Genomic DNA, 223,287 nt, shown 5'->3' on the forward strand with positions numbered 1-223,287 from the left:
GCTGCTGGGTTGTCGCGGGCCTACCTGATTCGCGCCTTCCGCCAGCGCTTTGGGTTGACCCCGCATGGTTATCTGCTGGACCAGCGCGTGCAATATGCGCGCAGCCAACTGCGCCTGGGCCGGCCCATCGCCGAGGTGGCAGTGGACGCAGGCTTTGCTGATCAGGCGCATTTGCAGCGCGCGTTCAAGCGGCACCTGGCGGCAACCCCCGGGCACTACCGTAACGCCTCAGGCGCGCAGCAGCACCACAGCGCTGGCCACGAGTAATGCCGCCAGCAGGCGATTGAACAAGCGCAAGCGCTTCGGCTTGTCCAGGTAGTGGCTGATCACACTGCCGGCCCACGCCCAGCTGGCGATCGAGACAAAGCAGATCGGCGCGTAGATTGCGCTGAACAGCCACAGCAGTGGCTGATCTCCGCCGGTATAGGCGCCCACGCCGGCAACAGCCGCCAGCCACGCCTTCGGGCTCAGCCACTGCATGGCCGCGCCTTGCCAGGCTGAGGGTGCCTGCAGCTGTTGTTCAGCCGCTAGTTCACCGTTGTCGCGGGCCAGTTGCCAAGCCATATACAGCAGGAACAACACACCGCCCCACAACAGCAACTGGCCCAGCGCTGGCCAGCGCAGCAACAGCTGGTGCACACCCAAACCGCACAGCAGCAGTAGCATACAGAAACCCAGCGTCGCACCTGCGACATGGCCAAGGCTCGCCCTAAGGCCGTGGCGGGCGCCGCTGGCCAGGGCTACGATATTGACGGGGCCGGGTGAAATCGAGGCTGCCAGGGCAAAGGCAGCCATGGACAAGGACAGGCTCATGAGCAGGACTCCAGAGTTGAGGTGCGCTGATGGTGCGCGCCCACCCGGCCTGCGTATTGAACCAAAGTCCCCTGCGGTTTGCCTCGGAAACACCTGTTACAGGTTTTGTAATAGTTTCCCGCTGTCAGAAAATACGACTGTAATTGTAGGATCTCCATCCCAATTTCCCATTCAGGTATCTATGAACACCTTCTCGGAGCCCCCCAGTTCCTGGTCGTCCCGGCCATCTTGCACCCCCTCCCGTAACACATCCTTTGTGAGTACCCGCTAATGGAATGGCTTGCCGACCCCACGGCCTGGCTAGGCCTGTTGACGCTTATCGTCCTCGAGCTGGTGCTGGGTATCGACAACCTGGTGTTCATCGCCATCCTGGCTGACAAGCTGCCCCCGCATCAGCGCGACCGCGCGCGGGTGATCGGCTTGAGCCTGGCGCTGATCATGCGCCTGGGCCTGCTGGCCAGTATCTCGTGGATGGTCACCCTGACCGAGCCGCTGGTCGAACTTTTCGGCAAGACGTTCTCGGGCCGTGACCTGATCATGCTGTTTGGTGGTGTGTTCCTGCTGTTCAAGGCCACCATGGAACTGCACGAACGACTGGAAGGGCATGTTGCGCAGTCCAGCGGCAGCGTCCGCCATTCGGCGTTCTGGCCGATCGTTGCGCAGATCGTGGTGCTCGATGCGGTGTTCTCGCTGGACGCGGTGATCACTGCAGTGGGTATGGTCGAACACCTGTCGATCATGATGATCGCGGTGATCTTCTCGATCGGTATCATGATTGTTGCCAGCAAGCCGCTGACCCGCTTCGTCAACGCCCATCCGACCGTGATCATGCTGTGTCTGGGCTTCTTGATGATGATTGGCTTCAGCCTGACCGCAGAGGGCCTGGGCTTCCATATCCCGAAAGGCTACCTGTACGCGGCGATTGGTTTCTCGATCCTGATCGAGCTGTTCAACCAGCTCGCCCGGGCTCGTCGCAAGCGCAGCCTGCAACAGCATCGCCCACTGCGTGAGCGCACTGCGCATGCGGTATTGCGCCTGATGGGCGGTCGCCGGGTAGAAGCGGACGAAGTTGGTGAAGAGATTGCCGATCTGGTTGAGGGTGGTCAGGAGCAGGTGCTGTTCGATCGCCGCGAGCGGGTCATGATCAGCGGTGTGCTGAACCTTGCCGAACGGCCGATCCGCACGGTGATGACGGTGCGTACCGAAGTCGATGCGCTGGACCTGGCACTGCCTGCCGAGAGCATAACCTTGGCCTTGGCCAACTCGCCATACTCGCGCCTACCGCTGATTCGTAACGGGCGTATCGAGGAGCCGCTTGGTTTCGTGCACAAGAAGGAGCTGCTCAAGGAGTACCTCGAGGGCAACAGACCTGACCTTGAGGCGATGGTGCGGGCGCCCCTGAATCTGCTGGAGAGCTTCAGCATCCTCAATGCGCTGGAGCAGATGCGCGGCCAGTCGACCCATATCGCCTTTGTGGTCAACGAATTCGGTGACTTCACCGGTTTGCTGACCATGACCGATATTCTTGAGTCGATTGCCGGTGAGTTGCCAGACGCCAGTGAGGTCGAAGGCCCGGCCATTGTCGAGGAGGCTGACGGCTTTGTGGTCAGCGGTGCCTTGAACCTTAGCCAGGTGCAGGCGCGGACCGGCTTCAGTGCCCGCGCTACCGAGGACTACCAGACCCTCGCGGGCCTGGTGATGAGCTTGCTGGACCGCTTGCCGCGGGTCGGTGATTGTCTGGCCTGGAACGGCTGGACCATGACCGTGATTGCGGTGGAGGAGCGGCGCGTGCGCCAGGTGCGCCTTACACAGAGCGGCGGCGTTGACGGAGCAGGTGCTTGATGCCCTCGAGCACCAGCACCAGTACTGCCGCCCAGATAGGCAGGTATGTCAACCACTGGTCACGACCAATGGTTTCGCCCAGCAGCAGGGCGACGCCGACCAGCAGCACCGGTTCGACATAACTGAGCAGGCCAAACAAGCCGAACGGCAACAGCCGACTGGCGAGTACATAGGCAATCAGTGCACCGGCGCTGATTGCCCCGAGCAGCGGAATCAAGCCGTAGAGCCCGGGGTGTGCACGCAGGTCGGCGGCCGACAGTGGGCCGTGGAACACGAAGTACAGCGCCCACGGCAACAGCAGGAACATGTCGCACCACAGACCGCCCAGGTGATCGGTGCGGCAGCGCCTGCGCAGCACGAAGTAGATCGGGTAGCCGATCATCACCACCAGGGTTTCCCAGGCGAAGCTGCCATGCTGGTACAGCTCGTGGCCTACCCCCAGCGCTGCGCACGCCACTGCCACTTTTTGCAGGCGTGAAAGCCGTTCGCCGTAGACCAGCCGCCCGGTCATGACCATCGCCAGCGGCAACAGGAAATAGCCCATCGACACCTCTAGGCTGCGCCCGTGCAACGGTGCCCAGAGGAACAGCCACAGCTGCACACCCATCAACCAGGAAGTGCCGAGCATGCCCAGTAGCAGCGCCGGGCTGCGGCGCACCCGGGCAAACAGCTCGGCGACACGCTGCCAATCCTTGCTCAGCAGCATGAAAAAGGTCAGGCAGGGTAGGGTCAGCAGGGTCCGCCAGCCAAAAATCTCTTCGCCGTCGAGCGGCGCCAGCAGCGAGCTGTAGAAGTACATCACGGCGAACAAGCAGGACGCCGTGACCGATGTAACAATTCCTTTTGACACGAATGCCTCAATTACAGTGAATGAACGGTTTGGTCAGCTGGGTATGATCTCAGGGCGAACCCCCTTGGGCAACTGCGGACGAGCCGCCAACGCCTGCAGAAAGTCCTCCAGCGGCATCGGCCGGGCAAACAGGTAACCTTGCTGAAAGTCCACGCCGTGACCTTGCAGATAATCGCGCTGCGTGGCTGTTTCGACACCTTCGGCGACAATGCCCAGGCCCAGCTTGGCCGACAGTTCGATGATGCTCTCGAGGATGTGCTGCGACAGCGCGTCACCGCCGATCATGGCGACAAAGCTCTGATCGATCTTGAGGTAATCGACCTTGAACTGACGCAGGTAATTAAGGCTTGACTGGCCGGTGCCAAAGTCGTCGAGGGCGATCATCACGCCCATATCATGCAGTTTGGCAAACAGCTCGAGCGCAACCGGGGTGGCCTCAAGCAACTTGCGTTCGGTGAGCTCCAGGGTCAAGGCAACTCGCCCAGGAGGAAAGTGCTGCAGGAACGTCCGGCAATCTTCCAGCAAGCTCAGATCCTGGCAGTGGTCGGCAGTGATGTTGATGCCGATATGAAAGCCGTCTTCCAACAGGGCCGCGTAGGGCGCGAGGCTTTGAGCGGTGTGCAGCATGAGGGCGCGGGTCATCGCGACGATCTGCCCGCTGTGTTCTGCATAGGGGATGAACAGGTCAGGGCGCACCAGACCTTCGCGCGGATGGTTCCAGCGCATCAACACCTCGGCCCCGGCCCAGTGGTAATCACCCTTGCGTACTACAGGTTGGAAGTAGGGTACGAATTCGTTGGCCTGTAGCGCCCGATCCAGCTCCGCGCGTGGGGACGATGCACGGCGCAGTTGCCAGCGGCAGACACCTGCGGCCGCGACGCCCAGCAGCAGTAACAGGGCCATCACCGCAGGGTACTGCTGACTGATCAGTTCGACCTGCTCGCCTGCGGCAAAACCGCCATGGACACTGAACGGATAACGCGTCGAGGCCTGCTCTACTGCGGCGCTGGGCGATGCAGGCGGAGTGCCTTGATGAACTATGCCATCTTGGCCCATCCAATTGCCGCCGACGCGCAGGTACAGCTGCTGACCGCTGCCAATGAGCCGCAAGGCAGTGAGCAGATGGTCACTGTCGACAATGGTGAGCGCCGCGCGTTGTGCGTTGCCTGCACGATAGACCAGCAAGGCATGCCCTGGTGTGACAGAGTTGCCATCCATCAGCCACATACGGTCGTCAGTGTAATGAATGGGGCTGACAGCCTCCTGATGCTCGCCAAACAATGACGTACAGTAGAGGATGTTGTCGCTGACCAGATTGGCTGAGCGCACAAAAGAATTGCGCGTGACCTCACTGCGCAGCGCGACCGCAAGCTGCGCGCACGGCTGCCCTGCCAGTGGCAGCAGGGCCTGGGCTGCCGTTGCCAGGCTGTCAAGAATGTGCTCGACATGGGCAACGACCAGACGGCTGGTTTTCTCGCTGGCCTGATACATGTCACGCTGGCTTTGCCAAGCCATTACACCAACCCCGCACAACACAGGCAGAAGGCCCGCCAGCCACGGGAGCAGGGCATGCCAACGACGGCGTCCGGGATGTTTGTTTGAAAGGGGCATGTGGACCTGAATATGACGATGACCTGCCTAGGATAGCCGCTGGTCGGGCTGAGCGGACAACTAAAAGCGCGACAAACCCATTTACGCCCTATAGAATCCAATTACGAATAAAACAATAAAGTCCTCTCATGCTGAGGGCCAAGCCGCCGAGAATGTGCCCCTATGCCACACCATGGGTTCAAATTGATCATTGGTACTTTCCTCGCCCGCAGCGTGCGTGGCATCCCCTGCTCGCCACCCCGGCTGTCCGCCATCGAACGCAACTGAATAATCGTTATTACGCAGTAGATGAGGACACGAACATGGCTGATATCTTCGAAAACCCGATGGGCCTGATGGGCTTTGAGTTCATTGAACTGGCATCGCCGACGCCGGGCGTGCTGGAACCTGTATTTCAGATACTGGGTTTCACCAAGGTCGCTTCGCACCGCTCCAAAGATGTCCACCTGTACCGCCAGGGCGACATCAACCTGATCCTCAACAACGAGCCCAAAAGCATTGCCTCGTACTTTGCTGCCGAGCATGGTCCGTCGGTGTGTGGCATGGCCTTCAAGGTGCGCAACGCCCATGAAGCCTATGCGCGTGCACTCGAGCTGGGCGCGCAGCCGGTGGAGATCGAAACCGGCCCGATGGAGCTGCGACTGCCCGCCATCAAGGGCATTGGTGGTGCGCCGCTGTACCTGATCGACCGTCACGAAGAAGGCAGCTCGATCTACGACATCGACTTCAAGTTCATCGAAGGCGTCGAGCGCAATCCGGTCGGTGCGGGGCTGAAGATCATCGACCACCTGACCCACAACGTCTACCGTGGGCGCATGTCGTATTGGGCCAACTTCTACGAGAAGCTGTTCAACTTCCGCGAAATTCGCTATTTCGACATCAAGGGTGAATATACCGGCCTCACCTCCAAGGCCATGACTGCGCCGGATGGCATGATCCGTATTCCGCTGAATGAAGAGTCGTCCAAGGGCGCCGGCCAGATCGAAGAGTTCCTGATGCAGTTCAATGGCGAGGGCATCCAGCATGTCGCCTTCCTTACCGATGATCTGCTCAAGACCTGGGACGCGCTCAAAGCTCTGGGGATGCGCTTCATGACCCCGCCACCACAGACCTACTACGAGATGCTTGAAGAGCGGCTGCCAGGCCACGGCGAGCCGGTGGACCAGCTGCAGCCGCGCGGCATTCTCCTCGACGGCGCGGCTGAATCAGGTGACAAGCGCCTGCTTCTGCAGATCTTCTCGGAGACCTTGTTGGGACCAGTGTTCTTTGAATTCATCCAGCGCAAGGGTGATGACGGTTTCGGTGAAGGCAACTTCAAGGCCTTGTTCGAATCGATCGAGCGGGATCAGGTGCGTCGCGGCGTTCTGGACGTGCAATGACGGCTGGCGCACCCTGCTTGTGGTTCAGGCAGTGGTGCGCTCTCGCTTGCGCCGAGCGCGGAGTATGCCCCAGTAGGTAATGGCGGCAGTCAGCAGACCTACCAGCGTCAGCGAGGGCAAGACCTGAACCATCAGCATACGCGCCTCTGACAGCGTGTACCCCGCTGGATAGCCCACGTTCACCCGATAGTCATGCCGAGTCGATGGCGTACTGCGGAAGAATTCGCTCTGTGAAGGTTGTTGCTGATCGCGGCTATCGCCTTGACTCCAGAGATAAGCGTCCTCGAACTCCAGTACCAACACAAGCCCATCCTGAAAACCCTGCAGTTCTCTGCGCAGCTCAATGCCATAGCTCGTCGCAATGATGCCTGGGCCATCGTTGCTCAACCGGTATTCGACCATCACGCCATTGGGCGTTGTCGGCGAGTCGAAATTCAGCCTGACCGTGCGTCCGGCGGCAATGTCGATGTGATGCGGAATGATCGTTGGCAAGGTGCTGCAGTACGCCAGATCATCTTTGGTCAGCTCCAGTGAGTGGATTCGCGGGTCGCTGGCGGTCATCGCTCGCAGTTGTTCGATCACGTTGTCACACGCCTGGCCGCTGAACTGGCTGGCGGTACTGGCCGTGAGCAACAGACTGTCCAAGCGTCGATCGATCGCGAACAAAGCCTCATGGGCCGATATGCGCGCGTTTTCGTCTAACTTGCGCTCCAGCTGGTAGTACATCACGGTCAGCCCGGAAACGATCGGTATCAGCCCGACCGCCGAGACTAACAGCAGCTCCAGCAAACTACGCCCTGTGTGCATGAGTTTTGACATCGACAACATCCTTCCCTCTGGTGCTGTCCGCGTTTGGACAACTGGCAGACCAGATTACGTAGGGCGCGACACCGCAGATGTAGGCTTATGTCGATTCAGCTTTGGGGAAACACCAGCTACGCTGTGGGAGCTCGGAGCAAAGCGGGGTCAGAGGTCTCCTGCTTGCCTCGCAAATCCGGCGTTGCAGTGGATCAACTTCCAGCAGATCATGCGCATTAAGTAGTCAGCGAGCCGAGGTCAAGGAATCCAGACAGTGGTCGCCAGGTGGCGCAGGCGATGCGGCGGCTGCAACCGCAGCAGAAGATCCTGTTCATAACCGGCTACAGCGAGCACCCGATCGAGCAGGCCTTGCTCGACCAACCCGATACGGGCTTGATGCTCAAGCCATTCTCGCTCGCACTGCTGGTTGCTCGCGTACAGAGTATGCTGACCGAGACAAAGTGATAGAGCGCTGGCTAACAGTTTGTACAGCCCGCGTCGCCTCTAACCCCAGTCCTGAAGTCTCGGACAGAGTGCAATTGGTTGCCAGGTGCTACAAGCCTTGTTGCAGAATTGGATCGTCCGGGTTCTGGCGCTCTAGCTCGGCCAGCAGCACTTGCACATTCTGCAATTGCCCGGTCTCCTTCCAGTACTGGATCAACAAAAGCCGCGCGTTGCGACTGGCAGGTTGCCGGTCGAGGATGGTTTGCAGCTGCTTCTGGGCGGCTTCAACCTGCTCAAGCTGATGCAAGGTGACCGCCAGCATGTAGCGGTAATCAGTGTTTTCCGGCTCCAGTTCAACCGCGCGGGCAAACGCCAGCAAGGCATATTCGGTTTGCTGATGGCGATTGAGCCACAGACCGAGATCGTGCTGCAGAAAGGCCGAGTCTGGCTGCAGCGCCAGCGCTTTGGCCAAAACCTGGCGAGACTCGTCGTGCAAGCCTTGGCGTTCGAGCAGGCGTACCTGGACGGCGAGGGCATCCAGGTTTTGCGGGCTCAGCTGCAAACTGCGCTGCAGGGCCAAAGCGGCATGTGCGTAATCATCCTCATGCAGGTACAACCGGGCCAGATGCACTTGCGCAGCGCTGTCTTCCGGTTGCGCCAGAAGGGCTCGTTGGTAGGCTTCGAGGGCTTGTTGCAGCGGCCCGAAATACAAGCCGATGGCGTCCGCGTCGAGGCCGAGCAGAGCATCTACTGCCGCGAAGCGCACACTTGGCTCGTCATCATCAAGCATAGGCCCAAGCGCCAGGCTGCGTTGGCCGGCAGGCAACAGGCGGCGAATACTCTCGATGGCTGCGCGACGTACCATCGGGTCATCGTGTTGCAGGTCAAGCCTGGCGAGCTCCAGCGCTTTTGGCGAGGGATAGTTGGGCAACTCGGCATACAGTGCTGCGCGCCGGATGGGCGTCAGGTCTTCACGCTGCAACTGTTGATAGAGCACCCGCGCAGCTCCTGGCAGGCCGTCGTGGGCCTGGCGCAGCGCTTTGCCATAACTGTGCGGCGCGACTGCCGGGACGCTAATTTCGACATCACGCGAGCAGTAGCCGAGGGTGGCCGATACCAGGACCAGAGCGAACACGGCGATCAGGTACAGGCGGTGTCTGGGCATTGGCAGGTCCGGTGGTCAGGTAGCACTGAGCTTGGGCCAGCCGCCGCCTAAATGCAATGCGGGAGGGCGCGTGGGCGTCGCTAGACAACACCGCAGTCAGCGAATGAAATGCACCTTGCCGGTGTCGTCATTGCCCATGTAGATCCCGTACACACCCGCCTGACGCTCCAGGATATAGCGCTCGAGAATCTGTCGGATGGCCGGGTAGTAGATCTCGTCCCAGGGGATCTGGTCAGGCTCGAAAAACTTGTAGGCGAGGGTCTCGGCACCGAACACGCCGGTTTCAGCGGTGGCGATGGCGCGGAAGACGATATACACCTCGCTGATTTTGGCCACGCTGAAGATCGAGTAGGGCGAGACGATTTCGGCCTGTACGCCGGTTTCTTCCCAGACTTCACGCAGCGCCGCCTGTTCGGTGGTTTCGCCGGCTTCCATGAAACCTGCCGGTAGCGTCCAGGTGCCAGGGCGCGGGGGGATCGCGCGCTGGCACAACAGGTACTTGCCATCGCGCTCGATGATGCAGCCGGCGATGATTTTCGGGTTGATGTAATGGATGTAGCCACAAGCGCCGCAGTACAGGCGCTCATGGGTATCACCGGAAGGTACGCCCCGGGCAAGCTCGGTAGTGCAGTACGGGCAATAGCGCGGGGCGTTGGGCATGGTCAGCGGCCTATGCGAGGGTCCTTCAGGGCCAGGGGCGCAACGATCTCGCGCACCTTGGTATTGTCGTCCTGCTTCTGGCGCAGGTAGTCCAGCGCCACTGCAGCGGCAGCGCGTACGTGATCGACCGAGGCCTGGTGTGCGGCCAGCGGGTCGCCACTCTTGATCGCCGCAACGATCTTTTCCATTTCCTTGTTGCTGGCGCCACGGCGGTTCTGTTGCGACACCGAGGTCGCTCGCAGGTAGCTGATGCGTGCCTGCAACTGACGCAACTGGGTTGCCGCGACATGGTTGCCGGAGCCTTCCAGGAGCACGTCGTAGAAGCCTTGCACCGAGTCGATCACCTGTTGCAACTCGCCATCTTCAAGCGCTTCGCGGTTGACTTCGAGCGCGCGCTCGAGGGCGCGGATGTCCTTGGCCTTGGCGTTGAGGGTGAACAGCTGGACGATCAGGCCCTCGAGTACACAGCGCAGCTCGTAGATGTCACGGGCATCTTCCAGGGTGATGATCGCGACCCGCGGGCCCTTGGCGTCGGCAAATTCGACCAGGCCTTCGGATTCGAGGTGGCGTAGCGCTTCGCGGACCGAAGTACGGCTGACGCCGAGGCGGTCGCACAAGTCGCGTTCGACCAGGCGGTCACCGGGTAACAGGTGAAAGTTCATGATCGCGTTGCGCAGCTTGTCGAGCACGATCTCGCGCAGGGTAACGGGGTTGCGGTTGACCTTGAAGCTGTCGTCGAGTGGCTGGCGTTTCATCAGGTGCGCTCTTTATGAGGCTGTTGCGCCAACCTCGCGAAGCACCACGAACCGGGGCGCTCCTTGCAGTGGTTCGAACAGCCCGCTGTTAACGGGTTGACTCCGCGTCGGCTTCGGCAAATGCCTCGCGGGCCAGCCGGAAGCTGTCTACCGCCGCCGGCACGCCGCAATAAATGCCGACCTGGAGCAGGATCTCGCGAATCTGTTCACGGCTCAGGCCATTACGCAAGGCGCCGCGGATGTGCAGCTTAAGCTCATGGGGCCGATTGAGCGCGGAAATCATTGCCAAGTTTATCATGCTGCGCTCTTTGAGCGACAAACCATCACGGCCCCAGACATGCCCCCAGCAGTACTCGGTGACCAGGTCCTGCAGCGGCTTGGTGAACTCATCGGCGTTCTGCAGAGAGCGGTTGACGTACTCTTCGCCCAACACCTGCGTGCGGATCTCCAGGCCCTTTTGATACTTGTCGTTGCTCATGGCAGTGCTCCGCAATAAAACAGGGGCCGCGAACAAGGGTGAGGTTCGCCGCAGCCCCCAAAAAAGTCAGCGCTGCGCCAGGCAGCGCGGTGGCACTCAGGTCAGCCGAGCGATGGCAGGGCGCCGAGCTTGCCACGATGGTAGACCATCGGCGTCACCGGCTCGGCCGGCAGCACCAGGTTTTTCACCGCACCGACGATGATCGCGTGATCGCCGCCGTCGTATTCGCGCCACAACTCGCACTCGATGATCGCGGTGGCCTTGGTCAACAGCGGGTTGCCCAGCTCGCTGAGCTGCCACTCGATGCCCTTGGCCTTGTCTTTGCCCTTGCCGGCAAAGGCATAGGCTTCGGCGGTCTGCCCGGCCGACAGCAGGTGAATGGCAAACTGCTTGCTGTCTCGCAGGATCGGGTAGCTGTCCGAGGCGTAGTTGGGGCAGAACAGCACCAGCGCCGGCTCGATCGACAGCGCACTGAAGGCGCTGGCAGTGATGCCGACGATGCCGCCGTCGGCGTCCAACGTGGTAACGACCGTGACGCCCGAGGGAAACGAGCCCATCACGTCTTTGTAGATGCCAGGTTCGATCATCTTGGCAGTGCTCCTTAGCGCATCACGAAGGGGTCGGGCATGGGCGCGGTGGACAGGTTGATCCACACGGTCTTCAGCTCGGTATAGGCCAGCACCGAATCGATGCCACTTTCACGGCCGTAGCCGCTGTTCTTGAAGCCGCCGATCGGCGCCATGGCCGAGACTGCACGGTAGGTGTTGACCCAGATGATCCCCGAGCGCACGTCACGGGCCAGCCGGTGGGCGCGGCCCAGGTCGCGGGTCCAGATACCTGCCGCCAGGCCGAACTGCGAGTCGTTGGCGATCGCCAGGGCCTCTTCTTCGGTCTTGAAACGAATGACCGCCGCAACCGGGCCAAATACTTCTTCCTGCATGATCTTCAGCGAGTTGCTGTCGCACTCGAACAGGGTCGGCTCGTAGAACCAGCCATCGCCCTCGACCTCGGCACGCTTGCCACCCATGCGCAGTTTGGCCCCCTCGGCGCAGGCTGCGGCGACCAGGCCTTCGACCACTGCCAGCTGCTGTGCTGTGGCCATCGGGCCCATTTCGCTCTGCTCGTCCTGCGGATTACCGATGCGGATGCGTTTGGCCCGCTCGACCAGCCGTGCAACGAACTCGTCGTAGATTTCGTCCTGCACCAGCAGCCGCGAGCCGGCCACGCAGCTCTGCCCAGAGGCCGCATAGATACCGGCCACTGCACCATTGATGGCGCTGTCCAGGTCGGCGTCGGCGAAGATGATGTTGGGCGATTTGCCACCCAGTTCCAGCGACAGTTTGGCGAAGTTCTCGGCGCTACTGCGCACTACATGGCGGGCAGTCGCAGCGCCGCCGGTGAAGGCGATCTTGCGGATCAGCGGATGCCGGGTGAGGGCAGCGCCAGTGCTTGGGCCGTAACCGGTGACTACGTTGACCACGCCAGGTGGGAAACCGGCCTCAAGGGCCAGGCGGGCCAGCTCGAGAATGGTCGCCGAAGCGTGCTCGGACGGCTTGAGGACGATAGTGTTACCCGCGGCCAGCGCCGGTGCCAGCTTGATTGCGGTCAGGTACAGCGGGCTGTTCCAGGGGATGATGCCGGCCACTACACCCATCGGCTCATGCACGGTGTAGGCGAACAGATCAGGCTTGTCCAGCGGCAGGGTGCCGCCTTCGAGCTTGTCGGCCAGGCCCGCGGTGTAATGGAAAAACTCTGGCAGGTAACCGACCTGGCCGCGGGTTTCGCGGATCAGCTTGCCGTTGTCGCGGCTTTCCAGCTGGGCCAGGTGTTCTTTATTCTCGGCAATCAGGTCGCCAAGCCGGCGCAGCAGTTTGCCCCGCGCAGTCGCGGTGAGGCCGCGCCAGGCCTTGCTGTCGAAGGCGCGCTGGGCCGACTGCACGGCCTGCTCGACATCAGCTTCGTCGGCGTCGGGCAGTTGCGCCCAGACCTGCGCGGTGGCCGGGTCGAGGCTGTCGAAAGTCTTGCCGTTCTGGGCATCGCACCATTGGCCATCGATGCACATCTGGAAACGAACGAGGGTCATGCAACTATCCCCTTGGCGGATTCGGTGAGGGTGCGCGCTTGACTGAGGAAGTCCAGCAGCATCTTATTGACTTCACGCGGCGCTTCTACTGCCATCATATGCCGTTGTTCGGCGAGGACCACGCAATGTGCGCCGGGGATGCGTGCGGCGAGCTGGCGGGTCATGGCCGGAGTGGAGCCGGAGTCGAGTTCGCCGGTGGCGATCAGGGTTGGTGCCTGAATGCTGCCCAGATCGCTTTCGCGGTACATGTCCTGGGTGGCGAACAGCGAATAGGTAGTGTGGTAGCCCTGCGGGTCATTGCTGGCCAGGATCTGCTTGATCGCGGCAACCTGAGCCGGGTTGGCGGCCTTGTACTCGCGGCTGAACCAGCGCTCCAGGGCGGCGTCGACGTTGGCGTCCGGGCCCAGTTCGGCCGCTTGTGCCGCGCGGGCGATGACCCCGGCGCTCTGCTCGGGCGAACGGTTGAACACGCTGTTGAGCACCACCAGGGCCGTCAACCGCTGCGGATAATTCAGGGCAAAGGCCCGTGCCACCAGGCCGCCCATCGAGAAGCCGATAACCGTGGCCTGGGCGATCTGCAGATGGTCGAGCAGCTCGGCCAGTTGCGCGGCGTAGCCCTCAAGTGGGGTATCGGCGGCAGGCAACTGGCTCTGGCCGTGGCCGAGCATGTCGTAGGCTATGACCTTGTAGTCAGTGGCGAGGCCGACGATCTGGCCGCCCCACATTTCCTTGTTCAGGCCGACGCCGTGGATCAGTACCACAGGCTGGCCTTGGCCAGTCACCAGGTAGCTGGTGCCGGCGGGTGTGCGTTCAGCAACAGGCTGAATCATCGAGGGCGCTCCTTGAGCGTGAGGCGTGGCGCTGTGCGCACGCCCCGGCCCGTTGATCTAATTGTTATTGAGCTTTTTCGGCTGCCAGTTCTTCGAGGTCGATGTAGCGGTTGCCGATGCGCGGGTGCAGGCGGCCGCCGTCAGCGGCGCCCAGTACCACCACGATCTCGTCGGCACGTGGTGCATCTTCGATCTGCATTTCCAGGGTGATGTAGTGCGAACGCAGGCCTTCGTCATCCTTCTGCATCATTGGGATCTGGATCGAGGTGCCTGGGCCGCCACGCTTGTTGGTGAAGCTCAGGTAGCTCTTGGCTTGCACCGCTTCGCGGTAATGGTTGCCAAAGCGCAGGGTGTGGATCACCGCCGAAGCGTGTTCGATCTCGCCATCAGCACCGACGACCGCCGCTTTGCCGTAGGCCTCGATCTTGTCCGCGCCGCCGATGGCAGCAATCAGACGCTCGACCATCAACGCGCCGAGGTCGGAGCAATTGGCACGGATTTCCGGTTTCAGATCATCAACGAAACCGCGACCCGCCCATGGGTTCTTGATCACCACAGCCAGGCCGACCATGGTCACTGGTTTGTCGGTGGCCTTGCCGCCTTCGATGCGGGTTTCTTCGGAGTAGGTGACGATCTTGCGGATTTCGAAACTCATGGGTGGCTCCTGTCAAAGGTATCTGGTCTTGTTGTCTGATGGTATACCATAATATTTGTTCTGCAATAGCTTGATTGAAATTTCTCCGGCGAGAAGACGAAAGGCCGGGCAATCCAGTGATGCAGGTGCGGGGGGTAGATGATCGGCAAAAAAATGCCCGCTCTCGCAGGCGATCAAGCCCGCAGGAGCGGGCTGTTCCCGCAATGAATTCAGGTAATGGGAATTCAGTTGAAAGCCGGCACGACTTCCTTGATGAACAGCTCCAGCGACTTCTTCTTTTCGGCATGCGGCAAGCTGTTGTCACACCAGAAGCTGAACTCGTCGACGCCGAGCTCCTGGTAGTACTTGATGCGCGCAATGATTTCTTCAGGCGTGCCGATCATGGTGTTCTTGCGAATGTTGTCCAGCTCGAAGGCGGGCACTTCGGCAAACTTCGACTCCGGGCTCGGCTCGAGGAAGCCATTGACCGGAACGGTCTTGTTGCCGAACCAGGCATCGAAGGTGCGGTAGAAGCGCGCAATCGCTTTGGCGCCGATCTTCCAGCCATCTGGATCTGCAGCGCTGTGCACGTGGGTGTGGCGCAGCACCATCAGTTGCGGGCGCGGTACCTCTGGGTTGTTGTCCAGTGCGGCCTGGAATTTGTTTTTCAGGTCGAGCACTTCTTCGTCACCCTTCATCAACGGGGTGACCATCACGTTGCAGCCGTTCTTCACGGCAAAGTTGTGCGAGTCTGGGTCACGTGCGGCAATCCACATCGGCGGCATGCCGCTTTGGACTGGCTTGGGTACGCTGGTCGAAGTAGGGAATTTGTACACCTCGCCTTCGAAGGCGTAATCGCCTTTCCACAATTCGCGGACCGCCGGGACCATCTCACGCAGAGCCTTGCCGCCTTCAGTGGCGGGCATGCCATTGGCCATGCGGTCGAATTCGAATTGGTAGGCGCCGCGCGCCAGGCCCACTTCCATTCGCCCGTTGCTGATCACGTCGAGCAGGGCGCATTCGCCGGCTACCCGGATCGGGTTCCAAAACGGCGCGATGATGGTGCCGGCGCCCAGGCGAATCTTCTCGGTGCGTGCGGCCAGGTAGGCCAGCAGCGGCATCGGGCTGGGCGAAATGGTGTATTCCATGGCGTGGTGTTCGCCGATCCACACGGTGCTGAAACCGCCGTCCTCGGCCATCAGGGTCAGTTCGGTGAGGTCTTCGAACAACTGGCGGTGGCTGACCTGTTCATCCCAACGTTCCATGTGCACGAACAACGAAAATTTCATGGGGCATTCCTCAACGCTTGAATGTCGCGCCTGGCAGGGCAGGCGTCAGTGATCACAACGGACGCGCCTGGCATCCGTAGACAGAATAGGCAGTGCTCAGGCGAAGGCAGGCAGGCTGGCCATCTTGCCGCGGCAGTAGATCATCGGCTGTGGCGCTTGCTCAGGCACGATCAGGTTCTGCACCTTGCCGACCATGATGGCGTGGTCGCCACCTTCATATTCACGCCACAGTTCGCACTCGATGATTGCGGTGGCGTTGGCCAGCAGGGGATTGCCCAGCTCGCTCAAGGTCCACTCGATGCCAGCGGCCTTGTCCTTGCCCTTTTTCGCGAAGGCGTAAGCCTCGGCCTGCTGCTCGCCGGAGAGCAGGTGAATGGCAAAGCGCTTTTTGGCGATCAGGACAGGGTAGGAGTCGGAGCTGTAATTAGGGCAGAACAGCACCAGCGGCGGGTCCATCGACAGCGAGGAAAACGCGCTGGCGGTAAGGCCGACGATCTGGCCGTCGTCATCCAGGGTGGTGATGACGGTAACGCCTGACGGGAAGGAGCCCAGGACGTTCTTGTAGACGGTTGCGTCGATCATGAAGTGATCCTCTTCGCAGGGGAGCGGTGGTCCGCTTTTTATCGTTGATGTGTCTGATGGTATACCGTAATACTCGTTTTGCAAGCGCTAATTACGCATCTGGAAAAAACACGATGAAAGGCGCAAAGCCTTTGAGTACGGGGGATTGCCGTCAATTTAGATTGGCTTGGAAGGTTGCTGAACCGGATCAGTTACTGATTTTTAAGGCGGCGCAGTGTTGTCAAAAGTTTGGAATACCATAATATGGTCCGCAGCTGAGAGGCCGCCATGAGCGGTTTCCTACAACGATAAAAACGACCCTTTCGAGCTGAATTCCTATGTCCCAATCGTCGTCGCAGCACCAGTTTGTCGAGAATCACACGGTCGATTACGTTCCACCTGCAGAGCGCCACGGGAAGGCGCGCGACCTGTTCACCCTCTGGTTCAGCACCAACATCGCGCCACTGCCCATCGTCACCGGCGCCATGGTGGTTCAGGTGTTTCATCTGAATCTGCTGTGGGGGTTGATCGCCATCGCTCTAGGGCACTTGCTCGGCGGGGTGGTGATTGCCCTGGCCTCGGCGCAGGGGCCGCAATTGGGCATTCCGCAAATGGTCCAGAGCCGTGGCCAGTTCGGCCGCTATGGCGCTCTGCTGATCGTGTTCTTCACCGCGCTTATCTATGTTGGCTTCTTCATCTCCAACATCGTGCTGGCCGGCAAATCGATCCATGGCATTGCCCCCAGCGTACCGATGCCGACGGCAATCGTGATCGGCGCGCTCAGCGCCACGGCGATCGGCGTGATCGGCTACCGCTTCATTCATAGCCTCAACCGCATCGGCACCTGGGTCATGGGTTCGGCGCTGCTGGCCGGTTTCATCATGATGTTCGTCCAGGACCTGCCCGCCGACTTCTTCAGCCGCGGCAGCTTCAACTTGTCCGGCTTCATCGCCACTGTGTCGCTGGGCACCATCTGGCAGATCAGCTTCTCGCCCTACACCTCTGATTACTCGCGCTATCTGCCGCGCGAAATCGGCATCGCCAAGCCGTTCTGGGCGACCTATTTCGGTGCCACCCTGGGCACCATCCTGTGCTTCAGTTTTGGCGCGATTGCGGTGCTGTGCGTGCCGGAAGGCACTGATGCCATGGCGGCAGTGGAACAAGCCACTGGCTGGTTGGGGCCGATCCTGATGGTGCTGTTCCTGCTCAATATCATCAGCCACAACGCCCTCAATCTGTACGGCGCGGTGCTGTCGATCGTGACCGCGATTCAGACCTTCGCGGCGCAGTGGACTCCCAGCATCAAGGTGCGGGTGATCCTCGCTGCAGTGATTCTGCTCGGTTGTGGGATGGTTGCGCTGAACGCGTCGGCTGACTTCATCGGCCAGTTCATCGGGTTGATCCTGGCACTGCTGCTGGTGCTGGTGCCGTGGGCGTCGATCAACCTCATCGATTTCTACCTGATCAAGAAAGGCGTGTACGACATCGCCTCGATCTTCAGCGCCGATGGCGGCATCTACGGGCGCTTCAACCACCACGCGATCATTGCCTACGCCTGCGGCATCCTGGTGCAGCTGCCGTTTGCCAATACTGCGCTGTATGTCGGGCCGTACTCGAATCTGGTCGAGGGCGCAGATTTGTCGTGGTTGTTTGGCTTGTTGGTGACCTGCCCGCTGTATTACTGCCTGGCCACACGTGGCCAGACCCAGCGGGCTGGCAAGCCGCTACGCATCAACCCCTGATAGACAGCAGGGGCTGCCCGGCAGCCCCCTTGTACTGTCAAAGCTTGAACTGCGCCACCATCCCGTTCAGGTCCACTGCCAGGCGCGACAGATCCTGCGCCGCAGCGCTGGTCTGGTTGGCGCCCGCCGAGGTCTGCATCGACAGATCGCGGATGTTGACCAGGTTGCGGTCCACCTCTCGCGCCACCTGCGCCTGTTCTTCGGAGGCGCTGGCGATGACCAGGTTGCGCTGGTTGATCGAGGCAATCGCTTCAGCAATTACCTCCAACGCTTCGCCGGCTGACTGGGCCACTTCCAAGGTGCCGTTGGCGCGGCTGCGGCTGCTGTGCATGGCTGTCACGGCGCGTTCGGTGCCGTTCTGGATACCGGCAATCATCTGTTCGATTTCAGCGGTGGACTCCTGAGTGCGGTGGGCGAGGGCGCGCACCTCGTCGGCGACCACGGCAAAACCGCGGCCAGCTTCGCCAGCGCGGGCGGCTTCGATTGCCGCATTAAGGGCCAGCAGGTTGGTCTGCCCGGCGATGGCGCCGATCACGTCCAGCACGCGGCTGATTTCGTTGGCACTGGTGGCCAGTTGTTCGATTTCTGTTGAAGTGCCGCTGACGTCGTTGACCAGATGCTGGATCGAGCTGAGTGCCTGATTGACCTGATCGCGACCGTCACGGGTGCTCTGGTCGGCGCCTTTGGATGCATCGGCAGTGGTCACGGCGTTGTTGGCGACTTCTTCGACGGCGGCAGTCATCTGGTTGACCGCAGTGGCTGCCTGGTCAATTTCGGCACTTTGCTGATGCAGGCCGCGGCTGGTGTCTTCGGTCACGCTGTGCAGCTCTTCGGAGGCCGAGGCCAACTGGTCGGATGAGGCAGAGATCTTGCGCAGGGTGTCGCGCAGGCTGCTCTGCATCCGCGCCAGGGCAGCGAGCAGCAGGGCTGGCTCGTCCTGGCCTTGTACACGGATGTCCTGGGTCAGATCGTTGGTGGCGACGCGTTCTGCCACTGCGACGGCATCAGCCAAGGGCACGACGATGCTGCGGGTGAGCAGGATCGCGATGGCCACCAGTGCACCGAGGATGATCAACAGCGACACGACGATCACCGAAAACGCCTCATCGGCCACGTCGCTGCTGCGCTGGGAGGCCGCTTCGGCGCCATTGCTGTTGTAATCGAGCAGAGCGTCCAGGGCTTTCATCATCACATCGGCGGACTGCGCCATGGCGCCAGTCAATAACGCATTGGCCTCGTCAGCCTTGCCAGCCACTATCAAGCCGAGTACCTGCTTCTGCTGATCCAGATACTGGCGCTCGGCGGCGGCGAAGGTATTGAACAGGGCGCGATCATCAGCAGCGACGATGGTTGCTTCATAGGCCTTGATACCGCTGGCCAGTTGCTGGTTGATGCTGTCGACCAGGGCCATGCTGCTCTGGCGGGCACTTGCCTGTGTTTCCAGTGCGGTGCGCAGGGTAATGGCGCGGGCGCGGCCCAGATTGGTGCCGACGTCGCTCAAGGCAACCATGGCCGGAATCCAGGTATCGCGGATCTCATCGGTGGAGCGGTCCATCTGGCGGGTTTCGTACAGTGAGAGTAAGCCCATGACCAGTACCAGCACGCCCAGCAGGGTAAACACACTGGCGGCGCGAGTGCCGATCTTCATATTCCGTAATTGCATGGGAAGCTCCTTGACGATGGCTGGCAGGCGTCAAGAGCTGGTTCGGCGAAGCCGCGTCACCTGATAGGCGCCGGGCTCTCGATGCGCTGCGAAAGGGTGAGGTTGTTCCTCAATCGTGCTGATTGTTTTTTTCGATGATGCCACAGTGCCACTATTATTGACCACTCATTCAATGTAACTGCAACTTACGACAGTTTCGTCATTTTCTGACGAAACTGTCAGCTTTATTGCGCTCAGACGATAGCAATCGCGGGGTCGGCGGCAGCCAGCGCCGTGGCCCTGTCTGCGGCTGGCGGGTAGATCCATTGCGTGTTGATTTGCCGTTTGACTGCCTTGCCTTCCTCACCTTGCAGTTTCAGCTCGCGCTCCCAACCTTCGCTGAAGGTCGCGCCCCACGCGCCGAGGTCGAGGCAGGTGACATATTTGGGCTGGCGATAGACCACGGGCGTTAGCGCGAGTAGATCTGCTGCGGCGTTGTTGCCCGCATGGCGGCCCATAGGGATGGCGTGCTGGCAGGTCATCGGGGCATGGTTGCCGAGGTCATCGACGGCCGCCCAGGCAACGTCGCCGGTGGCATAGATGTGTTCCTGACCTTTGACCTTGAGATGCTCGTCTACCCGCAGCCGACCCTGGCCGTCGCGCTCGCCGGGTATTTGTGCCGTCAATGGGCTGGCCTGCACGCCGACGGTCCAGATCACTGTCTTGCTGGCGATGTAGTCGCCGTTGTCCAGCGTGACGCCGCCACTGTCGACTGCCACCACCGAGGTGCCGGGCAACCATTCCACGCCGGCTTGTTTGCAGGCGGCGACGATTGAGGGAGTGATCCCGGCGCCTAGTGCCGCGCCGATCTGTGCGCCGCGGTCGACCACCACTACGCGCAAGCGGGTGTCGGCGCCGAGCATGGCACGCAAACGCTCGGGCATTTCGGTTGCCGTTTCGATGCCGGTGAAACCGCCGCCGCACACCACCACGGTGTTGCGCGCAGGGGATCCCGGCAGCGCGGCGAGCGCGTGCAGATGCTGTTCAAGGCGCACGGCCGATTCCAGTTGGTCGACATCAAAGGTGTGCTCGGCCAGGCCGGCAATGTTCGGGCGCGCCACCTGGCTGCCGGCGGCGAGGATCAGGCGTTGATAGCTGATCCGTTGGTTGTTGCCAGCGCCGTCTGCATAGCTGACCTGGCTTCCATCCGGGTCGATCGCCCGGGCGTGACCCTCGATGAACTTCACCCCAACCGCATCGAACAAGGCGGTCAGAGGCGCCTGCAGGGTATGTGCCTGGGCCTCGTAAAGGCGTGGGCGGATGCGCATCTGCGGCTGAGGGGCGAGAACGGTGAGGCTCAACTCGCCGCGTTGCGCCTGGTCGAGCAAGCGCGCAGCGCTGAGTGCGCTCCACACGCCAGCAAAGCCTGCGCCGATGATCAGGATGTTGGTTTTCATGGGATTGCTCCGGGTGATTGAGAGGGACGAGACACCATCGAGCACAATCCTGTTGTCGCTCGAATAACTACGACTCTATTGGTCGTAGTTATAAATCACAAGCGTTTTGTTGATTGCGATCAGCGTCGAACCAGCCGGTCTTTGCCTACAGACGGCCACAGGCGTACCATTTGCGACTAATCCAGTCGGAGATTGATATGTCGCTTTACAGCGCCGGGGTTGAATACGGCATCCATTGCCTGCTGCTGTTGCTCGATGAGCAGGGTGAGAGCCGCGAAGCCAGCGTGCGTGATCTGGCCGAGCTGCAGGGGGTGCCTCAGGAATACCTGGCCAAGGTCTTTACCAAACTGGCTCGCGCCGGCCTGGTGGCGGCCACCGAAGGCGTGCGCGGCGGGTTTCGCCTGGCGCGGCCGGCGGCCGAGATCAGCGTGTTGGACATCGCCACTGCAATTGACGGGGCGAAGAAGATTTTCGATTGCCGCGAAATCCGCGAGCGCTGTGTGCTGTTCGAGGGCTCGGCGCCGAGCTGGGCGACCGAGGGCACCTGCGCAATCCACGCGGTGATGATCAGCGCGCAGAAACGCATGGAAGAGACCCTGGCCCAGCAGAGCATCCTTGATCTGGGGCAGCGCTTCGGGCGCAAGGCGCCGGCGCAGTTTGGCGAACAGCTCAACGACTGGATGAGCGATCGCCGCGAGGGCAAGGGCAGCGCCGGCGACATCCCTTTGACCGAGGTTTGAGCGGGGCGGTCAATGCACCGCTTGGCGCTGCCTGACGCAGGCCTGGGCCTGTAGCGCCAGTTCGTCAAGGCGCTCATCGCGGCGCTGTTCGGCGTCGATCATGGCGTCTTCGCCTTGCTGCTTGAGCAGGTAGGCATGGATCTGGCGCACTTCCAGCGTTTCATAGATCGGGGCGATATCCAGAGTGCCGACCAGCGCGCCGCTGGCGTGGCCGGTGCTGCTCATCAGCACTTGCGGGCCACGTGCCGCGACCACCTGCATGCCCATCTCTTCAAACCAGGGCACCAGCCCTGCGAAGGCATTCAGTTCGACACAGCTGTAGCGTGACTGCAGGTCAGCTAGCAGTGCGCGAGCGATGCCCTGGCGACGGTGGCTGGGCAGCACCACCATGAACGCCAGCGAGCAGGCCTGCGGGTCGTCCTGAGCGGGCAGAGTGAGCGCGAAACCCAGTAGTTGATCAGGCGCATCGGCATCCAGCGCGAGCAACAACTGCACGGCCAGCCCACGTGTGCCGTCCATGGCTTGCAGGTACTGGTGCACCTCAAGGCCGACACCGTATTGATAGAGCGGGTAGAGCGGGTTGTCACTGCTGATGGCGACACTACTCAGCTCGCCGACATGGTCGATCACCAACTGGCGGATCTGGTTCTGGAAGGATTCGGGCGGCACGCTGTCGAGGCGGCTGAGAATGAACATTGCAGGCAAAGCTCCGGCTGGCAAAAACACCCCGCGTCAACGGCAACGCGGGGTGACAGTCTACCCGGTTTTGCCGGTTCAGCTGTGCTCGGCGAACGCCGCCAGCATCAGGTCAAGGTTTTGGACCGCCGCGCCCGAGGCGCCTTTGCCCAGGTTGTCGAATACCGCAGTGAGCACAACCTGGCCGTGCTCCGGGTTGGCGAACAGGGCCAGGCGCAGATCATTGCTGTCGTTGAGCGCCTCTGGGTCCAGTGCTGCGGCTGGCCCGTGCTGGTGCAATGGCATCAACTGGACGTGACGGGCGTTTTGATAATGCTCCTGCAGGCAAGCTTGCAGATGCTCGGCATTCACCCCAGCAGGCAACAGCCGCAATTGCAGCGGGATGCTCAGCACGATGCCCTGGCGGTAATCGCCATAGCCTGGGAGAAATACTGGCCGCGCGCTGAGGCCAGCATGCTGCTGGATCTCCGGCACATGCTTGTGGGCCAGATCAAGGCCGTACAGCTGCAGCGTAGGCAAGCGTTCTGCGCGTGGCTGTTCATGCCGCTCGACCGCGGCCCGGCCGCCGCCGGAGTAGCCTGAGATCGCATGTACTGTCAGTGGATAGTCGGTGGGCAGCAGCCCGGCCTCGATCAGTGGCCGCAACAGGGCAATGGCCCCGGTTGGGTAGCAGCCAGGGTTGCTCACCCGCTTGGCCTGGGCGATGCGCTCAGGCTGCTGCGCATCCAGTTCCGGCAAGCCATACACCCAACCTGGTGCAGTGCGGTGGGCGGAGCTGGCGTCGATGACCCGCACCGCAGGGTTGCTGATCGCCGCTACCGCTTCGATCGCGGCGCCATCCGGCAGGCACAGCAGGGCGATATCGGCGCTGTTGATCGCCTCTGCGCGGCGCTGTGGATCCTTGCGCTCGGCTTCGGCCAGGGTCAGTAGGCGCAAATCGTTGCGCCCGTGCAGGCGGGCGTGGATCTGCAGGCCGGTGGTGCCTTGGTCGCCGTCGATAAAGACCAGAGGAGTGCGCATGGGGCGATGTCCGTGTAATAAGGAAGATGACCTATGCTCGCTCACGACTGGACGAATGGAAATTTGCATTTCATGATGGTCACGTTCAGAAATCATGAATCAGGGAGCGCTTCCGTGTCAGTCCATCTGCATCCAGCCCATGCGTGAAATCAGCCTCGACCGTTTGCGCACTCTGGTGGTGATTGCCGACCTTGGCTCGTTCGCTGAAGCTGCCCGCCAGCTCAACCTGGCGCCGCCGACCATCAGCCTGCACGTCGCCGAGTTGGAGGCCCGGGTAGGGGCGCCGCTGCTCAGCCGGACCCGCGGTCAGGTGCGCCCGACGGCCATCGGCGAGACGCTGCTGGTGCGGTCGCGAAAGCTGCTGGCAGACGCCGAACTGGCACTGGAGGAGGTGCGTCGACAGGTGCAGGGCTTGACTGGGCGGGTGCGGCTGGGCGCGTCGACTGGTGCCATCGCCCATCTGTTGCCGCAGGCGCTGGAGATGCTGCGGGTCGAGCATCCGGCGATTGATGTGCAGGTGCAGGTGTTGACTTCGCAGGCTTCGTTGGCGGGTCTGCGCGAGGGGCGGTTGGATATTGCTCTGGTGGCACTGCCGCAGGTGGCTGGCAAAGGCGTGCAGATTACGCCTTGGCGGCGGGATCCGATCATGGCCTATGTGCCCAGTGAATGGCGCCCGCCTGCGCGGGTGACGCCGGCGTGGCTGGCTCAGCGGGCGTTGATTCTCAACGACAGCAGTACTCAGTTATCGCGAGTGATTGCGCAGTGGTTTGGGGCAGCGGGGTTGTTTCCTGAACCGCGCATCGAGCTGAATTTCAATGACGCGATCAAGAGCCTGGTCGGTGCTGGGTATGGTGCGACGCTGTTGCCGCAGGAGGGCGAGGTGGCGGCGCTGGATCCGCGAGTGAGTCGGCGGCCGCTGCGGCCGGGGTTGTGGCGGCAACTGGGGATTGCTTGCAGGGTTGGTGAGATGGAGCGCGCCACCGGCTATGTGCTGGCGGCGTTGCAAGGGTTGCGGCAGTGATTTGAAGCGCACATGGTGTCTGTAGGAGCGCCCCGGCAAGGCCGCTCCTACAGAGTGCGTATGCTGCTGGCGGCCCTTTCAGTACTTCTCGCACAGCTGATACCCCAGCCCATGCACCGTGTGCAATAACGGGCTGTCGAACTGTTTGTCGATGATGCTGCGCAGGATATGGATGTTGCTGCGCAGGTTGTCGCCCTGCGGTGCGTCGCGTCCCCAGATGGTTTCTTCGAGCTCGCTGCGACGGACCAGGTTGGGGCTCTTTTGCATGAGCACCTCGAGCAGTTTGCGGCTGGTTGGCTTGAGCTTGAGCACTGTGCCGGCTCGGGTTACCTCAAGGGTGTCGAGGTCGAACTGCAGGTCGGCTACTACCAGCTTGCGACTGGCGCGCTGCTGGCGCCGAGCGACCACTGACTGCACCCTGGCCAGCACTTCGGACATGGCGAACGGCTTGACGATGTAATCGTCGGCACCGACCTTGAACCCGGTCAGGCGATCGCTCAGCTCATCGCGTGCGCTGAGCATGACGATCGCCACCTGCGAGCGCGAATGCTCGCGCAGGCTGTGGCAGATCTGATTGCCGTCGATGCCTGGCAACATGATGTCGAGGATGATGGCGTCAAAGTTGTTCGACGCCGCCAGATGCAGGCCGGTCAGGCCGTCCAGCGCGCCGGTGACCTCGTGGCCCCTGAGCTGGAGAAACTCGACCAGATTGTCGTGAATATCGCGGTGGTCCTCGATAACCAGAATTCTCATTGCTGTCCCTTGTGTTTGAAGCGCATCAACCGCGTGTCGATAACTCTTGAAGCCTTATGCCAACCGCTCAAAGCGGGCAAACGTGCAAGCCTCGGCGTCGGAGTCAGTACGGGCAAGCCCTGCAAGGCTGGCCGGCCATAGCAGAACAGGGCCGTCAGCCAGGTCGTCAACCAGACAAAGATCCCGGCCCAGAACGTATGTGACATGAAGTGCCAGCCTTGCAGTACCCGGGTGGTGCCATAGACCAAACCTAGCAAGACAATCCCCACCAACAGCAGCCGTGCGTGGCGCCATCGGGTGCGCAGTGACGGCTGCATGGCTCAACTACCTCTCTTGGCAATCAACCTGGGCCATTGCTCGGCGTTGGTCTGGACGAGAATGTGGGGTTTGCCGTGGCCGTCGACAGCCACGAACAGCGCGCTGGCATAGGCACTGGAACGCTGGCAGTGGCTGCAACAACGCCGACGACCGAGGCCATGCGCGGCAGGCGCCGGATGCAACCGGCTGAACCGCAGTACTGCTTGAAGACCGCTTGTTGCACGTTCGATGCTCCCGACATTTCCAATGGTGGCAATTTAGGTGTCGGGCTGTTGGGGTCGGGTGAAGCAAATGTGAAAAATACCTTCAACTGGCGGCGCTGCCGAAATCTCTTGCAAAGCAGCCTGGGCAACGCCACCGTCAGGCTTTCACTGGGCGTAAAAGGGGCAAGGAGCGGCAATGGCTTATGAAGTGGACGACCGCCTGGTCATCGGCGTGGCATCGAGCGCAGTCTTTGACCTGAGTGAATCTCATGCAGTATTCAGCCGCGAAGGCGAAGCGCAGTACCGCGAATATCAGCAGCAGCATCTGCATGTACCGCTGGCGCGGGGGATTGCCTACCCGTTCATCAAGCGCTTGCTGGCGCTCAATGACCTGTGTGATGACCCGCAGGATCCGCTGGTCGAGGTGGTCTTGCTGTCACAGAACGATCCGGATACCGGCCTGCGCGTGATGAAGACCATCGAGCACTACGGCCTGAACATGACCCGGGCGATCTTCATGCAGGGGCGCTCGCCTTATGAGTACATCCCTGCGCTGAACATCGCCCTGTTCTTGTCGGCCGACAAGGCCCACGTTGATGCGGCGATCAAGGCAGGTTACCCGGCCGGGCAGGTGCTCGATTCACAGTTCGACGATGACGAGGACGATGATGGCCTGCGCATTGCGTTCGACTTCGATGGGGTGCTGGCAGGGGACGAATCGGAGACGGTGATGCAGCGCGATGGCCTGACCGGCTTTCATGCCCATGAGGTCAGCAACGTGACTCAGCCGCACAACCCCGGGCCGTTGAAGGAGTTCTTCGTGCGCATTGCCAGCATCCAGGCCGCCGAAGAGCGTTACAAGCTGGCGCATCCCGGTTACGAGAACCGCCTGCGCGTATCGATTGTCACCGCGCGCAATGCGCCTTCCCATGAACGCGCGCTGAATACCCTGAAGAGCTGGGGGGTGATGGCCAACGACGCGTTCTTTCTTGGCGGTATCGAGAAGCGCCGGGTGCTGCAGGTGCTCAAGCCGCATATCTTCTTCGATGACCAGTCTGGCCACCTCAACAGTACGCGCACTGTTGCGCCGTCAGTGCACGTACCGTTCGGCATTACCAACCAGCCGCTGTGAACCTCAGAACCAGCGGTCGTTGCGTTTGCGACCGCGGGTCAGTGCCGGCAAGATCAGCCCCAACAGCAGGCCGGCACCGGCAATGCTGCCGCCGTAAACCATATAGCGCATCATCACCTGCTTGTTCTCGTCTCCCAGTTGCGCCTGGGCATCGCGCAGGGCGGACTGGGCTTGGTCGAGTTGCTGGGTCAGGTCTTTGTTGCGCACTTCCAGTTCGTCAGCCAGCGTCTTGCGCGAGTCGAGGGTCTCCTGCATGCCCTGCACGCGGGACTTCCAGCTGTCGTCGATGGTTTTCAGCTGCTCGGACAGTTGCGTGACCTTACCGTCCAGCTCTGGCAGGCGTTCGGCCTGACCCGGTACTGCCTGCAGGTCGCTGTTGAGGATCCACACCAGGTCGCCGTTCTGGCCGCGGATCTGGCTGTAGTTGCCCTGGGTGTCGACCAGGCTGACCTTCTCGCCAGCCTTGAGGCTGCCAACGATGCGGTGGCCATTGGTCGGGCCGCTGCGCACATAGGTGCTCAGGCTGTCACTGACCCAGCGCGCATCGCTACTCGGCTGTTCGGCCTGGACCGGCGCGGCGAGGGCGATCAGGCAAGCGAGCAGGCTGCCACGCAGGGCAGGACGGACGGGTAGGGCGGGGCGGGAATCGGGCATGATGATCTTCGCTGCTACTGGACAAAAGTAGGCCCGATGACTGGGCCGATGAACGGGTCGGTGACTTGACCGTCAGCCAAAGACCGTTTTTTTGTCAGCAGGTTCACCACCTGGCGTGGGAAATGTCAGCTAAGTGTTGCGGAATTGTTCAGGGCTGATGATGGCAGGCGTACTGGCCCGATTGCATGAAAATGCCATCGAGCCAGCTCGTTCAATCACGCTTTCAGGTCACGACCTGGTAGCACGGCACATAGGCTGCGCCGCCAGGTAGCTTCATCCGGTGCTGGTCAACGAAGGCCTGCAGCAAGCGTCCCAGCGGGTCGAGCACAGCGCTGTCACCGCGGATCTGGTATGGGCCGTGTTGCTCGATCAGGCGGATGCCATTGTCCTTGACGTTGCCCGCGACAATCCCGGAAAACGCTCGGCGCAGGTTGGCCGCCAGTTCGTGCGGCGGCAGATCGCGGCGCAACTCAAGGTTGGCCATATTGGCGTGGGTCGGGTCGAACGGGCGCTGGAAGCCCTCTTCAATCTTCAGCAGCCAGTTGAAGTGGAAGGCATCGTTGCGCTCGCGGCGGAACTGCTTGACCGCCTTGAGCCCCTCGACCATCTGCCGCGCAACCTCAGCCGGATCATCGATGATGATCTGGTAATGCGCTTGCGCCGCTTCACCCAGGGTGGCGCCGACAAACGCATGCAACTGCTGCAGGTAGGCTTCGGCACTGCGCGGCCCGGTCAGCACCACCGGGAACGGCAGGCCTTCGTTGTCCGGGTGCATCAGGATGCCGAGCAGGTACAGGAACTCTTCGGCCGTGCCGGCGCCACCTGGGAAGATGATGATGCCGTGACCAACCCGGACGAAGGCTTCCAGGCGCTTCTCGATGTCGGGCAGGATCACCAGCTCGTTGACGATCGGGTTCGGCGCCTCGGCGGCGATGATGCCCGGCTCGGTCAGGCCGAGATAGCGGCTGCCGTGCATACGCTGTTTGGCGTGGGCGATGGTGGCGCCCTTCATCGGCCCCTTCATTACGCCCGGGCCGCAGCCGGTGCAGATATCCAGCTTGCGCAGGCCCAGCTCGTGGCCGACCTTCTTGGTGTACTGGTATTCCTCGCTGCTGATCGAGTGGCCGCCCCAGCACACGACCATCTTCGGCTCGACGCCCGGGCGCAAGGTGCGCGCGTTGCGCAGCAAGTGGAAGACGTAATCGGTGATGCCCTGGGAGCTTTCCAGGTCGATGCGCTGGCTGGCCAGTTCGCTCTCGGTGTAGACGATGTCGCGCAGGGCGCTGAACAGCATCTCGCGGGTGCTGGCGATCATCTCGCCATCGACGAAGGCATCGGCCGGGGCGTTCAGCAGTTCGAGGCGTACGCCGCGGTCCTGCTGATGGATGCGTACTTCGAAGTCCTTGTAGGCTTCGAGAATGGTCTTGGCGTTGTCGACATGGGCGCCGGTGTTGAGGATCGCCAGGGCGCATTGACGGAACAGGGTGTAAAGGCTGCCACTACCGGCTTCGCTCAGTTGCTGAACTTCACGTTGCGACAGCGTTTCGAGGCTGCCTTTGGGGCTGACGGATGCATTGATTACATTGCGTTGGGGCATCTAAGTCTTTCCTGTGCATGTAAAACTCCTACTTGGACACCACCATACCGACAAATGTGCGCCGCAACGAGGGGGCTGTTGAAAATCCCTCGTTCGCTGCTCAGCCGAACAGCCGTTGCACGGCCAAGGTGATGCCCAGGCCGCCGAATACCAGCCACAGATTGAGAATCGCCCCGGTTGCCAGCGCCCTTGGGCCGGCCTGGCGAATCTGGCTGAATTTGCTCTCCATGCCCAAGGCGGTCATGGCCATGGTCAAGGCGAAGGTATCGAACTGATTGACCGCGCTCACCATGCCAGCGGGCAGCACCTGCAGCGAGTTGACCAGCACCAGTGCGAGAAAGCCAAAGGCAAACCACGGCACATTGATCTTGCCGTTGCCCTGCGCCTGGCCAGCCTGGCGCGAGCGGCTGATCCACAGGCCCACCACCAGCAACACCGGCACCAGCAGCATGACCCGGGTCATCTTGACGATGGTGGCAATATGCGTGACTTCCGGGCTGACGTTGCTCGCTGCGCCGACCACCTGGGCGACCTCATGCAGAGTGCCGCCGAAAAACAGGCCAACGCCGAGCGTGTCCAGGCCCAGCCAGCCGCTGTTGACCAGTACTGGGTAGAGCAGCATCGACAGCGTGCCGAACAGCACCACGCTGCCAACCGCCATGGCGCTCTTGTGCGGCTGTGAGCGCAAGGCCGATTCAAACGCCAGCACTGCGGCTGCACCGCAGATGGCGCTGCCGGCGGCGGTCAGCAGAGCGGTGTCGCGGTCCAGCTTGAATAACTTGATGCCGACCCACAGGCCGAGCAGCAAGGTGCTCACCACGATTGCCAGCGACACGGTCAGGCCTGACCAGCCGACCTGGGCGATCTCCTGCAGACTGACTCGTAGGCCGAACAAGGCCACGGCGATGCGTAGCAGATTGCGTGCACTGAAGTTGATACCGCTGGCCCAGCCGGCGGGTATGCCTTGGCGCAGCAAGTTGCCGTACAACGCGCCGGCAAGGATGCCGACAATCAGCGGGCTGATGCCCAGGCGGGCAAAGGCGGGCAGTGCTGCCAATTGCGTCACTGCCAGGGCGAACAGGGCGACAAACAAGATACCGTTGAGCCGCCCACGGGTGTCGTGAGTAGGCGTATGCGAGTGTGTAGCGGGAGCCGTAGCCATCATGCATCCTCCGGTCGAGGTAGCGTTTCGATAGGCCCACGTTAATTCAGTTATAAGCTTATAAAAAATCGTGATTCAGGATGGAAAATATCCGCCTAGCTGATACTTTGTGCATATGACCCCTGAACAGCTTATAACTTTCGCTACCGTTGCTGAACACGGCAACATCAGCCACGCGGCGCTGGCCCTGCACCTGTCGCAGCCTGCCGTATCCGGGCAGTTAAAGCTGCTGCAAGAAGAATTCGGCGAGCCGCTTTATCAGCGTGCCGGCCGTGGCGTGCGCCTGACTGCAGCGGGCGAGCAATTGCTCGGCCACGCGAAACGGCTGCGCGATACCTTCGTCCAGGCCAAAGCGCTGAAGGACGCGCTGCGCGGGCTGGAACGCGGCACCTTGCGCATCGGCGCCAGCACGACCCCAGCGAGCTATCTGCTGCCGTACCTGATTGCCGATTTTCGCCAACGCTATCCGCAGGTGCTGGTGACGACCATCAATGGCAATACGGCTGACATCGTCGCCGCCCTGGGATCGTTGGATATAGCCCTGATCGAAGGTCCGCCCGGCCCCGACTTGCCGGCAGGCACAGGGGTTACACCGTGGCGCGAGGACGAAATTGTTGCCATCGTGCCCAGCCAACACCTGCTTGCCGCAGTTGAGCACGGGCAGACCCTGCAAGCATTGGGCGCCTATCCACTGGTGCTGCGCGAAAGCGGTTCGGGCGTACGCCAGTTGGTCGAGCGAGCATTTGCTCGCAGCGGGGTGGCGATGCGGGTGGGCCTGGAGATTGCCGGTGTAGAAGGGGTCAAGGAAGCAGTGCGGGCAGGGATGGGCGTCGGTTTTGTCTCGTCGATGTCGATGCGCCACGAGGACGCAGCGCTGCGGCGCCTGCGGGTTGCCCCGGAGGCGTTGACCCGGCGCTTCTCGATCCTGATGCCGCATGCCGACACGCCGTCGCGGGTGGCGGCGCGGTTTCTTGAGCTCTGCACTGCGCCCGCTTGCGAGCCGGGGCAGGGCGTTGGCCCCTCGAATCAGTAGACATCGCGCAGGTAGCGTCTTTGCTCGCTCAACTGGCGCCAGTAATCAGCGGCAGCGTCGGATTCCAGGCCACCATGACATTGCGCAACCTGGCGCAGGGCATAATCGACGTCCTTGGCCATGCGGCTGGCATCGCCACAGACATACAACTGCGCGCCTTCTTGCAGCCAGCGCCAGAGCTCGGCGCCTTGCTCCAGAATGCGGTCCTGAACATAGATTTTCTGCGCCTGATCGCGGGAAAATGCCAGGCTCAAATGAGTGAGCAGGCCATCGCGCTGCATGGCTTGCAGCTCTTCGCGGTAATAAAAATCACTGGCCGCGTGCTGCTCGCCGAAGAACAACCAGTTGCGGCCTGGATCACCCCGCGCCTGGCGCTCCTGCAAAAAGCCCCGGAATGGCGCCACGCCAGTGCCCGGGCCGATCATGATCATCGGCAGCGAGCCATCGGCCGGTGGGCGAAAGTGCTTCGATTGCTGGAGGAATACCGGCACCTCGGCGTGTTCTGCGCGGTCGGCAAGAAAGGTCGAAGACACGCCCTTGCGCTTGCCGTAGCGCACGGCTGCAACCGTGAGATCGACTGCACGGGGATTGACCTTGGGGCTGGAGGCGATTGAGTACAGGCGCGGTTGCAGGCGTTTAAGTGTGCCAAGCAACTCGCTGGCGCCGCAGTCGATCGGGTAGGCATGGAGCACGTCTGCCAACTGGCGGCCCCACAGCCATTCATTCAGCTGCACTTTGCGCTCGCTGCTGAGCAACTGCTTGAGTTCCGGGTTACCGCTGCGTTCGGCGATCAATGCCAGCGCTTCGCGGCTGGGGCGGGCGATTTCGAAGTGTTCGCTCAGTGCCTGGCCTAACGGAACGTCACCAAGCTTGTCGAGGGTGACCGGCGTGCCCGCAGCCAGGCCGGTCAGCTCGAGTACTTCGCCGACAAGTTCCGGGCAGTTGCGTGGCCACACGCCCAGTGCGTCTCCCGCCTCATAGGCCAGGCCTGAATCTTCCAGGGCGAAGGAAAACAAGCGGGTATCCTTGCTCGCACCCGGCTGATTCAAGCGAACATTGCTCAACAGGCGTGAGGCATAAGGCTTGGCTTTGCTCGGCGTCGCGCTGGTTGCTGGGTCCTCAATCAGCGCTGTCGGCGCAAGATCGAGTGCCTGCTGCAACTGCGCCAGCCAGTGCTCGGCCTGCACCTCGTAGTCGCTATCGCAGTCGACTCGCTCAATCAGGCGGGTCGCGCCCAAGGCTTGCAGGCGATGATCGAGTCTCTTGCCGTGGTTACAGAACTGCTCATAACTGGCGTCACCCAGCGCCAGCACGGCATATCGCAGTGACTCAAGCTGCATCTGCTGCGCATTCAATGCGCTCCAGAAGCGCTCGCCGTTGTCGGGTGGGTCGCCGTCACCAAAGGTGCTGCTGATCAAGGCCAGGGTCTGCGTGCTGGCCAGCTTGCTCGCGGGAAAGTCCGCCATCGCACACAGCTGCACGCTGACCCCTGCGTCGCGCAAGCGCTTGGCGTAGCGCTCAGCCAGGGCTTCGGCATTGCCGGTCTGCGAAGCCCACAGCAGCGTTACGTGGCCTGGCAAGGCAGCGTCTTCCTCGGCCCCCATGGCAAGGTCTTCGTGAGCAGGGCTGGCGGTGAGTGCGGGAGCGCTCGCCGTATCCAGCCATTGGTGGTCGATCAGCTCGACCCGTTGCAGCGCAATCGCACAGCACTTGAATTCGGGTTGCAGCGAAATCGGGTCGACAGCGTCGTTGGTCACGGCATTGATCGCCAGGTTGTCGCCAAACACATCGTTCCAGTGAAAAGGTGCAAAGCAATTACCCGGCAGGACCCGTTCGGTGATCACCGCTGGCAATACGGCGCGACCGCGTCGCGAGCGTATTTCCACGGCGTCTCTGGCCTTGATGCCAAGCATGGCTGCATCCTGCGGGTGGATCTCGATAAACGGCCCAGGATTGAGTTTGTTCAGCGTGGCCACCTTGCCGGTCTTGGTCAGGGTGTGCCATTGGTGCTGCACGCGTCCGGTGTTGAGCAGCAATGGGAAGTGTTGGTCGGGCATTTCAGCGGGTGGCAAATGCGGGCGCGGCAGAAACACGCCCTTGCCATGCTCGGTCGGGAAGACGATGGCAGGTCGGCTGCCGTCTTCTGCCAGTGCAAGCGACTGGCTGACGCCGTCGTTGAGGTAGCGGACCGGATTGCGCGTCTCGCCAGGGTCCACAGCGCACGGCCACTGCAGCGGCTGTTCGCGTAGACGGGCATAGGTCGCCCCGCGAATGTCATAGCCGGTCTTGGGGTTCCAGGCGCGCTTGATTTCTTCAAATATCTCGGCTGCGCTGCTGTAGCTGAAGGCATCGGCAAAACCCATCTCGCAAGCCACCCTGGCAATGATCTGCCAGTCGGGCAGGGTTTCACCGGGTGCCTGCACGGCTTGCTGCATCAGGGTCAGGTTGCGTTCGGAGTTGATCATTACCCCTTCAGCCTCAGCCCATAGCGCGCCGGGAAGGAGGATATCGGCGTAGCGATTGGTCTCGGTGTCGAGGAAGGCGTCCTGCGTGATCACCAGCTCAGCCTGTTGCAAGCCGTCGATAACCTGCTGGCGGTTGGGCACCGATGCCACCGGGTTGGTGCAGATGATCCAGCAGGCCTTGATCAGGCCGCTGCGCATCTGCTCGAACATCGCCACAGTGCCGCCGCCTACGTCCTGCCGCAGGCTGCCGCGCGGGATCGCCCACAGGTCTTCGATGAACTGCCGGTCGGCCTCGACCAGCACCGAGCGTTGGCCGGGCAGGCCGGGGCCCATGTAGCCCATCTCGCGCCCCCCCATGGCATTCGGTTGCCCGGTCAGGGAGAACGGCCCGCTGCCCGGGCGGCAGATGGCGCCGGTGGCCAGATGCAGGTTGCACAGCGCGTTGGTGTTCCAGGTGCCGTGGGTGCTCTGGTTGAGACCCATGGTCCAGCAGCTCATCCATTCGCCGGCTTCACCGATCCAGGCTGCAGCCTGATGAAGGTCGGCCTCAGGGATACCCGTGGTGCGCGCGACCTGGTCTGGCGGGTAGTCTTCGAGAAACGCCGGCATGGCCTCCCAGCCCGCGGTGAACGCCGCGATGAACGCCGGATCGGTGTGGCCGTTTTTCACCAGCAGGTGCAGCAGGCCGTTGAGCAGGGCCAGGTCGGTGCCGGGCTTGATTTGTAAAAACAACCCGGCTTTGTCTGCCGTGGCAGTGCGGCGAGGGTCGACGACGATCAGCCTGGCTCCGGCCTTGACCCGATCCATCATGCGCAGGAACAGAATCGGATGGCAGTCAGCCATGTTGGCGCCGATCACGAAAAACAGCTCGGCCTTGTCGAAGTCCTGATACGAGCCCGGCGGCCCGTCCGCGCCAAGCGATAACTTGTAGCCGCTGCCGGCGCTGGCCATGCACAGGCGCGAGTTGGACTCCAGGTTGCTGGTGCGGACAAAACCCTTGGCCAGCTTGTTGACCAGATACTGCGCCTCCAGCGACATCTGCCCGGAGACATAGAACGCCAGTGCATCGGGGCCGTGCTGTTCAAGGATGGCGCGCAGGCGCCGGGCGGTCTCTTTGATGGCGGTGTCCATGGCGATCCGCACCGGGTCCTGATTGCGCTGCTGGCGCAGGTAGGCGTTTTCCATCCGGCCAGAATCAGCGATGGCCTGGCCACAGGTGATGCCCTTGGTGCAGAGCCTGCCGAAGTTGCTCGGGTGCGCCTTGTCGCCGCTGACCTTGACTACGCGGTTGTGCTCGACCTGCATGACGATGCCGCAGCCCACGCCACAGTAGGGACACACGCTGCGTACAGTTTTGCTTGTCATCTTCGCCCCTTGATCTCTGCCCGCCGCAGCGGCCCAGAAACAAAAAAGGCGCCATGAGACCTTCCGTCGAAACGGGGTCTACACGGCGCCTTTGTCGTATTAGGTGCAGTCTTCGTTGACTGCGCAGGTGAACTAGCAAACAGCGGGCCATAACTCGCCCAGCACCCGCCCGACTCGCGCTGGCGAGTAACTCTATTGGACGCTGTTCACTTACGTTGCACTCAGAATTTGCACGGGAGGGCAGGGCGCACCAGTTCAGCGCACAGCGCTGGCATGGCTCGTTCAGCGCTGCAACGCGCGGTTCAGGGCCTTGAGGAGGTCGTCGATCGCGTAAGGTTTTTTCAGTAGCTGAGGGTGGCGCTGGGAACCCTGGGAAAGGGCGCTGCTGTAACCACTGGCAAGCACCACCGGTAGTCCCGGCCAGCGCTCGCTGATCACATCAGCCAGTTCCAGCCCGGTCATGCCCGGCATCACTACGTCGGAGAGCACCACGTCAACTGGCGGGTGTCGGTCTTGCAGCAGCTCGATAGCGGCTGCTGCGCTGCTCACCAACTGGGTCTTGTAGCCAAGTTCCTGGAGCAGGCTGACGGTAATTTCGCCAACCTGTGCGTTGTCTTCCACCAGCAGCACCTGAGCGTCGTTTACTGCCAATGGCACTGCAATCTCTTGTTGCGAAGGGGGAGGCGGGGTTGCTGCGGGCAGCGCGATCCTCATCGTCGTGCCCGTCCCCAGCTCGCTCTCGACGCTGACCTGGCCACCGGACTGATTGACGAAACCATACACCTGGGACAGCCCCAAGCCAGTGCCCTTGCCGACGGCTTTGGTGGTGAAGAAGGGTTCGAACACCCGTTCAAGGTTGGCCGCATCGATGCCATGCCCTTGGTCAGTAACGCTGATGATCACAGTCGGCGCACTGGCTGGCGAAGAAAGCGCAGGTGCGGCACTCACTGCCAGCGTTATGTCGCCCGCACCCTGCATAGCATCGCGGGCATTGATTACCAGATTGACCAGCGCCGTCTCGAATTGATTTGGATCGGTGTTGACGTAGTGGTCCTGCTCTGGAAGTGACAGCTCGATACGAATGTTCGCCCCGACCATGCTGCGCAGCATCTCGGCAATTTGCTGCACGCGCTGCGCCGCCAGAAAGGTTTCTGGCTTCAATGTCTGGCGGCGGGCGAAGGCCAGCAGTTGCCCGGTGAGTTTGGTCGCTCGGTCAGCAGTTTCCAGGATCAGGTCGATGAAACGGTGTTGCTTGTCCCCCGCGCCGGGATTGCGCCGCAGCAACTCTGCTGCGTTGCGGATGATGGTGAGAATGTTGTTGAAGTCATGGGCCACGCCACCGGTGAGCTGGCCGATGGCTTCAAGCTTCTGCATCTGCCGCAGTTGCGCCTCGGCGGCGAGCAGGTCGCGTGAGCGCGCTTTCACCTCAACTTCCAGCTGTTCGTTGAAGTTACGCAGTTGGTCTTCTGCGTCATGCCGGTCATGCACGTCGATGGAAGTGCCGTACCAGCGCAGGATCTGCCCTGAATGCGGCTCTCGATAGGGCGTAGCGCGGACCATGAACCAGCGGTAGGTGCCGTTTTGCCCGCAGAGGCGATGTTCGGTCGTGAAGTCCTGCCCGCTCGCCCGGGCCAGTGCGAAATCTTGCACTGTTTTGCCAACGTCCTCAGGGTGAACACCAGCATGCGTCATCAGCCCGTTACCCGCACCATCGACGGCCGGGCCGAAATATTCCTGCCAGCGGTTGTTGACGAACACCACACTGCCTAGGGCATCGCATACCCACGCCAGCTGCGGCATGGTGTTGGCCAGAAGCTCGAAGGCCGCTTCGCTCTCATCGAGCCGTGCCTGGCTGCGGTGGCGCTCGGTCAGGTCGCTGGCTGCACCAAACCACTCGATGAGCTCGCCGGACTGGTCAAAGATAGGCACCGCTCTGGAGTGGGTCCATCCAAAACTGCCGTCGGCGAGTAACACTCGATGCTCCAGTTCGAACACGGATTGGGTGCGGATCGCTTGCTCGACCGCCGCCAACACCTGGGTGCGGTCTGCGTCTGGAATGTATTTCTCGATCCAGCCCTGGCATGGCTGAGCGGTCTCTTCGAGAAAGCCCTGGCCGGTCAACTCATGCATCTGAGTCCAGTCGGGGCTCATGCGGTAGAGGGTGGTACTGCTGGCACTGACCAGTGCGCGGAAGCGCAACTCGCTGTCATGCACGGTGCTACTGCTACCTGTCGCGGACAGCGGCGGCCCGGCGCGTTCAGTTCGAAGTGTTGGTCGATGTTCCATGAGCTGTCCCTGAGCTGAAAGTTGCCATGCAGACCCGGTCGGATCACGCGTGATTACGCAGGAGAGGGCATGCTTGCTCGTGGAGTTCAGTGCGAATGGTCATGGTGCGATATGCGGCATGCCCTGGACTGAGGCATTCGCGCCCTGTAGCGCAATTGTTGTGTCGCTGAACCTGGCAGGCAACAGAACTGGACGATGGCAAATTCGACCGGTTCAAAGTGCTGTCAGCGGCGAGGGGTGATGGAGGTCGGCGCCGCAAGCCTGGGCATCGATCTGAGCCACGACTATGCCGGCTTGTACAAGTGGCTGCTGGGGAGCTTTCTCGTTGGTAAACGGATTCGTTAGTCGGTGGCACTTGCGGCGTATCACGCGCTGGTCGTGGGCAATGGCTAACTATTTGGACCTTAATGTCAAAGTGGATGCAGTTCGGCTGAGTCAATATTTGCTCAGCTTCGACGGTATCGGTCCCAAGGCGTTGGAAATATTTATGCGGGAGTTGCACTGCATGCAACGGTGAATCAATTAGATATCCGGCGTTATGCAAAACTCTTCGTTTTGTATAAGTTTTTTTGCCGTTTATCAGAACGTTACCCTGTTTGCACTGATGTAGTTGATTCGACAACCTGAAGCGCTATGTTGGGTAACGATAGGATTAAAGTCGCAGGAGGATGCCATGCGAATTCGCGGTGATGTGTTCTGGAGTTGGGCCGACCCCGCGCTGCACCATCGAGGTCATGACGAAAAGCTCGAGAGTGGCGTCATGATCGACGTTCAGGTGCGCTTGGCACGCACTGGCCAGACGCAGTTGTTCATCGGGATCTATGCCGCGAGCGGAATGTCGCTGCACGAGGAGGCTTACGATTCTCGTCCTGGAGAATCAATGACGCACGCATTGGCCTGGGGGGTAGGGCGAGCACGGCATTTGATCAAGGAGCAGCGGCTCGGCAAACGTGTCGCCTAGCTGCGTAGGGCGGCGCGGCAGTGGGCCCTGACGAAGACTGCCATTTTTGGTAGCGTCTGCGCCCTATGAAGAATCCCAATCAGACACGCGTCAGCACATCATCGATGTCGCCAGGTCGCTGATGATCCAAAAAGGTTACACCGCGGTCGGCCTCAGCGAACTGCTGGCTACGGCTGGAGTGCCGAAAGGCTCGTTCTACCACTACTTCCGCTCCAAGGAGGAGTTCGGTCAGGCGCTGCTCGAGGAATACTTCAGCGAATACCTGGGGCGCGTCGATTCACTGACGCATGCAGAGAATCACCAGCATGGTCGAGCAAGGCCAGGCGGATGGCTCGATCAGCGCGGCTTCGCCGCCAACGGTCCTGGCTGAAGGTATTTATCAGCTTTGGCTAGGTGCGTCGTTGCTGGTCAAGGTTACCCATTCGGAACAGCCTTTTGATGTGGCAATGACAAACAGCCAACGTCTCTTGCACTGACTTTTTCATCGCCTTCAACCCGTCTCATACTGAATAACCGTGAGCAAATCTAACTTCGTCGCTGAATATAGCGCCATCGTTGCAGTGCTGAACAAATACAACGAAGACGGCAAGCAAGCGGACAGCCGTGTCATGCAGCCGGCCTTAAGCGATCAGGCCACTATTTTTGGGGTTGATGGCAACAACAAGTTGGTCGGGGGCGCCATTCAGGAGTTGTTCGACACCATCGACAAACCATCTTTCCGACCTTCGCCCGAAGCCCAAGGTGTGATTGTCAATGTTGATATTGTGGGTACTGCCGCCTGCGCGCGGATCGATACCAATGATATTTCCGGTTTCTGCTTCACCGATTTTTCAATCTGCTGGAAGTCGAAGGTGAATGGAAAGTGATCAGCAAGATTTACCACACCCATGTAGCGCCCTGAATCTGCGCTCTGCACCGAGAGCAGGACTGTGATCCAATGGTCTGCCAGCTTCGATAATCGCGGGCTGGACTCGCAAGGCCAGCAGGTCGAGGCTATCCGCGAATTGATCGTAGCTGGCCATGACAGCCTGCTGGCACATTTCGAGAGCCAGCCTTCGGCTTGAATCAATGCTCCGGGCGCGCAGTCGATGCGCTCGGACAGCTGGAGCATGTACCCATGAATGAACACATTGCAGCAGTCGCGCTGGAAAAAGCCTACAGGCTGCTCAACCACGGCCCGACGGTCCTGGTCTCTGCTCGCCATGCTGGCGTGGACAACGTGATGGCTGCGGCCTGGGCGTGTGCGCTGGACTTCTCGCCGCCCAAGTTGACGGTGGTGCTGGATAAAATCGCCAAGACTCGTGAGCTGGTCGAGCAGAGTGGCCAGTTCGTGATCCAGATTCCGACCGTAGCGCAGGCTGAGCTTACCTTCCAGGTCGGCCACCGTAGCTTGCTCGAGCAACCGGACAAACTGGCGCGCAGCGCGGTCGAGCTGTTTGCTGTGCCCGGCCACGATCTGCCATTGGTTGCGGGGTGTTCAGCCTGGCTTGCCTGCCGCCTGATCCCCGAGCCGCACAACCAGGATCGCTACGATCTGTTCATTGCCGAGGTCGTAGGGGCCTGGGCCGATACGCGGGTGTTTCGTGACGGGCACTGGCACTTCGAGACTGCTGATCCCAACTTGCGCAGCCTGCACTATGTCGCTGGCGGCCACTTCTATGCGATCGGTGAGGCCGTCGACGTCGAATCCAAGGCTGAATAAGGCCAGTCGATAAACGATTGTCACCGCACAAAAACGCGTTCGGTGGCGGTCCCCTTGAGCGTCTCTCCCTCCCAGCGAGCAATCACCAGAGGAGCAATCGCATTGCCAAGCACGTTGAGCGTGTTGGTACCGCTTTCGACGATGCGGAAAATCCTCTGCACTTTGCGCCCCGAGAAGTCTGTGAGCTGACATGGCCAAAGGCGTCTGAGCGGGTTATCCCTAAAAAGCCGTCTTCAACGTCAACGACAGGCTGCGCGGGTCACCATAGATGGCACCGGCATAGAACCCGTAGCGGGTGTAGTAATGCTTGTCGAACAGGTTGTTGGCATTGAGCGTCACGGAGACATCGTCATTGATGTCGTATTTGGCCATCGCACTCCAGATCGCATAACCCGACCAGTTGACGTCCGTGGCAGCGCGGCTTACGCCGTTGCTGGGCTGGCCAGCGGGGGTGGAGTTGGCGCGGATGTTGGTCTGCGCGGTAACGCCGGTTCCGACGGTCAAACGATCGAGTGGGCCAGACAGGCGATAGGTGGTCGAGGCCTTGAACAGGTGCGACGGGTCGCTGCGACCGTCCGCATCGAGCCTGCGCAAATGCAGGTAGGTGTAGCCGGCATAAAGGTTCCAGTCCGGAGTAAGGGCACCCGAAACTTCCAGATCGATACCGTCGGTTTCCACCCCTGAACCGGCCTTGTAGGCCTGGGCGCCGGTTGGCGTCAGATTGTCGCTGTCGGTGACGGCCTTGTTTTCCTGACGGGTCAGGAAGTACGCCGCCTGGGCGTTGACCAGGCCTCCCAGCCATTCGCCCTTGATGCCGCTTTCATAGCTTTGGCCACGAATTGGCTCGATCTTGCTGCCGCTGACGCTTTCTTCGCTCTGCGGGGTGAAAATATCGGTGTAGCTGGCGTACAGCGAGTAATTGTCGTTGAGGTCATAGACTGCTCCCAGGTACGGCGTGACGATGCCGTTTTCTTCCTGGTTGCTGCGCACGCCTGCGGTACTGCGGGTAGTGCTGCTGTAATTGCTGACGCGGGCGCCGACGATCACCGACAGCGGGTCGGTAATGCTCAGGCGTGTCGCCGCGTACATGCCCTGCAGACGGGTGGTGGTCTTGCTGTGCAGGCCGGTCTTGTAGGCATTGATGGCGTAATCGTCGTCCACGCCATCATGCCAGTTGCTGATGGGGAAGCCGTTGTTGGCGCGGAACTGGCAGCCGAGGGTGTTGGCGCTGGTGCGGTCGGCGCTGACCATGTTGCAGGTGTACTGCGGCGACCAGGCAACCGTGCGGCTGTCGCTGTAGCCGAGCATGGCTTGATGGCTGCGACCAAGCATTTCGAACGGGCCGCTGACATCGATCTGCGCCGATTGCTGGGTCGTGTCGGTCGAGCTGTGCAGGCCGTTGAGCACCGCGCCGCTGCCGTCCTGGTTCCAGTAGCCGCCATATACGCCGCGGCCGACCGAGTTGACCTTGGCCAGGCCGCGGTGGTTGAGCGCGTCGGTGGTGCTCTGCGCCGCCTTCAGGTTCAGGCTCCAGTCGTTGTCGAAGTGATGCTCCAGCGAGCCGAAGGTGGTGCGCGTTTCGTACTCGCCAAAGCTCCAGCTGGGCACCAAGTTACTGCTGCGCGGCAGCTTTGTCTTGCTGCCGTCGCCGTACCAGATCGGAATGTTCGCGCCCCAGCCACCGCCAACAATCTTGCTGTATTCGTACTGGTAACCAGCGCCCAGGGTGGTGGCATCACTCAAGTCGAACTCGAAGCTGGCCAGTGCCGCGCGCGAACGCTCGGACTGATTGTCGCGGAACGAGTTGGCATCCTGCTGGGTCATCACCAGCCGCGAGCGCAGCCTGCCGTCTTCCGTCAGCGGCAGGTTCAGGTCGGCGCCCAAGCGGCGTTTGTCCCAGCTGCCGTAAGTGATGTAGGCACTACCGCCAAATTCCTTGCCTGGACGCTTGCGAATCAGGTTGACGGTGGCCGATGGGTCACCGGTGCCGCCCATCAGGCCGTTGGCGCCCCGGACGATATCGATGCGTTCATACATGTCCATGTTCAGCGCCGTGCCTGCGCCGCTGAAGTCCGAGCCGCCGGGGAACTGCAAGCCGTCTGCCTTCCAGTTGGTGATCGGGTAACCACGCGCGCGGTACTCGGTACGGCCGCCAACTTCCATTTTGCTCATGCTGACGCCGGGCGTGGTATCCAGCGCCTGCTCGATGTTGGTGATCTGTCGATCCGCCATTTGCGCCTGGGTGATCGTCGTGACTGACTGCGGCGTCTCGCGGGGTTTGAGCTTCAGCCCGGTGGAGCTGGTGGTGCTGTTGACGGTATAGCCCAACTGTTCGGTGCTGTTCTCAACCGGCATCTGGCCATCGACGTTGACCGCATCCAGTTCGACGACCCTCTCGGCGTTGGCGTGCAGGCTGAGGCTGCCCAGGGCCAGGCCGATTGCCAGGGGCAATGGCGAGCGGCGGCAGTACAGACGTGGGTGTTTGCTTGCGATCGCAAGCGGTGTATGCGCGGAATGACTGGTCATGATGCCCTGCTGTGCAATTGGTAATTCATCGTATTCGCAGATGATTTTTGCTAGCATTTTATGCATCGCTTCTGCGCGCTCTATCAGCGGCTTGTATGGGTATGTAATGGAATGTAATGAAGGTTTTATCGACCGTGCGGAGGTCGCCCGGCTTGCGTCGGCGAGAACGTTTCTGGTGGTCGATGACGATGACGAGATCCGCGAACTGCTCTGCGATTACTTGAGCGAAAGCGGCGATCGGGTACTGGCCGCCGCCAGTGGCAGCGAGATGTGGCAGCAGTTGGCACGGGAACCGGTGGACCTGGTGGTGCTCGACGTGATGCTGCCTGGCGAAGATGGCTTGAGCCTGTGCCGGCAACTCCAGGCCAAACCTGGCTTGAGCGTGATCATGCTGTCGGCCAAGGGCACGGCGTTCGACCGCATCATTGGCCTTGAGGTAGGCGCCGACGATTACCTGGCCAAGCCGTTCGAACCGCGCGAATTGCTCGCCCGGATCAAGGCCGTGCTGCGCCGTTCAGCGCGCGCCGACGCTGCAGCCGAGCAACGGCCGGATCTGCCACAGCGCTTTGCCGGCTATCGCCTTGATCCTGTCAAACGTCTGCTCACGGCCGCCGATGGTACGGCCTGCACATTGCCGCGCTCGGACTTCCGGGTCCTGCGCGAACTGCTGGCTGCGCCCGACCAGGTGCTGACCCGCGAGCATCTGACGCGCAGTGCGATGGGCCGCGATTACACCGCAGACGATCGCTCCATCGACATGTGCATCAGCCGTCTTCGCCAACTGCTCAAGGCTGCGCCTCAAGGCGAAGTGCAGATACTGACTGTACGTAACGAGGGCTACCTTTTGAGCCTCGGCGCTGCAGATGCGCGACACTGAACACCCGCGCACCCGCCTGCGCAGATCACTCCGGAGGCTTTGGCCGAAATCGCTGTTTGGCCAGCTGACGCTGATCATGGTCAGCGGCACGGTGGCGATTCAGCTGTTGTCGAGCAGCATCTGGTTTGACGTGCGCTTTGCCCAAGTGCTCGAGGCGCCGGTGCGGCTGATCGCCAGCCGCACTGCGCCGCTGCTGGACACGGCCGGCTGTGACCCCGTGGTGACCATTCAGGCACCGGCGCATTATCAGGCCAGCTGCGTGCAGTCCCCCAGCACAGCTGAGCGGCACAAGGGCCTGCGCCGAACCGGTCTGTTGCTCGAGCAGGCCCTGGCGTACGAGCTTGGCCGTGAGCAGAGGGTGCGGGTGCTGAGTGTCGAGCTCACCGACCCGCAAGGGCAGCCGGTCACCTGGCCGAGCCTGTTCGGTTTGCAGACGGCCATGGCCCATGTGCGCTTTGCCGTGGCCTTGGCCGACGGCCACTGGCTGCAGGTCAGCGGCCAAGAGCTGCAGGGCTGGAGTGGTGAGTCGGCCTGGGCGCTGATAGCCGATTACGTAATCAGGGTGTACGTCCTGCGCATCCTTGCAGTGCTCGCCGTGTGCTGGCTGGCGGTGCGGTTGTGCCTGCAACCGCTGCGCAGGATGAGCGACGCTGCGCGGGCGCTGGGCGAGAGCCTGGAGCAACCGCCGCTGCGGGTAGAAGGGCCTTCAGAGGTGCGCCAGGCGGCGCATACGTTCAATGCCATGCAGCAGCGGATTATCGCCATGGTCAATGACCAGAGCTTTTTCCTGGCCGCGGTATCCCACGATTTACGCACGCCCTTGACCCGCATGCGCCTGCGCGTAGAGCGCATGGGCGACAGCCCGGACAGCCAGCGCCTGAAGCTCAATATCCAGCAGATGGACCAGATGATCGCCCAGGTGCTGGACTACCTGGAAAGTGCCAAGCAGCACACCTGCCAGATCATCGATGTCGACCGGCTGGTGCGCAGCGCCTGCGTCGAGCTGTGCAGTGCTGAAGAGCGCCTGCCCATCAGCGGCCATGCTGGCGCGGTCTATGCCAATGAGGTGCTGTTGCTGCGCTGCATCCAGAACGTACTGGTCAATGCCCTGCGTTATGCGCAGCAGGTCGAGGTGCGACTGGAACGGACCGAGCAGGGCGTGCGGATCCAGGTCGACGACCGCGGCCCGGGCATTGCCGACAGCCAGCTGCAGGTCATCACTCAGCCCTTCGTGCGCGGTGATCACTCGCGTAATTGCCAGTCCGGCGGTTACGGGCTGGGGCTGAGCATCGCCAAGCGCATCGCAGAAAATCATCAGGGCAGCCTGCTCTTGAGCAACCGCCAGGGCGGCGGGCTTTGCGTGCGTATTTTCATCGCCCAACGCAAGGCCGACACCGCGCCCATCAACGGTTGCGCACGGTAGTCAGGGCGGGTGACCACACGCCATGCCCGCAGCGCGCGCATGAGCGCTGTTCGGCGCTGTCGTGGAATACGCTCAGGCCGCAGCTTACACAGCAGTACAGCCCAGGGCCGGGTGGTACCTTGTACTCCGGGCGATGCTCATCAGGCAGAACCGACAGGCCGGGCCGGGTTTCTTCGGCTGTGTAGAAGTACAGACTTACATCGCCGTCCGTTTCCAGAAGTCCAAGCCTGACCTGGCCCAGATGTTCGACGCCTTGCTGGCGCAACTCCATGAACAATTCTTTGGACGAGATATTCAAGTTGCGCAGTGAGTGTATTTCATAGATGCCGTCTTTCACTACGGTAATGGGTACACCGTCGATCCAGGCTTCGCAGGTTTTACTACGCGTCATGATGTAGATGGTTACCCGATAGAGCAGTAGCAGTGTCACAAATACCAGCGCAACAGGCAGTAGTGGTACATCTTCATAAAAAGTGACATCACCCGCAGCGGAACCCAAGGTCAGAATCACCACCAACTCAAAACGCGAGAGTTGCTTGATCCCCCGTCGGCCACTGAACTTGAGGAACAAGAACACCGCTAGAAACGCGGCCAGTACACGGCAGGCGACTTCCAGCAGAAACGTCCAGGGCAGGTCGCCCAGCAGCATGCGTTGCAACTCGAACGACTCCATCCATGACCTCGATTTCGATTGGCTTCGCCAGGATTGACCGCGACTGGCATGGCGCAGTTCATCAAACGCCAGGGCTGCCCTTATGAAACGAATTGGGCCTATTATTTGTACAATATATTTATTATGTACAAGAAAGCTCCGCGCACGCTGGAGAATGTAAATGAAACTGTAAATTAGTGAATTTTCAGAATTGCCAGGCAGTCCTAAATACTTAGGGGAGGACTGCTCAATGTTGGGTCAAAAGCTATACATCGTTGAATACACACTTCGCGGCGCCGAGCGCAACTTCGTTATCCGACTGGAGCGGATGGACAATGCCTTGGCGTGGCACTGGGCGGGCTGTGATGCCGGGATTGCGCTCATCCCGCGCTTCGGTCAGCACAATATAAAACATGTCAGCCGGCCCATGGCTGAACGCTACGGGTTGGAGAACGTGCGCTGGCGGCTCCCAGGGGCAGGCCCGACAGTTGCTCTCGAACAGCCGTCAGCGAGCAGCGAGGTCGAGGAATCCCAGTGAAATTCACGTCCGAAGGTGCGGTGCTGGCCGGCAAGTCGATACTGGTGATCGAGGATGAGCCCCTGTTGCAGGAGTTGATTTGCGCAATCCTCAGCGAACTGGGGGCGCAATGTTCGGCGTTCGCCAACGCCGAGGATGGCCTGATGGCATTGCTCAAGCGTCAGGATCAATACTCGCTGGTGATTGTCGACCACTCCTTGCCGGGAGATATCAAAGGGCTGGAATTGGCGGCGATGGTGCGCCAGCGCTGGCCCGCCACGCCTGTTCTGGTTACTTCCGGGCATGCCCTTCGGAGTAGTGATCTGGGCGCTGACCAGCGTTTTCTGATGAAACCGTGGTCAGTCCAACAGTTGAGCGCAGCGGTGTTCGCCGCGCTCGACGGCGATTAGCCGCGCCTCAGCCGGCGGTAGCTTGATGTTGGCGCGTTGCGCACGCGTCTTCGCTGTGTCGACAGTGCCACTGACCAATGGCATTACGACTCGGCATTCTCGCGACGGGCGCGCTGGATGCGGCTGACCACGATCTGCACGACTACTGCAACCAGGCACAGCAGGCCGATGCGCCAGCTGCCCTCGACGGCGTAGTGCTCGGCCACCTTGCCGGCAAGGATGACGCTGAAAAAGATGGCGACAGGCAGGATCAATTTGTTCATTGCAAAGACCACAGATGATTCAACGAGCCGCCATCCTACAGCTATGCGCACCATGCTCCTACTGCTGATCAGGCAAAACGGAACGACGCGCCATGGGCCGAAGCCGGCAGGTAGCTGGAGCCGTCATTGCGCAGGCGTGAACGCAAGGTGCCGCTTTGTGGCTGGGTGCGGTACAGGCCACGTTTCTGCAAGGCCGGGATCACCAGTTCGACGAAGTCTTCCAGGCTGCCTGGGCTGATCAGCGGGTTGATCATGTAGCCGCTGGTGCCGGAGATTGCTGCGTGCTCCTCGATGCGCTGCGCTACCTGCTCAGGCGTGCCGACCAGGATCAGGTCGGTGCCTCGGGTGACGCTGGCAAAGCGCTGTTTGACATCACCAGCGGTCAGCGGCTTGCCGCTGCCGTCAGGGCGCATCATGTACGAGGTCAGGCCTTCGGTGTGGGTCGCCAGGGGTTCGTTGTCGGCATAGCGGCTGATGTCGATGCCCGTGTCGCCGGCATAGCTCACCAGTTGCGCTTGCAGGTGGTAGTTGCTCTGCAGTTGCTCGTATTTGCGCTGCGCCTCGATTTCAGTCTTGGCGGTGACGATCCGCAGCACCGTCAGCGACTTTACATCGTCGGCCTGGCGACCACGGGCCTGCGCTTGAGCCCATATTTCATCCAGACCCTGACGGATTTCCAGCGGGTTGGACTTGGCGATAAAGATCAGCTCGGCGTGCTTGGCGGCAAACTCGCGCCCGCGCCCGGACCAGCCGGCCTGGATCAGCAGCGGGGTTCGTTGCGGCGACGGTGAGCTGAGGTGCGGGCCGGCGACGCGGTAGTGTTCGCCAACATGGTTGATCGGCCGCACGCGTTCACCCTGGGCATAGAGTTGGCGGGACTTGTCGGCGACCACCGCGTCCTGCGCCCAGCTGCCTTCCCACAGCTTGTAGACCACATCGAGGAATTCTTCGGCACGCTCGTAGCGGTCATTGTGCTTGATCATCTGTTCCAGGCCGAAGTTGCGCGCGGCACTGTTCAGGTAAGAGGTGACGATGTTCCAGCCAACCCGGCCATTGCTCAGGTGATCCAGCGTGCTGAAGCGCCGGGCATGGGTGAAGGGATGTTCGTAGCTGGTGCTGACGGTGACCCCAAAGGCGAGGTTTTCAGTCACTGCAGCCAACGCCGGGATGATCATCAGCGGATCGTTGGCAGGCGCTTCGACGGCCCACTTGAGGGCCGCGTCGGCTGTGCCGCCATAGCCATCGTAGAAGCCCAGCACATCGGCAAAGAACAGCATGTCGAGGTTGGCCTGGTCGGCGATTCGCGCCAGGTTCGACCAGTAGCTCAGCGAGTTGATGCCCAGGCGTTCGTCGGCCGGGTGGGTCCACAGGCTCGGCGCACCGCCACAGCCGACACTGGCTTGTTCATACAGGGCAAACAGCAAAGGTTTGGGATCAGCTCCCGGGTGCGGCGAAGTGCTCAAGTTGCGGCTCCAGTCCAACAGAATTCGTTAGATTGAAGCGCACTAAAAAATCTAAATAAACGACTTATTGGGAATATGAGACTCTGTTGCGGCTATATGACCGCATCTTTGAGGGTGCGCTCGATACCGCCCAGCAGCAGGCTCTGCATCAAGCGCAGGCCCTCATCCTCGGGCAACCCGCGGCCCTGTAGCCAGCCAGGCAGTTGATTGAGCAGGGTACCGAGCGCTTGCCCGGTGGCCGCCAGCGCCGGACCACTGAGGCGTGTCTGTGGCGCCACCAACTTCAGCAAGCCCGCCTGATAACGCAGGCGAACCTGCGCCAGCCGCGCCTGCTGCTCATCGTTCAGGCAACACAGGTCGCGTTCGGCCAGGCGAAACTGCAAGCCGCGCTCGGCGTGCAGTTGCCAGTGCGCTGCGATCACCGCAGGCAGCGCCGGCTTGCCTCGGGCCAAGGCCTTGCGGCCCTGGTCGAGGGTCGCCTGCAGCTCCTCGTACAGCTCTTCGATCAGGTCATAGAGCAAATCCTGCTTGCTCGGAAAATGGTGATACAACGAGCCTGCAGTCAGGCCAACATGCGCCGCCAGCTCACGCATGCTGACCTGGCCAAAGCCCTTGGCGGCGAACAGTGCCATGGCCTTGTCGCGACGCTCGTCAAAATTGCTGCAGCGCAGAGCGGCATTGGCCGACATGGCAGGCGCTCCTCAGTAGGTGAAGAAGCCGCGACCGCTTTTGCGGCCAAGGTAACCGGCCGCGACCATTTCCCGCAGCAGCGGAGCAGGGCGGTACTTGCTGTCGTTGAAGCCGTCGACGAATGCCTCCATGATCGCCAGCACGGTGTCCAGGCCGATCAGGTCGGCCAACGCCAGCGGGCCGATAGGCTGGTTGCAGCCCAGACGCATGCCGGTGTCGATGTCCTCAGCGCTGGCCAGGCCTTCCTGGCGCACGAAGATCGCTTCATTGATCATCGGCAGCAGGATCCGGTTGACCACAAAGCCCGGACGGTTGCCAGCTGTGATCGGCGTCTTGCCGAGCTTTTCGGTCACCACCAGAGCCTGGGCGTAGGTGCTGTCGTCTGTCTGCAAACCACGGATGATTTCCACCAGCGCCATCATTGGCACCGGGTTGAAGAAGTGCACGCCGATAAAACGCCCGGGGTGCTCGATGCTGGCGGCCAGCTGGGTTACCGACAGCGATGAGGTGTTGGTCGCGATCAGGCAAGCGCTACTGACGTTGGCCGCGGCCTGTTGCAGGATGCGCTGCTTCAACTCGAGGTTTTCGGTCGCAGCCTCAATCAACAACTGCACCTCGCGCAGGTCTGCATAATCGGTGCTGGTACGAATCCGGCCACTTGCCGCAGCAGCCTTTTCGGCCTCCAGCGTGCCCTTGCTGACCTGGCGTTCAAGGTTCTTGCTCAAGGTCGCCATACCGCGCTCCAGCGCAGCATCGCTGACGTCGATCAGCAGCACTTGATAGCCCGCCACTGCGCACACCTGGGCAATGCCGTTACCCATGGTCCCGGCGCCAATCACTGCAATCCGTTCAATGCTCACAAAGCCGCTCCTTATACGCGTTCAAAGACGACAGCGATGCCTTGACCGCCGCCGATGCACATGGTCGCCAGGGCATAACGGCCTTGCACCCGCTGCAGTTCATGGATGGCTTTGGTAGCAATGATTGCACCGGTGGCGCCGACCGGGTGACCGAGCGAGATGCCCGAGCCGTTCGGGTTGACCTTCTCTGGGTCGAAGTCCAGCGCGCGAGCCACTGCGCAGGCTTGCGCGGCAAACGCCTCGTTGGACTCGATCACATCCAGGTCATTGACCGTCAGGCCGGCCTTTTGCAGCGCTTTTTGCGTAGCCGGAATCGGTCCCAGGCCCATCAGCGCCGGCTCGACGCCGGCGTGTGCGTAGGCTACCAACCGCGCCAGCGGCTTGAGGCCCAGTCGGCGTACCGCTTCACCGGTGGCCAGCACCAGGCCGGCGGCGCCGTCGTTGATACCGCTGGCATTGCCTGCGGTGACCGTACCGTCCTTCTTGAACACAGTCTTCATCGCAGCCAACTGCTCGGCGCTGACATCGCCGCGCACATGCTCGTCGACGGCGAACTGCACTGGGCCTTTGCGGGTTTTCTGTTCCAGCGGCACGATCTGGCTGTCAAAACGGCCTTCGGCAATCGCCCGGGCGGCGCGTTGCTGGCTGGTCAGCGCCAGCTCGTCCTGCATCTGCCGGGTGATGCCGTGCTTGGCCGCGACGTTCTCGGCGGTGATGCCCATGTGGAAATGCTCGAACGGGTCCTGCAGCACACCGACCAGATAATCGATGCCTTGCAGATCACCCATGCGTGCGCCCCAGCGCGCCTGTGGCAGCAGGTACGGCGCGCGGCTCATCGACTCGGCGCCGGCCGCCAGGGCGATATCGGTGTCGCCCAGCAGCAAGCTTTGCGCGGCCGAGACGATCGCTTGCAGGCCCGAACCGCACAGGCGGTTGACGTTGAAGGCCGGGGTTTCCTTGGGAATGCCGGCATTCATCGCCGCCACTCGGCCCAGATAGGCATCGCGGGCTTCGGTGGGGATGACGTTGCCCATCACCACATGACCAATCTGCTCGACAGCCACGCCGGAGCGCTCGATGGCGGCACGGGCCAGCGCCGTGGCGAGGTCGGCCAGCGGCAGGTCCTTGAGGGCACCGCCAAAGCCTCCGATGGCGGAACGGACGGCACTGACTACGTAGATTTCTGTACTGCTCATGGCGGGCTCCAGTTGCGAAGGCGTAGCGGGACGGGGCCAGGCTCTGCGAGAATGGCCGCCATCTGTGGATGGCCCGAGTCTAGGCAATGCCTGCCTGGCGGCCTATGTCGGATCTGCTCATTCAACCTGGCGTTTTTTGCCACTCAGCATAGACAAGCGAACCCCAGCCATGCGCGATAGCGATTCGGTCGCGGTGTATTTTCTCCAGGCCATGCTGCATGCCCTGGCTGATCAGCCGCAGTTGCGCGATGCACAGTTGCGCGCCGTCGGCATACCCCCTGAGCTGCTTGAAGACCCGGAGGCACGGGTGCCGGCCAAGGCCTTTGCCCAGCTCTGGTTAAGTTTGATTCAGGTGCTGGACGACGAATTTTTCCGCCTCGACAGCCATGGCATGCCGCTGGGCAGCTTTGCCTTGATCTGCCGGGGGTTGATCCAGGAGCCCAGCCTGGACAAGGCACTGCGTCAGTGCCTGGGCAATTTCGGCCTGTTTCTGCGCGACCTGCGTGGCTCGATCAGCGTACGTGGCTCGCGCACAGTGATCAGCGTGCAGTCGAGCATTGCCGATCCACTGACCCGGGGGTATGCCGAGGAAACCTATCTGGTGCTGGTGGTCGGTCTGCTGTGCTGGTTGGGCGGGCGCCGGTTGCAGATCGAACGCACCGAGCTGGCCATTGCACGTCCTCCACTGGAAGACGACACGCTGCTGTGGGGCGCTGACCTGCGCCTGGGCAGTGGCCGTACCGAGGTGGAGTTCAACAGTGCCGACCTGCGCCTGCCCGTAGTGCAGGACCTGGCCGCCCTGAAGACTTTTTTGCGCACTGCGCCGCAAGGACTGGTCATTCGCTTTCGCAATCAGAACGGCCTGGTGGCGAAGGTTTATCGCCACCTCAAGGCCCGCGATTATGGCGAGTGGCCGACGCTGGTCGGCCTGGCAGAGCAGCAGGGTTTGAGCGCCAGCAGCTTTCGCCGGCAGTTGCAGCGCGAAGGGCGCTCATACCAGCAGATCAAGGACGAAGTACGTCGGGCGATGGCCTTCGAACGCCTGCGCGAGGGCCGCTTGAGCGTTGCTGAAATCGCCGAGCAGACCGGTTTCCAGGAGCCCAGCGCGTTTCACCGCGCGTTCAAGAAATGGACCGGGCACAGCCCTGGTAGCTACCGCTCGCGGCTGCTCGGACGCGAGTAACCCCAGCTCAGGCCGGGATCATTGCGAACCCTACGCCGAAACGATTCCAGGCGTTGATGGTGGCAATTGCCAGCGTCAGGTTGACCACTTCGGCAGGCTCGAAATGCTCCTGCAGCGCTTGATACTGGTCTTGCGGCGCACCGTGTTCAGGCAACTTGGTCAGGCTCTCGACCCAGGCCAGCGCCGCCCGCTCGCGAGGGGTGAAGTAGTGGGTTTCCTGCCAGACCAGCAAGGTTTGTAAACGGGCCTCGGTTTCGCCGGCCTTGCGCGCATCATTGCTGTGCAGGTTGACGCAGTAGGCGCAGCCGTTGATCTGCGAGGCGCGCAGGCGGATCAGCTCGAGCAGCGAGGCTTCCAGGCCACTGTTGGCCAGCGCCTGCTCCAGGCTGAGCATGGCTTTGTAGGCTTCGGGCGCGTGTTTGGCCCATTCAAGGCGACTGTGCATGGTTTGGCTCCGGTAGGTGCTAGAGGCCGCCGGCTGGCGGGCTGTTGCGCAAAGCTTAGCGCCGCGCAGCGTGGCGCCCGATAGCCAATCCCCGGCTTTGCCAGGAGGCCAATGGCGCTATTCAGGTGGCCACTGACAGGCATCCAATCTCTTCATTTCAGCCTTGACCCTGGAGTCGGGATAATCAGCGCATCGCTTACCGGAGATTCATTCATGTCCAACCCAAGCCATATGCGCGAAGCGCTGGATCTGGCCCGAGAGAATATTCAGGCCGGCGGCCGTCCGTTCGGGGCTGTGCTGGTCTATCAAGGTCAGGTAGTGGCGCGTGCCGTCAATGAGATCCACAGCAGCCAGGACCCAACTGCCCATGCCGAAATGCAGGCTATCCGCCAGGCGTCGCAGGTGCTCGGCACCGCACGCCTCGACGGCGCAGAGGTCTACGCCAGCGGTCACCCGTGCCCGATGTGTCTGGCGGCCATGCACCTGTGCGGCATCGAGCGTGCATGGTTTGCCTACGACAACGACGAGGGCGCTGCCTTCGGCCTGTCGACCGCTGCCGTATACGCTGAAATGGCCAAGCCGGCGCAACAGCAAAGCTTGCCTTTGCGGCCACTCAAGCCGCAGGGCGAGGCTGGCCTGTATCAACAATGGCAGCAGGCCCAGCAGGTATGAGAGGTGCATTGAACCTGCTTCTGATCATGCTCCTGGCGCTTAATCTGCGGCCGATCCTGACCAGTATCGGGCCGTTGCTTGAAGCGATGCGCGCCAGTACCGGCCTTGGCTATCAGCAAGCGGCGCTGCTGACTGCGTTGCCGGTGCTGTGCATGGGCCTGGTGCCCTTGACCCAGCCCTGGCTGCGACGCTGGCTGAGTGAGCATGGCGGCATGCTGTTCGGCTTGGGCGCCATCGCTGCGGCATGCCTGTGGCGTTTGCAGGTGGCCAGCGCCTGGGCGCTTATCGTCAGTGCTTTGCTGGCCGGGATCGGCGTGGCGCTGGTGCAAGGCATGATGCCGGGGTTGGTCAACCGCTGGTTCCCGCAGCGGCTGGCAACCAGTATGGGCCTTTATTCAGCGGCGTTGATGACCGGCGGCGGCCTGGCGGCGGTGCTTGGCCCGCACATCAGCGAGTACTTTCAGCGCTGGCAGGTCGGCCTTGGCATATGGGCAGTGCCGGCGCTGCTGGCAATGCTTGCCTGGGGCGTGTTGCGTCCACGCCAGGCGCCTGCACAGGCACCGGGCGCGGCGCGCGGGCACTGGTTCGGCAATCGCCGGGCGTGGTTGCTCGCACTGTACTTCGGCCTGATCAACGGCGGTTATACGAGCATGGTGGCGTGGCTGCCGGCCTATCACCTGGAGCATGGCGGCACCGCTCAGGGCGGGGGTGACCTGGTCGGTTTGATGACCGTGTTCCAGGTCATCGGCGCGCTGGGGATGCCATGGCTGTTGCGCCATCTGGTTGATCGCCGGCCTGGCCTGTGGCTGGCGTTGCTGGTGCAACTGTGCGGCTTCAGCGGGCTGCTGCTGGCACCCAACAGCGCGATGGGGTTGTGGGTCGGCTTGATCGGTTTTGGTCTGGGCTCATGTTTCAGCCTGAGCCTGACCTTGACTCTGGAGCATCTGAAAACTCCGGCAGAGGCGGGAAGCCTGGCGGCTTTCGTGCAAGGTATCGGCTTTATCATTACCGGCATCGTGCCGTACATCACGGGCTGGCTGCGCGATGTCACCGGCGACTTTCAGGCCTCATGGACCTTGCTCACGCTGACGGTAGTGGCCATGTTGCTGGTCACCGCTCGGTTCGTCCCGCAGGGCTACGCTGGCGCGATGGCCCGGCCAGCACGTGGTGCCGAGGTGCAGCCGCTCAGCTGATCTGGCGCAGGGTATCGGCGACCCGGTCCAGCGCCGGGTCGATATCCAGTAGCTCGATGGCGCCGAAGCCCAGTAGCAGGCCAGGGCGTACGGGCACCTCGCTGAAGAACGGCGCCAGCGAATACAGGCCGACCTCGACCTTGCGCACCAGCTTGATCAGCAACTCGACATCGACAGTGGGGCTGGCCAGCGCGCTCATGTGGAAGCCAGCATTGGCCGGCACCGCACTGAACCATGGCGCCAGGTCCCCCTGCAAACGCTGCAGGATCCGCCCGCGGCGGGCGCTGTATATTTCGTGGCAACGGCGGATGTGCTTGCTCAGGTAGCCCTCGTTGATAAACCGCGCCAATGCCCACTGTTGCAGGGCCGGGCTGTGCAGATCGCTCAGGTGCTTGGCCACGCAGGCGGCGCGCAGTACCGCGGGCGGCAGCACCGCATAGCCGAGGCGCAATTCCGGCAGCAAGGTCTTGGAAAAGGTCCCGACATACGCCACCAGGCCGTGCCGGTCTAGTCGCTGCAGGGCATCGCTGGTTGGTCCCTGATAGCGGAACTCACAGTCATAGTCGTCTTCGATGATCAGCGCGCCCAGCTCAGCGGCCTTGTCCAGCAGGGCCTGGCGGCGTGCTTCGCTCATCGGCATGCCCAGCGGAAATTGATGCGATGGCGTCACATAGATCAGCCGCGTGCCAGGCTCGATCTGTTCAACGCACAGGCCTTGCTCATCCACCGGCACCGATTGCAGTTGAGCGCCCAAAGCGAGAAACAGCTGGCGGGCCGGTGAATAGCCGGGGTCTTCCATGGCCACTCGACAGCCCGGCTCGACCAGCACCCGGGCGATCAGGTCCAGCGCTTGCTGGGCACCGTTGCAGACCAGGATGTCCGCCGCACTGCAATGCACGCCGCGGGCGTAGGCAATGTGATGGGCGATGGCTTCGCGCAGCTCCGCCAGGCCCTGGGCATGGAATTGCCGTTCGGGGTGGCGCTGGCTGCGGCGCAGGGCGTACTGCATGCAGCTGCGCCATTGGTCGAACGGGAACTGTGCCTTGGTCGAAGCGCCACCGATGAAGTCATAGCGCGACGGGCTGTCCAAACCGGGCCTGGCGAGCACCGTCGCCCGTTGCTGCCAGCGTTGCAGCGACGCGCTGGCCGCCAGTTCGACCACCGCCGTAGGGGTTGCCTGAGGCGCGCGCCGCTGGCTGATGAATGTGCCGCGGCCAACCACGGCGTTGAGCAAGTTGTCGTAGGTCAGGCGCGAATAGGCCTCGGCAACGGTCTTGCGCGACACGCCCAATTGCTCGGCCAGCAGGCGCGTTGGCGGCAATTGGCTACCCGCCGCGAGGTGGCCGCTGTCGATACCGGCGCGCAGCTGCTGATAGAGCTGATCGGCAAGGCCTTTGCCCCCTTCGAGGCGAATGTGCAGTTCCATGGAGCATTCCCGAGCGCGTCTGAATGCTCAGGATACCTGCTCTAGCAGACAGTTTCGCGGCCAGGCCAATGCACGTCCGGCAGTGTCTCGAAGCCAGGGCGGGCAAACAGATAGCCCTGGAACAGATTGACGCCCAGGCTGCGCAGTGTCAGGTACTCCTCGACGCGCTCGATACCTTCGGCTATCACCGTGATGTCGAGCTTGCGGCAGATACCGACGATGCCTTCGACAATCGCGCAGCGTGCGCGGCTCTGGTGAATATCGCGGATCAGCTCCATGTCGATCTTGATGATGTCTGGCTGAAACTCTGCCAGCAGACCCAGCCCCGAATAGCCAGCTCCGAAGTCATCGATCGCGGTCTTGAAGCCAAGCTTCTGGTACTCGAGCACAATGCCGCGCAGGTGCTGCTTGTCGACCATGCTTTCGTTTTCAGTGAATTCGAAGATGATCCGATTGGTCGGGAAGTTGAAGCGCTGAGCAGCATCGAGCGTGGCGCGGATACACGCGGCTGGCTGATACACCGCGTTGGGCAGGAAGTTGATGCTCAGGTAGGTCGGCAGCGCGAGCTTGGCGGCCAACTCCACCGCCTTGACCCGGCACGTCTGGTCGAACTTGTAGCGATTGGCCTGAGTGACTTGGTCGAGGATGCTCTTGGCACCGCTGCCATCGGTGCCGCGGACCAAGGACTCGTAGGCGAATACGGCCGAACTTGACGCGTCGATGATCGGCTGGAAGGCCATGCTGATGGCAAACGGCAGCGGTTCGCTGTCACGACAGTGGCGGCACCCAGGGGAAGGGGGTTCGCCGGTGCTGGAAATGTTCATTGCGGGTGCCTCTTTATGGCTGGGTATCAACATCTCGCCAGAGGCGGAAATGGCTTGAACGTGCGGGCCTCTTCCTGAGGTAGACAACTCCGGTATACGGTATGACTGCATCAATGTGCGCATGGTATGCAAAAATAGTGGGCGCGCGTGGCGAAAACCGACGCATGGCACTTTGGTATTACGGCTGCAGGGTGCGTTTCAGAGCGTTTTTGCGCCACTCTTGAAAACAGATCAAGCGAGTTGATCAGCCCTGCGCGGTCAACGCTTGCTCGACGATTTCGATCCAGTGCCGCACAGGCGTGCGGCCCGCGCCGTCGAGATGGGTCTGACAGCCGATATTGGCAGTAGCGATGATCTGCGGTTTGCCGCTTTCCAGCGCGTCCAGGCGATTATCGCGTAGTTGCCGGGCCAACTCGGGCTGGGTCAGCGAGTAGGTACCTGCCGAGCCACAGCACAGGTGCCCGTCCGGCACGCTGGTGAGGCTGAAGCCCAGCCGTGTCAACACGGCTTCCACCGCACCGCCGAGTTTGAGCGCATGTTGCAGCGTGCAGGGGCAGTGGAACGCCAGCCGTTGTTCGCGGCACAGGCCGAGCTGCTCCAGCGGCTCGTCGCGCACAACCTCCACCAGGTCACGGGCGAGGGCGCTGATGCGGGCGGCTTTGCCGGCGTACAGCGGGTCGTGGGCAAGCAAATGGCCGTACTCATGGATAAACGCGCCGCAGCCGCTGGCGGTCTGCACAATGGCTTCAGCGCCGGCCTCAATCGCCGGCCACCAGGCATCGATGTTGTTCCGGGCGCGTTGCAAACCCTGCTCTTGGGCGTTCAAGTGATACTCCACCGAACCGCAGCAGCCCGCCGCCGGGCTTGGCTCGACACTGATGCCGAGGCGATCGAGCACGCGTGCGGTGGCGCTGTTGGTGTTGGGTGAGAATGCTGCTTGTACGCAGCCTTCAAGCAAGAGCACGCGACGGTTGTGCCGCAGCGCCGGGCGCAGGCCTGGCGCTGTCACGCTTGCAGGCAACTTGGTTTTTAAACCCGCCGGTAGCAGCGGGCGCAGTACCTGGCCGCTGCGAGTCAGCGCCTGGAACAGGGTTGGCCGTGGCACCACGGCGCGCAGCGCGCCACGCAGCAGGCGTTGACCGAGCGGGCGGGGTACCTGTGCCTCGACCACGGCGCGGCCGATGTCCAGCAGGTCATGGTATTGCACGCCTGAGGGGCAAGTACTTTCGCAGTTGCGGCAGGTCAGGCAGCGGTCCAGATGCAGTTGGGTGCTGGCGGTGACCGGCGCGCCTTCCAGCACTTGCTTGATCAGGTAGATCCGGCCACGTGGCCCATCCAGCTCGTCGCCCAGGAGTTGGTAGGTGGGGCAGGTGGCGGTGCAGAAACCACAGTGCACGCAGGAGCGCAGAATGCGCTCGGCTTCTGCGCCGCGGGCCAGGCCTTGGGCTGCTTCGCTCAGATTGGTCTGCATGATCTGCCCTCACAAGTCTGCATACATACGCCCGGGATTGAAGATGCCCTGGGGGTCGAGCTGCTGTTTGAGTGCTCGGTGGTAGCGCAGCAGCGCTGCGGGCAATGGGGTAAAGCTGTCAGCAACTGCTGAATAGGCCGTGGCGTGCCCTCCGAGGGCAGCGGCCTGGCTGCGGATCTGCGCAGCGGGTGCTGTGGACTTCAGCCAGCGCTGGGCGCCGCTCCAGTCGATCAGCTCGCGCCCAGGCAGGCCGGTGGCGCCTGAGGCAATTGGCAGCGACAGGCGCCAGAGCGGCTGCGAATCGGCAAAAAACGCCAGCCGCTGCTCGCGCAGATCGTCCCAGAAGCGGCTGTCGATCAGCTCGCCGCCGAGGCGCTGAAATGCCGACTGTACCGACCCTTCGCCACCTTCCAGGCGCAGGCAGAGTGCCTCGCCGTCATGGCAGGCTGCGCTGATCGGCAGCGGCTGTTGACCCCATTCAGCGAGTGCACTTAGTGCCAGATGCGCAGGCATGTGCAAGCGCAGGCTGAGGCATTGGCGCGGTCGCGGCAGCACTTTGAGCGAGACTTCGCTGAGCAGCCCAAGGCAGCCGAAGCTGCCGGTGAGCAGGCGTGACAGGTCGTAGCCGGCAACGTTCTTCATCACTTCGCCGCCGAACCGCAGCAACTTGCCGTGGCCGGTGATGACGCGGCTGCCGAGAACATGGTCGCGCACCGCCCCCGCCCAGGGCCTGCGTGGGCCGGAAAGCCCCGCTGCAACCGTGCCGCCCACTGTTGCTGCCGGCCCCAGATGCGGCGGTTCCCAGGGCAGCATTTGCCCAGCTTCAGCCAATGCGGCTTCGATTTCAGCCAGTGGCGTCCCGGCGCGCGCGGTCAGAACCAGCTCGGCAGGGTCGTAGCTGATGATGCCGCTGTGGCCGCGGGTGTCGATGAGCTCGCCTGCAACGGGGTTGCCGAGCATGGCCTTGCTGTTGCTACCCTGGATGCGCAGTGGCGTATTTGCAGCCAGCGCCTGCTTGACCTGATCAAGCAGGTCCTGGCTCAGATCACCGGCAAGGCCCATCAGAAGCGCTCCAGGTCAGGGAAGGGCAGTTGGCCATGGTGTACATGCAGGGCGCCAAATTCGGCGCAGCGCTGCAGGGTCGGAATGTTCTTGCCGGGGTTGAGCAGCCGCTGCGAGTCAAACGCTGCCTTGACCGCGTGAAACAGGGTGATTTCGTCGCTGTTGAACTGCGCGCACATCTGATTGATCTTTTCCCGGCCGACGCCATGCTCGCCGGTAATGCTGCCACCCACCGCCACGCACAGCTCGAGGATCTTGCCGCCGATGGCTTCAGCCCGCTCCAGCTCGCCCGGCACATTGGCGTCAAACAGGATCAGCGGGTGCATATTGCCATCGCCGGCATGAAACACATTGGCCACGCGCAACCCATATTCGGCGGACAACTCAGCGATCGCACTGAGCACCCGCGCCAGCTGGCGGCGGGGAATCGTGCCGTCCATGCAGTAGTAGTCCGCTGAAATCCGCCCCACAGCAGGGAAGGCGTTCTTGCGCCCGGCCCAGAAACGCACCCGCTGCGCCTCGTCGCAGGCCAGTTGCACCTGGCTCGCCCCAGCCTGCTCCAGCACGGCCTGCACCCGCGCGCAGTCTGCCGTTACATCGGCTTCGACGCCATCCAGTTCACACAGCAGGATCGCCGCTGCGTCCACCGGGTAGCCGGCATGGATGAAGTCTTCCGCGGCGCGGATAGCGAGGTTGTCCATCATCTCCAGGCCCGCGGGGATGACCCCCGCGCCGATGATTTCGGCAACCGCGCGGCCAGCGTCCTCGACGCTGTTGAAGCTGGCCAAGAGCACCCGCGCCACCTGCGGCTTGGCCAGCAATTTGACGGTGACTTCGGTGACAATGCCGAGCATGCCCTCGGAGCCGGTAAACAGCGCCAGCAAGTCAAAGCCTGGGCTGTCCAGGGCATCACTGCCCAGACTCAGGTGCTCGCCTTCGATGGTGAGGATGTCGACTTTGAGCAGGTTGTGCACGGTAAGGCCGTATTTCAGGCAATGCACACCGCCGGCGTTTTCAGCCACGTTGCCGCCAATCGAACAGGCGATCTGCGACGACGGATCAGGTGCGTAGTAGAGGCCGTACGGCGCTGCGGCCTGAGAGATGGCCAGGTTGCGCACGCCAGGTTGCACCCTGGCATAACGCCCCTGCGGGTTCACCTCAAGGATCTGGTTGAAGCGCGCCATCACCAGCAGGATGCCCTTGCTCAACGGCAAGGCGCCGCCGGACAAACCAGTGCCTGCGCCGCGCGCAACCACCGGCACCCCGCGCTGGTGGCAAATCCTGAGCAGCGTCTGCACCTGCTCCAGCCGCTCTGGCAGTACCACCAGCAACGGCAGGGTGCGATAGACCGAGAGGCCATCGCACTCATACGGCTTGAGGTCCTCGCTGCGGTGCAGCATCTCCAGGTCGGGCAGGGCGCTGCGCAGCGCCCCCAGCACCTCGGCCTGGTCGATGGCCGGCAGCCGGCCATCGACGCGTTCATCGTAGAGAATGTTCATCACGCTCCCTCACGACTGCAAGGCTTACTGCGCCAGCTTCCTGATCATCGCCACCGTCAGGTACAAGCGCGGTGCGACACTGGCCAGCTCGATGTACTCGTCATCGCCGTGCAGCCCGGCACCGACCACACCCATGGTTTCCAGCACTGCAGGCTTCGCGCTGCCCGGCACGTAGGCATACCCGGCGTCGGTGCCAAAGCGCATTGCAATCGGCTCAAGCGTGCGGTCTATCTGGCCATACAGCTGGCCGGCGGTTGTGGCCAGGGCGCTTGAGCCTTCATTGCGCGCCAGGGGTGGGCGGCCTTTCTCGAGGGTGACGCTGGTCTGGGTGTCGGCGATCAGCTGCTTTTGTGCGATGCGTTTGGCATCGGCCGCGACGCGATCGCTTTCGCTCAAGTCCGAATAGCGCATGTCGGCTTCGGCCGTGGCCAGGGCAGGAATGATGTTGGCCTTTTCGCCGGCTTTTGCCAGGGTCCAGTTGACCGTGGTGCCTTTGTTGGCATCGCCCAGGTCCTTCAACTGGAGGATCTGATGGGACAATTCGGTCAGTGCGTTGCGGCCTTCTTCAGGTGCAGAACCAGCGTGCGAGGAGCGGCCTTTGACTTCGAGTTTGAGGCGGTTGATACCGTTGGTGGCGACAGTGACGGCGTCCTTGTCTGGCGGCTCATAGGAGAATACGTAATCATGCTTGCGGGCCAGCTCGGCGATGATCTTTTTGGAGCCGGCGGAGCCCATTTCTTCATCTGGATTGAACAGTACGGTGAGGGTCCGGTAGCCTTTGAATTGCTGGTCCTGCAGCAGCTTGAGCGCGTGCAGGATCATCGCCACGCCGCCTTTGGCATCGGCAACACCGGGGCCGTAGGCGCGTTCGCCTTCGATACGAAACGGCCGCTTGGCCACCGTGCCGGGGCCGAACACGGTGTCGTAGTGGACCATCAGCATGAAGTCTTTGCTGCCGGTGCCCTTGAAGGTACCGACGATGTTGTCGCCAACAGAAGGTGTGGCGGGATGGGTTTCAACCTGGGCACCGAGCGCCTTGAGGCGCTTGACCAGTTCGGCGCTGACCTGGCTAAGGCCTGCTTCGGTGCCGGTACCGGTGTCGACCGAGACCAGGCTTTTGAGGGTGTCGAGATAATGTGCTTGCTCGGCTTGGGCTTGCTTGAGCAGGTCCTGTGGGGTCGGTTCGGCGGCAATGGCCTGGGAGCAGGCCAGACACAGGGCGAGGGCGGCGGCAAAGGGTGGGCGGGGCATCGGCATTGTTGGTCTCTTTTTATTGGCTTGAACTGTCAGCCTAGACCCTCAGCGCTCTACGGCAAGGCTTTGGCTTGAATAGGTGAGGATTGGCGGTTGATCAAGAAACTGGTGCGCATGGACGATCTGCAGGTATTCGTCACCACCGTCGAGGCCGGCAGCTTCTCGGCGGCGGCGCGGCAACTGGATATTTCCCCGGCCTTGGCCAGCGGTGCGGTGCAGCGCCTGGAGCGCAGCCTGGGTATCCGTTTGTTCGTGCGTTCGACGCGCAAACTGCGCCTGTCCGACGATGGCCAGCGCTACCTGCCGCATGCCCGTCAGGTGCTGGAAGCACTCAGCGAGGGTGAGTTGGCACTGGCTGACGGGCGCGAGGAAATTGCCGGGGCGCTGCGCCTGTCGATGCCTTCCGATCTGGGCCGTAACCTGCTGTTGCCGTGGCTGGATGAGTTTCAGGCGGCGCACCCACGGATCGAACTGCAGCTAAGGCTGAGCGACCAGGTTGCGGACTTTTTCAGTGACCGACTGGATGCGGGGATTCGTTATGGGCAGTTGGCCGACTCCAGCCTGGTGGCGCTGCCGCTGGCGGCGAACAACCGGCGCATCCTCTGCGCAGCACCTGCCTACATCGCCCGGCATGGTGCGCCGCGCACTCCAGAAGATCTCACCCAGCACAACTGCCTGCGCTACATGATGGGCGACCTGACCCATGAACGCTGGAGCTTTCATACCGAGCACGGCGTCAAGGCGGTGATGGTCGCCGGCGATCGCACCAGTGATGATGCCGATGTGGTGCGGCGCTGGGCGGTGGCGGGGCTGGGTGTGGTGTTCAAGTCGCAGCTGGATGTGCGCTCCGATCTCGAGGCCGGGCGCCTGGTCGAGCTGTTCCCGCGGGCCTGGGGGCAGCCGACGCCGTTGCACCTGGTGTGTGCCCACCGGCAGTCATTGACGCCGGTGGTGCAGCAATTGCGCGCATTCCTGTTACAGCGGCTGCAGGCCCTGGGCGATTGATCCAGGTACAGCCGCTGGCTGAGCAAGCCTAGGCGTCGAATCCTTCTAGGACGATCTTGCCCTTGGCCTTGCCGCTCTCGATCAGGGCGTGAGCCCGGCGCAGGTTCTGTGCATTGATCGCACCGAAGTGCTCACCCAAGGTGGTGCGTAACACCCCTTCGTCAACCAGTGCCGCAACTCGATCCAGCAATTGGTGCTGCTTGATCATGTCGGCGGTCTGGTACAGCGAGCGGGTGAACATCAGCTCCCAGTGCAGCGACAACGATTTGCGCTTGAGCGGCACGACGTCAAGGGTTGCCGGGTCATCGATCAACGCCAGTCGACCTTGTGGACGCAGGACTTCGATCAGCTGAGCGAAGTGGCGGTCGGTGTGGGTCAGGCTGATGACCATATCGACCTGGCCATCGCCGATCTGGGCAATCTGTGCGGGCAGCGGCTGGCTGTGATCGACCACATGATGCGCGCCCAGGTCCTTGACCCATTGCTGAGTTTCGGCGCGTGAGGCAGTGCCGATCACGGTCAGGTCGGTCAGTTTGCGGGCCAGTTGGGTAAGGATTGAGCCCACCCCACCGCCAGCACCGACGATCAGCAGGGTCTGCCCCTGGCCGCCACCTTCGGCAACGCCCAGGCGGTCGAACAACAGCTCCCAGGCGGTGATCGACGTCAGCGGCAGCGCTGCGGCACTGGCGGCGTCGAGGCTGCGCGGTTTGTGCCCGACAATGCGCTCATCCACCAAGTGAAACTGGCTGTAGCTGCCGGGTCGGTCGATGGCGCCGGCGTAGAAGACCTCATCGCCTGGCTGGAACAAGCTGACGTCGCTGCCGACCTCCCGGACGATACCTACGGCGTCCCAACCGAGTACTTTCGGCTGCGCGGTGCTGCCGCTGCCGGCGCGGACCTTGGTATCGACCGGGTTGACCGAGATGGCCTGCACTTCGACCAGCAGATCGCGGGGCCCAGGGGTGGGCTGCTCAAGCTCGGTGTCGAACAATGCCGCAGGATCGCTGATCGGCAGGCCGTGCTGGGTAAAGACAATGGCTTTCATGGAGGCTGTTCCGCTGAGTGGTGAGGAGTTGCAGCAACCATAGCGTCTGGCAGTGAGGGCACCAAGGCGTTGCGCGCCGAGACTGTTTCGTCGATTTATTGAAAATGACGAAGGATTATCAAAGCCGCACAGCAAAAGACCACGTTACGCGGAGCGTAGACGTGGTCCAGTGTTTGTCGCATACAGCAGCGATCAGTTGTCTTGCGACAGGATCGCCTGAGCCAGCTCTTCGTCACTGACCTGCAGGCCAGGATTGCTCTGACGCGCTTGTTCCAGCGCCGATTCAACGTAGGCGCCACGGATGGCACCGCCGCTGGCCACGAATGCCGACAGCTCGTCACGCGCCGGGATGATCCGTTTGTCATCCTTGAAGGTCGAGTACAGGGAAGCGGATACACCCGCTGAAGTAGCGATATCACGGCCATCGACACGGGCCATTGCCGAGCCAACAGGCAGCAGAACCAACAGCGAAGAAACAACAATCAAACGACGCATGGCGAAACCTCCAGAAGGGTGAAGCCTAGGGGAATGTCTGCATGATAATAAGAGCGGCAATGACTGAAACTAGTTCAATTGGCTGCGCGCGCGCAGTGGTCGACGTACCCGAGCCATGCTCTACTGCTGGGCGAGCTGTTTCATTCAACCCAAGCTGAAGGTCGACCATGTCTGAATACACGCTGCACTGCTTTGGTGAATCCGGCAACGCCTACAAGGTTGCGCTGATGCTTGAATTGACCGGTTGCGATTGGCAAGCGGTGCCGGTCGACTTCTTCAATGGCCAGACCCGAGATGAAGACTGGCGCAGCCAGGTCAATCAGCAGGGCGAAGTGCCAGTGCTTGAACACAACGGCAAAACTTTGACCCAGTCGGCGCTGATTCTCGAGTACCTGGCCGAGCAGACGGGCAAGTTTGGCTGGCACAGTGAAGACGAGCGCCGTGAGATCTGGCGCTGGATGTTGTTCGATAACCACAAATTCACCAGCTATTACGCGACCCTGCGTTTTCTCTACGGTTTGAAAAAGACCGGTGAAACCGAAGTCACGACGTTCTTCCGCGATCGGGCAAAAGCGGCCTATCGCGTGGTCGACCAGCACCTGAGCAGCACGCCCTATATGGTCGGCGGGCGCTTGACCATCGCTGACCTATCGCTGGCCGGCTACGTGTACATGCCTGAAGATACCGGCATGCAGCTGAGTGATTTCCCTCATATCGAAGCCTGGAAACAGCGGATCAAGGCTATGCCCGGCTTCAAGTTGCCCTATGAACTGATGCCGCGCGCCTCGAACCTCTGAGCCGTCGGCGTTGCTCCGCTTGCGCGGGGCAACGCCGGTTTGCCGTCAGTAGCGCAGCTCGAGCCCAACATAGGCGCCGATGCCGTCGCCCGGCCAGAACGACGCCGAATCCTGCCCGCGCGCGTTGTAGACGGGGGTAATGGCCGAAACATAAGCTTTGTTGGCCAGGTTTTTCACGTCCAGCGAAACCTTCCAGTTACCCTTGGGCGCCTCGTAACCCACTTTTGCGCCCCAGATCGTGTACGAAGGCGCATACAGCGTGTTGGCGTAGTCCACTGCCGTGCGCGATGCCGACTGCACGTTGACGCCGCTGTACCAGCCGCTGTGGTGCTGGTATTGCAACTCGCCTTGATAGACATGCTTGGGGATGCCAGGCAGCTGGTTGTCGCCGAAGGTATCGTCGTTGCGGTAGTAGAAGTCGTTCAGGGTGTAAACCTGGCGCAGGCGCACCTGATCGCCTTGCGGGTTTTCCCACAGGCGGGTGTTCAGGCCTGCTTCGATGCCCTGGTGAATGGTCGGCGTGGCATTGAATGCGCCGGTGACCGCCGCCGCGCCATTGCTGGCCGGGATGATCTGCACGTTGAGCAACTCGTTATGAATCCACGAGCGGTACAGCGCCAGGCTGCCGTCGAAGATCCCGTGCGAGCCTTTGATGCCGACTTCGAAGGTGTTGCCTTTCTGTTCCACCAGCGGGCGAATGTACGGCAGGGTCGGGCCGGAGCCTGAGTATTCCCAGGATGCCGGCGGGTCGATACTGCGGCTGAGGTTGGTGAATACCTGCAGGTTGGGGCTGAACTCATAGCGCAAACCGACCCGCGGGGCGACGCTCCAGTTGTCGTAGTCGACATGCTGCGGGAAGTCGGTGCGATTGGGGTTCACCGCGTAGTCGATGTCGGCCTTGCGTCGCACGTTGACGAACGACACACCGCTGGTCAGCCACAGGCCATCGACCAGGTTGAGATCATTGCCCAAGGCGATCACCCGGTCGAACGAATCCTGATAGTCGACTTTCTTCAAGCTGACCTTGTCGTCATTGGCCGAATTGACCCCGCCGCGCAGGTGTTGGGTCGAGGTGAAGGCAATGCTGCTGCGGCTTTCATGGCCGAACAAGGTGTCGATGCGGTCATAGCCGAGCAGCAGACCGAGGTCGTGCCAGTCCCAATAGCTGGGGTTGGTCGGGCTGCGCGGGTTATTGGTGTGGCGGTAGTCGTGGTAGGACAAACCGACGGTCAGCCGGGCATCGTCGTCGAAGGTGTAGGTGGTCTTGCTGCCCAGCCAGATGCTGCCGGGGCGGCGCGCACCAGCACCGCTGCTTTCGGCGGTCGCACTGGCCCGGCGTGGGTTGTGCTTGGCCGCGGCGAGGGTCGTCGCGCTCGGGTCATTGTGGAATTCGTCGCGGTAACGCAGCAATACCCGCGTTTCAAGTTTGGGGCTGAAGCGGTAGCCGGCATTGGCAACGATGCCTGAACTGCGCGACAGGCTGTAGTCGCGGTAGCCGTCGTTGCGGTAATTGTCGGCTTGCAGGTAGTAATCCAGGTCGCCCTCGACCCCGCCATAACTGATGCTCTGCTTCTGGTAACCGTAGCTGCCGGCCTCGCCACGCAGGCGCAGGCCGGGCGCGGTATAGCCACTGTGATTGACGAAGTTGACCGCGCCGCCGAGGGTCAAGGCACCATACTGGAAGGCGTTGGCGCCGCGCAAAATCTCGGTGTAGTTGACCCCTGCGGCGTTGAGGAACTCATACGGCGTACCGCCCGGACCGGTCAGCGGCAGGCCATCGAAGAGAAACTTGATGCCTTCCCGAAAGTAGCCCGGCGAGGTGTTTGCGCCCGAGCCTCGAATGGAGATCTTGGCCGCATCGTTGCCGCCGGTGGACTGCACGAATACCCCCGGCTGATAGCCAAGGGTGTCCTGCAGGTTACCGGTGCGGCCTTTGGCGACTTCTTCGCTGTCGACCACGCTGGTGCCACCAGGGACCTCTGCCAGTTGGCTACTGGCCGCTTGCGCAGCAGTCTGCTTTGCCCCTTGGACGGTGACGGTACCCAGGGTCCGTTCGGTCTCTGCAGCATACAGTGGGCTGGCCAGGGTGGCGCTAAGGGCTGTTGCCAGGGTGGCGTGGCGGACAGCCACACGCAGTTGATTGGGTTGCAGCACGGGCATTGGGGTAATCCTTGAAGTTCATTAGTTAGTTGCCTCGGCGTTCTATGGGCATAGTCAGGCCTGTCACAAATTGCAGAGCAGGTTTTATGCCAGCTTGGGAAAGACACTGCGGGGCGGGGCGCGCCGTCACACAGTCTTCGATGCGTGAGTGAAAAGCACCTTAATTGTTGCTCGGCTGTCGGCATTCAAACACTCAAGGTTATATGTTAATTACTCGAATCAAGGAGCGATGTGGTCTTTGCGAAACTGCTCTGATGGCCGTGCTTGAGCGCTTATTGGAAAGATGCCGGTAACTGTTGGCTGAGCAACAGAGCGGCAACAGTTTGTGCTGGAGCACAACTAGGCAAGGCGCCTGAAGGCCAGTAAACAGGTACTTTAATAGCTGGCACGACACCTGCAGTACTCACTTTACAAGCATTCAACGGTGGCCCTCGAAACAGCGAGGTGCGGCGGTTATATATATAAAGGGAGTATCAGCATTGCGTGCGAAAGTTCGACTTACCGGTCACCCGCTAGGCAACGCCGCCAGTGTGGCAGTGCTGATGGCGCTGCTCAGCCCCTCGGTATTTGCTGCCGGGGATTCCACCCTCGGCACAGTGACCGTCACCGGCGCCGCAGCCAGTGGCGCTCAGAAGGATCAGAAGCGCCTGCAGAAGGTTGCCGGCAATACTGCAGTGATCGACAACCGTCAGGTCGAGCAGGGCCGTGCTGCCAATGCCGAAGACGTGCTCGCCCTGCAGCCGGGAGTGTTCGCCCAAGGCACCAGCGGCACCGCCGCGAACAAGATTTCGATCCGCGGTTCCGGGCTCAATACCTTCTATCAAGGCTACGTGCTGGGCACCAAGTTTCTTTTCGACGGCCTGCCGATCACCGGTCCCGGCGGCACCCAGGAAGACTTCCTCGACATGCAGGGCATCGACCACACCGAGGTCTTGTACGGCGGCAACGCCTCTGAGTACGCAGCGCTGTCGCTGGGCGGTGCGATCAATTTCGTCAGCAAGACCGGGCGCACCGACCCGGGTAATTACGCCCGCTTCGAGGTGGGCAGCTACGGTTACCGCAAGCAACAGCTGAGCACCGGAGGCGTAGTCGGCGACAGCGACTATTACATCAACGTGCTGCACAACGAGCGCGACGGCTATCAGGACCAGGCCAACAACGAAGGCCGCGGCCTGGCGGCCAACTTCGGTCATGTGTTCAGCCCCAAGCTGGAAACCCGGCTGTTCGTCAAATACCGCGAGGAGCAACTCACCAACGGCAATACGCTGACCCGCCAACAGCTCAAGCACGACCCGCGCAGCAATAGCGCCCCGACCGGGCGGCGCAAGGACGGCACCACCTTCATCGGCAACAAGACCACCTACACCTTCGACGATGGCAACAAACTCGAAGTCGGCGCTTCATACAACAACTACCCCTTGCTCAACGGCTGGCGCTACTCACCCACGCCGCAGGACTGGCGCTCCAAGGACATCAACCTGACCCTGCGCTATTTCCGTACTGGCGACCGCCTGTTCGGCCTGCCCAGCGACAGCAGCATTATCTTCAGCAACACCCGGGCTTCGCTGGCTGACGTCAAGTCGCACAATCGCAGCACCGGCGCGAAAATCCAGGAGACCAACTACACCGGCTCGCGGGACACGGTGCTGACGTTCGGCAACGAGCTGCAATTGACCGATGCGCTGTGGCTGTCCTCGGGCTTGTCGTTCGTCAATATCCGCCGCAAGGCCGAGATCGAAGGCACCACGCTGACCACGGCCAACCCCAGCAACCTGCCGACCCGGGTTGAATATGTCGAAAATGATCTGGCGCCGCGGCTCGGCCTGCGCTATCAGATCAACCCCGAATTCCGGCTGTTCGGCAATGTCAGCCGCAGCATCGACCCGCCGGTGACCTGGCAGTTGGGCAGTACTGGCAACCCGTTTCTCTATGATGTGCGGCCACAGAAAGCCACCACCTTCGAAGTCGGTGTGCGCGGCAGTCATGGCATCTTCGATGGCAGCCTGACCCTGTACCGCTCGTGGGTGCAGGATGAGCTGCTGACTGTGGTGGTGCGCCAGGCCAGCGCCACCCAGGACCAACTGACGGCGACCTCGAACGCCAGCCCGACGATTCACCAAGGCATCGAAGCCGGCCTCAATGCGCTGCTCTGGACCGGTACCAGCGGCGACACCCTCGACCTGCGCCAGGCTTACACCCTCAACGACTTCAAGTACCGCGACGACGACACCTTCGGCGGCAACGAACTGCCAAGCCTGCCGCGCCAGGTTTACCAGGCTGAACTGGCCTACCGCCAGGCCAGCGGTTTCTACGCCTCGCTCAACCTGCGCGCAGCCTCCAGCTATTACATCGATTACGCCAACACCTGGCAGGCGCCGTCGTACCTGCTGTGGGGGGCCAAGGTCGGCTTCCAGGCGCCGAGCCGCAAGTGGGAAGTGTTTGCTGACCTGCGCAACCTCACCGACCAGCGCTACGCCAGTGCGGCCAACACCGCCTACAACGCCAACGGTCGCGACTCTGCCAATTTTTATCCGGGTGATGCGTTCTCAGTCACCACCGGCGTAGCGGTGCGCTTCTGATGGCGGCTGCCCGAAGGCACGTGCTGACGCCGATGCTGCTGGCCAGCGCGCTGCTGTTCGGCGGCTGCTCGCCACCCGCGCCGCCGCACACGGCAAGCAGCCTCAAAGGCGAGGCGGTGACGGCCGTCAACGGCATCATGCGCTACCCGGCGAGTGATTTTGTCGAGCAGCGTGAGGGCCTGCGCGGTGGCACCTTGCGCGTGTCTGCCGCCACCGATTCGGGTAGCTTCGACATCCACGGCTTGTCCCACGGCAACATGCAGTGGTTGGGGCGGATCCTGTTCGATTGCCTGGTCTATCAGGCCGAAGACGGCACGCTGACGCCCTGGCTGGCGAAAGGCTGGGATATCAGTGCCGATGGCCTGACCTATACCTTTCACCTGCGCGATGACGTCACCTTCAGCGACGGCGCGCGGTTTGATGCCGAGACGGTGCGGCTGAACCTTGAGCACATGCGTGACCCGGCGACCAAATCTCCACTGGCGGCCGCTTATATTGCGCCTTACCTCAAGGGCCGGGTGATCGACGAGTTCACCTTCGAGGCGACCCTGCGCGAGCCTTACGCGCCGTTCCTCGACGTGCTCTCGCAGGCATGGCTGGGCATGATTTCGCCGAAGCAGATCCTGGAGGCGCCTCGTAGCATCGCGACCCGGCCGATCGGCAGCGGGCCGTTCGTGCTCGACAGCTATGTGCGCGACCAAGGCGCGGTGTTCAGCCGTCGCGCTGGCTATGATTGGTCGCCGGCGGCCATCAAACATCAGGGCGAGGCTTATCTGGATCGGCTCGAACTGAGCTATGTGCCCGAGGCGATGATCCGCTACACCGCACTGGAAGCCGGCGACAGCGACATGGCCCTCGACGCACCGCCGCAGAACGCCGCTGCGATCCGCGCCAACCCGCAATTGACCCTGCGCAGCCGGATCCGCAAAGGCAACCCAGCGCGCAGCATCACCTTCAATGTCGAGCGGGTGCCGTTTGACGATGTGCGGGTGCGCCAGGCCATGGCCAAAGCCATCGACCGCGACGGCCTGGCATGGATATCGGGCTTTGGCGAATTTCTCGCCAAGGGCGACTATCTTGCCGTGAATACCCCAGGCTACGACCCGGTTGCGCAGGACGCACTGGCGTTCGACCCGGCCGCAGCCAATCGCCTGCTGGATGCGGCCGGCTGGACCGAGCGCGCTGCCGATGGCGTACGCATGCGCAACGGCCAGCGCCTGCAAGCGACATTGCTCACCTATGACAACCCGGCTTTTCCGGCCAACGTTGCAGTGGCGGTACAAGCCGATTTGCGCAAGATCGGCTTTGCCATGGCCATCGAAGTACTGCCGCTGACGCGGGTCATGCAGCTGCGCTACGCCGGTGAGTTCGATGCGATCGGTGGTGGCTACTGGCACACCAATACGGCTGACGGCCTGTACATCCTCTATCACAGCAATGCCATTCCCAGCGCGCGTTTGATTGGTCAGAACGTTGGCCATTTTCGTGATGCGCAACTGGACCAATACCTGGGCGAGGCGCGCCGCAGCACCGATCCGCAGCGGCGTCGCGAGCTCTATCGGCTGGCCCAGCAACGGCTCGGCGAGACCGTGCCGGCAGTGCCGTCGGTAGAAAGCCAGATGCTGCTGGCCTACCGCAAGGCCGTCGCCGGCGTGCTGTTCGACGGCTCGCACAATGTCCCTCTGTTCACCAGCGTGTGGCTGGCCAAGGAGCAACCATGAAGTTAGTGGCGACGGTACTGCGCCGCCTGCGCGATGGTGTGATTGTGCTGTGGGCGGCAGCCAGCCTGACTTTTCTGGGCATGCAGCACAGTGGCGGTGATACCGCGCTGGCGATTGTCGGCGGCCCGGATGCAATGCCCAGCGCCGAGCTGGCCCAGGTGCGCGCCGAGTACGGCCTTGATCAGCCGCTGTGGCGGCAGTACCTGAGCTACCTGGGACGCCTTGCTCAGGGTGATCTTGGCGAGTCGTACCGCTTGCGCATCCCGGTGGTGCAGGCGATCGGCGAGCAACTCGGTGCGACCTTGGCCCTGGCCAGCACTGCAGCGTTGCTGGCGGTAGTGCTGGCTCTGGCGTCGGCGCTGCTCACCGCCAACCGCGGACGGCGCTTGCGGGCGCTGGTATCGGGGGTCGAGCTGGTGCTCTCGGCGGTGCCCAATTTCGTCATCGGGACGTTGCTGCTGCTCGTCTTCAGTTTCTATTTTCACTTGCTGCCGCCGTCCGGCTCGGCCGGCTGGCGGTCGCTGCTGCTGCCCAGTCTGGCGCTGGGGCTGCCCATCGCTGCGCTGCTGGCGCAGGTGCTGCGCCAGTCACTGGAACAGGTGCTCGAGCAACCCTTCATCACTCAGGCACGCGCCCGCGGTATGTCCGATACCGGCGTGCGCCTGCGCCATGCCTTGCGTCACGCGCTGGTGCCGTTGGTGACGCTGGCCGGATATGTATTCGCCAGCCTGCTCGGCGGGGCGGTGGTGCTCGAGCTGCTGTTCGGCCGCCAGGGCATCGGCCGCTTGATGCTCGACGCGACTGCCAACAAGGACGTGCCGCTGGTGCTCGGCGTGACCTTGCTGGCTGCTGCCATCTACGTGCTGGTCAATCTGCTGGTGGACCTGTTGACGCAGGCCATTGACCCGCGCACTGCCCATCATTGAATCCGTGAAAGGAACCGTCATGAGTCACCCATCGAACACTGCAATCACCGATGCCGAACTGGACGCGCGGTTCGCCCCGATCTACACCCGCATCGCTGCCGGTGCTGTTGAACGCGAGCAGCAACGAGCCCTGGCCCATGAGCCAGTGGCCTGGTTGCGCGCAGCGGGGTTTGGCGCGCTCAGGGTCCCGCACGTCCACGGCGGGCTGGGCGCCTCGCTGCCGCAGTTGCTGCGCCAGCTGGTGCGCCTGGGACAGGCTGATTCGAATCTGCCGCAGATTTTTCGCGCGCACTTTGGCTTCGTCGAAGGTCGCCTGTCGGCAGCCGATGCTGATTCGCAGCAGTACTGGTTTGCCCGCGTTGCCGCCGGTGAGCTGTGGGGTGCGGCCATGGCCGAGCGCACTGACAGCACCAGCAACACGGTGCAATTGAGCGACAGCGGGGAGGGCGGCTATTGCCTCGATGGCGAAAAGTATTACTGCACCGGCACGCTCTACGCGGACTGGGTTGCAGCCGTGGCCAACCATGGCGACGACTTCGTCAGCCTGGCGGTGCCGACCCGCGCGGCCGGGGTTGAAGTGGTCGATGACTGGGACGGCTTTGGCCAGCGCCTGACCGGCAGCGGCACCACCCGCTTCAACCAGGTTGCCGTCCCCGAACGGCACATTCTGCGTCGTTTTGCCAAACGCGAACTGCGCGCCGAATCGTACCTGACGGCGTTCTACCAGGCCGTTCACCTGGCCACCCTGGCAGGCATCGCCCGGGCTGTCCTGGCGGATGCCGTGGGCTTTGTACAGGGCCGCACCCGCGCGTTCGGCTTGCCCGGCCAGTCGCGACCGGCTGACGACCCACTGGTGCAGCAAGTGGTCGGGCGCCTGTCGAGCCTGGCCTTCAGTGCCGAGGCGCAGGTTGGCGCGGTTGCCCAGAGCCTGCAGGCTGCATTTGCAGCCGGCCAGCTCGGCGCGGTGCCGGAGCAGCTCTACACCGATGCCGAAGTGCACGCCTTCCAGGCGCAACAGATCGTTTTGCCGCAAGTACTTGAGGCGACCAGCTTGCTGTTCGAAGTCGGCGGCGCTTCGGCCACCAGCAACCAGCGTCGGCTCGACCGCCACTGGCGCAACGCGCGCACCCTGGCATCGCACAATCCAGCGATCTATCGCGAGCAGGCGCTGGGCAACTACTACCTCAACGGCATCAGCCCGGCTGCCGCCTGGCGGGCCAAACAGTCGGCAGCCAGTGACGTGCAGCCTACCTTCGATGAAGCCAGCGCTGTCTGAACAGGAGCAACCCCATGACGCAAGCAAAACAGATGAGCCTGGGCATGAACATTCTCGGCTTTGGCTCACACTCCGGCGCCTGGCGTCAGGGCGAGGCTGCGCTGAATGCCTATATCGACGTCAACTATTACCGCAACATCGCGCGCATCTCCGAACGTGGCTGCCTTGACGCGATCTTTCTCGCCGATGGCCCGGCATTGCCAGCGGATGTCGCCAGCCAGCCGGGCGGGCGTCTGGAACCGACCCTGCTGCTTACCGCTGTGGCGGCGGCCACCGAACATATTGGCGTCATCGCCACCTGTTCCAGTACCTACAACGAGCCGTTCAACCTGGCCCGGCGGATCGCCTCGCTGGATCACATCAGCGGCGGCCGTGCCGCTTGGAACGTGGTCACCAACGCCGGCGATGCCGCCGCGCAAAACTTCGGCCTCAGCGGCGCGCCGCTGCATGTCGACCGCTATGGCCGTGCCGAGGAGTTCGTCGATGTAACCCTCAAGCTGTGGGATAGCTGGGAGGACGACGCGATCATCGGCAACCGCGCCACAGGCCGCTTTGCCGACCCGAGCAAAGTGCACACGGTGGACTTCAAGGGCGAGCACTTCCAGGTCAAGGGCCCGCTCAACCTGCCACGCTCGCCGCAAGGCCGGCCAGTGCTGGTCCAGGCCGGTTCGTCCGAAGGCGGCAAAGCGCTTGGCTCACGTTACGCCGATGCGATCTTCACCACCCAGACCACCTTGCCCGACGGCCTGGCCTTTTATCGCGAGATGAAACAACGCGCCCAAGCCTGGGGCCGCGACCCGCAGCACTTGAAGATCATGCCCGGGCTGTCGACGGTAATCGGCAGCACCGAGGCCGAGGCCCACGCGCGCTTCGACCAGCTCAATGCCTGGCACGGTGAGCACGGCTTGCTGCAGCAGGTGGCCGGGCGGATCGGCATTGATGCCCGCGAACTGGACCCGGACGCGCCGCTGCCCTGGGCGCAAATCGGCGCTGTAGCGGACTTCGAGCGCGGCTCGCATGGGTTTCTCGAGGCGCAACTGAACCTGGCCCGGCGCGAGAACCTGACCATCCGCCAGCTGTCGCGGCGGATTCTGGTGGGCCACCGGTTGGCCGTCGGCACGCCCGAGCAGGTTGCCGACACCTTGGCCGAATGGTTCCTGGCTGGCGCCGGCGACGGCTTCAACATCATGCCGGACATGTTCCCGTCAGGCGCGCAGGTGTTCGTCGAAGAGGTTGTTCCGCTACTGCAGAAGCGTGGTTTGTTCCGCCGCGAATACCAGGGCCGCACCTTGCGCGATCACCTCGGCTTGCCCAAGGCCGTCAACCAGTACACCCAGGCCAATAGCGCGGGCCTTGCGCGGCTGGCCTGAGACCATCGCCTTCAGTCATTTATCGAAAAGGATCACATCATGCAGTATCGCCGCCTGGGCCATACCGACCTCAACGTCAGCCTGCTCAGCCTTGGCTCGATGACCTGGGGCCACCAGAACACCGAGCAGGATGCCCACCAGCAACTGGACGCCGCCATCGCCGCCGGGATCAATCTGATCGATACCGCCGAGATGTACCCAACGCCGACCCGGGCCGAAACCTGGACCACCACGGAGCGCTTCATCGGCAGTTGGCTTGCTGCAAGCGGTAACCGCGACAAACTGGTGCTGGCAAGCAAGATTGCCGGCCCGTCGCGTGATCCTGCAGGGCAGACGCACATTCGTGACGGCCTCTCGCACCATGATCGGCGCAATGTCGTTGCCGCGCTGGATGGCAGTCTCAAACGCCTGCGCACCGACTATCTGGACTTGTATCAGTTGCACTGGCCGGACCGCACCACCAACTTCTTCGGCGCGCGTGAATACCCCTACGTGGATGACCACCCGGACAGCGCTGCAATCGCTGAAACCCTGGCGGTGCTCGACGAACAGGTCAAAGCCGGCAAGGTCCGCCATATCGGCGTTTCCAACGAAACGCCGTGGGGCGTGGCGCAGTTCCTGCGGCACAGCGAACAACGCGATTTGCCGCGCATTGCCAGCATCCAGAATCCGTACAGCTTGCTCAACCGCCTGTATGAGAACGGCTTGTCGGAGTTCAGCCACCGTGACGGCGTGAGCTTGCTGGCGTATTCACCGCTGGCGTTCGGCACGCTGACCGGCAAATACCTCGATGGCGCACGCCCCGAAGGCGCGCGCCTGTCGTCGGTGTACCGCACCTTCAACCGCTACGACAGCAGTGAAGCCAACAGCGCCATCGCCAGCTATGTGCAGATCGCCGCCAAGCGAGGTTTGAGCCCAGCGCAGCTGGCGCTGGCCTTCGTCATCCGTCAGCCGTTCGTAGCCAGCGCCATTACTGGCCAGACCAGCCTGGCGCAGTTGCACGACAACCTCGGTGCGCTGGAGCTGCAACTGGATGACGAACTGCTGGCCGAGATTCAGGCTGTGCATCGGCGTACGCCAAATCCGGCGCCTTGAGCCAGGAGGTTGCATGAACGCGATGATTCCCGCTGCCCAGGTGCCGACGCTGGCAACCAGTGCGCGACTGTCGCGCTGGCGCCCTGCGCGGCCAGGGTTGTGCCTGGCCTGGGCGACCATCGGCTTGCTGTTGCTGGCGGTGGCACTGCCTGGCTGGCTGGCGCCGGCCGATCCTTTGCTGGCTGATGCGCGCCTGGCCTATCAACCGCCCAGCAGCCAGTTCTGGCTGGGTACCGATGAGAATGGTCGAGACGTGCTTAGCCGTGTTATTCACGGGGCGCGTGCATCGCTGCTTATCGGTTTCACCGCAACCCTGCTCGGGCTGGGCCTGGGCACCTTGCTCGGATTGCTCGCCGGCCTCGCACCGCGCTGGCTGGATAACCTGCTGATGCGCGCGGTGGATGTGCTGCTGGCATTTCCCGACCTGCTGCTGGCGCTGGTGGTGATCACGCTGTTTGGCCAGGGCACGACCAACTTGATCATTGCCGTCGGCATCGCGGCAGTGCCGCGCTATGCCCGGCTGGTGCGCGCGCAGACCATGAGCATCCGCCATGCCAGCTTCGTCGAGGCGGCACTGACCCTGGGTCGGCGGCCGCTGGCTGTGGTGTTTGCCCATGTCCTGCCCAATGCGGTGCAACCGGTCCTGATCCTCGCCTGCATCGGCCTTGGCGGGGCTATCACCGCCGCTGCCGCGCTGAGTTTTCTCGGTTTTGGCGCTCCGCCACCGGCACCCGAGTGGGGCGCAAGTATGGCAGTGGCACGCAATTTCATGGCCAACGCGCCCTGGCTGATGGCCTGGCCGGCGCTGGCAATTACCTTGACTGTGATTTCCATCAGCGCCATCGGCCGAGACTGGCTACGGCGCAGTGAGGGCAAAGGCCTATGAGTGGCTTGAATACGGCGTCGGCACTGGTCGACATCCGCGACCTGCGAGTGAGCTTCAACGGTGTAGCGGTGGTACACGGAGTCGATCTGCAGGTGCGCGCCGGGCAGTGCGTGGCGTTGGTTGGCGAGTCGGGCTCGGGCAAGAGCGTCACCGCCCGCAGCCTGGTCGGCCTGGCGGGCCCCGGCGCGCAGGTGCAGGCGCAACGGCTGGAGTTTGCCGGGCGCGACCTGCGTGTATTCGACCAGGCTGACTATCAACGCCTGCGCGGCGCGCAGATCGGTTTCATCATGCAGGACGCACTGGGTTCGCTCGACCCGTTGCGGCGGGTGGGTGGCGAAATCGAAGAGGCACTGCTGCTGCACTCTGACCTGGGCGCGGAGGCACGTCGTCTGCGGGTCCTGCAGTTGCTCGCCGAGGTCGGCGTGCCTGAGCCGCAGGTGCGCGCTCAGCAGTATTCGTGGCAGTTGTCGGGTGGCCTGCGTCAGCGCGCGTTGATCGCCTCGGCGATGGCCTGCCGGCCGCGCCTGCTGATCGCTGATGAGCCGACCACGGCGCTTGACGCGACCGTGCAGGCACAGATTCTGCGCCTGCTTGAACAACTGCGCGATGAGCAGAACAGCTTGTTGATGGTCAGCCATGATCTGGCGGTGGTGGCACGGTTGGCCGATTGGGTGGTGGTGATGCGCGGCGGACATGTAGTGGAGCAGGGCAGTGCCGAACAGATTCTGCAGGACCCGCAAGACCCTTACACCCAGCGCCTGCTCAGCGCCGCGCGTGCCGTCCATTTGCAGCGCCCAACGCAGCCTGCGCTGGCGTTGGTTGAGCCCAGTGCGAGCAGCATTGAACAGCCGGTATTGCTTGCTGCAAGCGGGCTGGGCAAATCCTTTGCCGGCCCCGACGGCAGCGTCCGCCAGGTGTTGAACGAGGTGTCGTTGCAGTTGCGCGCCGGGCAAACCCTGGGTGTGGTCGGTGAGTCCGGTTCTGGCAAAAGCACCCTGGGGCGCATCTTGCTCGGCCTGGAACAACCCGACCAGGGCCGGGTCGAGTTCGCCGGTAGCGACTGGTTGGCGCTCGGCGCCGAGCAGAAGCGGCGGGCGCGGCAGGGCATCCAGGTAGTGTTCCAGGACCCGCTGGCTTCGTTCGACCCTCGCTACAGCGTGCTGCGCGTACTCAGCGAAGCGCTGGCGCTGGCCGGGGTGCCGCGCTCCTTGCAGCGGGCCGAGGCGGTGGCGTTGCTGGAGCGCGTGCAGTTGCCTGCCAGCGTGCTTGATCGGCGCCCGCTGGAGCTGTCCGGAGGCCAGCGTCAGCGCATTGCCATTGCCCGTGCACTGGCAATGAAGCCGCGCCTGTTGATCTGCGACGAACCGGTGTCGGCGCTGGATGTGTCGGTACAGGCTCGCATCCTCGCCTTGCTGGCTGAACTCAAGGCCGAGCTGAACCTGGCCTGCCTGTTCATTTCCCATGATCTGGGTGTGGTCGAGCAGGTCAGCGATCATGTGCTGGTGATGCAAGCGGGCAGGGTGGTTGAGCAGGGTAGCGCCGCTCAGGTGTTGGGCCAGCCGCGCCATGCCTATACCCGGGCGCTGCTGGATGCGGTGCCGACGTTGCCACCTGCGCAGCCACTGTGGGTGCGCCGCCTCGCGGTATAAAGCTCAGCGCGCCAGTGCTGGGTTAGGCTTGTAAAAAAGGAACAGCCTGGTCTCGGCAGTCTTGCGGTAAGCCCTGGCCCAGGCTGGCCGCGCCGAGCGGTCGTGGAAATACAGGGCGCCATTGGTAGGGTCCTTGAGCTGCTGGTTGAGCGCCTTGCGGGCGATTTCCTTGGCAATGTCGTAGCGGTCCTTTTCCTCGACCTGGTCAGGGCGCCCGTCGCACCACCAGGAAAACTGGCAACTCTTGCTTTCGACCCCCTGCTTGACCACGCCGCAGATGGTGTCCGGGAAACCGTCCTGGCCGAGGCGATTGAGCACCACGCTGGCGACTGCGCTCATGTCCTTGGCATCGGCCTGTTTGGCCTCCCAGTAGATGGTGCGGGCCAGGCAGGTGATGCTGTCGTCCATCGGCGCCTGGCCACTGGGATCGACCGCCATGACCTCGCCTGAAGTCAGTGCCTCGTTTTTTTTCGGCGGCGGTGCGTCGTTGACGACCTTCTTCTCGAGCGCTTCGGCCTTGTCTTCGGCGACCGCGGCGGTGGGTGCATCGGCGGCAAGGGTGGGGCCTGCGAGCAGGGCCATGAACAAAGCAAAAATGATCGCTGACGCGCGCATGACGAGCCTCGCAGGTGGGTGCTGGAGGTCAGTCTAGCTGCCGCTGCGTTGGGCTGCCGCAACCTGAGCTGCGGGCTGCAGAGGAACCGCTTCGTGCTGGGAGGCGGCGGGATGCGGCGCAATCATTGTTGTTCGGCCGCTCGCGAAGGAGTCGGCTGCACTTGAAGGGAAGCCGCCTGATGAGCATCAATATCGAAATCCTCTACTACCGAAACTTCAATTTCGATGGCAAGTTTCACTTGCGCTGTATCGGTCCAGACCTGCACAAGATCAAGCGTATTCGTTACGTGCTCAAGGACATTGGCCAACAAGAGCCCGTGTGGCTGGACTCGACCTCCTCGCGCTCGCAGGTCGACAGCGGCAAGCTCATTGATCACGGCTGCCCGGCCATTCTCGGCACTGATTTGAGCCACGGCCGCTTCGAGTTGAGCGCGACCATTACCCTGACCGATGAGCAGATTATCAAGCTTGACTTGCCAGCCGACGCTACTGCCACTATTACCTGGCCAACAATGGTCGTCGAGATCCAGCCGGAAGAAGTCGACCGGCGCATTCTGGACCGTGTCCCGCTCACGGGAGCCTCGTTACGCGTCAAACGTTCTGCAGCGCCGCCTGAAACTGGGCCCAGGCCTGTTTACGACCCACTGCTGCCCGGCTTCAACGGACTGCCCGACGGCGCTGCCGACAAGGCTCTGCCGGCGCTGCTGGTCAAGTTCGGCAAGGACGGTTTTGCTTCCTTCGTTGCCGATCTTGAGCCGGACAGCCGCTCGAGGTTGGTCCGTCTGTGGCCGAACCTCAAGCAGGTCATCCAGCTGCAGCCGGTGCTGAGCGCTGAAGAGCATGACGACGACGCGCTTGCAGTGCTGCGCGATTACTACCTGCTCGCACAGCCAGCAAGCATGTTCAACGATACCTTCATCGCGCTACTACGAACCCTGGCGGCGCTGGACTACGTCGAGTCGCTATCCTTCCCGCCCGCCGAGCAGGAACCCGGCAACATCATTGCCGCGGCGGCCGCTGCGCTAGTGGCGACACTGATCACGGGTGCGGCGGTGGTAGCGGGTAATGACGCTCACGAAGATTCGCAACCGACGCCGGACTTCGATGCGCTGCAGACTTACCTGGATGCACCGACCGCCTCGCACAAGGGGCTGAACATCCGCAGCGTCTGGAGCAAACAGGTAACCGGCAAGGGCACCCGCGTGCACTTTTCCGATGGGGGGTTGTTCGCCAGACATGAGGACCTGCGCGGCACTGATCGGCTACGCGTGATCAGCGACCAACCCAACGCAGACCAGGCTCACGGTACCGCATCGGTGGGCCTGCTGTTTGCCCAGGTCAATTCGTTCGGCATGAACGGGATCTGCCATGATTGTGAGCTATACCTGTACGACAATCGGGCCATCGACCACCGCAAATACCTCCGCACGCCCGCAGACCTGCTGCGCCAGGTACGCGCAGGCGACATCGTCGCCATCAACAGGCAAAGCGCGAGCATCCATGTACTCAGCACCTATTTGCCGTCGCTGCACGAGCGCGACTGGTGGGATGTGTGCGAGGCGCTGACCGCGCGCGGCGCGGTCGTGGTCAATGCCGCTGCCAATGGCAGCAATCAGTCGCTGGCGGACAAGGGTACCGCGCGGGGGCACGGTGTCGATCTTGGCCAATGGCCTTACTTCGACGACCATGGCGATGCCTCGACCATTTTGGTAGGGGCCTGCCAGTCGTGGGACGGCAAGCCTCATCAGTACTCCAACTACGGCTACCGCTATCGAATGCTCAACGCGTGGGGTGATAGTGTCGCCACGCTGGGCTACGGCAAGCTACAGGACAAAAAGGGTGACGACCGAGACTACACCAACAGCTACGGTGGCACCTCCAGCGCAACCCCTTTGGTGACGGGTGCCCTGAGCCTGATTCAGTCCTACGCCATGCGCCAGCATCACGTCTATCTGAATGCCGACCAGATGCATTTGCTGGTGATGGCGTCAGGTTATGCGGATGCGACCTTGCCTCTGACCGACGTGCTGCCGATGGGCCGCAGGCCGAACGTGGAGGCAGCGTTGGTAATGCTTGACCGAATTCTCGGCGGCGGCACGTTCAGCGCTCACGACGAGCTCTAATGCGCTGCCCCGGGTCGTCTGCGACTCGGGGCAGCGTGAAAATCAATCACACCCTGAACTGATCCATCAGTGCTTGCTGCTGGTTTGCCAGTTGGTTGAGCGACTGGCTGACCCGCGCCGACTCGTTGGCCTGGCTTGACAGCGATTCAGTCACGTCGCGGATAGTCGCGACGTTGCTGTTGATCTCTTCTGCCACTGCGCTCTGCTCTTCGGCAGCCGAGGCAATCTGCAGGTTCATGTCGGTGATGACCGTGACGGCCTGGCCGATTCGTTGCAGCGCAGTGACCGCTTGGCCAACTTGCTCGACGCCGCCCTGGGCCTGGCGGTGGCTGCTGTCCATGGCGTCGACTACTTCACGCGTGCCAGCTTGCAGCGCCTCGATCACCTGGCGGGTTTCTTCGACCGACTCCTGGGTTCGCCGTGCCAGATTGCGCACTTCGTCAGCAACTACGGCAAAGCCGCGTCCTGCTTCGCCGGCGCGGGCTGCTTCGATGGCGGCATTCAGGGCGAGCAGGTTGGTCTGTTCGGCGATCGAGCGAATCACTTCGAGCACCGAGCCGATTTTTTCGCTGTTGCCAGCCAGCCCTTCGACCTGGGCCATGGCGCTGCTCATGTTGGCTGCCAGGTTATCGATGCTGTCGGTGGTCTGGCCAATCACGGCGAGGCCTTCACGGGTGGCCAGGTCAGCCTCGCGGGCGGCCTGGGCGGCCTGTGCCGCGCTGCGGGCGACGTCCTGAGCGGTGGCGCTCATCTCGTGCGATGCAGTGGCCGCCTGGTCAACCTGACGATACTGTTGTTCCATGCCAGCACTGGTCTGGCTGGCGATTGCAGCAGACTGATCAGCCGTGCCACGGGCGGCCTGCACCGAGCGTTTGACGTCAGCGATGGTGGGCTGCAGCTTGTCGAGGAAGCGGTTGAACCAACCTGCCAGTTCACCGAGTTCATCACGCTTGTCGTACTGCAGGCGACGGGTCAGGTCGCCTTCACCACTAGCGATGTCCTTGAGCATCGCTGCCACGCCCAGGATCGGCCGGGTCACGCCTCGCGCCATCAGCCAGACCAAGAGCAAGCCGGCCAAGGCGGCGCCCAGGCCCAGCCCCAGCTCAAGCAAGGTGCCGCTGGTGTTGAGCGCATCAAGTTCGTTCTTCAGCGCTTCGGCCGGACCGGTCAGGGCGCTTTGCGGCACGTCGAGCAATACGCCCCACGGCTTGCTGGCGGGAATCGGCTGAAACGCTGCCAGCACTTTCAAACGCTGTTCGGCGTGAACAATCTGCAATTTGCCGTCCGCCAGCTTGCGCACCAACTCGGCGCCCTGGGCGACATCTACCTGGTCGAAACGCTGGGCCAGCTTGCTTGAATCGGCGCTGTAGCCTGCGAGCAGGCCGACCGGGCTGAGGATGCCGACCGTGGTCTGGCCTTGATAAAGGCCGCGGCTGGCCTCTTCGCTCATGGCCTGCAAGCTGCTCAGGTTGATGTCGACCGACAGCGTGGCAATCACCTTGCCCTTGACCGATAGCGGGAAGACGATGCTCGTCATCAACACCTGCTGGCCGTCGATGGCATAGAAATACGGCTCGACTACGCAGACCTTGCCGGTGCTGCGCGGGCATACCCACCAGGTGTTGGCCGGTTGCCCGCTGGGGCCGGTTTCGATGTTGGCCATGTCCAGTTCAGGCAAGGCCATGGACGTCAGTTTGCCGGCCTGCGGTTGCGACCAATACAAGGCAAAACGGCCAGTTTCGTTGCTGCCCAACTCGTGCTGATTGGTGAACAGGCTGTCCTTGCCATCCAGCGCGTCAGGCTCGAACACCAGCGACAGGCCTAGCAGCTCAGGGTTGGCCAGCAGGGCGCTGCGCACTTGTGCGGTCATGTCTTCGCGCAGGTCAAAGGCGTCCAGATAGCGTTTTTCCGCCTGCTCGCGCAAGAACAGCACCTGCCGGGCAAAACCTGCGCCGTACTGGTAGGCGTCCATGAACTGGCGGCGAATGTTCAGCGCCTGTACTTCACCCTGCGATTCGATGCGGGCTTGAGCTGAGTCGGAGAGCATCTTCATGCTGCTGGCCTTTACCAAATCGGAGCTGTGGTCCATGCGGTACAGGGACAGACCGACCAGTAGCGTGACGATGGCGGCCAGGCACAAGCCGGCGAGCAGGGTGATCTTCCACTGGATAGACAGTTGTCGCAGAGGCATTTTGGGAAAGTCCCTTGTAATAGGTCTGCACTCTGTGTCGGCGACCACAGGATTTTCTTTATTCAAACGTTCAATTGAATTCGGCCTTGGCCGATTTGACATCTGTCGACTGGCCCTTCAGAGTGTGCGCCCTTCGCATTGCACCCCTCTGGACCGGCCGCTGCCTGTGTGCAGCCTGACGCCGGTGCCAATGCTTTCCGTCTGTCGTAACGAGGTAGTCCACACCATGAATGCAGTCATTGCCGCGGTCGGCATCATGCTGATATTGAGCCTGTCCCGCGTGCATGTGGTGATCGCATTGATCATCGGTGCGCTGACCGGCGGCCTGGTCGGCGGCCTGGGTATCGAGGGCACATTGAAGGCCTTCAATGGTGGGCTGGGCGGCGGCGCCACGGTCGCGTTGTCCTACGCGCTGCTTGGCGCATTTGCCGTAGCCATTGCCAAATCGGGCCTGGCTCACGCGCTGGCAGATCGGGCCTTGAATATGATCGAGCGCCAGGGCCATAGCGAAGGTGGCAAGGTCAAATGGTTGCTGATCGGCCTGATGCTGGTGGTGGCCGTGTCGTCGCAGAACATACTGCCCATTCACATTGCCTTCATCCCCCTGTTGGTGCCGCCGCTGTTGTATGTGCTGACCCGACTGCGCATCGATCGGCGGCTGATTGCCTGCGTGATCACCTTCGGCCTGATCACGCCGTACATGTTCCTGCCGGTTGGCTTTGGCAACATCTTCCTCAATCAAATCCTGCTGGCCAATGTCAGCCGCGCCGGGGTCGACGTCAGCGCGGTCAACGTTACCCAGGCGATGGCCATTCCTGCGGCCGGCATGCTCGCCGGGCTGCTCCTGGCAGTGTTCGTCAGCTACCGCAAGAAACGCGACTATGATCTGGCGAAAATCGAGCAGGTCGAGCAGGTCAGTGTCAGCTACAACCCCTTGACGCTGATGGTCGCTGGCCTGGCGATCGCAGCAGCGTTCATCATTCAGCTGTGGCTGGATTCGATGATTATCGGCGCCATGGTCGGTTTTCTGATCTTTTCGCTGTCGGGCATCGTGCGCTGGAAAGACACTGATGATCTGTTTACCGAAGGCATGAAGATGATGGCCATGATCGGCTTCATCATGATTGCCGCCTCGGGCTTTGCCGACGTGATGAAGGCAACCGGCGAGGTCAACAGCCTGGTCCAGGCCTCTGCGCAGTGGATCAACCACAGTAAGGGCGTTGGTGCCTTGCTGATGTTGCTGGTGGGCTTGCTGGTGACTATGGGCATCGGCTCGTCGTTCTCTACCGTTCCCATTCTTGCCGCGATCTTCGTGCCGCTGTGTGTGCAACTGGGCTTCGATCCAGTGGCTACAGTGTGCATCGTCGGCACAGCGGGTGCGTTGGGTGACGCCGGGTCGCCAGCATCGGATTCGACCCTAGGGCCGACTTCGGGCTTGAATGTGGACGGCCAGCATCACCACATCTGGGACACCGTGGTGCCGACCTTCCTCCATTACAACCTGCCACTGCTGGCCTTTGGCTGGCTTGCGGCGATGGTGCTCTGACGCCCCGCGTCAGCCCTTGTTGGTCAACGGTGTGATGCGGTTGAGGACGGTGCTGCCGTCCTTGCTGCGGGTCAGGTAGACCGGCAGCACCTTGGGCAGGTTATCGACCATGCGCTTGACTTCGCGGGTGTTGTACACGCCGCTGACGCGGATTGCGCCGGTACTGTCATCGGCCAACAGCAGCGGGCGCTCCAGGTAGCGGTTGATCACCGGCAGGGCCTGGGCCAGGCTGAGGTTGTCCAGCACCAGCTTGCCACTGCGCCAGGCCAGGCTGTTGTCGGCGTCATCATTCTGCGCCAGGGTCGGCTCGAAATCGCCGGCGTGATAACTGGCTTGCATGCCCGGGCCCAGTCGATAGCCGCCATCGTCACCATGGCTGCTGACCAGTACCGAGCCTTCAACCAACGTCACCTTGACCTCGTCGTTGTACTTCCAGACGTTGAACTGGGTCCCGGTTACCCGCGTCTGGCCGTTGCCGGCGCGCACGATGAACGGGTGGGCGGTGTCGTGGGTAACCTTGAAAAACGCCTCGCCGCGGGTAAGCGTGACCTGGCGTTGATCTTTGTAATTGAAGAAGCGCAGTTCGCTGTGCAGGTTGAGCTCGACCTGGCTGCCATCGCTCAGTTGCACCTGGCGCACCTGATCGGTAGCTTCGAAATGCTGGTAGTGATTGGGTAGCCAGCCTTGCTCCCAACCGACCCAGCTAGCCAGCGGCAGGGCCAGCAGGGCAATGGCTGCAGCCGAAGCGAATGGCCGCCAGTGGCGTGGCTGCGCCTTGCGTACTGGGCGGGCGCCGATCTCGACGACAGCCGTGCGGCGTGGCAACAGGTCAGCGGTCTGCCAGATTTCCTGCATCGCGCGGTATTCAGCAAAGTGCCGCGGGTCGGCCGCCAGCCACAGGTCAAATGCCTCGCGCTCGGCCGCCGTGCAGTCATCGGCATGCAGGCGCATGCACCAATGCGCCGCAGCGTCGGTGATGGCATCGTCCTGGTTGGGGGTAAAACGGTCCTGATTCATTACGGCTCCCGGTTTTGCGCATTCTACCCCTGCCAAGGGGGTCCCGAGAACCGAGATAATGGCGAATGACTATCAGATACGCGATATTTCGTCAGCTTTGCCTATCTGCGGACGCTAATCAGCGTCCGCAGCGCTGATTTATCAGGCCAGCTCCAGCCAGATCGGCGCGTGATCGGAAGGTTTTTCCATGCCGCGCAGGTCATAGTCAACACCAGCGTCCTTGAGTCGTGGCAGCAAGCCACTCGAAGCCATGATCAGATCAATGCGCAGACCGCGCTTGGGCTGGTCTTCAAAGCCGCGGCTGCGGTAGTCGAACCAGCTGAAACGGTCGCTGACCTGCGGGTTCAGGTAGCGAAAGCTGTCGACCAGGCCCCAATCCTTGAGACGCTGCATCCACTCACGCTCCTCTGGCAGGAAACTGCATTTGCCAGTCTTCAGCCAGCGCTTGGCGTTGTCAGCGCCGATGCCAATGTCGCAATCTTCAGGCGAGATGTTGACGTCGCCCATCACGATCAGCGGCTGCTGATTGTCGAACTGGCCTTCGAGCAGCACCTGCAGGTCGCTGTAGAAACGCTGCTTGGCGGGGAACTTGGTCGGATGGTCGCGGCTTTCTCCCTGCGGGAAGTAGCCGTTCATGATGGTGATCGGGGTGCCGTTGGCGTCGGCGAAGGTGCCCCAGATGAAGCGCCGTTGGGCGTCCTCTTCGTCAGTGGCAAACCCTCTGTGCAGTGCCAGCGGCGCCTGGCGCGAGAGCAAGGCGACGCCATAGTGGCCCTTCTGGCCGTGGTAATGCACGTGGTAGCCCAAGGCTTGGACGTCAGCCAAGGGGAACTGCTCGTCACTGACTTTGGTTTCCTGCAGGCCGATAACGTCTGGCTGATGCTTCTCGATCAGCGCCGCCAGCTGATGCGGACGGGCGCGCAGGCCGTTGATGTTGAACGAGACGATCTTCATGGCGAGGCAACCCCGGTAAAACTGCGGATGCTATCGAACATCGGCGCTCATCGCCAGCATGCTGGCGCTGCCTGCGCGCAGCGGTGAACCAACCCGCGCTGCCTCGCCTCCAAGGTGTACGTTCACTCCATGAAGGTTTAACTGCAATGCCCGACGATATCCGCGCAACCGCTCGCACCTGTTTGCTCGACAAGGGCTACCGCCGCGAGGTGCGCGCTGTGCTGTACGAAGTCTATCGGCAAGAGCCGACCGTTGCCTATCTGTTGGAGGCGCAGCGCCCTGGCTATGAACGGCGCCTGCGCGCCATGATTCGGGCATGGGTTCGCCAGCACTTCTACCTGCAGCTACCGGCAGTGGGCCTGATGGTCGAAGACCGTCTGGCCGGGGTGGCGCTGATCGTGCCGCCGCTGCGGCGCCTTGGCGTGGCTGACAGTTGGATGTGGCGCTTGCGCATGATCATCGGCACCGGCCTGCGCTGCACCCGCCGCTACCTGGATTATCAGGCAGCGTTGGTAGCGAGCTTGCCGTCAGATCAGGTACATATGCTGCCACTGCTGGGCGTGCACCCTGACTTCAGGAGTCAGCAGCACGCTGAACAATTGTTACAGGCTGTTCATGACTGGTGCGCCGAGGAGCCAGGCAGCCATGGCGTGGTGCTGGATACCGGCAATGCGCGTTATCTGGCGTTTTACAAGCTTCAGGGATATCAGGAGATCGGCGAAATTGCTATAGGTCCAGTGACTGAGCGGGTGTTCTTTCATGCCAATCCTTTGTCATCCAGGTCAGTAACAGCGTGACCTGCGAGGTAGACGGCTCCTTTGCGCGCCAAGCTCTGGTAGCATGCGTGGCATGACGTATTCAGGAAGATTGACCTGGGGCCTGATCATCCTGGCCGCCAGCAGCACAGTATGGGCCCAGAGCGAACTGCTGGTGCGGGTCAAACCCGCCAACAAGGCGCTCAAGGCGAATGTCGAAGGCTATATTGGCAGCCTGGGAGACCGTGATGAGGACGCATTGCTGCGTTTCAGTCGCGGCGCCGAAGAGCAGGCGCGCAAAGCCGCGCAGGCACTTGGCTACTATCAGGCCCAGATCGACACCGAGGTCAAGGCGCCGGCCGGGCCTGACCAGCATCCGCAATTGATCATTCGCATTGACCCCGGCGAGCCGGTGCGCTTGCGCAATGTCACTGTGCGCATCGAGGGCCCGGCCACCGAGCTGAAGAGTTTTCGTGTGCCCGATAGCGCCGCGCTGCGCCCCGGCGAACGCCTCAATCATGGTCTGTATGAAGACGCCAAGCGTCTGATCCAGAATCAGGCTTCGCGTTACGGCTTTTTCAAAGGGCGCTTTACCAGCCAGCGCCTGGCTGTAGATCCGCAGGCCGGCGTTGCCGACATCGAACTGGTGTATCAAAGCGGGCCACGCTTTCAGCTTGGCGCCGTGCACTTTGCCGGCGACACGCCGCTGGACCAGGACCTGCTGCAGCGCATGGTGCCGTTCAAGGCCGGTACGCCCTATGATTCCGAGCTCATCGCCGAACTCAACAACGACCTGCAGTCGAGCGGCTATTTCGAAGGCGTGCGGGTCGATGCGGCGCCCACCGCTGCGGTGGGCGAACAGATCCCGGTCGACGTCAGCCTGGAAACCCGCAAACCACGCACCATGGGCCTGGGCCTGGGCTTCTCGACCGACGTTGGCCCGCGCGGCAAGGCCAACTGGACACGCCATTGGGTCAACCCGCAGGGTCACAGCTATGGTTGGGAAACCGAACTGTCGGCGCCGCGGCAGAACGTCGGCCTGTGGTATGACATACCGCTGGATCCGCCACTGACCGACAAGCTGCGCTTCGCCGGTGGCTACCAGAATGAAGAGATCGCAGGCACCGATACCGTCAGCAAGCTGCTCACCGTTGGCCCTGAATGGCACAGCAAGCTGCCCAGCGGCTGGCAGCGGGTGGTGTCGCTCAAGTATCAGCGCGAAGAGTACAAGCTGGGGGATGACTCCGGTTTGAGCAAGCTGCTGATGCCTGGGGTAAGTTACTCGTACCTGCGCAGTGACAACCGCATCGACCCGCACAATGGCTACCGTCTGCAGTTCGATGTGCAGGTGGCCAAGGAAGGGCTGATGTCTGACACCAACCTGCTACACGGCAACGTCCTGCTCAAGGGCCTGACTACCCTGGGCCAGAATCACCGGCTGCTCGGCCGGCTGCAATTCGGTGGCAGCGCCACCAACAGCTATCAGAGCAAGATTCCGCCCTCGTTGCGTTTCTTCGCCGGTGGCGACCAAAGTGTGCGTGGTTACGACTACCAGACCCTGTCTCCGCAAAACAGCGACGGCGACCGTATTGGTGGCCGCTACATGGTGGCCGGTAGCGCCGAATACCAGTATTCGGTGGCCGAGAAGTGGCGTATCGCGACCTTTGTCGATCAAGGCAACTCGTTCAACTCGCTGGATCTGCCCAGCCTGAAAACCGGCGTCGGTGTCGGCGTACGTTGGGTGTCGCCGGTCGGGCCATTGCGCCTGGACCTGGCCAAGGCACTGGACGACGACGGCGGCATCCGCCTGCACTTCTCGATGGGGCCTGAGCTGTGACGCGTGCTTTGAAGTACATATCAATCAGTCTGCTGGGCTTTGCGCTGCTGATCGCAGTGAGTCTGAGCCTGCTATTGGGCACGCAAGCCGGTAGCCGCTGGGCGCTGGACCTGGTGCCAGGGCTGACGGTCGACGACTTCCAGGGCCAGCTTGGCAGTAACTGGCAGGCCCGTCGCTTGAGTTGGGACGACGGCGCCAGCCGAGTCGAGGTGCAGGCACCGCAGTTGAGCTGGTCGCCGCTGTGCCTGCTGCGGGCCACCCTGTGTATCGAGCGCCTGCAGGCTGAGCGCATCGACATGGCATTTGCCGCCAGTGAAACCGTAGCCGACAGCAACCCGCTGCAGTTGCCGACGCTGCGCCTGCCAGTGGCTATCGAACTAGGCGAAGTGAAACTTGGCCAACTGCGCCTGGATGGCAGTGACCTGCTGGGTGACCTGCAGCTTGCGGCGCACTGGAGCAACAATGGCCTGCGCATCGATACCTTGCAGTTGCAACGCGATGACCTGCATGTGAGCGTGCAGGGCGACGTGCAGCCCGAGGGCGACTGGCCAGTGCAACTGACTGGCAGCGTGCAACTGCCGCCGGTAGAGGGGCAGGCCTGGCAACTGGCGCTGAATGCCACCGGCGAGCTGCAGAAGACACTCAATCTGGACGCAACCAGCACCGGCTACCTGAGCGCCCGTCTTACCGGTGAACTGCAGGTTTTGGCGGAGCACCTGCCAGCCAGACTGCGGCTTGAGTCGGCCGCCTTCAAGCCGGTTGCGACGCTGCCGGATACCTTGCAGCTCGAGCAACTCAAGCTGTATGCCGTGGGCGATCTGGACAAGGGCTACCAGCTCTCCGGCTCGGCCAATCTGCCGGCCGAGCAGGGGCCTATAGGTCTGCTGTTGGCGGGCAAGGTCGACGCCAAAGGCGCCCGACTGGATGCTTTGGATCTGAACGCCAGCGACAGCCAACGGCTCAAGCTGCAAGCCACTGCCGACTGGCAGCAGGGGCTGATTGCCGACGCTAAAGTCGATTGGCAGGACTTCCCGTGGCTGCGTCTGTATCCGCTTGAAGAAGCGCCGCAAGTGGTGCTCAAACGGTTGACTGCGGATGTACAGTACCGCGATGGCAACTATCAAGGTTCGTTCAAGGGTGATCTGGACGGCCCGGCCGGTGCATTCAATTTGAGTAGCCCGTTCGAGGGTGACTTGAGCCACGTACGCCTGCCGCAATTACTGCTCAGCGCAGGGCAGGGCAAAGCTGCCGGCAGCGTCATCGTCGGCTTTGCCGAGAAGATCAGTTGGGACGTCGACCTGCAGCTTTCAGCGCTCGATCCAGCCTACTGGCTTGCCGAGCTGCCAGGCACGCTCGCCGGGCCGCTGCGCAGCAAGGGCGAACTGCACAACGAGCGCCTGCAACTGAGCGCCTTGCTCGACCTCAAAGGCCGCTTGCGCGGTCAACCAGCAGTGCTCAAGGCCGAGGCCGAGGGGGCTGGCGACAGTTGGACACTTGGCGCCCTGGCCATCCAGTTGGGCGACAACCGCATCAACGGCAGCGGTAGCCTGCAGCAGCGCCTGGCCGGCCGGATCGATCTGGATATGCCGCGCCTTGGCCAGCTGTGGCCCCGATTGCAGGGCCAGGTCAAAGGTCGCCTCGACCTCGCCGGGACCCTGCAAGCGCCGCAGGGCACTTTGAGTGTGCAGGGGCAACAACTGGCTCAGGCAGACAACCGTGTGCAACGACTTGATCTCGATGCCCGCCTGGACAGCGCCCAGCGCGGCCAACTCACCCTCAAAGCGGGCAATATTCGCCTGGGCGAGACTTCGCTTGGCGATCTGAACATGGCCGGCAAAGGCGATATTCGCCAGCAGGCCGTGACGCTGGCGCTGGCGGGCCCGCAGCTCAAGCTCGACCTGGCTGCCGACGGTCAACTGGCCAAGGGTGACTGGCGTGGTCGTCTTGCCAGTGGTCGGATTCAAGCTGGCGGGCAGGACTGGCAGTTGCAGGCGCCGGCCCGTTTGCAGCGCTTGGCCAACGGTCAGCTGGATTTCGGTGCCCATTGCTGGCGCTCGGGCCAGGCCAGTCTGTGTGGCGAAGACCAGCGCCTGGCGCCGGAGCCGCGGCTGCGTTACCACCTCAAGCAGTTCCCGATCGAGAGCCTGGCACAGTGGATGCCCAAGGACTTCGCCTGGCAGGGGCAGCTCAATGCCGACATCAATCTGGATATTCCTGCAGCCGGACCCAAAGGCACGATACGCGTGGATGCCAGTGGCGGCACCTTGCGCGTGCGCGATGGTCAGCGCTGGCTGGATTTCCCGTACCAGGTCCTGCGCCTGGACAGCACGCTCAATCCGCGCCGCATCGACACGGTGCTGAACTTCCGCGGCGAGCGCCTTGGCGAGCTCGCGCTGACAACCCGTCTCGACCCGTTGGGCAAGGACAAGCCGCTGTCTGGCGACTTTCGTCTGAGCGGGCTCGACCTGGCGATCGCGCGGCCATTCCTGCCAATGGTCGAGCGCCTCGCCGGGCAGCTCAACGGCAGCGGCCGCTTGTCTGGCTCTTTGCTTGCACCGCAAGTCAATGGCACTCTGGCCCTCACTGGCGGCGAAGTCAGCGGTGCGCAGCTGCCGGTCAGCCTGCAGGATCTGTCGGTGCAGGCGCTGATTGCAGGGGAACAGGTTCAGTTGCAAGGCGGCTGGCGCAGCGGTACAGCCGGTCGCGCTCAGCTCAGCGGCAACCTGACCTGGGGCCAGGTGCTGGCGATGCAACTGCGCTTGCAGGGTCAGCAACTGCCAGTCACGGTCGAGCCTTATGCCACGTTGGAAGTAGCCCCTGACCTGACCATAAGCCTTGAAGGCGAACAGCTTGCGGTCAAGGGCAAGGTATTGGTACCCAAGGGTGCAATCACCGTACGTGAGCTGCCACCCTCCACGGTCAAAGTGTCCGACGACACTGTCATTATCGGCAATCAGACCGAACAGGGCACGCCGCCAATGGCCATCGCCATGGACGTCAATGTCGAGGTCGGCCAGGACAAGCTGTCGTTCAATGGTTTTGGTCTGACGGCCAACTTGCGCGGGCACGTGCACATTGGTGACAACATGGATACCCGTGGCGAACTGAGCCTGGCCGATGGCCGGTATCGCGCTTACGGCCAGCGCCTGACAATCCGCCGTGCACGGCTGTTGTTCGCAGGTCCCATCGATCAGCCTTACCTGGATATCGAAGCGATTCGCCAGGTTGACGATGTGGTTGCCGGTATTCGTCTGAGTGGCAGCGCTGAGCAGCCGACCACCCAGGTGTTCGCCGAGCCAGCGATGAGCCAGGAGCAGGCATTGTCTTATCTGGTACTGGGGCGGCCGCTGGGTGGCTCCGGCGAAGACAACAACATGCTCGCCGAAGCAGCCCTGGGTCTGGGCCTTGCCGGCAGCGCCGGGCTCACTGGCAGCCTGGCGTCTAACCTGGGCATAGAGGACTTCCAGCTCGATACCGAAGGCTCTGGCAACACCACCAGCGTGGTCGCCAGTGGCAATCTGACCGAGCGCTTGAGCCTGCGTTATGGGGTGGGTGTATTCGAGCCGGCCAACACCATCGCTCTGCGTTACAAGCTGAGCAAGAAGGTATATCTGGAGGCGGCCAGTGGCTTGGCCAGTTCGTTGGATATTTTCTACAAGCGCGACTTCTGATCGAGAGGGTCAGCGTACGCTGGCCGCTTCGACATACTCGTTGCTGTCTGCTCCAGGTGGCTGCGGGTTGCCGCGCGGCGTGGGCACCATGAGGTTGGTGTATTGCTCGATCAGGCGATTGAGCGCCTCAGGCGGCTCGCATGCCTGGAACTGCATGCGGATCTGCACTTCGTCCGGGTCGCGGCCATCGCCGCGGCGTGCTTGTGCGCCGATGCTGACCTTGAAGCGAGCGCACGCATGCGCATCGGCCGCTTCGGCCAGCGCAGTTTTTATCTCTGTGCTCCTTACCCGGACCGAAAGGTCTACCTGCATACGCTCCAGGGCCAGGCCCTTGGGCGCCACCAAGGTAATCAGCGGCACCCTGATCATGTGCTGACCATCTATGGCCACCTCGACCATTTTGGCTTTCATCGGTGCGCCGAGGGCGTCGGGGTCATGATCGAAAAACTGATCGAACAGGGTGATGTACTGCTGGGCGATCAAGCTGTTGGTGGCGGCAGCGGCTTCCTGCAGGCCGCGGGTGATGTCGCGCAGGTCACTGCAGAGCATGGGCGCGGGCGGGGTAGGGGTGTCATCCAAAGTCATCGCTCCTCTAGGCGGCAAGCCCGCCATCAAGGCCGGGCTCTGGATTCACGGCAGGGCGTTGCAGTCATGCCTGCTCGACAGGCGGCAGGGTGTCGTCCTGGGAGATGTCGCCAGGGTTGCGTGCGTTTGCCGAAGGCAGAAGGCTCGGCCTGGTAGCAGCTTCGGTCAAAAAGTCGATTACCCGCATCATCGCCTCCGGCGGATCCTGACGGCGAACGGTTGTGTTGAACGCGTAGCGGGCGCGGGTATCGGTCTTGCGTACCTGAGTCGACTTTTGGCTGACGCTGCCTTTGACTTCAAGCTTGAACGGGCCCCAGCCGAGGCTACCAGTGAGGCTGGCGTCGGGCTCGGTGGAGGTGCTCAGTTCAGCCATCTGGCTGATGGTGATCTCGAACTCTACCCGACCTTCTTCGATAGCGATGTTGGGGTGGGTGACGGCGGCCAGCAACGGCACTTTCAGGCTCTTTTGCACTACGCCCTGGTATTCACCGTCTGCGCCGATCAGCGTTTCGTCGTAGTCGATCTGGATCGCGACCGCCTTGCCATTCTGGATGCATACACCCATCAGGAAGTCTGCGTAGGCTTTGCTGGCGCTGATCTGGGCCTGGATCATCGCCTGTAATGGCGCGGAAATCATGCGGTCCATGGGCAGGGCGTTGATGACCGAGCCGACCAGTGTGGGATCAATAGACATTATCCAGCTCCTTGGCTAGCACTAGGGGTGCTCAGCGGGCGTGGTTTCCTGACGGCGAATGTTGCCGATTTGGCGCAGGCTCAACCCGTACTTGTCGGCCAGCAGGCTGCGCGAGAGGCCATCTGCGCTCTCTTGCTGAATCTGCAAGTTGCGCAGTTGACGCAGGAAGTGGTCGGCCTTGGGAATCTCCAGGGCAACCCCGGCGAAACGCTTTATCAGCGCGTCCAGGGCTGCGGCTGGAAGCACTTCTGCAAGCTTGGTGCGGTCGCGATGCTTGGGAATGTACTTGGGGCGCCCACCATAGGCGCAGGTCAGGTTGTAGGCATTTTCGATGCCGATACACTCAATGAGTGACTGCAGTGAGTGCGGCAGCAAGGCGATATCGATACGGCTGAAGTCTGGCATTTGCATGTGTGTGGCTCCCTCGTGGGGTAATGGATTGCGCTGTGCGTGACCATGACTGGGTAGAACGTGCCGGGGTTTTTTGCCCCGTGGCGTGATTCGATTGTCGATGACCCGTGCAGGCAGTCCTAGGCGTCAAGCGAACCGAGGTGTGTAGTTCCTGGGTGCGCTTGACGCAGGGATCGAGAGATTGGGGTGTAGGACTATGCGACAGGGCCGGCCTGTACGCCTTGAAACTTCTTGCTCCCTTGCCAGAACAGTTGCCATGGGTAGGGTTGCCCTCAGTCACAGGGATAGCTGCTCAGCAGGCTCACGCCAGCCAGGTAGGCGTGGGGCGCGTCGACCATGCTTGCTGGGAGTGCTCGGTAGTCGACCAGCAAACACAGGGCGGTCATTGGATGATCGTTGATGCGTCCTGTCACGGTCGGCGCAAAGTCTTTTCGGTATAACGCTTGCGCGTGTCCGCTCAGACCTGCTTGGTCGGCGTGGGCCAGCGTTTCCCGGGCGAGGCGGGGAAGCTCGCGTTGCTCCACAAGAAAATGCAGCTGGTCAGCCGCGGGGTTCAGATAACCGGCGTTGCGCACGCGTTGCCACAGTTGTTGCCACTGGCTTGAGCCGGCACTTTGGGCGAGTTGGCTACCCAGTTGATGCAGGCGATCATCGGACAGCGCTGGCCGCTCGACGGCCAGGGCCGACGCTGCGGCAAACCAGAGAGTGAGGATGCGTAGACAAGTATTCAGCATGGGGGCACCTATGGGCTGGGTAGAACCCCTATGCTTTCAGGAGACGCGGATGTGGCTCAGCAGGAAATACACGCCTGCGCCTGATGCCGTTGTATCATTGCCTCGGCTCCATGTGAGCCCAATGTCTCTGATGTCGCAAGGAACTCCCGATGACACACGTGCAGCGCCTGAAATACTCGATCCTGATCATCCTGGTGGTACTGGGCATGATGCTGGGGCTTTCCTACCTGCAAAAGCAGGGAACGATCACCGAGCAGACGTTCCAGTACTGCGCCATTGCTATTGCAGTGATCGTAGTGGTGATCAACGGTTTGTTGCGGCGCAAGGTCAAACCCTGAATCCAGCGGGCCGGCCATCCTGGCCGGCCGGCGGCTCAGCGTACTTGAGCCGACTCGAGTACGGCGCGTGCCTCTGGATTGAGGCTGTAGCACTTGTCGCCGCCCAAGCTGATCACGCCCTCGGCGCAAAGTCGCTTGAGCACTTCGCGCACGCTCAGAAATGACAACGGGATGTCGAGCTGTTCAAGCTGCGCATGGATGCCGCGCACACCGACACTGCGACCGTTACGATCAGCGGCATGCAAGGCATCGATCACCTTCAGTCGGATCAGGCTGGTGCGCAGGCCATATGTGCGCAGCAGCTCGCGAATCAGCTCATTGCCAATCCGCTCTTCACTATCGGCAAGTTGCCCAGCGCCGGCATTGGCTGCGCCGTTCGGCTTGGCTGGGGCCTGTTGTGGCTGATACATGTGAATGCTCCTTTTCGTGGGCTGTCCCGAAATCATGGTTCCTCATTGATAAAGACGAACGAGATTGGGAAAACTGCAGTTTTGCCGGAAAAATAAACGGCTGATTCTGTTCAAGACGTGTCAGCACGGCTGCATGCGTAAAATTTTCGTCCAGCTATTCGTCTCAACGGGATGACCTCAGATACTCAAGGAACGCCCGTGAACCTATATTTGCGCCGCCGCGCTCAGTTGAGTGTGGCTGTTGCGTTGGCGGTATTCGGCCTGCTGGCCCAGCCCCGTGAAAGCGCTGCTGCTGCCAGCGCCGAAATCCGCCGCACCAGCTTTGGCGTGCCGCACATCCTGGCCAGCGACGAGCGGGGACTTGGCTACGGGATCGGCTACGCCTATGCGCAGGACAACCTGTGCCTGCTGGCCAATGAGGTGCTGACGGTCAACGGCGAACGCTCGCGTTATTTCGGCGGCCAGGGCAAAACCGTTGAGCAGCGCAACAACCTCGACAGTGATCTGTTCTTCACCTGGCTCAACACGCCCGCTGCAGTCAGTGCTTTTCTGCAGGCTCAGCCGGTGGAGGTGCGCAACCTGCTCGAAGGCTATGCCAGTGGCTTCAATCGCGCGCTTGGCGAGCGGCGGGCGCAAGGCTTGCCGGCGGAGTGCGGCGGGGGTGAGTGGGTGCGACCGTTGACCAGCCTGGATCTGGTCAAGCTGACCCGGCGCTTGTTGGCCGAGGGCGGCGCCGGGCAGTTCGTCGAAGCGCTGGTTGGCGCATCACCGCCCAAGCTCGCTGCGCAGCGTCAGGCCGCTGACTTCAGGCTGGCGCTCGAGCGCCAGGCACTGTTCGCCATGCAGCGTGGCAGTAACGCGGTAGCGGTGGGCTCGGAGCGCTCCAGCAATGGTCGCGGGCTGCTGCTGGCCAATCCGCATTTCCCGTGGATGGGCGGTATGCGTTTTTATCAGATGCAGCTGACCATTCCAGGTCGGTTGAATGTGATGGGGGCGGCGCTGCCGGGCCTGCCGCTGATCAATATCGGCTTCAATCAACATCTGGCCTGGACGCATACGGTAGATACCTCCAAGCACTTCACGCTTTACCGGCTGCAGCTGGACCCCAAGGATGCAACCCGTTATTTGCTCGATGGCAAGTCGCTGCCACTGGCGCGGCAATCCCTGCGGGTTACGGTCAAGGACGAGGATGGCTCACTGCGCGAGGTCGAGCGGCAGGTCTACACATCGAAGTTCGGCCCGGTTGTGCAGTGGCCAGGCAAGCTTGACTGGGACAACCGCTACGCCTACAGCCTGCGCGATGCCAATCTGGACAACAGCCGCGTGCTGCAGCAGTGGTATCGGATCAACCGCGCCGACAGCCTTGACGCCCTGAGGGGCTCTGTTGCTGAGCTGCAAGGGATTCCTTGGGTCAACACGCTGGCAGTCGATGCCGGCGGGCGGTCGTTGTACCTCAATCAATCGGTTGTACCCTATGTCGATCAGCAGACGCTGGCGCAGTGCAGCGACCCGGCAGCCGGCACCAAGCTGGTGGTACTGGATGGCTCGCGCAGTACGTGCCAGTGGCAAAGCGACCCACAGGCGGCGCAGGCAGGTATCGTTCCGGCGCGACTGTTGCCGAGCCTTGAACGGCGCGACTTTGTGCAGAACTCCAATGACCCGGCGCGGATGAGCAATCCGGCGCAGCCGTTGCTGGGCTTTTCGCCGCTGGTCAGTCGCGATGATCAGCCCCTGAGCATGCGCGGCCGCTTCGCCCTGCAGCGGCTGCAGGGCCGTGGCAAGCTCGGCGTCGCTGAACTGCAAGGCATGGTGTTTGATGATGAGGTCTATCTGGCCAGCCTGCTGCTGCCGGAGCTGCTTGATTGGTGCAAGGGGGGCGGGGCTGACGTTGCCCAGCTGTGCCAAGGCCTCAAGGCCTGGAATGGCAAGGCTGACCTGGATGCCGGCGTGGGTCTGCTGTATTTCGAGCAAATCGCCGAAGCGATGGCCGAGCATCCGCAGAGCTGGCGCGTGGCCTATGATCCGGCCGACCCAGAGCACACACCGCGTGGGTTGGCCGTCGAGCAGGCCGCTGTACGCAATCTGCTGCACCAGGCGGCGCTGGCCGCGCAAGACCAGGTAAACCAATCCGGGATAAGCGCAGACAGCCGCTGGGGGCAAATCCAGCAGGCGGCGGACGGCACCCCGGTGCCAGGCGGACCGCAGGAGCTGGGCGTCTACAACGCCATGTACAGTGTGCCAGTGGGGCAGGGCAAGCGTCTGGTCGTCAGCGGCACCAGTTACCTGCAAATCGTCAGCTTCACCGAGCAAGGGCCGCAGGCTCAGGGCTTGCTGGCGTTTTCGCAGTCCAGCGAAGCGGCCTCGGCGCACCATGCCGACCAGACTCGTGCGTTTGCTGCCAAGCAGCTGGCACCGCTTGCGTTCACTGAAGCGCAGATCAAGGCTGACCCGCAGTATCGGCGGTCGGTCATCAGTGAGCGCGACAAGGCTGCGCCGGTCAGCAGCGCAGATTAAGCGCTGGGATAGACAAGGCCGCTGTCGCAGATATCTGCAACAGCGGCCTTGGTGAGTACAGCAGCCGACGTCGACGACTCAGGTGAAGTCGAACGGCGCCAGCTGGAAACCCTGATCATCTACCTGCAAAGCCCAGCCGCGACGGTCCCAGTCGCCCAGAACAATCCTGCGCGCTGGGCTGCCATCGACCAGCAACTTGTGGATCGCCGGCCGGTGGGTGTGCCCGTGGACCAGCGTGCGCACGCCGTGCGCCGCCATCACCCGCGGGACTTCATCGGGTGTGACATCGACAATCTCGGTGTTTTTCATGCGGGTCTGGGTCTTGCTTTCGCTGCGCAGCTTGCGTGCCAGCTTGAGTCGCATGGACAGCGGCAGGTGGCGCAGCACCCACAGCGTCAGCGGGCTACGCAGATAGCGGCGCAGCTTCATGTAGCCGACGTCGCGGGTGCACAACGTGTCGCCGTGCATCAGCAGTACCGGCTCGCCGCCCAGATCGACCACACTGGGATCGGCGAGCAAGGTGCAGCCAGCGGCAGCACAGAAATCCTCGCCGAGGAGAAAGTCGCGGTTGCCGTGCATCAGGTAAATAGCGGTACCGCTGTCGCTCAAGTTACGCAATGCCTGGCAGATCGACCGCTGATACGGGGTCATCGCGTCATCGCCGATCCATGCCTCGAAAAAGTCACCGAGGATGTACAGCGCTCTGGCGTGGCGTGCGCGACCTTCGAGCAGGTCAACAAACGCCCGGGTAATCTCCGGGCGTTCTTCTTGCAGGTGCAGATCAGAGATCAGCAGAATCACCCAATGATCTCGGCTTTCTCGATGATCACGTCTTCTTTCGGCACGTCCTGGTGGCCGGCTTTGGAACCGGTGGCAACGGCTTCGATTTTGTCGACCACGTCCTTGCCTTCGATGACTTCGCCAAATACCGCGTAGCCCCAGCCTTGGGTGTTCTTGCCGCTGTGATTAAGGAAACCGTTGTCGGAGGCGTTGATGAAGAACTGCGCCGAGGCCGAGTGCGGTTCCATGGTGCGGGCCATGGCGATGGTGTACCTGTCGTTCTTCAGGCCGTTGTCGGCTTCGTTCTGAATGCTTGGGCGCTTGTCTTTCTTCTCGCTCATGCCGGGTTCAAAACCGCCGCCCTGGATCATGAAACCTTTGATCACACGGTGGAAAACGGTATTGCTGTAGTGGCCGGCTTCGACGTATGCGAGGAAGTTTGCAACGGTCAGCGGCGCCTTCTCGGCGTTCAGTTCCAGGACGATATCGCCGTGGTTGGTGGTCAGTTTGACTTGGGACATGCTCAAATTCACTCTTCAAGGCATACAGAAATTGGCTGCGCGCAGCACGCGTACATCAGCTGACGCAGGATTGGCTTGCCGCGACACAGCGCGCGCGGCGCCATTTTGCCTGGGTTGCGATAAATCGCGCCACTTTGTCGGCGCCCGGCTGTCAGCAGCTTGACTGCTTCGGCTATGATAGGCCCTTTGATTCAATCGGCCTACCCGGGCTGAACACCAGCATTCAAGGATCCTATGAGCAAGCCCACTGCCGACAACGCGCCCAACGCCGCTGCCAAAGGCGCTCCCGCCGTCCCTGCAAACTTCCTGCGGCCGATCGTTCAGGCTGACCTGGACTCGGGCAAGCACACGCAGATAGTCACCCGCTTCCCGCCGGAGCCCAACGGTTACCTGCACATTGGCCACGCCAAGTCGATCTGCGTCAACTTCGGCCTGGCCGAAGAGTTCGGCGGTGCCTGTCACCTGCGCTTCGACGACACCAACCCGGCCAAGGAAGACCAGGAGTACATCGACGCGATCCAGAGCGACGTCAAGTGGCTGGGCTTCAACTGGACCGGTCCCGTGCGCTATGCCTCGCAGTACTTCGACCAGTTGCACGACTGGGCGGTCGAGCTGATCAAGTCGGGTAACGCCTATGTCTGCGACCTGACTCCGGAGCAAGCCAAGGAATACCGCGGCAACCTCACCGAACCTGGCAAGAACAGCCCGTTCCGGGAGCGCAGCGTCGAAGAAAACCTCGACCTGTTCGCGCGCATGAAAGCCGGCGAGTTCGCTGATGGCGAGCGCGTGCTGCGGGCCAAGATCGACATGGCCTCGCCGAACATGAACCTGCGTGACCCGATCCTCTACCGGATCCGCCATGCCCACCATCACCAGACCGGTGACAAGTGGTGCATCTACCCCAACTACGACTTCACCCACGGCCAGTCGGACGCGATCGAGGGCATTACCCACTCGATCTGCACCCTGGAGTTCGAAGGTCATCGCCCGTTGTACGAGTGGTTCCTCGACAACCTGCCAGTGCCGGCGCACCCGCGTCAGTACGAGTTCAGCCGGCTCAACCTGAACTACACCATCACCTCCAAGCGCAAGCTCAAGCAGTTGGTTGACGAGAAACACGTGCAGGGTTGGGATGACCCGCGCATGTCGACCCTGTCGGGCTTCCGTCGTCGTGGTTACACCCCGGCCTCGATCCGCAACTTCTGCGACATGATCGGCACCAACCGCTCGGACGGAGTGGTCGACATGAACATGCTCGAGTTCAGCATCCGCGATGACCTCGACCGCACCGCGCCGCGCGCCATGTGTGTACTGCGGCCGTTGAAGGTAGTGATCACCAACTATCCGGAAGGCCAGGTCGAAAACCTCGAGCTGCCACGCCACCCGAAAGAAGACATGGGCGTGCGCGCGTTGCCCTTCGCCCGTGAGCTGTACATCGACCGTGACGATTTCATGGAAGAGCCGCCAAAAGGCTACAAGCGCCTGGAGCCGAACGGCGAAGTGCGTCTGCGCGGCAGCTACGTGATCCGTGCCGACGAAGCGATCAAGGACGCCGATGGCAACATTGTCGAACTGCGCTGCTCGTACGATCCGGACACCCTTGGCAAGAACCCTGAGGGGCGCAAAGTCAAGGGCGTGATTCACTGGGTGCCGGCAGCGGCCAGCGTCGAGTGCGAAGTACGCCTGTACGACCGCCTGTTCCGTTCGCCTAACCCGGAGAAAACCGAAGAGGGCGGCAGCTTCCTGGACAACATCAACCCCGATTCGCTGCAGGTGCTGAGCGGCTGTCGTGCGGAACCTTCGCTGGCCAACGCCCAGCCTGAAGACCGTTTCCAGTTCGAGCGCGAGGGTTACTTCTGCGCCGACCTGAAAGACACCCAGCCGGGCCGCCCGGTGTTCAACCGCACTGTCACCCTGCGTGACTCCTGGGGCAGCTAAGGAATCGCCGTGCTTAACATCTACAACACGCTGAGCAAGACCAAGGAAGCCTTCAAGCCGCTGGATGGCAACAAGGTGCGCATGTATGTCTGCGGCATGACCGTGTACGACTACTGCCACCTCGGCCACGGCCGCAGCATGGTGGCCTTCGACCTGGTCACTCGCTGGCTGCGCAAGAGCGGCTTTGATCTGACTTACGTGCGCAACATTACCGACATCGATGACAAGATCATCAACCGGGCCAATGAAAACGGCGAGACCTTCGATGCGCTGACCGCACGCATGATCGATGCAATGCACGAAGACGAGCGCCGCCTGAACATCTTGCCGCCGGATCAGGAGCCGCGTGCCACCGAGCACATCGCTGGCATGCACGCGATGATCCAGACTCTGATCGACAAGGGTTATGCCTACGCACCGGGTAATGGCGATGTGTACTACCGGGTGGGCAAGTTCGTCGGTTACGGCAAGCTGTCGCGCAAGAAGATCGAAGACCTGCGCATCGGCGCCCGTATCGAAGTTGACGAGGCCAAGCAGGATCCACTCGACTTTGTCCTGTGGAAGGGCGTCAAGCCGGGCGAACCAAGCTGGGATTCGCCATGGGGCCCGGGCCGTCCGGGCTGGCACATCGAGTGCTCGGTGATGTCCACCTGCTGCCTGGGCGAGAGCTTCGACATTCACGGCGGCGGCAGCGACCTCGAGTTCCCGCACCACGAGAACGAGATCGCGCAAAGCGAAGCGGCCACTGGCAAGCAGTACGCCAATGCCTGGATGCACTGCGGCATGATCCGCATCAATGGCGAGAAGATGTCGAAGTCGTTGAACAACTTCTTCACCATCCGTGACGTGCTGGAAAAGTATCACCCGGAAGTGGTCCGCTACTTGTTGGTGGCTAGCCACTACCGCAGCGCGATCAACTACTCGGAAGACAGCCTGCGCGACGCCAAAGGTGCGCTTGAGCGCTTTTACCACGCACTGCGCGGCCTGCCACGGGTCGTTCCTGCGGGCGGTGAGGCATTTGTCGAGCGCTTCAGTGTGGCGATGAACGATGACTTCGGCACCCCCGAAGCCTGCGCCGTGCTATTCGACCTGGTACGCGAGATCAACCGCCTGCGCGACACAGACGTCGAGGCTGCCGCTGGCCTGGCTGGGCGCCTGCGCGAGTTGGGTGAGGTGCTCGGTGTACTGCAACTGGAGGCTGATGACTTCCTGCGGGCCGGCGCCGAGGGCAAGGTCGACGCCGCTGAAGTGGAGGCGCTGATTCAGGCGCGCCTGCAGGCTCGGACTGACAAGAACTGGGCCGAGTCCGACCGTATCCGTGATCAGCTCACGGCGATGGGTGTGGTGCTTGAGGACAGCAAAGGCGCCACCACCTGGCGCCTGGCTGACTGACCGCAGTGCCGGGGCCGCGCAATGCGGCCCCGGTGTTCAGCTGGCGAGCGGGCAGTGCAGGACCAGCCTGGCGCCGCCCCATTGGCTTTCACCGATTTCAAGGGTGAAGCCGTGCAAGTCAACGATCGCTGCAACTATCGACAGCCCGAGGCCGAAGCCAGGGTGGCGATGACCTTCCTCACTCCGATAGAAACGCTTGAGTACGGCGGTGCGTTCCTGTTCCGGGATGCCTGGCCCGCTGTCTTCGATCGCTACATGCACGCCGCTGGCATCCTGACTGGCAGCAATGCGCACCTGGCCACCTTCAGGGGTGAACTTGATCGCGTTGCCGACCAGATTGGCCAGCGCCTCGAACAGCAGCTCGCGATCGCCGTGCAGCGCCGGCAACTGCGCTGGCTGCTCCAGTTGTAGCTCGATAGTGCGGTCCTCGGCCAGCGGCAGGTAGAAGTCATGCAGCTCGACCAGCAGTGCCTGTGGATCAAGCTGGACGAAGCCGGCGCGGCGCTGGCGGTCCTCCAGTTCACTGATGCGCAACAATCCGCGAAACCGCGCCATCAACGTGTCAGTCTCGCCGATGGCCTGATCCAGCGCCTCGGCTTGGGCAGAATCCTCGCCGCTCTGCTGGCGAATCCGATACAGCTGCGCACGTAGCCGCGTCAGGGGCGTGCGCAGGTCATGGGCAATGTTGTCGCAGACGCCCTTGACTTCATGCATCAGCCGCTCGATGCGGTCGAGCATGGCGTTGACGATGGCCGCCAGCATGTCCAGCTCATCGCGCCGGGCCGACAATGGCAGGCGGTGGGTCAGGTCGCCGGCCACGATCAGTTCGGCGCTGGCCTGCACCGCGCGGATCCGCTTGAGCGGCCGCCTGCGCAGCAGGTACCAACCGGCAAAGCCTGGTATGAGGGTCAGGGAGATGCCCCACAGCAACGCATCCAGGATGATCCGCGTGACCACGAACAACGAGCCGTTGTCGCGAAACAGTACCAGCCAGCGACCGTCCTGCACCTTGATCGCAACCGCGTCGCAGGTCTCGTGGATCATGCCCGGGTCGGCGCTGTCCAGGCAGTGCTTGAGCTCATGCACCTTGCCGTCCAGGCGCAGCTCCTTGGGGATGGCGCGGATACGCCCGCCCAGTGGATTGAGCTGTGCGTCGAACAGGCCATAGGCGTCGAAACTGCGCTCTTCGAAAGCCTGGCTGGCGATCAGGGCGTCGTCCAGCTGCTTGCCGCTCATGTGCGCAAACAGATGCTGACGCTGCAGCATGGAATGACGGGTGAGCTTGTTCAGGTAGCTAGAAACCTCGAAATACAGCACCCCCATGAGGATGCTGCTCCAGGCCACGAAGAGAAAGCTGTACAGCGCCAGCAGGCGACTGGTGGACGAGCTCCAGCCTTTAGACGGGTTCAGCAATGGCATAGCCCGAGCCCCGCACGGTTCGAATCAGTGCGCACTGGCCGGGAGCGTCGATCTTCTTGCGCAAGCGGCCGATGTGCACGTCGATCAGGTTGGTGCCTGGGTCGAAGTGATAGCCCCACACCTCCTCGAAAATCATCATCCGGGTGATTACCTGGCCGGCGTGGCGCATCAGGTATTCGAGCAGCTTGTATTCGGTGGGCAGCAGGTTCAGCGTTTGCTCGCCGCGACGGGCTTCATGGCTGATCAGGTCCAGCTCGAGGTCCGCCACCTGCAGGCGGGTCTGGGTCATCGGTACGCTGTTACGGCGCAGCAGCACTTCGACCCTGGCAGCCATTTCGTCGGAGGCAAACGGCTTGGTCAGGTAATCGTCGCCGCCGGCACGCAAGCCGCGCACGCGTTCGTCAACGTCGGAAAGGGCGCTGATCATCAGGATCGGGGTGGCAATCTTCAGGCTGCGCAGGGTGGTGACGATGGTCAGGCCATCGACTTCGGGCAGCATGCGGTCCACGGTGATCAGGTCGTAGCCACCGGCAATGGCCTTGGCCAGGCCTTCGCGGCCATTGTCTGCCCACTCTACATCCAGGCCGTGGCTGGTCAGTTCAGCGACGATTTCCTGGCCGGTGACGGCGTCGTCTTCGATGGTCAGTACGCGGGGCATGCTGGTTCCTGGGCGGCGAATTAAGGTTCGATTGTGCCAAAGAATAGCCAAGCGGCGATTTAAGAAAAATTCATCTGGCTAAAAAGCACTGCGGGGCAAGCCCACTCTCACCCAACCGCACGCGGTAGTGAGAGCAGACTTGCCCCGCAAGGGCATGGCGTTAGCGCTTACGCGACCTTGACGATCCAGCCAGCCGGCGCTTCGACGTCGCCGCTCTGGATGCCGGTCAGCTCGTTGTAGAGTTTGGTGGTGACCGGGCCGACTTCGGTTTCACTGTGGAACACATGCAGCTTGCCGTTGTACTGGATGCCACCAATCGGCGTGATCACTGCCGCGGTGCCACAGGCACCGGCCTCGACGAAGCGCTCGAGGTTGTTGATCTGTACGTCGCCTTCGACCACCTTCAGGCCCAGACGCGATTCGGCCAGCTCCATCAGCGACAGGCGGGTGATGCCCGGCAGTACCGAAGCCGACTTCGGCGTGACGAACTCGTTGTTGGCAGTGATGCCAAAGAAGTTGGCCGAACCGACTTCTTCAATCTTCGAGTGGGTCAGCGGGTCGAGGTAGATGCAATCGGCGAAGCCGGCTTTCTTCGCCTCGTAGCCCGGCTGCAGGCTTGCCGCGTAGTTGCCACCGACTTTGGCGGCACCAGTGCCCTGCGGCGCGGCGCGGTCGAAATCGGAGATCAGGAACTTGTGCGGGGTCATGCCGCCCTTGAAGTACGAACCGACCGGGATCGCGAATACCGAGAAGATAAACTCAGGTGCGGTACGCACGCCGATATTGTCACCGGTACCGATCACGAACGGACGCAGGTACAGAGCGCCCTTGCCGTGTGGCGGCACGAACCGCTCGTTGGCCTTGACTACCTGTTTGCAGGCTTCGATGAACTGCTCGGTCGGCACCCGCGGCATCAGCAGGCGGTCGCAGCTGCGCTGCATACGCAGGGCGTTCTGATCCGGGCGGAACAGGTTGACGGTGCCATCCTTGCAGCGATAGGCCTTGAGGCCTTCAAAACACTGCTGGCCGTAGTGCAGGGCGGTCGAGCCTTCGCTGATGTGCAGCACGTTGTCATCGGTCAGGGTGCCCTTGTCCCACTCGCCATCGCGGAACACGGACAGGAAGCGCTTGTCAGTCTTGATGTAGTCGAAGCCCAGCTTGTCCCAGTTAATGCTCTCGTTACTCATGACACCCTCGATTGTCTTGCAGATGCCCGATCACTCGGGCTGCTGTTATTTGCGCACCACGCCACGATAATACATCCGCCGCAGATCGGAAACGTCCAGTCTCAGATTCATCCAAGCCGTAGCGAATCGTGTAGTTGCAGGCGTTGTAAAAAGGCCTGGTCATGGCAGGCCACCAGTAGGCCACCGCAGAACTGATCGAGCATCCGTTCCAGCGCCAGCAGCGACGGCAGGTCGAGGTGATTGCTCGGTTCGTCCAACAGCAGCAGGTCGACCGGCCGCTGGCGATAGAGGAGCCCGGCCAGAGCGGCCTTGAGCCGTTCGCCACCGCTGAGCAGGGCAGTGGGCATCTCCACCCTTGCCGCGTCCAGGCCCAATTGCGCCAGGCGGGTCCGCACCTCGCTGTGGGCCAGCCCTGGGTTGGCCAGGCGGAGGAAGGCGAGGGCGCTCAGTTCGGCGGGCAGCAGGCTGTAATGTTGGTCGAGCAGGGCGACCTCACCGTATACCTGAAAGCTACCTGCGCTGGCCTGGAGCTGGCCCGCCAGCACCTTCAACAGTGTCGATTTGCCGGTCCCGTTGGCACCGATCACAGCCATGTGCTCGCCGCTGCGCAGATGGAAATTGAGCGGCGCCTGGCTGCCCCGGGGCAACTGCAAGCCGCTGACGCTCAGCACCGATTTGCCTTGGCTGCGGCCAGCGTCCGGCGCGTGCATGACGATGGGGCTGTTGCGTTCGACCTGCTTGTTGGCCTGGCGCAGTTGCGCGTGCAGCTTGGCCTCGGCTGCCTGGTGTTCGCGCTGCTGTCTACCGGCAGTGGCCTGGCTGCGCTGCTGCTGACGGCCGATAAGGATTTTTGCTTGATTGGCCTGTCTGGCCTGGCGCCCCGCGTCGGCTTGCCGTCGCTCGAGGCTCTCGCGTTGCTGTTGCAGCACCTGCGTCTGACGGCGCCGTTCGCGCTTGAGGCGATCAAGGGTGTGCAGGGCACACGCCTGTTCATGCGCTTTGGTGTGCTCATAGTGCCGGTAGTCACCGGAGTAGCTGTGCAGGCCTTGCGGGGTCAGCTCGACAATCCGCTGCATGTGCCCAAGCAGGGTGCGATCGTGGCTGATTACCAGCAGGCCTTTGACCCAGCCCAGCAGCATCTGGTGCAGTTGCTCGCGAGCATCCACGTCGAGGTGGTTGCTCGGCTCATCAAGGATCAGATAATCGGCCTGGCTAACCAGCGCGCCGATCAGCGCCACACGCATCGCCTGGCCCCCGCTCAAGCTCGCTGCATCGCGCTCCAGCTCAAGCTGGCCGAGCCCATGGCGGTCCAGCTGGGCTTGCACTCGCTCGCGGATATCCCAGCGTTCAGCCACTACGTCGAAATCTGCCGGGTCAGCGCTGCCTGCTTCTATGCGCTGCAGCGCAGCAACGACCGAACCCACCTGCGCCAGCTCTGCCACTGTGCTGCACTGGCTTACAAAATGTTGATGAAGGTAATGCACCCGGCCGCTGCGCAGGCAGCGACCCTCGCTGGGTGCCAGCGAGCCGGCGAGGATCTGCCCGAGCAGGCTCTTGCCGACGCCATTGACACCGACCAGGCCGGTGCGGCGTTGGTCGAAGGATTCACTGATCGGGGCAAACAGCTGCCTGCCATCGGGCAAGGCCAGGGTGACGCCGTCCAGCGTCAGGATCGAGGTATTGGTCATGCACAACTCCACTCATGCCGCGACATCCCCAGGCGAGAGCTGAGGGCTGAAGGCTGGCCGTCGAGGTGACGGCGGCATCAATGGCGCATTGGACCAATACCTGTTTGAAGGGATGAAGGCCAAGCCTAGCGGATACCCTGGCATGGGTAAAGCCTGACCCGGCCAGGCCGGCTGGCCGAGGGCAACCGTTAGTCTTCGCTCTGCTGGCAGAAGCGCAGGCGGTTGCCGAACGGATCCCAGATCTGCATCTGCAGGCCCCAATCGACGGTTTCGGCCTCGGGGCGGGCATAGCCGTACTGTTTGTCCTGCAGTTCACGCTCCAGCGCGCGCAGGTCGTCGATGCGGGCAAAGATGGTCGAACCGGGCGAGGCGTCACCGTGGTGTTCCGACAGATGCAGGATCAGCCCATCGCGACGGATTTGTGCGTACAGCGGCAGATCCGGGCTGAACCGGTGCTCCCAATCGAGCGTGAACCCGAGAAAATCGAGATAGAACTCTTTGGCCTTGTCGACCGAGAAGATCCGCAGGATCGGGATGGCAGGGGCTAATTGCATGGTGACTTCCTTGGTCAGCTGGAGGCGCTACTGTAACCCGCTTCGCGTCCTCCAGCACCAACCTGGCAGCACTGAAACGGGGCCGGGCGACGCCCTTTAAGTGTGCGGCATGCGCCCCGGTGCCTCTTGCCAGAGCGCTTTGTGCCTCGCGCCAGGGCAGAGTTGGCCCGCAATCTGCAAAGCATCCCCCAAGCAAAATTGATCGACTGGTCAGACGCGGCGCGCAACGGCGCCATTCTGATCGGCTCAAGGCCGCAGGGCCGGGATTTTCAGGGGGCCAGGATGTCTTTGGCGCAACAGATCGAGCAGCAAGACGACGACAGCGGGTGGAGCGCCTACCTGCAACTGCGCTTTGTGCAACGCGACGGCGTGACCCGCCTTGGTGCGCGCAAGCATTTCGGACCTCTTTTGGTGCAACGACCGTTTTATCCGGAAGGCAGCCCATGCCACGTGTATATCCTGCACCCGCCAGGCGGCATCGTCGCCGGCGACCGGCTTGAGCTGGACATCCAGCTGGAAGCCGGCAGCCACGCGCTGCTGACCATGCCCGGTGCGAGCAAGTTCTACCGCAGCATCGGCCCGACCGCGCGCTTGCATCAGCACTTTCACCTGCAGGCCGGGAGCACCCTGGAATGGCTGCCTCAGGACAGCATCTTCTTTTCCGGCGCCAGGGCGAGCCTGGACAGCCGCTTCACCCTGGAGCCGGGCGCGCGTTTGCTCGCCTGGGAAACGCTATGCCTGGGCCGTCCGGTAATGAACGAGCGCTTCGAGCAAGGCGCGCTGGACAGCTGCCTGCGCGTCGAGCTGCCGGGTGATCCGGGCCTGCACGAGCGCCTGCGCATCGAGGGCGGGCGCCTGGACAAGGTCGGCGGGCATCCACTGCTGGCGACCTTTTGCGCCGCGCCCGCTGACCAGGCGTTGCTGGAGCAGGTCCGTGAGCTGCTCGACAGCCTTGGCAACCCGGTCGGGGCAACTTTGCTGGGCGAGCTGCTGGTGATCCGCCTGCTCGATCACGACAATCAACATCTGCAACACACCCTGCAGCGCCTTTGGCATGTGCTGCGCCCGGCCGTTCTCGGCCTGGCGCCATGCCCGCCGCGCATCTGGGCTACCTGAGAGAGACGCCGTGGAACTGACCCCCAGAGAGAAAGACAAGCTGCTGCTGTTCACTGCCGCATTGCTGGCCGAGCGCCGCCTGGGCCGTGGCCTGAAGCTCAACTACCCGGAAGCGCTGGCGTTGATCAGCGCCGCGGTGATGGAGGGGGCCCGCGATGGCCGTACCGTCGCCGAACTGATGAGCCTTGGCCGTGAGGTGCTGCGGCGCGATCAGGTCATGCCCGGCGTACCGGAAATGATCCATGACGTGCAGGTCGAGGCAACCTTTCCTGACGGCACCAAATTGGTGACCGTTCATGATCCTATCGTCTGAGGAGGCCGGCATGATTCCGGGTGAAATCCAAGTCGCCGCTGGCGACATCGAGCTCAACGTGGGCCGGGCAACGGTCAGCGTCAAGGTTGCCAATCACGGTGACCGGCCGGTTCAGGTCGGCTCGCATTACCACTTCTATGAAGTCAACGACGCACTGGTGTTCGAGCGTGAGCCGACCTTGGGCTTTCGCCTGGATATCCCGGCCGGCACCGCGGTGCGCTTCGAACCCGGCCAGGCGCGTACCGTGCAGTTGGTGGCCTACGCCGGCAAGCGCGAGATATATGGTTTTCAGGGCAAGGTGATGGGCCCATTGGAGGGCAGCGCATGAGCCGGCTGTCGCGTCGCGCCTATGCCGACATGTTCGGCCCGACCGTGGGCGACCGGGTGCGCCTGGCGGACACGGCGCTGTGGGTCGAGGTCGAGAAAGACTTCACCATCTATGGTGAAGAGGTCAAGTTCGGCGGCGGCAAGGTCATCCGTGACGGCATGGGTCAGGGCCAGATGCTGGCGGCCGAGGCGATGGACCTGGTCCTGACCAACGCACTGATCATCGACCACTGGGGCATCGTCAAGGCAGACATCGGCGTCAAACACGGGCGGATTGCCATGATCGGCAAGGCCGGCAACCCGGATGTGCAGCCTGGCGTCACCGTGCCGGTCGGCCCTGGCACCGAGGTCATCGCCGCCGAGGGCAAGATCGTCACCGCTGGCGGCATCGACTCGCATATTCACTTCATCTGCCCGCAGCAGGTCGAAGAGGCCCTCACCAGTGGCGTCACCACGTTTATCGGCGGCGGGACCGGGCCAGCCACTGGCACCAACGCCACTACCTGCACACCTGGCCCTTGGTACATGGCGCGCATGCTGCAAGCGGCCGACAGCCTGCCGATCAATATCGGCCTGCTCGGCAAGGGCAATGCCTCGCGCCCTGAAGCGCTGCGCGAGCAGATCGCTGCTGGCGCAGTCGGGCTCAAGCTGCATGAAGACTGGGGATCGACTCCGGCTGCGATCGACTGCTGCCTGAGCGTGGCCGAAGAGATGGACATCCAGGTCGCGATCCACACCGACACACTCAATGAGTCGGGCTGTATCGAAGACACTCTTGCCGCCATCGGCGACCGCACCATTCATACCTTCCACACCGAAGGCGCCGGCGGCGGCCATGCCCCGGACATCATCCGCGCAGCAGGGCAGGCCAACGTGCTGCCTTCGTCGACCAACCCGACCTTGCCGTACACCGTCAATACCGTCGACGAACACCTCGACATGCTGATGGTTTGCCATCACCTCGACCCAAGCATTGCCGAAGACGTAGCGTTTGCCGAGTCGCGCATTCGCCGTGAGACGATTGCCGCCGAGGACATCCTCCATGACATGGGCGCATTTGCCATGACCTCGTCCGATTCGCAGGCCATGGGCCGAGTTGGCGAAGTGGTGATTCGCACCTGGCAAGTAGCCCATCAGATGAAGCTGCGCCGTGGTCCGCTGGCACCCGACAGCGACTACAGTGACAACTTCCGGGTCAAGCGCTACATCGCCAAGTACACCATCAACCCGGCAGTGACCCACGGCATCGCCCATGAAGTCGGCTCGCTGGAAGTCGGCAAGCTGGCTGACCTGGTGCTTTGGAAACCTGCGTTCTTCGCGGTCAAACCGGCCTTGGTGATCAAGGGCGGGATGATCGTCACCGCGCCGATGGGCGATATCAACGGCTCGATTCCAACGCCGCAGCCAGTGCACTACCGGCCGATGTTCGGCGCACTGGGCGCCGCTCGCCATGCCACACGCATGACTTTCGTGTCGCAGGCAGCGCTCGATCAGGGCGTGGTCGAGCAGCTCAACCTGCAGAGCCTGATCGGCGTGGCCAAGGGCTGCCGCCAGGTGCGCAAGCGCGACATGGTCCTGAACACGCTGCAACCGCAGATCGAAGTCGATGCACAAACCTATCAGGTGCGTGCCGACGGCGAGCTGCTGGTGTGTGAGCCAGCCAGCGAACTGCCGTTGGCGCAGCGCTATTTTCTGTTTTGAAGGAGCACCCATGATTGTTCTCAACCGGCGCATCAGTGCCGCCGACAGCGCCGAGCAGATGATTACCGGCACCGTGACCCTGAGTGTCGATAGCCGGATCAAGAGCCGCCTGCGGGTGACCCTGGACGATGGCCGTGATGCCGGCCTGATGCTTGAGCGTGGCCACCTGCTGCGTGGCGGCGAGCTACTCGGCGATGCCGACGGCTTGCACCTGGTGCGCGTGCTGGCTGCTGCAGAGTCGGTCTCGACCTTGCGCTGCAGCGACCCGTTGCTGCTGGCGCGGGCGGCCTATCATCTGGGCAACCGCCACGTGCCGTTGCAGATCGATGCCGGCCTGCTGCGTTATCAGCATGACTATGTGCTGGACGACATGGTCCGTGGCCTTGGCCTGCAGGTCACGGTCGAGCAGGCACCGTTCGAGCCTGAAGCCGGCGCTTACCAGAGTGCGCCACACAGCCATGCCCACGGCAATGATCACCCCTTCGTGCGTATGCCCGCTGCCCACTAATAAGGAACCCAGATGAAAAAGACACTCGCCCTTGCCCTGCTGTTGGTGGCCGTACCGGCCTTCGCGCACCCCGGTCATGACAGCAGCCCGCTGCACGATGGCCTGCTGCATCCGTTGACCGGCCTTGATCACTTGCTGATGTTGCTCGGTACCGGCGTGCTGGCGGCCTTGACCCGGCGCAACCTGCTGTTGCCGCTGGCAACCCTGGCTGCGATGTTTGCCGGTGCTGTGTTTGGCCATCTGTTCGGTGGGGTGCTGGGCATGGAAAGCATGATCGTCGGCTCGCTATTGGTGGCAGCAGCGGCGTTGCTGGTACCTGGCCGGCAAGTGTTACTGGCCCTGGCAATGCCGCTGTTCGCGCTGTTCCACGGCTGGGCACATGGCGTTGAAGCAACCCCAAGCGCCTTCTGGCTGTTCAGTGCCGGGTTCGTTACCGTCAGCGGTTTGTTGCTCGCCGCGGGCTTTACCGTCGGTTGCCTGCTACGCCGCCACGCCAAGCTGCAGAAAGCCTGTGGCGGCGGCCTGCTGGCGTCGGCCGCTGTCATGCTGGTCGGCTGATGAGCAGCGACCTGGCGTTGCTGCGTTTACTGCAGCTGGCCAGCCCGGGCTTGCCGGTGGGCGGCTTCACCTACTCGCAAGGGCTGGAATGGGCGGTCGAGGCCGGCTGGGTAAGCACCACCGAAGGTTTCTGCAACTGGCAGCGTGAGCAGTTGCACGACACCCTTGGTTATCTCGACTGGCCGTTGCTGGCCCGCCTGTACCGCGCGTGCGAGCGTGCTGACGTCGAGGCTTTCGGGCACTGGAGTCAGTTTCTCCTGGCTAATCGCGAGACCGCCGAGCTGCGCCTTGAAGAGCACCAGCGGGGTTACGCGCTGGCGCGCATTCTTGACGGCTGGCAGCTCGGGCAAGACCTTGCCTGGCGGCCGCAGCTTGAACTCACCCAGTTAGGCGCGATGGCATGGCTCGCCGTGCACTGGGCAATTCCTTTACGCCAGCTCGCGCTGGGGCTCGGCTTTGCCTGGCTGGAAGGCGCGGTCATGGCCGGCGTCAAGCTGGTGCCGTTTGGCCAGCAGGCGGCGCAGACCGTACTGCGCGACCTGGCCGCCGAATTGCCGGCGGTGCTGGACATGGCGCTGGAGCTGGACGACGAGCAGTTGGGCGGCGGCCTGCCGCTGCTGGCCATCGCCTCGTCGCGTCACGAAACCCAATACACCCGTTTGTTCCGTTCTTGAGGACTGCCAACATGCAAAGCTATCAGCAACCCCTTCGCATCGGTGTCGGTGGCCCGGTCGGCTCCGGCAAGACTGCGCTGCTCGAGGCCCTGTGCAAGGCCATGCGTGATCACTACCAGATCGCCGTGGTCACCAATGACATCTATACCAAGGAAGATCAACGCATTCTTACCGAAGCCGGCGCCCTGGAGCCCGAGCGGATTGTCGGCGTGGAGACCGGCGGCTGTCCGCATACGGCGATCCGCGAAGACGCCTCTATGAACCTGGCTGCGGTGGAGGCACTGGCGCGCAAGTTCGGTAACCTTGAGGTTATCTTCGTGGAGAGCGGCGGTGACAACCTCAGCGCTACCTTCAGCCCCGAGCTGGCCGACCTGACCATTTACGTCATTGATGTTGCCGAGGGCGAGAAGATTCCGCGCAAGGGCGGCCCAGGGATTACCAAGTCGGATTTGTTGGTGATCAACAAGACTGACCTGGCGCCCTATGTCGGCGCATCGCTTGAGGTCATGGAACGTGATACCAATCGCATGCGTCCAGAGCGGCCCTGGACGTTCAGCAACCTGAAAAAGGGCGAAGGGCTGCAAGCGGTGATCGACTTTATCGTCGAGCGCGGCATGCTTGGTGTCAGGGCGTAAGGCACAAGCGCCATCAGTCATGGCTGTAGCAACTGGTCGGCTCTCGAGGGGCCGACCAGTAGGGTTGGTTACCAGCGGGCTATCAGCGCTGCGGGCTCAAGCGCTCAATTCGTCGCGGTAGCTGGCCAGGTAGACCAAGCGCTGATGACTGGCCTTCTCACGCTCGTCGATGATCATTTTCAGGGTGAAAGAAGCCTGGTCCAGATACGCTGGCAGCTCCTGGCCAGTAATGTACGTGCCTGACAGCTTGTTGAGTTTGCTCCAGCCATCCTTGAAGGTCTGGGCAAATCGGTCCGATACCACGCCAACCGCCAGCCACTGTCCTGCCTGGCTGATAAAGAATTCGTCGGTAGAGCGGACCAACTGGGCCAGGCGATTGGCACGCAGCCGTGCGCTATTGCCGGCACTCTCATAGCTGGAAACCTGGTCCGTCGCCTGGTCAAGGATGATCTGCATGAAGTCGGAAAATGATTTGAAGAAAAACGCCATTTCTTCAACGATCTCTTTGGTCCGCTTGAGTGCGCTCACGCTCAGGTTCAACGATCGAACGGCAAGTTCGATGTTCTGTTTCTCGTTCCGCTGGCCGGCAAGCAGGGCAGTGAGGTTTACCAGCTCGGAAGCTTGCTCACGGCGGGTATTTTCGTACTCCTCGGCTTTACCGAGCATCTGCATCTGCATGTCGCGCAAATTGCCTGCTTGTTTGCGTTGCTCATCACTCAGCGATGCGGCATGTTCGCCGATGGCTTTGAGCGCCTCCTCCAGTTGTGACAGCTCCTGGCTGAGTTCGCCTTGCCGTGCGGCTACCTTTTCAAGGTCGGCCTGGACATCGCTGATACGGCCATCGAGGGTACCCTTGGCCGGATCAGCGGCGTCGGCGTTGCGCTTGCTCAAGTCATCCAGGTTTGACTTCAACTTGTCACGCTGCTCGTTGAGCAGCGTTTGCTCCGCACGAAGCTCAGAGCGCGCTTTTTTCATCTGGATATCTTTGTGCAGGCCATCGGCCTGGTTCTGCTGGCCAAGCCCCGCTGCGGCCGCCATCGAGGCGCCGCCAATCACGGCCGATGCGCCGCCGGTAGCTCCCATGGCTATCATGGGCAGCAGCCCCCCCAGCATCTGTGCGCCGGTCTTCAAAAGCGACGCCCAGAACGATTTTTGCTCGGCGGTCTTCGCCTGTGATCCGTATTCTTGCGCCAGCTTTTCATAGCGGGCAACCTGTTGCTGCAAGTCGGTGACCAGACCCTCGAGCATCTCGCGCCGAGCATTAGCGATCACGAGTTCGCTCTGCAGCTTGCTATCTGCCTGAATGGTATCGCTTAGCGCGACTTCGCTGCGTGCGGTCGCTTCAGCGGTGTTACGGATGATGACATCGTATCTGTCTGCGATCGTGGTAAGGCTGTCGCGCACGGTGATTGCCGCTTGGGTGATTTCGTTGGCCATGGCCAGCAAATCAGCGGTGACGAATTCCTTGATTTGCTCCGGGTCACCGCCTTCCTTCACGTCAAGCCAGTCGGGTAGGCAGTTGCGCAAGGTAGTGCCGATTCTATTGGCGACGCGAATAGCGCTCTTGATGCTTCGCTCACTCTCCTGCTGAGCGGTGATCAAGTCATTCATGATCGAGCCGATCCTGACGCGGATGTCTCCCTGCTCCTGGGGCGTGGTGTTGTAGGCGATGTAGAGCAGGTCGATGGCATGGTCGGTATCGTGCTTGGCCCGACTGGTGTCGTAGGTGCCTTCGATCTTCTCGACATAGTTGGCGACCAGCGCAGTCTGTTCGACAGGTAAGCGCAGAGGTGAGGCGGTGCACAGCGCTTCGATATGGCTGCTTATAGCGCTGTCGATACGAGCATTGCGGCTGATGAATGGAATGACTTCGCTCATGGGAATGGCCTTTTTGGTGGGTTATCGGGGCTGCAGTCCACTTCCCAGGAGGTCGGGAAGTGCACGCCTTGGTCGCGTAAAGGCGACCAGGCTTTTTCCAGAAGACGCCGGCCGGCGATCAGGTTGGCTTGAGCAGGCGGCTCAAGCAGGGCAAGGGCATCGGCTTGGCATTTACGCGGATTGGCCGTGTTTCCTGCGCACTCGTCGCCGGCAAGCAGAAAATCGTCAACGTCGTGGGTAATGCTCTGCCTGGCTTCGCGTGCCGAGGCCAACAGCGACTTGACTGCTGCGATCTGGCGCTCGGCCGAGCGGCCGATGGCAATGCTGTATTGGACAGCCGCTATCTCGTTACTGATGCCGCGCAGAGCCTGGTCGTGTTCAGGTCGCCACGGTAGGGATTGGTAGCGCTGGCGTTCCTGTTGCAGCTGTCGCTCCAGACGCTCGCGTGCGGCCTCCAGCTCAGGCAGGCGCCTGATCTCACCGCCGACACTGTTTTCGATGTGCTGAATACGGCTAATCATCAGCTTTTCCAGGCTTTGCAGGTGTCCCGTGCAGACAGACATGCGTGCCTCCAGCACGGGCTCGAGGCTGGCATGGGCTGCGTTGCCGTAAAGCACCGCACACAGCGCGAGCAGCACGCACGGCTGAGCAAGCGATGAGTGCAACCTGTTGCACATTCGGAAAGTGATTTTCATTGGGCACCTCGCTACGAAGTCCCTTGAACACCCGTCACGGACTGCTGCAAACAAGCGCGACGGTGGTCCTCAGGTGGTGCCGGGATTAAGCCCCGGGCGCCATCTGCGGATAAGCAGGAAAGGTTCTACTTGGAGTTGAGCGCTGAGTTAAGTGAGGAAGCTCAAGCGCGCAGACGTGCCCGAGAGGGCGGAGGAGGGGTAACGCTTGAGGCCAAGCGCTACCAGGCGAGGGTCATCAGTTGCCTACGATCTGGCCAGCATTCGCCGCGAGCCATCGTCGGGTAAGCGTCATTTCAAGGCTGAGGGTTACTGCTGCCAGATCCCTGGCCAGTGCCCACGGGAGCGTCGGGAGTACCCATGCCCGGTAGCTTGTGATCGTTGCTCTGGCTCGCAGGAGGGCTGTCTGGATCATTACCGTTCAGGCGAGGGTCAGTGTTGCGTGGCATGGGTGTTTCGATAGGGTTGAGCGTGCTGTCCGCGCCAGGCTTGGGCGCGCTGTTATGCGGGTCGTCCGGGTAGGTCGGGCCAGTACCGGCGGCCATGGCCAAAGGCGTTGCGAGCACGGCGGCAAGCAGCAGGAAGCGTTTCATGGGCAAGCTCCTTTGCGTGGATAAAGTGCCAGCCTTGCCGCGGAACAGACGTTGATCACGCGGCAAGGCCCTCATCTCACTTGAGCCTGACACCCCACGCTAGGTGCCAGTATCCCGACCAACGGTCAGACGAACTGCGCCAGCAACATGATGAAGATGATGCCGACCACCGACAGGATGGTCTCCATCATGCTCCAGGTCTTGAACGTTTCTGCTACGGTCATGTTGAAGTACTGCTTGACCAGCCAGAAACCGGCGTCGTTGACGTGGGACAGAATCAGCGAACCGGCGCCGGTGGCCAGTACCAGCAGCTCACGGTTGACCCCGGGAACCAGCGCGATCACCGGTGCAACGATACCAGCGCCGGTGATGGTCGCTACCGTTGCCGAGCCTGTGGCGATCCGGATGACCGCCGCCACCAACCAGGCCAGCATGATTGGCGATATCTGCGCTTGCACCGCCATCTGGCCGATGACGTTGCCCACACCAGTGTCCACCAGCATCTGCTTGAAGCCGCCGCCAGCGCCGACAATCAATACGATGGCGGCGGTGGGGGCCAGGCTCTGGTCAAGCATCTTCATGATCTGCTGACGGTTGAAGCCGCGCGCCGCGCCGAAGGTGTAGAACGCCAGCAGCAGCGCCGCGAGCAGGGCGGTGATCGGATGGCCGATCAGGTCCATCCACTGGCGCACGATGTTTTCAGCGGGCAGCACCACATCAGCAAACGTCTTCAGCAGCATCAGCACTACCGGCAACAGCACGGTGATCAGGGTGATGCTGAAGCTTGGCAGGTTGCGCTGGTCGGACTCGCGAGCAATCTGTTCCATCAGCTCTTGTGACGGGGTGCCCGGGATGTAACGCGAGATGAAATTGCCGTACAGCGGGCCGGCGATGATTGCCGTCGGCAGCGCTACCAGCAAACCGTAGAAGATGGTCTTGCCGATGTCGGCATTGAAAATGCCGATCGCCAGCAGCGGGCCTGGATGCGGCGGCACCAGCCCATGCACGACGGACAGGCCTGCCAGCAGCGGAATACCGATCTTGACCAAGGATACCCCGGTGCGTCGGGCTACGATGAACACCAGCGGGATCAGCAGCACAAAGCCGATTTCGAAGAACAGCGGGATGCCCACCAGAAATGCGGCGAACATCATGGCCCAGTGCACCTTCTGCTTGCCGAAGGCGCGGATCAGAGTCTGCGCGATCTGGTCAGCGCCGCCGGAATCGGCCATCAGCTTGCCGAGCATGGTGCCCAGTGCAAGCACGATGCCGACAAAGCCAAGCACGCCGCCAAAGCCGTCCTGAAACGACTTCATGACCTTGGCCACGGGCATGCCCGAGGTCAGGCCGAGAAAGCCCGCAGCCAGCGTCAGCGCAACAAAAGGATGCACTTTGAAGTGGGTGATCAGCAGGATGAGCCCGATGATGGTCACCAGGGCATCGAGTAGCAGGAACGTATCGGTAGCCAGTCCGAACATGATTAATGAGCCTCGGTTTTGTCTTTGTTGTTAGGCGTAGCGTTATGGAACTTCTGGTACTTTTAAACGTCGAGACAGCGCTGTCTTTGGTGAGCTGGTAAACCGCCGCTCAGGCGATTCGCGCCAATGCCCGCTCACCGCAGGGCTTTAACCAGTCATGTACGCTTTCGGCCAGCGCGGCCACCGGCCGGGTAGCGTCCAGCGCCAAGGTCAGTGGCTCGCCACGAGGGGATTCGAGGGCGGCAAACTGGCTTTCGATAAGGCTGGCAGGCATGAAGTGGCCAGGACGGGCCAGCACGCGCTTCTCGGCCTCGGCAGGGGTCAGCTCGAGGAACACGAAGCCCAGCTCAGGCACTGCTTGACGCAATGCATCGCGATAGCGGCGCTTCAAGGCAGAGCAGGTCAGGATTGGTCGTTCGCCGGCCTTGAGCGTGGCCTGTAGCTCCTGGCCGAGCAGCACCAGCCACCCGGCACGGTCGGCATCGTCGAGCGGCACGCCAGCGCTCATTTTTTCGATATTGGCAGCGGGGTGGAAAGCATCGCCTTCGATCAGCCGACCGCCACTGCGGGCGGCAATGGCAGCGCCGATGCAGCTCTTGCCGCAGCCTGCTACACCCATCACCACGATCGCGGACAGGGGAGAGTTCATCAGTACCTCCTGCAGGTAAGATAGCGCTGTCTCGACATGGACGTCGATGTATGGGCGCCACCCTCCCGGATGTTATTGGTCTTGTCTAACGCAGTATGGTCGCTCGACGCAGGGCAATTGATAAAGATTACATTGCCTGTGTCCTGGGACAGCGCTACCTTAGTGGCCGTTCCCCACCCTTGGCAAGTAGTAAAATTACAACACCCATGTCACGCACCGGCTCCCGCACTACTGGTCGTCCCACCCTGGCAGAAGTCGCCAGGCTCTCCGGCGTTTCACCGATCACGGCCTCGCGGGCGTTGCGCGGTGTCGCCACCGTTGCCCCTGAACTGGCCGAAAAGGTCCTCGCTGCAGCGGCCACCCTGGGTTACATCGCCAACCCGGCAGCCCGCGCGCTGGCCTCGGCGCGCAGCCATTCGGTGGTGGTATTGATCCCATCGCTGTCCAACCAGCTGTTCATCGATACCCTCGAAGCGATCCACGCAGTGATGCGGCCGCGCGGTCTCGAAGTGCTCATCGGCAACTATCACTACGACGTTGATGAAGAAGAGAACCTGATCCGCAACTACCTCGCCTATCAGCCCTGTGGCGTGCTGTTGACCGGCTTTGATCGCACCGAAGGTTCGCGCCATTTGCTGGCTGCCAGCCGAGTGCCCTGTGTGCACATGATGGAGCTGGGTGAGCAGGCAGATGCGGTGTCTGTAGGGTTCTCTCAGCAGCAGGCAGGCTACGCTGCCGCCCGCCATTTGATCGAGCGGGGTCGACGGCGGCTGGCGTTCATTGCCGCGCAGCTCGACCCGCGGGTAATGCAGCGCGCCGCAGGCTTTCGCCAAGCGTTGCTTGAGGCCGGATTGCAAGCGCCCGAGCTGGAGCTGCTGGCCGCACAGCCCTCGTCAATTGGTCTTGGCGGCGAACTGTTCAGCCGCTTGATGGCACAGGCGCCGGAGGTCGACGGGGTGTTCTTCTGTAACGATGACCTTGCGCAGGGCGCAGTCCTGCAGGCCCTGCGCCAAGGCATCGCAGTGCCGCAACGAGTGGCCATGGTCGGCTTCAACGACCTGCCAGGTTCTGCCCACATGGTGCCGCCGTTGACCTCGATCCGGACCCCGCGTGCTGCCGTTGGTCGGGCCGCGGCGCAAGCGCTGCTGGCGATGCTCGATGGCAAGCGGGTGAGCGCCACGCGTCAGGATCTGGGCTTTGAGCTGATGGTTCGGGAAAGCACCTGAAGCGGCTAATTGCAAGGTGATATCAGCGGCCTTGCGCCGTTTCGCCGGCGATCTATGCTGAGGGCACCCCGTCCATGCAAGGAGCCCGGCGTCATGTTCGATTACCATCGCAAATCCGATATCGTCGAAATCCAGCGCTGTCATCAGGCCTTGGTGGGGATGGAGGCCAGACTGGCCGCGATCAGTCGGTCGATGGCCATGATCGAGTTCACCGCCGACGGCACTATCATTGCCGCCAACGATAAATTCTGCCAGGCATTGGGCTATAGCGCCCAGGAGATCGCGGGCAAGCATCATCGCCTGTTCTGCGATCTGGAGTACGCCAAAAGCCCCGCCTACCAGCAATTGTGGCAAGCGCTGGGCAGAGGCGAGGCCATCAGCGGTACCTTCGAGCGCGTCGACAAGGCTGGCCGCGAGGTCTGGCTGCAAGCCAGTTACATGCCCGTGCTGGATGAGCAACAGCGCGTCACCAGTGTGATCAAGGTCGCCTCTGACATCACTCAGCGAATCCACGACGAGCACGAAAGCGAAGCCCTGCTGCAGGCGATCGGCCGATCCATGGCAGTGATCGAATTCACTCCACAGGGGCGGGTGCTGACTGCCAATGCCAACTTCTTGCGAACCATGGGCTACCGCCTCGAAGAAGTGGTGGGCCGTCATCATGGACTGTTTTGCCTCGCCCATGAGCGTGAGTCGGCCGAATACCGCGAGTTCTGGGCGTCGCTTAACCGCGGCGAGTACCATTCGCACCGTTTCGAGCGAATCAACAAGCAAGGGCAGGTTGTCTATCTGGAGGCTTCATACAACCCGATCTTCGATAACAAGGGCCGGTTGGTCAAAGTGGTCAAGTTCGCCAGCGACATCACCGCCCAAGTCAGCACTCAGCAAAGCGCCGCCGATGCCGCCCACGCCAGCTCCGTGCAGACTGACGCCTGCGCGCGTAAAGGGAGCGAGGTGGTGCAGCAGACCGTGCAGGTGATCGAACAAATCTCTCAGGAGCTGAGCGACGCTGCGCGGACCATCGACGCTGTCAGCAAGCAGTCGGAGATCATCGGCCAGATTGTATTGACCATTCGCGGCATTGCCGACCAGACCAACCTGCTGGCACTCAACGCCGCAATCGAAGCGGCGCGCGCCGGTGAGCATGGCCGTGGTTTTGCTGTGGTAGCCGATGAAGTACGTAATCTGGCTGCACGCACCAGCAAGGCCACCCTGGAGATCGTCGATGTGGTCAGGCAGAACCACGACTTGTCACTGACTGCGGTCGCCAGCATGCAATCGAGCTTGTCGCACACAGGGCGCGGCGTGCAGTTGGTCAACGAGGCGGGCACGGTAATTCTGGAGATTCAGCAAGGCTCGCGGCACGTTGTCGATGCGATCGGTCAGATCAGTTCGACTCTGCAATTGCATTGAGCCCAGCGCGCAGTTCACCTAGCAGGGTGTGCAGGCTTGCCTGCAATTGCTCCCGGGCGGCTGCGCTGGGTTGGTCCGAGGCCAAGGCCTGCTCGAGTGTCTCGCAGTCGCGTACGACCCCGCGCACCTTGAGCATTTTCGCGCCGCCCTTGATGCGATGCGCAAGGTCGCGTAGCGCAGCGCTCGGCGGGTTTGCTCCCAATGCGTGCAGGGCGGCCAGGTCTTCGGCGGCACTGCGTGCCAGTTGCTCGAGCAGACGTCTGATCAGTTGCTCGTCACCTTGGGTCAAATTACGCAACTGATCAATGTCGAATCCGCTTGGGCGCGGAGTTGGCGGATTCAATGCGCAGCGCGGCAAGTGCGCCTTGAGGGCATGCAGCCCGATCGGTTTGAACAGACAGTCGTTCATGCCGCTGTCCAGGCAGCGGACGCGCTCCTCGGCCTGCGCGTTGGCGGTAACGCCGATGATGGTGCAGGCAGGCTGACCACTTGCGCGTTCCAGCGCACGAATGCTGCGGCTGAGCTCATGACCATCCATGACCGGCATGCTGCAGTCGGTGATAACCAGATCGAACTCGCCCGCTTGCCAGCTGGTCAGGGCCAGTTGGCCGTTTTCAGCCAACGTCACCTGATGACCGAGGCTGTTCAGTTGTTTGTCGAGCAACAGCAGGTTGGCCGGGTAGTCGTCGACCACCAGAATGCGCAGAGGTTGGCCGGGTTGCTGCTGGGTGGCCTCGCTGATCTGCGGCTGCGATGCAGGCGTAGCGCTGGGCAGCGCCAGGCTGACCTCAACGCGTGTGCCAAGGCCCTCGACGCTTTGCAGCTGCAGCGTGCCGCCCATCAGTTGGGCCAGGCTGCGACTGATCACCAGACCCAGCCCTGCACCTTGCCGGGCGCGTGGGCCGTCGACCTGGGCAAAGCTGTTGAACAGGCGCGCCTGGTTGACGGGGTTGATGCCCACGCCACTGTCTTGCACGCATAAGGTCAGTTGCAGCAGCTCTGCCGAGGCCGGCGCGCAGGTGAGGCTGACGAGGATCTCGCCGCGGTCGGTGAACTTGATCGCATTGCTCAGAAGATTGGCCAGGACCTGCTTGAAACGCAGCGGATCGATCAGCACCCAGAGTGGCTGCTCAGGCAGCTCGCTGCGCAGTTGCAGGCGTTTGATCCGGGCATTGCCTTCAAATACGCGCAAGCTGGCACGGACCAGTTCGATCAGATCGGTCGGCACCGGCGTCAGGGTCATGTGGCCCGCTTCGATGCGCGAGATGTCGAGGATGTCGCCAATCAGCTCAAGCAGACCAATCGCCGAATCGTGGGCAGTCTGCAAGGTCAATGGGTCGCTGCGAGCGCCATCCTCCAGGGCCAGCTCCAGCAAGCCGATAACCGCGTTCATTGGCGTGCGAATCTCGTGGCTCATGGTGGCCAGGAAGGTGCTTTTAGCCTGACTGGCCTGCTCGGCAGCGTCCTTGGCCTGGCGTAGCTGCTCAAGCAGGCCACGACTGAGGAGCAGTTGCGCCTGCAACGCCCGTTGGGCCTCGGTGCGCTGCTGGATCAGCTTGCGCAGATAGGTGTTCCAGAACACGACACCGGCCAGCAGCACGCCGCCGAGAACCAGCACCTGCAGGGCCAGGCTGCGATAATTGCGCCACGGGCTGTCACTGACCAGGGTGGTGTTGCGCCATCGGTTGACCAGTTGATCCAATTCGTCGGGCGGTATGCTCAGCAGCGCCTTGTCGACAATCGCATGCAGCTCAGGCTGATTGGCAGCCATGGCGAAGGCAGCCATCGCCGGTTCCTCGCCAAACAAGGCGGCAATGCGCAGGCGATGATTGAACACATGATCTATGTAATAGCGCGCATTGATATGGCTGCTCAAGGCGACTTCTGCTTCACCGTTGGCCACCGCTTCCATCAGCCCCAGTGGTGAATCGACTTCCACCAGCTTCGCCTGTGGATGTTGGCGCTGCACCAGTGCACCCTGCGGAGAGCCACGTACTACTGCGATCCGGCGGTTGTCGATCAATGCCGCCGGAGTGCTGGCGGGGTTGCCGGCGCGGGTTACCAGCACCCGCGGACTGACCAGGTAGGGGCGAGTGAAGCGCAAGCGTGCCGCGCGCTCGCTGCCGTAACCGATCGCGCCGATCATTTGCGCCTCGCCCCGCAGCAGTTGGTCAACCATTTCCTGGACGGCATCCACTTCGCTGATCTGAAAATCCAGCCCGGTGCGCAAGCTGATCTGCTTGAGCAGATCGGGGGCGATCCCGCTCGGGCGTTGCTCGGCGTCGTTGAAGGTCAGCGGCGCCAGGGACGGCGTGACCAGCACCTTGACGCTGCGGTTATGTTCGATCCAGTGCTGTTCGGCAGGGGTCAGCGGGGTGTTCAGGCGCTGGAGCAGGAGGCTGGTATTGCCGCTGCTCCAGCGCCGCAGAATGTTCAGCCGCTCGCTGTCGCTGATGCGGCTCAGGGCCTGGTTGAGCAACCTGAGCAGGCGCGAGTTGTCGCGGCGCGTGGCGAAGGCGAACGAGCCGCTGGGCAGCGCCGAAAAATGGTCGATGCGCACCTGGCCTTGGTAGCTCTTGCCGATCAGGTAGTCGGTGCTGATGGCGTCGCCCAGGTAGACGTCGGCGTCGCCCATGGCGACCGCAGACAAGCCGCTCAAGGTCGAGCGATAAAGTTGCAGCTGTGCCTGCGGATACTGGGCCTTGACCGTACTGGCCGGCAGGTAATGGTCGACCATCGCCAGCCGCAGCCCGGCCAGGTCATCGCCGTGGCGCACGGCCTGGTCCTGGTCCTGTCGAGCGACGATCACCGGCAGGTCGTCTGCATATGCCTGGCTCAAGGTAAGCTCGGCATTGCTGGCTTCGGTTGCGTTGGAACTGCCCAGCAGATCAATTTGCCCGTCCTGCAAGGCTTTGATGGCCTGTTCGCGGCTGTCAAAGCGCTGCACTTGAACGGCTATGCCCAACTGCTCGCTGATCAAACCGGCATAGTCAGCATTGAGCCCTTCATGGTCGGCTGGGGTGATATTGATTTCAAAAGGTAGGTAATCCGGCCCTGAGCTGCCGAGTACCAGTACCTTGTGCTGGTTCAGCCAGTCGCGGTCATCGACGGCAAGGTCCAGTGGAGCAGCAGCGCTGCTCGAGCGTGCCAGCAATTGCCGTGGCTGACTGTCAGCGAGCACGGCCGCAGACACGCCGCTAAGGCTGATCAGGAGTAGCAGTGTGCGCAGGCCGGTCATGGCGTAAAGCTTCAGTTGACGTTGTTGCGCTTGGCCAGATCGATCATTTCCACCAGCGACTCCGACTTGAGCTTCTCCATGATGCGTCCGCGGTAGGTGCTGATGGTCTTGGCGCTAAGGTTCATGGACTCGCCAATGGCCTTGTTGTTTTCGCCCCGAGCCAGCCTGCGGAGTACCTCCATTTCACGGTTGGACAAACTGTCCAGTCGGGCGTTCTCAGACTCCAGCGAATTGCTGTTGACCGACATTTGCGGAAAGGTCGAGTAGCCCTTGATCAGTGCCTTGAGGGCGAATACCACCGACTCGATGTCTTCGTTCTTGTTGACGAAAGCGCCAATCCCGGCGTCCAGGCAACGCCTGACGTAGAGGTCGGCAGGCTGCCCGGTCAGGGCCATGATCTTGGGTGGTGGGTCCAGCAGCTGCAGGCGCTTGATCACCTCCATGCCGTCCAGCTCGGGCAGGCCGATGTCAACGATCACTACCTGGGGTGAGAGTTTGCGGGCCAGTTCCACGGCTTCCTTACCATCTTCGGCGGTGCCAATGACTCGAAAACGTTCGCGCTCAAGCAGCATGCGTACAGCCGTCAGAACGATTGGGTGGTCATCGACCAGCATCACGGTTGTCATTGCTAGCTCCTGTGGTGAAGAGGGTCCGTTGCCTGAATCACACAGGAACGTAGCTGAGGGTTGATCCGCAAGCCTCAGGCAGCGCGCAAGATACGTCGATTCTCAGTCCATGATAATGCCGAGTATATGCGTGATGAACAAACCAAGTGATTCTGAGGAAAATTCCTACAAAAAATACGGTAACAATCAGGATGCGGCAGGCCTTCCGGCCTGCCGGCGGTAGAAATCAGGCGCAGGGCGCGTGGTCTTTGATGACGCGCTTAGTTGAGGCGGGGTTGTTGCTCAGTGCGTTACCAACGCGGGTCGGCCGGATTTGCAGCTGACCAGCGCAGTTCGGGCAGCGTCCGTGCAGACGTTGTTCGGCACAACTACGGCAATACGTGCATTCGAACGAGCAGATCATTGCATCCGGGCTGTCGCCGGGCAGTTCGACGGCGCAGCATTCACAGTTGGGGCGTAGTTCCAGCATGGGCGTGGCTCCGATAGCAACAAAGGTGGGTCGAGTCTGCTCCGCGCTGGCGGCGCTGGCAATCAGCCGTTGCCGGGGCGATACAGGTGAGCATGGCCGGCGCGATACAGGGCTGATTCGGCGAACGGTGTATCCCCAAGTACGTGACCGACCAGGATCAGCGCAGTTCGCCGAAAATCCCGTGTACTGGTGAGTTCGACGATGTCCGCCAGCGTGCCTTTGACCCAGTCCTGATCCGGCCAGGTGGCGCGATGGATGACCGCAACCGGGCAGTCAGCGCCGTAATGCGGCAGCAGCTCTGCGACGATCCGTGGCAGGTGCTTGACGCCGAGGTGGATCGCCAGGGTGCTGCCATGCCGGGCCAGATCGCCGAGTTGCTCGCCGGCGGGCATCGGCGAGCTGTCGCCGTAACGAGTGAGGATCACCGTTTGAGCGATGCCCGGCAGGGTCAGTTCACAACCCAGCAGCGCGGCGCTGGCCGCCGTTGCCGTTACCCCAGGGATGATCTGGTAGTCGATGCCCAACTCGCGCAAGTGACGGATCTGCTCGCCGATGGCGCCATACAGGCTCGGGTCACCGCTGTGCACCCGCGCCACATCGTGGCCTAGCGCATGCGCGCTGTGCATGGCGTCGATGATCTGCTCAAGGTGCAGTTCGGCGCTGTTGATGACAGTTTCGGCGCTGTGGCCCTCGAGCACTGCGGCGGGGACCAGCGAGCCCGCGTAGATGATCACCGGGCACTGCCGGATCAGGCGCTGGCCTTTGACCGTGATCAGTTCCGGATCGCCCGGGCCGGCGCCGATGAAGTAGACCGTCATGGCAAATCCTTGCAAATAAAATGGAGGCGATTATCCAGCACTGGCGAGGGCGAGGGTAGCGCCCGCCAACGTTTGCCGGGTGAGCACCAGCCGCGCGCAGCCGTGAGCACGCGCGGCCAAGGCCAGGGCGGTGCTTTCGGCTACGCCCCAGCAGCCGCTGTGGGCGAAGGCTGTAGCGGAGTGCTGGCTGAGCTGTGGGGCAAAACGCTGCAACTGTTCAGCGGGAAAAAACTGCAGCGCCAGTTGCAGGCGTTCGGCCAGTTGATGCAGGCCAGCCTCGCTGACTTTCAGCTCGATACTGGCGATGCCCTGCACTGCATGCAGGGTTAAGCCAAGGCTGGCCAGACTTTGTTGCAGCAGCGCTTCAAGCAGGTCGGCGGGGCAGCCCTTGCGGCAGCCAACCCCGACATACACGGCGGGTAGCGGCTCAGACATCAAGCCTGCCGCGAGCGGCGGAACAACCACGCACTGAGCAAGCCCAGGGCAATCCAGAAGGCGGCATTGGTCAGCCACGAGGCGATCTTGAACTGGGTTGCCAGGGCCTCAGGCGCAAGACTTTCATGCACGCTCGGCTGCGGCGCGCCGATCACGTGTGGCAGCGCCAACAGCAGTACGCCGGCTACCTTCAGCAGCCAATGCTGGGCAAACACAATCAGGCCCAGGCCGACCGCAGTTGCGGCCGCAGTGCCGATCCACCAGGTCTGGCGTTGGCCAAGGTCGGCTGCCGCCGTGCCCGGCAGCTCGGCTGGCAAGCCCAGGGTTGGCGCCAGGCAGAACACGGCAAAACCGGCCAGGCCCCACAGCGCTCCGGTGGCGACCCGGTTGGGTTCGCGCAGGCTGTACAGCGCTGCCAGCATCAAGGCAAAGCCGACTGCAACCACCAGGTTGCCGCCGGTGGTGGCCAGCACGCGCTGCCAGCCGTCTTCAGGCGCCCAGGCTTCGGCACTGTGCTCGTGGGCAGCAACGGCGCTGTCGCCATGCTCATGCTGGGCAGCCGGCGCTGGGCTCTCGAAGGTTTCCGCTTCGAGGATCAACGGGCTGATCCAGAAGCTTTGCAGCAGGGTCAGCAGCAGGGCGGCGAGCAGGCCGCTGAACCCTGCAGTACGGGCAATGCGCGTGATCATGCGAGTCTACTCAGTGGCAGGGGAAGGCAGCGCTGTGGCGCGTATCGTGGGCTGCGTTGTGCACCGCCTCGATGTGCGAGAAGCCGGCGAAGTACACCAGGCACAGGCCAACCAGGCTGGCGCCGACGGCGATGACCAGGCGTTGACTGAGGCTGACGGGGGTGGCGATGCTGTGTTTGGCACTGGTGATGGGCATGACGCAATCCTCTGCTTTTTATAGGCAGGGGGCAAGCGCACCGGCCCCGGGCATGGATGGCCCAGGGCAATGCGACAGCGCCCGCCCACCGCGGGGTGTTGATATTCGACTACGCAGGCCGGTCTCCGGGCTCACGAGGAGGAGCAGGGCTCCTTGAAAAGCGTCACCTTCCCATGCCCTATAGCCTGGCACAGTGGTCAAGACACTTCGCTCGCTTACCGTTGCGGGGGCAGCACCGGAGTAGTCGGGCTCTCCATTGAGGCCAGCGACGCACCGGTTTCCCGTTTCACCCCATAGGGGGCACCTGAACGCAAGGCGCTAGCAAACCATGCCGCAGCGGCGCGCTGCAAGTGACAAGTTGCACGCCAGCGTGCATTCAGCCGCCTATATATGGCATATGACAGCCCCTAAAGCCGCTTGCAGCTTGCCGCCGGGGTGCGTAGCCTTGTCTGCTTCGAGGTTCTCCGGCGTGGCCGGAGCTAAGACGGGAACGCGGTCAAGCCGCGGCTGCCCCCGCAACTGTAAGCACTGATCAGGATCGACACAGCCACTGCGCCTTGCGCGGGAAGGCGTCATCCAACCGGCCCGGCGCCGGTGCGGTGCAAGCCAGGAGACCTGCCTCGAGACGATTTCGACTTTAATCCGGGCGGGGTGATCCGGAGGCGAACAAGCCCGGCTGTGACAGCCTGCGGCGCTCGTCCTGCATGCCCGCGCCATTCTGCCAAGGGCACACGCATCCATGAAAACACTGGCCAAACTCCCCGTCACCATCGTCACCGGCTTCCTCGGCTCGGGCAAAACCACGTTGCTGCGGCACATGCTCGACAACGCCCAGGGCAGGCGCATCGCGGTGATCGTCAACGAGTTCGGCGAGCTCGGTATCGACGGCGAAATCCTCAAACAATGCACCATCGGCTGCACCGAAGAAGAAGCCTACGGGCGTGTCTTCGAGCTGGCCAACGGCTGCCTGTGCTGCACCGTGCAGGAAGAGTTCTTCCCGGTCATGCGTGAGCTGGTGGCACGTCGCGGCGATCTGGACCACATCCTGATCGAAACCAGCGGCCTGGCCTTGCCCAAACCGCTGGTGCAAGCCTTCCAGTGGCCAGAAATCCGCAACGCCTGCACGGTCGATGCGGTGATCACCGTGGTCGACAGCCCGGCAGTGGCTGCCGGTACCTTCGCAGCGTTCCCAGACCAGGTCGATGCCCAGCGCAAGCTCGACCCGAACCTTGATCATGAGTCGCCGCTGCACGAACTGTTTGCCGACCAGCTGGCCAGCGCTGACCTGGTGGTGCTGAACAAGGCCGACCTGATCGACGCCGAAGGCCTGGCCAAGGTTCGCGCCGAAGTCTCCGAAGAGCTGCCGCCGGCGGTCAAGGTCATCGAAGCCAGCAGCGGCCGCCTGCCGCTGGATGTGCTGCTGGGCCTGGGTGCCGAATCGGAAGCGCACATTGATGGGCGCCGAACTCATCATGACAGCCACCATGACGACGATGATCATGACGATCACGACCATGATGCCTTCGACTCGATCTCGCTGGATTTGCCAGAGGCCGATGAGCGCTTGCTGCTGGCGGCCCTCAACCAATTGGTAGTGGAGTTTGGCATCCTGCGCGTGAAAGGCTTTGCAGCCATCCCGGGCAAGCCGATGCGTCTGCTGATCCAGGGCGTAGGGACCCGCTTCGACAAGCATTTCGACCGGGCCTGGGGCGCTGACGAGGCGCGCATCACGCGCCTGGTACTGATTGGCCAGGAGCTCGACGCCAGCCAGCTCGAGGCCCGTCTGCGTCAGGCTCTGGAAGCCTGATCCATGCACCTGTTGCGCACCCAGCCCGGTGGTTTTGTCCCAGACGACAGTATTGCCGACCTCGGCCAGACTGCCGCCGAACTGGTCATTCTGTGCAGCGGTGACTCGCACCTGGCGCTGCTGGCCGAAACCGCGGAACAGCTGCCTGGCGACTACCCCAGCGTGCGCCTGGCCAATCCCATGCAGGTGCAAAACCATGCCTCGGTCGACCTGTATGTCGACCAGGTGCTGCGCCATGCAAAGTTGATCCTGGTATCACTGCACGGCGGCGTTGGCTACTGGCGCTACGGCATCGAGCAGTTGGTCGAGCTGGCGGCGCGCGGTGTTCAGGTGATCATGGTCCCGGGCGATGATCGGCCTGACCCCGAGCTCACCGGTTTGAGCACGGTCAGCAGCGACCAGGCCGAGCGCCTGTGGCACTACCTGCGCCAGGGCGGCAAGGCCAACGCGCTGAATCTGTTCAACTGCGTGGGCAACCTGTGGTTCCAGCGCGACTATGCCTGGCAGGAGCCGGAAGCGCTGGCCCGTACCGTGGTCTACCACCCAGCCAAGGCCAGTGCGCAGTTGCCGGACTGGTACGCCGACTGGGATCCTGCGCTGCCGGTGGCGCCGCTGCTGTTCTACCGCTCGCACCTGCAGGCGGCCAACACCGCGTTCATCGACATGTTCTGTCAGCGGCTGCAGATGGCGGGGCTCAACCCGTTGCCGATCGCTGTAGCCAGCCTCAAAGAGCGGGCCTGTCTCGATCAGGTTGAAGCGTGGATGGATGAGGTCCAGGCCGAGGTGGTGATCAACACCACTGGCTTTGCCTTGTCCAGCCCCGAGCGCCCCAACGCGCGGCCGCTGCGCCGGGATGTACCGGTGTTGCAGGCGATCTGCGCGCAGGACAATCAATTGGGCTGGGAAACCAGCGAGCAGGGCCTCGGCGGCCGCGATCTGGCCATGCACATCGTGTTGCCGGAACTGGACGGGCGGATCATCACCCGGCCGGTCAGCTTCAAGGACCTGGCCTGGCGCAGTGAACGCAGCCAGGCGGATGTGGTGTGCTATCGCGCCCACCCGGAACGCATGGACTTCGTCGCCGAGCTGGGCCGTCGCTGGGTCGCGCTGGCGCGCTTGCCGAATGGGCAAAAGCGTGTCGCGCTGATCCTCGCCAACTATCCGACCCGCGATGGCCGGATTGGTAACGGTGTCGGCCTGGACACGCCGGGGGCCGCCTTGAACATCCTTGAGGCGATGCGCGCTGCGGGTTATCCGCTGGACGAGCTGCCGGCCACCGGCACCGCGCTGATCCAGCACTTGCTCGGCGGCGTGACCAACGACCTCGACAACCTCGATCAGCGCCCATGCGCGCAGAGCCTGAGCCTGGCCGACTACCAGGCCGCGTTCGCTCAGCTGCCGGCAGAAAACCAGGCGGCCGTGCTCGCCCGCTGGGGCGCCCCTGAAACAGACCCGATGTGCCGCAGCGGCCGCATGATGGTCGCGGGCCTGCGCTTTGGGCAGACCTTCGTCGGTATCCAACCGGCGCGCGGTTATCAGGTTGACCACAGTGCGGTGTACCACGACCCGGATCTGGTTCCGCCGCATGGCTACCTGGCCTTTCACTTCTGGCTGCGCCACGCTTATGCAGCGGACGCCGTCATTCATGTCGGCAAGCATGGCAACCTCGAGTGGTTGCCAGGCAAGGGCGTCGGTCTGTCGGCGCAGTGCTGGCCCGACGCGCTGCTGGGGCCGATGCCGAACATCTACCCGTTTATCGTCAACGATCCGGGCGAGGGCGCCCAGGCCAAACGCCGCACCCAGGCGGTGATCATCGATCACCTGATGCCGCCGCTGACCCGCGCCGAGAGTTACGGCCCGCTGCGCGACCTCGAACAGTTGGCCGACGAATACTACGAAGCCCAGCTGCTTGATCCGCGCCGTGCGCAGGAGCTGCAGCGCGACATCCTGGCGCTGGTCAAGGCCAACCATATCGACCGAGAGCTGCAGCTTGAAGGTCAGCTGGATGATGCTGCCGTGTGGCTGCCGCGCCTGGATACCTACTTGTGCGACTTGAAAGAGTCGCAGATTCGCGATGGTTTGCACGTGTTCGGCCAATCGCCGCAAGGCCGCCTGCGCAGCGATACGCTGCTGGCGTTGCTGCGGGTCGAGCGTGGTGACGGCAAAGGCGGCAACGCCAGCCTGATTCGTGCTCTGGGCAAAGCCTTCGAGCTCGGTTTCGATCCGCTCGACTGCGACCTCGGTCAGCCTTGGCAAGGGCCACGGCCGGCCATGTTGCAGGCACTGGACGACGCGGCCTGGCGCACCCACGGTGATACGCGCGAGCGCCTTGAACAACTGGCGTTGACGTTGATTGAACAAGCGCTGGCCGGCAACCTGAAGCTGCCCACCGAAGAGCAATGGCAGGGCGTGGCACAGGTACTTGGAGAGCTGCTCTCGGTTGTCGCGCCAAACCTCGACAGCTGTGGCGGCGCCGAGCTCGAGGGCCTGCTCGCGGCACTGGCTGGGCGCTTCGTCGCGGCAGGCCCCAGTGGCGCACCGAGCCGCGGCCGGCTTGATGTGCTGCCGACTGGGCGCAATTTCTACACCGTCGATGTGCGCAACTTACCCACTACCACTGCGTGGCGACTGGGCTTCGCCTCGGCCAACCTGATTCTTGAGCGGCACCTGCAGGACCACGGCGATCATTTACGCCAACTCGGCCTTTCGGTCTGGGGCACCGCGACCATGCGTACCGGTGGCGACGACATTGCCCAAGCCATGGCCTTGATGGGCGTACGCCCGGTGTGGGCCACCGGCAGCCAGCGCGTCGACGACTTCGAGATCCTGCCGGTGAGCTTGCTCGACCGGCCACGGGTCGACGTCACCCTGCGTGTGTCAGGCTTCTTCCGTGATGCGTTCGGTAACCTGATCCGCCTGTTCGACGCCGCCGTGCAGGCAGTCGCGGCACTGGACGAGCCAGATCACCTCAACCCGCTGGCGGCCCGCGTGCGTGCTGAGCGCCAGGCCCTGATCGAGACAGGCATCGAAGCCGAGCAGGCTGCGCGCCAGGCTGGTTGGCGGGTGTTCGGCGCCAAGCCCGGTGCCTATGGAGCCGGGGTGCAGAACGCCATCGACGGCCGTCTGTGGCAGGACCGCAAGGACCTGGCGGAGGTTTACCTCAACTACGGCAGCTACGCTTACGGCGCCAGTGACGAGGGCACGCCCGCCCGTGCCCAGTTCGCCACGCGGCTGGGCCAGGTGCAGGCAGTGCTGCAGAATCAGGACAACCACGAGCACGACCTGCTCGACTCCAACGATTATTACCAGTTCCAGGGCGGCATGCTGGCCGCTGCCGAAACCTTGCACGGCGAGGCGGTAGCGAGTTACCACGGCGATCATAGCCAGGTCGACCGACCACGCATCCGCACTCTCAAGGAAGAGCTCAACCGAGTTATCCGTGCTCGGGCGCTGAACCCAAAGTGGATCGATGGCGCCAAGCGCCACGGCTACAAAGGCGCGTTCGAGCTGGCAGCGACGGTCGACAACCTGTTCGCCTTCGACGCCACCACGCACCTGATCGACGACCATCATTATCAGGCGCTGGCCGAGGCCTATGTGCTTGACCCGGCGACCCGTGAATTCATGCGCGAGCACAACCCCGAGGCCCTGCGCGACCTGACCGAGCGTTTGCTGGAGGCCCAGCAACGCGGCCTCTGGGAGGAACCCGGCAGTTACCGTGAAGCACTTGAGGAGCAGTTGCTCGAAGGTGAGGAAGACCACTGAAATGACTGAACCGATGCAGTTTCCGCTGGCCGCCGTGGTCGGCGCCGAGGCGCTCAAGCTGGCATTGTGCCTGACCGCAATCGACCCAAAGATCGGCGGCGTGCTGATCGAAGGCCCGCGCGGCATGGCCAAGAGCACCCTGGCCCGTGGCCTGGCAGACCTGCTCGGCAGCGCCGAGCAGCAGCCACCCTTTGTCACCTTGCCGCTGGGCGCGACCGAAGAGCGCCTGGTCGGCACGCTGGACCTCGACGCAGCGCTGGGCCAGGGCAAAGCGCAGTTTTCCCCTGGAGTGCTGGCCCACGCCGATGGCGGCGTGCTGTATGTCGACGAAGTCAACCTGCTGCCCGATCCGCTGGTTGACCTGTTGCTGGACGTTGCTGCCAGCGGCACCAACCGCATAGAACGCGACGGCATCTCCCATCGTCATTCGGCGCGGTTTGTCTTGATCGGCACGATGAACCCGGAGGAGGGCGAGCTGCGCCCGCAACTGCTTGATCGCTTCGGCCTGAACGTGTCGCTGGACGAGTTGCCCGAGCCGCAGGCACGCCAGCAGATCATCCGCCGGCGCTTGGCCTTCGACAGCGATCCGCAAGGCTTCTGCGCCGAGTGGGCCGGTGCGCAGCAGGACCTGCGCGAGCGCTGCCAGGCAGCGCGCGTGCGCCTGGAACAGATTGCGCTGGATGACCAAGCCCTGGCCTGGATCACCGAACGCTGTTTTGCTGCTGGGGTCGATGGCCTGCGCGCAGATCTGGTCTGGCTGCGAGCTGCACGTGCTCACGCTGCCTGGCGCGGCAGCGAGCACATCGATGAAGAAGACGTCACCGCCGTAGCCGAGTTTGCCTTGCGCCATCGCCGCCGCGAATCCCCAGCCCAGCAACCGCCAAGCCCAGCGCCGGCGCAGTCGCCAGCCAGCAGCAATGCCAGCGCGGGGCAGGGCGGCGACAGTGGTGCACTGCCAGCCCAACCGGTTGCAGCGGGGCCGCGGCGTGAGGTACCAAACTGGGCAAAAAAGCCCTGAGCATCCGTCAGCAAGGTTTGTCCGCGGCGGATGCCAAGCCCCGGCCAGGCAGCTTGCGCGGTGCTGCGCGTGGACAGGCGCGCAAGGCCGCTGCCGGGCGTGTCGCCTGGCCGGCGACCCTGCTCAAGGGGCGGCCAAAGCAGCGTGGCGATTTGTGCTGGCAGCAGCGTCAGGGGCAACCGGCAGAGCTGTGGCTGGTGATTGTCGATGCCTCGGCGTCAACCCGCCGACATCAGGCGCTTGCCCAGACCAAGGGCGTGCTTGCCGAGCTGTTCGATCAAGCCTATCGCCAACGCGCACGTCTGGCTCTGCTGACCGCCAGTGGTCGTTCGGCCCAGTGGCAGCGGCATGGGCTGAAAGCTTCGGCGGCGCTGCAGCCTTGGTTGCAGGCCCTCGGCGCGGGTGGCGGCACGCCGCTGATCAGCGCCTTGGAGCAAGCTCGGCAATGGCTGCAGGCACGACACCAGCGGCATCCGCAGGAGGTCCAGCGTTGCCTGGTGTTTACCGATGGTCGCCTGCAACGCTGGGGCGCGCTGCAGCCGATGCCCTGCACGACCTGGTTGATCGACATGGAATTGGCGCCAGTGCGGGTCGGTAAAGGCAGATTGCTAGCGCAGCAATTGCAGGCCGAGTATCAGCATATCCAGCACTTCAAGCAGCTGCGCTGATATATATCCAGACGTCACGAATGGCGGCTGCGACAGGATGTCGCGCTAACGAGAGAGTTGCCATCAAGGCACAGTGCGAGTTGCTAAAAGTGCGCGCCAGGCACGCACTTTTAGCATCAACAAATGCTTACTTGGGCATCGACCAAGGTTGCAAGTCATAACCCTTCTGACACAGTTCGGCGCGCACTTCCTCGATCAGGCTGGCCCATTGCGCCGGGTCTGAATAAATACGCGAGGAGACTTGCTTGCTGCCGATACGGGTGTTGGTCCGGTCGATCACTGCCAGGCTCAGTTCACCAGTACCGTTGGGTGCATCCCAGGCAACGCACTGGAAGGGTTCGAAGGCGTGGTCGGCAATCAGCAGTGCTTCGTTGACACGGAGCGGGGCATTCATGGTTCGGTCTCTCTATGGTCCCAAACAGCGAAAGTAAGTCCGCGCTGTATCAAAGGTGCCAAGGTAAATAGCGCGGGGTTATGGATACTGATGCTCGCTGAGCAGGATGAAGTCACAGCCTTGATGAAATTTTTTTGCAAATAGTCCAATCCGCGCAGGTGCCCGGCTCAGACGGCAACAATTTGTAAAAGTCGGCGTGTTGCGGAGTTGCCGGCGGGCAGTCGGCAGACCAACGGTACTGGGTAAGTTTGAGTTCGTTGCTACTGTTAATTCGGGCGCTGCAACGTATTGTTTCTACTTAAAAAACCAACAATTGGCGCCAAGGAACGGTCATGCTCGAAGCTGCAGCGCAACGTCGCCTGTTGATCGTCGACCCGTGCGACGACTGCCACCGTCTGTTACCGGGCCTGCGCGGTGCCGGTTGGGACGTGCACAGCTGCACCCTGGCGGCGGCCCTTGAGCACCCTTGCGATGTTGGTGTACTGCGCCTGCAAGCGTCGCACCTGCAGGCGCCTGATGCGGTCAAGGACATGATCAAGCGCAGTAATACCGAATGGATCGCCGTGCTCAATGCCGAGCAACTGCGTGCGCAGAACGTTGGCGACTTTGTCTGCGAGTGGTTTTTTGACTTCCATACATTGCCGTTCGACGTTTCCCGGGTGCAGGTAACCCTCGGCCGCGCCTTCGGCATGGCCCGCCTGCGTGGCAAGGGCGCAGTGCAGGTGGACAAGCCCGAGCATGAACTGCTGGGTGACAGCCGGCCGATACGCGAGCTGCGCAAGCTGCTCGGCAAGCTGGCACCGACCGAATCGCCAGTACTCATCCGCGGCGAGAGCGGTACCGGCAAGGAGCTTGTCGCGCGCACTCTGCACCGTCAGTCGCAGCGGCACGATAAGCCGTTTATCGCGATCAACTGCGGGGCGATCCCTGAACATCTGATCCAGTCCGAGCTGTTTGGCCACGAGAAGGGTGCATTCACCGGCGCGCACCAGCGTAAAGTCGGGCGCATTGAGGCAGCCAACGGTGGGACCCTGTTCCTCGATGAAATTGGCGATCTGCCGCTTGAGCTGCAGGCCAATCTGCTGCGTTTTCTGCAGGAAAAACACATCGAGCGTGTTGGCGGCGATCAACTGATCCCTGTTGATGTGCGGGTATTGGCTGCTACCCATGTGGACCTTGAGCAAGCCATCGAGCGCGGCAAGTTTCGCGAAGACCTGTATTACCGGCTCAACGTGCTGCAGGTGGTCACTGCGCCGCTGCGCGATCGGCACGGTGATCTGTCGATGCTGGCCAGCCATTTTGCCCAGTTTTACAGCCTGGAGACCGGGCGCAGGCCGCGCTCGTTCAGCGACAGTGCGCTGGCTGCGATGGGCCGGCATGAGTGGCCGGGCAACGTGCGCGAGCTGGCCAATCGGGTCAGGCGCGGGCTGGTGTTGGCCGAGGGCCGGCAGATCGAGGCGCAGGATCTGGGTTTGCAGGTGCTGGTCCCCGAGGAGCAGCCGCTGGCGACGCTGGAGGATTACAAGCACCGTGCTGAGCGCCAGGCCTTGTGCGATGTGCTCAACCGGCATTCGGACAATCTGAGTATCGCCGCCAAGGTGCTGGGCATCTCTCGACCCACCTTCTATCGACTCTTGCACAAACACCAGATCCGTTGATTGGGACGTGCAGTTGCTTTCCTGCTGCGCTTGTACATTGAGCTCGGCCAGCTAACCCGCCCGGCGCAGGGTGAGGTTTATCCGGCGTGCGCCCATCCGTGGGTGGGTGCCGGGCTTGACCGGCATTACCCCGTGAAAGCGCAGGCGGTCTTCGCCGCCCCATACCAGTACGTCACCGTGATTGAGGGCGATGCGCTGGGTCGGGTCCTTGCGTTGCATCCCGCCGAACAGAAACACCGCCGGCAACCCTAGCGAGATGGACACGATTGGATGGGCGAAGTCATTTTCGTCGTGGTCCTGGTGCAGGCTCAGCTTGGTGTCGGCAAGGTAGTGGTTGATCAGGCAGGCATCGGGGGTGAAATTATCGAAGCCAGCGGTTTCAGCCGCGTTACGGGCGACCTGCAAGAAGCTCTCAGGCAGGGCTGGCCAGGGCTGTTGGGTGAGCGGGTCGTGCGGGCTGTAGCGGTAGCCTTGCTGGTCGCTGACCCAGCCAAGCGAGCCGCAATTGGTGAGCGCAACGGCCATGGCCTGACCACCTGGGGTGCGCATGTGCCGAAACGGGGCTGCGCGCAGGATTGGCCGCAGGTCGTCCAGCAGGGTTTCGACCTGAGGCAGGACAAAACCTGGAAGCAGGACCGTCTGCGCAGCCAGGCGCTGCGGGGATGGGCCGAACAGGTCGAGGTCGGACTGGATCATCTGGCTAAGGCTTGGCGTCGTTGGTTTGGGTTCAGGTGTACCTAGCGATGCAACCCATACTAACGGCAGGGTGCGCGTCATGTCGCGCTGGTCCGCTCGGCGGAGCTCCTACCAGACAACGCCAAGACGTCTGCAAACGGGCTTGGGCAACTGATAACCTGTATCGGCCGCCGACAGCCGCGACTTATACCCTGCGCGACATCCTGTCCAGGCAAGTGTTGGCTTATCCTGTGCGCGATACCGAGCAAGAGCGACGCAAGGATCTTGAAGACTTCGTGCAAAAAGCCAAAGCCATGTGCGTGCAAGCTTACATGGAGTCATGACCGGCCAAGTCTGCGCCTTGATCCGGCGCTGGCAGTTCAGGCCAAACTGGGCTATTGCTGATGAACTGGCGGTGAGGCCGCGCTTGGAGGTAAACGATGAAACGAGTATTGAGCATCATCGCATTGGTATCGCTGGCCGGCGTCGCCAACGCAGAGATCCCAATGGTGAACGCTATCTGCCCGGGCAACCTCGAGGTTCACACCGATGAAGGCGGGCCGTTGTTCATCAATGGCAAAGAAGCCAAGTTGAAGAAGATCAATGACAACTACTTCGAGGGCAAAGGCGGCGGTGTGACCGTATCGTTATCGATCAGCCCTGATGGTACGCCGAGTATGTCCTATACCGGCAAAGGCGGGGCAAATGGCATATGCGAAATAGCCGAAGAAGATTAGATCGTGAGGGTTGCCACAAGGGTTCACCAATCGCCCTTCGCACGACCTGACCCTCCTCAGCGCGAGCTATGCGCTCCAAACCAGCGGGTAGCAAAGGCCGTCAGCGTACTTCGCAGACCCACTTGTGATTGCACCGATAAGGGGTGCGTGTAAACCGAACCTGGACCAGACGGGTCAGCCCCTGCTGGGCCAGGACATCGGTGAGCTGGGTGAGTGTCTCTGCTTCGATAGTCATCGCTGTTACCTCTTCAGATTACTTTGCTCATGATTATCGACTGGCACACCCGCGCAACAATTCAATTTGATTAGCTCGGCATCGATTGCAGTAAGCTGTTGATTCTTTGCTCATGGTCCGCCTTATGCCCAGTTCATTCACGCTCATGCCGTCGCCCGTTGGCGTGCTCACCCTGGTCGCCCGCGATGACCGCCTGGCTGCTGTACTGTGGGAGCAGGAGCGCGCAAACCGGGTGCGTTTGGGTGAGCTGCTGCGTGATGACGAGCATCCGCTGCTGCAGCAGACCGCGCTGCAGTTGGGTGAATATTTCGCCGGTCAACGGCGCCACTTCGAGCTTGAGCTGGACTTTGCCGGCACCGCGTTTCAGCGTGAGGTGTGGGCGGCGTTGCTGACCATCCCGTTTGGCGAAACCCGCAGCTACGGCGACATTGCCCGACAGATCGGCAAGCCGAGTGCGGTGCGCGCAGTCGGCGCGGCCAATGGGCGCAATCCCCTGTCGATCATCGCGCCGTGCCACCGGGTGATTGGCGCCTCGGGTAGTCTGACCGGGTTTGCCGGCGGCTTGCAGGCCAAGCAGTTTTTGCTGGCCCTGGAAGGGCGCCAGAGCCTGGTGCTGGATTTTTAACGGCCGCCAGAAAGCTCGGCCAACTCAATTACCGCGGCGCTGGCACTTGTGGTGTCGAGCATGATCAGGCCTTCGCTGTGCTCATCCAGCGCTGCCAGCAGCCGGCCCTGGCTGTCCCAGGCTGCCGAGCAGCCGGCGCCAGTAAAGTTGTCCGCCGGGCCCACGCAGTTGGCCAGCAATACAGGCATGCTCAGCCGGCTGGCAACGGCGGGATAATGGGCAAAACCTTCACGGATGCCTTTGGCTGACTTGGCTACGCTGACCAGATATACCCCTGCGCCGTCTTCGCGAGCCTGCATCGCATGCTCAAGAAACATCGACTCATAGCAGATCGCCGGAGCGACCCGCAGCTCACCTGCAGTGAACACCAACGGATTGTCCCCTGCAGTAAAGAACTCCATCTCGTCGGCATGCAAGCGCTGTTTCGCGTACACCAGTGCAGGTTTCGCAGGGCGCAGAATCGGCATACCGATCTGCACGCCACTTGCGGCCTGCAGCGGCAAGCCCAAGGCCACGCTTACTCCAAGCTGGTCACACAGCGTTTGCACCGGCTCCAGCCAGACCGAGTCTGCGGGTTGCGCCAGCGCTTGGGCGAGGGCGGGCTCGTAGCCGCTCAGGGATAACTCCGGAAACACCACTAATTGCGCGCCGGCACGTGCCGCCTGCTCGATGCAGTACAGGTGTCGACGCAGGTTGCCAGCCAGGTCACCCTTGAGCGCTGCCAGTTGTACTGCACACAGTTTCATGACCAATCCCTGGATGACGCCGCGGAAGCACCGAGGATACTATCGGAGCAATTACCCACGCCAGTGGGATCCACGGACGGAGACGAGATGAGCCAGCACGCAGCTATTCCACCTGATTCACTGATCTGGCCCAGCGCCCAGCAAGCCAGCTTTAGTCATTGTCAGTCGATCACGCTCGTGGACCATGGGCTGCCGGCGATGGCGCATTACCTGGAGATGATGCGCGGCATGCCGCGCTGGATCGATAATTTGATGGTGCTGCGCAATCGGCTAGCCCAGCTGGTGGGGCTCAAGGATCTGGGCCGGCTCAGGGCAGTCAATTCGCAGCGCTCTGCGGGCAGCTATGAAGCAGGGCAGCGGGTGGGCATTTTTACGCTACTGGCCAATACTGATGATGAGGTGCTGCTGGTCGACAGCGATCGCCATCTGGATGTGCATGTAGCCTTGTTGCGTCGACCGTCAGCACAGCCCGGGCAGTGTGAGGTACTGGTTAGCACCGTGGTGCGAACCCACAACCTGTTGGGACGTCTGTATATGTTGCCCGTGGCGCCGTTTCACCGGCTGATAGCACCGATTGCCTTGCGTCGTTTGCGAAAGGGGTAGTTGCAATGCAGCGTTTCCAGCAGGTAGCCGCCAATGAACTGGGCAGGGACTTGGCAGTTGGCGATATCCACGGTCATTTTCCGCGTTTGCAGCAGTGCCTGGACGAGGTGGCGTTCGATCCGCAGGTTGATCGCCTGTTCAGCGTCGGCGATCTGGTTGATCGTGGACCGCACAGTGAAGAGGCCCTGGAGTGGCTGGCGCAGCCTTGGTTCCATGCAGTGCAGGGCAACCACGAAGCGCTGGCGGTGAGTTACCTGTGCGGCGACCCGCTGGATCTGGATATGTACCGCGCGGCAGGCGGCGGCTGGTTTCTCGATTTGCCCAGTGCTGAGCAGCAGCGCTATGCCAGTGTTTTCGTTACCCTGCCGCTGGCCCTGCAGGTGGCCACCGTAGACGGGCCGATCGGCCTGGTGCATGCCGATAGCCCATTCAATGAATGGTCACAGTTACGTACCAGCCTGTTGGGCGAGGATGACCCGCGCGTCCGCGAGATCTGCCAATGGTCGCGGCGGCGTTTGCGCGAGGGCGATACGCATACGGTAGAGGGCTTGAGAGCGCTACTGGTGGGGCATACATCGGTGCTGCAGGTAAAACAGCTGGGCAATGTCTGGCACCTGGATACCGGCGGCTGGAGCAAGGGCCATTTCAGCCTGCTGGATATGCAGCGGTTGGTCCTGCTCAGCCCCGCCACAAGTGAATGAGCACGGCGCTGGCGAGCACAATCAGCAGTGCCCCTGAGGCACGTTCCAGCCATGGCAAGGCGTGGATGAAGCGGCTAAGCACGCGGCGGTTGCCAATGGCGCAGGCGACCAGCAGGTCCCACAGCAACACCACACCGAACATCCAGCTGGCATAGGCAAGTTTCCACGCGGTGCTGGTACTGGCGAGCATGCTTGCCAGGCTTGCGTAGAACAGTGCGTTTTTCGGGTTGAGAATGGCCGAAGCAAAGCCCATCAGCAGGCACCTCAACCAGCCTTGCGCGGCCTGCACGGGTTCGCTTTCGACCTCACCAAAGCTGCTTTCGCCGGCATGGCGCAGGAACAGTCCGCCGATGTACAGCAAGTAGGCGCAGCCTGCGACTTGCAGCGCGATAAACAGTGCACTGCCGTCCTTGAGCACCGATACCCCGGTAAACGCTGCACCGATAAACACGCCGTTGGCCAGGGCGATACCCAGGCAGGCGCCGCTGGCTACCCGCCAGCCGGCTTTGATCGAGCTGCGCGCAACCAGAAAGAAGTCAGGGCCGGGTGACAGCAGCGCGAGGAAGTGGGCGCTGGCGACTATCAGAAATTGCTCCATGGGGCGGCACTACTCAGGCATTGGAGGCGCAATTCTGCGGCCCGCCCGGGATAGCGTATTGAACAATATTGCAGTCAGCGCATCAGGCGATAGCGCCCCGGCGTTGTGCCGGCATGCGCCTTGAATACCCGCTGAAAATGGCTCTGGTCGGCAAAGCCCAGTTTATAGGCGACTTCTGCCAACGGCAGGCCTTGGCGTAGGCACTGCCGTGCCCGATTGACCCGCGCATTGAGCAGGTAGGCGTGCGGGGTCAGGCCGGTGGCCGCCTGGAATGCGCGGATCAGCTGATAACGCCCAAGCCCGGCTAGGGCTGCGAGAGAGGCCAGATTGAGCTCGGCCAACTCGGCCTGGTCGATAGCCGCGATAACGTCGACAAGGGCGGCGCCGCTCAAGGACGGTGCAGGGGCTGTCGGAGAGGGCGCATACGCTGAGAAGTCGTGCTCGGCCATGAACTGCACCAGCGCAGCCTCTTTTTGCAGCGGCGCGGCGGCGGAGAACAGCAGCGTGTTCAACTGACAAAAGTGTCGATAGGCCTGCGGGCAGCGGCTGATTCTTGCCGGTCCGCCACGGTCGCCTGCGACGACGCCGGATTCTGCGCGCAACTGACTTAGCCACTGCGCATCGATGTGCACCATCTGATAACTCCAGGCCTGCCCGGATTCAGGGTTGCACGCATGCACCCGCTGCGCGGGCACCAGTACCAGAGCGCCCGGGCTCAAGCGTTGCTGGCCTGCACCGGCACCGCTGAAGCGGCTGAAACCAGCATCGACCGCGCCAATCGAGAAGGTCGGATGGCTGTGTGCCTTGTAACAGGCACGGCTATGACAGGCGCGTCTGCTCTCGACGAAGGGCAACGCCGGGTCGTGCCAGATTTCGCTGCTTGCGGTGTGCATCAGTGGCCTGTCTGAGTTGCTGTGCAGACCTGCGAGTCTACCTGCTCGGTACTGTGTCGGCCATTTGCCGCATGACTGTGCTTGACCCTAAGCCAGAGCGGGGCGAGGCTGCGTAGGTAATCAAGGAGAACAACAATGGACCTTTCGAGCCTGCTGCTATTCATTCCCGCCTGCTTTGCCCTGAACATGGCGCCCGGACCGAACAACCTGCTGTCCCTGCACAATGCCAGCCGCTATGGCCTGCACAGCGCCTGCCTGGCGGGAGCCGGCCGAATTCTGGCGTTCAGCGGCATGATCGCCCTGGCGGCGATGGGCCTCGCTGTGGTGCTGCATACCAGCGCCTGGCTGTTTCTGACCATCAAGTTGATCGGGGCGGGCTACCTGTTCTATATCGCCTGGCAGCTGTGGCGGGCGCCGGTGGGTGAGGCTGCTTCAGGAAGCGGCGAGCCTCGCGGGATCTGGCGGCTGGCCCGGCAGGAGTTCTGGGTGGCGGCGGGCAATCCTAAAGCCATATTGCTGTTCACCGCGTTTTTGCCGCAATTCGTCAGCACCGACAGTCCCACGCCGGTAGGCGAGCAGTTCCTTTGGTTGGGCGTGTGGTTCCTGTTGCTGGAATGGGCAGCCATCGCCATCTATGGCGCACTCGGTGCCTATCTGCAGCGCTGGTTCAACCAGCCGCGGCCTCGGCGGTTGTTCAACCGGATCAGTGCCTCGCTGCTGGGCTGCGCCGGCCTGGGATTGTTGGCAGCACGACGCTAGCGGCGCCAGCGCCCTCTGATCTCAGTCGCGGTAGACCACCTGGACCAGGTGATAACCAAACTTGGATTTGATCGGGCCGTGGATTTCGCGCACGGCTTTCTTGAAGATCACCTGGTCAATCGCGCCGACCATCTGCCCGGGGCGCACTTCGCCCAGGTCGCCGCCGCGCTTGGCAGAGGGGCAGGTTGAAAACTTCTTGGCCAGCACGTCAAACGCCTCGCCCTTGGCGATACGCTGCTTGAGCTGCTCGGCTTCAGCGGCGGTCTTAACCAGAATATGGCGGGCTTGAGCTTTCATGGGGACACCTGCGTACCGGGAAAAAAAGGCGGCCATTATGCCTGATCGCGGCGCGCACGGCAGGCCGCTCGACGGTTACTGGGCGAGCCAGCCGCCATCCACGTTCCACGCAGCGCCACGCACCTGGCTGCCGGCCTCGCTGCACAGGAACACCACCAGCTCACCCAGATGCGCAGGGGTGACGAACGCGCCTGAGGGCTGCTTCTCGGCCAGCAGATCGTGCTGTGCCTGCGTCGGATCGACACCTGCCGCGATGCGATCGTCAATCTGCTTTTGCACCAGTGGGGTGAGCACGAAGCCTGGGCAGATGGCATTGCAGGTGACGTTGCTGGCGGCGGTTTCCAGGCCAACCACCTTGGTCAGGCCGATCACCCCGTGCTTGGCTGCCACGTAGGCCGATTTGCCGACCGAGCCCACCAGGCCATGCACCGAGGCGATATTGATGATCCGCCCCCAGTTGCGCTCACGCATGCCCGGCAACACCAGGCGGGTGCCATGGAACACTGCGGAGAGGTTCAAGGCGATGATCTTGTCCCAGCTCTCGGCGGGGAACTGCTCGACCTGAGCGACATGCTGGATACCGGCATTGTTGACGAGAATGTCGACGCCGCCAAAGCACTCTGCAAACGCGAACAGCTCTTCGAGCTGGGCAATGTCAGAGAGGTCAGCCGGATGATGGGCGACTTGCACGCCGTGCTGATTGATTTCGGCAAGGGCAGCGCTTGCATCGCCAAAACCGTTGAGAACGATATTGGCACCTGCGTCGGCCAGCACCTTGGCAATGCCCAGGCCGATGCCGCTGGTGGAACCGGTGACCAGTGCAGTTTTACCTTGTAGAGACATGCAAAGCTCCTGGAGTGCTGGCGTTTGTGGAGGGCGCCTCGGCGAGGAACTTGAGGGTAGCACTTCCGCCTCTGCAGATGCCTGCCCCGCACTAGCCAGTTACCGTTTCCAGCCCGGCTAGATAATCGCCAAAACCCTCGCGTGCACGGCTGTCACGGCGGCTGCTGGTGGCTACGCTGTGCCTGGCGGTCCAGACTATCTGTGCGCCTTGAGCCTCAAGCGCCCGCACCAGGTGCACGTCTTCATGGGCGGCCAGCGGAGCGAAGCCGCCAGCCAGGGTATAGGCTCTCGCGCAGATGCCAAGGTTGGCCCCATGAATATGCCGATGGCCCTCACGAGCTTCATAGCGGCTGAGGTACAACTTGCGCAGTGCTGCCGTCTGCCACGGCTGCCAGCGCTCGATATGCACCGTGCCGCAGACTGCCTGCGCTTCGCAGGCCAGTTGCGACAACAGCCAGTGGCCGGGCACGCGGCTGTCGGCGTCAGTGCACGCCAGCCAGGTTGCGCCGCGCTCCAGCATCAGTGCCGCGCCCGCCTGGCGCGCGGCACCGACACTGCCCGCGCCGACGCTCAGCGTCTCCACCTGATGACGGCGGGCAATGGCTGCGCTGCTGTCGGTGCAGCGATCCAGCACCACCAGCACTTCTACCTGATGCCCGGCCTCGCGTGCCAGCGCGGCGGCGGCATTGACTGACTTCAGGCAGCGGCCAAGGCGGCGCGCCTCGTTATGGGCGGGGATGATCACGGCAATCATGCGCACCTCTCGTCGACATCGACCACGCGGGGCTGACATGACCAGTACTCGAGCAGGAAGTCAGCCTCCTCATGGCGAAACTGGGCGTACAACGGTAGATGCCTGGCGAGCATCGCGTGCACCTGGCGGCCGTTCTGCGGGCATCCGGCAATCGGGTGTAGCCAGTGGCAAAGGATCAGGCCACCGTCATCGTCCAGGCTGGCTACCGCTTGTTCAAGCACCTGCAACCAGTCGGTAGGGTCCAGGTAGTAGCCAACCTCGCTCAGGACAATCAGATCGAAACGCTCAGCTGGCCAGTCACCCGGCAAGCGCCCGCGCTCTACGCTGACATGGGCCATATCGGCTGTGCGCTGGCGGGCCAACTCGACGGCGGTCGGATCAAGGTCCTGGCACACCAGCTCCGCGCAGCGCTCAGCCAGCAGCACACTCAGCTCGCCGTTGGCGCAGGCAGGTTCGAATGCGCGCTCATAGCGCTGGCGCGGCAGGCTGGCGACCAGCAGCTCGCGCTTGCGCCGTTCATACCAGCGGCTGCGGAATGCCCATGGGTCATCATTACCGGCGTACAGGTCGGCGAAATACTGCGAATCAACGCTCATAGAAACACCAATTCGAAAGGTTGCAGCAGGCAGTCGAGCAAATGTTGCGGCAGCACCGGCGGCTGGCCGTCATCGGCCTCCAGTTGGCTTGAATGGGCGCCGATGGCTTTGCGCTTGCGGGTTTGGCGCAAGTCGTCGAGCGGGTAGCGGTGCGCGCGTGACCACGGTAGACGTGGATCATCCGGTTCAGCCCAGTGCCAGGCCCATACCGGCACCTCAGCCAATTGCGCGCTGCGCGCCTGAGCCGCCTGCGCGGCGGCGCGGCCTACGGCTTCGTGGTCGCAGTGGCCGTCGTTGCGCCAGGTGGCCATGAGCAGGTCATCCGGCTTGAGCAATTGATTGAGATGGTTGACCAGAAATGCCTCGTCGCGGCGCACGGCACCGTCTTTCAGACTCAGTCGGCGCCAGTCCAGTTTGTTCAGGTCCAGATCCAGCTGCTGCAAGGCGTGGCGGCTTTCAAGCGGCCGCTGCCGGCGCAGCCGGTGCTCGCTCCACTGGGCGGAGTCCGGGTGGCTGCCCTCGCCATCGGTTACCGAGACCAGCACCAGATCCTCCTCACGGCCTTGAAAACCGGCCAGCAGCCCTCCGGCCATGAGGATTTCGTCGTCTGGGTGCGGCGCCAGCAGGACCAACCGGCGACCGGGCGGGCACAGCGTGTCAGCGTCGATCCACTTGCTGCGGGCCAGGTGCGCAGAGTGCTGCCACTCTGCCCACGGGGTGCCGGTGCTGGCCTGGATCAAGTTTTCGGTCATAGCTGCCAGGCTCCTGCTGGCTGTTGTGCCAGCTGTTGTCCAAGGGTTGCCAGGTCCCGCTCGGCGTGGCTCTGGCGCAGGTAAACGGGCAAGTCGGCGCTGAGCCGGGCGAAGTGGCTCTCACGGCAGAACGGCGTCGCACCAAGGGCGCGGCCCACATGATGAATGACGCACTCTGCTGCCTGCTCGACCTGGGCGCGTACGCGGCGCACCGGCAAACTGGCGTCTGCCTGCGGATGTTGATCAATCCAGGCGGCGCACTCGTGTAGCGCGGCCCGGGCGGCGCACAACGATGCGTCAACGGCGCCGAGATGGGCATCACCGTGGGGGTCCGGGCGTGGCTTGCGCCGCTGCTGGTGTAGATACCCCGCCAGCGCTTCGGCGGCGCCATACCAACAAGCGGCAATGCCGCCACCGCCCTGCCAGAAGCCAGGGCGGGCGAGGTACTGCCCAGGCTTGCCGACGGCAACGCCAATAGCCCCGTCGAAGACGATGTCGGCGCTGGCTGTGGCAGCCATGCCGACCGCCTGCCACTTTTCCGGCTCAATCCGCAGGCCAGGCGGGCGCAGATCGATGGCTACCAGTTGCGGCTGGTCATCGTCGGCCCAGGCAGTGAGCAGGGCATGGTCGACCTGCAGCGCGCCGGAGCACCAGGCTTTGCGGCCCGCGAGCCGCACCTGCTCGCCGCTGCGCGAATTAATCAGCACGCGGGCATCCGGTGGCTCTGCAGCCCACACCGCCCATATGCCATTGCCGGCAAGCCGCGCAGCACCGCATTCGGCCAAAATCGCCAGGGCATCGGTATGGCCTTCGTAAAGTTTGGCCAGGGTCAGATCGCAGCCGCCAATCTGCGCCAGCATCCGCCAACGTTGAAGCGTCTGGCCATGGCCGGGCAATGGCAGTTGGTCGAGCTGTGCCGCTTGCAGTGTGTGCATCAGCTCGGACAGGTGAGTGTCCACACTCACCTGTAGCGGTCGCTCGGCGAATGCCTGCAGCAGTGGGGATAACTGATGTTGCGGCTGGCCAGCAGTTTCCTTACTCAGGCACGCCAGCAGGGGCTTCTCCATGACGGCTCCAGGACAATCGACAAGTCTCTAGAGTGGGAGAGGGCGGAACAGTCCAGAGTTCAATCGATTCGCGGCGCGGACAGTTATGCCGGGCTTAAGCACGCGGGTCGAATGCCTCGCGCAGCGCATCGCCGATGAACACCAGCAACGACAGGATCAACGCCAAGGCAAAAAATGCGGTAAAGCCCAACCATGGCGCTTGCAGATGTTGCTTGCCCTGGGTCACCAGTTCACCCAGCGACGCGCTGCCGGCAGGCATGCCGAAACCGAGGAAGTCCAGTGCCGTCAGGGTGGTGATCGCCCCGGTGAGCATGAACGGGACGTAGGTCAGGGTCGCGTTCATGGCATTGGGCAGAACATGGCGCAGCATCACCTGCATGTCCGTCAGGCCGAGCGCACGTGCTGCCTTGACGTATTCAAGGTTGCGCCCGCGGAGAAACTCGGCACGCACCACGTCGACCAGCGCCAGCCAGGAAAACAGCGCCATGATCCCCAGCAACCACCAGAAATCCGGCTCGACGAAACCGCTGAGAATGATCAACAGGTACAGCACCGGCAGGCCGGACCAGACTTCCAGCAGGCGCTGGCCAAGCAAGTCGACCCAGCCGCCGTAATAGCCCTGCAAAGCGCCGGCAGATACGCCAATCAGCACGCTGATGGCGGTCAAGGCGAACGCGAACAGCAGTGACACGCGAGTGCCGTACAGCACCCGAGCCAGCACGTCCCGGCCTTGATCATCGGTACCCAGCCAATTGCTCGCGGAGGGTGGGCTGGGGGTGGGTACCTGCAGATCGTAGTTGGGGGTGTCAGCACTGAACGGGATCGGCGCAAACAGCATCCAGCCGCCCTGATCCTCGATCAGCTGACGCACATACTGACTGCGATAGTCGGGCTGGAACGGTAATTGGCCGCCAAATTGCTGCTCGGTGTAGCGCTTGAGGGCCGGTACATACAACTCGCCCTTGTAGCCGAGCAGCAGCGGCTTGTCGTTGGCGACCAGCTCGGCGCCCAGGGTCAGCACCAGCAGGCCGGCAAACAGCCACAGGGCAAGCCAGCCGCGGCGGTTGCGGCGAAAGCGTTGCAGGCGGCGCAGGGTGACGGGCGAGAGCATCAGTGCGCCCTCCCGTCGAAGTCGATCCGCGGGTCCAGTACGGTGTAGCAGAGGTCACCGATCAGGCGAATCAGCAGCCCGGCCAGGGTGAAGATGAACAGCGTGCCGAACACCACCGGATAATCCCGCGAGACCGCTGCTTCATAACTCATGCGGCCCAGGCCATCGAGCGAGAAGATCACTTCGATCAGCAGGGATCCGGCGAAAAACACCGTGATCAGCGCCTGGGGTATGCCGGCCACTACCAGTAGCATGGCATTGCGCAGCACATGCCCGTAGAGCACCCGTCGCTCGCTCAGGCCTTTGGCGCGAGCAGTCACCACGTATTGACGAGAGATTTCTTCGAGAAACGCATTCTTGGTCAGCAGGGTAAGCGTGGCGAAACCGCCGATCACCAAGGCACCTACAGGCAATACCAGATGCCAGAAGTAGTCGGCGATCTTGCCCAGCACACTCAACTGATCGAAGTCCTCGGAAACCAGCCCGCGCACCGGGAACCAGTTCAACGAGGTGCCACCGGCAAACAACACGATCAACAGCAAGGCGAACAAGAATGAGGGCAGGGCGTAGCCGATCACGATCAGCGCGCTGCTCCAGGCATCGAAGCGGCTACCGTGGCGCACGGCCTTGCGGATGCCCAAGGGGATCGACACCAGGTAAGTGATCAAGGTCGCCCAGAAGCCCAGCGACAAGGTCACCGGCAGCTTCTCCACGATCAGATCGGTAACCTTTGCCCCGCGAAAGAAACTGTTGCCAAAATCCAGCCGGGCGTACTGACCCAGCATCAGCCAAAGCCGTTCGGGGGCAGTCTTGTCGAAGCCGTACTGGCGCTTGATCTCCTCGATCAGTTTCGGGTCCAGGCCACGGGTGGCCCGGGACTGTGCATGAACCACTTCGCTGCCGGCGCCTGGCGTACTGCCACCGCCGATACCCTGCAAGCGCGCTACCGCCTGTTCGACCGGCCCGCCAGGCGCGGCCTGAACGATGGCGAAGTTGACCAGCAGAATGGCCAGCAGGGTTGGGATGATCAGCAGCAAGCGGCGCAGGATATAAGCGGTCATGGCGAAGCCTTCAGCCGTTCGGCCATCTGCTCATTGGTCAGTGCGGTCGGGCTGATCTCCCACCAGGTATCCAGGCCTTCATCATAGGCGGCCTGGACCTTGGGCCGGCCAAAGCGGTTCCACCATACCGTGGAGCTGCCGGGCGGGTAGTAGTTGGGGATCCAGTAGTAGTTCCATTGCATCACCCGGTCCAGTGCATGCGCGTAACGGCGCATGCTGACCTGGCTGTCGGCCCGCACCAGCCCAGCCAGCAGGCTATCCACTGCGGGGTCCTTGAGCACCATCAGGTTGTTCGAACCTGGATCGTTGGCGGCCGCCGAGCCGAAGTAGTTGAACAGTTCGCTGCCGGGCGAGAGGGTCACCGGATAGCCGGTGACGATCATGTCGTAGTCGCGCGCCATCAGCCGGTTGACGTATTGCGCCGCGTCGACGTTGCGAATGTTCAAGGTGACGCCGATTTGCGCCAGGTTGCGCTTCCACGGCAGCAGCATGCGCTCAAGCCCTGACTGGCCGTTGAGAAAGGTGAACTCGAACGGCTGGCCCTCGGCGTTGACCAGGCGGTCACCAAGCGGCCGCCAGCCGGCAGCTTGTAGCAGTGCCAGTGCCTGAAGTTGTTGCTGGCGGATCATCCCTGAAGCATCGGTCACCGGCGCGGTGAACACCTGCGTAAAGACCTCGCCCGGCACGCGACCGCGTAGCGGCTCAAGCAACTTCAACTCTTGCGCATCCGGCAACTCCCGGGCGGCCAGCGGCGTGTTGGCGAAGATGCTCTGCTGGCGGATGTACATGCCGCGCATCATCTGCCGGTTGCTCCACTCGAAATCCCAGAGCATGGCCAACGCCTGGCGTGTGCGGCGATCCTTGAACATCGGCTGGTCGAGGTTGAATACAAAACCCTGGGCCACCTGCGGCTTGGCTGGGCCCAGCTGGGCGCGCTGCAAACGACCGTCGTCGAGCTGCGCGCCGTTGTAACCGAGGGTGTAGGCGGTGGCCGAGAACTCGCGGTTATAGTCAAAACCGCCACCACGCAGCACCTGCCGGGCGACCTCGGTATCGCCAAAGAACTCGATGCGCATGCGTTCGAAATTGTAGCGGCCACGGTTGACCGGCAGGTCCTTCGCCCACCAGTTCGGGTCGCGCTCGAAGGTGATGCTGCGGCCATTGTCGATCTTGCCGATGCGGTATGGGCCGCTGCCCAGCGGTTTGCCGAAGCCGGCACCCATGGCGAAGTCACGCTGCTTCCAGTCGTGCTCCGGCAGTACCGGCAACGTGGCCAGGTCCAGCGCCAAGGTGCGCCCATGGGGTTGCTTGAAGTCGAAGCGGACAGTGCGCGGGCCCTCTATGACAACCGCCGCAACCTCGGCAAACTGCGTGCGAAACTTCAGGCTGCCTTTGCTCAACAACAGCTCATAGGTAAAGCGCACGTCTTCTGCGCGGACGGGTTTGCCGTCGGCGAACGTCGCGCGGGGATCGATCTCGAAGCGCAACCAGGCGTCGTCCGGCCCGCGCTCCATACGCCGAGCAATCAGGCCGTAGACCGTGTAGGGCTCGTCGAACGAACGTACTGCCAGTGGCGCATACAGCCAACCGTCGACTTCGCTGACGCCGGTGCCTTGGTCGATATAGGGCAGGACATGGTCGAACTGGCCAATCTCCATCGCCGAGCGGCGCAGGCTGCCGCCTTTGGGGGCGTCAGGGTTGACGTAGTCGAAATGCTGGAAGGTGTCGGGGTAGCGTGGTGCTTCGTCATAGACCGTAAGGGCGTGCCTGGGCTCCGCCTGGGCGAAGGTGACAAGGCAACCGGTAAGCAGCATTGTCACCGGACGACAAAAGCGCCCAATACGCGCGATAGCGCCTCCCCGGCATGCGCCAGGTCGGTCGCCATCGCGAGCCAGGCCCGGCGCCGCAGCGAAACTGCAGAGACGGGCAGGCAAGACTGGATCAGTCCTGACGGCTGGTCACTTCCAGCAGGTGGTAGCCGAACTGGGTCTTGACCGGACCTTGAACTTCATTCAGCGGCGCGCTGAAGACCACGGTGTCGAACTCCTTGACCATCTGGCCTGGGCCAAACGAACCCAGATCACCGCCTTGGCGGCTGGATGGGCAGCTGGAGTTGGCCTTGGCGACTTCAGCGAAATCAGCGCCGCCCTGGATCTGCGCTTTGAGCTCGTTGCACTTGTCTTCGCTGCTGACCAGGATGTGGCGGGCGGTGGCTTTGGCCATGGGAAATGCTCCTTTTGAATGAGTCCGCAAGCCTAGCGCAAACCACACGCGGTTGTCTGCCATGGTTGCTGTCGCTGGCAGCCAACACCGTTTGCAGGGCGCCGCAACTGCCGCGGATGCGCGCCGTGTCCGCGCCGGATACTACTGACGCAGGCGCATGGCGCAGCGTTGCAACAGTCGCTCGCTGGCCTCCCAGCCAAGGCATCCGTCGGTGATCGATACCCCGTAGGCGAGGTCGCCTTTGCCCAAGGCCTGGCAGCCATCGTACAGATGCCCTTCAAGCATCATGCCGACCACTGATTGATCCCCCGCCAGCCGCTGCGCCAGCACATCGTCGAACACGGCTGGCTGCCGAGCTGGGTCCTTGCCGCTGTTGGCATGGCTGCAGTCGACCACGATGCGCGCAGCGAGCCCAGCCTTGGTCAGGCTCTGACGCGCACGAGCGATGCTCTGCGCATCGTAGTTAGGCCCATCATGGCCGCCGCGCAGGACCAGGTGGGTGTCTGCGTTGCCCAGCGTATCGATGATCGCCGGATGACCCTGAGCGTCCATGCCAAAGTGCCGATGCGGATGGGCGGCGCTGCGCATGGCATCGGTCGCAACCGTGATACCGCCGTCGGTGCCGTTCTTGAACCCCACCGGCAGCCGCAGACCGCTGACCATCTCGCGGTGAATCTGCGACTCGGTGGTGCGTGCACCAATCGCTGCCCAACTGAGCAGGTCATCGAAGTAGCCGGCAGCCATCGGCTGGAGCAATTCGGTGGCGATCGGCAAGCCGCGTTCAAGCATGCTCAGCATCAAGCCACGGGACAGGGCGATACCGGCGTGCATGTCGTCGCTGCCGTCCAAATGCGGGTCGTAGGCCAGGCCCTTCCAGCCGACTGTAGTACGCGGCTTTTCGACATAGGCGCGCATCACCAGCAGCAGCTTGTCGTCGACCTTGCGGCTGAGTGCAGCGAGGCGGTCGGCGTATTCCAGCGCTGAGCGTGGGTCATGAATCGAGCACGGGCCAACAATCACCAGCAGGCGCGAGTCGCGGCCTTCGAGAATGGCGCGGACGGCCTGGCGGTGCTGCTCCACTTGCTGGGCAAGTTCAGGCGTGAGTGGCATTTGCTGCTTGAGCAGGTGCGGGCTGGGCAGGCGCTGGCTGACAGCGGAGTTGGCAGCAACAGGTTGGGTCAGGGGCAGGGCGAGGGTAGCGGCTTGCATAGTTCTGTTTCCCTGGGCGGACAGCGGGTTCAGGCCCGCGTGGTCGGCCCTATCGAGGTGTTCGACAAATCGTCAAATGCGGTTCTTGTGCGGCATCGCCACCGGAAATCGACCGAACGGAGGCGGCAGGCTGGCCCGAACGGGATTGGCTAAATCGCCAGGTATAGGTGGCTGCGCGGTAGGAAGTGCGGTAGTTCATGTTGAAATCCTCGATATGTTTGGTGTTTTTCAAAGGCCTGGAAACGCAAAACCCCCGGTCGGGAAGCCGACCGGGGGTTGAGTATTCTCATGTTCGGCGGCCCCTCGAAGAGTGGGCGCCGTTGGGTATCAGCGGCGCCTAGTGGCTAAACCAATACCCAAAATAAACGGTGGAGACGACCGAACCAGGCACGACAGCCAGCAGCCGGCGCGCAGTGCGTGCGGTGCAGATAGCAGTGTGGTGGTGGCTGTGGGTCATGTTGCACTCCAGTGATTGAGTCCGAGCTTACTGCACCTGCAACGGCGCATTCAATGGCTGAATGCGCTTTTTTATGTCAGCGCCGCAGGTAGGCGGTGAAGTCGATATCGCCGGCGCTGAGGATCGCCTGCACCCGGTTGTGCACATTCAGCTTGCGCAGGATCGCCGACACGTGAGCCTTGACCGTGGTCTCGGCAATGTCCAGGTGGTAGGCAATCTGCTTGTTCGATTCGCCCTTGGTCATCCGCTCAAGTACCAGCAGTTGCTTGCGGGTCAGCGCCTGCAGCAGCTCCGGGGCGAAGCTCTGCGCTTCGCTGACCGCGCGGCGGGTGCCGGGCTTCTGCGTGCGGATGATGTCCGGTGGCAAGTAGACATTGCCGTTGAGAATCTGCTCGATGGCGTCGGTCATCTGCGCCCGCGGCGAGGACTTGGTGATGAAGCCGACCGCGCCATAGGTAATGGCCTGGAGCACCACCTGCTTGTCCTGCTCGGCCGAGACGATTACCACCGGAATGGTCGGCGCCTCGTTGCGCAGGTTCATCAAACCGCCCAGGCCGTGCATGCCGGGCATGTTCAGGTCGAGCAGGATCAGGTCGAGGTCGTCGTTTTCGCAGGTCATCGCCAAAGCGCTGTCGAGGTCGGCGGTTTCCATCACCTCGCTGCCTGGAAATCCATCGGCAATCACGTTGTGCATGGCCTCGCGGAACAATGGGTGATCGTCGGCGATGAGAATCTTGTACATGGCTGTGCACCTTATTGTTGTATGTGTGCTCGCACGCAGGGGCAGTTCGCTTGGCAGCAGCCCTCGTTATGCCGCTATTAAGAGCCGGTAGCAAGGCTTTGTGAATGCGACCATCGCCATGCGAAGCAGTACCAAAGTAGTAGGTCTGGGCAGCGGCAGGGCTTTTAGCATGGAGGCCTGCACTGTACAGGAGGCACAAGGTATGGCCATTTTGCTGGTAGACGACCACCCGTTGCTGCGCGCCGGCATTACCGCGACCCTGGCCCAGGCGTTGCCGCAGATGCCCTTGCTGCAGGCCAGCGATGGCGAGCAGGCGCTGGCCATGGTGCAGGCGCAGGTGCCGGGGCTGGTGATCATGGATTTCGACCTGCCGGGCATCAGTGGCCTGGAAACCACCCGCCGTCTGCGCCAGCGTTTGCCGCAGCTACGCGTGCTGTTTCTCAGTGAACATGCGCAACTGAGCCTGGTGCGCCAGGCATTGGCGGCTGGGGCTTGCGGCTTTCTGTCCAAGCAGGTCACCCCTGAGGTACTGATCGAGGCGGTGCGCAAGGCCCTTAGCGGACATGCCTATATCGAGCAGGGCTTGGCGACCGCGTTGGCCTGTCAGCCCGCGCAGGCTGAGACCGACTGCCTGCATGGCCTGACGCCGCGCGAGGCCGAGATTTTCCTGCTGCTGGCCAAGGGTACGGCGTTGCGCAGCATTGCCAGCCAGCTGTGTATCAGCAGCAAGACCGTGTCCAATCATCTGACCCTGCTCAAGAGCAAGTTGCGCGTCAGCAGCCAAGCGGAGCTGGTCCACCTGGCGCTGCAGGCAGGGTTGCTCAAAGCGGTCGCCTGAGTAGGCCGGTTTACTTCCAGGTCTGCGGGCAGCCTTGGCAGCCTTCCATGTTGCTGTCCTGGAAATTCGCATAGTGCTGACGGGTGCCGCGCAAATCAGCATTTTCCAGATTGCTTTCGCCAAGCTTGGCTTCCTGCAGATTGGCATCGGCCAGGCTTGCGCCCTTCAAGTCGGCTTTGCTCAGCCAGGTCATCTCGAGGTCAGCCGCCTGCAGCTTGGCGCCGTGCAGTTTGGCCCCGGACAGGCGTGCGAATTCCAGATAGGCCGCCGACAAATCGGCATTGTCAAAATTGGCGCCTTGTCCGTACATGCCCCAGGCCTGTACCGCGACCAGTGTTGCGTTCTGCAGTTGCGCCAGGCGCAGGTTGCTTTGCTGCAGGCTGGCACGGGTCAGGTTGGCGCCGCGCAGGTCGGCTTTTTCCAGGTTGGCCAGATCCAGCCGGGCATGGCGCAGGTTGGCCTCGCGCAGGTCGGCGCCAGACAGGTCGATCTTGCGCAGGTCCTGATTGCTCAGGTCGGCGCCGCGCAGGTTGGCGTTGGCGCACTTGCTTTCGGCGGCGATCACGCAGCCATTGATGGTCAGTGGGGCATCGCCCAGTTCATCGGCAACAACCGGGCTGAGCGCCAGAATCAACGCGAAGGGAAAGTAGTTCATGGTGGCTCCTCAGAGGAGGGCAAGGCCCTCGTTCACGGCGCTTGGCCGCAGCCACAACCAGCGTACGAGGCGCTGGTGGGGCCGCAGCCAGGCAACTCAGCGTTGGGCTGTCTTGCTCTTGCTGTCCCATGCCGGGATTTTGAACACCCAGAACGAGCCGCCCTGTGCCACAGGTTTGGTCAGCTCGGCCATGTCGCCACCCCACAGCGGTACCGCGCCACCGTAGCCGACGGTTACGCCGATGTACTGCTCACCGTCCTGGTCCCAGGTGATCGGCGGCGAGACGATGCCGCTGCCGGTCTGGAATTTCCACAGCTCCTCGCCGGTCTTGGCGTTGAACGCCTTGAAGTAACCGTCGCCGGTACCGGTGAACACCAGGTTGCCTTTGGTTGCCAGCACGCCAGCCCAGAGCGGCAGGCGCTCCTTGTGCTCCCAGACCATCTTGCCGGTGGTTGGGTCCATCGCGCGCAGGGTGCCGACGTGGTCGTCATACATGCGTTTGATGCGGAAGCCCATGCCCAGGTACGCCGAGCCCTTCTTGTAGTTGACCTCTTCGGTCCAGTATTCCTCTTTCCACTGGTTGGCCGGCACGTAGAACAGCCCGGTGTCCTGGCTGTAGGCCATCGGGTTCCAGTTCTTGCCACCGAGGAACGGCGGCGAAACTTCGACTGGCTTGCCCTTGGTCTGGCCTGGTTCAGGCTTGGCCGGACGCTGCCCCTCGTTTTCAACCGGGCGCCCAGTCTTGAGGTCGATGTGGCTGGCCCAGGTGATGTTGTCGGCGAACGGGAAGGCGTTCTTCAACTTGCCGTTGGTGCGGTCGACTACGTAGAAGAAGCCGTTGCGGTCAGCATGCGCGGTGGCTTTGAACTGCTTGCCGTCCTTGTCCTTGTAATCGAACAGAACCAGTTCGTTGTTGCCGGAGAAGTCCCAGGCATCGTTCGGCGTGTGCTGGTAGAACCACTTGACCTCACCGGTGGTGGGGTCGACGCCGACCTGGCCGGAGGTGTACAGGCTGTCGTAGTCGTGCGGGTTGCCGTCCTTGGAGGTGCGCGCCCAGGTGTTCCACGGGCCAGGGTTGCCGGCGCCAACAATGATGGTATTGGTTTCGGCATCGAAGCTGGCGCTCTGCCAAGGAGCGCCGCCGCCGTGGCTCCAGGCCTCGACCTTGCCGGTTGGCGAGCTTGGATCATCCGGCCAGGACGGCGCTTTGACGTCGCCGGTCGGGGTGCTGTCCTTGCCGTTCAGGCGGCCCATGTGGCCTTCGACAAACGGTCGCATCCAGACTTCTTCGCCGGTGTCCGGGTCACGTGCATACAGCTGACCTACCACGCCGAACTCATCGCCCGAGCTGCCGTGAATCAGCAGTACCTTGCCGCTCTTCTGGTCTTTGATCAGGGTTGGCGCGCCGGTCATGGTGTAGCCGGCGCTGTGGTCGCCGAACTTCTTGTTCCAGACCACCTTGCCGGTGTCCTTGTTCAGCGCCACCACCCGTGCATCGAGGGTGCCGAAGAAGATCTTGTCGCCGTAGATGGCCGCGCCGCGGTTGACCACGTCACAGCAGGGGCGGATGTCGTCCGGCAGGCGGTGGTTGTAGGTCCACAGGCGCTTGCCGGTCTTGGCGTCCAGGGCAAATACCCGCGAGTAGGAGCCGGTGACGTAGATCACGCCGTCATTGATGATGGCCTGGGATTCCTGGCCGCGTTGCTTTTCGTCACCGAAAGAAAACGACCAGGCCGGGGTCAGTTTGAATACGTTCTGGTCATTGACCAGCGCCAGTGGGCTCCAGCGCTGGGCGTTGGTGCCCATGCCGTATTGCAGCACGTTACCGGTGGTCTTGTGGTCGTCGGCGATATCTTCCCAGGTAACCGGCTTGGCCTGGGCAGCGCCGCCGCAGGCCAGGCTGGCCAGGAGCAGGGCGGCAGAAAGAGGCGAAAGCAGGGCGGGTGATGTTCTTGTTGTCATGGTGGAGTTCCCAGTGAGGTTGTGCCTGGTTAGCCTGGAACGCCGCCGCTGATCGAGATACGGAAAAAGTCCCGGTCACTGCGGGAAATCTTCCCAGTCCGGACATGATTTGGCACTGCGCCGCAAGCGCTACTACCAAGGGATAAGGGTGCGACCCCCAAAGCAGCATGTGGCCGCTGGCCCTGGCTTTCTAGGATGGTCGGGCCGCCTCCGTTCGAGAGGCGCAGCGTGCAACTTCAGCAGTCGAGGGCAGAACAATGACAACCCCTAAAAGCGCCTGGCACCTTTCCCTGTTGCTGGCTGGCCTGTGCGCCGCCGGTGGCAGCTTCGCCCACGGCAACGTAACGCCATCGGCGGTCAATACCGATGGGCTGGAGCCCTTGGGCAGTGAATGGCGTAGCGAAAACCCCTACCGCAACAGCAAGGACCATGACAAAGCGCTGTCGATCGGCGCGTCGGCCTATAACCAGAACTGCGCCGCGTGCCATGGCCTCGAGGCCAAGTCCGGTGGCATCGCCCCTGATCTGCGCATGCTCGATGAAGGCGCCGTCGGTGATGAGTGGTTTGTCGAGCGGGTGCGCAACGGCGCGGTGCGCGATGGCCGCGTGTACATGCCGAAGATGGCCGACTTTCTCAGCCAGGAGGCGCTGTGGGCGGTGCGTACGTATCTGGACAGTGTGCATGTCACCGAGTGAACCGCGACCTGTACTGCTGTGATGCGCAGGCCGCGAGGAGGGAGCCAGGGCCGCAGGGCGGCCTGGGGCATCAGCGCTCAGTCGGGTGGCTGAATGGACGGTTCTTGCGCCTTCTGCGACTCGTCCATTTGTCTCAGGATGTCTACCAGCGAAGGGATCTTTGGCTGTTCGAAGTCGCCACCAGGGGTTTGGGACTGCTTGAGCAGTCCTTCGATCGAGTCCCGGTGCCCTGGCGGGTAGCGCATCAGTTCGAGTTCGCCCAGGTTGTCTATGAATTCAAGCGTTCTACGTACATCCAGACGCCCGTCAGACTCGTGGTCGCGCAACAGTGCGTTTTGCTGGACCCATGCATTGTCCATGTCCTGTCGAGCTTCCCAGGCGGCGTACCGCTCTACGCTGGTATAGGCGCCACTTTCGTCTTCGAGGATGGCGACAACCTCTTCGCGCGAGAGATGAGCAAAGGGGTTGGCAGTGTCACGCTGCCCCCGTACCACCCCCGCGATGTACTTCGCGGCCTGTTGACTCTGCTTGAGCCGTTCGGGTGAAGCCTCTGCAGGAATCTCATTTAGTGCCACAGACGCATTACCCAAACGCTTTATCTCGGCGTTGACCTTGAATATGAAACTGTCTGGGCCATAGACGCGCTGAAATTTTTCTTCCAGTTGTTTTTGCGTGAGTATGGCCTTGGCGCTGAGCGCCATGCCTTCAGCAGACAGTTGTACTTCACTACCGGCTTCCGGCTTGCTGGCAACGTTGGCAGTCACCAGCGCGGATCGCGATGTCGCCGTTGCCAAAACAGGGCGAGGCACGCCCTTTAATGTCGTGTCTATCATGCGTAGAGTCCCTTGACCGGGAGGGTTGCACAGGCGTGCACTCCTCCCGCATTGATGAGCGACTATTTGATCGTGAAAGTCACGCTGTAGTCATAGGGCGGCGAACTGTTGATGCGGGTTGTCTTGGCCTCGCACGTGGCCCGGGTTGATCCGACAGACATTGCCTTTTTGTCCCATTTCACCAGAGGTAATGAGACGTGAGATGTTTCGAATTTGCACTCTTTGCGACCTGATTTATAGGTAAAACGCAGGCCAGAGGCAGAAGAGGACGCACTGTTCAATTTGAATTGAGTTGAAGATCTTTCGCTGATAGGTCCCGGAGCAGGGTCGAGGGAACCAAACGCATATTGGTAGGTAAACGTGGCAATGGAAGTTGTCTCATTCTTCACCGTCACACTCACGACGGTGTTGCTCCAGGCATTCGCCATGGGCGCTACTACTGTCAGGAGCACTGCAGCGATCTTTAGCCGATACATGTACCTTCCTCCTAGTGCTTTCAACGCCCCCTGAATAAGCGGCGCCACTCGATATCCGGGGTGAGAAAAAGTGCTCAGGCCCAGACACCTGACATGTCGGCAAGGAAACAGCACGCTGTATCAGACGTGGTCTGATAGATGCGTAGGAAATTTCGCTATTAACAAAACAGGCGCCTCAATCGGCGCCTGTGGAGGTCTGTCGCGGCCTGCATTCAGGCGGGTCCGGGAGGAGGGCCGGGGCTACAGCGGATAGTGCTTGAGCTCGCGCGCGATCAGCATTCGCTGAATCTCGCTGGAGCCTTCATAGATCTGCGTGATGCGTGCGTCACGGTAATAGCGCTCCACCGGATAGTCTTCCAGGTAGCCGTAGCCGCCATGCACCTGAATCGCCATCGAGCACACCCGTTCGGCCATCTCCGACGCGAACAGCTTGGCCTGTGACGCCTCCGAAAGGCATGGCTTGCCCGCACTGCGCAAACGCGCGGCGTGCAGGATCAACAAGCGCGTGGCGTTGACCTGGACCTGCATGTCGGCCAGCAGGTTGGCGATGCTCTGGTGCTCGTTGATCGGCTTGCCGAACTGGATGCGGTCACGCGAGTACACCAGCGCTGCTTCGAATGCCGCCCGGGCAATGCCCAGCGCCTGGGCGGCGATACCGATGCGGCCGCCTTCCAGGTTGGACAGTGCAATCGCCAGGCCCTTGCCACGCTCTCCGAGCATGTTGGCTGCGGAGATGCGGCAGTTGTCGAGGCTCACGGCACAGGTGTCGGACGCGCGAATGCCCATCTTGTGTTCACTACGGTCGACCTTGAACCCAGGGTTGTCGGTCGGCACAAGAAACGCCGACAGGCCTTTTTTGCCCAAGTCGGGGTCAGTCACTGCAAAGACGATCGCCAAACCGGCACGGCGGGCGTTGCTGACAAACTGCTTGCTGCCGTTGATCACCCACTCGCCATCGATCAATTCCGCACGGGTGCGCAAGTTGTGCGCCTCGGAGCCGGCCTGCGGTTCGGTCAGGCAGAAGCAGCCAATCACTTCGCCGCTGGCCAGGCGGGGCAGCCAGTGCTGCTGTTGCTCAGGCATACCGTAGGCCAGCAGCGGGCCGCAGCCTACCGAGTTGTGAATGCTCATCAAGGCGCCGGTCGCGCCGTCGCCAGCCGAGATTTCCTCGACCGCCAGGGCATAGGCCACGTAGTCGGTGAAACTGCCGCCAAACTGCTCCGGCACGACCATGCCAAGCAAGCCCAGCTCACCCATCTTGCGCACCACCCCGTCGTCGATCCAGGCGGCTTTTTCCCAGGCCTGGGCATGCGGGGCAATTTCGCCCCGGGCAAAATCGCGCGCCATGTCGCGGATCATGATCTGTTCTTCGTTCAGTTCCAGGTCTTGCATCTGCGTACTCCCAGGCTCACAGCCCTTCGAAGAATTGGTCGACCCGCGCCTGCGCTAGCTCTGCCAGGGTCGGCGGGTTCCAGCGTGGCTGCTTGTCCTTGTCGATGATCAGGGCGCGCACGCCCTCGATGATGTCGCCGTGGGCGAACCACTGCCGGTCCAGGTGCAGCTCCATGGCAAAGCAAGCCTCCAGGCCGAGTTTGCGCCCGCGCCGGAGCATCTCCAGGGTCACGGCCATGGCCAGCGGCGAGCGGCTTTGCAGCAGGTCGGCGGTGGCCAGCGCCCAGGCCTGGCTGTCGCCGATCCGCACCGTGCGCAGTTGTTCGATGATGCTGGCAAGGTCGGCCTGGGCGAAGTAGTGGTCGATCACCGGGCGCAGCTTGGCCAGCGGCGCGTCGGCCAGTACCTGGGTGCCGAGGCGGGCCAGTGCGCCCTGCAGGTCCTTGAGCGGATGCTGACCGAAGCTGAGCTGGTCCAGGGCCTGATCGAGCTGAGCAAGCTTGTCGCTGCTCAGGTACCAGTTGGCCAGGCCGCAATACAAGGCATCGGCCGCCTGGATCTGGCAGCCGCTGACGCCCAGGTAGGTGCCCAGTTCGCCCGGCACGCGGGACAGGAAGTAGCTGCCGCCGACGTCCGGGAAGTAACCGATGGCGGTTTCCGGCATGCCCAGCCGGCTGCGCTCGGTAACCACGCGCAGGTCGGCGCCTTGTGCCAGGCCCATGCCGCCGCCCAGCGTGAAGCCGTCCATCAACACCAGGGTCGGTTTGGGGTAGTGATGGATGCGCAGGTCGAGGGCGTACTCCTCGACGAAGAACTCTTCATGCAGGCTGCTGCCGGCCTTGAAGCTGTCGTACAGCGAGCGGATATCACCGCCGGCGCAGAAGCCTTTTGGCCCTTCACCGCGCAGGACCACAGCCTGCACCTGCGGGTCGACTGCCCAGGCGTCGAGCGCCTGCTGCAGGCTGCGCACCATGTCCAGGGTCAGCGCGTTGAGCCCGGCCGGGCGATTCAAGGTGAGGTGGCCAATCTGATTGCGGACTTCAGCCAGCACATGATCGGTGGATGAAATTCGAGCGTGCGCGGTCATCGCGATCTCCCTGCTTTGTTATTGATTTTCCAAGTGAAGTCTGGAGTGCACTGGAGGATCAAAAGATCCTGCCATGCAAATATGTCCTGCACAATCGACATATCTGCAGCAGCTGACTGCATGAATGTGCCATGTACCCGCTTTGTGCACCCCGCCTTGCGAATGAGTTACTGCCACTTTAGCCGAGTGCGCCCCAAGGAGCGGGTCGTAGTGCTTGCAGGCGCAAGCCGCCCGGCACCGGCCAAGGAACTGGCCAATCGCCGCCAAGGCAGCGTGGGGCCGCGTGCGTGGGCTTTCGATAATCGCCTGGACACCTGTCCAACCAATTGCGGAGCGCGTCATGCACAACAACAATAACAACTCCCACCGTCGTATCCTGCCGCTGCTTGGCGGCCTTGCCAGCCTGGCCTTGGCCCCGTTGGCGGGGGCCGAGATCATGCTCTACGACAAGGACCAGACCACCTTTTCCACCGACGGCTACATCAACGCCTTCTACGTCAACAGCGATATCGACCGCGCCGGCGAGCAATATGATCGGCGCCAGTCACGGGTGAAAATGGGCTTTCTGCCCAATACCCTTGGTTTCAACATGACGCGCCAGATCGACGATCTCAAGCTGGGTGGGCGTGCCTCGTTCTGGGTCAGCATCAACGACAGTGAAACCAACGGCACCGACACCGCCATCGATGTCCGCCAGTTCTACGGCACGGTAGCCAACCCGGAGTGGGGCGAGGTGTTGATCGGCAAAGACTTCGGTTTGTTTGCCCGCTCCAACATCCTCCTCGATGAACTGCTCACTGGCTACGGCCAGGTCAGCGACACACTTGGCCTGGTTGACGGCGGCGGGGTCTCGTTCGGCAACATCGGCAGCGGCTATCCCTATCCTTTCCCGACCTCGCAGATCACCTACCGCACACCGGTAATGGACGGCCTGCGCCTGGCCGTGGGGATAATGGACCCGGTTGACACCAACGACGACAGCGCGGTCGGCAAGGCCTATCAGGAGAATCCGCGCACCGAGAGCGAGATCACCTACCAGTTCGATCTGGGCGGCGCGAAGATCTACAGCTGGCTCAACGGCAGTTACCAGACCTCCGACAACACCGACAGCAACGTCGACTCGGTGACCTCCAAAGGTCTTGGCTACGGCGTACAAGCCAAGATGGGTGCGTTCTCGCTGACAGGCTCGGGCTTCAGCGCCAAGGGCATCAACCCGTTCTTCACCAACAATGCTGGTGAGGCGACCCTGCGTGAGGTCGACAGCCAGGGTTATCTGGTGCAGGGCTCGTACACCTTCGGCAAAAACCGCCTGGCGCTGTCGTATGGCAAGACCAAGGATGACGGCAACGGTGCAGTGAACACTGGCGCCGACTATGAAACCCGCGGCATTGCCCTGTTTCGCGAGATCAATGCCAACTTGAAACTGGTCGCCGAATACAACCAGTTCGAGATCGATGGCCATGGCGGCGATGCGCAAAACGAGGACACCGATACCTTGGCCCTGGGGGCTGTGCTGACCTGGTAAGCGGGCGGCTGGCGCGGCGGCATGCCGCTGCAATCCGCTGGGGCATTTGCTGTATGCTCACAGGCATTGCCAGGAGATGCCGCGCCATGTTCACCAGTCTGCTGACGTTTCTGATCACCCTTGCCGCCATGGAAGGCGTTGCCTATCTGGCCCACAAGTACATCATGCATGGCTTTGGCTGGGGCTGGCACCGCTCGCATCACGAGCCACGCCACGGTGTGTTCGAAAAGAACGACCTGTACGCCGTAGTGTTTGCCGGGTTGGCCATCACCCTGATCGCGTTGGGCACTGCCGGCTGGTATCCACTGCAGTGGATCGGTGCCGGCATGACCGGCTATGGCCTGCTCTACTTCATCGCCCATGACGGCCTGGTGCACCGGCGCTGGCCGCTGCGGATCGTGCCGCGCCATGGCTACCTCAAGCGCCTGTACCAGGCTCACCTGATGCACCATGCGGTGCAGGGCAAGGACGGCTGTGTGTCGTTTGGTTTTCTCTACTCGCCTACGGTTGAGCAGTTGAAGGCGCAGCTGCGTGCGCGTCACGGTGGACCGTTGCGCGAGCAGCGAGTGGACGCTGCCAAAGCTGCAGCGCCCGTGGCGGATAGCGACGCCAGCCGCGGCTGAGGGCCTGCCACAGGCCACTGGCAACGGCGGCGAGTTTCTCCCCCTTGCTGGTCGACAGGCGCCCGTCCCAGGCGGCATCACCCGCCGCCAGAATCTTCAGGCCGATGCGCCGATACACCGAGCCCGCTGTTGCCACAGCCCAGGCTGAACGCCAGGGCAGGGCGCTCAAACCGGCCTGGGCGCTGGCATAGTAGGGCTCTGCCTGCTCCACCAGACGTGTGCCCATGCGCGCCACGGCAGTACGGTGGCGTGGTTCGGCAAGCTGTTCGGCAGTGATCGCAAACTCGTCCAGCCAGGCTTGCGGCAGATAGCAGCGGCCAACCTTGGCATCATCGACGATATCCCGGGCAATATTGGTCAGTTGCATGGCCAGGCCAAGGTCGCAGGCGCGGTCGAGCACGGCGTCATCGCGCACGCCCATGACCCGCGCCATCATCAGGCCGACCACGCCAGCCACGTGGTAGCAATAACCCAGTGTTTGCTCTAGCGTCTGGTAGCGCTGGCCGGCAACGTCCTGCTCAAACCCCGCCAGCAGGTCGAACGCCTCTGCCTGCGGTACGCCATGGCGCCGGGCAACTTCGCGCAGTGCAGCAAAGGCGGGGTCGGTGACCGGCTGATCGGCGCAGGCAGCTGCGGTTTGCTGATACAGGCCGGCCAAACGCAGGCGGGCTTCCTCAGTTTCCAGCACGCTAGCCTGATGGCCGGCTTGCTGGCCGTCGATCACGTCGTCGCAGTGGCGGCACCAGGCGTACAACAGCACTGCGCTGCGGCGGGTGACCGGATCGAACAGGCGCGAGGCTGCGGCGAAGCTTTTCGAGCCGACGGCGATGCTGTGTTCGGCGTGGGCGAGCAGTTGCTCGTCGCCACTCATCGCTGCAGATCCTCGAGCATCAAGCCTGCGGTGGCCTTGGCCGAGCCGATCACGCCCGGCACGCCAGCGCCTGGGTGGGTGCCGGCGCCGACTAGGTAGAGGTTGCTCACCTGCGCATCACGGTTATGCGGGCGGAACCAGGCACTCTGGGTCAACACCGGCTCCAGCGAGAACGCCGAGCCCAGGTGGGCGTTGAGTTCGTCACGAAAATCTACCGGGGTGAAGCTGCGGCAAGTGACTAGGTCTTCGCGCAGCCCAGGGATGTAATAGCGCTCGAGGTAATCGAGGATTTTCTCCTGATAGCGTGGGCCTTCGACCGCCCAGTCGACCGGCGCATTGCCCAAATGCGGCACTGGCGCAAGCACGTAATGGCTGGAGCAACCGTCCGGCGCCATGTCCGGGTCGGTCGCGCAGGGCGAGTGCAGATACAGCGAGAAGTCTTCCGGCAGATTGGGGCCGTTGAAGATTTCCTGCACCAGCTCACGATAGCGCGGGCCGAAGCACACAGTATGGTGACGCAGCTGCGGCTGCCGGCGCTTGAGGCCGAAATGCACAACGAACAACGAGTTGCTGAAACGCTTGCTTTTCAACCGGCGTGCTTCGGACTGGCCGCGCCGGTGCGCGCCGAGCAGGTCGGCGTAGGTATGCACCACGTCGGCGTTGGAGGCGATCGCATCGGCCGTCCAGTGGCGGCCGTCGCGGCTGCGCGCACCGATCAGGCGGTCGCCCTGGGTATCGAAGCTGACCACGTCGGCGTTCAGCTCGAGGGTGCCACCGAGGTCGGTGAACAGCCGCGCCATGCCCTCGACCAGCGCGCCGGTGCCGCCTTTGGCAAACCACACGCCCCACTCACGCTCCAGGGCGTGGATCAAGGTGTAGATGGCCGAAGTGGCGAATGGATTGCCGCCCACCAGCAGGGCGTGGAAGGAGAACACCTGGCGCAACTGCGGGTTGCGGATGTACTGACCGACCATGCTGTAGACACTGCGCCAGGCCTGCAAACGGGCCAGTTGCGGGCCGGCATGGAGCATGTCGCGGAAGGTCAGGAACGGCACCGCACCAAGCTTGATATAGCCCTCTTCGAGGACTGCTCGGGAGTACTTCAAAAAGCTCTGATAGCCGGCGACATCGGCCGGCTCCATGGCGTGGATCTGCTGCTCGAGCTCGGCTTGATCGTTGCTGTAGTCGAACTGCGTGCCGTCTTCCCAGCACAGCCGGTAGAACGGCGCGACCGGCAGCAGCTCGACGTAGTCGGCCATCGGCTTGCCGGCCAGCTCGAACAGCGCTTCGATCGCGGTCGGGTCGGTGATCACCGTGGGGCCGGCGTCAAAGGTAAAGCCCTGGTCGTGGTAGACGTAGGCACGCCCGCCCGGCAAGTCGCGACGCTCCAGCAACGTGGTGTGAATCCCGGCCGCTTGCAGGCGAATGGCCAATGCCAGGCCGCCGAGGCCGGCACCAATCACCAGCGCGGTTTTGCCTTGGGTCATGACTGCTCCTTGAAATGCTGTGGAGAATGGCGCAACGCCGCCCGTAGCGCCTGGCCGACGGGGACTGGCGGTTTGCCCGAAAGAATGCGCAGACGATCAGCCGCAGAGCTTTGGCCTGCATAAAAACGTGCGATCAAGCTTTCCGGCAAGCGGTAGAAGCGCTGCATGACCTGCCAGCGCTGCTGCGCGCTACCAGCCAGGAACAGCATGCGATTGAGCAGCCGATAAAAGCCCTGGCCGCGCCAGCGCTGCGCCAGATAGCTGCCCATGGCCCGGTGCAGCTGCGCGCTGCTGTCGAACGGCTGCGTTGCGAGCCAGTCCGCTAGGCGCACGGCCTCCGGCAGCGAATAGCCGGTCGTACAGTGGCACAGCCCGGCGCGCAGCCCTGATGAGACCTGCCCATGCTGCTGCGCCCACCAGGCCGGAAAGTCTTCTGCCAGGGTGATCGGCAAGTCGCCTTGCTCTTCGCGCAGGCACTCGGCGACATGCCAGCCGTGCTGAAGCACGTAGTCGTCGATATTGCTGCGCAACTGCGCTGTAACTGGCGGGCTGTGGTCGACGTAGTGGGTGTCCTCGATCAGCAGGGTATCGGCGCTGAACGGCAACACGTAGACAAAGCGGTAACCGTTGCCCTGGGCGACTCGGGCATCCATCAGGATCGGTGTTTGCAAACCGTGGGGCTGCTCAAGCCGCAGCACCTGGCCGAGAAACGCCTGGCGGCCAAGCACCCGGTGCGGGCTGGCCTCGGCGCCACGGCCATCGATGGTGACCCGCGCCTGCAGCACTTCGCCGCTGGCCAGGGTGACCTGCTCCGGCGCAAGCGAGGTGATCTCGCAGCCGGTACGCAGGGCCGGCCCCAGGGCCTGGGTGATGACCTCGGCAAAGCGCTCGCTGGTGATGCTCGCATAGCCACTGGCCAGACGCCGCGACAAGTGCGGAAAGTGCACGTGGTAGGCCGGCCAGCGCTTGACCACCAACGGCTCCAGCCAACGCTGCTGGGCGGGCGTGAGGTCGGCATCATGGAACGACCAGGTATGGTTGCCGCCAAGGTTGGCAGCACGCTCCAGGCACAGCAGTTTCAGCTCAGGCCGTAGTTGGCTCAGGCGCCAGGCGATCAGGCCATTGGCCAGGCCGCCACCGGCGAGGATCAGGTCGTAATGCATGGTGAGTTCTCTGCCAGTACCGGTTGGTGGCTGCGCAACGCTGCCTCGACGATGTCCGCTGCCTTGGCCGCGCCACCGGCCGTGGCCAGTTCGCGTTGCAGCGCAGTCAACCTGGGCAGCGGTTCGCGCAGCAGGTGGGCGAGCGCGCTGCGGATGGCACTGACACTGGCCCGCCGCGACAGCGCCACGCCCAGACGATGATAGGCAACCCGCGCCGCCACGCCCGGTTGATCGAATGCAATCGGCATGACCAACAGCGGCGTGGCTGCGGCAATGGCATCCAGCACGGTGTTCAGGCCGCCATGGCTGATGACCACATCGGCACGGCGCACCGCCCATTGCTGGGGCGCGAAGTCGGTCACGAAGGTAGCGCCCTGTTGCAGCAACTGCGCTTGCTGAGCGTGATCGAGGCCGCCGCAGTGGGCGATCAGCAGCTGCACATCCAGCGCCTGGCAGGCCTGGCTGATCTTGCTGAACAACTCGAAGCGATGGCCCTGCAGGGTGCCCAGGCTGGCAAACACCAGTGGCCGCGCCGGGTCCAGGGGCCAGTCGGCGGCGTCCTGCTGCGCCGCCACCCGCAGCGGTCCGACTGCATGAAAGTGCGCCGGCAACGCCTGGCGCGGAAAATCAAAGCTGGGCACGGTCTGGCTGATTTGCGCCAGCGGCGACAGCCAGTCATGCAAACCCTCACGCTCGACCAGGCCATGCTCGCGGCAGGCCTGGCGCAGCACGCGCCCCAGTGGCTGCATCAACCAGTCGAAGACCTCGGTGCTGCCGCGGTACAGGCGCCGCTTGAAGCGGCTTTGGCCGTAGTCGAACGGCATCACCGGCAAGGGTATGCCGGGTTCGCGGTTGATCGGCAGCGCGCAGGCGATGGATATCCAGGGAATACCCGCCACTTCCGCCGCCAGCGCCCCGGCCGGTTCCATCTGGTCACACAGCATGGCATCCACCTGCTGCGCAGCGAGCGCCTCGGGCAGGCAGGCGCAGAGCATCGCGCTGGTGCTCGCCAACTGGTCGATCAAACGGCGCAGATGCATCGGCCCACTGGGGATGGCGGCCAGGCGCAAGGTCTGTTCAAGGTGGTCGTCGGCAAGCCGCCCGTGGCCTACCGCGACAAAGCCGATGCGTGGGTCGCTGAGCCAGCGCTGCGCGGCAGGTTGGTGAAAAAAACTCACGCGGTGGCCGCGCTCGACCAGCTCCCCGGCCAGCGCCTGCAAGGCCTGGAAATGGCTGGGGTAGGGCGGGGCAACCACCGCAAAGTGACTCATGACAGGTCCAGCCCGGCCGCCAGCAAGCGCGCCCGACGCAGCGCTGCCAGGTCACGCGAGCCGGTGCAGAAGCACGCGACCCGCAGCTGACGAATGATGATCTCGAAGTGCTCGACCACCGCCTCGGTGGACTCGGTGGCAGCCTGCAACACGCCGGCAGCCTGACCGACCAGATCAGCGCCAAGGCGGATCGCCTTGGCCGCATCGATGCCGTCACGAATACCGCCGGAGGCAATCAGAACGCTGTTGGGCAAGGCCCGGCGCAATGTCTGCAGACACAGCGGCGTCGGAATGCCCCAGTCCGCGAAAGCCATGGCCACAGCGCGATCGGCGTGGTTGCTGGCACGCTCGGCTTCAACCGCTGCCCAGCTGGTGCCGCCGGTGCCGGCCACGTCGATCACCTGCACACCGGCTTCGAGCAGGTCGCGGGCCACGCTTGGCGAGATCCCGGCGCCGACTTCCTTGATGATCACCGGCACCGGCAGCGCTGCAGTCAGCGCCGAGATCTGCGCCAGCACGCCGCGCCAGTCGCGGTCACCTTCGGGCTGCACTGCTTCCTGCAGCGGGTTGAGGTGGATGATCAAGGCGCTGGCTTCGAGCATTTCGACGGCGCGCCGGGCCAGATCCAGGCCGTCGGCTTCGCGCAGTTGCGCCGCGCCAAGGTTGGCCAACAGCGGAATATCCGGGGCCAGCCGGCGTAGCTCGCGGGTCAGGCCCTGGTCGTCGGCGCTGCGCAGGCTGACCCGCTGCGAGCCTACACCCATGGCAATCCCCAGCGCCTGCGCAGCCTCGGCCAGATGGCGGTTGATGCGTGTGGCGCGCTCGGCGCCACCGGTCATCGAGCTGATCAGCAGCGGCGCACGTAATGGCATACCCAGCAAAGAGCTGCTCAGGTCGATGCTGTCGAGGCACAGTTCAGGCAGGGCGCAGTGCTCGAAACGGACAGCGGCCCAGCCGGCATCGGCATGCGCGATGGTTTTATCTGCGCCCAATACGATGTCAAGATGATCGTCCTTGCGCTGGCTCAACACGCTTTTTTTCATTCCGGCTCCGCTGCCAGTGAATCATTGGGTGAAAATCATGGCCTTACCTTGTACAACGCTAGTAGCTTTGTACAGCTATGCTGGGAAACAGTACAGTTCTGGCAACGGCCCCTGATAGTCGTTCCGTCAACTCGCGGCCAAGACCGCACCACCGAAGAGGCCAGGATGACCACTATCGCACGCACAACCTCGGCCACTGACGCCGACTTCGCTGTTTACCTTGCTCGCCTGCGAGCAGAGCTGGACAGCCGCCTCAGCGAGCTGCTGCCAGAGGTCGGTCACGAACGCGATCTGCTCGCCGCCGCCATGCGCGAAAGCGCCCTTGCGCCGGGCAAACGCCTGCGCCCGTTGCTGTTGCTGCTGACTGCCGAGAGCTTAGGTGGTTGTAAAGCGGCAGCGCTGGATCTGGGCTGTGCGATCGAGATGGTGCACGCCGCCTCGCTGGTGCTCGATGACTTGCCGTGCATGGACAACGCCGCGCTGCGTCGTGGCCGGCCCACGCTGCACCTGGCGTTTGGCGAGGACGTGGCCATCCTTGCCGCCATTGCCTTGCTGTCGCGCGCCTTTGGCGTGGTGGCGGCGCTCCACACGGTCGAGCCGGAGCAGCGCAATCGCCTGATCGCGATCATGTCGCAAACCATCGGTGCCCACGGCCTGGTCAAAGGCCAACTGCAAGACCTGCGTGACGGTGCAACAGTGCGCAGTGCCGAGCAGATCACCGAGACCAATCAGCTCAAGACCGGCGTGCTGTTTGCCGCGATCATGGACATGGCCTGCCTGCTCGGCCATGCCCATGAAGGCGTGCGGCAGCCTTTGCAGCGCTTTGCCAGCGAGCTGGGCCAGGCGTTCCAGCTGCAGGATGATCTGCGCGATTGTGACCCGGACACCGGCAAGGACCTGGGCAAGGACGCCGGCAAGTCGACACTGTTTGCCTTGTGCGGCGAAACCCAGACGCGCCATCGCCTGCACAGCCACCTTGAGGCTGCCGAGCAGTGCCTGGAGCAGGTGTTTCTTGCCGAGCAACCGATTGGTTGCCTGCTGCGTGCAGTGTTCGCCAATGTGCGTTCACCCTTGGCCCAATCAAACTTTTGCGCCAGCGTGCGATCTGCTGAAGTACAGGTAGATATCTCAAGGAGCACGCCATGACCGACCACGACCCGCAACACACCGGCGACAAGGTGCCACGTCCACTGTCCTCCGAGCAGGCCCAGCAAGGCCAGCGCGTAGAGGGCAAACCGCTGGAGCGGCCGGACCCGGACACCGAAACGATCGACAAGGTGATTACGCCCACTTCGATCAAGGAGCTGGATGAGCAGACCGCAGAAATCGAGCGGCGCCTGCGTGAGGCGCGGGAGAAGGGTTTGTAATTGCTAGAAGGCGTGCCAGCCTGCTGGCACGCTTGGCACCGCGCCTGCCAGGGCGCGGTTGATCAACGTCAGAAGGTGTAGGCAACCCCGGCCTGCACAGTGCGTGGCTCACCTGGGTAGGCGTAGCGGTTGAACGCGCCTTCGTCATAGCCTTTATTGAACACGTTGCGCACATCCAGATTCAGCCGCACATGCTCGTTCAACTGATAGAAGCTCAGCAGGTCGACCACGGTGTATTGCTCCATGGTGTAGGTGCTGGCGGCCGTCTGACCCTGGCGGTCATCCACGTATTTGACGCCCATGCCCATGCCGAAACCTTTGGCCAGGCCGTCCTGGAATTCGTAGGTGTTGAGCAGGCTGAAGCTGTTGCGCGGGATGTTGGCCAGGCGGGTGCCGGTAGGCAGGGTGTTGTCCTTGGTGACTTCAGCATCCACGTAAGCGTAGCCGCCGATTACCCGCCACTCAGGGGTCAGGTTGCCGGCCACGTTGATATCCAGGCCACGGCTGCGTACTTCCCCGGCGGCGACGCTGAAGGTGCCGGTAGGATCAGCTGGGTCGCGGGTCAGCACGTTCTCTTTGACGATGTGGTAGATCGCCGCGTCGACGCTTAGCTGGCGATCCAGTGGCTCCCACTTGACGCCCAGTTCGTAGGATTTGCCCTTTTCAGGGTCGAAGCCGTTGCCTTGCATGCTCGCGCCGCTGTTTGGTTTGAACGAGCGTGCGGTGTTGGCATACACGGCGACAGTTTCGGTCAGGTCGTAGATCGCACCCAGGCGCGGGGTGACGGCGTTGTCCGCTGCGTCCCAGCCAGTGGTGCCTGGCAGGTAGTTTTCGTACTCGTGCTCGAAGCGCTCGAGCCTCACACCAGCCAGCACCTTGAAACGCTCGGTCAGGGCGACTTGATCTTGCACGAAGGCCGACCAGGTCTTGAGATTTTCCTTGTCATGCGTGGTGGTGCGGGTCAGAGCAGGGCGTGGCTGGCCGAGGACTGGATTGTAGATATCGATCGGGTAGGCGCCAGAGCCGTTGGCGGAGCGCTGGATGATCGACTTGTAATCATAGTCTTCGTACTCGACACCGGTCAGCAGCGTGTGAGCGAAGCCTGCGGTTTCGAAGTGGCCGGTCAGGTTGAGCTGGTAGTCACGGTCGGTCCATTCCAGCTTGCGATAGTTGAAGTTGCGACCAAGGGTACGGCCATCAGCTTGCAGGCTGTTGGCTTCGACGGCATTCCCTTTCAAACTCCCATCCAGCCACTGCATACCGCCAGCCAAGGTCCAATTGTCATTGAGCAGATGCTCAAAGCGCAGCTGGGCCATGTTGTTGTCGTTGTGCAGCAGGTTGTCGCTGCCTTTCTCCCAGACGTTGGTGTCACGCGAGGCGCTGCCGCGCTGGGTGTCATAGCGGGTCAAACCACGGTCGAGCGGGTGGTTGTTGCGCATGAAATCGCCTTCGAAGACGATCTTGGTGCTGTCGTTGGCCTGCCAGCTGAGTACCGGGGCGACGTCATAGCGTTCGCTGTCAACGTCATCGCGGAAGCTCTCGCCGCCTTCGCCCAATACGTTCAGGCGATAGGCCAGGCTGCCGTCTTCGCTGAGTGGACCAGTAGCGTCCAGCGTTGCCCGGTGCATGCCCTGGTCATCGAACTGGCTGCCCAAGGTCACCTTGGATTCGGGCAGCGGCTGTTTGCTGACAACGTTGAAGGTGCCGCCGGGATCGCCTCGGCCATACAGGCTGCTGGCCGGGCCGCGCAGTACTTCCAGGCGCTCGACGGTGTTGGCGTCCGGCGCGTTGGGGTAGCCGCGATTGATCGGGAAGCCGTTGCGATAGTACTCGCCCGTGGTGAAACCGCGCACGGTGACGGTGGTCAGGCCCTGGCCGCCGAAGTTGTTGGCCCGGCCCACGCCGCCGGCGTAGTCCAGCGCGTCCTGCAGGCGGGTTGCGCCAGTGTCTTCGAGCACGTCCTTGGGCACCACGCTGACTGACTGCGGAGTCTCGTGCAGGGCGGTGTCGGTGCGGGTAGCGCTGGCCGAGCGGGTGGCGCGGTAGCCGATCACAGGGCCATCGGCGCGTTCGCGCTCGCTGGCGGCATCGATGTTGACGGCTTGCAGCTCGACCGTTTGGGCCGGGTCGGCATCAGCCAAAGCCACAGGGGAGATAACATTGAGCAGACAAAGGGAAACGAACGCACGACGCATGGACGATACGATCCTGGCAGGGGGAAGGTGCGCGGGATCATATCTGGAAACAATTCTCGTTTACAGAAATATTTTGCGTACTAACGTACCAGGTTTTGGCTGCAATCCTTGGGGTCATTGCCCAGCGAGCCGCAGCGCTGACAAAACGCTGCGGCAGGCCGATCAGTGCGGAGCGCGGATGATCGTCTTGAGCAGGTCTTCCGGGCTGATATGCCCAACCACCTGCTGCACGCCGCCACTGCCTGGCGAAGGCAGGTCGATGATGTGCGAGCGCATCTTGCCGACAACATGCATCTCACACGGCTTGCAATCGAACTTCAAGGTCAGCACTTCGTCGCCCTGAATCAACTGCATCGGTGCGACCTTGGTGCGTACGCCGGTCACGCCTTTGGCCTGTTTCGGGCACAGGTTGAAGGAGAACCGCAAACAGTGCTTGGTGATCATCACCGGCACTTCGCCCAGCTCTTCGTGAGCCTCGTAGGCGGCGTCGATCAACTGCACACCGTGGCGGTGATAAAACGCCCGGGCCTTCTCGTTGTAGACGTTGGCCAGGAACGACAGGTGCGATTCCGGATACACCGGCGGCGGGCTGCTTTCGGCCTTGCGTGCACCGCGTGGGTGGGCAGCGATCCGTGCTGCGGTCAGCGCCTCGATGGCCTCACGGCGCAGAGCCTTGAGCTGCGAGTTGGGGATGAAGAACGCCTGCGGTGCATCCAGCTCGATAGCGCTGGCGTGGTACTGGGTGGTGCCCAGTTGGCCGAGCAGGTCATGCAGTTGATCGAGCGCCTGTTGCGGCTTGTTGGCCGGGCCAAACGGGCCGTCGAGGGCGACGCTGACGCTGATGCCTTCTTCACTGGTGGCGGTCAGCTGCAGACGCTGCTCGCTCAGTTGCGCCTGCCAGGCCACGCCGACCCTGCGCTCCGCGGAGGTGCGCTGCAAGGCCTGCTGCCAGTTGTGATCGAGGTTGCGCGACAGCGGATGGTTCGGCTTGAGCCGGTACATGCCATCCGGCATCTCGTTGGGCTCGACCCGGTAACGGTAGCGCGGTGCACCGTCTTCCTCGAACTCGCCCTTGAGCTCGGCGATGTTGGCGCGGAAACCCACCACTTCGCGCTTGACCAGCACGTTGAGGCCGTCACCGTTGCTCAATGGCACCTCGGTGACCACCTGCATGTCACGCTTGCCGACCTTTTCCACCACGCCTACCGGCAGGCCGGTGAAGGTGGGCGAGTCGAACGCGCCGATGTCGATCTTGCGGTCGCTGACGAAGTAGTCAGTGCTGCCGCGGTGGAAGGTCTTGTCCGGGTCGGGCATGAAGAAGTGTTCGGTGCGGCCACTGGAAGCACGCGCCAGCTCGGGGCGGTTCTCCAGAATCGCATCGAGCTCTTTGCGGTAATGGGCAGTGATGTTCTTCACATAGCCCATGTCCTTGTAGCGGCCCTCGATCTTGAACGAGCGCACGCCGGCATCGACCAGATCGCTGAGGTTGGCGGTCTGGTTGTTGTCTTTCATCGACAGCAGGTGCTTCTCGAACGCTACTACTCGGCCCTGATCATCCTTGAGCGTGTACGGCAGGCGGCAGGCCTGCGAGCAGTCGCCACGGTTGGCACTGCGCCCGGTCTGCGCCTGGGAGATATTGCACTGGCCGGAGAACGCCACGCACAGCGCGCCATGGATGAAGAACTCGATGGCCGCATCGGTTTCGCTGGCAATCGCGCGGATCTCTTGCAGGTTGAGTTCACGCGCCAGCACCAGCTGGGAGAAGCCGGCCTGATCGAGGAAACGCGCCCGAGCCAGGGTGCGGATGTCGGTCTGGGTGCTGGCGTGCAGCTCGATCGGCGGGATGTCCAGCTCCATCACCCCAAGGTCCTGCACGATCAACGCATCGACGCCGGCATCGTACAGCTGATGGATCAGCTTGCGCGCTGGCTCCAGCTCGTTGTCATGGAGGATGGTGTTGATGGTGGTGAACACCCGCGCATGGTAGCGCCGGGCGAACTCGACCAGTTCGGCGATCTCGCTGACTTCGTTGCAGGCGTTGTGCCGCGCGCCGAAGCTCGGGCCGCCGATATAGATGGCGTCAGCGCCGTGCAGGATGGCTTCGCGGGCAATCGCCACGTCGCGGGCAGGGCTGAGCAGTTCCAGGTGATTCTTGGGCAAGGACATGGCTTTATTTTTTCGGGCTGTCACGGTTTAGGCGGGCATTGTAACGGTGAAACGCTCACGCGGCACCTGCGCGCTGCCCGATGGTGAGTCGGTACTGGTCAATTAGCTTGAACGCCTGCGCTTGCCACCCGGTCGTACTTGAAAACATAGCCCGACCGACCGTGATGAGGCCCCGACCATGAGCGACACCCCGACCGACCCTAGCGGCCAGGCCATCAGCCTGACCTTGAACGGTACGCCCCGGCAGCTGCAGGTGCAGCCCTGGACCACCTTGCTTGACCTGCTGCGCGAGCAGCTCGACCTGACCGGTACCAAGAAAGGCTGCGACCACGGCCAGTGCGGTGCCTGCACGGTGCTGCGCAATGGCCGCCGGGTCAACGCCTGCCTGACCCTGGCGATCATGTGCGATGGCGACCAGCTGACCACCATCGAAGGGGTCGCAGACGGCGACAGCCTGCACCCGCTGCAACAAGCCTTCATCGAGCATGATGCCTTCCAGTGCGGCTACTGCACCCCCGGGCAGATCTGCTCGGCGCTGGGCATGGCCAACGAAGGCCGCGCGCGCAGCCGTGACGAAATCAAGGAAGCCATGAGTGGCAACCTGTGCCGCTGCGGTGCCTACAGCAATATTCTCGATGCCGTGGAAGCGACCTTGCCGTTGATTCATGGAGGGCCGCGGCCATGACTCCGTTCCAGTACAGCAAGCCCACCAGCATCGACGCCGCTTTGGCCCTGACCGGCCCACAGGCGCGGTTTATCGCTGGCGGCACCAACCTGCTCGACCTGATGAAGGAAAACCTCGACCAGCCCGAACACCTGATCGACATCACCGGCCTGCCGCTGGACCAAGTGAGCGAAACCGAGGCGGGCGGGCTGCTGGTCGGTGCGCTGGTAAGCAACGCCGAGCTGGCCTGGCATCCCCTCGTCGAACAGGCCTATCCGCTGCTCAGCCAGGCGATCCTGGCTGGTGCTTCGCCGCAGTTGCGTAACATGGCCAGCACTGGTGGCAACCTGCTGCAGCGCACCCGGTGCTACTACTTCTATGACGCCGGCACGCCGTGCAACAAGCGCGAACCTGGCTCGGGCTGCCCAGCCCGTGATGGCCTCAACCGCATCCATGCGATTCTCGGCGCCAGTGACAGCTGCGTTGCGGTGCACCCCTCGGACATGTGTGTGGCGCTGGCAGCGCTTGAGGCGCGGGTACATGTGCAGGGCAAGGCTGGCGTGCGCCAGATCGACTTTGCCGACTTCCACCGCCTGCCGGGTGACAGCCCGCAGCGCGACAACCAACTGGCCGACGATGAACTGATCACCGCCATCGAGCTGCCGGCGCCGCAGTTCAGCCTGCACAGCCACTACCTCAAGGTGCGTGATCGGGCCTCCTATGCGTTTGCGCTGGTCTCGGTTGCTGCCGCGCTGGAACTGGACGGCGACAAGATCGTCAGCGCCCGGCTGGCGCTTGGCGGCGTCGCCCACAAGCCTTGGCGCAACCCAGCGGTGGAGCAGATGCTGCAGGGCCGCGCTGCCACCGGCGAGAGCTTCGCCGCTGCGGCGGACATGCTCCTGGCTGATGCCCAGCCACTGGCGCACAACGCCTTCAAGATCAAGCTGGCCCACGCGGCCATCGTCCGCGCCTTCACTGAAGCTGCCGCAACAGGAGTTGCCTGATGAATACCTTGAAACCCGTTAGCGGCCAGCCCATGGATCGCGTCGACGGCCCGGCCAAGGTCACCGGTCAGGCCCGTTACGCGGCCGAATACCCCACCCCTGATTTGCTCCACGGCAGCGTGGTCTCGAGCACCATCGCCCGCGGCCGCGTGCGTCATATCGACTGCGAGGCAGCATTGCGCCTGCCAGGCGTGGTGGCGGTGCTGCACCATCAGAACCGGCCAAAGCTGGCGGGCGAAGACGAGCAGTACGAAGACGCTGATTCGGCCGATGGCTCGCCGTTTCGCCCGCTATACAACGACCGTGTGCTCTACAGCGGTCAGCCGCTGGCACTGGTCGTCGCCGACAACCTCGAACTGGCCCGGCATGCCGGCACGCTGGTGCGCATCGAATACGAAACCGACGCCCATCAGACCGATCTGCTCGCCGGGCAGGCCCATCCCGCGCCGGCTGAGCTTCCCAAACCCCGCGGCGACTTCCAGCAAGCCTATGACGCTGCACAGGTGCGGGTCGATGCTACTTACAGCACCCCGATCGAGCATCACAACCCGATGGAGCCGCACGCGTCCACGGTCATCTACCACCCAGGCGGCAATCTGGAAGTCCACGACAAGACCCAAGGCACGCAGAATTGCCGTGATTATCTGCACAGCGTGTTCGGCCTGCCCAAGGAGAAACTGCGAGTATTCGCGGCCTATGTCGGCGGCGCGTTCGGCTCTGGTTTGCGCCCGCAGTATCAGTTGCCACTGGCCGTGATGGCGGCGCTGCAACTGCAGCGCTCAGTGCGCGTCACCCTGACGCGCCAGCAAATGTTCACCTTCGGCTACCGCCCACGCACTGTGCAGCAGTTGCGCCTGGCCGCTGACGCGCAGGGCAAGCTGCAGGCGATCCATCACGCCGCTACCGGCCAGACCTCGCGCTTCGAAGACTTCAGCGAGCACGTGGTCGAGTGGAGCGGCATGCTCTACCAGTGTGACAACGTGGCCATGGACTACCGCCTGGTGCCGCTGGATGTCTACACGCCGCTGGACATGCGTGCGCCTGGCGCGGCGCTGGGCTTGATTGGCCTGGAATGTGCGATGGACGAGCTGGCGGTGGAACTGGGCATGGACCCGGTAGAGTTGCGCCGGCAGAACTTTGCCGAGAGCAACGGCAACGAAGGCAAACCGTATTCCAGCAAAGCTCTGCTGGACTGCTACAGCCAAGGCGCTGAACGCTTTGGCTGGGCCGCCCGCAACCCGCAGCCACGCAGCATGCGCGAAGGCCACGAACTGATCGGCTGGGGCATGGCCGGTGGTGTCTGGGAGGCGATGCAGATGAAAGCCAGCGCCCGTGCGCGCCTCGATGCCCACGGCCAGTTGGTGGTGAGCAGCGCGACCACCGATATCGGCACCGGCACCTATACCGTGATGACCCAGATCGCCGCCGACGCGATGGGCATGGCGCCGGCTGAGGTGACCTTTCTGCTGGGGGATTCGGCGCTGCCGACCGCACCGTTGCAGGGGGGCTCGTTCACCGTGTCGTCGGTCGGTTCAGCGGTGCGCCAGGCCTGTGAAGTGCTGCGTGGCAAACTGCTGATGGCGGCGCGTAGCTGTTATCCGGAGCTGGCCGGTCATCCGGCTGAGGACATGGTTATCAGTGAGGGTGAGCTGCACGTTGGTCGCCGCCGTTATCCGCTGGGCGAGATACTGCCGCGCAGTGGCCTGGAGGCGAAGGTGGTGTGCGAGCCCGATGCCCGCCGTGACGGCTATGCAACGGCAACGCACTCAGCGGTATTCGTTGAGGTGCGGGTCGATGAGGAGCTCGGTACGGTGCGTCTTGGCCGGGTGGTCAGTGCGATTGCAGCGGGGCGGGTGATCAATCCGAAGATGGCCCGCAGCCAGATTCTCGGCGGAGTGGTCTGGGGCGTCAGCATGGCGCTGCATGAAGAGACCTTGATCGACCATGAGCTGGGCCGCTACATGAACCACAACCTGGCGGAGTACCACATTCCGGTACAGGCGGATTTCGCCGACATCGACGTGCTGTTCGTGGACGAACCGGACGAGATCGTCAACGCCCTCGGCTCCAAGGGCGTCGGTGAGATCGGTATCGTCGGGGTGCCGGCGGCGGTGGCCAATGCGGTTTATCACGCTACTGGTAAGCGGATGCGTGAGTTCCCGTTGACTATCGATCGAGTGCTTGGTTGAGGCTGACTCCGGCTGCAGCGGCCTGGATCGAGGCTGCTGCAGCCGGGGCAGGGGTCAGAAATGGTATTCCATGCCGGCGCCGGCGTACCAGGAGCGACCGGGGGCTGCTTCGTAGTAGCGCTGGTTTCCATCGCCGACAATCACCGAACCGACGTATTGGCGATCGGTCAGGTTGTCCAACCGCAGCAGTTGATGGAAGGTCCATGGGCCAAGGGTTTGCTCGAATCGGGTGCGCCAGTTGAATACGGTATAGGCCGGCGCAGCGGTCTGTTGATTGCTGTCCTCAACGTAGACTTTGCTGCGATATTGGCCCTCAAGGCCCATGCTGATCCCTGGATGCAGTTTCCACACGAGCTCGGCAAAGAGACTGCTGCGCGGTACGCCAGGCAAATTATTGCCTTTCTCGATGGTGCTGCTGCCTTGGCTGACGGATTCGTCATAGGTTGCATCAAGCAGCGTGTAGGCGACGTTGGCCTGCCAGTGTTCGCTCAGCTCCCGTTGCACACCAAGCTCCAGGCCGCGTCGCAGTGTCTGGCCGGCGTTTTGGTAACTGGTGCGACCGTTGCTTGAAGCAAATACCACCACTTCGTCTTCGGTCTGAATCTCGAACAGCGCCAGGTTGATCCGGGTGCGCTCGTCTGGACGGGCTTTAAGGCCGATCTCGTATTGGGTGCTGGTCGCGGGTTTGAGGCCGAAGTTGAAGCCTTCCACGGCACCTGGCGCGTAGGCCATCTCGGCCTGCGTCGGGGTCTCGAACGCCTTGCCAGCGCTGACGTAGCCGTGCAGCTCAGGGGTGAAGGCGTACATCACCGACAGTGTCGGCGTGGTGCGTTGATACTTTTTCGAGCCGCTGGAATCGCCATTGGCCAGGTACTTGTCGTTGACCTCCATTTCCATGCTGCTGCGGCGCACGCCAGCGTCCACGGTCCAGCGGTCGAGTTCCCAGTGGGCTTGTAGATAAGGGTCGAGGCTGGTGGCGGTGTCCTTCTCGTCGCGACGCAGTTCACCTTTGACGCCCAGCGTGTCGCCGCTGAAGTTCTGGAAGCCGCGGCGGTCGTCCGTGCTGCGGTCGTAGTCAGCGCCGGCAGTGAGGGTCAGGGCACCGTAGGCGACTTCGATCGGTTGAATCCAGCGCAAGGTGCCACCGTGGAACTCCCGGTCGAAATCGACCACGCCACCGCCGCGGTTGTTGGGCGCTGTGCCTCGGGGGATAGACAGATACTGAATCACACTGCGCTTGCCCGCATACAGATTGAACTGCAAGGTCGCGTCACCGAAATAACGCTCGTAATTCATCCCCACTTGCTGGTGATGGATGCTTTTGCGCGTGTTGTATTCTTCGGCGCGGCTGCTCACCGAGCGCGGATCAGCCTTGTAACCTTGCCAGGTCTGCCCCAGCGGGTCCTGCGTGCCGTTCTGCTCCAAAGTGCTGAAGATCAGTGCCAGGCGGCTGTCTTCATCGGGGCGTACATGCACCTTGGCAAAGGTCTGGTCGCGCCGGGCCGCACTGTGGTCGCGGTAGCCATCGGTGTCCAAGCGAGAAGCATCGAGGACGAACCCGGCATAGTCATTGCCACCCTCGCCGTAGACATGGTTCTTGTTGAAGCCATCGCTGCCAAAGGTGGTGTCGACGCCGACTTTGGGCGCCCCGGCGCCATCGCGGGAGAACATCTGGATCACGCCGCCGGCATTGCTGCCGTAGATCGCCGACGCAGGGCCGCGCAGCACTTCGATGCGCTCGGCCACATCGAGGTTGAGCGAGGCTGCCTGGCCCTGGCCATCGGGCGTACTTGCCGGGATTCCATCGCTGAGCAGCTTGATCCCGCGAATGCCAAATGCCGATCTAGCGCCATACCCGCGAGAAGATATCTGCAGGTCCTGGGCGTAGTTCTGACGGTTCTGCACCACCAGCCCGGGCACGCGATTGAGCGCCTCGGACAAATTGACCCCCAACTGGCCATCAGCGATCTGCGCGCGCTTCACGGTGTCGATGGAGTAGGGCAGGTCGAAGCTCTGGTTGGGTGCATAGGTGCCCGTGACTACCACCGGCTCGAGCAGGTTGAAGGTGGTTGCAGGCTCGGCATGGGCCAGGCTGCACAGGCCGAGGGTTGGCAGTAGAACGGTGAAATGGCGACGCATGGGGCTTCCTGCTGCTTGAAGCGGTGATAAATGTGCGGTTCACGCGGTCTCCGTAGGAGCGGCCTAGTGTCGCGAAAGGGCTGCGTAGCGGCCCCAGGATCTGCGCCACGCCGCAAAATCGCCGGGGCCGCTCCGCGCCCCTTTCGCGACACAAGGCCGCTCCTACAGGGGGATCGCGTCAGGCTTTGGCGGCCATTGCGGTTACTTCGACGCGCATGCCTTCCACTGCCAGTGCGGCCACGCCAACGGCGGCCCGGACCGGCCATGGCTGGCTGAAGAAGCGCTGGTAGACCTCGTTGAATGCAGGCCGGTCGGCCATGTCGGTGAGGTAGATGGTCAAGTGCAGCACACGGTCCATGGAACTGCCAGCGCGCTCCAGGGCAGTTTTCAGCGCCTGCAGAGTGCATTCGCTTTGCTCGACAATCCCGCCCAGCTCCAGGCTGCCGTCTGCCCGGGTCGGGATCTGCGTGCTCACCAGCAAATTGCCGAAGCCGGTCACGTCGGACGAGATCGACTCCGGGTCTGGGTCTGGAATGAAGGTGATGTCTGCATTTGCCATGGGAATAGATGCCTAGCACGGGAGGAAAGGCGCAAGCCTACGTGAGCGAGCCGGGCCGGTCGAGCCGCCGCTGGGCCATTGAAATTGAAATAGTAGGCATTGCCGGTCAGAATCGCGGCCATTTGGCCGAGCGCACAGCCTCGGTTATGCAGAAGGAACAGGGCTTGAACGAACACACACTGTCGCAGCGCCTGGAACGGGTCGCGGCGAACGTGCCGGCATCAGCGCGGCTGGCGGATATTGGCTCGGACCACGGTTACCTGCCGGTGGCGTTGATGCTGCGCGGGGCTATCGAGTTTGCCGTGGCTGGCGAAGTGGCGCAGACGCCGTTTCACTCGGCGCAGCGCAAGGTGCGTAAAAATGGCCTGGAGCAGCGTATCGCCGTGCGCCTGGCGGATGGTCTGGCGGCGATCGAAGCGAGTGACCGGATCGATGTGGTCAGCCTGTGCGGTATGGGCGGCGAGACCATGTGCGAGATATTCGAGCGCGGCAAGAATCACCTGGCTGGCAGCGAGCGGTTGATCATGCAGCCCAACGGTGGCGAGCAGGAGCTGCGCACCTGGCTGATGAACAACGGTTACCGCATCGAGCATGAAGAGGTCCTGCGCGAGAACCGCTTCGACTACGAGATCATCGTTGCCGTGCCGGCTGCTGACGTGGTCTACACGCCGCAGCAGCTATTGTTTGGCCCGCGCTTGATGGAGCAGCGCAGCGAGGCGTTTCTGGGCAAGTGGCGCCGCGTGCTGCGTCAGCGCCAGCAGACCCTGGCGCACTTCGAGCATGCGCAAGAGGTGCCGCAGGCCAAGGCCCGGCTGTTCAGCAAGCAGGTCGAGTGGATTACTCAACTGCTGGCCGGGGCCTGATCGATTACATCTGCGAGCAGTTACCCATCTCGCGGAAGCTGATGTCGTGGCGCTGGCCTTGCTGGTCCAGATAGGCCATCCGCGCGGTGCCCACCTTGCAGTCTTCGATGTCGCTTGCCGGGGTAATGGAAATCACCTTGGCAACGTCCAACGGCATGCCGTAGTGGTATTGCTCAACCGCTGCGGGTACTGGTTGTTGATTGCCCTGGTCGGCGTAGGCAACGGTGGTAGCCACTGAGCTGAGAAGGGCAAAAATTGTGATAACGGCTTTCATGATGAGCTCCTCTTACGTATGAGCCATGATGCATTGCTTGGCGATTCACAATAAATGGCCTGCAACGTGATAGATTGCTGCTCTTGATGTACGAATTAAATTTCAGGAGCGCGCTTCCATGGACATGCTGCATGCCATGCGGACTTTCACCCGGGTAGTCGATTGCGGCAGTTTCGCGGGCGCCGCCAATGCCCTCGATATCTCTGCCGCCCAGGTCTCACGCATCGTCGCCGAGCTTGAAAACCAGTTGCAGACCCGCCTGCTGCACCGCACCACCCGGCGCCTGCGCATGAGCGAGGCGGGCGAGCGTTTCCTTGAGCGAGCGCGGCAGATCCTGTTGCTCAGTGAAGAGGCCATGGACGAGGCGCGCGGTGCCCACCTGACCCCGCGCGGGCGGCTGCGGGTGCACTCCACCCATGGCTTGGGCCTGCTGATGATGCCGCTGGTGGCGGCCTATCAGGCGGCCTGCCCGGAAGTGGTGATGGAGCTGACCCTGTCGCAGCGCAACCCCGATCCGCTCGATGAGGGCCACGACGTGGTCATCACCATCGGCCGCGGCTTGCCGGATTCGCAGCTGATCGCCATCCCCCTGGGCGGCATCTACAGCATCCTTTGTGCCTCACCTGACTATCTGGCGCGTCACGGCGTGCCCGAGCGACCAGAGGACCTGCAGCAGCATGTGTGCATGCGCATGGGCGACCCATTGTTCGAAGAGGACTGGGTGTTTGAACAAGCGGCCGAGAGCTGCGTGATTCAACCGCAGCAGACCTTCCTGACCAACGTCGCGGATGCCATGTTGCAGGCTACCGAGCTGGGTATGGGGATTGGCTTGATTCCGTATTTTTCCGCGACCAGGGCCATCGAGCAGGGACGGCTATGCCGGGTATTGGCGCCACATCGTCTGCGGCAGCGGGAGATTTATGCGATCTATCCGTCCCGGCACTATCTGGATGCCAAGGTGCGAACCTGGCTGGACATGCTCAAGGAGCAATTGCCGCTGATGTTCCAGGCGCATGAACAGGTAGTCGAAGAACAGCGCCACTGGCGCTGATTGAACTGAAGCGCGGCGCTGCAGGTTTCCCCACAGCGCCCCTGCAATCAATGATCGTCTTGCTCGGCACTGCTCGAGTCACTTGGCCCAGGGGTCTTGCCATCTGCGCCATCGGAGTCGGTACCGGTATCGCTGCTGTCGTTATCCGGGCTGCCGCCTGGGCTGTTGACGCTGCTGCCATCACCGGCGGTGCTGCCACGCGGTTGGTCGCCAGAGGACTGTTCAGTGGTGGACTTGCCGCTGCTCATGTCTGTGGCAGCAATGCTGACGGTAGAAGCAAGGCCCAACGACAGGGCAAGAACTAACGGAAGCGGGCGGAAGCGAACCATGGTGAATCTCCTGTAAGGATGATCGTCATGTGTTCGGCCACGCCAGCGGGGGCAGGGTGCCCGTCGGGCGACGAGCGGTCATGCCCCCGGCGCGGGTCAGGCGTGTTCTGCAGCAGGCGCCGGCGCCTGGGTTTCAGCCATCGACGGGTGCTCCTGCACGGCATGGCGCAGTTCTTCGGTCACCCGCAGTTCGGCGCCACTCGGCGAGAACGTGGTGCTCGCAGCAAACGGCGCGGGATGCTCCGGTGCCGGGCGCTTGCCACGGCGCCAGAGGAAGAAGCTGACCATGGCCAGGTTGATCACGGCAAACGCCCAGAACAGGCCGACTTCGCCGTACGAGGTCATCACCGGCGAAATCGCCAGCGGCGCCATTGCCGAGCCCAGCGAGTTGATCAGCAGCAGGCCCTGGATCATCGGCACCAGCGCATCCGCCGGGGCGCGGTCGGCAGCGCTGCTGACCGACACCGGGTACACCGCGAACACACAGCCGCCGAGCAGGAACAGCATTGCCGGCAACAGCACCGAATTGGCCGGCAGCAGGCCGATCACCAGCGACAGCACGGTGCACAGCGCGGCCAGCGTGATCAGTACATCCTGGCGGTCCTTGCGGTCGGACCAGCGCCCCACCGGATACTGCAGCAGCATGGCGCCGAGAATCACCCAGGCCATCATGGTGCCGACTTCACCCACCGCCAGACCGATGCGCTGCAAGTACAGCGGCAGCAAGGTATACACCGCAGCGATTGCCACGCCCGAACCAAAGCAGCCGACCAGCCCGGTGGGGGCCACGCCCAGCAGTTGCCGGGGTTTGAGCGGCTCGACCTGATCGAGCACCGGCGATACCTGCGGCAGGATCACGATCGGCAGCACCGACAGCGCTGCCAGCATGCCGGCAACCATGTATGGCGCGCTGGCGCCCAGGCCAGTGATCTCGCCCAACGCAGCCTGGGCCAGCACGCCAGCACCGTAGAAGGCGATCATGTAAAGGGCCAGCAGGCGCCCGCGGATCTTCGCGTCGCCGGCCATCAGCAACCAGCTTTCAATCACCAGAAACACGCCGACGGCAGCCCAGCCGTTGATCAGGCGCATGGCCATCCACCAGGTGGTGTCGTAGAACAGGCCCTGCATCAGGCTGGTGGCGGCGATCAGCGCGGCGAAGCTGCTGTAGGCACGGATGTGGCCGATGCGCAGGATCAGCCGGTCATTGAACAGGGCGCCCAGGGTCAGGCCGATGAAGTAGGCCGAAGAGACGATACCGATCATCGTCGCCGACTCGCCCGCCGTACCCAGTTGCAGTGTGGTCAAAGAAGACATGAAACCATTGCCCAGGGCCATGATGAACAGCCCAAGCAGGGGCGCCAGCGCCATGGCCAGCAAACGCGGAGACATACATACCTCAAGAAGAAATCAGCAGATGTGTGCCTTTTTGCCGCGCAGGCTGGGCCGGGCCATTGCGGACCGGTAGCGAGGGTGCCTGTAGCAGGGTGACTGGCGAAAAGGAGGCGCGATTTTAAGCGTTATCCTGGATTTGCCAAGGGGGCTGGCCCTGCGACCATCCGCCGCAGGATCAACGGTCGGCGTGTTGATGCAGCAGCCCGCGCTGTCAGGCGTGGCCATCCGCCAGCCGTGGCGGCTGAAACAACTGCCGAATCAACTCGCGCAACCAGCGATTGCCGCTGTCCTGGTGGTAGCGTGCGTGCCAGTGCTGCTTGACCGTGAAGCCGTCGACCGCAAGCGGGCAATCGGTCATCTGCAGGCCATGCATGGCGGCCAGTGTCTGGCCGATATGCCGAGGGAGCGTCGCGATCAGGTCGGTCGAGCCGACCACCATGCCCAGCCCGAGAAAACCGGGCAGCTCAAGCATCACCCGGCGCTCGATGCCGGCCCGGGTCAGAGCCGCCTCGAGCAGTTTCTGGCCGGTGCCGGCACTGACTTGCACGTGTCCCTCAGTCCGGTAGCGGGTGATGCTCATGGGCTCCCCGTCGGTGGCATGCTTGGGGTTGCTCAGGCACACCCAGTCCTGCTCGAACAACACCTGCTGGTACATGCCGCCGCCCAGCCAGGGCACAAAACCAATGGCCAGGTCGGCCTCGCCTGATTCCAGCGCGCTTTCGGTATTGCCGTCGATGCGTGCCGCTTCCAGGCGGATGCCCGGCGCGTGCGAGCGCAGATGATTGAGGATGCGCGGCAGCAAGGTGATGTGGCTGGCATCGCTGACGCATAAGCGAAAACGGCGCTGCGCGGTCGCGGCGATGAATTGTGGCTCGGAGGCGGTCAGTCGGCGCAGCGATTCGAGCACCTCGCGGCACGGCCCGATCAACTGGTCGGCCCGCGGCGTGGGCGCCATGCCGCCGGGGGTGCGTACAAACAAGGGGTCGTTCAGCTGCTCGCGCAGGCGTGCCAGCCAGATGCTGATGGTCGGCTGGCTCTGGCCCAGTTGCTCGGCGGCGCGGGTCACGCTGCGGCAGTTGTAGAGGACATCGAACAGGCGCAGCAGCTTGGGATCTGGCAGGGCATCCAACGGGGTCATTATTGTAATTCTCAATAGTGCTATTGAGGCCATTGTATAGCCCAAATAAGCCCGCCTGCCTAATGTAGTCGCAAAGCACAGGAGGCTTGCGACGTGAAAATCTGCATTCTTGGAGCCGGCGCCCTCGGTTGCGCCATTGGCGCTGCCTTGAACGAGGCGGGGCATGAAACCTGGTTGTTGAACCGCGGCCAGGCGCATGTCGCTGCGATCAACCAGCACGGCCTGCACGTCAACGATGAGCGTGGCGAGCGCCACGTGCGGGTCAACGCCAGCGTCGATGCCGAAGAGATCGGCGCGGCCGATCTGGTGGTGGTGCTGGTCAAGTCGTTCCATACCGCTGAAGCGATTGCCGGCGCCACTGCCTTGATCGGCCCGCAGACGCTGGTGCTGTCACTGCAGAACGGCCTGGGTCACGAGGACATCCTGGCCGAGGCGGTCGGTCGCGAGCGGGTATTGGCCGGCAAGACCTACGTCGGTGGCGTGCTGCTGGCGCCCGGCTCGATCCGCGCCGGGGTAGCCGGCAAGCAGACCTTTATCGGCGAGCTCGACGGCCAGTTGACGCCACGGGTGCAAGCCATTGCCGACGCCTTCAACGGCGCCGGGCTGGCCACCAGTGTCAGCGACAACATCCTCGGCACCATGTGGGACAAGCTGTTGGTCAACGTCGCCACCGGCGCGCTCAGCGGCATCACCATGCTCAGCTATGGCCAGCTGTACAGCGAACCGCTGCTCGAGAGCACGGCCAAGGCAGCGGTGGCCGAAGCCATCGCGGTCGCCGAGCGGGCCGGTATCCGCCTCAGCCTGACCAGCCCAGAAGCTGCCTGGCAACTGGCTGCCGAAGGCCTGCCGGCGAGTTTTCGCACCTCGATGCTGCAGAGCCTGGAAAAAGGCTCGATCACCGAAATCGACTTCATCAACGGCTCCGTCGTGCGCTGGGGCCAGCGCCATGGCGTGCCCACGCCGGTCAACGCGACCCTGGTGGCCTGCATCAAAGGCATCGAACGCGCCATGGCCGACTATCAAAAGAGGGACTTCAAGTGACTGCCAAAGCCTACCTCGAACACGTTGCATTCTTCGTCAAGGACATCCACTGGCACATCGGCTTTTTCAGCGAGGTGTGCGGCATGACCATGCGTGAAGTCCAGGGCAGCCTCGAGCAGCCTGCGCAGTACTGGACCCTGGGCGGTTTGCAGTTCATCCATCAGCCGGATTTTGCCGGCCCGGAAGGGCGCATGGCCCACCTGGGCATCATGTGCGAAGACCTCGAGGCCAGCTTGGCTGCTGCGCAGCGCTTCGGCGTCACGCCATTGCCGCAAGGCTTCAACTGGTTCCGCCTGCCGGATGGCCTGGCGATCGAGCTGATTCAGGCCCGGCCGGTCAGCTGCGTAGCCCAGGCATTGGCGATTGACCCACGTGCACAGGAGCAAGCATGAACGTAGTGGAAAAATTCTGGGACGATGCCCGTGAAGGCGACGAGTGCATCAGCCCAAGCTATATCGTGACCCGCGAGCGCATTCTGGCCTATGCCGACCTTACCGGTGATCACACCCCGGTCCATGTCGACGAGGCTTACGCCAACGCCAGCCACTTTGGCTGCCTGGTTGCCCATGGCTTGTTCGGCCTGTCGATTGCCGACGGCCTCAAGACCCAATGCGAATACCGCTTCGTGCCCGGCATGTCGCTGGGCTGGACCTGGGACTTCCTCCTGCCGATCAAGGTCAACGACGTGCTCCACGTGCGCATGCGCGTCGGCTCGATGCGAGCAAGCAAGAGCCGCCCAGGCTGGGGCATCGTGGTCTTGCCGTCGGAGCTGATCAACCAGCACGGCGAAGTGGTGCAGCGTGGCGAGCACCGGGTGATGGTCCCAAGGAGGGCGCAGGCATGAGTCAGGCATTACCACTCGCGGGCATTCGCGTCATTGATTACAGCCACTTTCTCGCCGGCCCTTACGTTGGCCGCTGCCTGGCTGCGCTGGGCGCCGAAGTGATCAAGGTCGAGCGCCCAGGCACAGGTGACGCGGGCCGCCAGCATGCCTTCACCCTGGACGAGCAGCAGAGCGGTTACTTTCTGCAACTGAACATGGGCAAGCAGGGCGTCAGCGTCAACATGCGCGACCCGCGCGGCAAGGCCTTCATGCAGCGCCTGACCGACTCGGCCGACGTCCTCATCGAAAACTACCGGCCCGGTGCACTGGAAAAGCTCGGTCTGGGCTACAGCGAGCTGTCGGCGCGCAACCCGCGGCTGGTCTATTGCTCGATCTCGGCCTATGGCCACACCGGGCCTGATGCGCACCGCGCAGGCTTCGGCCTGATCGCCGAAGCCAAGAGCGGCATCATGCAGATGGTCGGCGTACCCGGCGAGGCGCCGCCGTTGCTGCGTATTTCGCTGGGTGACATGTACACCGGCATTCATGCCGTAGCTGCAATCAACGCGGCGTTGTTGGGCCGGGTCAGCAGTGGCCGCGGCCAGCATATCGACATGGCCCTCTACGACACGCTGGTGTCGATGCACGAATACGCCGTGCAGTGCTACACGCTGTCCGACGGCACCGTGCTGCCCGAGCAGACCGGGCATGACATGCCGACGTCGACCCTGTACGGGGTGTTCCGCGCCGCCGATGGTGACCTGGTGATCGCCGCGCAGGTGGACGACGCCTGGCAGCGCTTCGCCGCCATGCTCGAAGCCAACGGCGGCCCGAGCGGCTTTGGCAGTGACAGCCGCTTCCACAGCCTGAACGGGCGCAACGCCAATCGCGAGGACATTCTGGCGGTGGTGCGCGAGTGGGTCGGCGCGCGGCAGGTGGCGGATATCCTCGCCCTGCTCGACGGCATCGACATCCCCAGCGCCAAGGTCCAGCGCATCGACGAGGTGCTCGCCGACCCGCAGATCAAAGCCCGCAACATGGTCATCGAGCAGGAGCACCCGCGCTACGGCACCTTGCGCCTGCCCAACCTGCCGTTCCGCTTTTCGGACTGCGATACCACCATTCACCAGGTCGCCCCGGACCTCGGCCAGCACAACGCCGAAATCGCCGCCGGGCTTGGTTTCAGCCCTGAACAGATCGCTGCGATGCAGGCAGATGGGGTCTTGTTCAGCCACGGAGATGCAGCATGACTGACCGCTATACAGTGATCGGGCGGCCGATCAATCACACCAAGTCGCCGCTGATTCACGGCCTGTTTGCCCAGGTCAGCGAGCAGGTACTTGAATACGGCGCCATCGAAGGCCAACTCGACGGCTTCGAAGCGCAGGTACTGAGCTTTCGCGAGTCGGGCGGGTTGGGCATGAACATCACCGCGCCGTTCAAGCTGCGCGCGTTCGAGCTGGCCGACCGGCGCAGCGAGCGCGCCCAGTTGGCCGGTGCCGCCAACGCGCTGAAGTTCGAAGACGGGCGCATCGTTGCGGAAAACTTCGATGGCATCGGCTTGCTGCGCGACATCGAAAGCAACCTTGGCCAGCCGCTGCGCAACCGCCGCGTGCTGTTGCTCGGCGCCGGTGGTGCGGTGCGTGGTGCGCTGCTGCCGTTTCTGCAGGCAGCGCCGTTGGAGCTGGTCATCGTCAACCGCGATATGTCCAAGGCCGTGGCGCTGCGCAATGAAGTCGACCACCCGCTGCTGCGCATCAGCCGTTACGAAGAGCTGCAGGGCGAGACCTTCGATATCGTTATCAATGCCACCTCGGCCAGCCTCAGCGGCGAGCTGCCGCCGTTGCCTGCTGACGTATTGAACGGTGCCCAGCTGGCCTACGAGCTGGCCTACGGCAAAGGCCTCACGCCATTCCTGCGGCTGGCCCGCGAGCAGGGCGTGCCGAACCTGGCGGACGGCGTCGGTATGCTGGTCGAGCAGGCGGCAGAGGCGTTTGCCTGGTGGCGCGGGGTGCGGCCTGAGACGCGCGCTGTGATCAACCAACTGACCATCCCCCTCGAGTAGCGCCATGAGCGTCAATATCCTGATGCTGCACGGCATCAACCACAACATGTTCGGCAAACGTGACCCACGCCAGTACGGCACGGCCACGCTGGCAGACATCGATCAGGCCTTGCAGGCGCTGGGTGAGGAACTCGGCGCGCGCATCGAGAGCTTCCAGAGCAACTACGAAGGGGCGATGTGCGAGCGTATTCACCAGGCCTACGAAGAGCGGGTCGATGCGGTGCTGATCAATGCCGGGGCCTGGACCCACTACAGCTACGGCATTCGCGATGCGCTGGCGATTCTGGAAGTGCCGGTGGTGGAAGTGCACATGTCGAACATCCATGCCCGCGAGGCGTTCCGGCATCACTCGGTATTCGCCGAAGTGGTGCGCGGGCAGATCTGTGGATTTGGTGTCGACACCTATCTGCTGGCCTTGCGTGCGGCGATGGGCATGCTCTGATTGACGCTGACCTGTTAGCGCTTTTATCAACGCCAGAACGCCGGGCGCGGGGCAGCTGGGGCATACTGGGATCTTTTCCAGGCGATCGGCACTGATCGCCGTTGAGGGCAAGGCATGCTGGCTTCGTTGTTCGCTGTTCTGGCACCGGTGTTTATCGTCGCGGGCATTGGCTACGGCTGGGCCCGCAGCGGTATCGACTACCCCACCGAATTCATCGCCCGGCTGGTGATGAACATCGGCACCCCAGCCTTGGTGCTGTCGACCTTGAGTCGGACCAAACTGGACCAGTCGGCCTTTACCAATATGGCGTTGGCCTGCGTGCTGTGCATGGCTGGCATGGCCTTGGTCGGGCTGCTGGTCAGTCGCTTGTCTGGCCTGCACTGGCGCGTCTTGTTGCCGGCGTTCATGTATCCCAACACCGGCAACATGGGCCTGCCAATCAGCCTGTACGCCTTTGGCGAGCATGGCCTGGCGCTGGCGGTGGCGTTCTTTCTGACCTTGTCGATCTTCCAGTTCACCGTGGGCATTGCCGTGGCTGGCGGCGCCAGCTCGTTCAAGGCGCTGCTGCGCAACCCGATCGTGATCAGCCTGGCGGGGGCCATGCCGATCATCTTTCTGCAATGGGAATTGCCCAAGTGGCTGGCCAATACTGTCAATCTGCTGGGCGGCATGACCATCCCGTTGATGCTGCTGACCCTCGGCGTGTCGCTGGCCAGCATCCGCCTGCAGCAGGTCGGCAAGGGCATGCTGCTGGGCGGCCTGCGGATCGTTCTGGGTGGCGCGGTTGGCTGGGCAGTGGGTGAGCTGCTTGACCTGGAAACCATGGCCAAGGCCATCCTGGTGTTGCAATCGTCGATGCCGGTGGCAGTGTTCAACTACCTGCTGGCCGTGCGCGCCAAGCGCTCACCTGAAGAGGTCGCCAACCTGGTGATGTGCTCGACGATTCTGTCGTTCGTCTGGTTGCCGCTGGTGCTGGCCTGGTGGCTGTAACCCGCAGCCTAGTCGCTTGAATGCTCGGCGCGGGTATCGATGCCGACCACCACCGACATCCCCGGGCGCAGACGCTTGGCGTCGGGCTGGTCCGGGTCGACGGTGATCCGCACCGGGATCCGTTGCGCGATCTTGACGAAGTTGCCAGTGGCGTTGTCGGCTTGCAGCAAGGCGAACTCCGAGCCGGTCGCGGGTGAGATCTGCTGCACGTGGCCGCGCAGTTTCAAGTGATCGAGCGCATCGACGCTGAAGGTCACCGGCTGGCCAATGCGTACCTTGGCCATCTGGGTTTCCTTCATGTTGGCGATGATCCAGTGGTTGTCCGGCACCAGCGGCATCAACTGCGCACCTGAATTGACATAAGCACCCAGCCGCGTGCCGATCTGGCCGAGCTGGCCATCGCGCGGTGCGGTGACCCGGGTGTTGTCCAGGTCGATGCGGGCCAGCTCGACCGCGGCCTTGGCGTTTTCTACCGAGGCTTCCAGCGAGGCGCGGTTGACGATCACCGTCTCTACGTCCTGGCGCGCGATCTCCAGCGCGGCCTTGGCCTGGGCCAGGCTTGCCACTGATGCTGCATGATTGGCGCGGCTGACATCCAGCTCCCGGCGCGATACCGAACCGTCGCTGACCAGCGCCTGATTGCGGCGCAGGTCAGCCTGGCTCTTGTCGGCCTGGGCGGCAGCATCGGTGATCGCCGCCTGGCGCTGGACGATGGTCGCCTCGGCGCTCTTGCGCTGCTGCAGGTTGTTGGCCAGCGCGGCCTGCTGTTGCTGTAATTGCGCAATGGCCTGGGCCAGGCGCTGGGTGTAGATGCGGTCATCAAGGCGCACCAGCAGGTCGCCGGCCTTGACGTACTGGAAGTCCTGCACCGGCACTTCGACGACATAGCCGGACAGCTGCGGGCCGATCAGCGTGACCTGGCCACGCACCAGCGCGTTTTCGGTGCTCTCGATATCGCTGCCAAATGGCGGCAGTTGCCAGGCGTACAACACCAGCAGGATGCCGGCCAGGGCCACGCCGGCAAAGGTCAGCACAGACAATACCCGCACTCGTCGCGAGCCGCCGGGGTTGCTCGGCTGCGTGGGCGGGGTCTGACCTTCCGGAGTTTCGGCAATGGCGTTGGTAGAGGTGATCGGTGTTTCTTCATTCATTGATTCGAAGCGCCGCGGGTTGAGTCGGAAAGGGCCGCCTGGCGGGTCGTGTGCCAGACCCACAGGCTGCGCAGCGAAATCCAGAGCATGGTCAGTATGGCAATCCCGGCGATCAGCAGGAATACATCGTTGTAAGCCAGCACGTTGGCTTCGCGGGTGGCGGCATTGGCCAACAAGCGGGTGCCGACTTCAGTGCGCAGGGCCGGGTCGGCAATGACTCCAGCATAGCTGCCGCCACCGCTTTGGACCCGAGCGTTGACCAGGGGTTCGAGGCGGCTCAGCTGTTCGCTGAGGTTGCTCGAGTGGAATTTCTCGCGCACGGTCTGGAAGGTGCCGAGCAAGGCCGCGCCAAGCAAGCCGCCGAGGTTGTTGCAGATCCCGAACAGCACCGAAAAGCTGACCAGGTTGCGCGGGTTGGCGCGCACGTGGCCGATGCCCAACGCCATCGATGGGCCGAGGAAGAAGGTGCTGCCAAACGCCAGCATGAACTGGCTCAGGTACATCTGCGCTGGCCGAGTCAGGTTGCTCGAGCTGCTGTCCAGGTAGGCGCCGACAGCCATCAGCGCCAGCGAGCCGAACAGCGGCAGCACCAGGTGCTTGGGGTTGATGGTCAGGGCACTGGTGACCAGCCCGGCCACGGCGCCCAGCAGCATCACCCCATACAGGCTGCGCAGCTGCTCGGTGCCCAGGTTGAGCGTTTGCAGAAAGCCCACCGCGCCGGTCGATTGCTCGGAGGTGACCATGCGGATCAGGATCACGCACAGGGCCAGGCGGATCACCGCGGCGCTGCTCAGCCAGCGGGTCATCAACAACGGGTTGCTGCGGTTGTGCTCGATCGCCAGCCCGGCGCAGATCAAACCGATCGAGGCCGCCAGCGCCATGCCGATCCACGGCGTGTCCAGCCACCATTCGATGCGCCCCAGCGACAGCGCGGCGCAGAGCAGCGCGGTGCCGCTGGCCATCAGGCCGAAAGTGAGAAAATCCAGCGGCTCGAAGGTCTTGAAACGGTCGCCGGGCGGCAACTTCAGCAGTAAGACGCAGCCCAGCGCGGTCAGCGCCAGGCCCAGTTCGAACATGTACAAACCGCGCCATTCGGCAATCTGCAGCAGGTCTTCGGAGAAGATCCGCGCCAGCGGTATCGCCAGCTGCGACGCACCCAGGCCGAGCACCATGGCTTTGAGTCGCCAACGCTCGGGGAAGGCCTGAATCATGTAGTACAGGCCCAGTGAGCTCAGCGCTGCGCCGACCATACCGTGGGCTGCGCGCACGGCGATGGCCGAGTTTATGTCGTTGACGAACAAGTGGGCGAAGGTGACCAGTGCATACAGCACCAGGAACACTTCGGTGAACGCGCGCAGGCCAAACTGCTGGCGAAACTTCACCAGCAGCAGATTCATCGACACGTTGGTCATCACGAACGCCGCCGGCAGCCAGGCCATTTCGGCGCTGGTGGCACCGAGCGCGCCTTGCAAAAAGGTCAGGTTGGCAGTCACCAGAGCATTGCCCAGGCCGCCGGTAATAGCCACCAGCAGGCCCACCGCGCCGTAGGCGAGGCGAGTCAGAGGTGGATGCAGCGGGGTCGACGGCGAGCCTGGAATAGTCGGCTTTTCGTGGGGGAGCCACTGGCGTGGGGCGTACTTGTCCATCGGAAGGGCTTGGCCTTGGTCTACTTGCGAAACTGTACGTCAGATCGGTCAAGCGGGTGAAGCTGCTGCTGCAATTTTAGTGCTGCTCAACTGGCCAGCAACTCAAGCTCTTGCGCGCGTTTGGCTTCGGTGACCGACAGCTCGCCCGGCAGTTCGACATTGTTTTTGCACGCGAGAATCTCCGCCATCACGCTCACGGCGATCTCGGCTGGGGTCTTGCTGCCAATATAGATGCCAATGGGGCCGTGTAACCGCTTGAGTGACGCCTCGGTTTCGCCAAAGTGCTCGATCAATCGCTCACGTCGTTGCTGGCTATTGCGCCGCGAGCCGATCGCGCCGATATAGAACGCCGGGCTGTGCAGGGCTTCGAGCAGGGCCAGGTCATCCAGCTTGGGGTCGTGGCTCAGGGCCAGAATGCAGGTGCGCAGGTCCGGCACGAACGCCCGCACCACGTCATCCGGCATGCCCACCACCTGCTCGACACCGGCAACACTCCAGCCCGCCATGTGTTCCGGTCGCGGATCGCACACGGTGACCTTGAAACCATTGAACTGGGCCATGGTAGCCACATACTCGGCCAAAGCGCCGGCGCCGATCAGCAACATCCGGTAGCCAGGGCCAAGGGTGCTGACCATGCGCGCGCCGTCGAAGCTGAATTGCTCTGGGGTCGACGTGTGTTCCAGCGTCGCCGTGCCGCTGGCCAGATCCAGGCTGCGTCGGGCCAGGCCACCTGCATCCAGCCGCTCCAGCAGCAGGCCAAGGGCTTGATGACAGGGGTTGAATTCGAGCACCAACTCCAGGGTGCCGCCGCAGGGCAGGCCAAAGCGGTGGGCTTCATCGGCGCTGACGCCATAGCACACCACCTGCGGCAAACCGTCGCTCACACCGCTGCCACCGTAGACGCCGGTGTAGCGGTGGACCAGGTCATCTTCGATGCAGCCGCCGGAAACACTGCCGATCACCCGGCCGTCCTCGCGCAGGGCCATCATCGAGCCGACCGGGCGTGGCGACGAGCCCCAGGTGCGGGCAACGGTCGCCAGCAGCACCTGCTCGCCAGCCGCCAACCAGTCGCGGGCGGTGCGCAGGACCATCAGGTCAATGCTTTCCATCGGTGTTCCTTGATCTGTTTGTGCACTATGCAGTCATGCTCGCTGACGGTAATCGCCCCGCGAGCACTCCTGTCTTACTGAGCATCGCAGCATGCTTGAGGTTCCTTTCAACGCATCTGCAGGATGATCGGGCTGCTGCTGGCCGGGTCGGTGTGCTCGCGCAGCTTGGCCACGTCCTTGGCGGGCACTGCGGTGCCGGTGTTGCCCCAACTGCTGCGGACAAAGCTCAGTACCTCGGCGATTTGCTGATCGCTCAGCTGCTCGCGGAATGACGGCATGCGGTAGGCATCCGGTACGCCGGCGGCAACCACCCGTTGGGCACCGTTGAGGGTGATGTTGATGGCCGAGGCGTTGTGCTCGGCCAGCGCAGAGGTCGCTCCGGCCAGTGGCGGCATCCATTCAGCCTGGCCGCGGCCATCCAGCCCGTGGCAACTGGCGCAGGCGGTGACGTAGGTGTGCGCACCAGGTTTGTCCAGCTGCTGCGCTGCCGATACGGCTTGATATTGCCAAGGCGGGCCATCGCGTTTCGGGTCGCCCGGCAACGACTTGAGGTAGTGGGCGATCGCTGCCAGGTCTTCATCGCTCATGAACTGCGTCGAGTTGTTGAAGGCCTCGGTCATCGAGCCGTAGACCACCGCATGCTGGTTGCGCCCGGTCTTGAGGAAGCGAGCAATGTCGGCTTCGCTCCAGCGGCCCAGGCCGGTGTTGTGGTCATTGCGCAGGCTCGGCGCGTACCAGCCGTCGAGCAAGGCCCCGGAGACGAAGGTAGTGCCGCGCTCGCTCAGGGCTTTTTCATCAAAGGCGATGCCGCGTGGGGTATGGCAACTGCCGCAATGGCCGGGGCCCTGCACCAGGTAGGCGCCACGGTTCCACTGGGCATTCTGCTCAGGCTTGGCGGCGTAGGGTTCGGCCTCGGTGAACAGGCCGTTCCACATTGCAATTGGCCAGCGCAGATTCAACGGCCAGGGGATTTCCCCGGGCTTGTTGGGCTGGTTGGCTGCTTGCACGCCCTGCATGAAGAAGGCGTACAGCGCCTGCACGTCTTCGTCGCTGAGCTTGGCATAGGACGGGTATGGCATGGCTGGGTACAACCGGCGCCCGCCGGGCGCAACGCCGTGGCGCACGGCCTGGTCAAACTCGGCCAGACTGTATTTGCCAATGCCATGATCAGGGTCGGGAGTGATGTTGGTGGCGTAAATCGCCCCCAGCGGCGTCGCCATCTTCAGCCCGCCGGCAAACGGCGCGGCGTCTGGCAGGCTGTGGCAGGCCACGCAGTCGCTGAGGCGGGCGACGTACTCCCCGCGCTGGACCAAGGCCGGATCGGTGTTGCTCTGGGTTGTAGCGGTAAACGGCGAGGCCGGTTCACGGGTGACGTACCAGGCCAGCAGGCCGGCCGCGATCAGGCACGGCACGGCCAACAGGGCCAAGGGTCTTGCAAGGCTTTTTCGAGTCATGTGCAGGTCGTCCTGGGCCAGCTTAGCTGAATGTATAGCGTGACAGTGGCATGCTGCGGATGCGCTGGCCGGTCAGCTGCGCTACCGCGTTGGCGACTGCCGGGGCGACCGCAGGCAAGGGTGGTTCGCCGATGCCGCCCATCTTCTCGCCACTTTCGACAATGCGTACATGCACTCTGGCCATGCGCGCCGCTGGCAGAATCGGATACAGGTCGTAATTGCGCGCGCGGGGCTTGCCATCGACATATACCGCTTCTTCGAGCAAGGCTTGCGACAGCCCCAGCGAGACCGCGCCGTTGACCTGAGCCTCGACGATGGCTGGGTTGACGATGCTGCCAGGGTCGATGGCCTGCCAGATGTCATGCACTTTGACCTGGCCGTTCTCGATCGAGACTTCAGCGATTACTGCTGCATGCGAGCCAAACGGTGAGGCCATGGCTACGCCGCGGGCACGCTTGCTGCCGTCTTCGGCGGTGAACGGGCCCCGTTTCCAGCCACCAGACAGATCGGCCACCGCCTTGAGCAGGGTGCTCAGGCGCTGGTTACCCTGCAGCAGGTGCATGCGCAGCGCATAGGGGTCCTGGCCGCCTTTGTCGGCCAGTTCGTCGAGGAACGCTTCATAGAAGAAGTCGTTCATCGAGTTGCCCACCGAGCGCCAGTAGCCGAGCATTGCCGGGCCCTTGACGTAGATCTGCGCGACGCGACGGTTGGCGATCGCGTACGACTTGCCAGACAAACCTTCGAGTGCCGTCGGGTCGCCTTTTTCCGCTGGGCTGCCGGCGATTGCTTCGGTCGGGCCTTCGGTAGCGCTGACAGCTTCGATTGCCACCGGCATGCCGTTGGCGTCCAGCCCGGCACGGAACTTGACCACCGCCATCGGCCGTAGCACGTCGCGGACAAATTCTTCTTCGCGGCTCCAGATCAATTTGATCGGCCGGCCGACGGCCTTGGCCAGGGCGATTGCTTGCGGATAGGGGTTGGCGCTGTCGTAAAGGAAATGCCGGCCAAAGAACCCACCGAGCAGCGGCGAGTGCAGGGTGATCTGCGCAAGATCGAGGCCGGTGCGCTTGGCGATGTCGGCGCGGAACATGTCGGGTGCCTGGTTCGGCAGCCAGACTTCGAGCGAGCCATCGTCGTTGTAGCGAGCCAGTGCAGAAGGTGGCTCCAGCTGCGCGTGGTTGACGAACTGATTGTGGTAAGTGGCCTCGACCTTGGTCTTGGCGCCGTCCAGGGCTTTACTGAAATCGCCTTCAAGCTCTTCTTCGCGCTGCGGCCCGGTCTGCGCCGCCAGGTGCTCGCGGAAGCCGTCGCTGGAGAAGTCTGCCGGCATCGGCCGCACCTTGGAGTCCGCAGTCGGCTCCTGCCATTGCACCTGCAGCGCTTCGGCAGCGCGCTTGGCGTGCCACCAGCGCTCGGCAACCACTGCCACTGCGCCCGGCAGCTGATGCACCGAGTGCACGCCCTTCATGGCCTTGACCTGCGCCTCGTTGCGCACACCAGCTACGGTCATGCCCAGGCGTGGCGCGTGCTGCACGGCGGCGTGGAGCATGCCGTCGACTTTCAGGTCGATGGCGTAGACCGCCTTGCCGGTGGATTTGTCGTAGGCGTCGACACGCTTGACCGGCTTGCCGATCCAGCGGAACTGGCTCGGGTCGCGCAAGGTAATGCTGTCCGGATCGGGCACCGGCAGGTCCATGGCCGCGCCGGCCAGCTCACCGTAGCTCAGCGAAAGACCGGAGCTGGCGTGAATGACCCGACCCGGCTCGGTGCTCAGCTCACTGACCGGTACGCCCAGCTTGGTGCTGGCGGCCTGTACCAGCATGGCCCGGCCGAGGGCGCCCAGGCGCCGCATGACCGGGTAGCTCAGGCGCACCGACATGCTCCCGCCGGTAATACGCATGCCGTTTTCCAGCACCACGTAAGCTTCACCGGGCGGCGCGGCTTCGACCAGGAAGGTGGCAGGATCGGCATCCAGCTCCTCGCCGACAATCTGCGCCATCGCCGTGAAGGTGCCTTGGCCGCCTTCCATGAACGGGCTGAGCAGACGGATGCTGTTGTCCGGGCGGATTTCCAGGAACGCCGGCACCTGAGTGCCCAGCGCTGGGGTTGCCGCAGCAGCGGCTTGTACCCGCGAAGTGCCTAGCGGCAGGCCAAAACCCAGCACCAGAGCGCCAATGGCGCTGCCGGCGAGAAAGCGCCGGCGCGACAGGTTGACCGGTTGATCGAGCGCGAGCAGATCGGCGGGGTAGACGACAGGCTTGGTCATACCACGTCCTCCTGCTTGGCCAGTGCATGCACGGCGTCATGGATCGCGTTGTAGGTACCGCAGCGGCAGAGGTTGATCATCGCCGCAGAAATCTGCTCATCGCTGGGCTTGGGGGTGTGCTTGAGCAGGGCAGTGGCGGCCATGACCTGGCCGGACTGGCAGTAGCCGCACTGTGCGACCTGTTTGTCGACCCAGGCAGCGACCACGCGCTTGCCGACATCGTCGGCCTCGATGGCTTCGATGGTGGTGACCTCACGCCCGACCACGCCGGCAATCGGCGTCACGCAGGCGCGTACCACATTGCCGTCGACCAGCACTGAACAGGCGCCGCATTGGGCCAGGCCGCAGCCGTATTTGGTCCCGGTCATGCCCAGGTCATCACGGATTACCCACAGCAGTGGAGTATCCGCGTCGGCATCGACCTCGTAGGTCTTTTGGTTGATTCGAAGCTGCATGGCTCACCCGTAATCAGTCGGTTGGATGGATCTTTAGTTTTTATCAGGCCGCCAATGCCCCAGGCCCTGCGCACCCCATGCGGAAAAACTAGCACAAGGTGGTCAAGGCGCAGCCGGCGGCTGCTCAAGCGGTCGGCGGTGTTGCTCATTTGATTCAGTTCAGGCGCAGTGTTTCGATCACGACCTGCATGGCGCGTGAGGTTTCGCGCTGCGCCGAGTAATACAAGTGGTAGCCAGGAAAGCTGCGCCACCACGTTTCAAGCACGGGCACAGCCCGGCCAGCCGCCAGATGGGTGGCAGCCAGATCGTGTGGGACATAGGCCAGGCCATGGCCGTCGAGGGCGGCATTGAGCACCTGGTAGATGCCGTTGAACACCAGCCGGCCCTCGACCCGCACGCTGATTTCGCGCTCGCCGTGCTTGAGCTCCCAGGCATACAGGTTGCCCTGGGTTGGCAGGCGCAGGTTGATGCAGGCGTGTTGGCTGAGTTGCTCCGGGGTTTCTGGCATGTGCCGTTCGGCGAAATAAGCGGGCGCAGCGATGATTGCCAGGCGCATGTCCGGGCTGATGCACACCGAGCGGATGTCCTTGCCCAGGCTGTCCCCCAGGCGTACGCCAAAGTCAAACCGGCCCTGGACGATATCGGAGAAGGCGTAATCGCTGTGCAGCTCCAGGTTCAAGCGCGGGTAGCGCGCCAGCAGGCTTTGCAATTTTGGCCAGAGCAAGCTGTCGACGGCATGGTCGCTGGCGGTGATGCGCACGGTGCCGCTGGGCATGTCGCCGAGCTCGGCGACCGCGTGCAGTTGTGCTTCGATCAGCTCAAGGCGCGGTGCCACCTCGGCGATCAAGCGTTCGCCTGCCTCGGTAACCGAGACGCTGCGCGTTGTGCGCGTCAGCAGGCGCACACCGAGGCGCGTTTCCAGGTCGCGGATGGTGTGGCTGAGCATCGATTGCGACATGGCCAGCTGTGCTGCGGCGCGGGTGAAGCTGCGCTCGCGGGCAACGACGATCAACGCCTGAAGTTGGCTGTAGTGCTCTCTGGCCATTGCAGCAGTCCTGAAATCCAGTGGCGTGCGCTAATAATTGGCGCAGAGACGACACTGTAGGCGGGATGGGCGGCACTAGAAACCTGCATAAACTGCATGCAGCTATGAGTTTGGTTGATAAATACCGGTGCAGCGTGCGTGGCTGGAGCACGTTTGGCGAGCCGGGGCAGGGTAATTCACTAGACCCGCAGCGCCGCGATCAACAAAGCCATCGCTCCCGACGGTTGCCGCCGACTGGGGTAATAGAGGTGCAAACCGGGCCACACCGGGCTGAAGTCTTCGAGCATCTGCAGCAACTGCCCGGACTGCACATGCTGCTCGACCAGTTCCGCAGGCAGATAGGCGACGCCAAGCCCGGCCAGTACGGCTTCCACGGCGTCGGAGGTGTTGTTGAAGACCAGTTGCCCGTCCACACGCAGATTGACTTCGCGGCCATCAACTGCAAATTCCCACGCCCATAAATTGCCCCGCGTCGGCAGGCGCAGGTTGATGCAGTTGTGCTGCAACAGGTCGCTTGGCGTCTGCGCCATACCGTGATGCTGCAGGTAAGCCGGGGTAGCGACAACTGCATAGGGCGCATCCGCAGCGATGCGCACAGCGATCATATCCTGCGCCACTGCCTCGCCGAGCCTGACCCCGGCATCGAAACGTTCGGCAACAATGTCGACAAAGCCGCTGTTGGTCGACAGCTCGACCTTGATCCCCGGATGTGCCGGCAAAAACAGCTTGAGCTTGGTCATCAGCACCGCCCGCACGGCGTGATCGGAGGCGGTGATGCGGATCGTGCCGGTAGGGCTGTTGCTCAACTCGGTCAGCGCCTGCAACTGCATATCGATGGCCTCGAATTGCGGTGCGACGTTCGCCAGCAGTTGCTCGCCGGCCTCTGTCACCGTCACGTTGCGCGAGTTGCGTGACAGCAGGCTGACGCCCAGGCGGGCTTCCAGGGCGCGTACGGCGTGGCTGACGGCTGTCTGTGACACACCCAGCCGCGCTGCCGCTTTGGTGAAACTGCGCGCGTGCGCGACGGCAAAGAACACACTCAGGCCGGAGAACGCATCGCGCAAAGTCTTGGGGTCCATGGAGGGCACTTCACTGGAGAACTGTCGGGCAAACTACAGGGATGGTCTGACGATGAACAGCATTCTGATTGAGCGCTGGAGTGAGCAGGTAGGGCTAGGCGCTGCCTATAAGAGGCATGACGATTCAGGCCGCTGGTTTCGCTCGTATGGCAATGAGAGATCACTTGGCGGCCCCATGATCAGCGTTGCTGGCGTTGCTCCAGACGCTGGGCGAACTGGCCAATCACTTCAACCACCCGCTGCGCACCGTGCTGAATATCCTCGATCACCGCGCCAGCCTTTTGCGCCAGCTCAACACCTTGCTCGGTCTTCAGCGTACTCGCCTGCATGCTCGCCACAGCCTGGCGGGCCAGTTCGCGGTTCTTGCCGACCACTTCACTGATCGCCACGGTGGCCTTGCTGGTGCGTTGCGCCAAGTTGCGCACCTCATCGGCGACCACGGCAAAGCCGCGGCCTTGGTCGCCGGCGCGGGCGGCTTCGATTGCCGCGTTGAGGGCCAGCAGGTTGGTCTGCTCGGCGATGCTGCGGATGGCATCGACAATGGTGCCGATCTGCTCGGACTGCTCACTCAGCGCACTGATCGCCTGGCCCATCTGCGTGAGCTCGTCGGCAATGCTCTGCACCATGTTTACGGTCTGTTGCACCACCGCAGAACCCTGCTGGGTACACTCATCGGTGTGCTGCGACGTCTCGAAGGCCACCAGTGCAGCTTGCGATTCGGCCTCGCGCTGCTCGATCTCAGGGGTGATATCACTGGCAAACTTGACGATGCCATAGAGCTTGCCGTGCTCGTCATACAGCGGGTTGTAGGTAGCCTGCAGCCAGACCGTGGCGCCGCGACTGTCCAGGCGCGGGAACTGGCCTGCCTTGAACGTGCCACGATTCAGCGCTGCCCAGAACTCGCGATAGGCGTCACTTTTCGCTTCGCTGACAGAGCAGAACATCTGGTGATGCTGACCGCGTATCTGATCCAGGCGATAGCCCATGACCTCGAGGAAGTTGGCGTTGGCATTGATCACGCGCCCGTCGAGAGCAAACTCGATGACGGCCATCGAACGTTCAATGGCGTTGATGAAGCTGGCCTGTCCCTGGGCGTGCTGCTGGGCTACGCCATGCTCGTCCTGAAGCGTGGCGACGGTCTTGCGCAGCGCAGCCACTTCGGCCTCGAGCGCGGCTTGACGGGTGTGTTCCGCATGCAACAACTGCTGGTGGGTGCTGGCGCGGATAAACATGGCGGCGGGCCTCGGGGACAAAATCTGCGTGTTGGCACGGTGCCCACACAGGAGGTGCCATTAAGCCACTACCGCCAATAATTGTACAAATATTTATTGTTGTACAAGTATGAGAACTTAAGTGCCCCGTTCGCGGTCAGGCTCACTTCCAGCCCAGCAGCCACCGGGTGGAGTCGCGCAGTTCCTGCCAGTCGAACACTTCACTGCGCCCGGTCAGCACCGCCTGCAGCTCGACTTGCAGCGGCGTGCCTTCGTCATCACACAGCAATTGGGTGACGATGAAGTGCTTCTCGCGGTTTTGCGGCGCGCGTGCTGTCCATTTCGACAGCGCCAGTTTGCGGGGGTTGAACCTGTTCATGAGAGCTCCATGCGCGGTGGCTGCTGATATCTTTGCGTCTAGGCTATAGACTTATACACGCATTGCGGATTGTACAAGAATCGCCATTTTGTCACAGGGAGCTCCCACATGACCGACGCTACCCGTACTACCTCGATCACCTTGCAGCAGTTGCGCAGTCTTGCTGATGCGGATTCAGTCGACGAGCTTGAGCTGCTGTCCCTGGAGGGCGGCATTTACCTGCTCAGGGTGCGTACCGCAACAGGCCTGCAGACTTTGGCCGGTGAGGGCGGCAGGCCGATGCATCTGCGCTCGTCGACGCACTTGCGCAGTTTGCTCGCGGGCTTCCCGGCAATGCGCTGCGTGCTCGTCCAGCATGTGGTTCACGATGAGATGTGCGGCCAGCGCGAAGGCCAGATCGAGCCATTGCGCCTGCCATTGTCACTGGAGCAGACGTGGTAGCCGCAAGTACTCCGCGACTGGGCCTGATACTCGGTGACCAGCTGTCATTCGACCTGAGTTCGATCCAGGCACTGGACCCGCAGCGTGACATCCTGCTGCTGGCTGAAGTGCAGGACGAGGCGAGCTACGTGCCGCATCATCCGCAAAAAATAATCATGATTTTCAGCGCGATGCGACACTTTGCTAAAGCTTTACGTGAGCATGGTTGGCAAGTGATTTATGTTGAACTCGATGCTTCCAGCAATACCCATAGCCTGCCCGGTGAAGTCCAACGCTGGCAGGCCGAGCTTGGTGCAAGCGAAGTGCACTTCACCGAATGCGGCGAGTGGCGCCTCGAGCAAGCGTTACGCAGTTGCCCGGTAGCTCAGGTGTGGCACCCTGACCGGCGCTTTCTCTGCTCGCGCCAGGCCTTCGCCCGCTGGGCGGCAGGCCGCGAGCAGCTGCGGATGGAGCAATTCTATCGGTCGATGCGCAAGCGCTGCCGGCTGCTGCTCGAAGACGATGGCAGCCCGCTGGGCGGCGCCTGGAACTTTGACCGCGACAACCGCAAGAGCCTGCCACGCACTCTGCGCGGGGCGTTCCCGGCGCGGTTCAGCCAGGACGCGATCACCCAAGCGGTGGTGGCGCTGGTGCGCGAGCGCTTTGCCAGCCACTACGGCAAGGTCGACGGCTTCGACTACCCAGTCGATCATGCCCAGGCGCAGGGGCTCTGGCAGCACTTTCTCGACTTCGGCCTGGCCGCCTTCGGTGATTATCAGGACGCCATGGCTGAAGGTGAGCCGTTTCTGTTCCATTCACGCATCAGCGCGGCGCTGAACATCGGCCTGCTGGATTTGCGCCAGCTGTGCAGCGATGTCGAAACCGCTTACCGCCAGGGCCGCGTGCCGCTGAACGCGGCCGAAGGCTACATCCGCCAACTGATCGGCTGGCGCGAGTACGTGCATGGCATCTATTGGCTGCGCATGCCGGAGTACGCCGAGCTCAATACCTTTGGCAACCAGCGTCCGCTGCCCGAGTTCTATTGGACCGGTAACACCGGCATGCGCTGCATGGCTCAGGCGATCGGGCAGACTCTCGAGCTGGGCTACGCACACCATATTCAACGGCTGATGATCACCGGCAACTTTGCCTTGCTCGCCGGCATCGCCCCGGCGCAGATCTGCGAGTGGTACCTGGCGGTATATCTGGATGCCTTCGAGTGGGTTGAGTTGCCCAACACGCTGGGCATGGTCATGCATGCCGACGGCGGCTACCTGGGCTCCAAACCCTATTGCGCCAGCGGCCGCTATATCCAGCGGATGTCCGACTACTGTGGCAACTGCGTTTATCAGGTCGAGCAGTCGCTGGGCGAGCAGGCTTGTCCGTTCAACGCGCTGTATTGGCACTTCCTCATGCGCCATGAACAGCAACTGGCGCTCAACCCGCGGCTGGCGCAGGTCTATCGCGGCCTGGCCGGGATGGACCCGCAACGCCGAGAAGCGCTTTGGCAGCGTGCTGAGACGCTGCTGGCCAGGCTCGACGCAGGAGAAACGCTTTGAAAAAAACCCATCTGCCGCAAAAGGTCTGCCCGGTCTGCGGCTTGCCGTTCAGCTGGCGCAAGCGCTGGGAGCGGTGCTGGGATGAGGTGAGATATTGCTCTGAGCGCTGCCGCCGAGCGCGGCGCAGCGCTCCGGGCGAGGACACTCAGGCGGATTGCTGAGCGCCACGCTGGAACTGTTCGATTATCGAGCATGATCCGCTTTTGAGCGCTCAATTTTGGCCAAAAGGCGCCGAACGTAATGGGTAGTGCAGCTCACCCTTCGCATTCGGAAGTCTAGCCATGTCCTTGCGCCACTTGAATATTGCCACTCGCTCTTACTTGAGTTTCAGCCTGATCGCCGCACTGGTGGTGATCCTCGGCGTGTTTTCCATCAACAAGATCTCCACCATGCGCGAAGCGGTGGTGTACACCGAACAGGTGACCAACGTCGGCACGCGCTACCTTGGCGAAGTGCGCAGCCACATGCTGGGGCTGCGTATCATCACCATGCGCATGGCCATCGCCCGTCAGCCTGCACAACTGGCGCCCACCCTGGCGCGCCTGGAGGAGCTCAAAGGCCTGCTGGACAAGGGCCTGCAGGGCTACAGCGCGGTGATGCCGGCGCAGGCCAAGCCGGTGTTTGCCGAGATGCAGCAATTGATCAGCCAATATCGGGTACTGCTCGACCAGTACAAGGGCTTGTCCGATCAGAATCGGCTGGAGCCGATGCAGGGCATGCTCAGCGGCACCATGCAGGATATCTCCACCCGCACCGGAGAGCTGTATGACAGCCTGGTCAAGCTCAGCAGCGAGGCGGCCGCCGCACATACCGCCGAGGCCCGCGAGGACTATCAGCGCGCCTTGTGGCTGACTGCGAGCGTGGTCGGCCTGGTGCTGCTCCTGACAATCAGCCTGGCCTGGCTGCTCACCCGCAGCATTGTCAGCCCGCTACGTGCGGCGATTGCCGTGGCCCAGGACATCGCCGCCGGTGACCTGTCGCAGGCGGTGGTGGCTAGCGGCAACGATGAAGCCAGCCAGTTGATGCGTGCATTGGCGGCCATGCAGGCCAGCCTCAAGGATGCGCTGCGCTTGATCGGTGACTCGTCCCAGCAACTGGCAGCAGCCAGTGAACAGATGTCGGCGATCACTCGGCAGACCTCCACTGACCTCAGCCGGCAAACCGACGAGATCCAGCAAGCCGCTACGGCAGTCACCGAGATGAGCGTGGCGGTGGAAGAGGTGGCGCGCAACACCGTCAGCACCTCGAGCATTTCACGCGAGTCCGAAGAAGCGGCCCAGCGCGGGCGCGAGCGGGTAGCCGAAGCCATTCGCTCGATTGGCAAGATGCGCCATGACGTGCAGGAGGCCTCGGCGCAGATCGAGGCGTTGTCGGTGCAGTCGCAGGAGGTGGGCAAGGTGCTGGATGTGATCGGTGCGATTGCCGGGCAAACCAACCTGCTGGCGCTCAATGCGGCCATCGAAGCCGCACGGGCCGGTGAGGCTGGCCGAGGCTTTGCGGTCGTGGCCGATGAAGTCAGAGCGCTCGCGGCGCGTACCCAAAGCTCGACGCTGGAGATCGAGGAAATGGTCAATGCCATCCGCACCGGTACCGCGCGGGTGGTCGACTCGATGCTCAGCAACAGTCAGCAGGTTGCGCATACCCTCGAAGTGGCGCAGTTGGCCGGCGAGGCGCTGGATGAGATCACCAACGGCGCCTCGACCATCCACGAGCGCAACTTGGTAGTGGCCAGCGCCACCGAAGAGCAGGCGCAAGTCGCGCGCGAGGTTGATCGCAACCTGCTGAACATCCGCGATCTGGCCCTGCAGACCTCGGAAGGCGCCGACCAGATCAGCGCAGCCAGCCAGGAACTGGCCAACCTGTCGATTGGTTTGAACGGGATGATGAAACGCTTTCAGCTGTGAAACACCCCAGCCATTAAAATAAACCGCCCTCAGGCCAGCATTACATCGTTTTTCAGCGCTGCTGGCCTTCCCTATAGTCCTCGCATACCCAAACGGAGCACCGACGTGCTCCCTTGATGCGAGACTGGCTATGAACAACAAGAAAACCCTCGACGCCAAGGTCGGCGCCGGCACCCGCGTAGTGTGGGGCGGCGAGCAGGTCAGCCACCCTTACAACGCTACCCAGACCCCGATCGTGGCCAGCGCCGCCTATGGCTACGACGATATTGATACCTGGTATGACGTGGCGCTGGGCAATCAGCCTGGGTTTATCTACAGCCGCATGAGCAACCCCACCGTTGCCGTGCTTGAAGACAAGCTGTGCGCGCTGGAGGCCGCCGAGTCCGCAGTCGCCTTCAGCTCTGGCATGGCCGCCATCAGTGGCGTGCTGCACAGCCTGCTGGCCTGTGGCCAACGGGTGGTGTCGACCCGCGACAGCTATGGCGGCACCAACAAGATCTTCGAAGAGTTCCTGCCGCGAATGGGCGTTGAGGTAACCCTGTGCGACACCTACGACACCGAGGCCATCGAGCGAGAGATCGCCCGTGGCTGCAACGTGGTGTACCTGGAAACCCCCACCAACCCGACCCTGAAGGTGCTGGACATCCGCCGCCTGGTCGCAGCGGCCAAGCGGGTAGGGGCGCTGGTGGTGGCGGACAATACCTTCGCCACGCCGTTGAACCAGAACCCGCTGGCGCTTGGCGTTGATGTGGTGGTGCACAGCGCAACCAAGTTCCTCTCCGGCCACGGCGATGTGCTGGGCGGTATTGCCTGCGGCGCTGAAGCACTGATGAGCAAGGTGCGCCACTACCGCGAAATCAATGGCGCCGCGCTGGACCCGTTCTCGGCCTACCTGATCATCCGCGGGATCAAGACGCTGGCCCTGCGCCTGCGTCAGCAGCAAGCGAGTGCCCAGGCGCTGGCGGAGTACCTGTGCACCGAGCCTTTGGTCGAAGCAGTCAACTACCCGGGCCTGGCCCAGCACCCTGGGCATGCCATTGCCCGCGCGCAGATGCGTGGCTTTGGCGCGATCGTCAGCTTCGTGCTCAAAGGTGGCATGCGCGATGTAGCGCAGTTGCTGCCGCTGCTCAAATACGCCCACCGTGCCGGCAACCTGGGGGCGGTCGAAACCATCTATGGCCCGGCGCGCACCACCAGCCATGTTGAAAACACCCTGGAAGAGCGTCAGGCACTGGGCATTTCCGAAGGCCTGGTGCGCATCTCGGTTGGTATCGAAGACACCGCCGACCTGCTCGCGGACCTGCGTGATGCCTGCGCCGTGTTGCGCGAGCGACAGCGTACGCAACCTCAGTGCACTGCAGTGCACGCCTAGCGTGAGCTCAAGGCCTGGCGATAAAAACGTCGCCAGGTCGCTTCATGAAAATCGACAATAACAACAACTGCTGGCTGCCGAACTCACCGTGGCGTCATCGCGGCGGGACGTGTTCGCCATCCCTTTCATGAGAATAAAACCATGCACTCTGAGCACAATGACGCACAGGCCGGCAGCGGCCCTGCGTTCAACAAAGACATGCAAACCCGCCACATCGTCATGCTGGCGTTGGGCGGTGTGATCGGCACCGGCCTGTTCCTCACTTCCGGCTACACCGTCAACCAGGCCGGCCCGCTGGGCGCAGTGATCGCCTACATGATTGGCGCGGTAATGGTCTATCTGGTCATGGTCTGCCTGGGCGAGCTGGCCGTGCAGATGCCGGAAACCGGCTCGTTCAGCAGCTACGCCACCCGCTACCTGGGCCCCGGCACCGGCTACACCGTGGCCTGGCTGTACTGGCTGACCTGGGCGGTGGCCATCGGCTCGGAGTTCACCGCAGCCGGCATCCTGATGGTGCGCTGGTTCCCGGAAACGCCGGTGTGGATCTGGAGCGCGCTGTTTGCGTTGGCGGTGTTCATCAGCAATGTGGTGTCGGTCCGGCTGTTTGCCGAAACCGAATTCTGGCTGTCGCTGATCAAGGTCCTGACCGTGGTGGTGTTTATCGCCATCGGCGCTGGCGCGATCTGCGGGCTGTTCGATGTGCAGCATGCGCAGGGCGCGGGGCTGAGCAACTTTACCCGTGAAGGGTTGTTCCCAACCGGCTTCCTGCCGATCGCCATGACCTTGCTGGCGGTGTCGTTCGCGTTCTCCGGGACCGAGCTGATCGGCATTGCCGCAGGAGAGGCGGCCGACCCGCAGACCAGTGTGCCGAAGGCGATCCGCACCACCATCGTGCGTCTGGCGCTGTTCTTCGTCGGCACCATCTTCGTGCTCGCCACCTTGCTGCCGCGCGAACAGGCCGGCCTGGTCGAAAGCCCGTTCGTGCTGGTGTTCGAGCTGATCGGCATTCCGTACTCGGCCGATATCATGAACTTCGTGATCCTCACCGCGCTGCTGTCGGCGGCCAACTCCGGCCTGTATGCCGCCTCGCGGATGCTCTGGACCCTCAGCGATCAGGGCCATATGCCCAAGTGCTATGCACGCCTGTCGCGCCGCGGCACGCCGGTCAACGCGATCATCCTGAGCATGGCCGGCGCCGTGGCCTCGTTGCTCAGCAGTGTGTTGGCGCCGGATACCGTGTACCTGGCACTGGTGTCGATTTCGGGGCTGGCCGTGGTGGTGGTATGGATGAGCATTGCCGCCAGCCAGATTGCCTTCCGCCGCCACTACGTAGCCAACGGCGGCAGGGTCGAAGACCTGCACTTTCGCGTGCGCGGCTATCCTTGGGTACCCCTGGGCGCGATCGCTTGCTGCCTGCTGGCCTGTATCGGCATTGCCTTTGACCCGGCGCAACGGGTAGCGCTGTACTTCGGCCTGCCGTTCATAGCCTGGTGCTACTTCGTCTACTGGGTGACCCGCAACAAACGTGCGCAGCGCCTGCGCGCCGAGGCTGGCGTGCAGCGTCCGGCTAGCGCCGCCTGAGCCGCACAAGCGATAGTGCACGCAGTCAATTGCCGAAGAGGTTGCGCCGATGAATCAAAAAACCCTACCGCCGCTGAATTGGCTGCGGGCGTTCGAAGTGTCGGCGCGTTACCTCAACTTCACCCACGCGGCCGAGGAGCTGTGCCTGACCCAGGGCGCGGTCAGCCAGCAGATCCGCCAGCTGGAGAGCCACCTTGGGGTCGCGTTGTTCAAGCGCCTGCCACGCGGGCTGGGCCTGACCGAAGAAGGCCAGTCCTACCTGCCGGTGGTGCAGGACGCCATCAGCCGGTTGGCGGTAGGCACCAACGAGATCTTCGGCCACAACCAGCGCCGCCCGGTGAAGGTGCGTGGCAGCTTGAGTTTTCTGCAGTACTGGCTGGCACCGCGGCTGGCGGATTTTTGCCGAGAGCACCCGCTGATCGACATCCGTTTCATCAGCAACCTGTGGGTGAAAGAGCCTGACGGTGAAGATGACCTGGAGATCCGTTGGGGTGCCGGCAGTTGGCCGGGGCTGGTGTCGCAGCGCTTGACCTGGGATGTGCTGCAACCGGTCTGTTCGCCGGCGCTGCTCGCCGCCGCTCCCCTGCAACACCCGCGCGACCTGGCCCGGCATGCGCTGCTGCATGTGCTGGGTTATGAAGAGGGCTGGGGCTATTGGCTCAAGCGAGTCGGTGCCGATGCCGTGGATTACTCGCGCGGTTTGCAGTTCGACACCATGGTTTCCACCTTGCGCATGGCCGAGCTGGGCCAGGGCGTGGCCTTGGCGCGCTCATCCATCGTCGAGGATCTGCTCGCGTCTGGCGCGCTGGTCGCGCCGTTCAGCCAGCGTATCGAAGCCAGCGAATCGTTCTATCTGGTCCGCGCCCAGGGCGAAACCCTGAGCGCCGAGGCCGCCGCATTTTCCACCTGGCTGGTGGCACAGGCCCATCGCCATTTGTAGACCTTATCGCGTAGCTCTTATCAGGAGTCACCATGCATTACGTAAGCACCCGCGGCGCAGCTGGGCTGGCCGATTTTCGCCGGGTAGTGCTCTCCGGGCTTGCCGACGATGGCGGCTTGTTCGTGCCCCAGGCCGTGCCGCAATACACTCCAGAGCAGATCGGCAGCTGGTCGTGGCTGCCGTTCGACGAGCTGGTCTGGCGGGTGGTCTCGCCCTACGTGGGCGGAGCAATGGACGAAGCGGCGTTGCGCGCGCTGCTCAGTGACAGCTACCGCGACTTCGATCATCGGGCGATCACGCCGTTAAGGCAGATCGGCCATAACGAATGGATTCTGGAGCTGTTCCATGGCCCGACGCAGTCGTCCAAGGACTTTGCTGCGCAGTTGCAGGCGCGCCTGGTTGCGCACTTTCTGCCGCAACAACAGGGCAGGGCGCTGGTGATCGGTGCCACCAACGGCGAGACCGGGCTGGCCGCGATCGAGGCCTTTGCTGGCTGCGCCAACGCTCAACTGGCCGTGTTGTACCCCGAGCAGGGTGTGCCGCCGGCGCAGTTGGCGGCCTTGCACCAGGCAAACCCGCAACAGGTCGCTCTGATCCCGGTAGCGGGCAGTTTTGACGACTGTCAGACCCTGGTGTCGCGCCTGCTGCGCCAGTGGCCGTTGCCTGAGGTGACGCCGATCTGCTTCAACTCGACCAACTGGGTCGGGGTGCTGGCGCAGATCGTCTATTACTTTCACGCCGCGCTGCAGCTTGGCGGCGGCACGCGGCCGGTGGCCTTCAGCGTACCCGCGGCGAGCTTTGCCGAAATCTACGCAGGCTACATCGCGCAGAAGATGGGCTTGCCGATCAACCAGGTGATCGTTTCGACCAACAGCAACGACGCCCTGCATCACTTCATCCAGCGCAACCGCTACTCGACCCGGCAAAGCAGCCGCACCTCGTCGCCGGCGATGGATTTCTCGCTGTACTCAAACCTCGAGCGGTTTATCTGGGAGCTGTACGACCATGATGGCCATGCGGTGAGGGCGTTGATGGAGCACTTCGAGGCGTGCGGTGAGCTGAGCATCGGCAATCAGCAATGGTTACGGGCGCGGGTGCTGTTCGACTCACATGCGGTTGAGGAGCTGCAGATTCGCGAAGAGGTCCTGCGCTTGTTTGCCGAGACCGGCGCGGCGGTTGATCCACATACTGCCGTGGGCGCGTTGTCTGGGCGGATTCAGCGACGCAGCCTGGGCGCGCCGATGGTCACCCTCGGGCAAATCGCGCCGAGCAAATCGGCTGGCCTGCTGGCGGAGCTTGGGGTGTGGCCTGGCCCGGTTGCCGCCCTGGCCGAACCGGACGAGGTGCGCACGGGCCTGCAAACGGGCGATCTGGCCAGCTTGATCCAGGCGCTGCGCCAAGCAACGCAGGCGCGGCCATGAAGCGCATTCTTGATCCACTGGACGAACATATCCTGGCCGAGCTGACCGCCAATGCGCGTATCGGCCACGCCGAGCTTGGCGCCAAGGTCAATCTGTCGCGTAACGCGGTGCGCCAGCGGATCGAGCGGCTGGAGCGCGATGGCGCGATCCAGGGCTATACCATCCGCCTCGGCGACTCGCGGCGGGCCTCGTCATTGATCAGCGCGGTGATCTTTGTCTACCGCTATGACCGCATGCGCGGCGCCGATGTGCTGGCCGGCTTGCGCGCCATTCCCGAGGTGGTCCAATGCGAAGTGCTCAGCGGTGAGTTCGACCTGATGCTGCGGGTCAATGCCGCCTCGCCCGAGCGTGTGCACATGGTCTGGAAAGAGATCGCCGGCATGTCCGGGGTGGAAAACACAGTGACCTCGTTCGTGCTCTCGGCCGAGCACTGAGGCGAGCAAAACGACCAACAAATGCAGCATTCTGACCAATTCAACTGACTGCGGTGAACACTTAGGCTGACTCCATCAAACAACGCCTGAGAGCAACGCAGACATGACTGAATATAAAATTGCATTGGTGGGTTTTGGTGGGGTCAACCGTGGCCTGGCGCAACTGGTTGCCGAACGTAATGCCTGCTGGCAGGCAAGTTTGGGTTTCAGCCTTAAGATCGTTGGCGTCAGCGATATCTTCCTCGGCTCGATCGTCAACCGCGACGGTCTCGATGCCGCCCAGCTGGTGGCCCTGCCAGCCGAGAAAGGCGCCTTTGCCAAGCTGCACGGTGGCACCGCCGAAGCTTTCACCGAGACAGTGATCAAGCAATCCGGCGCTGACATCATCGCGGAGGCGACCTTCACCAATCCTGTCGACGGCGAACCCGCCACCACCTTCTGCCGCTGGGCCCTGGAAAGCGGCATTCATGTGGTCACCACCAACAAAGGCCCGATTGCCCTGCACGGCAGTGAGCTCAAGGCGCTGGCGCGGCGCAACAACGCCGCTTTCGAGTACGAAGGCTCGGTCATGAGCGGTACGCCGGTGATTCGCCTGGCCAGGCAGGCGCTGGCCGGAGCTGAAGTGCAAGGTTTCGAAGGCATCCTCAACGGCACCTCCAACTATGTTCTGACGCGCATGCAGGAAGGCCTGAGCTTTGCTGCGGCGGTCGCCCAGGCGCAGCAGTTGGGCTACGCCGAAGCTGACCCAAGCGCCGACGTCGATGGCTATGACGTACGCTTGAAAGTAGTGATCCTTGCCAACGAACTGCTCAACGCCAAGCTGCAGATCAGCGACGTGGCCTGCTCGGGTATCAGCAACATCAGCGCTGAAGACATCGCCACCGCCAGCCGCAATGGCCAGTGCTGGAAGCTGATCGGTGCGGCCCAGCGCCAGGCCGACGGCTCGGTGCAAGCCAGCGTCGCTGCACGGTTGTTGCCACTTAGCCATCCACTGGCCGGCATCAGCGGGGCAACCAATGCGGTGTCGTTCACCACTGAGCTGGTCGGTGCAGTCACGGTGTCCGGCCCGGGTGCAGGCAAGATCGAAACCGCCTTTGCCTTGCTCTCGGACATCGTCGCCATCCACACCAGCCAGCAGCAGTAAGCGGAGAGCAGCCATGAGCGTAGCCAGCAAGGTCAATGTGCAACTGGTCGAAGCGCAGCAGATCGATGTGTTCAGCCCTTATGACGGCCGCCTGATCGGCAGCGTGCCGTGCCTGGATGCCAGTGCGGTGCCGGCCATCCTCGAGCGTGCCCGCCAAGGTGTGCGCCAGGCCGCGGCAATGCCGCGCCATCAGCGCGCACGTGTGTTGGAGGAGGCGGCGCGGCGGGTGCAGGAGCAAGCCCAGGCGTTTGCCGAATTGATCGTCGCCGAGGCCGGCAAGACCTTGCGCCAGGCCGAGAAAGAGGTCAAACGCTGCATCAACACCCTCAAACTGTCGGCTGAAGAGGCGCGGCGCAATGCCGGTGAGGTGGTGCCGTTCGAGGCCTATGAGGGCTCGGAATCGCGCCAGGGCTGGTTCAGCCGAGAGCCGTTGGGGTTAATCGTCGCGATCACGCCGTACAACGACCCGCTCAATCTGGTCGCACACAAGCTCGGGCCAGCGATTGCCGGTGGCAATGGGTTGATCCTGAAACCGTCCGAACTGGCGCCGCTGTCGGCCCTGAAACTGGTCGAATGCCTGCTGCAGGCGGGTTTGCCGGACTCGGTGGTCACTGCCGTGACCGGTGGTGTCGAGTTGGGCAAGGCGCTGGTCGAACTGCGCGAGGTGCGCATGGTGTCGTTCACCGGCGGCTTTGTTACCGGCGAGTCGATTGCCCGCAGTGCTGGCCTGAAAAAGCTGGCGATGGACCTGGGCGGCAACGCGCCGGTGCTGGTGTTGCAAGACTGCGACCTGGAACCCACGGTCGAGTCGTGTGTTTCCGGGGCGTTCTGGGCGGCGGGGCAGAACTGCATCGGCACCCAGCGGATCTTGGTGCAACGGCCGATCTATGAAGCGTTCCGCGCACGCTTTGTCGCCCAGGCACGGGCCTTGGTGCTGGGAGACCCGGCCCTGCGTGAAACCGATGTCGGGCCGATGGTGACCGAACAGGCTGCGCGCCGCACTGAACAGTTGGTCAACGAGGCGCTCAGCGAGGGTGCGCAGCTGCTCTGCGGTCACCAGCGCAAGGGCGCCAGTTACGCGCCAACGGTGCTGGAACAGGTCAGTCATGCCAGCCAGATCTGGCAGCAAGAGGTGTTTGCGCCGGTGGTGATTCTTGAGCCGTTCGACCAGCTGGACGAAGCAGTGGCGCTGGCCAACGCGCCGGAATACAGCCTGCACGCCGGAGTGTTCACCCGTGACCTGGCCAAGGCGTTGAAGCTTGCCAGGCAGATCGAAGCGGGTGGGGTGATGATCAATGATTCGTCGGACTATCGCTTCGATGCCATGCCGTTTGGCGGCTTCAAATACGGCAGTCTCGGTCGGGAAGGGGTGCGCTTCGCTTATGAAGATATGACCCAGCCGAAAGTGGTGTGCATCAACGATCTGGGCTAACCGCAGCGCGCTGCCCTGCGCTGGTTTGGCGACAGGGTAGCGTGATGTGCAGAGCAGATCCGACGAACGGTAGGTGACTTAGGTCTCGACTTTTGATGTATTGAAACCGGTTTCATAACCCGTCTCAAACAATAATCACAAGAGACCTCAGATGACCGATACACCGTCCAGCCCGCGTGAGCGGGTCACCATCAGCCAGGTTGCACGGGTCGCCGGCGTATCCAAGGCGACCGTGTCGCGTTATATCGGTGGCGACCGTCAATTGCTCGCCGATGCCACTGCGCAGCATCTGGCCGAGGTCATCGAGCGTCTTGGCTACCGGCCAAACCAAATGGCCAGGGGCCTCAAGCGCGGCCAGACGCGCCTGATCGGCATGCTGGTCGCCGACATTCTCAACCCCTATTCAGTGGCCGTGATGCGCGGCGTTGAAACTGCCTGTCGCGAGCACGGCTACAGCCTGGTGCTGTGCAACACCAACCGCGATGACGAGCAAGAGAGCCATCACCTGCGCGTGCTGCAGTCCTACAACGTCGAAGGGCTGATCGTGAACACCCTCGGCCACCACCAGGGCGAGCTGCTGGCGTTGCACCGGGATATCCCCATGGTGCTGGTCGACCGTCAGGTGCCGCAGCTCAATGCCGACATGGTCGGGCTGGATAACGCCGACGCAGTCGAGCAGGCGCTGGACCACCTGCAGGCTCGCGGCTACCGCGACATTCTGGCAGTCAGCGAGCCGCTGGATGGCACCAGCTCGCGACTGGAACGGGTGCAGGCCTTTACCGCATCGATCAATCGCCGCCCCGGCATGCGCCAGCAGATCCTCGAGTGTGCGGCTGATTTGCCCGCATGTCTGGGCAATTTCCTCGGTGCCAGCGGGCATGGCCCGCAAGCGATTTTCACCTTCAACGGCGTGGCCACCCTGGCCGTCACTCGCGCCTTGCACGAGCGCGGCTGCAGATTGTTCGAGGATGTCGGCCTGATCGCCCTCGACGAACTCGACTGGCACCCATTGGTTGGCAGCGGCATTACCGCGCTGGCGCAACCTACCGAACGCATCGGCGCGTTGGCTTTCAACTGCCTGCTTGAGCGGTTGCGTGGCGGTAACGCTGCTGCGCAGCGCATCGACCTCAAGGCCGAACTGATCATTCGCGGATCGACCAACCCCCGTATTTGAACAACGGAGTCACGTCCGTTTGCGTTGCATCGAAATGAAACCGGTTTCATAAGGACAATAACAATGCGCTCGAACCCCGTTTCCATCAGCCTTTCCAGCTACGGCGCCGACTTGGTCCGCCAGCGTGGCCAGGCCAGTTTCGTGCCGTTGCTGGCTGCGGCCGGCGTCAGTCGAGTCGAGCTGCGCGAAGAACTGTTCGCCAGCCCGCCGGACTGCCCACAGCTGTCTGCCGCAATCCGCACCTCAGGCATGGAATGCCTGTATTCCTCGCCGCTGGAGCTGTGGCTGGAGGACGGCCAATTGAACCCGGCGTTGCCTGCCAAGCTACAGACCGCCAGGGCCGTGGGCGCGGTGGCACTCAAGGTTTCCCTTGGTCACTATCAGCCGCGCTGTGACCTGACGATGCTGGCTACGCAACTCTCGGCGGATGGCCCAATGCTGCTGGTTGAAAACGACCAGACTGCGCACGGCGGGCGGATCGAACCGATGCTGCAGTTTCTTCTGCGCTGTGAATCCATGGCACTGGCGCTGGGCATGACTTTCGATATTGGCAACTGGCGCTGGCAGGGTGAGTCGGCGGTTCAAGCCGCTCACGAGCTGGGCCGCTGGGTGCGCTATGTGCACTGCAAGGCGGTCGAGCGCCAGGCCAATGGCCGCCTGGTCGCAGTGCCGCCACGCGCAGCCGATCTGCTGGCCTGGGAGCAGATGTTCAGCGAGTTCAGCCCGGCAGTGGTGCGCGCGGTCGAGTTTCCTCTGGTCGGTGACGACCTGCTGGCGGTAACTCGTGCCCAGGTCAACAACCTGGCTCGGCTTGCGCTGACGGCGGAGGTGAGCCATGCCTGACCATGACGTGTTGTGCTTTGGCGAGACCATGGCCATGTTCGTCGCCGAACAAACCGGTGAACTGGCGCAGGTCGGCCAGTTCGGCAAACGCATTGCCGGTGCCGACAGCAATGTTGCGATCGGTTTGTCGCGGCTGGGCTTCAAGGTGCGTTGGCTGAGCCGGGTCGGCAATGACTCGTTGGGCCGCTTCGTGCTGGACAGCCTGCTCAAGGAGGGCCTGGATTGCTCGGCGGTGCAAGTCGACCCTGAGCATGCCACCGGCTTTCAGCTCAAGGCCCGCTGCGATGATGGCAGCGACCCCGCCGTCGAATATTTCCGCCGCAACTCGGCTGCCAGTCATATGTCGCCGCAGCTGCTGAACGCACAGTTGACCAGCGCCGGGCATGTGCATGCCACCGGCATTCCGCTGGCGCTGTCGGCCGGCTGCCGGGCGTTGTCGCATGGCCTGGTGGACGCCATGCGCAGCGCTGGCCGGAGCATCTCGTTCGACCCCAATCTGCGCCCATCGTTATGGCCTGACCAGGCCAGCATGATCCGCGAGGTCAACGCGCTGGCAGTCAAAGCCAACTGGGTGCTGCCAGGCCTTGAAGAGGGCCGTTTGCTCACCGGTCGACAAAGCCCAGCTGACATCGGCGCGTTTTATCTGCAGCAAGGCGTCGAGCTTGTGGTGATCAAGCTGGGCGGCGAGGGCGCTTATTTCTGCAGCGCGGACGCTGAGGGCTGGGTGCCGGCATTCGCTGTTGCGCAGGTAGTCGACACCGTCGGCGCGGGCGATGCCTTTGCAGTGGGCGTGCTCAGTGGCCTGCTCGAAGGCTACCCACTGGGTGAAGCGGTTGCCCGCGGCAATTGGTGCGGCAGCCGCGCGGTGCAGTCGCGCGGGGATATGGAAGGCCTGCCGCTGCGCAGTGAACTGGAACTGTACAACCGGCGCAGCTGCGCCTGAAACGCTGATCGCCGGTTAGCCGGCACCTGGTGCAACAAAAACAACCAAGCTCAGGAGCATACTCATGCAAACGACCAGCCTCGCGCGTCGCCGGTGGTGGTACATCATCCCGATCGTGTTCATTACCTACAGCCTGGCCTATCTGGACCGCGCCAATTACGGCTTTGCCGCAGCCTCCGGCATGGCCGACGACCTCAAGATCACCCCGGCCTTGTCGTCCTTGCTCGGTGCGTTGTTCTTTCTCGGCTACTTCTTCTTTCAGGTGCCCGGGGCGATCTATGCGGAAAAACGCAGCGTCAAGAAGCTGATCTTCGTCAGCCTGATCCTCTGGGGCGGGCTGGCGACGCTGACCGGGATGATCAGCAATGTGTACTTTCTGATCGCCATCCGCTTCCTCCTCGGGGTGGTCGAGGCGGCAGTGATGCCGGCGATGCTGATCTACCTGTGCCATTGGTTTACCCGCGCCGAACGCTCGCGGGCCAACACCTTCCTGATGCTCGGCAACCCGGTGACGATCCTGTGGATGTCGGTGGTGTCGGGCTATCTGATCAAGCATTACGACTGGCGCTGGATGTTCATCATCGAAGGCCTGCCGGCGGTGCTCTGGGCGTTTATCTGGTGGCGCCTGGCGGCGGACAAACCGGCCCAGGTGAGCTGGCTCAGCCAGCACGAGAAGGACCAGTTGCAAGCGGCGCTGGCGGCTGAGCAGCAGGGCATCAAACCAGTCAAGAACTACCGCGAGGCGTTCCGCTCGCCGCAGGTCATTGTGCTGTCGTTGCAGTACTTCTGCTGGAGCATCGGCGTGTACGGCTTTGTGCTGTGGCTGCCGTCGATCCTCAAGCAGGCCGCCAATGTCGATATCGTCACGGCGGGCTGGTTGTCATCGGTACCGTATCTGGCGGCA

Annotated in this window: 206 protein-coding genes, 9 pseudogenes and 2 riboswitches (2 of these 217 cut by a window edge); of the genes and pseudogenes, 95 read left to right on the plus strand and 120 right to left on the minus strand. The window is 62.7% G+C overall.

All coding sequences use genetic code 11. The annotated features are described in order from the left end of the window. Positions 1-267 carry the end of an AraC family transcriptional regulator gene (locus tag CXQ80_RS09740; protein ID WP_101318845.1) on the plus strand. It extends 546 nt beyond the left edge of the window, so the window shows 267 of its 813 coding nt (coding positions 547-813); the start codon falls outside the window, past its left edge; it ends in the stop codon at positions 265-267. Here CXQ80_RS09740 and CXQ80_RS09745 read toward each other — a convergent pair. Continuing rightward, complete coding sequence (locus tag CXQ80_RS09745; protein WP_101318847.1) at positions 229-813, minus strand: LysE family translocator; 585 nt, start codon at positions 811-813, stop codon at positions 229-231. The two genes, CXQ80_RS09740 and CXQ80_RS09745, sit on opposite strands and share 39 nt — an antisense overlap. A gap of 270 nt (positions 814-1,083) precedes the next feature. Here CXQ80_RS09745 and CXQ80_RS09750 point away from each other — a divergent pair, with 270 nt between their 5' ends. Next, complete coding sequence (locus tag CXQ80_RS09750; RefSeq protein WP_101318849.1) at positions 1,084-2,655, plus strand: TerC family protein; 1,572 nt, start codon at positions 1,084-1,086, stop codon at positions 2,653-2,655. On the opposite strand, the gene rarD is transcribed toward CXQ80_RS09750, so the two are convergent. Both rarD and CXQ80_RS09760 read right to left on the minus strand, forming a co-directional pair. Continuing rightward, positions 2,618-3,505, minus strand: coding sequence for an EamA family transporter RarD (gene rarD, locus CXQ80_RS09755; protein WP_101318851.1), 888 nt, complete (start codon positions 3,503-3,505; stop codon positions 2,618-2,620). The two genes, CXQ80_RS09750 and rarD, sit on opposite strands and share 38 nt — an antisense overlap. Before the next feature lie 33 nt (positions 3,506-3,538). Further along, positions 3,539-5,116 carry a cyclic diguanylate phosphodiesterase gene (locus CXQ80_RS09760; RefSeq protein ID WP_101318853.1) on the minus strand — a complete coding sequence of 526 codons (1,578 nt, stop codon included), beginning with the start codon at positions 5,114-5,116 and terminating at the stop codon, positions 3,539-3,541. Between the two features lie 302 nt (positions 5,117-5,418). Here CXQ80_RS09760 and hppD point away from each other — a divergent pair, with 302 nt between their 5' ends. Beyond that, positions 5,419-6,495, plus strand: a complete 1,077-nt coding sequence (gene hppD, locus CXQ80_RS09765) for a 4-hydroxyphenylpyruvate dioxygenase (RefSeq protein WP_101318855.1) — start codon at positions 5,419-5,421, stop codon at positions 6,493-6,495. A gap of 24 nt (positions 6,496-6,519) precedes the next feature. Here the strand turns inward: hppD and CXQ80_RS09770 are convergent, their stop codons facing one another. After that, complete coding sequence (locus tag CXQ80_RS09770) at positions 6,520-7,284, minus strand: CSS-motif domain-containing protein (protein ID WP_157831735.1); 765 nt, start codon at positions 7,282-7,284, stop codon at positions 6,520-6,522. A 306-nt stretch (positions 7,285-7,590) separates the two neighbouring features. Between CXQ80_RS09770 and CXQ80_RS09775 the strand changes: the two genes are divergently transcribed. Next, positions 7,591-7,758 carry a hypothetical protein gene (locus CXQ80_RS09775; protein WP_371918901.1) on the plus strand — a complete coding sequence of 56 codons (168 nt, stop codon included), beginning with the start codon at positions 7,591-7,593 and terminating at the stop codon, positions 7,756-7,758. Positions 7,759-7,846: 88 nt separating this feature from the next. Here the strand turns inward: CXQ80_RS09775 and CXQ80_RS09780 are convergent, their stop codons facing one another. From CXQ80_RS09780 to CXQ80_RS09825, 10 genes are all read right to left on the minus strand, one after another. Next, complete coding sequence (locus tag CXQ80_RS09780) at positions 7,847-8,902, minus strand: HEAT repeat domain-containing protein (RefSeq protein WP_101318859.1); 1,056 nt, start codon at positions 8,900-8,902, stop codon at positions 7,847-7,849. A 96-nt stretch (positions 8,903-8,998) separates the two neighbouring features. Beyond that, positions 8,999-9,562: an NUDIX hydrolase gene (locus tag CXQ80_RS09785; protein ID WP_101318861.1), complete on the minus strand. Its 564-nt coding sequence runs from the start codon at positions 9,560-9,562 to the stop codon at positions 8,999-9,001. A gap of 2 nt (positions 9,563-9,564) precedes the next feature. Continuing rightward, positions 9,565-10,317 (minus strand): GntR family transcriptional regulator, encoded by a 753-nt coding sequence (locus CXQ80_RS09790; protein ID WP_101318863.1) that lies wholly within the window; start codon positions 10,315-10,317, stop codon positions 9,565-9,567. Positions 10,318-10,405: 88 nt separating this feature from the next. Further along, positions 10,406-10,795, minus strand: a complete 390-nt coding sequence (locus tag CXQ80_RS09795; RefSeq protein ID WP_101318865.1) for a carboxymuconolactone decarboxylase family protein — start codon at positions 10,793-10,795, stop codon at positions 10,406-10,408. Between the two features lie 101 nt (positions 10,796-10,896). Further along, positions 10,897-11,382 (minus strand): flavin reductase family protein, encoded by a 486-nt coding sequence (locus CXQ80_RS09800; protein ID WP_101318867.1) that lies wholly within the window; start codon positions 11,380-11,382, stop codon positions 10,897-10,899. A 14-nt stretch (positions 11,383-11,396) separates the two neighbouring features. Then, positions 11,397-12,878: an aldehyde dehydrogenase gene (locus CXQ80_RS09805; RefSeq protein WP_101318869.1), complete on the minus strand. Its 1,482-nt coding sequence runs from the start codon at positions 12,876-12,878 to the stop codon at positions 11,397-11,399. Further along, complete coding sequence (locus CXQ80_RS09810; RefSeq protein ID WP_101318871.1) at positions 12,875-13,708, minus strand: alpha/beta fold hydrolase; 834 nt, start codon at positions 13,706-13,708, stop codon at positions 12,875-12,877. Before CXQ80_RS09810 ends, CXQ80_RS09805 begins: the two co-directional genes overlap by 4 nt. 64 nt (positions 13,709-13,772) lie before the next feature. Next, on the minus strand, positions 13,773-14,363 hold the full coding sequence (locus tag CXQ80_RS09815) for an amino acid synthesis family protein (protein WP_101318873.1): 591 nt from the start codon (positions 14,361-14,363) through the stop codon (positions 13,773-13,775). 224 nt (positions 14,364-14,587) lie between these two features. After that, a complete protein-coding gene (locus tag CXQ80_RS09820; protein ID WP_101318875.1) occupies positions 14,588-15,631 on the minus strand; it encodes an LLM class flavin-dependent oxidoreductase in 1,044 nt (347 codons plus the stop codon). Positions 15,632-15,727: 96 nt separating this feature from the next. Further along, on the minus strand, positions 15,728-16,213 hold the full coding sequence (locus tag CXQ80_RS09825) for a flavin reductase family protein (RefSeq protein ID WP_101318877.1): 486 nt from the start codon (positions 16,211-16,213) through the stop codon (positions 15,728-15,730). Positions 16,214-16,530: 317 nt separating this feature from the next. Here CXQ80_RS09825 and CXQ80_RS09830 point away from each other — a divergent pair, with 317 nt between their 5' ends. Continuing rightward, complete coding sequence (locus tag CXQ80_RS09830) at positions 16,531-17,934, plus strand: cytosine permease (protein ID WP_101318879.1); 1,404 nt, start codon at positions 16,531-16,533, stop codon at positions 17,932-17,934. Positions 17,935-17,971: 37 nt separating this feature from the next. Here CXQ80_RS09830 and CXQ80_RS09835 read toward each other — a convergent pair whose 3' ends face one another. Together CXQ80_RS09835 and CXQ80_RS09840 are read right to left on the minus strand one after the other, a co-directional pair. After that, a complete protein-coding gene (locus CXQ80_RS09835; protein WP_101318881.1) occupies positions 17,972-19,597 on the minus strand; it encodes a methyl-accepting chemotaxis protein in 1,626 nt (541 codons plus the stop codon). A gap of 233 nt (positions 19,598-19,830) precedes the next feature. Further along, positions 19,831-21,033: an NAD(P)/FAD-dependent oxidoreductase gene (locus CXQ80_RS09840; protein ID WP_101318883.1), complete on the minus strand. Its 1,203-nt coding sequence runs from the start codon at positions 21,031-21,033 to the stop codon at positions 19,831-19,833. A gap of 197 nt (positions 21,034-21,230) precedes the next feature. On the opposite strand from CXQ80_RS09840, the gene CXQ80_RS09845 reads away from it, so the two are divergent. After that, positions 21,231-21,773 (plus strand): Rrf2 family transcriptional regulator, encoded by a 543-nt coding sequence (locus CXQ80_RS09845; RefSeq protein WP_101318885.1) that lies wholly within the window; start codon positions 21,231-21,233, stop codon positions 21,771-21,773. Between the two features lie 9 nt (positions 21,774-21,782). Here the strand turns inward: CXQ80_RS09845 and CXQ80_RS09850 are convergent, their stop codons facing one another. Both CXQ80_RS09850 and argC read right to left on the minus strand, forming a co-directional pair. Further along, positions 21,783-22,469, minus strand: coding sequence for a GNAT family N-acetyltransferase (locus tag CXQ80_RS09850; RefSeq protein WP_101318887.1), 687 nt, complete (start codon positions 22,467-22,469; stop codon positions 21,783-21,785). 78 nt (positions 22,470-22,547) lie between these two features. After that, complete coding sequence (argC, locus tag CXQ80_RS09855) at positions 22,548-23,489, minus strand: N-acetyl-gamma-glutamyl-phosphate reductase (RefSeq protein ID WP_101318889.1); 942 nt, start codon at positions 23,487-23,489, stop codon at positions 22,548-22,550. 139 nt (positions 23,490-23,628) lie between these two features. Between argC and CXQ80_RS09860 the strand changes: the two genes are divergently transcribed. Then, the gene (locus CXQ80_RS09860) at positions 23,629-24,510 is read left to right on the plus strand and encodes a LysR family transcriptional regulator (RefSeq protein ID WP_101318891.1); all 882 of its coding nucleotides are present in this window, start codon (positions 23,629-23,631) and stop codon (positions 24,508-24,510) included. Positions 24,511-24,588: 78 nt separating this feature from the next. Here the strand turns inward: CXQ80_RS09860 and CXQ80_RS09865 are convergent, their stop codons facing one another. Both CXQ80_RS09865 and CXQ80_RS24970 read right to left on the minus strand, forming a co-directional pair. Then, positions 24,589-25,263: a response regulator transcription factor gene (locus CXQ80_RS09865; RefSeq protein ID WP_101318893.1), complete on the minus strand. Its 675-nt coding sequence runs from the start codon at positions 25,261-25,263 to the stop codon at positions 24,589-24,591. Further along, positions 25,260-25,571: pseudogene (locus CXQ80_RS24970) on the minus strand (hypothetical protein); the annotation flags it as partial. The gene CXQ80_RS09865 and the pseudogene CXQ80_RS24970, both read right to left, overlap by 4 nt. An 84-nt stretch (positions 25,572-25,655) precedes the next feature. Here CXQ80_RS24970 and CXQ80_RS24710 point away from each other — a divergent pair. Continuing rightward, positions 25,656-25,991: a hypothetical protein gene (locus CXQ80_RS24710; RefSeq protein WP_157831736.1), complete on the plus strand. Its 336-nt coding sequence runs from the start codon at positions 25,656-25,658 to the stop codon at positions 25,989-25,991. Further along, complete coding sequence (locus tag CXQ80_RS09875; RefSeq protein ID WP_101318895.1) at positions 25,981-26,916, plus strand: 5'-nucleotidase; 936 nt, start codon at positions 25,981-25,983, stop codon at positions 26,914-26,916. Before CXQ80_RS24710 ends, CXQ80_RS09875 begins: the two co-directional genes overlap by 11 nt. A gap of 3 nt (positions 26,917-26,919) precedes the next feature. Here CXQ80_RS09875 and CXQ80_RS09880 read toward each other — a convergent pair whose 3' ends face one another. The 3 genes from CXQ80_RS09880 to CXQ80_RS09890 form a co-directional block, all read right to left on the minus strand. Next, positions 26,920-27,570, minus strand: coding sequence for a TIGR04211 family SH3 domain-containing protein (locus CXQ80_RS09880; protein WP_101318897.1), 651 nt, complete (start codon positions 27,568-27,570; stop codon positions 26,920-26,922). 223 nt (positions 27,571-27,793) lie between these two features. After that, positions 27,794-29,167 carry a nucleotide 5'-monophosphate nucleosidase PpnN gene (gene ppnN / locus CXQ80_RS09885; protein ID WP_101318899.1) on the minus strand — a complete coding sequence of 458 codons (1,374 nt, stop codon included), beginning with the start codon at positions 29,165-29,167 and terminating at the stop codon, positions 27,794-27,796. Positions 29,168-29,267: 100 nt separating this feature from the next. Next, the gene (locus CXQ80_RS09890; protein ID WP_101322999.1) at positions 29,268-30,329 is read right to left on the minus strand and encodes a YeiH family protein; all 1,062 of its coding nucleotides are present in this window, start codon (positions 30,327-30,329) and stop codon (positions 29,268-29,270) included. Positions 30,330-30,444: 115 nt separating this feature from the next. Here CXQ80_RS09890 and CXQ80_RS09895 point away from each other — a divergent pair, with 115 nt between their 5' ends. After that, positions 30,445-31,362 carry a LysR substrate-binding domain-containing protein gene (locus CXQ80_RS09895; protein ID WP_101318901.1) on the plus strand — a complete coding sequence of 306 codons (918 nt, stop codon included), beginning with the start codon at positions 30,445-30,447 and terminating at the stop codon, positions 31,360-31,362. On the opposite strand, the gene CXQ80_RS09900 is transcribed toward CXQ80_RS09895, so the two are convergent. Both CXQ80_RS09900 and CXQ80_RS09905 read right to left on the minus strand, forming a co-directional pair. After that, entirely contained in the window at positions 31,356-35,192 is a 3,837-nt protein-coding gene (locus CXQ80_RS09900; protein WP_101318903.1) for a bifunctional nitrate reductase/sulfite reductase flavoprotein subunit alpha, read from the minus strand. The two genes, CXQ80_RS09895 and CXQ80_RS09900, sit on opposite strands and share 7 nt — an antisense overlap. A gap of 282 nt (positions 35,193-35,474) precedes the next feature. Then, positions 35,475-37,406 carry a PAS domain-containing sensor histidine kinase gene (locus tag CXQ80_RS09905; RefSeq protein ID WP_178080762.1) on the minus strand — a complete coding sequence of 644 codons (1,932 nt, stop codon included), beginning with the start codon at positions 37,404-37,406 and terminating at the stop codon, positions 35,475-35,477. Positions 37,407-38,151: 745 nt separating this feature from the next. On the opposite strand from CXQ80_RS09905, the gene CXQ80_RS09910 reads away from it, so the two are divergent. From CXQ80_RS09910 to CXQ80_RS09925, 5 genes and pseudogenes are all read left to right on the plus strand, one after another. Next, positions 38,152-38,439, plus strand: a complete 288-nt coding sequence (locus tag CXQ80_RS09910) for a hypothetical protein (RefSeq protein ID WP_101318908.1) — start codon at positions 38,152-38,154, stop codon at positions 38,437-38,439. Positions 38,440-38,560: 121 nt separating this feature from the next. Further along, positions 38,561-38,915: pseudogene (locus tag CXQ80_RS09915) on the plus strand (TetR family transcriptional regulator). 39 nt (positions 38,916-38,954) lie between these two features. Then, positions 38,955-39,340 (plus strand): annotated as a pseudogene (locus CXQ80_RS09920) (nuclear transport factor 2 family protein). Between the two features lie 28 nt (positions 39,341-39,368). Next, positions 39,369-39,503 carry a hypothetical protein gene (locus tag CXQ80_RS24975; protein WP_256585731.1) on the plus strand — a complete coding sequence of 45 codons (135 nt, stop codon included), beginning with the start codon at positions 39,369-39,371 and terminating at the stop codon, positions 39,501-39,503. Positions 39,504-39,556: 53 nt separating this feature from the next. Further along, positions 39,557-40,141: a flavin reductase family protein gene (locus CXQ80_RS09925; RefSeq protein WP_101318910.1), complete on the plus strand. Its 585-nt coding sequence runs from the start codon at positions 39,557-39,559 to the stop codon at positions 40,139-40,141. Between the two features lie 20 nt (positions 40,142-40,161). On the opposite strand, the pseudogene CXQ80_RS24980 reads toward CXQ80_RS09925, so the two are convergent. Beyond that, positions 40,162-40,293: pseudogene (locus CXQ80_RS24980) on the minus strand (sodium:dicarboxylate symporter); the annotation flags it as partial. Between the two features lie 67 nt (positions 40,294-40,360). After that, complete coding sequence (locus tag CXQ80_RS09935; RefSeq protein WP_101323000.1) at positions 40,361-42,667, minus strand: TonB-dependent siderophore receptor; 2,307 nt, start codon at positions 42,665-42,667, stop codon at positions 40,361-40,363. 106 nt (positions 42,668-42,773) lie between these two features. On the opposite strand from CXQ80_RS09935, the gene CXQ80_RS09940 reads away from it, so the two are divergent. Beyond that, positions 42,774-43,544, plus strand: coding sequence for a response regulator (locus CXQ80_RS09940; RefSeq protein WP_101318913.1), 771 nt, complete (start codon positions 42,774-42,776; stop codon positions 43,542-43,544). Continuing rightward, a complete protein-coding gene (locus CXQ80_RS09945) occupies positions 43,531-44,967 on the plus strand; it encodes an ATP-binding protein (RefSeq protein WP_101318915.1) in 1,437 nt (478 codons plus the stop codon). The genes CXQ80_RS09940 and CXQ80_RS09945 overlap by 14 nt, the downstream gene beginning before the upstream one ends. On the opposite strand, the gene CXQ80_RS09950 is transcribed toward CXQ80_RS09945, so the two are convergent. Continuing rightward, complete coding sequence (locus CXQ80_RS09950) at positions 44,948-45,640, minus strand: DUF421 domain-containing protein (RefSeq protein ID WP_101318917.1); 693 nt, start codon at positions 45,638-45,640, stop codon at positions 44,948-44,950. The genes CXQ80_RS09945 and CXQ80_RS09950 overlap by 20 nt on opposite strands. Positions 45,641-45,869: 229 nt before the next feature. Here CXQ80_RS09950 and CXQ80_RS09955 point away from each other — a divergent pair, with 229 nt between their 5' ends. Together CXQ80_RS09955 and CXQ80_RS09960 are read left to right on the plus strand one after the other, a co-directional pair. Continuing rightward, positions 45,870-46,157 carry a DUF6555 family protein gene (locus CXQ80_RS09955; protein ID WP_101318919.1) on the plus strand — a complete coding sequence of 96 codons (288 nt, stop codon included), beginning with the start codon at positions 45,870-45,872 and terminating at the stop codon, positions 46,155-46,157. After that, complete coding sequence (locus CXQ80_RS09960) at positions 46,154-46,546, plus strand: response regulator (protein WP_157831737.1); 393 nt, start codon at positions 46,154-46,156, stop codon at positions 46,544-46,546. Before CXQ80_RS09955 ends, CXQ80_RS09960 begins: the two co-directional genes overlap by 4 nt. A gap of 83 nt (positions 46,547-46,629) precedes the next feature. Here the strand turns inward: CXQ80_RS09960 and CXQ80_RS09965 are convergent, their stop codons facing one another. The 5 genes from CXQ80_RS09965 to CXQ80_RS09985 form a co-directional block, all read right to left on the minus strand. Continuing rightward, positions 46,630-46,809, minus strand: a complete 180-nt coding sequence (locus CXQ80_RS09965; protein ID WP_101318923.1) for a hypothetical protein — start codon at positions 46,807-46,809, stop codon at positions 46,630-46,632. Between the two features lie 68 nt (positions 46,810-46,877). Continuing rightward, the gene (locus CXQ80_RS09970; RefSeq protein ID WP_101318925.1) at positions 46,878-48,272 is read right to left on the minus strand and encodes an LLM class flavin-dependent oxidoreductase; all 1,395 of its coding nucleotides are present in this window, start codon (positions 48,270-48,272) and stop codon (positions 46,878-46,880) included. A gap of 92 nt (positions 48,273-48,364) precedes the next feature. Continuing rightward, on the minus strand, positions 48,365-48,961 hold the full coding sequence (locus CXQ80_RS09975) for a TetR/AcrR family transcriptional regulator (RefSeq protein WP_101318928.1): 597 nt from the start codon (positions 48,959-48,961) through the stop codon (positions 48,365-48,367). Positions 48,962-48,973: 12 nt separating this feature from the next. After that, positions 48,974-49,822, minus strand: coding sequence for a 3-hydroxybutyryl-CoA dehydrogenase (locus CXQ80_RS09980; protein WP_101318930.1), 849 nt, complete (start codon positions 49,820-49,822; stop codon positions 48,974-48,976). 11 nt (positions 49,823-49,833) lie between these two features. Further along, positions 49,834-51,018 carry an acetyl-CoA C-acyltransferase family protein gene (locus CXQ80_RS09985; protein WP_101318932.1) on the minus strand — a complete coding sequence of 395 codons (1,185 nt, stop codon included), beginning with the start codon at positions 51,016-51,018 and terminating at the stop codon, positions 49,834-49,836. Between the two features lie 169 nt (positions 51,019-51,187). On the opposite strand from CXQ80_RS09985, the gene CXQ80_RS09990 reads away from it, so the two are divergent. Further along, entirely contained in the window at positions 51,188-52,201 is a 1,014-nt protein-coding gene (locus CXQ80_RS09990; RefSeq protein WP_101318934.1) for an AraC family transcriptional regulator, read from the plus strand. Positions 52,202-52,208: 7 nt separating this feature from the next. On the opposite strand, the gene CXQ80_RS09995 is transcribed toward CXQ80_RS09990, so the two are convergent. Further along, the gene (locus tag CXQ80_RS09995) at positions 52,209-52,646 is read right to left on the minus strand and encodes a carboxymuconolactone decarboxylase family protein (protein ID WP_101318936.1); all 438 of its coding nucleotides are present in this window, start codon (positions 52,644-52,646) and stop codon (positions 52,209-52,211) included. Between the two features lie 213 nt (positions 52,647-52,859). Here CXQ80_RS09995 and CXQ80_RS10000 point away from each other — a divergent pair, with 213 nt between their 5' ends. Both CXQ80_RS10000 and CXQ80_RS10005 read left to right on the plus strand, forming a co-directional pair. After that, the gene (locus CXQ80_RS10000) at positions 52,860-53,318 is read left to right on the plus strand and encodes a nucleoside deaminase (RefSeq protein ID WP_101318939.1); all 459 of its coding nucleotides are present in this window, start codon (positions 52,860-52,862) and stop codon (positions 53,316-53,318) included. Then, positions 53,315-54,511, plus strand: a complete 1,197-nt coding sequence (locus CXQ80_RS10005; protein WP_101318941.1) for a CynX/NimT family MFS transporter — start codon at positions 53,315-53,317, stop codon at positions 54,509-54,511. The genes CXQ80_RS10000 and CXQ80_RS10005 overlap by 4 nt, the downstream gene beginning before the upstream one ends. On the opposite strand, the gene CXQ80_RS10010 is transcribed toward CXQ80_RS10005, so the two are convergent. The 6 genes from CXQ80_RS10010 to CXQ80_RS10035 form a co-directional block, all read right to left on the minus strand. Next, on the minus strand, positions 54,504-55,937 hold the full coding sequence (locus CXQ80_RS10010) for a PLP-dependent aminotransferase family protein (protein WP_101318943.1): 1,434 nt from the start codon (positions 55,935-55,937) through the stop codon (positions 54,504-54,506). The genes CXQ80_RS10005 and CXQ80_RS10010 overlap by 8 nt on opposite strands. A gap of 41 nt (positions 55,938-55,978) precedes the next feature. Beyond that, a complete protein-coding gene (locus tag CXQ80_RS10015; protein WP_218195364.1) occupies positions 55,979-56,761 on the minus strand; it encodes an EAL domain-containing protein in 783 nt (260 codons plus the stop codon). 244 nt (positions 56,762-57,005) lie between these two features. Next, a complete protein-coding gene (gene glcF / locus CXQ80_RS10020; protein ID WP_101318945.1) occupies positions 57,006-58,232 on the minus strand; it encodes a glycolate oxidase subunit GlcF in 1,227 nt (408 codons plus the stop codon). 9 nt (positions 58,233-58,241) lie between these two features. Then, the gene (glcE, locus tag CXQ80_RS10025) at positions 58,242-59,294 is read right to left on the minus strand and encodes a glycolate oxidase subunit GlcE (protein ID WP_101318947.1); all 1,053 of its coding nucleotides are present in this window, start codon (positions 59,292-59,294) and stop codon (positions 58,242-58,244) included. Then, positions 59,294-60,793, minus strand: coding sequence for a glycolate oxidase subunit GlcD (gene glcD / locus CXQ80_RS10030; protein ID WP_101318949.1), 1,500 nt, complete (start codon positions 60,791-60,793; stop codon positions 59,294-59,296). The genes glcE and glcD overlap by 1 nt, the downstream gene beginning before the upstream one ends. Positions 60,794-60,817: 24 nt before the next feature. Continuing rightward, positions 60,818-62,050, minus strand: coding sequence for a M20/M25/M40 family metallo-hydrolase (locus tag CXQ80_RS10035; protein ID WP_101318951.1), 1,233 nt, complete (start codon positions 62,048-62,050; stop codon positions 60,818-60,820). Between the two features lie 102 nt (positions 62,051-62,152). On the opposite strand from CXQ80_RS10035, the gene CXQ80_RS10040 reads away from it, so the two are divergent. Then, positions 62,153-63,052, plus strand: coding sequence for a LysR family transcriptional regulator (locus CXQ80_RS10040; protein ID WP_101323002.1), 900 nt, complete (start codon positions 62,153-62,155; stop codon positions 63,050-63,052). Between the two features lie 28 nt (positions 63,053-63,080). On the opposite strand, the gene CXQ80_RS10045 is transcribed toward CXQ80_RS10040, so the two are convergent. Next, complete coding sequence (locus CXQ80_RS10045) at positions 63,081-64,097, minus strand: zinc-binding alcohol dehydrogenase family protein (protein ID WP_101318953.1); 1,017 nt, start codon at positions 64,095-64,097, stop codon at positions 63,081-63,083. 192 nt (positions 64,098-64,289) lie between these two features. After that, a complete protein-coding gene (locus CXQ80_RS10050; protein ID WP_101318955.1) occupies positions 64,290-64,592 on the minus strand; it encodes a DUF2388 domain-containing protein in 303 nt (100 codons plus the stop codon). Positions 64,593-64,759: 167 nt separating this feature from the next. On the opposite strand from CXQ80_RS10050, the gene CXQ80_RS10055 reads away from it, so the two are divergent. Continuing rightward, positions 64,760-65,389, plus strand: a complete 630-nt coding sequence (locus CXQ80_RS10055) for a glutathione S-transferase family protein (protein ID WP_101318957.1) — start codon at positions 64,760-64,762, stop codon at positions 65,387-65,389. A gap of 45 nt (positions 65,390-65,434) precedes the next feature. Here the strand turns inward: CXQ80_RS10055 and CXQ80_RS10060 are convergent, their stop codons facing one another. Beyond that, the gene (locus CXQ80_RS10060) at positions 65,435-67,549 is read right to left on the minus strand and encodes a TonB-dependent receptor domain-containing protein (RefSeq protein WP_101318959.1); all 2,115 of its coding nucleotides are present in this window, start codon (positions 67,547-67,549) and stop codon (positions 65,435-65,437) included. A gap of 479 nt (positions 67,550-68,028) precedes the next feature. Between CXQ80_RS10060 and CXQ80_RS10065 the strand changes: the two genes are divergently transcribed. Genes CXQ80_RS10065 through CXQ80_RS10100 form a run of 8 tightly spaced genes read left to right on the plus strand, consistent with a single transcriptional unit; the run spans position 68,029 to position 79,051 of the window. Continuing rightward, a complete protein-coding gene (locus CXQ80_RS10065; RefSeq protein WP_256585733.1) occupies positions 68,029-70,128 on the plus strand; it encodes a TonB-dependent receptor domain-containing protein in 2,100 nt (699 codons plus the stop codon). Next, the gene (locus CXQ80_RS10070) at positions 70,128-71,849 is read left to right on the plus strand and encodes an ABC transporter substrate-binding protein (RefSeq protein WP_256585734.1); all 1,722 of its coding nucleotides are present in this window, start codon (positions 70,128-70,130) and stop codon (positions 71,847-71,849) included. The genes CXQ80_RS10065 and CXQ80_RS10070 overlap by 1 nt, the downstream gene beginning before the upstream one ends. Beyond that, positions 71,846-72,775, plus strand: coding sequence for an ABC transporter permease (locus CXQ80_RS10075; protein ID WP_101318963.1), 930 nt, complete (start codon positions 71,846-71,848; stop codon positions 72,773-72,775). The genes CXQ80_RS10070 and CXQ80_RS10075 overlap by 4 nt, the downstream gene beginning before the upstream one ends. A gap of 19 nt (positions 72,776-72,794) precedes the next feature. Then, positions 72,795-74,051, plus strand: a complete 1,257-nt coding sequence (locus CXQ80_RS10080; protein WP_101318965.1) for an acyl-CoA dehydrogenase — start codon at positions 72,795-72,797, stop codon at positions 74,049-74,051. Between the two features lie 14 nt (positions 74,052-74,065). After that, on the plus strand, positions 74,066-75,421 hold the full coding sequence (locus CXQ80_RS10085) for an LLM class flavin-dependent oxidoreductase (RefSeq protein ID WP_101318967.1): 1,356 nt from the start codon (positions 74,066-74,068) through the stop codon (positions 75,419-75,421). A 39-nt stretch (positions 75,422-75,460) separates the two neighbouring features. Continuing rightward, on the plus strand, positions 75,461-76,516 hold the full coding sequence (locus CXQ80_RS10090; RefSeq protein ID WP_101318969.1) for an NADP(H)-dependent aldo-keto reductase: 1,056 nt from the start codon (positions 75,461-75,463) through the stop codon (positions 76,514-76,516). A gap of 13 nt (positions 76,517-76,529) precedes the next feature. Then, positions 76,530-77,402, plus strand: coding sequence for an ABC transporter permease (locus CXQ80_RS10095; protein ID WP_256585735.1), 873 nt, complete (start codon positions 76,530-76,532; stop codon positions 77,400-77,402). Beyond that, entirely contained in the window at positions 77,399-79,051 is a 1,653-nt protein-coding gene (locus CXQ80_RS10100) for an ABC transporter ATP-binding protein (protein ID WP_101318971.1), read from the plus strand. The genes CXQ80_RS10095 and CXQ80_RS10100 overlap by 4 nt, the downstream gene beginning before the upstream one ends. 3 nt (positions 79,052-79,054) lie before the next feature. Here the strand turns inward: CXQ80_RS10100 and CXQ80_RS10105 are convergent, their stop codons facing one another. Continuing rightward, entirely contained in the window at positions 79,055-79,666 is a 612-nt protein-coding gene (locus CXQ80_RS10105; protein WP_101318973.1) for a cell wall hydrolase, read from the minus strand. Between the two features lie 179 nt (positions 79,667-79,845). Here CXQ80_RS10105 and CXQ80_RS10110 point away from each other — a divergent pair, with 179 nt between their 5' ends. Beyond that, a complete protein-coding gene (locus tag CXQ80_RS10110; protein ID WP_101318975.1) occupies positions 79,846-81,789 on the plus strand; it encodes a S8 family serine peptidase in 1,944 nt (647 codons plus the stop codon). A 46-nt stretch (positions 81,790-81,835) separates the two neighbouring features. Here the strand turns inward: CXQ80_RS10110 and CXQ80_RS25290 are convergent, their stop codons facing one another. Both CXQ80_RS25290 and CXQ80_RS25295 read right to left on the minus strand, forming a co-directional pair. Next, the gene (locus CXQ80_RS25290; RefSeq protein WP_371918926.1) at positions 81,836-82,591 is read right to left on the minus strand and encodes a methyl-accepting chemotaxis protein; all 756 of its coding nucleotides are present in this window, start codon (positions 82,589-82,591) and stop codon (positions 81,836-81,838) included. Between the two features lie 102 nt (positions 82,592-82,693). After that, positions 82,694-84,082, minus strand: a pseudogene (locus CXQ80_RS25295) (HAMP domain-containing protein); the annotation flags it as partial. A gap of 124 nt (positions 84,083-84,206) precedes the next feature. Here CXQ80_RS25295 and CXQ80_RS10120 point away from each other — a divergent pair. Then, the gene (locus CXQ80_RS10120; RefSeq protein WP_101318979.1) at positions 84,207-85,526 is read left to right on the plus strand and encodes a Na+/H+ antiporter family protein; all 1,320 of its coding nucleotides are present in this window, start codon (positions 84,207-84,209) and stop codon (positions 85,524-85,526) included. 9 nt (positions 85,527-85,535) lie between these two features. Here the strand turns inward: CXQ80_RS10120 and CXQ80_RS10125 are convergent, their stop codons facing one another. Both CXQ80_RS10125 and xthA read right to left on the minus strand, forming a co-directional pair. After that, the gene (locus CXQ80_RS10125) at positions 85,536-86,543 is read right to left on the minus strand and encodes a FecR family protein (RefSeq protein ID WP_101318981.1); all 1,008 of its coding nucleotides are present in this window, start codon (positions 86,541-86,543) and stop codon (positions 85,536-85,538) included. Between the two features lie 141 nt (positions 86,544-86,684). Continuing rightward, a complete protein-coding gene (xthA, locus tag CXQ80_RS10130) occupies positions 86,685-87,497 on the minus strand; it encodes an exodeoxyribonuclease III (RefSeq protein WP_101318983.1) in 813 nt (270 codons plus the stop codon). 146 nt (positions 87,498-87,643) lie between these two features. Here xthA and CXQ80_RS10135 point away from each other — a divergent pair, with 146 nt between their 5' ends. The 3 genes from CXQ80_RS10135 to CXQ80_RS10145 are packed head-to-tail and all read left to right on the plus strand — an operon-like array spanning position 87,644 to position 93,760. Beyond that, the gene (locus CXQ80_RS10135) at positions 87,644-88,294 is read left to right on the plus strand and encodes an N-acetyltransferase (RefSeq protein ID WP_101318985.1); all 651 of its coding nucleotides are present in this window, start codon (positions 87,644-87,646) and stop codon (positions 88,292-88,294) included. Positions 88,295-88,346: 52 nt separating this feature from the next. Continuing rightward, the gene (locus CXQ80_RS10140; protein ID WP_101318987.1) at positions 88,347-90,089 is read left to right on the plus strand and encodes an autotransporter assembly complex family protein; all 1,743 of its coding nucleotides are present in this window, start codon (positions 88,347-88,349) and stop codon (positions 90,087-90,089) included. Further along, positions 90,086-93,760, plus strand: a complete 3,675-nt coding sequence (locus tag CXQ80_RS10145; RefSeq protein WP_101318989.1) for a translocation/assembly module TamB domain-containing protein — start codon at positions 90,086-90,088, stop codon at positions 93,758-93,760. Before CXQ80_RS10140 ends, CXQ80_RS10145 begins: the two co-directional genes overlap by 4 nt. Positions 93,761-93,769: 9 nt before the next feature. Here CXQ80_RS10145 and CXQ80_RS10150 read toward each other — a convergent pair whose 3' ends face one another. The 4 genes from CXQ80_RS10150 to CXQ80_RS10165 all read right to left on the minus strand — a co-directional run bounded on the left by CXQ80_RS10150 (position 93,770) and on the right by CXQ80_RS10165 (position 96,184). Continuing rightward, the gene (locus CXQ80_RS10150) at positions 93,770-94,309 is read right to left on the minus strand and encodes a DUF2589 domain-containing protein (RefSeq protein ID WP_101323005.1); all 540 of its coding nucleotides are present in this window, start codon (positions 94,307-94,309) and stop codon (positions 93,770-93,772) included. Positions 94,310-94,409: 100 nt separating this feature from the next. Then, positions 94,410-95,039 (minus strand): DUF2589 domain-containing protein, encoded by a 630-nt coding sequence (locus CXQ80_RS10155; RefSeq protein WP_101318991.1) that lies wholly within the window; start codon positions 95,037-95,039, stop codon positions 94,410-94,412. Between the two features lie 21 nt (positions 95,040-95,060). Next, positions 95,061-95,450, minus strand: a complete 390-nt coding sequence (locus CXQ80_RS10160; RefSeq protein WP_101318993.1) for a Mor transcription activator family protein — start codon at positions 95,448-95,450, stop codon at positions 95,061-95,063. A gap of 272 nt (positions 95,451-95,722) precedes the next feature. Continuing rightward, positions 95,723-96,184 carry a hypothetical protein gene (locus CXQ80_RS10165; protein ID WP_101318995.1) on the minus strand — a complete coding sequence of 154 codons (462 nt, stop codon included), beginning with the start codon at positions 96,182-96,184 and terminating at the stop codon, positions 95,723-95,725. Between the two features lie 149 nt (positions 96,185-96,333). Between CXQ80_RS10165 and CXQ80_RS10170 the strand changes: the two genes are divergently transcribed. After that, complete coding sequence (locus CXQ80_RS10170; protein WP_101318997.1) at positions 96,334-96,522, plus strand: hypothetical protein; 189 nt, start codon at positions 96,334-96,336, stop codon at positions 96,520-96,522. 35 nt (positions 96,523-96,557) lie between these two features. Here CXQ80_RS10170 and CXQ80_RS10175 read toward each other — a convergent pair whose 3' ends face one another. Next, the gene (locus CXQ80_RS10175; RefSeq protein ID WP_101318999.1) at positions 96,558-96,932 is read right to left on the minus strand and encodes a fe2+ zn2+ uptake regulation protein; all 375 of its coding nucleotides are present in this window, start codon (positions 96,930-96,932) and stop codon (positions 96,558-96,560) included. Between the two features lie 198 nt (positions 96,933-97,130). Between CXQ80_RS10175 and CXQ80_RS10180 the strand changes: the two genes are divergently transcribed. Beyond that, complete coding sequence (locus tag CXQ80_RS10180; protein WP_371918902.1) at positions 97,131-99,446, plus strand: acylase; 2,316 nt, start codon at positions 97,131-97,133, stop codon at positions 99,444-99,446. Positions 99,447-99,524: 78 nt separating this feature from the next. On the opposite strand, the gene CXQ80_RS10185 is transcribed toward CXQ80_RS10180, so the two are convergent. Then, entirely contained in the window at positions 99,525-100,247 is a 723-nt protein-coding gene (locus CXQ80_RS10185) for a UDP-2,3-diacylglucosamine diphosphatase (RefSeq protein ID WP_101319003.1), read from the minus strand. Next, positions 100,244-100,747, minus strand: coding sequence for a peptidylprolyl isomerase (locus CXQ80_RS10190; RefSeq protein WP_101319005.1), 504 nt, complete (start codon positions 100,745-100,747; stop codon positions 100,244-100,246). The genes CXQ80_RS10185 and CXQ80_RS10190 overlap by 4 nt, the downstream gene beginning before the upstream one ends. A 234-nt stretch (positions 100,748-100,981) precedes the next feature. On the opposite strand from CXQ80_RS10190, the gene CXQ80_RS10195 reads away from it, so the two are divergent. Then, positions 100,982-102,685, plus strand: coding sequence for a glutamine--tRNA ligase/YqeY domain fusion protein (locus CXQ80_RS10195; protein ID WP_101319007.1), 1,704 nt, complete (start codon positions 100,982-100,984; stop codon positions 102,683-102,685). Positions 102,686-102,694: 9 nt separating this feature from the next. Then, on the plus strand, positions 102,695-104,077 hold the full coding sequence (gene cysS / locus CXQ80_RS10200; RefSeq protein ID WP_101319009.1) for a cysteine--tRNA ligase: 1,383 nt from the start codon (positions 102,695-102,697) through the stop codon (positions 104,075-104,077). Positions 104,078-104,113: 36 nt separating this feature from the next. Here cysS and CXQ80_RS10205 read toward each other — a convergent pair whose 3' ends face one another. From CXQ80_RS10205 to CXQ80_RS10225, 5 genes are all read right to left on the minus strand, one after another. Then, a complete protein-coding gene (locus tag CXQ80_RS10205; RefSeq protein ID WP_101319011.1) occupies positions 104,114-105,496 on the minus strand; it encodes a HAMP domain-containing sensor histidine kinase in 1,383 nt (460 codons plus the stop codon). Next, positions 105,474-106,154, minus strand: coding sequence for a response regulator transcription factor (locus CXQ80_RS10210; RefSeq protein WP_101319013.1), 681 nt, complete (start codon positions 106,152-106,154; stop codon positions 105,474-105,476). Before CXQ80_RS10210 ends, CXQ80_RS10205 begins: the two co-directional genes overlap by 23 nt. Before the next feature lie 167 nt (positions 106,155-106,321). Further along, positions 106,322-107,341, minus strand: a complete 1,020-nt coding sequence (locus tag CXQ80_RS10215) for a branched-chain amino acid aminotransferase (RefSeq protein WP_101319015.1) — start codon at positions 107,339-107,341, stop codon at positions 106,322-106,324. 107 nt (positions 107,342-107,448) lie between these two features. Continuing rightward, on the minus strand, positions 107,449-109,029 hold the full coding sequence (locus CXQ80_RS10220) for an ABC-F family ATP-binding cassette domain-containing protein (RefSeq protein ID WP_101319017.1): 1,581 nt from the start codon (positions 109,027-109,029) through the stop codon (positions 107,449-107,451). A 188-nt stretch (positions 109,030-109,217) separates the two neighbouring features. After that, positions 109,218-109,583 carry a glyoxalase superfamily protein gene (locus CXQ80_RS10225; protein ID WP_101319019.1) on the minus strand — a complete coding sequence of 122 codons (366 nt, stop codon included), beginning with the start codon at positions 109,581-109,583 and terminating at the stop codon, positions 109,218-109,220. 282 nt (positions 109,584-109,865) lie between these two features. On the opposite strand from CXQ80_RS10225, the gene CXQ80_RS10230 reads away from it, so the two are divergent. Genes CXQ80_RS10230 through ureG form a run of 8 tightly spaced genes read left to right on the plus strand, consistent with a single transcriptional unit; the run spans position 109,866 to position 115,415 of the window. Further along, entirely contained in the window at positions 109,866-110,699 is an 834-nt protein-coding gene (locus CXQ80_RS10230; protein WP_101323006.1) for an urease accessory protein UreD, read from the plus strand. A 10-nt stretch (positions 110,700-110,709) separates the two neighbouring features. Further along, a complete protein-coding gene (locus CXQ80_RS10235; protein ID WP_101319021.1) occupies positions 110,710-111,012 on the plus strand; it encodes an urease subunit gamma in 303 nt (100 codons plus the stop codon). Between the two features lie 10 nt (positions 111,013-111,022). Further along, a complete protein-coding gene (locus tag CXQ80_RS10240; RefSeq protein ID WP_101319023.1) occupies positions 111,023-111,340 on the plus strand; it encodes an urease subunit beta in 318 nt (105 codons plus the stop codon). Next, a complete protein-coding gene (gene ureC / locus CXQ80_RS10245; protein ID WP_101319025.1) occupies positions 111,337-113,040 on the plus strand; it encodes an urease subunit alpha in 1,704 nt (567 codons plus the stop codon). The genes CXQ80_RS10240 and ureC overlap by 4 nt, the downstream gene beginning before the upstream one ends. Positions 113,041-113,050: 10 nt before the next feature. Continuing rightward, positions 113,051-113,548: an urease accessory protein UreE gene (gene ureE / locus CXQ80_RS10250; protein ID WP_101319027.1), complete on the plus strand. Its 498-nt coding sequence runs from the start codon at positions 113,051-113,053 to the stop codon at positions 113,546-113,548. Positions 113,549-113,560: 12 nt separating this feature from the next. After that, positions 113,561-114,106, plus strand: coding sequence for a HupE/UreJ family protein (locus CXQ80_RS10255; protein WP_101319029.1), 546 nt, complete (start codon positions 113,561-113,563; stop codon positions 114,104-114,106). Continuing rightward, positions 114,106-114,780 (plus strand): urease accessory protein UreF, encoded by a 675-nt coding sequence (locus tag CXQ80_RS10260; RefSeq protein WP_101319031.1) that lies wholly within the window; start codon positions 114,106-114,108, stop codon positions 114,778-114,780. Before CXQ80_RS10255 ends, CXQ80_RS10260 begins: the two co-directional genes overlap by 1 nt. Positions 114,781-114,791: 11 nt before the next feature. Continuing rightward, a complete protein-coding gene (gene ureG / locus CXQ80_RS10265; protein WP_101319033.1) occupies positions 114,792-115,415 on the plus strand; it encodes an urease accessory protein UreG in 624 nt (207 codons plus the stop codon). Positions 115,416-115,511: 96 nt separating this feature from the next. Here the strand turns inward: ureG and CXQ80_RS10270 are convergent, their stop codons facing one another. From CXQ80_RS10270 to CXQ80_RS10290, 5 genes are all read right to left on the minus strand, one after another. Next, positions 115,512-117,293: a tyrosyl-tRNA deacylase gene (locus CXQ80_RS10270; protein ID WP_101319035.1), complete on the minus strand. Its 1,782-nt coding sequence runs from the start codon at positions 117,291-117,293 to the stop codon at positions 115,512-115,514. Next, a complete protein-coding gene (locus CXQ80_RS10275; protein ID WP_157831738.1) occupies positions 117,290-117,856 on the minus strand; it encodes a hypothetical protein in 567 nt (188 codons plus the stop codon). The genes CXQ80_RS10270 and CXQ80_RS10275 overlap by 4 nt, the downstream gene beginning before the upstream one ends. A 425-nt stretch (positions 117,857-118,281) precedes the next feature. Continuing rightward, positions 118,282-118,578, minus strand: coding sequence for a hypothetical protein (locus CXQ80_RS10280; RefSeq protein WP_101319039.1), 297 nt, complete (start codon positions 118,576-118,578; stop codon positions 118,282-118,284). Positions 118,579-118,703: 125 nt separating this feature from the next. Continuing rightward, on the minus strand, positions 118,704-120,056 hold the full coding sequence (locus tag CXQ80_RS10285) for a GntP family permease (RefSeq protein ID WP_101319041.1): 1,353 nt from the start codon (positions 120,054-120,056) through the stop codon (positions 118,704-118,706). Positions 120,057-120,165: 109 nt separating this feature from the next. After that, positions 120,166-120,705, minus strand: a complete 540-nt coding sequence (locus CXQ80_RS10290) for a gluconokinase (protein ID WP_101319044.1) — start codon at positions 120,703-120,705, stop codon at positions 120,166-120,168. 206 nt (positions 120,706-120,911) lie between these two features. Here CXQ80_RS10290 and CXQ80_RS10295 point away from each other — a divergent pair, with 206 nt between their 5' ends. The 3 genes and pseudogenes from CXQ80_RS10295 to CXQ80_RS25305 form a co-directional block, all read left to right on the plus strand. After that, positions 120,912-121,931, plus strand: coding sequence for a LacI family DNA-binding transcriptional regulator (locus CXQ80_RS10295; RefSeq protein WP_101319046.1), 1,020 nt, complete (start codon positions 120,912-120,914; stop codon positions 121,929-121,931). A 159-nt stretch (positions 121,932-122,090) separates the two neighbouring features. Beyond that, positions 122,091-122,807: pseudogene (locus CXQ80_RS25300) on the plus strand (PAS domain-containing protein); the annotation flags it as partial. 108 nt (positions 122,808-122,915) lie between these two features. Beyond that, a pseudogene (locus tag CXQ80_RS25305) lies at positions 122,916-123,344 on the plus strand (methyl-accepting chemotaxis protein); the annotation flags it as partial. Here CXQ80_RS25305 and CXQ80_RS10305 read toward each other — a convergent pair. The 7 genes from CXQ80_RS10305 to CXQ80_RS10335 form a co-directional block, all read right to left on the minus strand. Then, a complete protein-coding gene (locus CXQ80_RS10305; RefSeq protein ID WP_101319051.1) occupies positions 123,319-126,582 on the minus strand; it encodes a transporter substrate-binding domain-containing protein in 3,264 nt (1,087 codons plus the stop codon). The pseudogene CXQ80_RS25305 and the gene CXQ80_RS10305 sit on opposite strands and share 26 nt — an antisense overlap. Before the next feature lie 11 nt (positions 126,583-126,593). After that, complete coding sequence (locus tag CXQ80_RS10310) at positions 126,594-127,208, minus strand: response regulator transcription factor (protein WP_101319053.1); 615 nt, start codon at positions 127,206-127,208, stop codon at positions 126,594-126,596. 226 nt (positions 127,209-127,434) lie between these two features. Further along, positions 127,435-127,677, minus strand: a complete 243-nt coding sequence (locus CXQ80_RS10315) for a DUF1272 domain-containing protein (protein WP_101319055.1) — start codon at positions 127,675-127,677, stop codon at positions 127,435-127,437. 62 nt (positions 127,678-127,739) lie between these two features. Then, positions 127,740-128,495 (minus strand): precorrin-4 C(11)-methyltransferase, encoded by a 756-nt coding sequence (gene cobM, locus CXQ80_RS10320; RefSeq protein ID WP_101319057.1) that lies wholly within the window; start codon positions 128,493-128,495, stop codon positions 127,740-127,742. Positions 128,496-128,525: 30 nt separating this feature from the next. Further along, positions 128,526-128,930 (minus strand): cobalamin biosynthesis protein, encoded by a 405-nt coding sequence (locus tag CXQ80_RS10325; protein WP_101319059.1) that lies wholly within the window; start codon positions 128,928-128,930, stop codon positions 128,526-128,528. Then, positions 128,930-129,619 (minus strand): CbtA family protein, encoded by a 690-nt coding sequence (locus CXQ80_RS10330; RefSeq protein WP_101319062.1) that lies wholly within the window; start codon positions 129,617-129,619, stop codon positions 128,930-128,932. Before CXQ80_RS10330 ends, CXQ80_RS10325 begins: the two co-directional genes overlap by 1 nt. A 10-nt stretch (positions 129,620-129,629) precedes the next feature. Next, a complete protein-coding gene (locus tag CXQ80_RS10335; RefSeq protein ID WP_101319064.1) occupies positions 129,630-129,815 on the minus strand; it encodes a CbtB-domain containing protein in 186 nt (61 codons plus the stop codon). A 98-nt stretch (positions 129,816-129,913) separates the two neighbouring features. Beyond that, positions 129,914-130,138: riboswitch (cobalamin riboswitch) on the minus strand. Positions 130,139-130,255: 117 nt separating this feature from the next. Then, a riboswitch (cobalamin riboswitch) is annotated at positions 130,256-130,453 on the plus strand. Between the two features lie 101 nt (positions 130,454-130,554). Here CXQ80_RS10335 and cobW point away from each other — a divergent pair. Genes cobW through CXQ80_RS10355 form a run of 4 tightly spaced genes read left to right on the plus strand, consistent with a single transcriptional unit; the run spans position 130,555 to position 137,073 of the window. Continuing rightward, the gene (gene cobW, locus CXQ80_RS10340; RefSeq protein ID WP_101319066.1) at positions 130,555-131,622 is read left to right on the plus strand and encodes a cobalamin biosynthesis protein CobW; all 1,068 of its coding nucleotides are present in this window, start codon (positions 130,555-130,557) and stop codon (positions 131,620-131,622) included. A gap of 3 nt (positions 131,623-131,625) precedes the next feature. Next, positions 131,626-135,387 carry a cobaltochelatase subunit CobN gene (gene cobN, locus CXQ80_RS10345; RefSeq protein ID WP_101319068.1) on the plus strand — a complete coding sequence of 1,254 codons (3,762 nt, stop codon included), beginning with the start codon at positions 131,626-131,628 and terminating at the stop codon, positions 135,385-135,387. Between the two features lies 1 nt (position 135,388). Next, the gene (locus tag CXQ80_RS10350) at positions 135,389-136,405 is read left to right on the plus strand and encodes an ATP-binding protein (protein WP_101319070.1); all 1,017 of its coding nucleotides are present in this window, start codon (positions 135,389-135,391) and stop codon (positions 136,403-136,405) included. 53 nt (positions 136,406-136,458) lie between these two features. Continuing rightward, complete coding sequence (locus tag CXQ80_RS10355) at positions 136,459-137,073, plus strand: VWA domain-containing protein (RefSeq protein ID WP_101323007.1); 615 nt, start codon at positions 136,459-136,461, stop codon at positions 137,071-137,073. Between the two features lie 127 nt (positions 137,074-137,200). Here CXQ80_RS10355 and CXQ80_RS10360 read toward each other — a convergent pair whose 3' ends face one another. Further along, positions 137,201-137,467, minus strand: a complete 267-nt coding sequence (locus CXQ80_RS10360) for a hypothetical protein (protein WP_101319072.1) — start codon at positions 137,465-137,467, stop codon at positions 137,201-137,203. 332 nt (positions 137,468-137,799) lie between these two features. Here CXQ80_RS10360 and CXQ80_RS10365 point away from each other — a divergent pair, with 332 nt between their 5' ends. Beyond that, the gene (locus CXQ80_RS10365; protein ID WP_101319074.1) at positions 137,800-139,125 is read left to right on the plus strand and encodes a sigma-54 dependent transcriptional regulator; all 1,326 of its coding nucleotides are present in this window, start codon (positions 137,800-137,802) and stop codon (positions 139,123-139,125) included. A gap of 51 nt (positions 139,126-139,176) precedes the next feature. Here CXQ80_RS10365 and alkB read toward each other — a convergent pair whose 3' ends face one another. Further along, positions 139,177-139,821 carry a DNA oxidative demethylase AlkB gene (gene alkB, locus CXQ80_RS10370; RefSeq protein WP_101319076.1) on the minus strand — a complete coding sequence of 215 codons (645 nt, stop codon included), beginning with the start codon at positions 139,819-139,821 and terminating at the stop codon, positions 139,177-139,179. A 419-nt stretch (positions 139,822-140,240) separates the two neighbouring features. On the opposite strand from alkB, the gene CXQ80_RS10375 reads away from it, so the two are divergent. Continuing rightward, positions 140,241-140,537: a hypothetical protein gene (locus CXQ80_RS10375; protein WP_101319078.1), complete on the plus strand. Its 297-nt coding sequence runs from the start codon at positions 140,241-140,243 to the stop codon at positions 140,535-140,537. Positions 140,538-140,637: 100 nt separating this feature from the next. Here CXQ80_RS10375 and CXQ80_RS24985 read toward each other — a convergent pair whose 3' ends face one another. Further along, entirely contained in the window at positions 140,638-140,772 is a 135-nt protein-coding gene (locus CXQ80_RS24985; protein ID WP_256585737.1) for a hypothetical protein, read from the minus strand. A 124-nt stretch (positions 140,773-140,896) separates the two neighbouring features. Between CXQ80_RS24985 and CXQ80_RS10380 the strand changes: the two genes are divergently transcribed. Beyond that, positions 140,897-141,397: a methylated-DNA--[protein]-cysteine S-methyltransferase gene (locus CXQ80_RS10380; RefSeq protein WP_101323008.1), complete on the plus strand. Its 501-nt coding sequence runs from the start codon at positions 140,897-140,899 to the stop codon at positions 141,395-141,397. Here CXQ80_RS10380 and CXQ80_RS10385 read toward each other — a convergent pair. After that, complete coding sequence (locus CXQ80_RS10385) at positions 141,394-142,143, minus strand: carbon-nitrogen hydrolase family protein (protein WP_101319080.1); 750 nt, start codon at positions 142,141-142,143, stop codon at positions 141,394-141,396. The two genes, CXQ80_RS10380 and CXQ80_RS10385, sit on opposite strands and share 4 nt — an antisense overlap. Positions 142,144-142,230: 87 nt before the next feature. Here CXQ80_RS10385 and CXQ80_RS10390 point away from each other — a divergent pair, with 87 nt between their 5' ends. Both CXQ80_RS10390 and CXQ80_RS10395 read left to right on the plus strand, forming a co-directional pair. Beyond that, positions 142,231-142,746 carry a DUF2867 domain-containing protein gene (locus CXQ80_RS10390; RefSeq protein WP_101319082.1) on the plus strand — a complete coding sequence of 172 codons (516 nt, stop codon included), beginning with the start codon at positions 142,231-142,233 and terminating at the stop codon, positions 142,744-142,746. Positions 142,747-142,751: 5 nt separating this feature from the next. Next, on the plus strand, positions 142,752-143,447 hold the full coding sequence (locus tag CXQ80_RS10395; RefSeq protein WP_101319084.1) for a metallophosphoesterase: 696 nt from the start codon (positions 142,752-142,754) through the stop codon (positions 143,445-143,447). On the opposite strand, the gene CXQ80_RS10400 is transcribed toward CXQ80_RS10395, so the two are convergent. Together CXQ80_RS10400 and CXQ80_RS10405 are read right to left on the minus strand one after the other, a co-directional pair. Beyond that, positions 143,425-144,045, minus strand: coding sequence for a LysE family translocator (locus CXQ80_RS10400; protein WP_101319086.1), 621 nt, complete (start codon positions 144,043-144,045; stop codon positions 143,425-143,427). The two genes, CXQ80_RS10395 and CXQ80_RS10400, sit on opposite strands and share 23 nt — an antisense overlap. Before the next feature lie 74 nt (positions 144,046-144,119). Beyond that, complete coding sequence (locus CXQ80_RS10405; RefSeq protein WP_101319089.1) at positions 144,120-144,938, minus strand: AraC family transcriptional regulator; 819 nt, start codon at positions 144,936-144,938, stop codon at positions 144,120-144,122. 135 nt (positions 144,939-145,073) lie between these two features. Here CXQ80_RS10405 and CXQ80_RS10410 point away from each other — a divergent pair, with 135 nt between their 5' ends. Next, positions 145,074-145,697 (plus strand): LysE family translocator, encoded by a 624-nt coding sequence (locus CXQ80_RS10410; RefSeq protein ID WP_101319091.1) that lies wholly within the window; start codon positions 145,074-145,076, stop codon positions 145,695-145,697. A 21-nt stretch (positions 145,698-145,718) separates the two neighbouring features. Here CXQ80_RS10410 and CXQ80_RS10415 read toward each other — a convergent pair whose 3' ends face one another. The 12 genes from CXQ80_RS10415 to CXQ80_RS10470 form a co-directional block, all read right to left on the minus strand. After that, positions 145,719-145,994 (minus strand): peptidylprolyl isomerase, encoded by a 276-nt coding sequence (locus tag CXQ80_RS10415; RefSeq protein ID WP_101319093.1) that lies wholly within the window; start codon positions 145,992-145,994, stop codon positions 145,719-145,721. A gap of 75 nt (positions 145,995-146,069) precedes the next feature. Next, positions 146,070-146,837 (minus strand): 3-hydroxybutyrate dehydrogenase, encoded by a 768-nt coding sequence (gene hbdH, locus CXQ80_RS10420; RefSeq protein ID WP_101319096.1) that lies wholly within the window; start codon positions 146,835-146,837, stop codon positions 146,070-146,072. 91 nt (positions 146,838-146,928) lie between these two features. Continuing rightward, complete coding sequence (locus CXQ80_RS10425; protein WP_101319098.1) at positions 146,929-147,591, minus strand: glycosyltransferase family 2 protein; 663 nt, start codon at positions 147,589-147,591, stop codon at positions 146,929-146,931. Next, positions 147,588-148,187 carry a bifunctional 2-polyprenyl-6-hydroxyphenol methylase/3-demethylubiquinol 3-O-methyltransferase UbiG gene (locus CXQ80_RS10430; RefSeq protein ID WP_101319100.1) on the minus strand — a complete coding sequence of 200 codons (600 nt, stop codon included), beginning with the start codon at positions 148,185-148,187 and terminating at the stop codon, positions 147,588-147,590. Before CXQ80_RS10430 ends, CXQ80_RS10425 begins: the two co-directional genes overlap by 4 nt. After that, positions 148,184-148,939, minus strand: coding sequence for a PIG-L deacetylase family protein (locus tag CXQ80_RS10435; RefSeq protein ID WP_101319102.1), 756 nt, complete (start codon positions 148,937-148,939; stop codon positions 148,184-148,186). Before CXQ80_RS10435 ends, CXQ80_RS10430 begins: the two co-directional genes overlap by 4 nt. Further along, complete coding sequence (locus CXQ80_RS10440; RefSeq protein WP_256585738.1) at positions 148,936-150,006, minus strand: acyl-CoA dehydrogenase family protein; 1,071 nt, start codon at positions 150,004-150,006, stop codon at positions 148,936-148,938. Before CXQ80_RS10440 ends, CXQ80_RS10435 begins: the two co-directional genes overlap by 4 nt. A 94-nt stretch (positions 150,007-150,100) precedes the next feature. Then, the gene (locus CXQ80_RS10445) at positions 150,101-151,117 is read right to left on the minus strand and encodes an ABC transporter permease (RefSeq protein WP_101319104.1); all 1,017 of its coding nucleotides are present in this window, start codon (positions 151,115-151,117) and stop codon (positions 150,101-150,103) included. Further along, positions 151,117-152,178 (minus strand): microcin C ABC transporter permease YejB, encoded by a 1,062-nt coding sequence (locus CXQ80_RS10450; RefSeq protein WP_101319106.1) that lies wholly within the window; start codon positions 152,176-152,178, stop codon positions 151,117-151,119. The genes CXQ80_RS10445 and CXQ80_RS10450 overlap by 1 nt, the downstream gene beginning before the upstream one ends. After that, complete coding sequence (locus tag CXQ80_RS10455; protein ID WP_101319108.1) at positions 152,175-153,992, minus strand: extracellular solute-binding protein; 1,818 nt, start codon at positions 153,990-153,992, stop codon at positions 152,175-152,177. Before CXQ80_RS10455 ends, CXQ80_RS10450 begins: the two co-directional genes overlap by 4 nt. A gap of 127 nt (positions 153,993-154,119) precedes the next feature. Further along, the gene (locus CXQ80_RS10460) at positions 154,120-154,401 is read right to left on the minus strand and encodes a peptidylprolyl isomerase (protein ID WP_101319110.1); all 282 of its coding nucleotides are present in this window, start codon (positions 154,399-154,401) and stop codon (positions 154,120-154,122) included. Between the two features lie 141 nt (positions 154,402-154,542). Continuing rightward, positions 154,543-155,610, minus strand: coding sequence for a 3-deoxy-7-phosphoheptulonate synthase (locus CXQ80_RS10465; protein WP_101319112.1), 1,068 nt, complete (start codon positions 155,608-155,610; stop codon positions 154,543-154,545). 533 nt (positions 155,611-156,143) lie between these two features. Then, positions 156,144-156,809: a response regulator transcription factor gene (locus CXQ80_RS10470; protein WP_101319114.1), complete on the minus strand. Its 666-nt coding sequence runs from the start codon at positions 156,807-156,809 to the stop codon at positions 156,144-156,146. A 202-nt stretch (positions 156,810-157,011) separates the two neighbouring features. Here CXQ80_RS10470 and CXQ80_RS10475 point away from each other — a divergent pair, with 202 nt between their 5' ends. Continuing rightward, positions 157,012-157,647 (plus strand): response regulator transcription factor, encoded by a 636-nt coding sequence (locus CXQ80_RS10475; protein ID WP_101319116.1) that lies wholly within the window; start codon positions 157,012-157,014, stop codon positions 157,645-157,647. A 10-nt stretch (positions 157,648-157,657) separates the two neighbouring features. Here CXQ80_RS10475 and CXQ80_RS10480 read toward each other — a convergent pair whose 3' ends face one another. Beyond that, positions 157,658-158,302 carry a pentapeptide repeat-containing protein gene (locus CXQ80_RS10480; protein ID WP_101319118.1) on the minus strand — a complete coding sequence of 215 codons (645 nt, stop codon included), beginning with the start codon at positions 158,300-158,302 and terminating at the stop codon, positions 157,658-157,660. 96 nt (positions 158,303-158,398) lie between these two features. Then, entirely contained in the window at positions 158,399-160,264 is a 1,866-nt protein-coding gene (exaA, locus tag CXQ80_RS10485; protein WP_101319120.1) for a quinoprotein ethanol dehydrogenase, read from the minus strand. A gap of 257 nt (positions 160,265-160,521) precedes the next feature. On the opposite strand from exaA, the gene pedF reads away from it, so the two are divergent. Next, the gene (gene pedF / locus CXQ80_RS10490; RefSeq protein WP_101319122.1) at positions 160,522-160,959 is read left to right on the plus strand and encodes a cytochrome c-550 PedF; all 438 of its coding nucleotides are present in this window, start codon (positions 160,522-160,524) and stop codon (positions 160,957-160,959) included. Between the two features lie 77 nt (positions 160,960-161,036). On the opposite strand, the gene CXQ80_RS10495 is transcribed toward pedF, so the two are convergent. The 4 genes from CXQ80_RS10495 to CXQ80_RS10505 all read right to left on the minus strand — a co-directional run bounded on the left by CXQ80_RS10495 (position 161,037) and on the right by CXQ80_RS10505 (position 164,747). Continuing rightward, positions 161,037-161,792 carry a hypothetical protein gene (locus CXQ80_RS10495; protein WP_157831739.1) on the minus strand — a complete coding sequence of 252 codons (756 nt, stop codon included), beginning with the start codon at positions 161,790-161,792 and terminating at the stop codon, positions 161,037-161,039. Between the two features lie 62 nt (positions 161,793-161,854). Beyond that, entirely contained in the window at positions 161,855-162,268 is a 414-nt protein-coding gene (locus CXQ80_RS24715) for a hypothetical protein (RefSeq protein ID WP_157831740.1), read from the minus strand. Between the two features lie 240 nt (positions 162,269-162,508). Then, the gene (locus CXQ80_RS10500; protein WP_101319126.1) at positions 162,509-163,660 is read right to left on the minus strand and encodes an acyl-CoA dehydrogenase family protein; all 1,152 of its coding nucleotides are present in this window, start codon (positions 163,658-163,660) and stop codon (positions 162,509-162,511) included. Between the two features lie 16 nt (positions 163,661-163,676). Next, complete coding sequence (locus CXQ80_RS10505; protein WP_101319128.1) at positions 163,677-164,747, minus strand: enoyl-CoA hydratase/isomerase family protein; 1,071 nt, start codon at positions 164,745-164,747, stop codon at positions 163,677-163,679. 340 nt (positions 164,748-165,087) lie between these two features. On the opposite strand from CXQ80_RS10505, the gene CXQ80_RS10510 reads away from it, so the two are divergent. Next, complete coding sequence (locus CXQ80_RS10510) at positions 165,088-166,272, plus strand: porin (protein ID WP_101319130.1); 1,185 nt, start codon at positions 165,088-165,090, stop codon at positions 166,270-166,272. A gap of 86 nt (positions 166,273-166,358) precedes the next feature. Further along, complete coding sequence (locus CXQ80_RS10515) at positions 166,359-166,895, plus strand: sterol desaturase family protein (RefSeq protein ID WP_101319132.1); 537 nt, start codon at positions 166,359-166,361, stop codon at positions 166,893-166,895. Here CXQ80_RS10515 and CXQ80_RS10520 read toward each other — a convergent pair. The 5 genes and pseudogenes from CXQ80_RS10520 to fni all read right to left on the minus strand — a co-directional run. Beyond that, a pseudogene (locus CXQ80_RS10520) lies at positions 166,840-167,766 on the minus strand (phytoene/squalene synthase family protein); the annotation flags it as partial. The gene CXQ80_RS10515 and the pseudogene CXQ80_RS10520 overlap by 56 nt on opposite strands. Beyond that, positions 167,763-169,253, minus strand: a complete 1,491-nt coding sequence (locus CXQ80_RS10525) for a phytoene desaturase (RefSeq protein WP_101319134.1) — start codon at positions 169,251-169,253, stop codon at positions 167,763-167,765. The pseudogene CXQ80_RS10520 and the gene CXQ80_RS10525, both read right to left, overlap by 4 nt. Then, positions 169,250-170,416 (minus strand): lycopene beta-cyclase CrtY, encoded by a 1,167-nt coding sequence (gene crtY, locus CXQ80_RS10530; protein ID WP_101319136.1) that lies wholly within the window; start codon positions 170,414-170,416, stop codon positions 169,250-169,252. The genes CXQ80_RS10525 and crtY overlap by 4 nt, the downstream gene beginning before the upstream one ends. Further along, positions 170,401-171,687, minus strand: coding sequence for a glycosyltransferase (locus CXQ80_RS10535; RefSeq protein ID WP_101319138.1), 1,287 nt, complete (start codon positions 171,685-171,687; stop codon positions 170,401-170,403). Before CXQ80_RS10535 ends, crtY begins: the two co-directional genes overlap by 16 nt. Then, on the minus strand, positions 171,684-172,730 hold the full coding sequence (gene fni, locus CXQ80_RS10540) for a type 2 isopentenyl-diphosphate Delta-isomerase (RefSeq protein WP_101319140.1): 1,047 nt from the start codon (positions 172,728-172,730) through the stop codon (positions 171,684-171,686). Before fni ends, CXQ80_RS10535 begins: the two co-directional genes overlap by 4 nt. Before the next feature lie 165 nt (positions 172,731-172,895). Between fni and CXQ80_RS10545 the strand changes: the two genes are divergently transcribed. Both CXQ80_RS10545 and CXQ80_RS10550 read left to right on the plus strand, forming a co-directional pair. After that, positions 172,896-173,876: a polyprenyl synthetase family protein gene (locus tag CXQ80_RS10545; protein ID WP_101319142.1), complete on the plus strand. Its 981-nt coding sequence runs from the start codon at positions 172,896-172,898 to the stop codon at positions 173,874-173,876. After that, positions 173,873-174,097, plus strand: coding sequence for a hypothetical protein (locus CXQ80_RS10550; protein WP_101319144.1), 225 nt, complete (start codon positions 173,873-173,875; stop codon positions 174,095-174,097). Before CXQ80_RS10545 ends, CXQ80_RS10550 begins: the two co-directional genes overlap by 4 nt. Positions 174,098-174,165: 68 nt before the next feature. Here the strand turns inward: CXQ80_RS10550 and CXQ80_RS10555 are convergent, their stop codons facing one another. Further along, positions 174,166-176,292: a TonB-dependent siderophore receptor gene (locus CXQ80_RS10555; RefSeq protein ID WP_101319146.1), complete on the minus strand. Its 2,127-nt coding sequence runs from the start codon at positions 176,290-176,292 to the stop codon at positions 174,166-174,168. 162 nt (positions 176,293-176,454) lie between these two features. Beyond that, positions 176,455-178,458, minus strand: coding sequence for a U32 family peptidase (locus CXQ80_RS10560; RefSeq protein ID WP_101319148.1), 2,004 nt, complete (start codon positions 178,456-178,458; stop codon positions 176,455-176,457). A gap of 178 nt (positions 178,459-178,636) precedes the next feature. Between CXQ80_RS10560 and CXQ80_RS10565 the strand changes: the two genes are divergently transcribed. The 3 genes from CXQ80_RS10565 to CXQ80_RS10575 are packed head-to-tail and all read left to right on the plus strand — an operon-like array spanning position 178,637 to position 182,315. Further along, entirely contained in the window at positions 178,637-179,143 is a 507-nt protein-coding gene (locus CXQ80_RS10565; protein ID WP_101319150.1) for a (2Fe-2S)-binding protein, read from the plus strand. Beyond that, positions 179,140-180,126 (plus strand): xanthine dehydrogenase family protein subunit M, encoded by a 987-nt coding sequence (locus tag CXQ80_RS10570; RefSeq protein ID WP_101319152.1) that lies wholly within the window; start codon positions 179,140-179,142, stop codon positions 180,124-180,126. Before CXQ80_RS10565 ends, CXQ80_RS10570 begins: the two co-directional genes overlap by 4 nt. Next, positions 180,126-182,315 (plus strand): xanthine dehydrogenase family protein molybdopterin-binding subunit, encoded by a 2,190-nt coding sequence (locus tag CXQ80_RS10575; RefSeq protein ID WP_101319154.1) that lies wholly within the window; start codon positions 180,126-180,128, stop codon positions 182,313-182,315. The genes CXQ80_RS10570 and CXQ80_RS10575 overlap by 1 nt, the downstream gene beginning before the upstream one ends. A 54-nt stretch (positions 182,316-182,369) precedes the next feature. Here CXQ80_RS10575 and CXQ80_RS10580 read toward each other — a convergent pair whose 3' ends face one another. Together CXQ80_RS10580 and CXQ80_RS10585 are read right to left on the minus strand one after the other, a co-directional pair. Continuing rightward, the gene (locus CXQ80_RS10580) at positions 182,370-184,454 is read right to left on the minus strand and encodes a TonB-dependent receptor (RefSeq protein ID WP_101319156.1); all 2,085 of its coding nucleotides are present in this window, start codon (positions 184,452-184,454) and stop codon (positions 182,370-182,372) included. A gap of 178 nt (positions 184,455-184,632) precedes the next feature. Then, entirely contained in the window at positions 184,633-185,013 is a 381-nt protein-coding gene (locus CXQ80_RS10585) for a RidA family protein (protein WP_101319158.1), read from the minus strand. 164 nt (positions 185,014-185,177) lie between these two features. Here CXQ80_RS10585 and CXQ80_RS10590 point away from each other — a divergent pair, with 164 nt between their 5' ends. Beyond that, positions 185,178-185,876 carry a class I SAM-dependent methyltransferase gene (locus CXQ80_RS10590; RefSeq protein WP_101323010.1) on the plus strand — a complete coding sequence of 233 codons (699 nt, stop codon included), beginning with the start codon at positions 185,178-185,180 and terminating at the stop codon, positions 185,874-185,876. A 4-nt stretch (positions 185,877-185,880) separates the two neighbouring features. Here the strand turns inward: CXQ80_RS10590 and CXQ80_RS10595 are convergent, their stop codons facing one another. Then, positions 185,881-186,150, minus strand: coding sequence for a DUF2790 domain-containing protein (locus CXQ80_RS10595; protein ID WP_101319160.1), 270 nt, complete (start codon positions 186,148-186,150; stop codon positions 185,881-185,883). Between the two features lie 118 nt (positions 186,151-186,268). Here CXQ80_RS10595 and CXQ80_RS10600 point away from each other — a divergent pair, with 118 nt between their 5' ends. Continuing rightward, positions 186,269-187,201, plus strand: coding sequence for a LysR family transcriptional regulator (locus CXQ80_RS10600; RefSeq protein ID WP_101319162.1), 933 nt, complete (start codon positions 186,269-186,271; stop codon positions 187,199-187,201). Positions 187,202-187,248: 47 nt separating this feature from the next. On the opposite strand, the gene CXQ80_RS10605 is transcribed toward CXQ80_RS10600, so the two are convergent. From CXQ80_RS10605 to CXQ80_RS10615, 3 genes are all read right to left on the minus strand, one after another. Further along, entirely contained in the window at positions 187,249-187,530 is a 282-nt protein-coding gene (locus CXQ80_RS10605; RefSeq protein WP_101319164.1) for a hypothetical protein, read from the minus strand. A 96-nt stretch (positions 187,531-187,626) separates the two neighbouring features. Beyond that, on the minus strand, positions 187,627-188,919 hold the full coding sequence (locus tag CXQ80_RS10610; protein WP_101319166.1) for an MFS transporter: 1,293 nt from the start codon (positions 188,917-188,919) through the stop codon (positions 187,627-187,629). 214 nt (positions 188,920-189,133) lie between these two features. Beyond that, complete coding sequence (locus tag CXQ80_RS10615; RefSeq protein WP_101319168.1) at positions 189,134-190,060, minus strand: LysR family transcriptional regulator; 927 nt, start codon at positions 190,058-190,060, stop codon at positions 189,134-189,136. 93 nt (positions 190,061-190,153) lie between these two features. Here CXQ80_RS10615 and CXQ80_RS10620 point away from each other — a divergent pair, with 93 nt between their 5' ends. The 7 genes from CXQ80_RS10620 (at position 190,154) to CXQ80_RS10650 (ending at position 195,421) form a co-directional block, all read left to right on the plus strand. Further along, on the plus strand, positions 190,154-191,101 hold the full coding sequence (locus tag CXQ80_RS10620) for a ketopantoate reductase family protein (RefSeq protein WP_101319169.1): 948 nt from the start codon (positions 190,154-190,156) through the stop codon (positions 191,099-191,101). Then, positions 191,098-191,493 carry a VOC family protein gene (locus CXQ80_RS10625; RefSeq protein ID WP_101319171.1) on the plus strand — a complete coding sequence of 132 codons (396 nt, stop codon included), beginning with the start codon at positions 191,098-191,100 and terminating at the stop codon, positions 191,491-191,493. The genes CXQ80_RS10620 and CXQ80_RS10625 overlap by 4 nt, the downstream gene beginning before the upstream one ends. Then, positions 191,490-191,945: a MaoC family dehydratase gene (locus CXQ80_RS10630; protein ID WP_101319173.1), complete on the plus strand. Its 456-nt coding sequence runs from the start codon at positions 191,490-191,492 to the stop codon at positions 191,943-191,945. Before CXQ80_RS10625 ends, CXQ80_RS10630 begins: the two co-directional genes overlap by 4 nt. Further along, positions 191,942-193,174: a CaiB/BaiF CoA-transferase family protein gene (locus CXQ80_RS10635; RefSeq protein ID WP_101319175.1), complete on the plus strand. Its 1,233-nt coding sequence runs from the start codon at positions 191,942-191,944 to the stop codon at positions 193,172-193,174. The genes CXQ80_RS10630 and CXQ80_RS10635 overlap by 4 nt, the downstream gene beginning before the upstream one ends. After that, the gene (gene aroE / locus CXQ80_RS10640) at positions 193,171-193,989 is read left to right on the plus strand and encodes a shikimate dehydrogenase (protein ID WP_101319177.1); all 819 of its coding nucleotides are present in this window, start codon (positions 193,171-193,173) and stop codon (positions 193,987-193,989) included. Before CXQ80_RS10635 ends, aroE begins: the two co-directional genes overlap by 4 nt. Before the next feature lie 4 nt (positions 193,990-193,993). Then, complete coding sequence (aroQ, locus tag CXQ80_RS10645; RefSeq protein WP_101319179.1) at positions 193,994-194,431, plus strand: type II 3-dehydroquinate dehydratase; 438 nt, start codon at positions 193,994-193,996, stop codon at positions 194,429-194,431. A gap of 114 nt (positions 194,432-194,545) precedes the next feature. After that, the gene (locus CXQ80_RS10650; RefSeq protein WP_101319181.1) at positions 194,546-195,421 is read left to right on the plus strand and encodes an AEC family transporter; all 876 of its coding nucleotides are present in this window, start codon (positions 194,546-194,548) and stop codon (positions 195,419-195,421) included. Positions 195,422-195,429: 8 nt separating this feature from the next. Here the strand turns inward: CXQ80_RS10650 and CXQ80_RS10655 are convergent, their stop codons facing one another. From CXQ80_RS10655 to CXQ80_RS10700, 11 genes and pseudogenes are all read right to left on the minus strand, one after another. Further along, positions 195,430-196,572 (minus strand): HlyD family secretion protein, encoded by a 1,143-nt coding sequence (locus CXQ80_RS10655; protein ID WP_101319183.1) that lies wholly within the window; start codon positions 196,570-196,572, stop codon positions 195,430-195,432. Further along, positions 196,569-198,218 carry an MFS transporter gene (locus tag CXQ80_RS10660; RefSeq protein ID WP_101319185.1) on the minus strand — a complete coding sequence of 550 codons (1,650 nt, stop codon included), beginning with the start codon at positions 198,216-198,218 and terminating at the stop codon, positions 196,569-196,571. The genes CXQ80_RS10655 and CXQ80_RS10660 overlap by 4 nt, the downstream gene beginning before the upstream one ends. 86 nt (positions 198,219-198,304) lie before the next feature. Beyond that, positions 198,305-199,327: an XdhC family protein gene (locus tag CXQ80_RS10665; protein ID WP_101319187.1), complete on the minus strand. Its 1,023-nt coding sequence runs from the start codon at positions 199,325-199,327 to the stop codon at positions 198,305-198,307. 107 nt (positions 199,328-199,434) lie between these two features. Beyond that, positions 199,435-200,781, minus strand: coding sequence for a cytochrome c (locus tag CXQ80_RS10670; RefSeq protein WP_101319189.1), 1,347 nt, complete (start codon positions 200,779-200,781; stop codon positions 199,435-199,437). Positions 200,782-200,803: 22 nt separating this feature from the next. Next, positions 200,804-203,047, minus strand: coding sequence for a xanthine dehydrogenase family protein molybdopterin-binding subunit (locus tag CXQ80_RS10675; protein WP_101319191.1), 2,244 nt, complete (start codon positions 203,045-203,047; stop codon positions 200,804-200,806). Next, positions 203,044-203,502 carry a (2Fe-2S)-binding protein gene (locus tag CXQ80_RS10680; protein WP_101319193.1) on the minus strand — a complete coding sequence of 153 codons (459 nt, stop codon included), beginning with the start codon at positions 203,500-203,502 and terminating at the stop codon, positions 203,044-203,046. Before CXQ80_RS10680 ends, CXQ80_RS10675 begins: the two co-directional genes overlap by 4 nt. A 154-nt stretch (positions 203,503-203,656) precedes the next feature. Next, entirely contained in the window at positions 203,657-204,547 is an 891-nt protein-coding gene (locus CXQ80_RS10685) for a LysR family transcriptional regulator (protein WP_101319195.1), read from the minus strand. A 179-nt stretch (positions 204,548-204,726) separates the two neighbouring features. Continuing rightward, positions 204,727-205,626, minus strand: a complete 900-nt coding sequence (locus tag CXQ80_RS10690; RefSeq protein ID WP_101319198.1) for a LysR family transcriptional regulator — start codon at positions 205,624-205,626, stop codon at positions 204,727-204,729. A gap of 179 nt (positions 205,627-205,805) precedes the next feature. Next, the gene (locus CXQ80_RS25310) at positions 205,806-206,327 is read right to left on the minus strand and encodes a methyl-accepting chemotaxis protein (RefSeq protein WP_256585769.1); all 522 of its coding nucleotides are present in this window, start codon (positions 206,325-206,327) and stop codon (positions 205,806-205,808) included. Between the two features lie 30 nt (positions 206,328-206,357). After that, positions 206,358-206,858, minus strand: a pseudogene (locus CXQ80_RS25315) (PAS domain-containing protein); the annotation flags it as partial. Between the two features lie 142 nt (positions 206,859-207,000). Continuing rightward, a complete protein-coding gene (locus CXQ80_RS10700) occupies positions 207,001-207,216 on the minus strand; it encodes a TIGR02450 family Trp-rich protein (RefSeq protein WP_101319202.1) in 216 nt (71 codons plus the stop codon). A 135-nt stretch (positions 207,217-207,351) separates the two neighbouring features. Between CXQ80_RS10700 and CXQ80_RS10705 the strand changes: the two genes are divergently transcribed. The 15 genes from CXQ80_RS10705 to CXQ80_RS10775 form a co-directional block, all read left to right on the plus strand. Further along, positions 207,352-207,657, plus strand: a complete 306-nt coding sequence (locus CXQ80_RS10705) for a DUF6482 family protein (RefSeq protein WP_101323011.1) — start codon at positions 207,352-207,354, stop codon at positions 207,655-207,657. Further along, the gene (locus tag CXQ80_RS10710) at positions 207,651-209,195 is read left to right on the plus strand and encodes a cryptochrome/photolyase family protein (RefSeq protein WP_101319204.1); all 1,545 of its coding nucleotides are present in this window, start codon (positions 207,651-207,653) and stop codon (positions 209,193-209,195) included. The genes CXQ80_RS10705 and CXQ80_RS10710 overlap by 7 nt, the downstream gene beginning before the upstream one ends. Continuing rightward, positions 209,192-209,356, plus strand: coding sequence for a DUF2256 domain-containing protein (locus CXQ80_RS10715; RefSeq protein WP_101319206.1), 165 nt, complete (start codon positions 209,192-209,194; stop codon positions 209,354-209,356). The genes CXQ80_RS10710 and CXQ80_RS10715 overlap by 4 nt, the downstream gene beginning before the upstream one ends. A gap of 120 nt (positions 209,357-209,476) precedes the next feature. Continuing rightward, the gene (locus tag CXQ80_RS10720; protein ID WP_101319208.1) at positions 209,477-211,099 is read left to right on the plus strand and encodes a methyl-accepting chemotaxis protein; all 1,623 of its coding nucleotides are present in this window, start codon (positions 209,477-209,479) and stop codon (positions 211,097-211,099) included. A 130-nt stretch (positions 211,100-211,229) separates the two neighbouring features. Further along, positions 211,230-212,471 carry a cystathionine gamma-synthase family protein gene (locus tag CXQ80_RS10725; protein ID WP_101319210.1) on the plus strand — a complete coding sequence of 414 codons (1,242 nt, stop codon included), beginning with the start codon at positions 211,230-211,232 and terminating at the stop codon, positions 212,469-212,471. A gap of 141 nt (positions 212,472-212,612) precedes the next feature. Continuing rightward, positions 212,613-214,052, plus strand: coding sequence for an amino acid permease (locus tag CXQ80_RS10730; RefSeq protein WP_101319213.1), 1,440 nt, complete (start codon positions 212,613-212,615; stop codon positions 214,050-214,052). Between the two features lie 49 nt (positions 214,053-214,101). Then, positions 214,102-214,992 carry a LysR substrate-binding domain-containing protein gene (locus tag CXQ80_RS10735; protein ID WP_101319216.1) on the plus strand — a complete coding sequence of 297 codons (891 nt, stop codon included), beginning with the start codon at positions 214,102-214,104 and terminating at the stop codon, positions 214,990-214,992. A gap of 32 nt (positions 214,993-215,024) precedes the next feature. Beyond that, positions 215,025-216,413 (plus strand): threonine synthase, encoded by a 1,389-nt coding sequence (gene thrC / locus CXQ80_RS10740; protein WP_101319218.1) that lies wholly within the window; start codon positions 215,025-215,027, stop codon positions 216,411-216,413. Continuing rightward, complete coding sequence (locus CXQ80_RS10745; protein WP_101319221.1) at positions 216,410-216,847, plus strand: Lrp/AsnC family transcriptional regulator; 438 nt, start codon at positions 216,410-216,412, stop codon at positions 216,845-216,847. Before thrC ends, CXQ80_RS10745 begins: the two co-directional genes overlap by 4 nt. Positions 216,848-216,950: 103 nt before the next feature. Next, positions 216,951-217,991 (plus strand): homoserine dehydrogenase, encoded by a 1,041-nt coding sequence (locus CXQ80_RS10750; RefSeq protein ID WP_101319223.1) that lies wholly within the window; start codon positions 216,951-216,953, stop codon positions 217,989-217,991. A gap of 13 nt (positions 217,992-218,004) precedes the next feature. Further along, on the plus strand, positions 218,005-219,423 hold the full coding sequence (locus CXQ80_RS10755; protein ID WP_101319225.1) for an aldehyde dehydrogenase family protein: 1,419 nt from the start codon (positions 218,005-218,007) through the stop codon (positions 219,421-219,423). A 151-nt stretch (positions 219,424-219,574) separates the two neighbouring features. Then, positions 219,575-220,597, plus strand: a complete 1,023-nt coding sequence (locus CXQ80_RS10760) for a LacI family DNA-binding transcriptional regulator (RefSeq protein WP_101319227.1) — start codon at positions 219,575-219,577, stop codon at positions 220,595-220,597. Positions 220,598-220,660: 63 nt separating this feature from the next. Beyond that, entirely contained in the window at positions 220,661-221,440 is a 780-nt protein-coding gene (locus tag CXQ80_RS10765; RefSeq protein WP_101319229.1) for a sugar phosphate isomerase/epimerase, read from the plus strand. Further along, complete coding sequence (locus tag CXQ80_RS10770) at positions 221,433-222,383, plus strand: sugar kinase (RefSeq protein WP_101319231.1); 951 nt, start codon at positions 221,433-221,435, stop codon at positions 222,381-222,383. The genes CXQ80_RS10765 and CXQ80_RS10770 overlap by 8 nt, the downstream gene beginning before the upstream one ends. Before the next feature lie 64 nt (positions 222,384-222,447). After that, on the plus strand, positions 222,448-223,287 hold the 5' portion of the coding sequence (locus CXQ80_RS10775) for an MFS transporter (RefSeq protein WP_101319233.1). The gene runs 447 nt beyond the window's last position; the window shows 840 of its 1,287 coding nt (coding positions 1-840); it begins with the start codon at positions 222,448-222,450; its stop codon lies off the right edge, out of view.

Source organism: Pseudomonas sp. 02C 26 (assembly GCF_002843585.1).
Classification (GTDB): Bacteria; Pseudomonadota; Gammaproteobacteria; order Pseudomonadales; family Pseudomonadaceae; genus Aquipseudomonas; species Aquipseudomonas shirazensis.

What these genes read in the sequence shown, in the direction of transcription:
- CXQ80_RS09745 (WP_101318847.1), bottom strand. Translation starts at nt 813, where the DNA reads ATGAGCCTGTCCTTGTCCATGGCTGCCTTTGCCCTGGCAGCCTCGATT.
- CXQ80_RS09750 (WP_101318849.1), top strand. Translation starts at nt 1,084, where the DNA reads ATGGAATGGCTTGCCGACCCCACGGCCTGGCTAGGCCTGTTGACGCTT.
- CXQ80_RS09760 (WP_101318853.1), bottom strand. Translation starts at nt 5,116, where the DNA reads ATGCCCCTTTCAAACAAACATCCCGGACGCCGTCGTTGGCATGCCCTG.
- hppD (WP_101318855.1), top strand. Translation starts at nt 5,419, where the DNA reads ATGGCTGATATCTTCGAAAACCCGATGGGCCTGATGGGCTTTGAGTTC.
- CXQ80_RS09775 (WP_371918901.1), top strand. Translation starts at nt 7,591, where the DNA reads ATGCGGCGGCTGCAACCGCAGCAGAAGATCCTGTTCATAACCGGCTAC.
- CXQ80_RS09780 (WP_101318859.1), bottom strand. Translation starts at nt 8,902, where the DNA reads ATGCCCAGACACCGCCTGTACCTGATCGCCGTGTTCGCTCTGGTCCTG.
- CXQ80_RS09785 (WP_101318861.1), bottom strand. Translation starts at nt 9,562, where the DNA reads ATGCCCAACGCCCCGCGCTATTGCCCGTACTGCACTACCGAGCTTGCC.
- CXQ80_RS09790 (WP_101318863.1), bottom strand. Translation starts at nt 10,317, where the DNA reads ATGAAACGCCAGCCACTCGACGACAGCTTCAAGGTCAACCGCAACCCC.
- CXQ80_RS09795 (WP_101318865.1), bottom strand. Translation starts at nt 10,795, where the DNA reads ATGAGCAACGACAAGTATCAAAAGGGCCTGGAGATCCGCACGCAGGTG.
- CXQ80_RS09800 (WP_101318867.1), bottom strand. Translation starts at nt 11,382, where the DNA reads ATGATCGAACCTGGCATCTACAAAGACGTGATGGGCTCGTTTCCCTCG.
- CXQ80_RS09805 (WP_101318869.1), bottom strand. Translation starts at nt 12,878, where the DNA reads ATGACCCTCGTTCGTTTCCAGATGTGCATCGATGGCCAATGGTGCGAT.
- CXQ80_RS09810 (WP_101318871.1), bottom strand. Translation starts at nt 13,708, where the DNA reads ATGATTCAGCCTGTTGCTGAACGCACACCCGCCGGCACCAGCTACCTG.
- CXQ80_RS09815 (WP_101318873.1), bottom strand. Translation starts at nt 14,363, where the DNA reads ATGAGTTTCGAAATCCGCAAGATCGTCACCTACTCCGAAGAAACCCGC.
- CXQ80_RS09820 (WP_101318875.1), bottom strand. Translation starts at nt 15,631, where the DNA reads ATGAAATTTTCGTTGTTCGTGCACATGGAACGTTGGGATGAACAGGTC.
- CXQ80_RS09825 (WP_101318877.1), bottom strand. Translation starts at nt 16,213, where the DNA reads ATGATCGACGCAACCGTCTACAAGAACGTCCTGGGCTCCTTCCCGTCA.
- CXQ80_RS09830 (WP_101318879.1), top strand. Translation starts at nt 16,531, where the DNA reads ATGTCCCAATCGTCGTCGCAGCACCAGTTTGTCGAGAATCACACGGTC.
- CXQ80_RS09835 (WP_101318881.1), bottom strand. Translation starts at nt 19,597, where the DNA reads ATGCAATTACGGAATATGAAGATCGGCACTCGCGCCGCCAGTGTGTTT.
- CXQ80_RS09840 (WP_101318883.1), bottom strand. Translation starts at nt 21,033, where the DNA reads ATGAAAACCAACATCCTGATCATCGGCGCAGGCTTTGCTGGCGTGTGG.
- CXQ80_RS09845 (WP_101318885.1), top strand. Translation starts at nt 21,231, where the DNA reads ATGTCGCTTTACAGCGCCGGGGTTGAATACGGCATCCATTGCCTGCTG.
- CXQ80_RS09850 (WP_101318887.1), bottom strand. Translation starts at nt 22,469, where the DNA reads ATGTTCATTCTCAGCCGCCTCGACAGCGTGCCGCCCGAATCCTTCCAG.
- argC (WP_101318889.1), bottom strand. Translation starts at nt 23,489, where the DNA reads ATGCGCACTCCTCTGGTCTTTATCGACGGCGACCAAGGCACCACCGGC.
- CXQ80_RS09860 (WP_101318891.1), top strand. Translation starts at nt 23,629, where the DNA reads ATGCGTGAAATCAGCCTCGACCGTTTGCGCACTCTGGTGGTGATTGCC.
- CXQ80_RS09865 (WP_101318893.1), bottom strand. Translation starts at nt 25,263, where the DNA reads ATGAGAATTCTGGTTATCGAGGACCACCGCGATATTCACGACAATCTG.
- CXQ80_RS09875 (WP_101318895.1), top strand. Translation starts at nt 25,981, where the DNA reads ATGGCTTATGAAGTGGACGACCGCCTGGTCATCGGCGTGGCATCGAGC.
- CXQ80_RS09880 (WP_101318897.1), bottom strand. Translation starts at nt 27,570, where the DNA reads ATGCCCGATTCCCGCCCCGCCCTACCCGTCCGTCCTGCCCTGCGTGGC.
- ppnN (WP_101318899.1), bottom strand. Translation starts at nt 29,167, where the DNA reads ATGCCCCAACGCAATGTAATCAATGCATCCGTCAGCCCCAAAGGCAGC.
- CXQ80_RS09890 (WP_101322999.1), bottom strand. Translation starts at nt 30,329, where the DNA reads ATGGCTACGGCTCCCGCTACACACTCGCATACGCCTACTCACGACACC.
- CXQ80_RS09895 (WP_101318901.1), top strand. Translation starts at nt 30,445, where the DNA reads ATGACCCCTGAACAGCTTATAACTTTCGCTACCGTTGCTGAACACGGC.
- CXQ80_RS09900 (WP_101318903.1), bottom strand. Translation starts at nt 35,192, where the DNA reads ATGACAAGCAAAACTGTACGCAGCGTGTGTCCCTACTGTGGCGTGGGC.
- CXQ80_RS09910 (WP_101318908.1), top strand. Translation starts at nt 38,152, where the DNA reads ATGCGAATTCGCGGTGATGTGTTCTGGAGTTGGGCCGACCCCGCGCTG.
- CXQ80_RS09925 (WP_101318910.1), top strand. Translation starts at nt 39,557, where the DNA reads ATGAATGAACACATTGCAGCAGTCGCGCTGGAAAAAGCCTACAGGCTG.
- CXQ80_RS09935 (WP_101323000.1), bottom strand. Translation starts at nt 42,667, where the DNA reads ATGACCAGTCATTCCGCGCATACACCGCTTGCGATCGCAAGCAAACAC.
- CXQ80_RS09940 (WP_101318913.1), top strand. Translation starts at nt 42,774, where the DNA reads ATGGAATGTAATGAAGGTTTTATCGACCGTGCGGAGGTCGCCCGGCTT.
- CXQ80_RS09945 (WP_101318915.1), top strand. Translation starts at nt 43,531, where the DNA reads ATGCGCGACACTGAACACCCGCGCACCCGCCTGCGCAGATCACTCCGG.
- CXQ80_RS09950 (WP_101318917.1), bottom strand. Translation starts at nt 45,640, where the DNA reads ATGGAGTCGTTCGAGTTGCAACGCATGCTGCTGGGCGACCTGCCCTGG.
- CXQ80_RS09955 (WP_101318919.1), top strand. Translation starts at nt 45,870, where the DNA reads ATGTTGGGTCAAAAGCTATACATCGTTGAATACACACTTCGCGGCGCC.
- CXQ80_RS09965 (WP_101318923.1), bottom strand. Translation starts at nt 46,809, where the DNA reads ATGAACAAATTGATCCTGCCTGTCGCCATCTTTTTCAGCGTCATCCTT.
- CXQ80_RS09975 (WP_101318928.1), bottom strand. Translation starts at nt 48,961, where the DNA reads ATGTCGGCCAATGCCGCTCTGCGCTGCAGCAATTTTGACGAGCGTCGC.
- CXQ80_RS09985 (WP_101318932.1), bottom strand. Translation starts at nt 51,018, where the DNA reads ATGAGCAGTACAGAAATCTACGTAGTCAGTGCCGTCCGTTCCGCCATC.
- CXQ80_RS09990 (WP_101318934.1), top strand. Translation starts at nt 51,188, where the DNA reads ATGCGCGATAGCGATTCGGTCGCGGTGTATTTTCTCCAGGCCATGCTG.
- CXQ80_RS09995 (WP_101318936.1), bottom strand. Translation starts at nt 52,646, where the DNA reads ATGCACAGTCGCCTTGAATGGGCCAAACACGCGCCCGAAGCCTACAAA.
- CXQ80_RS10000 (WP_101318939.1), top strand. Translation starts at nt 52,860, where the DNA reads ATGTCCAACCCAAGCCATATGCGCGAAGCGCTGGATCTGGCCCGAGAG.
- CXQ80_RS10005 (WP_101318941.1), top strand. Translation starts at nt 53,315, where the DNA reads ATGAGAGGTGCATTGAACCTGCTTCTGATCATGCTCCTGGCGCTTAAT.
- CXQ80_RS10010 (WP_101318943.1), bottom strand. Translation starts at nt 55,937, where the DNA reads ATGGAACTGCACATTCGCCTCGAAGGGGGCAAAGGCCTTGCCGATCAG.
- CXQ80_RS10015 (WP_218195364.1), bottom strand. Translation starts at nt 56,761, where the DNA reads ATGAACATTTCCAGCACCGGCGAACCCCCTTCCCCTGGGTGCCGCCAC.
- glcF (WP_101318945.1), bottom strand. Translation starts at nt 58,232, where the DNA reads ATGCAGACCAATCTGAGCGAAGCAGCCCAAGGCCTGGCCCGCGGCGCA.
- glcE (WP_101318947.1), bottom strand. Translation starts at nt 59,294, where the DNA reads ATGGGCCTTGCCGGTGATCTGAGCCAGGACCTGCTTGATCAGGTCAAG.
- glcD (WP_101318949.1), bottom strand. Translation starts at nt 60,793, where the DNA reads ATGAACATTCTCTACGATGAACGCGTCGATGGCCGGCTGCCGGCCATC.
- CXQ80_RS10035 (WP_101318951.1), bottom strand. Translation starts at nt 62,050, where the DNA reads ATGCCGATGCCCCGCCCACCCTTTGCCGCCGCCCTCGCCCTGTGTCTG.
- CXQ80_RS10045 (WP_101318953.1), bottom strand. Translation starts at nt 64,097, where the DNA reads ATGAAAGCCATTGTCTTTACCCAGCACGGCCTGCCGATCAGCGATCCT.
- CXQ80_RS10050 (WP_101318955.1), bottom strand. Translation starts at nt 64,592, where the DNA reads ATGCGTCGTTTGATTGTTGTTTCTTCGCTGTTGGTTCTGCTGCCTGTT.
- CXQ80_RS10055 (WP_101318957.1), top strand. Translation starts at nt 64,760, where the DNA reads ATGTCTGAATACACGCTGCACTGCTTTGGTGAATCCGGCAACGCCTAC.
- CXQ80_RS10060 (WP_101318959.1), bottom strand. Translation starts at nt 67,549, where the DNA reads ATGCCCGTGCTGCAACCCAATCAACTGCGTGTGGCTGTCCGCCACGCC.
- CXQ80_RS10070 (WP_256585734.1), top strand. Translation starts at nt 70,128, where the DNA reads ATGGCGGCTGCCCGAAGGCACGTGCTGACGCCGATGCTGCTGGCCAGC.
- CXQ80_RS10075 (WP_101318963.1), top strand. Translation starts at nt 71,846, where the DNA reads ATGAAGTTAGTGGCGACGGTACTGCGCCGCCTGCGCGATGGTGTGATT.
- CXQ80_RS10080 (WP_101318965.1), top strand. Translation starts at nt 72,795, where the DNA reads ATGAGTCACCCATCGAACACTGCAATCACCGATGCCGAACTGGACGCG.
- CXQ80_RS10085 (WP_101318967.1), top strand. Translation starts at nt 74,066, where the DNA reads ATGACGCAAGCAAAACAGATGAGCCTGGGCATGAACATTCTCGGCTTT.
- CXQ80_RS10090 (WP_101318969.1), top strand. Translation starts at nt 75,461, where the DNA reads ATGCAGTATCGCCGCCTGGGCCATACCGACCTCAACGTCAGCCTGCTC.
- CXQ80_RS10095 (WP_256585735.1), top strand. Translation starts at nt 76,530, where the DNA reads ATGAACGCGATGATTCCCGCTGCCCAGGTGCCGACGCTGGCAACCAGT.
- CXQ80_RS10100 (WP_101318971.1), top strand. Translation starts at nt 77,399, where the DNA reads ATGAGTGGCTTGAATACGGCGTCGGCACTGGTCGACATCCGCGACCTG.
- CXQ80_RS10105 (WP_101318973.1), bottom strand. Translation starts at nt 79,666, where the DNA reads ATGCGCGCGTCAGCGATCATTTTTGCTTTGTTCATGGCCCTGCTCGCA.
- CXQ80_RS10110 (WP_101318975.1), top strand. Translation starts at nt 79,846, where the DNA reads ATGAGCATCAATATCGAAATCCTCTACTACCGAAACTTCAATTTCGAT.
- CXQ80_RS25290 (WP_371918926.1), bottom strand. Translation starts at nt 82,591, where the DNA reads ATGGAACAACAGTATCGTCAGGTTGACCAGGCGGCCACTGCATCGCAC.
- CXQ80_RS10120 (WP_101318979.1), top strand. Translation starts at nt 84,207, where the DNA reads ATGAATGCAGTCATTGCCGCGGTCGGCATCATGCTGATATTGAGCCTG.
- CXQ80_RS10125 (WP_101318981.1), bottom strand. Translation starts at nt 86,543, where the DNA reads ATGAATCAGGACCGTTTTACCCCCAACCAGGACGATGCCATCACCGAC.
- xthA (WP_101318983.1), bottom strand. Translation starts at nt 87,497, where the DNA reads ATGAAGATCGTCTCGTTCAACATCAACGGCCTGCGCGCCCGTCCGCAT.
- CXQ80_RS10135 (WP_101318985.1), top strand. Translation starts at nt 87,644, where the DNA reads ATGCCCGACGATATCCGCGCAACCGCTCGCACCTGTTTGCTCGACAAG.
- CXQ80_RS10140 (WP_101318987.1), top strand. Translation starts at nt 88,347, where the DNA reads ATGACGTATTCAGGAAGATTGACCTGGGGCCTGATCATCCTGGCCGCC.
- CXQ80_RS10150 (WP_101323005.1), bottom strand. Translation starts at nt 94,309, where the DNA reads ATGCTCTGCAGTGACCTGCGCGACATCACCCGCGGCCTGCAGGAAGCC.
- CXQ80_RS10155 (WP_101318991.1), bottom strand. Translation starts at nt 95,039, where the DNA reads ATGTCTATTGATCCCACACTGGTCGGCTCGGTCATCAACGCCCTGCCC.
- CXQ80_RS10160 (WP_101318993.1), bottom strand. Translation starts at nt 95,450, where the DNA reads ATGCAAATGCCAGACTTCAGCCGTATCGATATCGCCTTGCTGCCGCAC.
- CXQ80_RS10165 (WP_101318995.1), bottom strand. Translation starts at nt 96,184, where the DNA reads ATGCTGAATACTTGTCTACGCATCCTCACTCTCTGGTTTGCCGCAGCG.
- CXQ80_RS10170 (WP_101318997.1), top strand. Translation starts at nt 96,334, where the DNA reads ATGACACACGTGCAGCGCCTGAAATACTCGATCCTGATCATCCTGGTG.
- CXQ80_RS10175 (WP_101318999.1), bottom strand. Translation starts at nt 96,932, where the DNA reads ATGTATCAGCCACAACAGGCCCCAGCCAAGCCGAACGGCGCAGCCAAT.
- CXQ80_RS10190 (WP_101319005.1), bottom strand. Translation starts at nt 100,747, where the DNA reads ATGTCCCAAGTCAAACTGACCACCAACCACGGCGATATCGTCCTGGAA.
- CXQ80_RS10195 (WP_101319007.1), top strand. Translation starts at nt 100,982, where the DNA reads ATGAGCAAGCCCACTGCCGACAACGCGCCCAACGCCGCTGCCAAAGGC.
- CXQ80_RS10205 (WP_101319011.1), bottom strand. Translation starts at nt 105,496, where the DNA reads ATGCCATTGCTGAACCCGTCTAAAGGCTGGAGCTCGTCCACCAGTCGC.
- CXQ80_RS10210 (WP_101319013.1), bottom strand. Translation starts at nt 106,154, where the DNA reads ATGCCCCGCGTACTGACCATCGAAGACGACGCCGTCACCGGCCAGGAA.
- CXQ80_RS10215 (WP_101319015.1), bottom strand. Translation starts at nt 107,341, where the DNA reads ATGAGTAACGAGAGCATTAACTGGGACAAGCTGGGCTTCGACTACATC.
- CXQ80_RS10220 (WP_101319017.1), bottom strand. Translation starts at nt 109,029, where the DNA reads ATGACCAATACCTCGATCCTGACGCTGGACGGCGTCACCCTGGCCTTG.
- CXQ80_RS10225 (WP_101319019.1), bottom strand. Translation starts at nt 109,583, where the DNA reads ATGCAATTAGCCCCTGCCATCCCGATCCTGCGGATCTTCTCGGTCGAC.
- CXQ80_RS10230 (WP_101323006.1), top strand. Translation starts at nt 109,866, where the DNA reads ATGTCTTTGGCGCAACAGATCGAGCAGCAAGACGACGACAGCGGGTGG.
- CXQ80_RS10240 (WP_101319023.1), top strand. Translation starts at nt 111,023, where the DNA reads ATGATTCCGGGTGAAATCCAAGTCGCCGCTGGCGACATCGAGCTCAAC.
- ureC (WP_101319025.1), top strand. Translation starts at nt 111,337, where the DNA reads ATGAGCCGGCTGTCGCGTCGCGCCTATGCCGACATGTTCGGCCCGACC.
- ureE (WP_101319027.1), top strand. Translation starts at nt 113,051, where the DNA reads ATGATTGTTCTCAACCGGCGCATCAGTGCCGCCGACAGCGCCGAGCAG.
- CXQ80_RS10255 (WP_101319029.1), top strand. Translation starts at nt 113,561, where the DNA reads ATGAAAAAGACACTCGCCCTTGCCCTGCTGTTGGTGGCCGTACCGGCC.
- CXQ80_RS10260 (WP_101319031.1), top strand. Translation starts at nt 114,106, where the DNA reads ATGAGCAGCGACCTGGCGTTGCTGCGTTTACTGCAGCTGGCCAGCCCG.
- ureG (WP_101319033.1), top strand. Translation starts at nt 114,792, where the DNA reads ATGCAAAGCTATCAGCAACCCCTTCGCATCGGTGTCGGTGGCCCGGTC.
- CXQ80_RS10270 (WP_101319035.1), bottom strand. Translation starts at nt 117,293, where the DNA reads ATGAGCGAAGTCATTCCATTCATCAGCCGCAATGCTCGTATCGACAGC.
- CXQ80_RS10275 (WP_157831738.1), bottom strand. Translation starts at nt 117,856, where the DNA reads ATGTCTGTCTGCACGGGACACCTGCAAAGCCTGGAAAAGCTGATGATT.
- CXQ80_RS10280 (WP_101319039.1), bottom strand. Translation starts at nt 118,578, where the DNA reads ATGAAACGCTTCCTGCTGCTTGCCGCCGTGCTCGCAACGCCTTTGGCC.
- CXQ80_RS10285 (WP_101319041.1), bottom strand. Translation starts at nt 120,056, where the DNA reads ATGTTCGGACTGGCTACCGATACGTTCCTGCTACTCGATGCCCTGGTG.
- CXQ80_RS10290 (WP_101319044.1), bottom strand. Translation starts at nt 120,705, where the DNA reads ATGAACTCTCCCCTGTCCGCGATCGTGGTGATGGGTGTAGCAGGCTGC.
- CXQ80_RS10295 (WP_101319046.1), top strand. Translation starts at nt 120,912, where the DNA reads ATGTCACGCACCGGCTCCCGCACTACTGGTCGTCCCACCCTGGCAGAA.
- CXQ80_RS10305 (WP_101319051.1), bottom strand. Translation starts at nt 126,582, where the DNA reads ATGACCGGCCTGCGCACACTGCTACTCCTGATCAGCCTTAGCGGCGTG.
- CXQ80_RS10310 (WP_101319053.1), bottom strand. Translation starts at nt 127,208, where the DNA reads ATGACAACCGTGATGCTGGTCGATGACCACCCAATCGTTCTGACGGCT.
- CXQ80_RS10315 (WP_101319055.1), bottom strand. Translation starts at nt 127,677, where the DNA reads ATGCTGGAACTACGCCCCAACTGTGAATGCTGCGCCGTCGAACTGCCC.
- cobM (WP_101319057.1), bottom strand. Translation starts at nt 128,495, where the DNA reads ATGACGGTCTACTTCATCGGCGCCGGCCCGGGCGATCCGGAACTGATC.
- CXQ80_RS10325 (WP_101319059.1), bottom strand. Translation starts at nt 128,930, where the DNA reads ATGTCTGAGCCGCTACCCGCCGTGTATGTCGGGGTTGGCTGCCGCAAG.
- CXQ80_RS10330 (WP_101319062.1), bottom strand. Translation starts at nt 129,619, where the DNA reads ATGATCACGCGCATTGCCCGTACTGCAGGGTTCAGCGGCCTGCTCGCC.
- CXQ80_RS10335 (WP_101319064.1), bottom strand. Translation starts at nt 129,815, where the DNA reads ATGCCCATCACCAGTGCCAAACACAGCATCGCCACCCCCGTCAGCCTC.
- cobW (WP_101319066.1), top strand. Translation starts at nt 130,555, where the DNA reads ATGAAAACACTGGCCAAACTCCCCGTCACCATCGTCACCGGCTTCCTC.
- cobN (WP_101319068.1), top strand. Translation starts at nt 131,626, where the DNA reads ATGCACCTGTTGCGCACCCAGCCCGGTGGTTTTGTCCCAGACGACAGT.
- CXQ80_RS10350 (WP_101319070.1), top strand. Translation starts at nt 135,389, where the DNA reads ATGACTGAACCGATGCAGTTTCCGCTGGCCGCCGTGGTCGGCGCCGAG.
- CXQ80_RS10360 (WP_101319072.1), bottom strand. Translation starts at nt 137,467, where the DNA reads ATGAATGCCCCGCTCCGTGTCAACGAAGCACTGCTGATTGCCGACCAC.
- CXQ80_RS10365 (WP_101319074.1), top strand. Translation starts at nt 137,800, where the DNA reads ATGCTCGAAGCTGCAGCGCAACGTCGCCTGTTGATCGTCGACCCGTGC.
- alkB (WP_101319076.1), bottom strand. Translation starts at nt 139,821, where the DNA reads ATGATCCAGTCCGACCTCGACCTGTTCGGCCCATCCCCGCAGCGCCTG.
- CXQ80_RS10375 (WP_101319078.1), top strand. Translation starts at nt 140,241, where the DNA reads ATGAAACGAGTATTGAGCATCATCGCATTGGTATCGCTGGCCGGCGTC.
- CXQ80_RS24985 (WP_256585737.1), bottom strand. Translation starts at nt 140,772, where the DNA reads ATGACTATCGAAGCAGAGACACTCACCCAGCTCACCGATGTCCTGGCC.
- CXQ80_RS10380 (WP_101323008.1), top strand. Translation starts at nt 140,897, where the DNA reads ATGCCCAGTTCATTCACGCTCATGCCGTCGCCCGTTGGCGTGCTCACC.
- CXQ80_RS10385 (WP_101319080.1), bottom strand. Translation starts at nt 142,143, where the DNA reads ATGAAACTGTGTGCAGTACAACTGGCAGCGCTCAAGGGTGACCTGGCT.
- CXQ80_RS10390 (WP_101319082.1), top strand. Translation starts at nt 142,231, where the DNA reads ATGAGCCAGCACGCAGCTATTCCACCTGATTCACTGATCTGGCCCAGC.
- CXQ80_RS10395 (WP_101319084.1), top strand. Translation starts at nt 142,752, where the DNA reads ATGCAGCGTTTCCAGCAGGTAGCCGCCAATGAACTGGGCAGGGACTTG.
- CXQ80_RS10400 (WP_101319086.1), bottom strand. Translation starts at nt 144,045, where the DNA reads ATGGAGCAATTTCTGATAGTCGCCAGCGCCCACTTCCTCGCGCTGCTG.
- CXQ80_RS10405 (WP_101319089.1), bottom strand. Translation starts at nt 144,938, where the DNA reads ATGCACACCGCAAGCAGCGAAATCTGGCACGACCCGGCGTTGCCCTTC.
- CXQ80_RS10410 (WP_101319091.1), top strand. Translation starts at nt 145,074, where the DNA reads ATGGACCTTTCGAGCCTGCTGCTATTCATTCCCGCCTGCTTTGCCCTG.
- CXQ80_RS10415 (WP_101319093.1), bottom strand. Translation starts at nt 145,994, where the DNA reads ATGAAAGCTCAAGCCCGCCATATTCTGGTTAAGACCGCCGCTGAAGCC.
- hbdH (WP_101319096.1), bottom strand. Translation starts at nt 146,837, where the DNA reads ATGTCTCTACAAGGTAAAACTGCACTGGTCACCGGTTCCACCAGCGGC.
- CXQ80_RS10425 (WP_101319098.1), bottom strand. Translation starts at nt 147,591, where the DNA reads ATGATTGCCGTGATCATCCCCGCCCATAACGAGGCGCGCCGCCTTGGC.
- CXQ80_RS10430 (WP_101319100.1), bottom strand. Translation starts at nt 148,187, where the DNA reads ATGAGCGTTGATTCGCAGTATTTCGCCGACCTGTACGCCGGTAATGAT.
- CXQ80_RS10435 (WP_101319102.1), bottom strand. Translation starts at nt 148,939, where the DNA reads ATGACCGAAAACTTGATCCAGGCCAGCACCGGCACCCCGTGGGCAGAG.
- CXQ80_RS10440 (WP_256585738.1), bottom strand. Translation starts at nt 150,006, where the DNA reads ATGGAGAAGCCCCTGCTGGCGTGCCTGAGTAAGGAAACTGCTGGCCAG.
- CXQ80_RS10445 (WP_101319104.1), bottom strand. Translation starts at nt 151,117, where the DNA reads ATGCTCTCGCCCGTCACCCTGCGCCGCCTGCAACGCTTTCGCCGCAAC.
- CXQ80_RS10450 (WP_101319106.1), bottom strand. Translation starts at nt 152,178, where the DNA reads ATGACCGCTTATATCCTGCGCCGCTTGCTGCTGATCATCCCAACCCTG.
- CXQ80_RS10455 (WP_101319108.1), bottom strand. Translation starts at nt 153,992, where the DNA reads ATGCTGCTTACCGGTTGCCTTGTCACCTTCGCCCAGGCGGAGCCCAGG.
- CXQ80_RS10460 (WP_101319110.1), bottom strand. Translation starts at nt 154,401, where the DNA reads ATGGCCAAAGCCACCGCCCGCCACATCCTGGTCAGCAGCGAAGACAAG.
- CXQ80_RS10465 (WP_101319112.1), bottom strand. Translation starts at nt 155,610, where the DNA reads ATGCAAGCCGCTACCCTCGCCCTGCCCCTGACCCAACCTGTTGCTGCC.
- CXQ80_RS10470 (WP_101319114.1), bottom strand. Translation starts at nt 156,809, where the DNA reads ATGTACAAGATTCTCATCGCCGACGATCACCCATTGTTCCGCGAGGCC.
- CXQ80_RS10475 (WP_101319116.1), top strand. Translation starts at nt 157,012, where the DNA reads ATGGCCATTTTGCTGGTAGACGACCACCCGTTGCTGCGCGCCGGCATT.
- CXQ80_RS10480 (WP_101319118.1), bottom strand. Translation starts at nt 158,302, where the DNA reads ATGAACTACTTTCCCTTCGCGTTGATTCTGGCGCTCAGCCCGGTTGTT.
- exaA (WP_101319120.1), bottom strand. Translation starts at nt 160,264, where the DNA reads ATGACAACAAGAACATCACCCGCCCTGCTTTCGCCTCTTTCTGCCGCC.
- pedF (WP_101319122.1), top strand. Translation starts at nt 160,522, where the DNA reads ATGACAACCCCTAAAAGCGCCTGGCACCTTTCCCTGTTGCTGGCTGGC.
- CXQ80_RS10495 (WP_157831739.1), bottom strand. Translation starts at nt 161,792, where the DNA reads ATGATAGACACGACATTAAAGGGCGTGCCTCGCCCTGTTTTGGCAACG.
- CXQ80_RS24715 (WP_157831740.1), bottom strand. Translation starts at nt 162,268, where the DNA reads ATGTATCGGCTAAAGATCGCTGCAGTGCTCCTGACAGTAGTAGCGCCC.
- CXQ80_RS10500 (WP_101319126.1), bottom strand. Translation starts at nt 163,660, where the DNA reads ATGCAAGACCTGGAACTGAACGAAGAACAGATCATGATCCGCGACATG.
- CXQ80_RS10505 (WP_101319128.1), bottom strand. Translation starts at nt 164,747, where the DNA reads ATGACCGCGCACGCTCGAATTTCATCCACCGATCATGTGCTGGCTGAA.
- CXQ80_RS10510 (WP_101319130.1), top strand. Translation starts at nt 165,088, where the DNA reads ATGCACAACAACAATAACAACTCCCACCGTCGTATCCTGCCGCTGCTT.
- CXQ80_RS10515 (WP_101319132.1), top strand. Translation starts at nt 166,359, where the DNA reads ATGTTCACCAGTCTGCTGACGTTTCTGATCACCCTTGCCGCCATGGAA.
- CXQ80_RS10525 (WP_101319134.1), bottom strand. Translation starts at nt 169,253, where the DNA reads ATGACCCAAGGCAAAACCGCGCTGGTGATTGGTGCCGGCCTCGGCGGC.
- crtY (WP_101319136.1), bottom strand. Translation starts at nt 170,416, where the DNA reads ATGCATTACGACCTGATCCTCGCCGGTGGCGGCCTGGCCAATGGCCTG.
- CXQ80_RS10535 (WP_101319138.1), bottom strand. Translation starts at nt 171,687, where the DNA reads ATGAGTCACTTTGCGGTGGTTGCCCCGCCCTACCCCAGCCATTTCCAG.
- fni (WP_101319140.1), bottom strand. Translation starts at nt 172,730, where the DNA reads ATGAAAAAAAGCGTGTTGAGCCAGCGCAAGGACGATCATCTTGACATC.
- CXQ80_RS10545 (WP_101319142.1), top strand. Translation starts at nt 172,896, where the DNA reads ATGACCACTATCGCACGCACAACCTCGGCCACTGACGCCGACTTCGCT.
- CXQ80_RS10550 (WP_101319144.1), top strand. Translation starts at nt 173,873, where the DNA reads ATGACCGACCACGACCCGCAACACACCGGCGACAAGGTGCCACGTCCA.
- CXQ80_RS10555 (WP_101319146.1), bottom strand. Translation starts at nt 176,292, where the DNA reads ATGCGTCGTGCGTTCGTTTCCCTTTGTCTGCTCAATGTTATCTCCCCT.
- CXQ80_RS10560 (WP_101319148.1), bottom strand. Translation starts at nt 178,458, where the DNA reads ATGTCCTTGCCCAAGAATCACCTGGAACTGCTCAGCCCTGCCCGCGAC.
- CXQ80_RS10565 (WP_101319150.1), top strand. Translation starts at nt 178,637, where the DNA reads ATGAGCGACACCCCGACCGACCCTAGCGGCCAGGCCATCAGCCTGACC.
- CXQ80_RS10570 (WP_101319152.1), top strand. Translation starts at nt 179,140, where the DNA reads ATGACTCCGTTCCAGTACAGCAAGCCCACCAGCATCGACGCCGCTTTG.
- CXQ80_RS10575 (WP_101319154.1), top strand. Translation starts at nt 180,126, where the DNA reads ATGAATACCTTGAAACCCGTTAGCGGCCAGCCCATGGATCGCGTCGAC.
- CXQ80_RS10580 (WP_101319156.1), bottom strand. Translation starts at nt 184,454, where the DNA reads ATGCGTCGCCATTTCACCGTTCTACTGCCAACCCTCGGCCTGTGCAGC.
- CXQ80_RS10585 (WP_101319158.1), bottom strand. Translation starts at nt 185,013, where the DNA reads ATGGCAAATGCAGACATCACCTTCATTCCAGACCCAGACCCGGAGTCG.
- CXQ80_RS10595 (WP_101319160.1), bottom strand. Translation starts at nt 186,150, where the DNA reads ATGAAAGCCGTTATCACAATTTTTGCCCTTCTCAGCTCAGTGGCTACC.
- CXQ80_RS10600 (WP_101319162.1), top strand. Translation starts at nt 186,269, where the DNA reads ATGGACATGCTGCATGCCATGCGGACTTTCACCCGGGTAGTCGATTGC.
- CXQ80_RS10605 (WP_101319164.1), bottom strand. Translation starts at nt 187,530, where the DNA reads ATGGTTCGCTTCCGCCCGCTTCCGTTAGTTCTTGCCCTGTCGTTGGGC.
- CXQ80_RS10610 (WP_101319166.1), bottom strand. Translation starts at nt 188,919, where the DNA reads ATGTCTCCGCGTTTGCTGGCCATGGCGCTGGCGCCCCTGCTTGGGCTG.
- CXQ80_RS10615 (WP_101319168.1), bottom strand. Translation starts at nt 190,060, where the DNA reads ATGACCCCGTTGGATGCCCTGCCAGATCCCAAGCTGCTGCGCCTGTTC.
- CXQ80_RS10630 (WP_101319173.1), top strand. Translation starts at nt 191,490, where the DNA reads ATGAACGTAGTGGAAAAATTCTGGGACGATGCCCGTGAAGGCGACGAG.
- CXQ80_RS10635 (WP_101319175.1), top strand. Translation starts at nt 191,942, where the DNA reads ATGAGTCAGGCATTACCACTCGCGGGCATTCGCGTCATTGATTACAGC.
- aroE (WP_101319177.1), top strand. Translation starts at nt 193,171, where the DNA reads ATGACTGACCGCTATACAGTGATCGGGCGGCCGATCAATCACACCAAG.
- aroQ (WP_101319179.1), top strand. Translation starts at nt 193,994, where the DNA reads ATGAGCGTCAATATCCTGATGCTGCACGGCATCAACCACAACATGTTC.
- CXQ80_RS10650 (WP_101319181.1), top strand. Translation starts at nt 194,546, where the DNA reads ATGCTGGCTTCGTTGTTCGCTGTTCTGGCACCGGTGTTTATCGTCGCG.
- CXQ80_RS10655 (WP_101319183.1), bottom strand. Translation starts at nt 196,572, where the DNA reads ATGAATGAAGAAACACCGATCACCTCTACCAACGCCATTGCCGAAACT.
- CXQ80_RS10660 (WP_101319185.1), bottom strand. Translation starts at nt 198,218, where the DNA reads ATGGACAAGTACGCCCCACGCCAGTGGCTCCCCCACGAAAAGCCGACT.
- CXQ80_RS10665 (WP_101319187.1), bottom strand. Translation starts at nt 199,327, where the DNA reads ATGGAAAGCATTGACCTGATGGTCCTGCGCACCGCCCGCGACTGGTTG.
- CXQ80_RS10670 (WP_101319189.1), bottom strand. Translation starts at nt 200,781, where the DNA reads ATGACTCGAAAAAGCCTTGCAAGACCCTTGGCCCTGTTGGCCGTGCCG.
- CXQ80_RS10675 (WP_101319191.1), bottom strand. Translation starts at nt 203,047, where the DNA reads ATGACCAAGCCTGTCGTCTACCCCGCCGATCTGCTCGCGCTCGATCAA.
- CXQ80_RS10680 (WP_101319193.1), bottom strand. Translation starts at nt 203,502, where the DNA reads ATGCAGCTTCGAATCAACCAAAAGACCTACGAGGTCGATGCCGACGCG.
- CXQ80_RS10685 (WP_101319195.1), bottom strand. Translation starts at nt 204,547, where the DNA reads ATGGCCAGAGAGCACTACAGCCAACTTCAGGCGTTGATCGTCGTTGCC.
- CXQ80_RS10690 (WP_101319198.1), bottom strand. Translation starts at nt 205,626, where the DNA reads ATGGACCCCAAGACTTTGCGCGATGCGTTCTCCGGCCTGAGTGTGTTC.
- CXQ80_RS10700 (WP_101319202.1), bottom strand. Translation starts at nt 207,216, where the DNA reads ATGAACAGGTTCAACCCCCGCAAACTGGCGCTGTCGAAATGGACAGCA.
- CXQ80_RS10720 (WP_101319208.1), top strand. Translation starts at nt 209,477, where the DNA reads ATGTCCTTGCGCCACTTGAATATTGCCACTCGCTCTTACTTGAGTTTC.
- CXQ80_RS10725 (WP_101319210.1), top strand. Translation starts at nt 211,230, where the DNA reads ATGAACAACAAGAAAACCCTCGACGCCAAGGTCGGCGCCGGCACCCGC.
- CXQ80_RS10730 (WP_101319213.1), top strand. Translation starts at nt 212,613, where the DNA reads ATGCACTCTGAGCACAATGACGCACAGGCCGGCAGCGGCCCTGCGTTC.
- CXQ80_RS10735 (WP_101319216.1), top strand. Translation starts at nt 214,102, where the DNA reads ATGAATCAAAAAACCCTACCGCCGCTGAATTGGCTGCGGGCGTTCGAA.
- thrC (WP_101319218.1), top strand. Translation starts at nt 215,025, where the DNA reads ATGCATTACGTAAGCACCCGCGGCGCAGCTGGGCTGGCCGATTTTCGC.
- CXQ80_RS10745 (WP_101319221.1), top strand. Translation starts at nt 216,410, where the DNA reads ATGAAGCGCATTCTTGATCCACTGGACGAACATATCCTGGCCGAGCTG.
- CXQ80_RS10750 (WP_101319223.1), top strand. Translation starts at nt 216,951, where the DNA reads ATGACTGAATATAAAATTGCATTGGTGGGTTTTGGTGGGGTCAACCGT.
- CXQ80_RS10755 (WP_101319225.1), top strand. Translation starts at nt 218,005, where the DNA reads ATGAGCGTAGCCAGCAAGGTCAATGTGCAACTGGTCGAAGCGCAGCAG.
- CXQ80_RS10760 (WP_101319227.1), top strand. Translation starts at nt 219,575, where the DNA reads ATGACCGATACACCGTCCAGCCCGCGTGAGCGGGTCACCATCAGCCAG.
- CXQ80_RS10765 (WP_101319229.1), top strand. Translation starts at nt 220,661, where the DNA reads ATGCGCTCGAACCCCGTTTCCATCAGCCTTTCCAGCTACGGCGCCGAC.
- CXQ80_RS10770 (WP_101319231.1), top strand. Translation starts at nt 221,433, where the DNA reads ATGCCTGACCATGACGTGTTGTGCTTTGGCGAGACCATGGCCATGTTC.